This is a genomic window from Streptomyces sp. NPDC014889 (assembly GCF_043081205.1).
Lineage (GTDB): Bacteria > Actinomycetota > Actinomycetes > Streptomycetales > Streptomycetaceae > Streptomyces.
In genome coordinates, this window is record NZ_JBIBWH010000012.1 from 1 (window position 1) to 226,329 (window position 226,329).

Annotated in this window: 203 protein-coding genes and 10 pseudogenes (1 of these 213 only partly in view); 100 read left to right on the top strand and 113 right to left on the bottom strand. The window is 71.8% G+C overall.

Going from position 1 to position 226,329, the window contains the following annotated elements; genetic code table 11:
• The first annotated feature begins 36 nt into the window (after positions 1–36).
• The 5 genes from ACF09J_RS23700 (at position 37) to ACF09J_RS23720 (ending at position 4,503) form a co-directional block, all read left to right on the top strand.
• Positions 37–1,068, top strand: coding sequence for an aldehyde dehydrogenase family protein (locus tag ACF09J_RS23700; RefSeq protein WP_392307688.1), 1,032 nt, complete (start codon positions 37–39; stop codon positions 1,066–1,068).
• A 106-nt stretch (positions 1,069–1,174) separates the two neighbouring features.
• Positions 1,175–2,395 (top strand): RNA-guided endonuclease InsQ/TnpB family protein, encoded by a 1,221-nt coding sequence (locus tag ACF09J_RS23705; protein ID WP_392307433.1) that lies wholly within the window; start codon positions 1,175–1,177, stop codon positions 2,393–2,395.
• Entirely contained in the window at positions 2,349–2,771 is a 423-nt protein-coding gene (locus ACF09J_RS23710; protein WP_392307434.1) for an aldehyde dehydrogenase family protein, read from the top strand. Before ACF09J_RS23705 ends, ACF09J_RS23710 begins: the two co-directional genes overlap by 47 nt.
• Positions 2,699–2,926 (top strand): LysR substrate-binding domain-containing protein, encoded by a 228-nt coding sequence (locus ACF09J_RS23715; RefSeq protein WP_392307435.1) that lies wholly within the window; start codon positions 2,699–2,701, stop codon positions 2,924–2,926. Before ACF09J_RS23710 ends, ACF09J_RS23715 begins: the two co-directional genes overlap by 73 nt.
• A gap of 80 nt (positions 2,927–3,006) precedes the next feature.
• Positions 3,007–4,503, top strand: a complete 1,497-nt coding sequence (locus tag ACF09J_RS23720; protein ID WP_392307436.1) for a PucR family transcriptional regulator — start codon at positions 3,007–3,009, stop codon at positions 4,501–4,503.
• A gap of 102 nt (positions 4,504–4,605) precedes the next feature.
• Here the strand turns inward: ACF09J_RS23720 and ACF09J_RS23725 are convergent, their stop codons facing one another.
• Both ACF09J_RS23725 and ACF09J_RS23730 read right to left on the bottom strand, forming a co-directional pair.
• The gene (locus ACF09J_RS23725; protein ID WP_392307437.1) at positions 4,606–6,030 is read right to left on the bottom strand and encodes a purine-cytosine permease family protein; all 1,425 of its coding nucleotides are present in this window, start codon (positions 6,028–6,030) and stop codon (positions 4,606–4,608) included.
• Between the two features lie 156 nt (positions 6,031–6,186).
• Positions 6,187–7,368: a CaiB/BaiF CoA transferase family protein gene (locus ACF09J_RS23730; RefSeq protein ID WP_392307438.1), complete on the bottom strand. Its 1,182-nt coding sequence runs from the start codon at positions 7,366–7,368 to the stop codon at positions 6,187–6,189.
• A gap of 223 nt (positions 7,369–7,591) precedes the next feature.
• Between ACF09J_RS23730 and ACF09J_RS23735 the strand changes: the two genes are divergently transcribed.
• Positions 7,592–8,734, top strand: coding sequence for an acyl-CoA dehydrogenase family protein (locus ACF09J_RS23735; protein ID WP_392307439.1), 1,143 nt, complete (start codon positions 7,592–7,594; stop codon positions 8,732–8,734).
• A gap of 108 nt (positions 8,735–8,842) precedes the next feature.
• Here ACF09J_RS23735 and ACF09J_RS23740 read toward each other — a convergent pair whose 3' ends face one another.
• Positions 8,843–9,499 (bottom strand): NUDIX hydrolase, encoded by a 657-nt coding sequence (locus ACF09J_RS23740; protein ID WP_392307440.1) that lies wholly within the window; start codon positions 9,497–9,499, stop codon positions 8,843–8,845.
• Positions 9,480–10,364, bottom strand: a complete 885-nt coding sequence (locus tag ACF09J_RS23745) for a TetR family transcriptional regulator C-terminal domain-containing protein (protein WP_392307441.1) — start codon at positions 10,362–10,364, stop codon at positions 9,480–9,482. Before ACF09J_RS23745 ends, ACF09J_RS23740 begins: the two co-directional genes overlap by 20 nt.
• Positions 10,365–10,597: 233 nt before the next feature.
• Between ACF09J_RS23745 and ACF09J_RS23750 the strand changes: the two genes are divergently transcribed.
• From ACF09J_RS23750 to ACF09J_RS23785, 8 genes and pseudogenes are all read left to right on the top strand, one after another.
• Positions 10,598–11,593 carry an SDR family oxidoreductase gene (locus tag ACF09J_RS23750; RefSeq protein ID WP_392307442.1) on the top strand — a complete coding sequence of 332 codons (996 nt, stop codon included), beginning with the start codon at positions 10,598–10,600 and terminating at the stop codon, positions 11,591–11,593.
• Entirely contained in the window at positions 11,590–13,680 is a 2,091-nt protein-coding gene (locus ACF09J_RS23755; protein ID WP_392307443.1) for an acetate--CoA ligase family protein, read from the top strand. The genes ACF09J_RS23750 and ACF09J_RS23755 overlap by 4 nt, the downstream gene beginning before the upstream one ends.
• 41 nt (positions 13,681–13,721) lie before the next feature.
• Entirely contained in the window at positions 13,722–14,903 is a 1,182-nt protein-coding gene (locus ACF09J_RS23760; RefSeq protein WP_392307444.1) for an acyl-CoA dehydrogenase family protein, read from the top strand.
• Positions 14,900–15,640, top strand: a complete 741-nt coding sequence (locus tag ACF09J_RS23765) for an enoyl-CoA hydratase/isomerase family protein (RefSeq protein WP_392307445.1) — start codon at positions 14,900–14,902, stop codon at positions 15,638–15,640. Before ACF09J_RS23760 ends, ACF09J_RS23765 begins: the two co-directional genes overlap by 4 nt.
• Entirely contained in the window at positions 15,637–17,127 is a 1,491-nt protein-coding gene (locus ACF09J_RS23770) for a purine-cytosine permease family protein (RefSeq protein WP_392307446.1), read from the top strand. The genes ACF09J_RS23765 and ACF09J_RS23770 overlap by 4 nt, the downstream gene beginning before the upstream one ends.
• Positions 17,124–17,954, top strand: a pseudogene (locus ACF09J_RS23775) (CocE/NonD family hydrolase); the annotation flags it as partial. The gene ACF09J_RS23770 and the pseudogene ACF09J_RS23775, both read left to right, overlap by 4 nt.
• A gap of 235 nt (positions 17,955–18,189) precedes the next feature.
• The gene (locus ACF09J_RS23780; protein ID WP_392307689.1) at positions 18,190–18,753 is read left to right on the top strand and encodes a CocE/NonD family hydrolase; all 564 of its coding nucleotides are present in this window, start codon (positions 18,190–18,192) and stop codon (positions 18,751–18,753) included.
• A gap of 113 nt (positions 18,754–18,866) precedes the next feature.
• Complete coding sequence (locus tag ACF09J_RS23785; protein ID WP_392307690.1) at positions 18,867–19,745, top strand: 3-hydroxybutyryl-CoA dehydrogenase; 879 nt, start codon at positions 18,867–18,869, stop codon at positions 19,743–19,745.
• 17 nt (positions 19,746–19,762) lie between these two features.
• Here the strand turns inward: ACF09J_RS23785 and ACF09J_RS23790 are convergent, their stop codons facing one another.
• Positions 19,763–20,812, bottom strand: coding sequence for an aldo/keto reductase (locus ACF09J_RS23790; protein WP_392307447.1), 1,050 nt, complete (start codon positions 20,810–20,812; stop codon positions 19,763–19,765).
• A gap of 178 nt (positions 20,813–20,990) precedes the next feature.
• Between ACF09J_RS23790 and ACF09J_RS23795 the strand changes: the two are divergent.
• Positions 20,991–21,579: pseudogene (locus ACF09J_RS23795) on the top strand (CBS domain-containing protein); the annotation flags it as partial.
• A 136-nt stretch (positions 21,580–21,715) separates the two neighbouring features.
• Here the strand turns inward: ACF09J_RS23795 and ACF09J_RS23800 are convergent.
• Together ACF09J_RS23800 and ACF09J_RS23805 are read right to left on the bottom strand one after the other, a co-directional pair.
• Positions 21,716–22,594, bottom strand: a complete 879-nt coding sequence (locus tag ACF09J_RS23800) for an endonuclease/exonuclease/phosphatase family protein (protein WP_392307448.1) — start codon at positions 22,592–22,594, stop codon at positions 21,716–21,718.
• A gap of 167 nt (positions 22,595–22,761) precedes the next feature.
• Positions 22,762–23,094 (bottom strand): putative quinol monooxygenase, encoded by a 333-nt coding sequence (locus ACF09J_RS23805; RefSeq protein ID WP_392307449.1) that lies wholly within the window; start codon positions 23,092–23,094, stop codon positions 22,762–22,764.
• 133 nt (positions 23,095–23,227) lie between these two features.
• On the opposite strand from ACF09J_RS23805, the gene ACF09J_RS23810 reads away from it, so the two are divergent.
• Positions 23,228–23,806 (top strand): restriction endonuclease, encoded by a 579-nt coding sequence (locus ACF09J_RS23810; protein WP_392307450.1) that lies wholly within the window; start codon positions 23,228–23,230, stop codon positions 23,804–23,806.
• A 51-nt stretch (positions 23,807–23,857) separates the two neighbouring features.
• Here ACF09J_RS23810 and ACF09J_RS23815 read toward each other — a convergent pair whose 3' ends face one another.
• The 5 genes from ACF09J_RS23815 to ACF09J_RS23835 all read right to left on the bottom strand — a co-directional run bounded on the left by ACF09J_RS23815 (position 23,858) and on the right by ACF09J_RS23835 (position 28,541).
• Entirely contained in the window at positions 23,858–24,718 is an 861-nt protein-coding gene (locus ACF09J_RS23815) for a cytochrome c biogenesis CcdA family protein (RefSeq protein WP_392307451.1), read from the bottom strand.
• On the bottom strand, positions 24,715–25,461 hold the full coding sequence (locus ACF09J_RS23820) for a DsbA family protein (protein ID WP_392307452.1): 747 nt from the start codon (positions 25,459–25,461) through the stop codon (positions 24,715–24,717). Before ACF09J_RS23820 ends, ACF09J_RS23815 begins: the two co-directional genes overlap by 4 nt.
• Before the next feature lie 216 nt (positions 25,462–25,677).
• On the bottom strand, positions 25,678–26,064 hold the full coding sequence (locus ACF09J_RS23825; RefSeq protein WP_392307453.1) for a hypothetical protein: 387 nt from the start codon (positions 26,062–26,064) through the stop codon (positions 25,678–25,680).
• Between the two features lie 77 nt (positions 26,065–26,141).
• On the bottom strand, positions 26,142–26,510 hold the full coding sequence (locus tag ACF09J_RS23830) for a DsrE family protein (protein WP_392307454.1): 369 nt from the start codon (positions 26,508–26,510) through the stop codon (positions 26,142–26,144).
• A gap of 135 nt (positions 26,511–26,645) precedes the next feature.
• A complete protein-coding gene (locus ACF09J_RS23835) occupies positions 26,646–28,541 on the bottom strand; it encodes an ATP-binding cassette domain-containing protein (protein ID WP_392307455.1) in 1,896 nt (631 codons plus the stop codon).
• A 400-nt stretch (positions 28,542–28,941) separates the two neighbouring features.
• Between ACF09J_RS23835 and ACF09J_RS23840 the strand changes: the two genes are divergently transcribed.
• A complete protein-coding gene (locus ACF09J_RS23840; RefSeq protein WP_392307711.1) occupies positions 28,942–29,391 on the top strand; it encodes a hypothetical protein in 450 nt (149 codons plus the stop codon).
• Positions 29,295–29,525, top strand: a complete 231-nt coding sequence (locus ACF09J_RS23845; RefSeq protein ID WP_392307691.1) for a hypothetical protein — start codon at positions 29,295–29,297, stop codon at positions 29,523–29,525. The genes ACF09J_RS23840 and ACF09J_RS23845 overlap by 97 nt, the downstream gene beginning before the upstream one ends.
• Here ACF09J_RS23845 and ACF09J_RS23850 read toward each other — a convergent pair.
• The 3 genes from ACF09J_RS23850 to ACF09J_RS23860 are packed head-to-tail and all read right to left on the bottom strand — an operon-like array spanning position 29,419 to position 31,174.
• Entirely contained in the window at positions 29,419–29,892 is a 474-nt protein-coding gene (locus ACF09J_RS23850; RefSeq protein ID WP_392307456.1) for a hypothetical protein, read from the bottom strand. The two genes, ACF09J_RS23845 and ACF09J_RS23850, sit on opposite strands and share 107 nt — an antisense overlap.
• Positions 29,889–30,932, bottom strand: coding sequence for a metallophosphoesterase family protein (locus ACF09J_RS23855; protein ID WP_392307457.1), 1,044 nt, complete (start codon positions 30,930–30,932; stop codon positions 29,889–29,891). The genes ACF09J_RS23850 and ACF09J_RS23855 overlap by 4 nt, the downstream gene beginning before the upstream one ends.
• Positions 30,929–31,174: a plastocyanin/azurin family copper-binding protein gene (locus ACF09J_RS23860; RefSeq protein WP_392307458.1), complete on the bottom strand. Its 246-nt coding sequence runs from the start codon at positions 31,172–31,174 to the stop codon at positions 30,929–30,931. The genes ACF09J_RS23855 and ACF09J_RS23860 overlap by 4 nt, the downstream gene beginning before the upstream one ends.
• Between ACF09J_RS23860 and ACF09J_RS23865 the strand changes: the two genes are divergently transcribed.
• From ACF09J_RS23865 to ACF09J_RS23880, 4 genes are all read left to right on the top strand, one after another.
• Positions 31,164–31,304: a hypothetical protein gene (locus tag ACF09J_RS23865; protein WP_392307459.1), complete on the top strand. Its 141-nt coding sequence runs from the start codon at positions 31,164–31,166 to the stop codon at positions 31,302–31,304. The two genes, ACF09J_RS23860 and ACF09J_RS23865, sit on opposite strands and share 11 nt — an antisense overlap.
• A 511-nt stretch (positions 31,305–31,815) precedes the next feature.
• On the top strand, positions 31,816–32,349 hold the full coding sequence (locus ACF09J_RS23870; protein WP_392307460.1) for a sigma-70 family RNA polymerase sigma factor: 534 nt from the start codon (positions 31,816–31,818) through the stop codon (positions 32,347–32,349).
• A 25-nt stretch (positions 32,350–32,374) separates the two neighbouring features.
• A complete protein-coding gene (locus ACF09J_RS23875; protein WP_392307461.1) occupies positions 32,375–33,187 on the top strand; it encodes an anti-sigma factor family protein in 813 nt (270 codons plus the stop codon).
• A gap of 188 nt (positions 33,188–33,375) precedes the next feature.
• A complete protein-coding gene (locus ACF09J_RS23880) occupies positions 33,376–33,804 on the top strand; it encodes an ATP-binding protein (RefSeq protein ID WP_392307462.1) in 429 nt (142 codons plus the stop codon).
• Between the two features lie 22 nt (positions 33,805–33,826).
• Here the strand turns inward: ACF09J_RS23880 and ACF09J_RS23885 are convergent, their stop codons facing one another.
• Positions 33,827–34,558: an MgtC/SapB family protein gene (locus ACF09J_RS23885; RefSeq protein ID WP_392307463.1), complete on the bottom strand. Its 732-nt coding sequence runs from the start codon at positions 34,556–34,558 to the stop codon at positions 33,827–33,829.
• Between the two features lie 203 nt (positions 34,559–34,761).
• Here ACF09J_RS23885 and ACF09J_RS23890 point away from each other — a divergent pair, with 203 nt between their 5' ends.
• The gene (locus ACF09J_RS23890; protein WP_392307464.1) at positions 34,762–35,208 is read left to right on the top strand and encodes a VOC family protein; all 447 of its coding nucleotides are present in this window, start codon (positions 34,762–34,764) and stop codon (positions 35,206–35,208) included.
• 214 nt (positions 35,209–35,422) lie between these two features.
• Here ACF09J_RS23890 and ACF09J_RS23895 read toward each other — a convergent pair whose 3' ends face one another.
• On the bottom strand, positions 35,423–36,403 hold the full coding sequence (locus tag ACF09J_RS23895) for a LysR substrate-binding domain-containing protein (RefSeq protein WP_392307465.1): 981 nt from the start codon (positions 36,401–36,403) through the stop codon (positions 35,423–35,425).
• Positions 36,404–36,519: 116 nt separating this feature from the next.
• On the opposite strand from ACF09J_RS23895, the gene ACF09J_RS23900 reads away from it, so the two are divergent.
• The gene (locus ACF09J_RS23900; protein WP_392307466.1) at positions 36,520–37,641 is read left to right on the top strand and encodes a diaminopropionate ammonia-lyase; all 1,122 of its coding nucleotides are present in this window, start codon (positions 36,520–36,522) and stop codon (positions 37,639–37,641) included.
• Between the two features lie 67 nt (positions 37,642–37,708).
• Positions 37,709–38,332, top strand: coding sequence for a LysE family translocator (locus tag ACF09J_RS23905; protein WP_392307467.1), 624 nt, complete (start codon positions 37,709–37,711; stop codon positions 38,330–38,332).
• A gap of 316 nt (positions 38,333–38,648) precedes the next feature.
• On the opposite strand, the gene ACF09J_RS23910 is transcribed toward ACF09J_RS23905, so the two are convergent.
• Together ACF09J_RS23910 and ACF09J_RS23915 are read right to left on the bottom strand one after the other, a co-directional pair.
• Complete coding sequence (locus tag ACF09J_RS23910; protein ID WP_392307468.1) at positions 38,649–39,905, bottom strand: glycoside hydrolase family 3 N-terminal domain-containing protein; 1,257 nt, start codon at positions 39,903–39,905, stop codon at positions 38,649–38,651.
• Between the two features lie 276 nt (positions 39,906–40,181).
• Positions 40,182–40,709, bottom strand: coding sequence for a transglycosylase SLT domain-containing protein (locus ACF09J_RS23915; protein ID WP_392307469.1), 528 nt, complete (start codon positions 40,707–40,709; stop codon positions 40,182–40,184).
• A gap of 705 nt (positions 40,710–41,414) precedes the next feature.
• Between ACF09J_RS23915 and ACF09J_RS23920 the strand changes: the two genes are divergently transcribed.
• A complete protein-coding gene (locus ACF09J_RS23920; RefSeq protein ID WP_392307470.1) occupies positions 41,415–42,752 on the top strand; it encodes a dicarboxylate/amino acid:cation symporter in 1,338 nt (445 codons plus the stop codon).
• Positions 42,753–42,840: 88 nt separating this feature from the next.
• Here ACF09J_RS23920 and ACF09J_RS23925 read toward each other — a convergent pair whose 3' ends face one another.
• A complete protein-coding gene (locus ACF09J_RS23925; protein WP_392307471.1) occupies positions 42,841–43,071 on the bottom strand; it encodes a hypothetical protein in 231 nt (76 codons plus the stop codon).
• 336 nt (positions 43,072–43,407) lie between these two features.
• Between ACF09J_RS23925 and ACF09J_RS23930 the strand changes: the two genes are divergently transcribed.
• From ACF09J_RS23930 to ACF09J_RS23945, 4 genes are all read left to right on the top strand, one after another.
• Positions 43,408–43,920 carry a GNAT family N-acetyltransferase gene (locus ACF09J_RS23930; RefSeq protein WP_392307472.1) on the top strand — a complete coding sequence of 171 codons (513 nt, stop codon included), beginning with the start codon at positions 43,408–43,410 and terminating at the stop codon, positions 43,918–43,920.
• Positions 43,921–44,043: 123 nt separating this feature from the next.
• Complete coding sequence (locus tag ACF09J_RS23935; protein ID WP_392307473.1) at positions 44,044–45,306, top strand: MFS transporter; 1,263 nt, start codon at positions 44,044–44,046, stop codon at positions 45,304–45,306.
• Positions 45,307–45,430: 124 nt separating this feature from the next.
• A complete protein-coding gene (locus ACF09J_RS23940) occupies positions 45,431–46,099 on the top strand; it encodes an ArsR/SmtB family transcription factor (protein WP_392307474.1) in 669 nt (222 codons plus the stop codon).
• Positions 46,096–47,301 carry a cysteine desulfurase family protein gene (locus tag ACF09J_RS23945; protein ID WP_392307475.1) on the top strand — a complete coding sequence of 402 codons (1,206 nt, stop codon included), beginning with the start codon at positions 46,096–46,098 and terminating at the stop codon, positions 47,299–47,301. The genes ACF09J_RS23940 and ACF09J_RS23945 overlap by 4 nt, the downstream gene beginning before the upstream one ends.
• A 98-nt stretch (positions 47,302–47,399) precedes the next feature.
• Here the strand turns inward: ACF09J_RS23945 and ACF09J_RS23950 are convergent, their stop codons facing one another.
• Both ACF09J_RS23950 and ACF09J_RS23955 read right to left on the bottom strand, forming a co-directional pair.
• Positions 47,400–48,215, bottom strand: coding sequence for a family 1 encapsulin nanocompartment shell protein (locus tag ACF09J_RS23950; protein ID WP_392307476.1), 816 nt, complete (start codon positions 48,213–48,215; stop codon positions 47,400–47,402).
• Between the two features lie 19 nt (positions 48,216–48,234).
• Complete coding sequence (locus ACF09J_RS23955; RefSeq protein WP_392307477.1) at positions 48,235–49,305, bottom strand: Dyp-type peroxidase; 1,071 nt, start codon at positions 49,303–49,305, stop codon at positions 48,235–48,237.
• 185 nt (positions 49,306–49,490) lie between these two features.
• On the opposite strand from ACF09J_RS23955, the gene ACF09J_RS23960 reads away from it, so the two are divergent.
• The 3 genes from ACF09J_RS23960 (at position 49,491) to ACF09J_RS23970 (ending at position 51,099) form a co-directional block, all read left to right on the top strand.
• Positions 49,491–49,715 carry a YozE family protein gene (locus tag ACF09J_RS23960; protein WP_392307478.1) on the top strand — a complete coding sequence of 75 codons (225 nt, stop codon included), beginning with the start codon at positions 49,491–49,493 and terminating at the stop codon, positions 49,713–49,715.
• Between the two features lie 114 nt (positions 49,716–49,829).
• A complete protein-coding gene (locus ACF09J_RS23965) occupies positions 49,830–50,645 on the top strand; it encodes a class I SAM-dependent methyltransferase (protein ID WP_392307692.1) in 816 nt (271 codons plus the stop codon).
• Between the two features lie 100 nt (positions 50,646–50,745).
• A complete protein-coding gene (locus ACF09J_RS23970) occupies positions 50,746–51,099 on the top strand; it encodes a hypothetical protein (RefSeq protein ID WP_392307479.1) in 354 nt (117 codons plus the stop codon).
• A 124-nt stretch (positions 51,100–51,223) separates the two neighbouring features.
• Here the strand turns inward: ACF09J_RS23970 and ACF09J_RS23975 are convergent, their stop codons facing one another.
• Complete coding sequence (locus ACF09J_RS23975) at positions 51,224–51,526, bottom strand: hypothetical protein (protein WP_392307480.1); 303 nt, start codon at positions 51,524–51,526, stop codon at positions 51,224–51,226.
• Between the two features lie 279 nt (positions 51,527–51,805).
• Here ACF09J_RS23975 and ACF09J_RS23980 point away from each other — a divergent pair, with 279 nt between their 5' ends.
• The gene (locus tag ACF09J_RS23980; RefSeq protein WP_392307481.1) at positions 51,806–52,996 is read left to right on the top strand and encodes a HoxN/HupN/NixA family nickel/cobalt transporter; all 1,191 of its coding nucleotides are present in this window, start codon (positions 51,806–51,808) and stop codon (positions 52,994–52,996) included.
• A gap of 67 nt (positions 52,997–53,063) precedes the next feature.
• On the top strand, positions 53,064–53,705 hold the full coding sequence (locus ACF09J_RS23985) for a superoxide dismutase (RefSeq protein WP_392307482.1): 642 nt from the start codon (positions 53,064–53,066) through the stop codon (positions 53,703–53,705).
• Between the two features lie 147 nt (positions 53,706–53,852).
• Here the strand turns inward: ACF09J_RS23985 and ACF09J_RS23990 are convergent, their stop codons facing one another.
• Positions 53,853–54,665, bottom strand: a complete 813-nt coding sequence (locus ACF09J_RS23990; RefSeq protein WP_392307483.1) for an isocitrate lyase/phosphoenolpyruvate mutase family protein — start codon at positions 54,663–54,665, stop codon at positions 53,853–53,855.
• Positions 54,666–54,749: 84 nt separating this feature from the next.
• Positions 54,750–55,673 (bottom strand): phosphorothioated DNA-binding restriction endonuclease, encoded by a 924-nt coding sequence (locus ACF09J_RS23995; RefSeq protein ID WP_392307693.1) that lies wholly within the window; start codon positions 55,671–55,673, stop codon positions 54,750–54,752.
• Positions 55,674–55,809: 136 nt separating this feature from the next.
• Between ACF09J_RS23995 and ACF09J_RS24000 the strand changes: the two genes are divergently transcribed.
• Complete coding sequence (locus tag ACF09J_RS24000; RefSeq protein WP_392307484.1) at positions 55,810–56,460, top strand: hypothetical protein; 651 nt, start codon at positions 55,810–55,812, stop codon at positions 56,458–56,460.
• Positions 56,461–56,519: 59 nt separating this feature from the next.
• On the opposite strand, the gene ACF09J_RS24005 is transcribed toward ACF09J_RS24000, so the two are convergent.
• Both ACF09J_RS24005 and ACF09J_RS24010 read right to left on the bottom strand, forming a co-directional pair.
• On the bottom strand, positions 56,520–58,004 hold the full coding sequence (locus ACF09J_RS24005; protein WP_392307485.1) for a multicopper oxidase family protein: 1,485 nt from the start codon (positions 58,002–58,004) through the stop codon (positions 56,520–56,522).
• A 163-nt stretch (positions 58,005–58,167) separates the two neighbouring features.
• Complete coding sequence (locus tag ACF09J_RS24010; protein WP_392307486.1) at positions 58,168–58,653, bottom strand: carboxymuconolactone decarboxylase family protein; 486 nt, start codon at positions 58,651–58,653, stop codon at positions 58,168–58,170.
• A gap of 180 nt (positions 58,654–58,833) precedes the next feature.
• Here ACF09J_RS24010 and ACF09J_RS24015 point away from each other — a divergent pair, with 180 nt between their 5' ends.
• Both ACF09J_RS24015 and ACF09J_RS24020 read left to right on the top strand, forming a co-directional pair.
• Positions 58,834–59,772 (top strand): RNA polymerase sigma-70 factor, encoded by a 939-nt coding sequence (locus tag ACF09J_RS24015; protein ID WP_392307487.1) that lies wholly within the window; start codon positions 58,834–58,836, stop codon positions 59,770–59,772.
• 81 nt (positions 59,773–59,853) lie between these two features.
• Positions 59,854–60,723, top strand: coding sequence for an alpha/beta fold hydrolase (locus ACF09J_RS24020; RefSeq protein ID WP_392307488.1), 870 nt, complete (start codon positions 59,854–59,856; stop codon positions 60,721–60,723).
• 25 nt (positions 60,724–60,748) lie between these two features.
• Here ACF09J_RS24020 and ACF09J_RS24025 read toward each other — a convergent pair whose 3' ends face one another.
• Both ACF09J_RS24025 and ACF09J_RS24030 read right to left on the bottom strand, forming a co-directional pair.
• A complete protein-coding gene (locus ACF09J_RS24025) occupies positions 60,749–61,969 on the bottom strand; it encodes an amidase (RefSeq protein WP_392307489.1) in 1,221 nt (406 codons plus the stop codon).
• A 58-nt stretch (positions 61,970–62,027) separates the two neighbouring features.
• Positions 62,028–62,585, bottom strand: coding sequence for a pyridoxamine 5'-phosphate oxidase family protein (locus ACF09J_RS24030; RefSeq protein ID WP_392307490.1), 558 nt, complete (start codon positions 62,583–62,585; stop codon positions 62,028–62,030).
• A 191-nt stretch (positions 62,586–62,776) separates the two neighbouring features.
• Here ACF09J_RS24030 and ACF09J_RS24035 point away from each other — a divergent pair, with 191 nt between their 5' ends.
• The gene (locus ACF09J_RS24035; RefSeq protein ID WP_392307491.1) at positions 62,777–63,220 is read left to right on the top strand and encodes a VOC family protein; all 444 of its coding nucleotides are present in this window, start codon (positions 62,777–62,779) and stop codon (positions 63,218–63,220) included.
• A gap of 32 nt (positions 63,221–63,252) precedes the next feature.
• Here the strand turns inward: ACF09J_RS24035 and ACF09J_RS24040 are convergent, their stop codons facing one another.
• A complete protein-coding gene (locus tag ACF09J_RS24040; protein WP_392307694.1) occupies positions 63,253–64,212 on the bottom strand; it encodes a DUF5996 family protein in 960 nt (319 codons plus the stop codon).
• 158 nt (positions 64,213–64,370) lie between these two features.
• Between ACF09J_RS24040 and ACF09J_RS24045 the strand changes: the two genes are divergently transcribed.
• The 4 genes and pseudogenes from ACF09J_RS24045 (at position 64,371) to ACF09J_RS24060 (ending at position 67,390) form a co-directional block, all read left to right on the top strand.
• On the top strand, positions 64,371–64,889 hold the full coding sequence (locus tag ACF09J_RS24045) for a thioesterase domain-containing protein (RefSeq protein ID WP_392307695.1): 519 nt from the start codon (positions 64,371–64,373) through the stop codon (positions 64,887–64,889).
• A gap of 26 nt (positions 64,890–64,915) precedes the next feature.
• Positions 64,916–65,786: pseudogene (locus tag ACF09J_RS24050) on the top strand (TauD/TfdA dioxygenase family protein).
• Between the two features lie 42 nt (positions 65,787–65,828).
• Positions 65,829–66,236 carry a YciI family protein gene (locus ACF09J_RS24055; RefSeq protein WP_392307492.1) on the top strand — a complete coding sequence of 136 codons (408 nt, stop codon included), beginning with the start codon at positions 65,829–65,831 and terminating at the stop codon, positions 66,234–66,236.
• A gap of 8 nt (positions 66,237–66,244) precedes the next feature.
• Positions 66,245–67,390: an RNA polymerase sigma factor gene (locus tag ACF09J_RS24060; RefSeq protein ID WP_392307696.1), complete on the top strand. Its 1,146-nt coding sequence runs from the start codon at positions 66,245–66,247 to the stop codon at positions 67,388–67,390.
• Between the two features lie 241 nt (positions 67,391–67,631).
• Here the strand turns inward: ACF09J_RS24060 and ACF09J_RS24065 are convergent, their stop codons facing one another.
• The 4 genes from ACF09J_RS24065 to ACF09J_RS24080 are packed head-to-tail and all read right to left on the bottom strand — an operon-like array spanning position 67,632 to position 71,348.
• Positions 67,632–68,837: an ABC transporter permease gene (locus ACF09J_RS24065; protein ID WP_392307493.1), complete on the bottom strand. Its 1,206-nt coding sequence runs from the start codon at positions 68,835–68,837 to the stop codon at positions 67,632–67,634.
• Positions 68,834–69,553 (bottom strand): ABC transporter ATP-binding protein, encoded by a 720-nt coding sequence (locus ACF09J_RS24070; protein WP_392307494.1) that lies wholly within the window; start codon positions 69,551–69,553, stop codon positions 68,834–68,836. Before ACF09J_RS24070 ends, ACF09J_RS24065 begins: the two co-directional genes overlap by 4 nt.
• Positions 69,550–70,785 (bottom strand): peptidoglycan-binding protein, encoded by a 1,236-nt coding sequence (locus tag ACF09J_RS24075; protein ID WP_392307495.1) that lies wholly within the window; start codon positions 70,783–70,785, stop codon positions 69,550–69,552. Before ACF09J_RS24075 ends, ACF09J_RS24070 begins: the two co-directional genes overlap by 4 nt.
• Positions 70,782–71,348 carry a hypothetical protein gene (locus tag ACF09J_RS24080; protein ID WP_392307496.1) on the bottom strand — a complete coding sequence of 189 codons (567 nt, stop codon included), beginning with the start codon at positions 71,346–71,348 and terminating at the stop codon, positions 70,782–70,784. The genes ACF09J_RS24075 and ACF09J_RS24080 overlap by 4 nt, the downstream gene beginning before the upstream one ends.
• A gap of 89 nt (positions 71,349–71,437) precedes the next feature.
• Between ACF09J_RS24080 and ACF09J_RS24085 the strand changes: the two genes are divergently transcribed.
• Together ACF09J_RS24085 and ACF09J_RS24090 are read left to right on the top strand one after the other, a co-directional pair.
• Positions 71,438–72,091: a response regulator transcription factor gene (locus ACF09J_RS24085; protein ID WP_392307497.1), complete on the top strand. Its 654-nt coding sequence runs from the start codon at positions 71,438–71,440 to the stop codon at positions 72,089–72,091.
• Positions 72,072–73,241, top strand: coding sequence for a sensor histidine kinase (locus ACF09J_RS24090; RefSeq protein ID WP_392307498.1), 1,170 nt, complete (start codon positions 72,072–72,074; stop codon positions 73,239–73,241). Before ACF09J_RS24085 ends, ACF09J_RS24090 begins: the two co-directional genes overlap by 20 nt.
• A 25-nt stretch (positions 73,242–73,266) precedes the next feature.
• Here ACF09J_RS24090 and ACF09J_RS24095 read toward each other — a convergent pair whose 3' ends face one another.
• On the bottom strand, positions 73,267–74,190 hold the full coding sequence (locus ACF09J_RS24095; RefSeq protein WP_392307499.1) for a polysaccharide deacetylase family protein: 924 nt from the start codon (positions 74,188–74,190) through the stop codon (positions 73,267–73,269).
• An 88-nt stretch (positions 74,191–74,278) separates the two neighbouring features.
• Between ACF09J_RS24095 and ACF09J_RS24100 the strand changes: the two genes are divergently transcribed.
• Positions 74,279–74,734, top strand: coding sequence for an SRPBCC family protein (locus tag ACF09J_RS24100; protein ID WP_392307500.1), 456 nt, complete (start codon positions 74,279–74,281; stop codon positions 74,732–74,734).
• A 30-nt stretch (positions 74,735–74,764) separates the two neighbouring features.
• Here ACF09J_RS24100 and ACF09J_RS24105 read toward each other — a convergent pair whose 3' ends face one another.
• Together ACF09J_RS24105 and ACF09J_RS24110 are read right to left on the bottom strand one after the other, a co-directional pair.
• Positions 74,765–75,436 carry a response regulator gene (locus ACF09J_RS24105; protein WP_392307501.1) on the bottom strand — a complete coding sequence of 224 codons (672 nt, stop codon included), beginning with the start codon at positions 75,434–75,436 and terminating at the stop codon, positions 74,765–74,767.
• Complete coding sequence (locus tag ACF09J_RS24110; RefSeq protein WP_392307502.1) at positions 75,433–76,737, bottom strand: sensor histidine kinase; 1,305 nt, start codon at positions 76,735–76,737, stop codon at positions 75,433–75,435. The genes ACF09J_RS24105 and ACF09J_RS24110 overlap by 4 nt, the downstream gene beginning before the upstream one ends.
• Positions 76,738–77,067: 330 nt before the next feature.
• Here ACF09J_RS24110 and ACF09J_RS24115 point away from each other — a divergent pair, with 330 nt between their 5' ends.
• Positions 77,068–77,640, top strand: coding sequence for a heme-binding protein (locus ACF09J_RS24115; RefSeq protein WP_392307697.1), 573 nt, complete (start codon positions 77,068–77,070; stop codon positions 77,638–77,640).
• An 89-nt stretch (positions 77,641–77,729) separates the two neighbouring features.
• Here ACF09J_RS24115 and ACF09J_RS24120 read toward each other — a convergent pair whose 3' ends face one another.
• The 5 genes from ACF09J_RS24120 to ACF09J_RS24140 all read right to left on the bottom strand — a co-directional run bounded on the left by ACF09J_RS24120 (position 77,730) and on the right by ACF09J_RS24140 (position 80,348).
• A complete protein-coding gene (locus ACF09J_RS24120) occupies positions 77,730–77,891 on the bottom strand; it encodes a hypothetical protein (protein WP_392307503.1) in 162 nt (53 codons plus the stop codon).
• 191 nt (positions 77,892–78,082) lie between these two features.
• Positions 78,083–78,595: a nucleoside deaminase gene (locus ACF09J_RS24125; protein WP_392307504.1), complete on the bottom strand. Its 513-nt coding sequence runs from the start codon at positions 78,593–78,595 to the stop codon at positions 78,083–78,085.
• Positions 78,596–78,605: 10 nt separating this feature from the next.
• Positions 78,606–79,106: a nucleoside deaminase gene (locus tag ACF09J_RS24130; protein ID WP_392307505.1), complete on the bottom strand. Its 501-nt coding sequence runs from the start codon at positions 79,104–79,106 to the stop codon at positions 78,606–78,608.
• 82 nt (positions 79,107–79,188) lie between these two features.
• The gene (cynS, locus tag ACF09J_RS24135; protein WP_392307506.1) at positions 79,189–79,659 is read right to left on the bottom strand and encodes a cyanase; all 471 of its coding nucleotides are present in this window, start codon (positions 79,657–79,659) and stop codon (positions 79,189–79,191) included.
• A gap of 95 nt (positions 79,660–79,754) precedes the next feature.
• Positions 79,755–80,348, bottom strand: coding sequence for a carbonic anhydrase (locus ACF09J_RS24140; RefSeq protein ID WP_392307507.1), 594 nt, complete (start codon positions 80,346–80,348; stop codon positions 79,755–79,757).
• A gap of 124 nt (positions 80,349–80,472) precedes the next feature.
• On the opposite strand from ACF09J_RS24140, the gene cynR reads away from it, so the two are divergent.
• Together cynR and ACF09J_RS24150 are read left to right on the top strand one after the other, a co-directional pair.
• Complete coding sequence (cynR, locus tag ACF09J_RS24145) at positions 80,473–81,384, top strand: transcriptional regulator CynR (protein WP_392307508.1); 912 nt, start codon at positions 80,473–80,475, stop codon at positions 81,382–81,384.
• 202 nt (positions 81,385–81,586) lie between these two features.
• On the top strand, positions 81,587–82,531 hold the full coding sequence (locus tag ACF09J_RS24150) for a GNAT family N-acetyltransferase (RefSeq protein ID WP_392307698.1): 945 nt from the start codon (positions 81,587–81,589) through the stop codon (positions 82,529–82,531).
• Here the strand turns inward: ACF09J_RS24150 and ACF09J_RS24155 are convergent.
• Together ACF09J_RS24155 and ACF09J_RS24160 are read right to left on the bottom strand one after the other, a co-directional pair.
• Positions 82,489–83,085 carry a hypothetical protein gene (locus tag ACF09J_RS24155; RefSeq protein WP_392307509.1) on the bottom strand — a complete coding sequence of 199 codons (597 nt, stop codon included), beginning with the start codon at positions 83,083–83,085 and terminating at the stop codon, positions 82,489–82,491. The two genes, ACF09J_RS24150 and ACF09J_RS24155, sit on opposite strands and share 43 nt — an antisense overlap.
• A gap of 20 nt (positions 83,086–83,105) precedes the next feature.
• Entirely contained in the window at positions 83,106–84,110 is a 1,005-nt protein-coding gene (locus tag ACF09J_RS24160; protein WP_392307510.1) for an anion permease, read from the bottom strand.
• A gap of 405 nt (positions 84,111–84,515) precedes the next feature.
• Here ACF09J_RS24160 and ACF09J_RS24165 point away from each other — a divergent pair, with 405 nt between their 5' ends.
• On the top strand, positions 84,516–84,806 hold the full coding sequence (locus ACF09J_RS24165; RefSeq protein ID WP_392307511.1) for a hypothetical protein: 291 nt from the start codon (positions 84,516–84,518) through the stop codon (positions 84,804–84,806).
• Positions 84,807–84,884: 78 nt separating this feature from the next.
• On the opposite strand, the pseudogene ACF09J_RS24170 reads toward ACF09J_RS24165, so the two are convergent.
• Together ACF09J_RS24170 and ACF09J_RS24175 are read right to left on the bottom strand one after the other, a co-directional pair.
• Positions 84,885–86,200: pseudogene (locus tag ACF09J_RS24170) on the bottom strand (FAD-dependent oxidoreductase).
• Positions 86,161–87,921: an MOSC domain-containing protein gene (locus ACF09J_RS24175; RefSeq protein ID WP_392307512.1), complete on the bottom strand. Its 1,761-nt coding sequence runs from the start codon at positions 87,919–87,921 to the stop codon at positions 86,161–86,163. The pseudogene ACF09J_RS24170 and the gene ACF09J_RS24175 overlap by 40 nt, the downstream one beginning before the upstream one ends.
• 331 nt (positions 87,922–88,252) lie before the next feature.
• Here ACF09J_RS24175 and rox point away from each other — a divergent pair, with 331 nt between their 5' ends.
• From rox to ACF09J_RS24200, 5 genes and pseudogenes are all read left to right on the top strand, one after another.
• Positions 88,253–89,689: a rifampin monooxygenase gene (gene rox, locus ACF09J_RS24180; RefSeq protein ID WP_392307513.1), complete on the top strand. Its 1,437-nt coding sequence runs from the start codon at positions 88,253–88,255 to the stop codon at positions 89,687–89,689.
• Positions 89,690–89,732: 43 nt separating this feature from the next.
• Positions 89,733–89,823 (top strand): annotated as a pseudogene (locus tag ACF09J_RS24185) (TetR/AcrR family transcriptional regulator); the annotation flags it as partial.
• A pseudogene (locus ACF09J_RS24190) lies at positions 89,798–91,029 on the top strand (MFS transporter); the annotation flags it as partial. The pseudogenes ACF09J_RS24185 and ACF09J_RS24190, both read left to right, overlap by 26 nt.
• 71 nt (positions 91,030–91,100) lie before the next feature.
• Positions 91,101–91,571: a cation:proton antiporter regulatory subunit gene (locus ACF09J_RS24195; protein WP_392307699.1), complete on the top strand. Its 471-nt coding sequence runs from the start codon at positions 91,101–91,103 to the stop codon at positions 91,569–91,571.
• A 5-nt stretch (positions 91,572–91,576) separates the two neighbouring features.
• Positions 91,577–92,845 (top strand): cation:proton antiporter, encoded by a 1,269-nt coding sequence (locus ACF09J_RS24200; protein WP_392307514.1) that lies wholly within the window; start codon positions 91,577–91,579, stop codon positions 92,843–92,845.
• Positions 92,846–92,989: 144 nt separating this feature from the next.
• On the opposite strand, the gene ACF09J_RS24205 is transcribed toward ACF09J_RS24200, so the two are convergent.
• The 3 genes from ACF09J_RS24205 to ACF09J_RS24215 form a co-directional block, all read right to left on the bottom strand.
• Positions 92,990–93,280: a DUF3040 domain-containing protein gene (locus ACF09J_RS24205; RefSeq protein ID WP_392307515.1), complete on the bottom strand. Its 291-nt coding sequence runs from the start codon at positions 93,278–93,280 to the stop codon at positions 92,990–92,992.
• A 392-nt stretch (positions 93,281–93,672) separates the two neighbouring features.
• Complete coding sequence (locus ACF09J_RS24210) at positions 93,673–94,488, bottom strand: esterase/lipase family protein (RefSeq protein WP_392307516.1); 816 nt, start codon at positions 94,486–94,488, stop codon at positions 93,673–93,675.
• Between the two features lie 451 nt (positions 94,489–94,939).
• On the bottom strand, positions 94,940–95,263 hold the full coding sequence (locus tag ACF09J_RS24215; RefSeq protein ID WP_392307517.1) for a hypothetical protein: 324 nt from the start codon (positions 95,261–95,263) through the stop codon (positions 94,940–94,942).
• A gap of 578 nt (positions 95,264–95,841) precedes the next feature.
• Between ACF09J_RS24215 and ACF09J_RS24220 the strand changes: the two are divergent.
• The 3 genes and pseudogenes from ACF09J_RS24220 to ACF09J_RS24230 form a co-directional block, all read left to right on the top strand.
• A pseudogene (locus ACF09J_RS24220) lies at positions 95,842–96,125 on the top strand (hypothetical protein); the annotation flags it as partial.
• A 228-nt stretch (positions 96,126–96,353) separates the two neighbouring features.
• Complete coding sequence (locus tag ACF09J_RS24225; protein ID WP_392307518.1) at positions 96,354–96,791, top strand: glutaredoxin domain-containing protein; 438 nt, start codon at positions 96,354–96,356, stop codon at positions 96,789–96,791.
• Positions 96,792–96,933: 142 nt separating this feature from the next.
• Positions 96,934–97,836, top strand: a complete 903-nt coding sequence (locus ACF09J_RS24230; RefSeq protein ID WP_392307519.1) for a universal stress protein — start codon at positions 96,934–96,936, stop codon at positions 97,834–97,836.
• 75 nt (positions 97,837–97,911) lie between these two features.
• On the opposite strand, the gene ACF09J_RS24235 is transcribed toward ACF09J_RS24230, so the two are convergent.
• Complete coding sequence (locus ACF09J_RS24235; protein WP_392307520.1) at positions 97,912–98,571, bottom strand: TetR/AcrR family transcriptional regulator; 660 nt, start codon at positions 98,569–98,571, stop codon at positions 97,912–97,914.
• A gap of 132 nt (positions 98,572–98,703) precedes the next feature.
• Here ACF09J_RS24235 and ACF09J_RS24240 point away from each other — a divergent pair, with 132 nt between their 5' ends.
• The 4 genes from ACF09J_RS24240 to ACF09J_RS24255 all read left to right on the top strand — a co-directional run bounded on the left by ACF09J_RS24240 (position 98,704) and on the right by ACF09J_RS24255 (position 103,072).
• On the top strand, positions 98,704–99,489 hold the full coding sequence (locus ACF09J_RS24240; protein WP_392307521.1) for an SDR family NAD(P)-dependent oxidoreductase: 786 nt from the start codon (positions 98,704–98,706) through the stop codon (positions 99,487–99,489).
• Positions 99,490–99,530: 41 nt separating this feature from the next.
• Positions 99,531–100,295, top strand: coding sequence for a glucose 1-dehydrogenase (locus ACF09J_RS24245; RefSeq protein ID WP_392307522.1), 765 nt, complete (start codon positions 99,531–99,533; stop codon positions 100,293–100,295).
• A 186-nt stretch (positions 100,296–100,481) separates the two neighbouring features.
• Positions 100,482–101,411 carry a sigma-70 family RNA polymerase sigma factor gene (locus tag ACF09J_RS24250; protein WP_392307523.1) on the top strand — a complete coding sequence of 310 codons (930 nt, stop codon included), beginning with the start codon at positions 100,482–100,484 and terminating at the stop codon, positions 101,409–101,411.
• A gap of 164 nt (positions 101,412–101,575) precedes the next feature.
• A complete protein-coding gene (locus tag ACF09J_RS24255; protein ID WP_392307524.1) occupies positions 101,576–103,072 on the top strand; it encodes an MFS transporter in 1,497 nt (498 codons plus the stop codon).
• A 59-nt stretch (positions 103,073–103,131) separates the two neighbouring features.
• Here ACF09J_RS24255 and ACF09J_RS24260 read toward each other — a convergent pair whose 3' ends face one another.
• From ACF09J_RS24260 to ACF09J_RS24280, 5 genes are all read right to left on the bottom strand, one after another.
• Complete coding sequence (locus tag ACF09J_RS24260) at positions 103,132–103,581, bottom strand: DUF523 domain-containing protein (RefSeq protein ID WP_392307525.1); 450 nt, start codon at positions 103,579–103,581, stop codon at positions 103,132–103,134.
• Positions 103,582–103,590: 9 nt separating this feature from the next.
• Entirely contained in the window at positions 103,591–103,716 is a 126-nt protein-coding gene (locus ACF09J_RS24265) for a hypothetical protein (RefSeq protein WP_392307526.1), read from the bottom strand.
• 79 nt (positions 103,717–103,795) lie between these two features.
• Positions 103,796–104,614 (bottom strand): SDR family NAD(P)-dependent oxidoreductase, encoded by an 819-nt coding sequence (locus ACF09J_RS24270; RefSeq protein WP_392307527.1) that lies wholly within the window; start codon positions 104,612–104,614, stop codon positions 103,796–103,798.
• 130 nt (positions 104,615–104,744) lie between these two features.
• Positions 104,745–105,659: a LysR family transcriptional regulator gene (locus ACF09J_RS24275; protein ID WP_392307528.1), complete on the bottom strand. Its 915-nt coding sequence runs from the start codon at positions 105,657–105,659 to the stop codon at positions 104,745–104,747.
• 774 nt (positions 105,660–106,433) lie between these two features.
• Positions 106,434–107,612, bottom strand: coding sequence for a GDSL-type esterase/lipase family protein (locus ACF09J_RS24280; protein ID WP_392307529.1), 1,179 nt, complete (start codon positions 107,610–107,612; stop codon positions 106,434–106,436).
• Between the two features lie 193 nt (positions 107,613–107,805).
• Between ACF09J_RS24280 and ACF09J_RS24285 the strand changes: the two genes are divergently transcribed.
• Positions 107,806–108,519 (top strand): SDR family oxidoreductase, encoded by a 714-nt coding sequence (locus tag ACF09J_RS24285; protein WP_392307530.1) that lies wholly within the window; start codon positions 107,806–107,808, stop codon positions 108,517–108,519.
• A gap of 156 nt (positions 108,520–108,675) precedes the next feature.
• Here ACF09J_RS24285 and ACF09J_RS24290 read toward each other — a convergent pair whose 3' ends face one another.
• From ACF09J_RS24290 to hutU, 3 genes are all read right to left on the bottom strand, one after another.
• On the bottom strand, positions 108,676–111,024 hold the full coding sequence (locus tag ACF09J_RS24290; protein ID WP_392307531.1) for an SCO7613 C-terminal domain-containing membrane protein: 2,349 nt from the start codon (positions 111,022–111,024) through the stop codon (positions 108,676–108,678).
• A gap of 315 nt (positions 111,025–111,339) precedes the next feature.
• Positions 111,340–112,344, bottom strand: coding sequence for a formimidoylglutamase (hutG, locus tag ACF09J_RS24295; protein WP_392307532.1), 1,005 nt, complete (start codon positions 112,342–112,344; stop codon positions 111,340–111,342).
• Positions 112,341–114,017, bottom strand: coding sequence for a urocanate hydratase (gene hutU, locus ACF09J_RS24300; RefSeq protein WP_392307533.1), 1,677 nt, complete (start codon positions 114,015–114,017; stop codon positions 112,341–112,343). The genes hutG and hutU overlap by 4 nt, the downstream gene beginning before the upstream one ends.
• A gap of 205 nt (positions 114,018–114,222) precedes the next feature.
• Between hutU and hutC the strand changes: the two genes are divergently transcribed.
• Entirely contained in the window at positions 114,223–114,990 is a 768-nt protein-coding gene (gene hutC / locus ACF09J_RS24305) for a histidine utilization repressor (RefSeq protein WP_392307700.1), read from the top strand.
• 866 nt (positions 114,991–115,856) lie between these two features.
• Here hutC and ACF09J_RS24310 read toward each other — a convergent pair.
• Positions 115,857–116,765 (bottom strand): IclR family transcriptional regulator, encoded by a 909-nt coding sequence (locus ACF09J_RS24310; RefSeq protein WP_392307534.1) that lies wholly within the window; start codon positions 116,763–116,765, stop codon positions 115,857–115,859.
• A 145-nt stretch (positions 116,766–116,910) separates the two neighbouring features.
• Here ACF09J_RS24310 and ACF09J_RS24315 point away from each other — a divergent pair, with 145 nt between their 5' ends.
• The 6 genes from ACF09J_RS24315 to ACF09J_RS24340 all read left to right on the top strand — a co-directional run bounded on the left by ACF09J_RS24315 (position 116,911) and on the right by ACF09J_RS24340 (position 125,995).
• Complete coding sequence (locus ACF09J_RS24315) at positions 116,911–118,335, top strand: amino acid permease (protein ID WP_392307535.1); 1,425 nt, start codon at positions 116,911–116,913, stop codon at positions 118,333–118,335.
• Entirely contained in the window at positions 118,332–118,940 is a 609-nt protein-coding gene (locus ACF09J_RS24320; RefSeq protein WP_392307536.1) for a HutD family protein, read from the top strand. The genes ACF09J_RS24315 and ACF09J_RS24320 overlap by 4 nt, the downstream gene beginning before the upstream one ends.
• Positions 118,941–119,102: 162 nt before the next feature.
• Positions 119,103–123,161 (top strand): Pls/PosA family non-ribosomal peptide synthetase, encoded by a 4,059-nt coding sequence (locus tag ACF09J_RS24325; RefSeq protein ID WP_392307537.1) that lies wholly within the window; start codon positions 119,103–119,105, stop codon positions 123,159–123,161.
• Positions 123,158–123,850 (top strand): BPL-N domain-containing protein, encoded by a 693-nt coding sequence (locus ACF09J_RS24330; RefSeq protein WP_392307538.1) that lies wholly within the window; start codon positions 123,158–123,160, stop codon positions 123,848–123,850. The genes ACF09J_RS24325 and ACF09J_RS24330 overlap by 4 nt, the downstream gene beginning before the upstream one ends.
• Positions 123,851–123,931: 81 nt before the next feature.
• On the top strand, positions 123,932–124,609 hold the full coding sequence (locus tag ACF09J_RS24335; RefSeq protein ID WP_392307701.1) for a response regulator transcription factor: 678 nt from the start codon (positions 123,932–123,934) through the stop codon (positions 124,607–124,609).
• A 3-nt stretch (positions 124,610–124,612) separates the two neighbouring features.
• A complete protein-coding gene (locus ACF09J_RS24340; protein WP_392307539.1) occupies positions 124,613–125,995 on the top strand; it encodes an ATP-binding protein in 1,383 nt (460 codons plus the stop codon).
• 6 nt (positions 125,996–126,001) lie between these two features.
• Here the strand turns inward: ACF09J_RS24340 and ACF09J_RS24345 are convergent, their stop codons facing one another.
• From ACF09J_RS24345 to ACF09J_RS24360, 4 genes are all read right to left on the bottom strand, one after another.
• Entirely contained in the window at positions 126,002–132,622 is a 6,621-nt protein-coding gene (locus tag ACF09J_RS24345) for a beta-ketoacyl synthase N-terminal-like domain-containing protein (RefSeq protein WP_392307540.1), read from the bottom strand.
• A gap of 88 nt (positions 132,623–132,710) precedes the next feature.
• A complete protein-coding gene (locus tag ACF09J_RS24350; protein WP_392307541.1) occupies positions 132,711–138,887 on the bottom strand; it encodes an SDR family NAD(P)-dependent oxidoreductase in 6,177 nt (2,058 codons plus the stop codon).
• 56 nt (positions 138,888–138,943) lie between these two features.
• Positions 138,944–140,527, bottom strand: a complete 1,584-nt coding sequence (locus tag ACF09J_RS24355; RefSeq protein ID WP_392307542.1) for a PfaD family polyunsaturated fatty acid/polyketide biosynthesis protein — start codon at positions 140,525–140,527, stop codon at positions 138,944–138,946.
• Positions 140,528–140,566: 39 nt separating this feature from the next.
• Positions 140,567–141,730 (bottom strand): SDR family oxidoreductase, encoded by a 1,164-nt coding sequence (locus ACF09J_RS24360; protein ID WP_392307543.1) that lies wholly within the window; start codon positions 141,728–141,730, stop codon positions 140,567–140,569.
• A gap of 641 nt (positions 141,731–142,371) precedes the next feature.
• On the opposite strand from ACF09J_RS24360, the gene ACF09J_RS24365 reads away from it, so the two are divergent.
• Positions 142,372–143,691 carry a wax ester/triacylglycerol synthase domain-containing protein gene (locus ACF09J_RS24365; RefSeq protein WP_392307544.1) on the top strand — a complete coding sequence of 440 codons (1,320 nt, stop codon included), beginning with the start codon at positions 142,372–142,374 and terminating at the stop codon, positions 143,689–143,691.
• Positions 143,692–143,783: 92 nt separating this feature from the next.
• Here ACF09J_RS24365 and ACF09J_RS24370 read toward each other — a convergent pair whose 3' ends face one another.
• On the bottom strand, positions 143,784–145,145 hold the full coding sequence (locus tag ACF09J_RS24370) for a flavin-containing monooxygenase (protein ID WP_392307545.1): 1,362 nt from the start codon (positions 145,143–145,145) through the stop codon (positions 143,784–143,786).
• 307 nt (positions 145,146–145,452) lie between these two features.
• Here ACF09J_RS24370 and ACF09J_RS24375 point away from each other — a divergent pair, with 307 nt between their 5' ends.
• From ACF09J_RS24375 to ACF09J_RS24385, 3 genes are all read left to right on the top strand, one after another.
• Complete coding sequence (locus tag ACF09J_RS24375) at positions 145,453–146,073, top strand: ABC transporter ATP-binding protein (RefSeq protein ID WP_392307546.1); 621 nt, start codon at positions 145,453–145,455, stop codon at positions 146,071–146,073.
• Positions 146,070–146,864 (top strand): ABC transporter permease, encoded by a 795-nt coding sequence (locus tag ACF09J_RS24380; protein ID WP_392307547.1) that lies wholly within the window; start codon positions 146,070–146,072, stop codon positions 146,862–146,864. Before ACF09J_RS24375 ends, ACF09J_RS24380 begins: the two co-directional genes overlap by 4 nt.
• A 67-nt stretch (positions 146,865–146,931) precedes the next feature.
• Complete coding sequence (locus ACF09J_RS24385) at positions 146,932–147,453, top strand: hypothetical protein (RefSeq protein WP_392307548.1); 522 nt, start codon at positions 146,932–146,934, stop codon at positions 147,451–147,453.
• Positions 147,454–147,647: 194 nt separating this feature from the next.
• On the opposite strand, the gene ACF09J_RS24390 is transcribed toward ACF09J_RS24385, so the two are convergent.
• Both ACF09J_RS24390 and ACF09J_RS24395 read right to left on the bottom strand, forming a co-directional pair.
• Positions 147,648–148,907, bottom strand: a complete 1,260-nt coding sequence (locus tag ACF09J_RS24390) for an MFS transporter (protein ID WP_392307549.1) — start codon at positions 148,905–148,907, stop codon at positions 147,648–147,650.
• A gap of 2 nt (positions 148,908–148,909) precedes the next feature.
• Positions 148,910–149,515 (bottom strand): winged helix-turn-helix domain-containing protein, encoded by a 606-nt coding sequence (locus tag ACF09J_RS24395; RefSeq protein WP_392307550.1) that lies wholly within the window; start codon positions 149,513–149,515, stop codon positions 148,910–148,912.
• A gap of 135 nt (positions 149,516–149,650) precedes the next feature.
• On the opposite strand from ACF09J_RS24395, the gene ACF09J_RS24400 reads away from it, so the two are divergent.
• The gene (locus ACF09J_RS24400) at positions 149,651–150,655 is read left to right on the top strand and encodes an ATP-binding cassette domain-containing protein (RefSeq protein WP_392307551.1); all 1,005 of its coding nucleotides are present in this window, start codon (positions 149,651–149,653) and stop codon (positions 150,653–150,655) included.
• Entirely contained in the window at positions 150,652–151,413 is a 762-nt protein-coding gene (locus ACF09J_RS24405; RefSeq protein WP_392307552.1) for an ABC transporter permease, read from the top strand. Before ACF09J_RS24400 ends, ACF09J_RS24405 begins: the two co-directional genes overlap by 4 nt.
• On the opposite strand, the gene ACF09J_RS24410 is transcribed toward ACF09J_RS24405, so the two are convergent.
• The 3 genes and pseudogenes from ACF09J_RS24410 to ACF09J_RS24420 all read right to left on the bottom strand — a co-directional run.
• Positions 151,397–154,540 (bottom strand): BTAD domain-containing putative transcriptional regulator, encoded by a 3,144-nt coding sequence (locus ACF09J_RS24410; RefSeq protein ID WP_392307553.1) that lies wholly within the window; start codon positions 154,538–154,540, stop codon positions 151,397–151,399. The two genes, ACF09J_RS24405 and ACF09J_RS24410, sit on opposite strands and share 17 nt — an antisense overlap.
• Before the next feature lie 81 nt (positions 154,541–154,621).
• Positions 154,622–155,437, bottom strand: a complete 816-nt coding sequence (locus ACF09J_RS24415) for an SAM-dependent methyltransferase (RefSeq protein ID WP_392307554.1) — start codon at positions 155,435–155,437, stop codon at positions 154,622–154,624.
• Between the two features lie 67 nt (positions 155,438–155,504).
• Positions 155,505–155,792, bottom strand: a pseudogene (locus ACF09J_RS24420) (hypothetical protein); the annotation flags it as partial.
• Between the two features lie 442 nt (positions 155,793–156,234).
• On the opposite strand from ACF09J_RS24420, the gene ACF09J_RS24425 reads away from it, so the two are divergent.
• Positions 156,235–157,257, top strand: a complete 1,023-nt coding sequence (locus tag ACF09J_RS24425; RefSeq protein WP_392307555.1) for an ADP-ribosylglycohydrolase family protein — start codon at positions 156,235–156,237, stop codon at positions 157,255–157,257.
• A 15-nt stretch (positions 157,258–157,272) separates the two neighbouring features.
• Here ACF09J_RS24425 and ACF09J_RS24430 read toward each other — a convergent pair whose 3' ends face one another.
• Together ACF09J_RS24430 and ACF09J_RS24435 are read right to left on the bottom strand one after the other, a co-directional pair.
• Positions 157,273–158,406 carry a Cmx/CmrA family chloramphenicol efflux MFS transporter gene (locus tag ACF09J_RS24430; protein ID WP_392307702.1) on the bottom strand — a complete coding sequence of 378 codons (1,134 nt, stop codon included), beginning with the start codon at positions 158,404–158,406 and terminating at the stop codon, positions 157,273–157,275.
• 267 nt (positions 158,407–158,673) lie between these two features.
• A complete protein-coding gene (locus tag ACF09J_RS24435; protein WP_392307556.1) occupies positions 158,674–159,603 on the bottom strand; it encodes a LysR family transcriptional regulator in 930 nt (309 codons plus the stop codon).
• A gap of 133 nt (positions 159,604–159,736) precedes the next feature.
• Between ACF09J_RS24435 and ACF09J_RS24440 the strand changes: the two genes are divergently transcribed.
• Together ACF09J_RS24440 and ACF09J_RS24445 are read left to right on the top strand one after the other, a co-directional pair.
• The gene (locus tag ACF09J_RS24440) at positions 159,737–160,981 is read left to right on the top strand and encodes an MFS transporter (RefSeq protein WP_392307557.1); all 1,245 of its coding nucleotides are present in this window, start codon (positions 159,737–159,739) and stop codon (positions 160,979–160,981) included.
• A gap of 113 nt (positions 160,982–161,094) precedes the next feature.
• Complete coding sequence (locus tag ACF09J_RS24445) at positions 161,095–161,847, top strand: hypothetical protein (RefSeq protein WP_392307558.1); 753 nt, start codon at positions 161,095–161,097, stop codon at positions 161,845–161,847.
• Between the two features lie 98 nt (positions 161,848–161,945).
• On the opposite strand, the gene ACF09J_RS24450 is transcribed toward ACF09J_RS24445, so the two are convergent.
• The gene (locus ACF09J_RS24450; protein WP_392307559.1) at positions 161,946–162,470 is read right to left on the bottom strand and encodes a GNAT family N-acetyltransferase; all 525 of its coding nucleotides are present in this window, start codon (positions 162,468–162,470) and stop codon (positions 161,946–161,948) included.
• A 62-nt stretch (positions 162,471–162,532) separates the two neighbouring features.
• Entirely contained in the window at positions 162,533–163,264 is a 732-nt protein-coding gene (locus tag ACF09J_RS24455; RefSeq protein ID WP_392307560.1) for an SDR family oxidoreductase, read from the bottom strand.
• Between the two features lie 333 nt (positions 163,265–163,597).
• Between ACF09J_RS24455 and ACF09J_RS24460 the strand changes: the two genes are divergently transcribed.
• Positions 163,598–164,065, top strand: a complete 468-nt coding sequence (locus ACF09J_RS24460) for a DUF1348 family protein (RefSeq protein ID WP_392307561.1) — start codon at positions 163,598–163,600, stop codon at positions 164,063–164,065.
• Positions 164,066–164,091: 26 nt separating this feature from the next.
• Here the strand turns inward: ACF09J_RS24460 and ACF09J_RS24465 are convergent, their stop codons facing one another.
• The gene (locus ACF09J_RS24465) at positions 164,092–165,123 is read right to left on the bottom strand and encodes a hypothetical protein (protein ID WP_392307562.1); all 1,032 of its coding nucleotides are present in this window, start codon (positions 165,121–165,123) and stop codon (positions 164,092–164,094) included.
• 125 nt (positions 165,124–165,248) lie between these two features.
• Between ACF09J_RS24465 and ACF09J_RS24470 the strand changes: the two are divergent.
• Positions 165,249–165,560, top strand: a pseudogene (locus tag ACF09J_RS24470) (hypothetical protein); the annotation flags it as partial.
• On the opposite strand, the gene ACF09J_RS24475 reads toward ACF09J_RS24470, so the two are convergent.
• On the bottom strand, positions 165,490–166,353 hold the full coding sequence (locus ACF09J_RS24475) for a GNAT family N-acetyltransferase (RefSeq protein ID WP_392307563.1): 864 nt from the start codon (positions 166,351–166,353) through the stop codon (positions 165,490–165,492). The pseudogene ACF09J_RS24470 and the gene ACF09J_RS24475 overlap by 71 nt on opposite strands.
• Positions 166,354–166,557: 204 nt before the next feature.
• Here ACF09J_RS24475 and ACF09J_RS24480 point away from each other — a divergent pair, with 204 nt between their 5' ends.
• Complete coding sequence (locus ACF09J_RS24480; protein ID WP_392307564.1) at positions 166,558–167,421, top strand: LLM class flavin-dependent oxidoreductase; 864 nt, start codon at positions 166,558–166,560, stop codon at positions 167,419–167,421.
• Positions 167,422–167,496: 75 nt separating this feature from the next.
• Here ACF09J_RS24480 and ACF09J_RS24485 read toward each other — a convergent pair whose 3' ends face one another.
• Complete coding sequence (locus tag ACF09J_RS24485; protein WP_392307703.1) at positions 167,497–168,048, bottom strand: GNAT family N-acetyltransferase; 552 nt, start codon at positions 168,046–168,048, stop codon at positions 167,497–167,499.
• A 48-nt stretch (positions 168,049–168,096) separates the two neighbouring features.
• On the opposite strand from ACF09J_RS24485, the gene ACF09J_RS24490 reads away from it, so the two are divergent.
• Positions 168,097–168,717: a TetR/AcrR family transcriptional regulator gene (locus ACF09J_RS24490; RefSeq protein ID WP_392307565.1), complete on the top strand. Its 621-nt coding sequence runs from the start codon at positions 168,097–168,099 to the stop codon at positions 168,715–168,717.
• Between the two features lie 34 nt (positions 168,718–168,751).
• A complete protein-coding gene (locus tag ACF09J_RS24495; protein ID WP_392307566.1) occupies positions 168,752–169,186 on the top strand; it encodes a VOC family protein in 435 nt (144 codons plus the stop codon).
• Between the two features lie 95 nt (positions 169,187–169,281).
• Here the strand turns inward: ACF09J_RS24495 and ACF09J_RS24500 are convergent, their stop codons facing one another.
• Both ACF09J_RS24500 and ACF09J_RS24505 read right to left on the bottom strand, forming a co-directional pair.
• The gene (locus ACF09J_RS24500) at positions 169,282–170,286 is read right to left on the bottom strand and encodes an FAD-dependent oxidoreductase (RefSeq protein ID WP_392307567.1); all 1,005 of its coding nucleotides are present in this window, start codon (positions 170,284–170,286) and stop codon (positions 169,282–169,284) included.
• Between the two features lie 420 nt (positions 170,287–170,706).
• Positions 170,707–171,966, bottom strand: coding sequence for a cytochrome P450 (locus ACF09J_RS24505; RefSeq protein ID WP_392307704.1), 1,260 nt, complete (start codon positions 171,964–171,966; stop codon positions 170,707–170,709).
• Positions 171,967–172,257: 291 nt separating this feature from the next.
• Here ACF09J_RS24505 and ACF09J_RS24510 point away from each other — a divergent pair, with 291 nt between their 5' ends.
• The 6 genes from ACF09J_RS24510 (at position 172,258) to ACF09J_RS24535 (ending at position 178,669) form a co-directional block, all read left to right on the top strand.
• Entirely contained in the window at positions 172,258–173,877 is a 1,620-nt protein-coding gene (locus tag ACF09J_RS24510; RefSeq protein WP_392307568.1) for an FAD-dependent oxidoreductase, read from the top strand.
• Between the two features lie 130 nt (positions 173,878–174,007).
• Positions 174,008–175,003, top strand: a complete 996-nt coding sequence (locus ACF09J_RS24515; protein ID WP_392307705.1) for an amidohydrolase family protein — start codon at positions 174,008–174,010, stop codon at positions 175,001–175,003.
• 200 nt (positions 175,004–175,203) lie between these two features.
• Positions 175,204–175,341, top strand: coding sequence for a hypothetical protein (locus ACF09J_RS24520; RefSeq protein WP_392307569.1), 138 nt, complete (start codon positions 175,204–175,206; stop codon positions 175,339–175,341).
• A complete protein-coding gene (locus ACF09J_RS24525) occupies positions 175,341–176,672 on the top strand; it encodes a PP2C family protein-serine/threonine phosphatase (protein ID WP_392307570.1) in 1,332 nt (443 codons plus the stop codon). The genes ACF09J_RS24520 and ACF09J_RS24525 overlap by 1 nt, the downstream gene beginning before the upstream one ends.
• A gap of 111 nt (positions 176,673–176,783) precedes the next feature.
• Positions 176,784–177,836 (top strand): MASE1 domain-containing protein, encoded by a 1,053-nt coding sequence (locus tag ACF09J_RS24530; protein ID WP_392307571.1) that lies wholly within the window; start codon positions 176,784–176,786, stop codon positions 177,834–177,836.
• 38 nt (positions 177,837–177,874) lie between these two features.
• Positions 177,875–178,669, top strand: coding sequence for a carbon-nitrogen hydrolase family protein (locus ACF09J_RS24535; protein WP_392307572.1), 795 nt, complete (start codon positions 177,875–177,877; stop codon positions 178,667–178,669).
• 55 nt (positions 178,670–178,724) lie between these two features.
• On the opposite strand, the pseudogene ACF09J_RS24540 reads toward ACF09J_RS24535, so the two are convergent.
• From ACF09J_RS24540 to ACF09J_RS24575, 8 genes and pseudogenes are all read right to left on the bottom strand, one after another.
• A pseudogene (locus ACF09J_RS24540) lies at positions 178,725–179,623 on the bottom strand (MBL fold metallo-hydrolase).
• 145 nt (positions 179,624–179,768) lie between these two features.
• Entirely contained in the window at positions 179,769–182,672 is a 2,904-nt protein-coding gene (locus tag ACF09J_RS24545) for a glycoside hydrolase family 3 C-terminal domain-containing protein (RefSeq protein WP_392307573.1), read from the bottom strand.
• 40 nt (positions 182,673–182,712) lie between these two features.
• A complete protein-coding gene (locus ACF09J_RS24550; RefSeq protein WP_392307574.1) occupies positions 182,713–183,723 on the bottom strand; it encodes a LacI family DNA-binding transcriptional regulator in 1,011 nt (336 codons plus the stop codon).
• A 31-nt stretch (positions 183,724–183,754) separates the two neighbouring features.
• Positions 183,755–186,043 carry an alpha-xylosidase gene (gene yicI / locus ACF09J_RS24555; protein ID WP_392307575.1) on the bottom strand — a complete coding sequence of 763 codons (2,289 nt, stop codon included), beginning with the start codon at positions 186,041–186,043 and terminating at the stop codon, positions 183,755–183,757.
• An 11-nt stretch (positions 186,044–186,054) separates the two neighbouring features.
• A complete protein-coding gene (locus ACF09J_RS24560; RefSeq protein ID WP_392307576.1) occupies positions 186,055–186,882 on the bottom strand; it encodes a carbohydrate ABC transporter permease in 828 nt (275 codons plus the stop codon).
• Positions 186,879–187,847, bottom strand: coding sequence for a carbohydrate ABC transporter permease (locus ACF09J_RS24565; protein ID WP_392307577.1), 969 nt, complete (start codon positions 187,845–187,847; stop codon positions 186,879–186,881). The genes ACF09J_RS24560 and ACF09J_RS24565 overlap by 4 nt, the downstream gene beginning before the upstream one ends.
• Positions 187,844–189,136 carry an ABC transporter substrate-binding protein gene (locus ACF09J_RS24570; RefSeq protein ID WP_392307578.1) on the bottom strand — a complete coding sequence of 431 codons (1,293 nt, stop codon included), beginning with the start codon at positions 189,134–189,136 and terminating at the stop codon, positions 187,844–187,846. Before ACF09J_RS24570 ends, ACF09J_RS24565 begins: the two co-directional genes overlap by 4 nt.
• Positions 189,137–189,737: 601 nt before the next feature.
• Positions 189,738–189,941: a cold-shock protein gene (locus tag ACF09J_RS24575; protein ID WP_392307579.1), complete on the bottom strand. Its 204-nt coding sequence runs from the start codon at positions 189,939–189,941 to the stop codon at positions 189,738–189,740.
• 589 nt (positions 189,942–190,530) lie between these two features.
• Between ACF09J_RS24575 and ACF09J_RS24580 the strand changes: the two genes are divergently transcribed.
• Positions 190,531–191,682, top strand: a complete 1,152-nt coding sequence (locus ACF09J_RS24580) for an MBL fold metallo-hydrolase (protein WP_392307580.1) — start codon at positions 190,531–190,533, stop codon at positions 191,680–191,682.
• Between the two features lie 99 nt (positions 191,683–191,781).
• Here the strand turns inward: ACF09J_RS24580 and ACF09J_RS24585 are convergent, their stop codons facing one another.
• The 11 genes from ACF09J_RS24585 to ACF09J_RS24635 all read right to left on the bottom strand — a co-directional run bounded on the left by ACF09J_RS24585 (position 191,782) and on the right by ACF09J_RS24635 (position 203,142).
• Positions 191,782–192,600 (bottom strand): fumarylacetoacetate hydrolase family protein, encoded by an 819-nt coding sequence (locus tag ACF09J_RS24585; protein ID WP_392307581.1) that lies wholly within the window; start codon positions 192,598–192,600, stop codon positions 191,782–191,784.
• 1 nt (position 192,601) lies between these two features.
• Entirely contained in the window at positions 192,602–193,801 is a 1,200-nt protein-coding gene (locus tag ACF09J_RS24590; RefSeq protein ID WP_392307582.1) for an acyl-CoA dehydrogenase family protein, read from the bottom strand.
• Positions 193,798–194,397: a flavin reductase family protein gene (locus ACF09J_RS24595; RefSeq protein ID WP_392307583.1), complete on the bottom strand. Its 600-nt coding sequence runs from the start codon at positions 194,395–194,397 to the stop codon at positions 193,798–193,800. Before ACF09J_RS24595 ends, ACF09J_RS24590 begins: the two co-directional genes overlap by 4 nt.
• 97 nt (positions 194,398–194,494) lie before the next feature.
• Positions 194,495–195,874, bottom strand: a complete 1,380-nt coding sequence (locus ACF09J_RS24600; RefSeq protein ID WP_392307584.1) for a purine-cytosine permease family protein — start codon at positions 195,872–195,874, stop codon at positions 194,495–194,497.
• A gap of 159 nt (positions 195,875–196,033) precedes the next feature.
• On the bottom strand, positions 196,034–196,435 hold the full coding sequence (locus ACF09J_RS24605) for a RidA family protein (protein ID WP_392307585.1): 402 nt from the start codon (positions 196,433–196,435) through the stop codon (positions 196,034–196,036).
• A 10-nt stretch (positions 196,436–196,445) separates the two neighbouring features.
• Positions 196,446–197,996, bottom strand: a complete 1,551-nt coding sequence (locus ACF09J_RS24610; protein WP_392307586.1) for an aldehyde dehydrogenase family protein — start codon at positions 197,994–197,996, stop codon at positions 196,446–196,448.
• A 57-nt stretch (positions 197,997–198,053) separates the two neighbouring features.
• Entirely contained in the window at positions 198,054–198,476 is a 423-nt protein-coding gene (locus ACF09J_RS24615; RefSeq protein WP_392307587.1) for a cupin domain-containing protein, read from the bottom strand.
• A 3-nt stretch (positions 198,477–198,479) separates the two neighbouring features.
• The gene (locus ACF09J_RS24620; protein WP_392307588.1) at positions 198,480–199,232 is read right to left on the bottom strand and encodes a dimethylmenaquinone methyltransferase; all 753 of its coding nucleotides are present in this window, start codon (positions 199,230–199,232) and stop codon (positions 198,480–198,482) included.
• Positions 199,229–200,164, bottom strand: coding sequence for a VOC family protein (locus ACF09J_RS24625; protein ID WP_392307589.1), 936 nt, complete (start codon positions 200,162–200,164; stop codon positions 199,229–199,231). Before ACF09J_RS24625 ends, ACF09J_RS24620 begins: the two co-directional genes overlap by 4 nt.
• A gap of 93 nt (positions 200,165–200,257) precedes the next feature.
• Positions 200,258–201,823: a 4-hydroxyphenylacetate 3-hydroxylase N-terminal domain-containing protein gene (locus ACF09J_RS24630; RefSeq protein ID WP_392307590.1), complete on the bottom strand. Its 1,566-nt coding sequence runs from the start codon at positions 201,821–201,823 to the stop codon at positions 200,258–200,260.
• 413 nt (positions 201,824–202,236) lie between these two features.
• Positions 202,237–203,142 (bottom strand): LysR family transcriptional regulator, encoded by a 906-nt coding sequence (locus tag ACF09J_RS24635; protein WP_392307591.1) that lies wholly within the window; start codon positions 203,140–203,142, stop codon positions 202,237–202,239.
• Positions 203,143–203,606: 464 nt separating this feature from the next.
• Here ACF09J_RS24635 and asnB point away from each other — a divergent pair, with 464 nt between their 5' ends.
• From asnB to ACF09J_RS24650, 3 genes are all read left to right on the top strand, one after another.
• Positions 203,607–205,445: an asparagine synthase (glutamine-hydrolyzing) gene (asnB, locus tag ACF09J_RS24640; RefSeq protein WP_392307592.1), complete on the top strand. Its 1,839-nt coding sequence runs from the start codon at positions 203,607–203,609 to the stop codon at positions 205,443–205,445.
• A gap of 219 nt (positions 205,446–205,664) precedes the next feature.
• Positions 205,665–207,098, top strand: coding sequence for a glycoside hydrolase family 6 protein (locus ACF09J_RS24645; RefSeq protein WP_392307593.1), 1,434 nt, complete (start codon positions 205,665–205,667; stop codon positions 207,096–207,098).
• Positions 207,099–207,240: 142 nt separating this feature from the next.
• Positions 207,241–207,678 (top strand): cytidine deaminase, encoded by a 438-nt coding sequence (locus ACF09J_RS24650; RefSeq protein ID WP_392307594.1) that lies wholly within the window; start codon positions 207,241–207,243, stop codon positions 207,676–207,678.
• Between the two features lie 42 nt (positions 207,679–207,720).
• Here the strand turns inward: ACF09J_RS24650 and ACF09J_RS24655 are convergent, their stop codons facing one another.
• The gene (locus ACF09J_RS24655; protein WP_392307595.1) at positions 207,721–208,227 is read right to left on the bottom strand and encodes a hypothetical protein; all 507 of its coding nucleotides are present in this window, start codon (positions 208,225–208,227) and stop codon (positions 207,721–207,723) included.
• A gap of 25 nt (positions 208,228–208,252) precedes the next feature.
• Positions 208,253–208,735, bottom strand: a complete 483-nt coding sequence (locus ACF09J_RS24660) for a GNAT family N-acetyltransferase (RefSeq protein ID WP_392307596.1) — start codon at positions 208,733–208,735, stop codon at positions 208,253–208,255.
• 44 nt (positions 208,736–208,779) lie between these two features.
• On the opposite strand from ACF09J_RS24660, the gene ACF09J_RS24665 reads away from it, so the two are divergent.
• Positions 208,780–209,244, top strand: coding sequence for a hemerythrin domain-containing protein (locus ACF09J_RS24665; RefSeq protein WP_392307597.1), 465 nt, complete (start codon positions 208,780–208,782; stop codon positions 209,242–209,244).
• Positions 209,245–209,392: 148 nt separating this feature from the next.
• Positions 209,393–209,542, top strand: a complete 150-nt coding sequence (locus ACF09J_RS24670; protein ID WP_392307598.1) for a hypothetical protein — start codon at positions 209,393–209,395, stop codon at positions 209,540–209,542.
• On the opposite strand, the gene ACF09J_RS24675 is transcribed toward ACF09J_RS24670, so the two are convergent.
• The 4 genes from ACF09J_RS24675 to ACF09J_RS24690 all read right to left on the bottom strand — a co-directional run bounded on the left by ACF09J_RS24675 (position 209,539) and on the right by ACF09J_RS24690 (position 213,930).
• Entirely contained in the window at positions 209,539–211,746 is a 2,208-nt protein-coding gene (locus ACF09J_RS24675) for a xanthine dehydrogenase family protein molybdopterin-binding subunit (protein WP_392307599.1), read from the bottom strand. The two genes, ACF09J_RS24670 and ACF09J_RS24675, sit on opposite strands and share 4 nt — an antisense overlap.
• 4 nt (positions 211,747–211,750) lie before the next feature.
• The gene (locus tag ACF09J_RS24680; RefSeq protein ID WP_392307600.1) at positions 211,751–212,740 is read right to left on the bottom strand and encodes an FAD binding domain-containing protein; all 990 of its coding nucleotides are present in this window, start codon (positions 212,738–212,740) and stop codon (positions 211,751–211,753) included.
• Positions 212,727–213,266, bottom strand: a complete 540-nt coding sequence (locus ACF09J_RS24685; protein ID WP_392307601.1) for a (2Fe-2S)-binding protein — start codon at positions 213,264–213,266, stop codon at positions 212,727–212,729. Before ACF09J_RS24685 ends, ACF09J_RS24680 begins: the two co-directional genes overlap by 14 nt.
• 211 nt (positions 213,267–213,477) lie before the next feature.
• Positions 213,478–213,930, bottom strand: a complete 453-nt coding sequence (locus ACF09J_RS24690; protein ID WP_392307602.1) for a DUF5707 domain-containing protein — start codon at positions 213,928–213,930, stop codon at positions 213,478–213,480.
• A 257-nt stretch (positions 213,931–214,187) separates the two neighbouring features.
• On the opposite strand from ACF09J_RS24690, the gene ACF09J_RS24695 reads away from it, so the two are divergent.
• Both ACF09J_RS24695 and ACF09J_RS24700 read left to right on the top strand, forming a co-directional pair.
• Positions 214,188–215,492, top strand: coding sequence for a M20 family metallopeptidase (locus tag ACF09J_RS24695; RefSeq protein ID WP_392307603.1), 1,305 nt, complete (start codon positions 214,188–214,190; stop codon positions 215,490–215,492).
• Positions 215,493–215,537: 45 nt separating this feature from the next.
• Positions 215,538–216,011, top strand: coding sequence for a hypothetical protein (locus tag ACF09J_RS24700; protein WP_392307604.1), 474 nt, complete (start codon positions 215,538–215,540; stop codon positions 216,009–216,011).
• 72 nt (positions 216,012–216,083) lie between these two features.
• Here ACF09J_RS24700 and ACF09J_RS24705 read toward each other — a convergent pair whose 3' ends face one another.
• Genes ACF09J_RS24705 through ACF09J_RS24715 form a run of 3 tightly spaced genes read right to left on the bottom strand, consistent with a single transcriptional unit; the run spans position 216,084 to position 218,556 of the window.
• Positions 216,084–216,869: an amino acid ABC transporter ATP-binding protein gene (locus ACF09J_RS24705; RefSeq protein WP_392307605.1), complete on the bottom strand. Its 786-nt coding sequence runs from the start codon at positions 216,867–216,869 to the stop codon at positions 216,084–216,086.
• The gene (locus tag ACF09J_RS24710) at positions 216,866–217,711 is read right to left on the bottom strand and encodes an amino acid ABC transporter permease (RefSeq protein WP_392307606.1); all 846 of its coding nucleotides are present in this window, start codon (positions 217,709–217,711) and stop codon (positions 216,866–216,868) included. Before ACF09J_RS24710 ends, ACF09J_RS24705 begins: the two co-directional genes overlap by 4 nt.
• Positions 217,708–218,556, bottom strand: coding sequence for a transporter substrate-binding domain-containing protein (locus ACF09J_RS24715; protein WP_392307607.1), 849 nt, complete (start codon positions 218,554–218,556; stop codon positions 217,708–217,710). Before ACF09J_RS24715 ends, ACF09J_RS24710 begins: the two co-directional genes overlap by 4 nt.
• A gap of 198 nt (positions 218,557–218,754) precedes the next feature.
• Here ACF09J_RS24715 and ACF09J_RS24720 point away from each other — a divergent pair, with 198 nt between their 5' ends.
• Positions 218,755–219,744, top strand: coding sequence for an NAD(P)-dependent alcohol dehydrogenase (locus ACF09J_RS24720; RefSeq protein ID WP_392307608.1), 990 nt, complete (start codon positions 218,755–218,757; stop codon positions 219,742–219,744).
• A 117-nt stretch (positions 219,745–219,861) separates the two neighbouring features.
• On the opposite strand, the gene ACF09J_RS24725 is transcribed toward ACF09J_RS24720, so the two are convergent.
• The gene (locus ACF09J_RS24725; RefSeq protein ID WP_392307609.1) at positions 219,862–220,518 is read right to left on the bottom strand and encodes an HAD family hydrolase; all 657 of its coding nucleotides are present in this window, start codon (positions 220,516–220,518) and stop codon (positions 219,862–219,864) included.
• 273 nt (positions 220,519–220,791) lie between these two features.
• Between ACF09J_RS24725 and ACF09J_RS24730 the strand changes: the two genes are divergently transcribed.
• Positions 220,792–221,601, top strand: coding sequence for an SDR family oxidoreductase (locus ACF09J_RS24730; RefSeq protein WP_392307610.1), 810 nt, complete (start codon positions 220,792–220,794; stop codon positions 221,599–221,601).
• 10 nt (positions 221,602–221,611) lie between these two features.
• On the opposite strand, the gene ACF09J_RS24735 is transcribed toward ACF09J_RS24730, so the two are convergent.
• From ACF09J_RS24735 to ACF09J_RS24760, 6 genes are all read right to left on the bottom strand, one after another.
• Positions 221,612–222,403 (bottom strand): SDR family NAD(P)-dependent oxidoreductase, encoded by a 792-nt coding sequence (locus ACF09J_RS24735; protein ID WP_392307611.1) that lies wholly within the window; start codon positions 222,401–222,403, stop codon positions 221,612–221,614.
• A 20-nt stretch (positions 222,404–222,423) separates the two neighbouring features.
• The gene (locus ACF09J_RS24740; protein WP_392307612.1) at positions 222,424–223,113 is read right to left on the bottom strand and encodes a GntR family transcriptional regulator; all 690 of its coding nucleotides are present in this window, start codon (positions 223,111–223,113) and stop codon (positions 222,424–222,426) included.
• A 73-nt stretch (positions 223,114–223,186) separates the two neighbouring features.
• Complete coding sequence (locus tag ACF09J_RS24745) at positions 223,187–223,978, bottom strand: acetoacetate decarboxylase family protein (RefSeq protein WP_392307613.1); 792 nt, start codon at positions 223,976–223,978, stop codon at positions 223,187–223,189.
• Positions 223,979–224,002: 24 nt separating this feature from the next.
• A complete protein-coding gene (locus ACF09J_RS24750) occupies positions 224,003–224,752 on the bottom strand; it encodes an amino acid ABC transporter ATP-binding protein (RefSeq protein ID WP_392307614.1) in 750 nt (249 codons plus the stop codon).
• 3 nt (positions 224,753–224,755) lie between these two features.
• Positions 224,756–225,862 (bottom strand): amino acid ABC transporter permease, encoded by a 1,107-nt coding sequence (locus ACF09J_RS24755; protein WP_392307615.1) that lies wholly within the window; start codon positions 225,860–225,862, stop codon positions 224,756–224,758.
• A 2-nt stretch (positions 225,863–225,864) separates the two neighbouring features.
• A protein-coding gene (locus tag ACF09J_RS24760) for an ABC transporter substrate-binding protein (RefSeq protein ID WP_392307616.1) crosses the window boundary here: on the bottom strand, positions 225,865–226,329 show its 3' portion. 408 nt of this gene lie beyond the right edge of the window; only the last 465 of its 873 coding nucleotides appear in the window; the start codon falls outside the window, past its right edge — the gene reads right to left on this strand; it ends in the stop codon at positions 225,865–225,867.

Below are 226,329 nucleotides of genomic sequence, written 5' to 3' on the forward strand. Positions count from 1 at the left end.
AACACCCCCCCGGCCGACGCCTGTGCCGGGTTGGGGGTGTTGGCGGAGTGGGGGGGGGGGGGGGGGGCCGGGGCGCCCCCCCCCCCCACGGCCGCGCTGCCCGGCTGGCGTGGACTCGGGCCGGTCCGGCGAGCCGAGTTTCTCGCACGGGCCGGGACACTGCTCACCGAACGGGGCGAGGAGTTCGCCGCCGTCATTACCCGCGAGCAGGGCAAGCTGCTGGCCGAGGCACGCGGTGAGGTGGCCCGGGCGCGGGCCGTACTCGACTTCACGGCCGGGCAGGCGAGGCTGCTCGGCGGCGTCACGGCGCCCGCGGAGGACGACCGCACGTTCGCCTACACCTTCCGCCGTCCGATCGGCGTGGTGGGTCTGGTCTCGCCGTGGAACTTCCCTCTGGCGATCCCGATGTGGAAGGTCGCGCCGGCGCTGCTGTCCGGGTGCACGGCGGTGCTGAAGCCCTCGCCGCTGACCCCGCTCACCGCGGCCCTGCTGGTGGAGGTGTTCCAGCAGGCCGGAGTCCCGGACGGGGTGCTCAACCTGGTGCAGGGCGATGTCGCGGCCGGCGAGGCGCTGGTCGCCAATCCGGCCGTGGCGGGCATCAGTTTCACCGGCTCGCTCGCCGTGGGCACCGCCATCCAGACCGGCGGCGCGCACCGCCTGCTGCGCACCCAGCTGGAGCTCGGCGGCAAGAACGCGGTCGTGGTCTGCGACGACGCCGACCTGGACCGGGCCGTGGACGCCGTCGTGCACGGCGCGTTCGGGCAGGCCGGACAGCGGTGCAGCGCGACGAGCCGCGCGGTGGTGGACGTACGAGTGCGGGAGGAGTTCCTCGAGCGGCTGGTGCCACGGGTCGCCGGGCTGCGCGTGGGCCCGGGTGACGACCCGGCCTCCCAGGTGTGCCCGGTGGTCAACACGGTACGCAGGGACGCGGCCCTGTCGGCGATCGCGGGGGCCCAGCGCGACGGCGGCAAGGTGCTCTGCGGCGGCGGCCCCGGCGAACGGGCGGACCTGCCCCGGGGATGCTACCGGCCTTCATTCCCAGTGCACCGGCGTTCACGCGGGTGGTGAAGCGAATCCGGGGGTCGCGACGCGGAGCGTTGCCGGATCGTTCCAGCGGAGCTGCATTCGGCTGATCCGCCCCGGACTGTCGGTGACCGGTGCTAGCGTCCGGATCGTGCAGCTTCGGTACGCCTTCCGTCTCGACCCGACACCCGGTCAGCGCATCGCGCTGGCCCGGGCGTTCGGGTGCGCGCGGGTGGTGTACAACGACGCGGTCGCGGCGCGGGAACGGGCCCGGGTGGCAGGCCAGCCGTTTCCCACCGCGGCGGTGCTGTCGAAGACGCTTCTCACCGAGGCGAAGAAGACTAGTGAGCGGCACTGGCTGGGCGAGGTGTCCGCGGTGGTGCTGCAGCAGGCACTGCGGGACGTCGAGACCGCCTACCGCAACTTCTTCACCTCCCTGAAGGGCCGACGCAAGGGCCCGAAGGTGGGCGCGCCGCGGTTCAAGTCGCGCAAGGATGCCAGGCAGGCGATCCGGTTCACCGCGAACGCCCGCTGGAAGATCACCGCCACGGGGCGGCTGAACCTGCCGAAGATCGGCGAGGTGCGGGTGAAATGGTCACGGTCTCTTCCTGCCGTCCCGTCCTCGGTGACCGTGATGAAGGACGCTGCCGGGCGGTACTTCGCCTCCTTCGTCGTCGACACCGACCCGGCCGCCGACGCGGCCCGCATGCCCGACACCCACCGGACGGTGGGTATCGACCTCGGACTCACCCACTTCGCGGTCCTGTCCGACGGCACGAAGATCGACTCCCCACGGTTCCTGCGCCGGGCGGAGAAGAAACTGAAGAAGGCGCAGCGGGAGCTGTCCCGTAAGCAGACGGGCTCGAAGAACCAGGCCAAGGCCCGCCTGAAGGTGGCCCGCGCCCACGCGCGGGTGGCCGACGCGCGCCGCGAGTTCCACCACCAGTTGTCCACGAAAGTGATCCGTGAGAACCAAGCGGTCGCGGTGGAGGACCTGGCGGTGGGCGGTCTGGCGCGCACCCGGCTGGCCAAGAGCATCCACGACGCGGGCTGGTCCCAGTTCGTGACCATGCTCGCCTACAAGGCCGCCCGGTACGGGCGCACCTTCGTCAAGGTCGGACGGTTCGAGCCCACCAGCCAGGTGTGCTCCGCCTGCGGCCACCGCGACGGCCCCAAACCCCTCAACGTGCGGGAATGGACCTGCACCGCCTGCGGCACGGTTCACGACCGGGATAACAACGCCGCCATCAACATCAAGGCCGCCGGACTGGCGGTGACAGCCTGTGGAGCGCAGGTAAGACCGGAACGTATTCCGGCACAGCGCGGTGAAGCAGGAAGCCACGGAATCCGCACCGGAGCCAGCGCCGCATAGCGGCACAGACACCGGAGCGGAAGGCCAGAATCCTCGGGCTTCAGCCCGAGGAGCAAGTCAAGTGCAGCCGACGGTGATCCGGGACGTCCCGTGGAACAGCGAGCTGGCCCAGGAGGAGGTCTTCGGCCCGGTGCTGGCCGTCGTCGACGCGGACGGGTTCGACGACGCGATACGGATCGCGAACTCGGTGAAATACGGAATGAGTGCCCCGGAGGGGCGGGACCGTGAGGAGCCCCGTCGGGAAGTTCCCGCCGGGGCTCCTCACTGTTTCCGGCCCGGCTCCCCGAGGCGGTCAAGCAGTGCGTGGCGGCAGGCCTCGGACTCGCCCTCATCTCCGAGCATGCCGTGGTGGACGACGTACGCGCCGGGACCCTGACCGTCCTGCCGGTCGACCCGGCCCCGCGCTCCCGGCCCGTCAACCTCGTCCGCCGCAGGGACCGCCTGCTGTCCCCGGCGGAGCGCGCGTTCATCGAACTGCTGCGCTCGGTCGGCCAGTGGCCGCGCGAACTTCCGGAGTCCCTGACGCCCTGAACCGTGGCTCCCCGAACGCTGGCCGAAGCCGACGTGGCCCGGCCCGCACGGGCCGTTTCGTGCTGGTGCACAATCGTCGTGTGCCCGTCTCGGTTCCCGACCTCCTCAGCGAACCCGCCCTGCGGCTGCGAGCGCTGAGCAGCCACTGCCACGACGAGGACCGGCGGATCGGCTGGGTGTCCACAACGGAACTGCCGGACCCGACGGCGTTCCTGCGCGGTGACGAACTGGTGATGACGACGGGCATGCTGGACCGGGACGACGCCGACTGGATCCGGCTGCTCGGCCGGCTGGCTGAGCTTCCGGTGGCCGCGGTCTGCTTCGGCACCGGCCTGGTGCACCAGGATGTGCCGCCCGTCGTTGTCGAGACCGCCGAGCGGGTCGGTCTGGCCCTCCTGGGCTCACCCGTCGAGGTGCCCTTCGCGCAGATCAGCCGCTGGGTGGCCGACCGGATCTTCGCGGAGCGCTACGACGCGGTGCGATCGGCCGTCGTCCTCCAGGACCAGCTGGTCCGCGAGCTGCTGTCCGGTCACGGGCTGCGCGGGCTGCTGCGGCGGCTGCACCGCGAGCTGGGGGCAGGGCCGGTGGCCGTGGTCGAGCACGGCGGGCGCGTGCTGGCGCGCCACCCCTCGTCGTCCGCGTGGCCGCAGGCCGGTGCGGACGAGGGGGCGGCGGACGACGGGGGGACGTCCGTGCCGATCGTGGTGGACGGCGTGCCGGTCGCGTGGCTGCGCACCCGGACGGGCACGGCACGCCAGGACGTGCTGTCGTTCGCCACGAGCATCCTCGGCCTCGAGGTGGCTCGTCACCAGGCCGTGCTCAACGGCCGGCGGGAGCTGCTGGGCCAGCTCCTCGAGGACGTCCTGCATCGCACGGTCTCCGACGCGGACGCTCGCCGCCGGCTGGGTGCGTACGGCCTCGCGGTGGAAGGGCCGCACGTGGTCGTGGTCGCCCGGGTCGGCGGCGCCCCCGGGCGATTGCGCAGCCTGCCCTGGACACTGGGGCCGCTCCTGGAACGGGAGGGCGACCGGCTGCCCACCGCCCTGATCGAGGACACCGTGATGGTGATCGTGCCCGACGGCGTCGATGCCGGGGCCGCCGCCCGCACCGTCGCGGACCACCTGACCGTGCTGGACCCGGGGGTCCGCGTCGGCGTGGGCGAACCGCGACGCGGCGTGACCGGGCTGCGGCTCGGCTACTTCGAGGCGCGTCAGGCGGCGCAGGCGGGGCCCGGGGTGCACCGGGCGGCGCCGCTGAGCATCGCCGGCCTGCTGATGGGCAATCTGGACCTGCCGCTTCGGGAACTGGGCCATGCCGTGCTCGCGCCGCTGCTGCGGCACGACGAGGCGCACCGGGCCGAGCTCGTCACCACGCTGCGGACGTACCTCGCCCACGACTGTGTGCCCGCTGCGACCGCCCGGGAGCTGACCCTCCACCGCAACAGCCTGCGCTACCGGCTGCGGCTGATCGAGCAGCTCACCGGACGTGATCTCGACCGTCTGGCCGACCGCACGGAGCTGTGGCTCGCCCTCCTGGCGCTGGAGGCCGACCCCGCCGGCGTACCACCCGGGCAGTGAACGGGTGCCCCACGCCGCCATGACGGCCCGGGAGAGCGGGGACCTGGCGCCGGTGCGGACGACCGCTCGTCCGCACCGGCGCTCGGCCCGCCTCCGCCGCCGTCAGGGGGTGGGGGAGGGGGAGCCGGTCCTCGTCCCCGGCTCGGCGGTGAGGATCATGCGGTCCGGTACGTGGGCGGTGTCCCGGCGGGCCGCGAGCCAATAGAGGAAGGCCGGTACGGCCAGGCCGACGATCCAGGAGATGTCCGTGCCGCCGAGCGGCTTCACCAGCGGGCCGGTGTAGAAGCTGGTGGCCAGGAACGGCAGTTGGACCAGGAGGCCGATGCCGTAGACGACGAGAGCCTTGACGCGCCAGGCGCCGTAGCGGCCGTGCGGGTCGCTCAGGGCGGGCAGGTCGTAGCGCTCCTTGGCGATCAGGTAGTAGTCCACCAGGTTGATCGCCGACCACGGGGTGAAGGCCGTGAGCAGGAAGAGCAGGAAGTCCTTGAAGGAGGACAGGAAGCTGTCCTTGCCCAGAAGGGCGACCGCGGTTCCCGCGATCATGATCCCGGCGATGTAGGCGGCGCGGCCGCGTGTGGACAGCGCGCGCTGCCCACGGAAGCCGCTGATGCCGGTGACCACCGACATGAAACCGCCGTAGGTGTTGAGCACGTTCACCGTCAGCTTGCCCAGGGCGATGACGAAATACAGGAACGAGGCCGCGAGGCCCGCGCCGCCCAGGCCGACGATGTAGCCGACCTGGTTGTCGACGAAGGCGTTGCCGGCCGCGGCCGCCGCGAGCGCGCCGAACGTCATGGACCACTGGGAGCCGAGGGCCGAGCCGCCGAGGGTCCACCAGAAGGTGGCGCGGGGCGAGGTGGAGCGGGGCAGGTAGCGGGAGTAGTCGGCGACGTAGGGGCCGAAGGCGAGCTGCCAGGAGGCGGAGAGGGAGACGGCGAGAAGGAACAGCGGCAGGTCGAAGGAGCGGTCGGCGAGGAGGGTGCTCAGGTCGGCGTGCTCCAGGAGGCGGATGCCGAGGTAGACGAAGGCGAGGGCGCACACGATGCTGGCCAACCGCCCCAGGGTGTGGATGAGCCGGTAGCCGACGAGCGTGGTGACCGCGGTGACGAGGGCGAAGATCACGATGCCGGCGGTGTCGCCGAGGTGGGTGAGCTGTCCGACCGCCTGCCCGGCGAGCACGCTGCCGCTGGCGAAGAAGCCGACGTACATCACGATGACCAGGGCCAGCGGGACGACGGCTCCGCGGACGCCGAACTGGGCCCGGCTGGAGATCATCTGCGGGAGGCCCAGGCGGGGCCCCTGGGCGGAGTGCAGGGCCATCACCGCACCGCCCAGCAGGTTGCCGAGCAGCAGACCGATGATCGACCAGAAGGCGTCCGCGCCGAAGACGACGGCGAGCGCGCCGGTGACGACCGCGGTGATCTGGAGGTTGGCGCCCAGCCAGAGAGTGAACTGGCTGAACGCGCTGCCGTGCCGTTCGGCGTCGGGGACGACATCGATCGAGCGTTGTTCGACCACGCCTGTCATAGATATGCCCTCTTCCACAGACCCATTCTGAAGTGCATAGGGTCATTCAGGATGGGATTGGATGAATGAGAGGTCAATACTCTGGCGCAAAATATGGGCTGAGGATTGCCTGGACCGGGTGGCGAGGCCCGAGCCTGCGGCCGGTGGCCGCCGGGCTCACCGACGGCTCCGGTCCCCGCTCTCGTGGAGCCATTGCTCGACGACTGCGTCGCCGTGCTCGCCCAGAGCCGGGCTCGGAGCCGCCGTCCCGCGAACCGAGGACTCGGTGCCCGCCCCGTCCGGCCCGAACTGTGCCGGCTGGCGCAGATACGGCGTGCGGCCCAGCACGGGGTGGTCGAAGTCGCCGACGAGCCCCCGCCCGCGGATCTGCTCGCTGTCCACCGCCTCGGTCAGGTCCCAGATCGGGGCGGCCGGAACCCCTGCCGCCCGCGCCGACTTCAGGGCCTGCTCCGTGGTCAGGCCGGCGGACCACCGCTCGGTGATCTCCCGTACGAGCTCGATGTGGTGCGCCCGGGCGGCGTCGTCACTGAACCGCGGGTCCGACGGCATGTCCGGTTGCCCCACCATCCGGGCGAACCGAGCGAACACCGCCTCGCCCGCGACCGCGATCGCCACCAGGCCGTCGGCGGTCCGATAGGTGTCGAACGGGGTGGAGACCGGATGCCGGTTGCCGACCCGGCCGGGCAGGTGTCCGGTCGCGGTGAGCAGACTCATCGCGGTGACCTGGAGCGACACCAGGGAGTCGAGCATGGCCACGTCGATGTACCGGCCCCGACCGTTGCGCTCCCGGTCGAACAGCGCGGCGTTGATGGCCCACGAGGCGAACAGTCCGGCCACCAGGTCTCCGACCGACTCGCCGACCCTGGTGGGCGGCCCGTCGGGAGTGCCGGTGCCGGCCATCAGACCGGACATGGCCTGGACGATCAGGTCGTAGGCGGGGTGCTCCCGCATCGGGCCGCTCTGCCCGAAGCCGGAGATGCTCGCGTAGACCAGTCGCGGGTTGGCCGCGCGGAGCGTGGCGTGGTCGATGCCGAGCCGCCGGGCGACCCCGGGACGGTAGTTCTCGACGAAGACGTCGGCCTGCTCGGCCAGCCGCAGGAGCAGTGCGTGGTCGCCGGGGTCCTTCAGATCGAGGACGATGCTGCGCTTGCCGCGGTTGAGCTGGGCGAAGTACACGCTCTCGCCCTTCCGGAACGGCCCGAGGCGCCGGGCGTCGTCACCGCCGGGCGGTTCGACCTTGACCACGTCGGCACCGAGGTCAGCCAGCAGGGCCGTGCAGTACGGGCCGGCCAGCACCCGGCTCAGGTCGAGCACGCGCAGGCCGTGCAGAACAGTCATGGCTTCACGCCTTTCGGTCGGGGCGGCCGCATGGCACCGCGGCATGCGGAACGTAAGCGCGGAGCCTTCGGGGAGTCGATGTGCGGCTGCACGAAGAACTGCCGAATCGCCGTGCGCGCGCACGTTGGCCTGGTGGGCGGGCCTGCGCCGCAATGGAGCCGGGCCCGTACCCGATCCGCACTCCGGCTCTCCACTCTCCGACTCTCCGACCGAGGAGCACTCCATGACGACGCCGTTCCTGCTGCCCCCGATGTATGACGAGTTCCGCGCGGCGGCGCGCGCCGTCGCCGAGAACGAACTGGGGCCCCGGGCGGCGGAGGTCGACGCGCGGGGTGGGTTCCCGCACGAGAACTACGACACGCTGGTGGCCGCCGGGCTGCACGCACCCGGCATCCCGGAGGAGTACGACGGCGACGGTGTCGACGCCCTGGCCGCGGCCATCGCGGTCGAGGAGGTCGCCCGTGTCTGCGCGTCCTCGTCCACCATCCAGACGTCCAACAAGCTCGGGGTGGTACCGCTGCTGCTGGCCGGCACGGAGGAGCAGCGGCGGCGGTACCTGCCCGAAGTGGCCTCGGGAGAGGCGCTGATGGCGTACGCCATCAGCGAGCGGGAGGCGGGCAGCGACGTCGCCGCGATGCGCTGCCGTGCGAGGGCCGACGGGGACGGCTGGATCCTGGACGGCGTCAAGACCTGGATCACCTCGGCCGGTGTGGCCAAGTACCTCATCGTCTTCGCGGTCACCGACCCCGACGCGGGCTCCCGCGGCATCTCGGCGTTCGTCGTGCACGCGGACGACGCCGGTATCGGCTACGGCGAGCCCGAACGGAAGATGGGGCTGAAGGGCTCGGTCACCCGCGAGGTGTACTTCGACGGCTGCCGGATTCCCGGCGACCGCCTGCTCGGCGAACGTGGCAGGGGGCTCCGGCTGGCGCTGGCGACCCTGGACCACACCAGGGTCTCGGTCGGCGCCCAGGCGCTCGGCATCGCGCAGGGCGCCCTCGACCACGCGGTCGGCCATGTGCGGGAACGCCGGCAGTTCGGCAAGGCCATCGCCGACTTCCAGGGTGTCCAGTTCATGCTGGCCGACATGGCGATGAAGGTGGAGTCGGCACGGCAGATGGTCTACGCCGCCGCGGCCCGCAGCTCCGCCGGCTCGTCCGAGCTGACGTACTTCGGCGCGGCCGCCAAGTGCCTCGCCTCCGACACCGCCATGGCGGTGACGACCGACGCGGTGCAACTGCTCGGCGGCTACGGCTACACCAAGGACTTCCCCGCCGAGCGCATGATGCGCGATGCGAAGATCACTCAGATCTACGAGGGGACCAACCAGATCCAGCGGATCGTGGTGGCCCGCAACCTGCCGTAGCCGACACCGGTCCGGCACGGATTCGCGGCGGGAGGACGCCGGCCTCGGGCTCGGCGCCGCGCCGAGCCCCCGAGTGGGCGAACGCACCGGGCCGGACCGGGGGTTGGCTCATGTGCGGGTGAAGACGGGCTGGGCCAGGTCGGCCACGCGCGTCGGGCGGCCCAGCAGGGCGACCTCGCGGAACTGCCAGAGCAGCGCGCCGGTGGGCGGGTGGACCACCATCCCCCGGCGCAACGGCAGTTGGAGGAGCGGCCGGCCGTCGTCGGCGGTGCGCCAGCGGAGGATGTCCGGGTCGGTGAGCCTGCGCAGGGGGATGGGGTGCAGGGAGTGGACCTCGCGCCGGTCGCGTGCGGGAGTCACCGGTGCCCGGGGGATCACGACGACCGGGGTGATGACGAAGCCGGAGTCGGTGACGAAGTCGTCGAGCAGCCCGGCCACGTCGCGGGGTTCAGCCGGGATCCCCGTCTCCTCGGCCAGTTCCCGCAGCGCCGCGGCCACCGGGGTCTCCCCGTCGTCCAGCCGGCCGCCGGGCAGGGCCCACTGGCCGGCGTTGCGGCCCCGGGGCGCCCTCTTGATCAACAGGACGTGGGCCTCACCGCGGCGGGGGAGGACGGTGAGGCACACGCCGGCGCGCCGGGTGGCCTGGGGCGCGGTTGCCTCGCGCCGCTCGAACGCGGCCAGGTTGGCCCGTATCAGGTCGGCGACCCCGCCCAGGTGAGTGACCGGCGCGGTGGCCGCGGACTCGTCAGGCGTCGGCAGGTTCATGGGATCCCCCTGTGGGCGCGAGGAGTTCGCGCTCGATGAAGTCCAGCAGCACTCCGCGCATCCGCTCGGCGGTGACCTGCGGCGCCCCGGTGAGCACCTGGATGGCCAGGCCGTCGGTGAGCGCGGTGATACCCAGTGCCAACTGCTCGGCGTCGGCGTCGGCGCGGAACTGCCCCTGGCGCTGTCCTCGCCGGATGATCCGGACCACGGCCTCCCGCCAGCGGGCGTAGAAGTCGTTGTGGATGGGGCGAAGTTCGGGGCGCAGTGCCGTCTCCGCCCAGAACTGCAGCCATACCAGCCACTCGTTCCGGATCCGGCCCGGTGCGGGCAGCTGCATGTCGATGAGCTTCAGCAGGCGTTCGTGGGCGCTGTCCACGGACCGCAGCTCGACACTCTGCCGGTCGAAGGCGCTCTCGACGCAGTGCAGCAGCGCAGCGCTGAGCAGGTCCTGCTTCGTGGGGAAGTAGTAGTGCACGGCGCCGCTGCTGGTTCCGCAGGCGCGGGCGATGTCCGCGATCCGAACGGCGTGGTACCCCTGCTCCGAGATGAGTTTCCAGGCCGCGTCCAGGAACTCGTTGCGTCTGCGCTCATCGCCCGCCTGCTCTGCTTCGCCGCTCTCCCGCACCGGTTCCGCCGGCCGCTCGGCCGCCGGAGCCGGTCCCGTACCCCGGCCGTGCATCAGCCAGTCGACGCTGACGCCGCCCGTCGTGGCGACGGCCGCCAACTCCTCGGGCGTGAACCGGCGGTTTCCCCGGAGCGACTTGGAGAGCTTGGACGGCTCCAGACCGATGCGCACGGCGAAATCCCGGTGGGTGTCCGCGACCGCCTCGATCACCTGACGCACGCGTTGAGCTGTTTCTCCCATGCTGCAGGACCCTATCCGGGAGATTGCTCAAATCGCAACACCCCTGGTGTGTGCGGGTGATGGCCCGAAGCTGTTCCGGTTGATGAAAACCCCAGGCAGCGAACCTATTGACAGCGCCTTTCGGGGCGTCTCAAAGTGAGGGCAATCGCCAACCGGCGCATCAGTCAGTCGATGTCCCAACGCCAGGTTCCGGCCGCGGTCCGGAAGCCAGGCCCGGCACGAAAGAGAGCACTGTGGGGACGACACCACTGCGCCCTGATGTACACGACGGCAAAGTCGTGCTCATCACGGGCGGGGGCACCGGTATCGGCCGGGCCGTCGCCGCCGACTTCGCCGCCTGCGGGGCGCGGATCGTGATCTGCGGCCGCCGCAGCGGCCCGCTGGAGGACGTACGCGCCCGGATCGAGGCGGCCGGCGGCACCTGTCTGGCCGTACCCGCCAACATCCGTGAGGAGGGCGCGGTCACCCGGGTCGTGGACGCCGCCCTCGAGGCATTCGGCCGCATCGACGTGCTCGTCAACAACGCCGGCGGCCAGTTCACCGCCCCCGCCGAGGAGATCACCCCCAGAGGCTGGCGTGCGGTGCACGATCTGGCCGTCGACGCCGGCTGGGCCATGACCCGGGAGGTCGCGGTCCGCTCGATGATCCCGAACCGCTCCGGTGTCGTGTTCTTCATCGCGTTCTCCCCGCGGCGCGGCATCCCCGGCATGGTCCATGCCACCTCCGCCCGCGCGGCCCTGGAGAACCTCACCGCCGGACTGTCCCTGGAGTGGAGCCGCTACGGCATCCGCACCGTGTGCGTCGCCCCCGGCACCATCGCCACCGAGGGGATGGAGGACGCGTACGGCGAGGAGGACCGCCGCACCTGGGAACGGGCCGTGCCGCTCGGCCGGCTGGGACGCCCCGAGGAAGTGTCCGGGCTCGTGTCCTTCCTCGCCTCGCCCGGCGGCTCGTACGTCACCGGAACGACGATCGTCGTGGACGGCGGCACCGACGCCTGGGGCACCGGCCACCCGGCACCGGCCCTGCTGACCCACACGCCGCACACACCCGGCTCGCCGCACGCGCCCGGTTCCCCGGACACGCCCGACTCACCGCACACGTCCGACGCGGCCGGTACGGCCGACGGACCCGGCACGCCAGATCCGGCACTCTCGCCCCACGCCCCGGATTCGCCCGCCGCCCACCGCTCCCCGAACACCCCGGACGCCGCGGAGGTGGCCCCGTGACCGTCGCGCTCCCCGAAGGCACCTCCGCGCCCGGCGCCGCCCGGGATCTGTCCGCGCTCTTCGATCCCGCCTCGGTCGCCGTCATCGGCGCCAGCAACGACCAGACCAAGTACGGCAACTGGATCGCCGTCCAGGCGCTGCGCGGCGACCAGCGGCGCCCGGTCCACCTGGTCAACCGGCGCGGCGAGCCCGTGCTGGGCCGCCCCGTCCACCGCCGGGCCGTCGACGCCCCGGGCGGGGTGGACCTCGCCGTGATCGCCGTGCCCGCCGCCGCGTTCGGCGACGCCGTGGACGACGCGCTTGCCGCCGGTGCCCGCGCGATCGTCGGCATCACCGCCGGCTTCGCCGAACTCGGCGACGAGGGCCGGCAGCGCGAGGCGGCCCTGGCCACGCGCATCAGGCAGGCCGGCGCCGTCCTGCTCGGCCCCAACTGCCTGGGCGTGCTCGACACCACCAGCGGACTGCGCCTGGCGTCCAACGACATGCCCACGGGCCCGGTCGGATTCGTGTCCCAGAGCGGCAACATGGCCCTCGAACTCGGCCGTCACCTGGAGCGGGACGGCCTCGGCTTCTCCCGGTTCGCCTCCCTGGGCAACCAGGCCGACCTCACCGCCGCCGACCTCATCCGCGGCTACACCGAGCACGACGGCACCGAACTGATCGCCCTGTACTGCGAGGACTTCGGGGACGGCCGTGCCTTCGCCCGCGCCGCGGCGGACGCCGTACGGGCCGGCAAGCCCGTCGCACTGCTCACCGTCGGCGCCGGACAGGCGTCCATGCGGGGCGCACGCTCCCACACCGGAGCGCTGACCAGCGACTCCGCCGTCATCGACGCCGCGTGCCGGGCCGCGGGCGTGGACCGCGTCGCCACCGTCGCCGAACTCGCCCACCTGCTCGGCGCCCTGCACCGCAACCGCCGCGGCGGCGGCCGCCGGGTCGCCGTCATCGCCGACGGCGGCGGCCACGCCTCGCTCGCCAGCGACGTGGCCGAGGCACACGGCCTGCTCGTCCCGGAGTTCGGTGCCCGCCTCACCTCCGCGATCGCCGCCGAACTCCCGCCCTCCGCGGGCACCGCGAACCCGGTCGACCTCGCCGGGGCGGGGGAGCAGGACATCACCTCCTTCGGCCGGGTGCTCGACCTGGCGCTGAGCGCGGACGAGGTCGACGCCGTCCTGGTCACCGGCTACTTCGGCGGCTACGGCGGCTACGGCGAGGCGCTCGCGGACGCCGAGACCGCCACCGCCCGCGTGATGGCCGAGCACATCCGCACCCGCGGCAAGCCCGTCGCCGTGCACACCATGTACGCGGAGCGGCCCGCCGCCAGGGAGCTCAGTGACCAGGGAGTGTGCGTCTTCGGCTCCGTGGAGCACGCGGCCCGGGTCCTCGGGCAGATCGCCGAACGTGCCGAGCGGTCCGCCCCGCGGGTCCCGGCCCTGCCGGAGCCCGCCGTGCCCGTCGTCGCCGACGACTACTGGACCGCCCGCGAACTGCTCCGCGAGGGCGGGCTCGACTTCCCCGCCGCCCACCTGGTCCGTACCGAGGACGAGGCGGCCGCCGCCGCCCGGGAGATCGGCGGGCCGGTCGTCCTGAAGGCCATGGGCCTGCTGCACAAGTCCGACGCGGGCGGCGTCGCGCTCCACCTCGCGGACGAGACCGCGGTCCGGACCGCGCACGCCGACATGGCACGCCGCCTCGACCCGCCCGGCTTCTGCGTCGAGGCCATGGCCGACACGGCCGGTGGCGTGGAACTCATCGTCGGCGTCCGTCGCGACCTCCGCTTCGGTCCCGTCGCGCTCGTCGGACTCGGCGGCGTCTTCACCGAGGTGCTGCGCGACGTCCGGCTCGCGCTGGCGCCCGTGACCGCGGCCGACGCCCAGGAGCTGCTGGCCCGCCTCGCGGCGGCGCCCCTGCTGCGCGGCGTACGCGGCCGGTCCGCCGTGGACCTTCCGGCAGCCGCCCGAGCGGTCGAGGCGGTCACGGCCGTCGCCGCCGCGCACCCCGAGATCGCCGAGCTGGAGGTCAACCCCCTGCTCGTCACCCCGAAGGGCTGCCTGGGCCTCGACGCCCGGATCGTCCTCGGTTCCTGAGCCGCCCTCACCACCCATCGATCATCACGAGGAGAGACCCTATGGACTTCGCCTACACCCCGCGCCTGACCGACCTCAAGGAACGTGCCGCCGCTCTCGCGGACAAGATCATGATCCACGAGGACGCCTGCGAGGCGAACAACGGACTGACGCCCGAGGTGCTGCGCGGCATCCGCGACGACGTGCTCGCGAGCGGGCTGCAGGCCGTCAACATGCCCACCGAGTGGGGAGGCGCCGGACTGAGCGTCCTGGAGCAGGTCGTCGTTCAGGAAGAGCTCGGCAAGCTCACCAACGCTCTCTGGGACACCGTGTGGCGGCCCGCCAACGCCCTGTCCGCCTGCACCCCCGCCCAGCGCGAGCGCTACCTCGTCCCCGACATCCTCGGGCAGCGCCGCGACGCCGTCGCCATCACCGAGGCCGACGCCGGCTCCGACCCGCAGGGCATCGCCACCACCGCCACGCCGACCGCGGACGGCTACCGCATCGACGGCGAGAAGTGGTTCGTCACCGTCGGCGACGCCGCGGACTTCTTCCTCGTCCTGGCCCTGGTCGGCGAGGAGAGGGCACCGACCCTCTTCCTCGTCGACAAGGACCTGCCGGGCGTCCGCCTCAAGCGCGTTCCGCGCTACATGCACACCTTCGTCTACGAGCACCCCGAGTACGTCTTCGAGGGCGTCGAGGTCGGCGCGGACGCGGTGCTCGGCGAGGTCGGCGGCGGCTACGACCTGACCCGCAGCTGGTTCACCGAGGAACGTCTGATGATCGGTGCCCGCACCGTCGGCGCCGCCGAACGCGCCCTCGCCCTGGCCACCGAGTGGGCCCGGGAACGCGTCCAGGGCGGCCAGGCACTGATCGAGCGCCAGTTGATCCAGGGCATGCTCGCCGACAGCGCCGTGGACATCGCCGTCAACCGGGCCTTCGTCCACCAGGTGGCCTGGGAGTTCGACCAGGGCGGCGACCGCAAGACCTTGCACGCCAAGGCGGCCATGGCCAAGCTGTCCGCCTCCGAGGCCGCGGGCCGGGTCGCCGACCGGGCCGTGCAGATCTTCGGCGGACGCGGCTACATGCGCGACTACCCCGTGGAGCGGCTCTACCGTGAACTGCGCGTCGACCGTATCTGGGAGGGCACCTCCGAGATCCAGCGCCTCGTGATCGCCAACGAGATCAGCAAGCGCGGCCTGGGCATGCTCGACTTCCCGACGACCGGAAGCACCCGCGCGTGAGCGCCGGCACCGTCGAGATCCGGCGCAGCGGCGGCACCGCCGTGCTGACGCTGCGCCGGGAGGCGAAACTCAACGCCCTCTCCACGCACCTGGAACGCGAGCTGCTGCGCGCCCTGGACGACGAGGCCGTCACCACCAGCCGCGCCGTCGTCCTCACCGGCGGCGACCGGGTCTTCTCCGCGGGCGCCGACACCGGCGAGCTGCGCGAGATGACCCCGGAGGCGATCGCCGCGTACTACCGCGACTCCGGAGCGGTGTACGAGAAGGTGGCCGCCCTGCCGCAGCCCACCGTGTCCGCCATCGCCGGCTACTGCCTCGGCGGGGGCCTGGAGCTCGCCCTGGCCACGGACTTCCGGGTGGCGGACGCGACCGCCGTGTTCGGCCTGCCCGAGGTCGGCATCGGCATCCTGCCCAGCTCCGGCGGCACGTACCGCACGGTCCGCGCCGTCGGGCCGGCCCGCGCCCGTGAACTGGTCCTGCGCGGACGCCGCCTGAACGCCGAGCAGGCCCTCGCCTGGGGCCTGGTCACCGAGGTCTGCGAGGCCGGCGAGCCCCTCGGGACGGCCCGCCGCATCGCCGGCGAACTGGCCGCGCTGCCACCCCTCGCGGTGGCCGTCACCAAGCGCGTCATCGACGCCGCGACGGACGCCCCGCGCGAGTCGGCCCTGCTGCTGGAGCAGCTCGCGTACGCGTCCCTCAACCAGGCCACCCGCACCCCCACCGAGGACCAGACATGACCGTCACCTCGCGCTCCACCCCCGCCGCGGCGGCCGCGCCCGCAACCGGCCGCCCGGTCATCGAAACCCGTTCCATCGACTACGTGCCCCTGGCCGAACGCCACGGCAAGGTCTGGCACCTGTTCCCGGTGTGGTTCGCCGGCGACGCGCACCTGGCCACGGTCGCCACCGGCGCCATCGGGGTCGCCCTCGGCGGCAACCTGATCTGGACGGCCATCGCCGTCGTCCTGGGCAGCGCCTTCGGCACGTTCTTCATGGCTTTCCACTCCACCCAGGGCCCGCAGCTCGGCCTGCCCCAAATGGTGCAGTCCCGCCCGCAGTTCGGATTCGTCGGCGCCCTGCTGGTATGGGTCACCGCGCTCACCACCTACATCGGTTACACCGCGTTCAACGAGATCCTGGTCGGCCGTACGCTGGAGCACCTGGCCCAGGTGCCCAACGGCGCCAGCTACATCGGCTACGCCGTGGTGGGCATCGTCCTGGCGGTGATCGGCTACGACTTCATCCACCGGGCGTCGCGCTGGCTGACGTACCTCATGTTCGTGGCACTGGTCGTGTTCACCGTGGGCGTCGTCGTGGCGGACCCGTTCACCCCCGCGCAACTCGACCTGAGCGCCTTCGCCCTGTCCCCGTTCCTGGTCCAGTTCTTCACCGCCGCCGTCTACCAGCTCTCCTGGTCGATCTACGTCTCCGACTACTCCCGCTACCTGCCGCCGACGGTGGGCGTGCGCTCCTCGTTCTGGTGGACCTACCTCGGGGCGACGATCGGCGGCGCGTGGATGATGCTGGTCGGCACCGCGGCCGCCGGGCTGTTCCCGAAGCTGACGCTCGTCGAGTCGATCATCTCCGCCGGAAACGAGGTCTTCCACGGATTCGGCATGACGCTGCTGCTGGCCTCGGTCCTGCCGCTGATCACCATCGGCACCCTCAACTTCTACGGCGGCAGCCTGACCCTGCTGTCCAGCATGGACTCGGTGCGGCGGATCAAACCCACCGTCGCCAAACGCGTCGCCACCCTCCTGGTGATCGGCCTGTTGTCCACGGCGATCGCCTTCGGCTCCGACGAGACGTTTCTCCAGCAGTTCGAACACTTCCTCGTCGTGCTCGGCTATCTCTTCACCCCGTGGACGGCGATCAACCTGGTCGACTTCTACCTGGTGCGCCGCGGCCACTACTCGATCCGGGAGATCTTCAACCCACGCGGAATCTATGGGCGGTGGGGCTGGCGCGGACTGGTCTCCTACGCCGTCGGCTTCGCCTCGATGATGCCGTTCGCGGTCGTCGGCCACAGCATGGGGCCCGTGGCCCGCTGGATGGGCGGGCTGGACATCACCATGATCGTCGGCCTGGTCGTCTCGGCCGGCCTGTATCTGCTGGTCTGCCGGTCGCTGGACGTGGAGGGCGAGCGCGCCGTCGTCGACCACGCCGACGACGGCCTGGACCCGGACGTCCCCCCGGGTACGTCGCTGACGGCACACACCGCATGACCACGACCGCCTCCGTTCCGTCCGGTACGCCCGTGCCGTTCGGTACCCCCGCCGCGCAGGCGGAGCCCTTCCGGGTGCGCCTGCGCGACGGTGTCCGTCCGTACACCCAGGTGTACCGGCCGTCGTCCTCCGCCAGGGTGCCGGCGGTGCTGATCCGCACGCCGTACGACACGACACACCCGGACACGCTGGTGCTCGACGTCGCGGTCCGGCTCACCGAGGCCGGAATGGCCGTGGTGACGCAGGACGTGCGGGGAAAGATCCGCTCCGAGGACGTCCCCACGCCCTTCACCGGGGAGACCTCGGACGCCTGGGACGTACTGTGGATCACGGAGCAGCGCTGGTCGGACGGCACGGTGGGCTGCTGGGGAAACTCCTACTACGGCTACACCGCCTGGGCGGCCGTCGCCTGCGGCCACCCGGCCGTGCGGGCGCTCGTCGCCCGTCTGACCACGACCGACATCGGCGGCGAACTGGTCCACCGCAACGGGGTGTTCCGGCTCGGGCCGATGGTCGAGTGGCTGAACTCCACGTGGGCCGACCGCGCCAATCTGGTGTGCCGACTCGACTGGTCCGTGCGGCCGTTCGCCCGGCTGCTCGACCGTCTGCCCGCCGGTTGCGGGTACTTGCCCCCGACCGAATGGGCCGTCACCGCGCCCGGTGACGCGCGCCGGCGCCGGACGGCGTTCGACGGCCGGCCTCCCGGACACGGCCGGGTGCCCACGCTGCACTGGACGGGATGGTACGACCTGTTCTCCGCCGGCCAGTTGCGCGACTGGCGGGGCGCACGGCGGACGGCCCGGGCGCCGCAGTACCTGATCGCCACCGCCACCGACCACCAGGACGACGTGCTCGGCGCGGGCGGACACAGCCCGGACCACCTCACCGACCCCGTCGCCCGGGACGCGATGCTGGACCGCACACTCCGCCCGGTGATCGACTTCTTCCGCCACCATCTCGGCGGCGGGGGAGGACAGTTGGCGCCGCCGCCCGTCCGCTGGCAGGGCGCGGACACCGCGCTGCGGGCGGCGGGGAACTGGCCACCGCCCTGGGGCGGAGGTCCTGCGGCTCCATCTCACCGGTGCGCGTACCGCCGCGACGGCCGGCCCGGAAGGCGGGGCGCTGTCCCCACGGCCGGACACCGGGCCCGCGTCGGCGGTCTGGGACCACGACCCCGCCGACCTGGTGCCGGCCACCGACGGCGACTGGTGGCGACCGCTCCTCGCCCTGGCCGACGAACGCACCGTCGAGCGGCGGCCGGACGTCCTGACCTTCACCGCGACCGTCGCCCGACGACCGCTTCAACTGGCTGGCCCGGTCCGCATGGTGCTGCCCGTCACCTCCACCTCGGCCGTGAGCCACCTCGTCGTCAAACTCTGCGACGTGGCACCCGACGGCACCAGCCGCCGGATCCTGGAGGCGCCGTACCGGATGGAGGCGGGCGGCCCCTCCTGGCACCGGGCACTGGTCCTCCTCGGGGACACCGGACACCGCCTCGAAACGGGACACCGGCTCCGCGTCCAGGTGGCATCCAGCTGCTTTCCGCTCCACCTCCCGCACACCGCGGGGCCCGGCCACCCGTGGCGAGTGCGGCACACAGCGTCGGCAGCACACAGAGGCTGCTGACCGGCGGACCGGACGGCGCCCACCTGGAACTCACCGTGCTTCCGGGCGCACACAAGCCGGGGGCCGCCGGTCCCCGCCCCGTTCACCAGCGAAGGGACAGATCACTCGTGGACATTCAGGGTGCTGCGGACCTCCCGCAGCGGATCGGCGTCGTCGGCGCCGGACAGATGGGCTCGGGAATCGCCGAGGTCTGCGCCCGGGCCGGCCTGGACGTCCTCGTCGCCGAGAGCGGACCTGACGCGCTCGCCGCCGGGCGGCGGCGCATCGAACGGTCACTGGCCCATGGCGTGCGCAGGGCAAAGCTGTCGGAGGCCGACCGGGAACAGGCCCTCGCCGGAATCCGACTGACCACCGATCTCGGTGATTTCGCGGATCGTGACCTGGTCGTCGAGGCCGTCGCCGAGACCGAGCGGGCCAAGGTCGACGTCTTCGCCGTCCTGGACAAGGTCGTCGCACGCGAGGACGCCGTCCTCGCCTCCAACACCTCGTCGATCCCGATCGTCAGACTCGGCATGGCCACCGCCCGGCCCGAGCACGTCATCGGCATCCACTTCTTCAACCCGGTACCGGTGCTGCCCCTGGTGGAGCTGGTGCCCTCCCTGGTGACCGGCGAGCGGACCCGGGCACGCGCGGAGCGTTTCGCCACCGCCGTGCTCGGCAAGAGGGTCATCCGCTCCCCGGACCGCGCCGGGTTCGTGGTGAACGCGCTCCTCGTGCCGTACCTGCTGTCCGCGATCCGGATGCTCGAATCCGGCTTCGCCTCCGCCACCGACATCGACCAGGGAATGGTCCTCGGCTGTGCGCACCCGATGGGCCCGCTGGCGCTCGCGGACCTGATCGGGCTCGACACCACGCAGGCGATCGCAGAGTCGATGTACGCCGAGTTCAGGGAGCCTTTGTACGCTCCGCCCCCGCTGCTGCGGCGCATGGTGGAGGCCGGCCATCTCGGCAAGAAGACCGGCCGCGGCTTTCACCCGTACCCGGCCGCCTGAGTCCGGGTGGCCGAACCTCACACGGCGGGCCGGGACCCGGCCGTGCGTCGCCTGAGCGCCGGTTCGGCGAGAGACGGCGGAGTCCAGACACCGTCCGGGGGGTACACGTCGGTCCCCGGCGGCACGATCTCGTCGATCCGGTCGAGCACGGCGTCGTCCAGCACCACGGACCTGCCCTTGAGCGTGCCGCGCAGTTGCTCCATCGTGCGCGGACCGATGATCACCGACGTGACGGCCGGATGCGCGAGAGGGAAGGCGATGGCCAACTCCGGCAGCGAGCAGCCCACGTGCTCGGCCACTTCGACGAGCTGCTCGACGATCTCCAGTTTCGCGGCCGTGCGCGGTGCCGACGGATCGAAGCGGTCGGGGTTCAGGGTGGGACGCCCGCTGCTCAGGTCGAGAGCCTGGTCCTTGCGGTAGCGGCCGGTCAGGAAACCGGAGGCCAGCGGGCTCCAGGTCAGCACCCCCATGCCCAGGCGCTGCGCCACCGGCAGCACGTGCCTCTCGACGCCGCGGGCCAGCAGCGAGTACGGCGGCTGCTCGGTGCGGAACCGCTGGAGCCCCCGCCGGTCGGCCACGTGGTACGCCTCGACGATCTCGTCGGCGGGGAAGGTGGAGCAGCCGAACGCCCTGATCTTGCCCTGCCGCACAAGGTCGGTGAGGGCCGAGAGCGTCTCCTCGATGTCGGTCGTGTGGTCCGGCCGGTGCACCTGGTACAGGTCGATCCAGTCCGTTCCCAGTCGCCGCAGACTGTCCTCCACCTCCCGGACGATCCAACGCCGTGAGTTCCCGCCGCGGTTGGGGCCGTCTCCCATGGGGAAGTGGACCTTGGTCGCGAGCACCACGTCGTCGCGCCGGCCCTTCAGCGCCTTGCCGACGATCGTCTCCGACTCTCCGGCGGAGTACATGTCGGCGGTGTCGACGAAGTTGATCCCCTCGTCCAGCGCGGCGTGGATGATCCGGACGCACTCGTCGTGGTCGGAATTGCCGACGGACCCGAACATCATGGTGCCGAGGCAGTAGGGGCTGACCTCGATGCCGGTCCCGCCCAGAACGCGGTGGCGCATACGACTCTCCTTGGGTGACGTCCACTCGGGTGCGCCCGACCCTACGAATTGGAGTCCGCTCCAAGGCAAGGGCGGACCGCAGACGAGGGGACGTTCGAGGTCCCCACAGGGACTGTCCGGCCTCAGCGGGACGGCAGCGCGTGCGGTGGACTGGGGGTGACAGGAAGGGTGCTGAGCGATGAGACGACGCAGTGTGGGCGAGTTGATGTGCCCCACCGCCGTGAGCGTGCGACCGGGCACGGCGTTCAAGGAGATCGCACGCGTCCTCGACGAGTACGACATCACCGCCGTCCCGGTGGTCGACGACGAGAACCGGCCGATCGGGGTGGTGTCCGAGGCGGACCTGCTCCGCAGGCAGACCTGCGGCGGTGTGGGGAGGGACGCGGGGGAGCTGATGACGAGGCCCGCCGTGGTCGCGGAGCCCGGCTGGCACGCCGTGCGGGCCGCGCGGGCCATGGAGCGGCACAGGGTCGAGCGCCTGCCGGTGGTGGACGGCGACGGCCGGCTGATCGGCGTGATCAGCCGCCGCGACCTGGTGCGGCTGTTCCTCCGCCGGGACCGCGCGATCCAGGAGGAGATCCTGGAGGACGTCATCGTCCGGACGCTGGGCCTTCGGCCTTCGGCCTTCGGCGATCGCGGTCGAGGTCACCGAGGGCCGGGTCACGCTCAGCGGGACGGTGGAACGCAAGAGCCTGATCCCGGTCACCGTGCGGTTGTGCGACAGCGTCGACGGCGTGGTGGAGGTGGTGAACCGGCTCGGCTCCGACGGGACGACACCGTCAAACCGGCCGCCGTGCACGGCGGTTCGGCTCGCCCGGAGGCCGGCGTCGGGAGCGCCCTGTCGTCCGTGCTGTCACCGCCCCGGCTCCGCCTCGGACGCCGGTCGTGAGCCGGGCGGGTGTTTCAGCGACCGCGTCCGTCGAGCTCCAGGTCCGCGACGACGGGGCGGTGGTCGGACGCCTCGCCGGCGACCTCCCCGGCACCGGTCACGGTGATGTCGGGGGAGACGGTCACGAAGTCGATGCGCTTTTCCGGCCGGACCGCCGGGTACGTCCCGCCGCCGTCCGGGTCGGCGTCCCTCAGCCGCTGCCACAGCGGCGCCAACTCGGGGGCGTTCGCCTCGGCGTTGAAGTCCCCGACCAGGATCTTCGGGCCGCGGTCGGCGGCTAGCACGTCGAGCATGTCCGCCACCTGGGCCCTGCGGACCGACGGGTCGCCCCGGTAGTCGAGGTGCGTGTCGTACACGTGCACGTGCACACCCCTGACGTTGAGCGTCACCTCGGCGAAGCCGGGCGCCGGGGCGGGCACCGGATCGGGCGTCTGGGTGGAGAGCCGGGTGATCTCGTGGTTCTCGGCCTCGAGCACCGGGTGACGGCTCAGCACGGCGACGCCGAACCGGCGGCGCTCGGCACCCGGGGTGGCCGGGTCCATGTCGTAGATGGGCGCGAAGAACACCCGCATGCCCAGCTTCCCGGCCAGCGCCCGTGCCTCGTCGACGAAGTCGCTGCGGGCGCCCCAGCGGACGTCGACCTCCTGAAGGCCGACCACGTCGGCGTGCAACTCGCGTATCGCCCGCGCGGTCCGGTCGAGGTCGAAGACCTCGTCCTCGCCCGCCCCGGCGTGGATGTTGAAGGTCGCCACCCGCAGCGGAACCGCCGGGGCGCGGGACCCGGCGGTGCCGGCGTCCGCGGCCGTCGCCGGTGCCGCCACGGCGAGCGCGGCGGTCGCGGCCAGCACGGCGGCGAATCCGCGCCGGACAGGACGTCGGAACGTGGGCTTCATGCCGTCGACCCCTTCACCGTCTCCGTGGACAGTCGGACAACTGCCGCTGTGAAGAGTGTGGTTGACGATGACTCCCGCGTCGAGACCATGCCCGTACGGTCCCTCGCCCGGCCGGCCCGTAACCCTCTGTGAAGCGGCTCGCGGTAGAACTCCCGCGAGGAGGTGGGTCATTCCTGTTCGGGAACGGCCATCTCGCCGAGCAGGGACCAGTCGTCCTGGGCCAGGGTCGTGTTGACGATCCGGGGCGTCTCGGCCAGGTGGGGCGGCAGGGTCCGCTGGGCGGCCCTGAAGTGCTCCGACTGCACGTGGGCCGCTCCCGCCTCGTCGTCGCGGAAGGCCTCGACCAGGACGTACTCCGTCGGGTCCTCGACGCTGCGGGACCAGTCGAACCACAGGCAGCCCGGCTCGGCGCGGGTGGCCGCGGTGAACTCGGCGGCGATTCCCGGCCACTGGTCGGCGTACTCGGGGCGGACACGGAACTTGGCGGTGATGAAGATCATCGGTCTCCCTCAGGAACACGGCCGTGGCCGTGACGGGCCGGACACGGCAGGCTGTGATGATCGTAGCCGACGGGGAACGAACCGCCCGGGGGTGCGGCAGTGCACCGTCGGAAGGGGGGAGGGGCGGAATCCGATGGGTGTCGTGCTGGTGGTGGCCCTGGCGTCCGTCGTGGCCGCGGCCGTCGTCACGGGCGTGGTACTGGCCGGGCGACGCGAGGCAGAGGCGGAGACGGCCCGGCTCGCCGGGGAGGCACGGCGGGGGGCACGCCGGTCGCTGGACTCGGTCTGGGCGATGGACGACCGGCAGTTCGAGGAGTACGTCGCCGGCCTGTGCCGCCGGGACGGCTGCACCGACGTCAGGCGGGTCGGCGGCGCCGGCGACCTGGGCGCCGATGTGACCGGCCGCCTGCCCGACGGGCGCCGCGTCGTCATCCAGTGCAAGCGGTACGCCAGGCACCGCAGTGTCGGCAGCCGTGACCTCCAGACCTTCAACGGCACCGCACGGGCCGAGCACCGGGCGGACGTCCCGGTCTTCGTCGCCTCCTGCGTCTTCACCCGGCCGGCCCGCGAGTTCGCGGCCCGGCACCGGATTCGCCTCGTCGACGTCGATCTCCTCGGCTTCTGGAACAGCGGCACCGCGCTGACCTCGCTCCTGGACCTGGACATCGGCCGGTCCGGAACCAACCGCCGGCTCCGCCCGGACCACGACTGACGGGAGCCCCGCGCGCGGTGTGCCCCAGGCACACGGGGCGTCCCCGTACGGTCAGGCGGCGGAGTCGGTGCCCTCGGCGTCCTCCTCACGCGGGAGCCGGCGAAGCCGCAGCACGGCCACTGCCGCCGTACCGGCGCCGGCAACGGCCAGGACCAGCAGGAGGACCCGGTCGGAGACGGCCCCGCCGAGCCGCCCGGCGCCGCTCTCCCAGGCCGCCTCGGTGTCGATGCCGAGGAGGGAGGGCAGGGCCGAGGTGCCGTCGGAGAGCAGGAACACGACGCCCAGCAGGACGAAGAGGATCCCGCCGGCGAGCGAGGTGGTGTGCACGGTCAGTGGTCCCCACCGCAGTGCGCGTCCCCGCAGCCAGGGCCTGCGGCCGAGGTCCCAGCGGTCCCACAGCAGCGCCAGGACGAACAGCGGAACGGCCATGCCCAGCGCGTAGACGGCCAGCAGGAGACCGCCGTGCGCCGGGCTGCCGTCGACCGCCGCGACGGTGAGGATGCCGCCCAGGATGGGACCCGCGCAGAAGCCCGCCAGTCCGTAGACGGCGCCCAGGGCGAAGACGGACACGGCGGACCCGGTCCTGCGGGCCCCGGCCGCCTGCTGAAGACGGCGGGAGCCGAAGCCGAGGCCGAGGATCTGTGCCAGCCCCAGCCCGATCATCGTCCAGCCGCCGAGCAGGACCAGCAGCTCGCGGTGCCCGTAGAACAGGCGGCCGGCGAAGGACCCGGCCACGCCGAGTGGCACCAGCGTGGTGCACAGTCCCGCGTAGAAGACGGCGGTGCGCAGCGACAGGCGGGTGCGGCCGGTGAAGGAGTACGCGAAGAACGCAGGCAGCAGCAGCGCGCTGCACGGGCTGAGCAGTGCCAACAGGCCGCCGAGGAAGGCGGTCGCGGCGGTGATCCCGCTCATCGCGCCGCTTCCTTCGCGGCCTTCTCGACGGCGGCGGTGAACGTGCCCAGCGGCTGTGCGCCCAGGACGGGTGTGGCGTTGACGAGGAAGGCGGGCGTGCTGGGCACCCCCACCGCGTACCCCTCCTCCTGGTCCCTGCTGACCGACACCCCGGCGGCCTCGGACTTCGCGTCGGCGTCGAAGCGGTCGAGGTCGGCGACACCCGCCTCACGGGCCATCTCGCGCAGCCGCGAGGAGGAGAAGACTCCCTTGTTGCGCGGGCGTTCCTCGGCGTAGACGACGTCGTGGAACTGCCAGAACCGTCCCTGTCGGCCGGCCGCCCAGGAGGCCCGGGCGACCCGTTCGGATTCGGCGCCGAACACGGGGTAGTTGCGCCACTCGATGCGCAGCACCCCCTTGTCCACGTACGAGCGGACGAGTTCCGGCTTGGTCTCCCGCGCGAACCTGCCGCAGAACGGGCACTGGAAGTCCTCGTAGGCGATCAGGACGACCGGCGCGTCGGCGCGGCCCAGGGCCAGCGGGTCCTTCGGGTCCCTGCGCGCCAGGGCGAGCAGCGACTTCTGCCGGTCGTCGGGGGTGGCTTTGCCGGTGGACGGCGAGACGGCGGCCGCCGGCCGGTCCCGGGGGACCGGGTCCCCGGAACCGCCGCCGAGGGCGGCGACCGCGGCGACGACGGCCGCCGCACCACCGCCCACGGCGATCCAGGTCAGACGGCGACGGCGGGCATGCAGGGAGGAAGGCATGGGGCACCTCCGGGAGTGAAGTGTGCGAGGAACAGGGGAAAGGAGGCTCAGGCGGCGGGCCGCGCAGGGCAGGCCGCCTCGCCGGTCGGACGCCGCGGGGCCGCGTTGTCGCAGACGGGGCGGCCGACGGAGAGGAAGGACAGCGGCGCTCCCGCCGAACCGGGCGGACGCCCGGTCGTACGGGGCAACAGGGGCGCGCGGACAGGGCGCGCGGTCCTACACCCGGCGTACGGAGAGTTCGGCGAGGTCGGGAGGAGACGGTTCCGGCCCATGGCGCCGGGCTTCCCTGTGCGCGGAGACGCGCGCCGCCGCCGTGTCGTCGGCGCGCGCCGGCAGGGCGCGGGCGAGCGGCGCCCCGGACCGGGTCTGCTGTTGCTCCGGCTGTGTCTTCTTCAGACACGGCCCGTGTCCCGCGGCGGCGGGCGCGCCGTGACCGTCGTCGGCCGACGTCCCGGGGCTCGCGGCCAGGTGCGGGCCGGCTGCGGCCGGGGAGGGCGCTGCCAGGAGCGCGGGCGGGGAGGAGGTCGTGGCGCAGAACAGTGCGGCCATGAGGACGAGCAGCGCGAGGCCGGCGCCCATGGCACCGTGCCGCCTGCGACGCATCGCCGTACCTCCGCTTCCCGGGTCCCGACACCATAGCCGAGGTACTCCGGGGCGTATGGAAGCCGGGACCGGGCGCGTCATCCCAGCGGGACCAGGGACCACCCCTCGTGCTGACGGAGTGCCAGGTGCCATACGGCGGCCGGTACGACGCCCACGCCGGACACGAGGGTGTCGGCGGTCAGACCGCGCCCCGAGAGGCTGTTGGCGCAGGCGAGGACACGCGCCCCGGTCTCCAGCAGCCGGGCGACCTGTTCGCCGGACTCCTCACCCAGGACGAGGTCCAGCCCGGCGCCGTAGGCGACGACCTCCACCTCGACGGGCCGGTCCGCCGCCGCCACCAGGTGCTGCACCGCGCGCACCACGCGGTCCGGTTCGGGAGCCGCCACGACGGCACGTACGGGAGCGGGGAAGGCGGACCTGGCGGCCTCGGCGTTCTCGGCGTTCATGGGATCACCCTCGCATATCGGGCGGCGCCTCGGCGGGGGCCGGCGCGGCGCGGCACGGCGCGGCCGACGAGACGGTCCGCCCGGCCGAACCGGGCGTGCTCCTCGTCGCCGCGCCGCCGTCGTGCCGGGCTGCCGTCAGCGGTCCTGGGACAGGCGGAGCAGGTCCGCGAAGACGCCGTTCGCCTGGACGAGTTCGTCGTACGCGCCCTGCTCGGTGATGCGGCCCCGCTCCATGACCACGACGTGGTCGGCGATCCTGGTGTTCTCCAGGCGGTGCGTGACGACGATGGTGATGCGCTCGCCGGCGATGGCCTTGATCCTGGCGAAGATCCCGTGCTCGCCCCGCGGGTCCATCTGCGAGGTCGGCTCGTCCAGGATCAGCAGCGGGGTCTGCCGGTAGAGGGCGCGTCCGCAGACCAGGCGCTGCCACTGGCCGCCGGACAGTTCGGCACCGCCCCACAGCTCCTTGGCGAGGAGGGTGTCGAGCTGCCGCGGCAGCTTCTCGACCTCCTCCCGCATGCCCACGGCCTCGACCGCCTCCCAGACCGGTCCGTCGTCGTAGGTGCGGGGCTGGCCGAGGGTGATGTTCTCGCGGGCGCGCAGGGGCCAGCAGGCGAAGTTCTGCGGGACGAGGGCGGTGCGCCTCCACACCGCGTCGGGGTCCGCGTCGGCGAGGTCCGTGCCGTCCCACAGGACGCGCCCCTTGTCGGCGAGGAGGACGCCGGTGATGAGCTTGGCCAGGGTGGACTTGCCCGAGCCGTTCTCACCGACGATGGCGAGGATCTGACCGCGCCGCAGGGTGAGCGACACCCCGTTGACGGCCGGTTCGTCCTTGCCGGGGTATCGGAGGACGACCTCGTCGAGCCGGATCTCGTCCACGCGTTCGGGAATGGTCAGTTCCCCGCGCCTGGGGGCGCGTTCGCGGGCCATGTCGAGGAAGGACCGCATGTCGGCGAGGTACAGCGAGGTGTGGAACATGGCGGCGCCGTTGACGACGAACTGCGACAGCGCGCCCAGCGTGGTCTGCACGGCGACCACGGCGGTGGCGGCGACCGGGAGGGCGACACGGCCGGTGGTGGCCAGCCAGGCGAGGGTGGCCCAGGTGCCGAGCAGGAACACGCCGCCCAGGGCGCTGGTCGCCAGCACGATGCGCAGCGTGCGGGGCGCGGCGGTGAGGGTGCGCCGGTCGATGCGGGCGGACAGGGCGCGGTACCAGTGGACGAGGTAGCCGGTCATGCCGTTGGCGCGGACCTCGTCCCCGTAGCGCGAATAGGTGGCCCACCAGCGCATCATGGAACGTACGTTGCGGTCGCCGACGTTGAGGTAGTGGGTCTCGTAGTCGACGCGCGCCGACAGTACGGCGCCCACGCCGGCCGGGACGACGGCCAGCAGGAGCAGCGGCAGCATCAGCGGGTGCAGGGCGGTGATGACGCCGCTCGCGGCGATCATGCGGATGAGGGCGGCCGTGAACCGCTGGCTGTCCTGGATCATGAACCGGGTCCGGGTGACGCCGACCTCGGCGGCCTCCTGCCGGTCGGCGAAGCCGTCCTCGCCGTACGCCGACGCCTCGACCCGGCACACCGCGGTGACGAGCGCGATGTCCGCCTCGGTCATCAGCAGCGGCGTGATCCGCCCGTCGGCGTAGGAGGACAGGGCGCCGCTGATCCGGCCGACGGCCGCGGCGGCCATCACCACGGTCAGCGAGGGCAGCGCGCCGTGCAGGCGTTCGGAGACGGTGCCCGTGCCGAGGATGTGGGTCATGGCCCGCGCGGTGAACGCGAGAACGAGCGCGGCCGTGGCGCCCGTGAGGAACTGGCAGGCCAGGAGGAGCACCACGCCGGTCCTGTCGGCGGACCAGGCCATGCGCGCGGTGTGCCCCAGCACGGAGGGCAGCCGGCGGCACATCGCGCCGAAACCGGCCTCGGCCAGCGGGTTCCTGCCGTACTTGCCCTCGAAGGTGATGGTGGCGGGAGGTGGCGGGGGAGGAGTTCCCTCGTTCGCGGTCGTGGCGTCAGTCACAGTCACCTGCATCCCTCCTTGGGGCTCGCACCGCGCCTGGGTGGCTCGGCAGTGCCCGGTACAACGAGTTGCCCGGAGAATCGAACACGCTCGATTCCGGACGTGGTGGACCCCTTGAGCAGCAAGGCCTCGCCCGCGTAGCCGCCGCGGTGGAGCCGCCGCCGGCGAGGGCGGTCTGACCGAAACGCCGATGCCCGAGACACCAGGGGCACATGGGTTTTCCCAGGGCACGGACCCGGCCGTCACCACCAGCCGATCCGCACGCCCGCGGCCGGGCGCGTCACCTGCCCGGGAGCCCGTCGACCCGTTACCTTTCCGCGCGCCGGCACGCCACGGCCCGACCGGAGCGTGCCGGACCGGCGCCTGACATGCCGTCACGCCACTGCCGTCGACCACCGCTGGAGACAGCCACATGGGACGCAGGACACGACCCCGGCCGTCCGCCGGACGCCGACTGCCCGCTGTCGCGGCCGCTGCGACGGCCGCCCTGCTCCTGGCCCTGACCCCCTCGGCGGCCTCGGGCACCGCACCGGCGCCGCACACCCTGCCCGGCGGCTACCGGCACCTGGTCGTGATCTACGAGGAGAACCACTCCTTCGACAACCTCTACGGCACCTGGGGACCGGTCGGCGGCCGGACGGCCGAGGGCCTGGCCCGGTCCACCGCCCGGCAGCGCACGCAACGCGCCCAGGACGGCACGCCGTACCGCTGCCCTCCACGCGCGGCGCACACGACGCGTGGGGCCCCGGCACCCGCATCCCCGCCCTGGTCGTCTCCCGCTCGCTGGCGCGCTCGGCCGTCGATCACACCGTCTACGACACCACCTCCGTCATCGCCACCATCGAACGCGGCTACGGCCTGAAGCCCGTCGCCACCCGTGACGCGGTCGTCAACGACCTGTCCCCGGCCGTCGCCGCGGGCGGCCGGGGAACCAGGTGGCGGCTCCCGGCAGCGGCACTCCCGCCGGGCGACCGGCGGCACGGCGCCGCAAGGTGACGGCTTCCCAGGCGGCCAGGAGCAGCAGCGTGCCGGCCTCGGCCAGGATGCTGAGCAGAGCCTGCGGGGCAGGACGCAGGCCGTGCTCGGTGAATCCGAACACGCCCACCGTGCGGGAGGCGGCGAAGCCGCCGAGGGCGCCCAGCGCCACCCCCGCGGCGGCGAGCCTCAGCAGCGGCGGCATCCCGACCAGCAGCAGCGCGGCAACCGCGAAGGAGACGCTCGCCTGGAGCAGGAACAGGGGTCCCACGACGGGGAGGAAGCGGTACTCGCCGCCGTAGAGCCGGGCATGGATGTATCCGCTCCCGGCGAGCGTGGCGGCGATCGCGGTGCGCACGGCCGGGGCGAGGAGTCCTGCGACGGTCATGCCAGCCTCTTGTCCTTGATCGCCAGCTCGCGGTCACCCCGCCGGTAGCCCACCGTGCGGATGCCGAGCGCGTCCTTGAGCTGCCGGGCGGGCACGACCTGCGGAGTGGGCGCCGGGGCCCGTCCGGGCTTCGGCAGCGGATAGGCCGTGGTGGTGGCGGAGTGGAAGGTGATGTTGCCCTCCGTCTTGGTGAACAGCTGGTGCACATGCCCGTTGAGACAGGTGACGGAGGAGAACCGGCGCAGGAGCGCGATGACGCGCAACGCGTCGTCCGTGCTCCAGCCCCACTTCGGGTACATGGCGAACAGCGGGATGTGGCTGAAGACCACGATGGGCGTGTCCGAGGGCAGTCCCGTGAGGTCCCTGCGCACGAACTCGATCTGCTCCTCGCCGAGATGACCGAGCTTCTCCAGGCTCAGGGTGTTGACCAGGGCGATGAAGTGCACGCCGTGGGTGTCGAAGCTGTACCAGCCCTCGCCGAGCGTGCCCTTGCCGAAGGTCTGCCGGTAGGCGCGTCCCCCGTCGCCTATGGAGTCGTGCTCGCCGGGCACGGTGAAGACGCGGTCGGTCCGCATCCCCGTCATCATCTGCCTCACCTGGTCGAACTGCGACGGCGTGGAGAGATGGGTCAGGTCGCCGCTGTGCATCACGAAGTCGGGCCGGAAACCGAGCGAGTTGACCTGGTGGATCGCCTCGGTGAAGGAGCCGGCCACGTCCATGTTCGCCGGGCCCTGGAAGCCGATGTGGCTGTCGGAGACCTGCACGAACCGCAGCGCGCCGCTCGCCGTCGTACCGGTTCCCGCCGCCACGGCTCCGGCGGCCGTGGTCGCGGGGGCCGTGGTGCCGGGGGCGCCGCGTGTGTCGGCGATGTGGCTGATCACCTCTCCACTGGCCACGGTCAGCACCACGGCACCGCCGAACCACCCGGCGTGCCTGAGGAGTTGACGACGTGACATGCCGTTCGGGCCCGCGGGCGGCTCGGTGTCGTCCAGCGGTACCGGGTCGGGCCTGTCCTCGGGCCTGTCGGGATACGCGGTCATCGGGTCACCTCCACGGTGGCGGTCATGAACGGATGGATCGTGCAGAGGTAGTGGTAGGTGCCGGGCGCGGTGAACCGGTGGCGGTAGGTGGCGTGGGTGGCCAGGGCGGGCGAGCGCAACGGGCCGCCCGAACCGGCGCTGGTCACGGTGTGGGCGTCGGTGTCCTGGTTGGTCCAGGTCACCGTCGTGCCCGCCTTGACCTTCAGCGTGGCGGGGGAGAACGCGAAGTTCTTGATCGCCACGGAGCTTCCCGGCACCGGGGCGGCCGGTGCCCGCGCGCTCGGAGACGTCATGGGCATGGTCATGCGGGGCATCGGCGAGGAGCCCGTCGTGCCCCCCGGGCCGGCGGCTCCGGGCGTCCCGGCCGGCTGACTCTGCCCCCGCCCGGGTGTGATGCCGCCGGCCGCGCCGGACGGGGAATGCGACGACGGGCCGCACGCGCTGAGCAGTCCCAGCGCGCCGACGGCCGCGACGGCCAGGCCTCCGGCCGCCAGGCATGAGCGCCTGCGCGGTGGACGGGCTGGACGCGCTGGAGGGGGCGGACCGATGTTCAGGTGCATGGTGATCGTTCCCAACTGATCGGGACGGAGTGGCCGAGTGGGGCCGCACGCGACCGCGCGGGCCCGGACCGTGGGGGATATGGCGCGTATCCGCGCTCTTGGGTGGTTTCACGGGCGGCGGCCGCCGTACGGTTCGGCAGCCGAGCCGTTTTTTGTCGGATTTCTCCGGGGGTGGCTGCGGTACCTCTCCGCGGCCGGTGGTGGCCTGCCGGTCGCGACACGACAAAGGGCGGTATCTGCGCAAGGATCGGCATATGCCATGGGCGCACCGAAAACGTCGTCCAACGGCCGATCCGGACCGCTCCGCGCGCCGTGTCCCTGGTATGGGGACCGCTTCGACCACGGACGAGGAACTGCTCCGCACTCTGTACGCCGAGCATGCGGGCCCCCTGTTCCGCTACGTGCTGCGACTGACCTCAGGAGACCGGCAGTGGGCCGAGGACGTCGTGCAGGAGACGCTGCTGCGCGCGTGGCAGCACCCCGACGCGTTCGAACCGGCCCGCGGTCCGGCACGGGCCTGGCTGTGCACGGTCGCCCGGCACGTGGTCATCGACGGCCACCGGGCCCGCAGGGCCAGGCCGGCCGAGGTGGACGGCGACGCCCTGGAGCAGGCCGCCGAGCAGACACGTGACGAGGACCAGATCGAGCAGGCGCTGCAGAGCTGGGCCGTGGCCGACGCGCTGCGGACGCTGTCCCCGGACCACCGCGCCGTGCTGCTGGAGACGTACTACCGGGGCCGGACCATGGCGGAGGCCGCCGATGTGCTGGGCATTCCGCTGGGCACCGTGAAGTCGCGGACCTACTACGCCCTGCACGCCCTCCGGCTGGCACTCCGGGAACGGGGGATCGAGTCATGACGGCGGCGTGGAGGAGGTGCCGACCATGAATGCGGACCACGACGCCCTCCGGCTGGCGCTGGGCGGATACGTCCTGGGCGCGCTGTCCCCGGCGGAGAGCGAGCAGGTGCGCGCCCACCTCGCGACGTGCGACGAGTGCCGGCAGGAACACGCCGAGCTGGCGGGACTGCCGGAGCTGCTCGCGACGGTCACCGAGGCCGACGCCGGCGCCGAAGCCGGCCTTGAGGCTCCCGGGCCGGCTCTGCCCGCGGTGGGCGGGGACCTGGCCGACCGGCTGGTGCGGCGGGCCGCCGAGAGCGTGTCGAAGGCGCCTGCGGCGCCCTCCGGCGCGTCCGCGGCCGCCCAGGAGCCGGAAGGGGGCCTCCTCGAACGGATGCTCCAGCAGGCCGCCGCCAGGCGTCGCAGGACGTGGCGCATGCAGTGGGCCGGAGCCGCCGCCTCCCTGGCACTCGTCGGGGCGGCGGCCGGCGGCACGTGGCTCGCCGTCGGCGGATCCGTGGTCAGTGAGGCCACACCGCCCGGAGCCACCGCGCAGGCCCCGACGCGCACCTTCTCCGGACACGATTCCGCCACCGGCGTCACCGCGTCTGTGAAGGTCTCGCCCTCCGCGTGGGGCAGCGCCGTCCAGGTCTCCGCCGGAGGGGCGCCCGCCGGCGTCGTCTGTCACCTGCAGGCCATCGGGCCCGGCGGGAGCAGGACGGACGCCGCCACCTGGCGGGCGGGCCAGTACCCTCCCGGCACCACGATCCCCGGAGCGGTGTCCCTCTCGCCGGGAGCCATCCAGCACTTCGAGATCATCACGGGCAGCGGTCAGCGGCTGGTCACCATCCGGGCGTAGGCGCCCTCCGGGAGCCCGCACCCGCAGAAATGCCGTGAAAGGTGCAATCGGTCCCGAACCGTGTGGTACTCACTCTCCGTGGAACTGGATGAGGGGTCCAACTCGGGTACAGCCGAAGCGATTCCACCCGGTTCACGGGCGGCCCCTCGGATTCCGGCCTCCGCACCCTACAGAAGAGCCACACGACCATGTTTGTGACCGATCCCGCCTGTCCGAGTCCCCCACTGCTCTCGCACTGCCGCCATCAGGCGCTGCTCACCCTCCCCGCGCGGGCGGCGCACGTCCCGGCCGCCCGGCACTTCGCGGCGGACCTGCTGGACTGCTGGCGCGTCCCCCAGAGCGAGCGGGACTCCGCCGTTCTCATCGTCGACGAACTCGCCGCGAACGCCGCCCAGTACGGGCGTGAGCACATGACGCTGCTGCTCTTCCTCGACCACGACACCCTGCACATCGTCGTCAGCGACTCCGGAACCGCCGTGGAGCACCGCCATGGTGACCTGGCCCCGGACGAACACGGCCGCGGCACCGGCATCGTCCGCTACCTCGCGGAGTCGACCGAGGTCCACCAGACCCGCGGCGGCCGAGAGGTGCGCGCCTGCCTGCGCTGCCGGACGTGACGCGGACCCGGACCCGGACGCCCTATTCCTCGTCGCCCGTCGTCATCTCCACGTCGATCACTCCGTCGTCCTGGAAGAGTTCGGACGCCAGCTGCGCGGGATCCTCGGTGCCCTCCAGCTCCAGCAGCACCTTCGCGGCGTCGTCGGTGCGGCCGGGCAGCCGCTCGACCCTGACCTGGAGGATGCGGAAGCCGCGACGGGTGCAGACCTGCATCAGGCGCGGCAGCAGCGCGGTGCCCGTCCGGTAGGTCAGGCGCGTCTCGAAGACGTGGGTGGACGTGCCGGACATCAGACGGGTGGACAGCAGAAACGGATATCCGCGGACGACCAGGAAGTGCACGATGGTGGTCGCCATCGCGAGGACGGGCAGCCCGCCGCCGCAGGCCATGCCGACCGCACAGGTCAGCCAGACCGTCGCCGCGGTCGTCAGGCCGCGTACCGCGTCCCGGCGCACGAAGATCAGCCCGCCGCCGATGAACCCGATTCCCGACACGATCTGCGCCGCCACCCGGGACGGGTCGAACGAGACGTTCTCGAGGCCCAGGACATTGGTGAACCCGTGCTGCGAGACCTCCATCATCAGGGCGCTGGAAATCCCGACCAGCGTGTGCGTCCGCAGGCCCGCGCTCTTCTGCTTGGCCTCCCGCTCCCAGCCGATCAGGCTCGACAACAGCAGTGCCAGCCCCAGCTCGGACAGCTGCCGCACACCCTGCCCGTTGCCCAAGTCCCACAACGCCGCCGCGAGCCCCGTCACGCGCACCTCCTGCCCCGTACGTTCTTCGTCAAGCCGACATCTACCCCCAACCTGGCACGACACGATCACCCCTGTCCGAAGTTCACGCACGGTTTCCGGCCAAAGGGGCAAGAACCGGGCCGCCGCGCCCTGTACCGGGCCGCCCCGCCGCGGGCGGTAGCGTTCGCCCGTACGGCCATTTCCTGTCGGCGTGGGAGGGATCGATGAACCAGCAGTTGAACCTGGTGACGTTGGGCGTGGGGGACTTGGCGGTCAGCCGCCGGTTCTACAGCGAAGGCCTGGGCTGGACGCCGCTGCTCGATCTGGACGAGATCGTCTTCTACCAGGTCGGCCGGGGGCTGGCGCTGGGGCTCTTCCCCTTGGCCGACCTCGGCGCCGACACCGGGCAGGCGGCAGTGGCCGGCACCCCCTTCACCCTCGCGCAGAACTTCGAGTCGCCCGCCGACGTGGACGCGGCCGTGGAGAGGGCTCGTGCGGCAGGGGCGACGGTCCTCAAGGAGCCGCAACGCGCGGCGTTCGGGGGCTACCACGCCTACTTCGCCGATCCGGACGGCCATCGCTGGGAGGTGTGCCACAACCCCGGCTGGTCGGTCGCCGACGACGGCACCGTGACGCTGACGGCCGTCGAGCCGGCGGACGCGGAGGACTGACACGGCCGGGCCGCGGACCTACCGGCTTCGAGAAGGAGTCCACCCGGCCGGGTCAACGCGGGGCACGCCTTTGTTGCGCGGTCCGCCAGAGGGAACGTCGGATACGCCGAGGCCGGCCCCGCGGGCGGCCGCCCGGTCGTTCTTTACGCGCACAGAACGCTGAAGGTCGGCCACGACGTGCCGCAGGAAGCACCCGTTGATTTCACCGAGGCCGTCATCGAGGTCCACGCCCTTGCCGAGCCCCTCTCGAAATGAGTCCGAGCGCAGTGCTGTCCTGTGCCCGGCCGGAGTGGAGGGCGACCGCGTGCAGGAGGGCGTCGCGGCAGGCGAGGACGGCGGGGTGGCGGCTGCCGCCGCGGCGGACGACGGTGGAGATGCGGCGCGCGCGCCGGCCGCGGGGGAGCTGACGCAGGGGGACGGTGGGAGAGTGCCCGTACCAGACCAGGTCCGGGAGGAAGGCCGCAGCGTGCTGCTGCTCGACGAGGCGCAGATGGAGCAGCAGGTCGGTGGTCTCGAAGCGCACGTCGGGTTCGAAGCCGGCGTTGCGGCACAGGGTCATGGCCCAGTGCCGTGCGGCCGTGCCCTCGGGTTCCATCACCCAGGGGTGCTCCGCGAGTGAGCGCAGCGCCGCCATCGGGCCGTCGGCGTCCGGGCCGTCGGCCGGCCGGGGCAGAGCGAGGCGCAGGGGGTCGTCGAGCAGGTCCTCCTGTTCGAGTTCGGAGGGCCGCGGGTTGGGGTTGCCGGGGTATTCCTCCGCGAGGACCAGGTCGAAGTCGCGGGCCAGCAGGGCGGGCAGGGCCTTCTCGGGTTCCATGTGCGTGACGTGGACGCGCAGTTGCGGATGAAGGTCGCGCAACATGCCGAGCGCGGTGGGGACCAGAGCCAGGGCGGCCGTCTGGAACGAGGCGATGCGCAGGGTGCCGGTCAGGTCGGACAGCGAGGTCGCGATGTCGGCCTCGGCGCGCTCCAGACGTTCGAGGACCGCCTCGGTGTGGGCGACGAGGATCTCGGCCTGCTCGGTCAGCCGCACCCGCCGCCCGGCCGGCTCCAGCAGCGGGACGCCGACCTCCGCCTCCAGCTGCGAGAGCTGCTGGGAGACGGAGGAGGGGGCGTAGGACAGGGCGGCGGCGACGGCGGCCAGCGTGCCGCGGTGCTTGAGTTCCCGCAGCAGCCGCAGCCGGTGCAGATCGAACATCGCGGGGGCTCTCCTCGCCGTCAGGGAGCGACGTCCTGATTCATCGGTTTCCCCGACGAGTATAGGTAGAAAACATTCGCTGGACCGATCATAGGAGGGCGTTGGACCCTGAACGTGTGTCTGACAACGCCTCCCGACGCCGCACCCCGCTGTGGTCCGTACGCCCCCGCGCCCGCACCTGGCGGTGCGGTCCCGCACCCGCCGAGGTACGGGACTTCCATACCGCGCTGCCCGGCTACTCACCCACCCCGCTCACCGAACTCCCGCCGATCGCTGAGGAGTTGGGCGTCGGCCGGGTCTTCGTCAAGGACGAGTCGCGCCGTCTCGGGCTGCCCGCGTTCAAGGCCCTGGGCGCATCCTGGGCGGTCCACCGCATCCTCGTCGAGCGGGCCGCGAGCGGCGCGGAGCCGGGACCGGTCGTGCTGGTGACCGCCACCGACGGCAACCACGGCCGAGCGGTGGCCCGCACGGCACGCCTGCTCGGGCAGCGCGCCCACGTCTTCGTACCGCGCGGAGTGCATCCGCGGGCCGTGGCGGCCATCGCCGCCGAGAAGGCGGAGGTGACCGAGGTCCCGGGCTCCTACGACGAGGCCGTGCGCCGGGCCGCCGAGGCCGCTGCCGCGCCGGACGCGGTCCTGGTCCAGGACACCGCCTGGCCGGGCTACGAACGGATCCCGGGATGGATCGTCGAGGGCTACTCGACCCTGTGCGCGGAGATCGACGAGCAGCTGTCGGCCGCGGGGGCCGCCGAGGGCCCCGACCTCGTGTCCATACCGGTGGGCGTGGGCTCCCTGGCCCAGGCCGTGGTCACCCACTACCGCAGCCGCCCCTCCGGGCGCGCTCCCGCGCTGCTGTCGGTGGAGCCGCGGTCCGCCGCCTGCGTCCTCGAGAGCCTCGCCCGCGGCGAACCCGTCACCGTCACAGGCGGTGACACCACCATGGCCGGGTTGAACTGCGGCACCCCCTCCAGCATCGCCTGGCCCTACCTGCACGGCGGCCTGGACGCCGCTGTCGCCGTCCCCGATGCCGACAGCGCCCGTGCGGCCGCCGGCCTCGCCGCCCTCGGGGTCTCCTCGGGCCCCTGCGGGGCCGCCGCGCTCGCCGGTCTCCGCGCGGTGCTGACCGGCGTGGGCGGCGAGGAGCGCCGTACGGCCCTGGGGCTCGGTCCGGCCTCCGTGGTCGTGCTGCTGAGCACCGAGGGCCGCGACGCGAACCCGCACTCCGCCACGGACCAGTGACCGTGCCGCACCGGAAGGACCGCGCCCGGACCACCCCCGCCAGTGCGATCCGGCGGAGGGCGGCGGCGTGCTGACCCATCTCGCGGCCGCGCTCGGTGTCCTCGGCCTGCTGACCGTCGTGCCCGGCCCCGACATGGCGGTGGTCACCCGGCGCGCCCTCGTGGCCGGCACGGGGGACGCGCTGCGCACCGTGGGCGGGATCGTGACCGGGCTGCTGCTCTGGGGCGCGCTCAGCGTGGCCGGACTCGCGGCGGTGCTCGCCGCCTCGCCCACGGCCTACCTGGTCGTCAAGCTCCTCGGCGCCGGATACCTGGTCCTCCTGGGCGCGCAGGCGCTGTGGCAGAACCGGCGCGACGCGGCGCACCCCGCCCGCGCGGACAGCGGATCGGCCGCCGCCAAAAACCCGTGGCGGACCGGCCTGGTCAGCAACGCCCTCAATCCGAAGATCGCCGTCTTCTACTCCGGGCTGCTCCCCACCCTGGCCCCGCCCCGGTTGCCCGCCGCCTGGGCCATGACGCTGCTGGTCCTCCTTCACGCCACCCTGACGCTCACGTGGCTGGGCGGCTATGCTCTGCTGCTGTCCAGGGCCGGACGCGCCCTCGAAAGGCCGGGGGTCCGCCGCACGCTCGGACGGACCACGGGCGTCGTACTGATCGGTCTCGGGCTCGTGGTCGCGGCCTCGGCCGGCTGACCCCGCGTGCGACTCCGCCCAAGTGAAACCGAAAGTTAAACCCGCGGTCACCTGCGGTCGGCCCGCGCGACGTCGCGGCAGCGGACAAAGACAAGTGACCCGAACACGCACAAGAAGGGCGGCACCCCGTGCCCCACCTGTTGACCTCTCTCCTCACGCAAGTGGCGACCGCCGTGATCGAGGCGCTCGTCATCCGTCTGCTCGTCCAGCTCTGGAACGCCTTCGCCCGCAGCGGCCACCCGATGGCGGCCGCTGCTTGAGGCACCCCAGGCGCGCCCTGAGTACCTGACCCGCGGATCCGATCGCAGTCAGGGCCTCAGTGGCAGTCGAGCAGTCCCGCCGACTGCTTGGCGGCCAGGATCCGGCGCACGCTGTCGTTCACCTTGGCCCGGAAAGAGGCGTCCTGCCGCATCCGGGCCTCGATGGCCTGCGTCATCGCGGGTACGGTGCTCGGCCGCACCGTGAGGATCATGTTTCCGCCCGCCTCGATGAAGTTCACGGCCCGCTGGGCGGGGGTGAAGGACCGCACCGCGACCGCGTTCCCGATGTCGTCCGAGATGACCACGCCCTTGAAGCCGAGCCGGCCGCGCAGCAACTGACCTATGACCGTCGGTGAGAAGGCCGCCAGATGGTTGGGGTCGATCTTGGTGTACGTGGCCGACGACACCATCACGAAGGGGGAGCCGGCCCGTATCCCGGCCCGGAAGGGCTCGAGGCCGGCGCTGTTCGCGGTCGTCACCGAGTCCACGACGTTGGCGGTGACGTCGGTGTTGCCGATCACCTGGCCCAGCCCGGGGAAGTGCTTGAGTGTGGTCAGCACGCCCGATTGCGCGAAGCCGGCGGCGAAGGCGCCCGAGTGGGAGGTCACGATCTCCGGGGTGTGGCCGTACTCCCGCCGGAAGGACCCTATGGGCTTGTTGCGGGTGCCCAGACCGGCCGGCACCACGTCGGCGATCGGCGCCAGGTTCAGATTGACCCCCGCCGCCTTGAGCTGCTTCGCCCAGCCGGCGGCCTGACTGCGCAGTGTCGAGGTGGACCAGCTGCCCTGGGTCAGGCCGTTGGGCATGGCCGAGAAGCCGGGGCCGTTCAGGACCTGGACCTGGCCGCCCTCCTGGTCGGTGGCGACCAGCAGACCGACCCGGCGCCCGCCGGCCTGGTCCGCCTTGCTCTGGAAGCCGTCGACCGTCTTCCTGGTCGCTGTGACGCCGGCGGTGCTGCGGCCGGTCAGCATGATGGCGCCCACGTGGTGGTCGCGCAGGGTGCGCAGCTGGGCCTGGTCGGGATGGGCCGCGGAGATCCCGCCCATGAGCAGCTGCCCGACCCGCTGGGCGGTGGTCATGCCGGAGAAGTAGCGGTCGGTACAGGTGGTGGCCCCGGTCGGCGAGGGGGTGCTCGCGGCGGCGGGGGGCGGGTCGGCCGCGGTGGTGGCGGGGGACCGGGGCGAGTCGCCTATTCGCCCGGGCGTGACCGACGCACCGCAGCCGGTGGCGGCCAGCGCCAGGGTGACCAACGGTGCCGCGCAGCGCAGGGCTGTGGAACGGCGGCTCCTGATCTGCCGGACACGTGATGTCATGGGTTCGTCTCCTGGCCTGTACGAGTGCGGGGCCCTCCCCACAGCCGCCTGTCCCGCGGCTGTTTCGTCATGGCGAGCCGTGCCCGCCACGACCATCACACGGTACTTTATTGGGCATTTGTCCGCTCCTTCGGTGATTACGCAGGGTGCCGACGCCTCCGGCGACGCAACAGGCCGGTGCCGGCAGCGGTTGTCGCTGCCGGCACCGGCCTGTCGTACGCGTGCGTGTGTGTGCGCTCGACGTGTGTGCGCTGGATCAGTACCGCGAGGGCGGGATCAGTACGCGGAGTTGACCCTGTCGATGGAACCGTAGCGGTGGGCCGCGTAGTTGGCCGCCGCGGTGATGTTGGCCACCGGGTCGGTGAGGCTGTGGGCCGTGCCGGCGACGTGGTAGGCGTTGAACGTCGGGGAGATGACCTGGAGGAGACCCTTGGACGGGGTGCCCTTGCGGGCGTTGACGTCCCAGTTGTTCTGGGCGTGGGGGTTGCCCCCGGACTCGCGCATGATGTTGCGGTGCAGGCCCTCGTAGCTGCCGGGGATGCCCTTGGCCTTCATGATGGCCAGGGACTGGCGGATCCAGCCGTCGAGGTTGTTGCTGTAGCCGGCCTTGCCGCTGTAGGCGGTGCGGCTGTCGGTGGAGTGGGCCGCGACCACGGAGGCGGGGTGCACCTGCGTCGCTTCGGCAGCCTGTGCGGGCGACGGCATCAGGGTCAGGGCGGCGGCAGCGGCGCCGGTCGTGGCGATGCCGGTGAGGGTGAGGTTGCGCAGACGGGCGAAGCGGGCGGTACGAGTGGTCGTGGCCATGCGGAAGTAACTCTCCAGTGGGGGATGTCGTCAGGTGCCGGCCGCAATCGTTTGCGGTGGCGCTGGGGCGGCGCCCCGTGCTGCACAGGCCTGAGTGGGCGGCACCGGCGGAGTTCGCCGGGTCGTCCGTCTCGTGGCTCGGAGCAACGACAGCAATGGTTAGCGGCCGGCCGAGCGGGGCGCAACGATGTGACGTACTACCCGACTGCGTAGTAAATGCCCGAAATGTTCTACAGTGCGGCTTTCTTCGCTGGTTGTGGCCACCCTCTCGCTACGACCGACGTTAGGACGTGATCTGGCTCCTATGGGTGGCATCACATCCTCGGGCCCTCCTGGCGCGGGAAAAAACCCCCAAAACGGACAAGTGGAACCCGTTGAGGGGCGGGGGTCCCCACAAGGCTGGAAAAGGGCCCCCTCAATCCAAAGGGGCCCTTTGAGGTTCTCAAAGTAGAAGTGTTAACGTTTCGCCGTGAAGACAGCAGCCGCGTACCGCGCAGACGCCCCTTACGGCGTCTGCCGCGCCGTCATGGGCGTACCGCTCGTGGCCCGCCTGCATGTCGATCTCTGCCGCTGCATGTCCGCGGCTTGTCGCGCCTGACCGCGAACTCATCGACGCAGCGGCGCTGTTGACGTATCTTCTGGGCGCCGCTCCTGTAACTCCCCGCTCGAACTCACCTTTCCGCGCGTCCCTACTGGAGTGTGTCCGTGTCCACGAACACCGCCGATCCGAAGCCCGCGAACTCCGGCTTCCGGATACCCGTCCCCTTCTGGGCCCAAGTCCTGATCGGCCTCGCCGTCGGCCTGGTCCTCGGCTTCGTCGCCCGTACCTATGACGTGTCCTGGCTCGCCACCACCCTCGACAAGGTGGGCGGCATCTTCGTACAGCTCCTCAAGCTGGCCGTGGCACCGCTGGTCTTCTTCGCGATCCTGGTGTCGATCACCAACCTGCGGAAGGTCAACAACGCGGCCCGCCTGGCCGGCCGGACCCTCCTCTGGTTCATGATCACCTCGTTGATCGCGGTCGTCATCGGCCTCGTCATCGGCCTGGTCTCCAACCCGGGCTCCGGCTCCGCCCTCACCCCGGCCGACGGCGCCAAGCCGGACCACGCCGGCAGTTGGCTCGACTTCCTCACCGGCATCATCCCGACCGACGTCATCACGCCGTTCACCGAACTGAACGTCCTTCAGATCGTCTTCATGGCGGTCGTCGCCGGTATCGCCATCCTCAAGATCGGCGAGAAGGCCCAGCCGGTCCTCACACTCTCCGAGTCCATCCTGGAACTGCTCCAGAAGGCCCTGTGGTGGGTGATCCTGCTCGCCCCGATCGGCTCCGCGGGCCTCATCGGCCGCGCCATCGTGCAGTACGGCTGGGACCTGCTCGGCAACTACGCGACCTTCACCGCCGACATCTACATCGGCTGCGCCCTGGTCCTGTTCGGCGTCTACCCGCTGCTGCTCTCCGTCGTCGGGAAGCTGAACCCGATCCAGTTCTTCAAGGGCGCCTGGCCCGCCATCCAGCTGGCCTTCGTCTCCCGCTCCTCGGTCGGCACCATGCCGGTCACCCAGCAGTCGGCGATCCGCCTCGGTGTCCCGAAGGACTACGCCTCCTTCGCCGTGCCGTTCGGCGCGACCACCAAGATGGACGGCTGCGCGGCCATCTACCCGGCCATCTCCGCGATTTTCGTGGCCCAGATCTTCGATGTGCAGCTCGGCGTCAAGGAGTACCTGCTCATCGCCTTCGTCTCGGTCTTCGGTTCGGCGGCCACCGCCGGTCTGACGGGCGCGACCGTCATGCTGACGCTCACGCTGTCCACCCTCGGCCTGCCGATGGAGGGCGTGGGTCTGCTGCTCGCCATCGACCCGATCCTGGACATGATGCGCACGGCCACCAACGTCGCCGGTCAGGCGCTCGTCCCGGTGCTCGTCTCCGCCCGCGAGAAGATCCTGGACCACGCGAAGTACGACAGCGCCTCGGCCTCCCCGGCCGACCACGTCGAGAGCCTCTACGACGACCCGGCGCAGGCGGCCCCGGTGTCCGCCTGACGCCCACCCCGCTTCAGGGGGCCACAACATCCTCCGCCCTGCCGGCAGTTGGCCGGCAGGGCGGAGGTGCGTTTCCTGTGGCTGGCGATTACTTCTTGTGGCAGCCCCACTTGCCGTGGACCTTCTTGAGGTGCTCACCCTTCGGGCACTTCTTGTGCGGCATCTTGGTGGGGTCCGGCACCGCGGCGTGGTGACTGCTGGTCACCTGGGTGTTCGCCGGTGCCGCGAGGGCGGTTCCTGCAGATGCCACGGCCGCTCCACTGGCGAGCATGCCTGCGGCGACGCTGGCGGTCAGAGCGCGCATGATCCTGCTTCGCATGATCGACAGCCTTTCTGTAGTCGGCGTCACTGCCTCTCAGTTCGATTCTTGGCACCGCTTCCCGAAGGCCGCATCTCGATCACGAGCGAACTCGCGCCCGCGATCCCTGTTTTCCGCCTGAATCCCGGGCCTTGGGCCGCCGTGGAAACCAGGGCCTGTTGCGAAAGTCCCGCCTGCCTCGCGACGCCATGCACGCTCCCCCAAGCTCTTCGAGCAGGGGGACCCCCAAAGCACGCACCTGACGCCGCGAGGCCCGCCCTCCGGGCGGACGACGGGACTTTCACAACAGGCCCTGGACCACGCGGCGCACGGCCGACTCCCGTAAAGTTCCCGGCCATGACCGAGTTGCGCGGCGCGTTCGTCCTCCTCCGGCCCACGGTCCGCGAGGACATCCCCGCCCTGGCCGGTATCCGGGCCACACCGGAAGTACGCGCACGGTGGAGGGGCGGGGACGACCTGGCGGCGGACATCGCGGCCGATCTGGAGGACCCGGACATCCGGTGCCTGACCATCGACCACCGGCAGCGGTCCATCGGCATGATCCAGTGGCACGCCGAGGAGGAACCGGACTACCGGCACGCCGGCATCGACATCTTCCTCGATCCCGCCGTGCACGGCAGGGGACTCGGCACCGACGCCGTACGGACCCTGGCCCGTCATCTCGTCGACGCCCACGGCCACCACCGCCTGGTCATCGACCCGGCAGCCGACAACGCCGCCGCCATCCGCTGCTACACCAAGGTCGGCTTCCGGCCGGTCGGCATCATGCGGCGGTACGAGCGCGGCGCCGACGGCACCTGGCACGACGGCCTCCTGATGGACCTGCTGGCCGACGAGCTGGTGCGCTGAGGACCGGGCCGCGGCTGCCCGTGCCCGGCCTGACGGGGCCGCGGCGCGACCTACGATGATCCATGGATGTGTGGAATAGTGCGCGCGGAGTTCTCGTAGGACGCCCGGAAGGAGCCCCACCCCGTGACGAGCACCGCGGCTTCGTCCGCCCTCGCCGCCGGTCCCGACGTGCAGCGCCGCATCCTGAAGGTCCTCGTCGCCTCCCAGATCCTCAGCGGGGCCGGGCTCGCGGCGGGCGTCACCGTCGGAGCCCTGCTGGCCCAGGACATGCTCGGCACCACGGGTCTCGCCGGACTGCCCAGCGCCCTGTTCACCGCGGGCAGCGCGCTCGCCGCGACAGCCGTCGGCCGGGTGTCCCAGGCCCGCGGCCGCCGCCCGGGCCTGGCCGCCGGATACCTCACCGGCGCGATCGGCAGCGCCGGCGTCCTCGCCGCCGCGGCCCTCGGCAGCCCCGTCCTGCTGTTCACCGCGCTGTTCGTCTACGGCGCCGGCACCGCCACCAACCTCCAGGCCCGCTACGCCGGAGCCGACCTCGCCGCCCCCACCCACCGTGCCCGCGCCGTGTCCACCGTCCTGGTCGCCACCACCCTCGGCGGCGTCGTCGGCCCCAACCTGGCCGCCCCCACCGGCGACCTCGCCGCACTCCTCGGCCTTCCCCGCCTGGCCGGACCGTTCCTGCTCTCCGGGGCCGCGTACGCGGCGGCGGCCTGCGTCCTCGCGCTCCGGCTGCGCCCCGACCCGCTCCTGCTGGCCCGCAGCCTCGCCGAGGCCGAGCAGACCCCCGGCGCGCGGCCGGCACGGGCCGGTCGGACCGCCGCAGACGCGCCGGAGAGACCGCGCGGCGGCGTGGTGCTCGGGGCCCTGGTCATGATCCTCACCCAGCTCGTGATGGTCGCGGTGATGACCATGACCCCGGTCCACCTGCACGACCACGGCCACGGCACCGCCGCCTCCGGCCTGGTCATCGCCATCCACGTCGGCGCGATGTACCTGCCTTCGCCGCTGACCGGCCGCCTCGTCGACCGCTGCGGCCGGCTCGCGATCGCCGCCGCCTCCGGGGTCACCCTCCTCGTCGCGGGCCTGGTCGCCGCCCTCGCCCCCGGCGACTCCGTCGCCCTGCTGGCGTTCGCCCTGGCGCTGCTCGGCCTAGGCTGGAACCTCGGTCTCGTCTCGGGCACCGCGATCATCACCGACACGGTGCCGCCGGCCACCCGCGCCAGAACCCAGGGCATGGTGGACGTCTCCATCGCCCTCGCGGGCGCCACCGGCGGACTGGCCTCCGGCGTCGTCGTCGATCTCGCCGGTTATCCCGTCCTCGCCCTGACCGCGGGTGTCCTCGCCCTCGCCGTCCTCCCGGCCATCGCCGTCACCGCCCACAGCCGGTGAACAGCGAAGGGTGAAACCGACGGCACGGCGCGGCGAACGCCAAGCCTCACCGGCGTCAGACGGCAGTCCAGGTAGCCTATTCCATAGATTTATGGAGGAAGATGCCTGGAGGCAGGGGAGCAGCATGGCGGAGACGACCGCGAAGGCCCGGCTCTACGACGCGTTCGCGGCCAGCGGCAAGGCGCTGGCCAGCGGGAAGCGCCTGGAACTGCTCGACCTCCTCGCCCAGGGCGAGCGCACGGTCGACGCGCTGGCGAAGGCGGCGGAACTGAACCTGACGACCGCCTCCGCGCACCTCCAGACCCTCAAGCAGGCCGGATTCGTCAGCACCCGGCGTGAGGGAGTACGCATCCACTACCGGCTCGCCGGCGAGGACGTCGCCGAACTGTTCGCCCTGCTGCGCAAGGTCGCCGAGACCCACCAGGCCGGTGTGCCGGCCGCCCGCGACGCCTACCTCGGCGACGGAGGCGGCCACACGGTCACCCGGGAGGAACTGCGGACCCGCGCGGAAGCCGGGCAGGTGGTGCTCCTGGACGTACGCCCGGTCGAGGAGTACCGCGCCGGGCACATTCCCGGCGCCGTCTCCATCCCCGTCGGCGAACTGGCCGCCCGCGTCGGCGAACTGCCCGAGGACGCCGAGGTCGTCGTCTACTGCCGCGGCGAGTACTGCGTCCTCGCCCACGACGCCGTACGCCTGCTCACCGAGAACGGGCGCCGCGCCGTCCGCCTGGGCGACGGCATGCTCGAATGGCGCCTTGCCGAACTGCCCGTGCACGCCGGAGCCCGCTCATGACCCGCCTCCCGCCGCCGCACCCGGGCCTCACCGACGGGCCGGTCCACCTCGACTACAACGCCACCACGCCCGTCGACCCGCGTGTCGTGCAAGCGATGCTGCCCCATCTGACCGGCCACTTCGGCAATCCCTCCAGCACTCACGCCTACGGCGGCGAACCGCGCCGCGCCCTCACGGCGGCGCGTGCCCAGGTCGCCGAGCTGATCGGTGCCGGCCCGGGCGAGATCGTCTTCACCGCCTCCGGATCCGAGGCCGACCTGCTCGCCCTTCGCGGAGCCACCCTGGCCGCCGCCCGGACCCGCCCCCACGTCATCACCCAGGCCACCGAGCACCCCGCGGTCCTCGCCACCTGCCAGGCCCTCGAACGCCTCCACGGGGCACGGATCACGGTGCTGCCCGTCGACCGCGAGGGCCTGGTCGACCCGGCCGTGCTGACCGCCGCGCTCGACGACGACACCGTGCTGGTCTCGGTCATGGCCGCCAACAACGAGACCGGCGCCCTCCAGCCGGTGAGGGAACTCGCCGACGCCGCCCACCGGGCCGGGGCGCTGTTCCACTGCGACGCCGCCCAGGCCGCCGGGAAGATCCCGCTGGACGTGCGGGAGTCGGGCGTCGACCTGCTCACCGTCGTCGGGCACAAGATGTACGCGCCGAAGGGCATCGCCGCCCTCTTCGTGCGCGAGGGCGTACGACTCGAGCCGGTCGTCTACGGCGGCGGCCAGGAACGCGGGCTGCGCGCAGGCACCGAGAACGTCGCCCTCGCCGTGGCCCTGGGCGCGGCCGCACGGCTCGCGGCCGACGACCTCGCCGGCGGCGCGCTCCGGCGGATCGGGGAACTGCGCGACGAACTCCACCACCGGCTCGTCGACGCCCTGCCCGGACGGGTCCGGCTCAACGGACCCGCGGACCGCCGGCTGCCGAACACGCTGAACATCGGCATCGACGGCGTACCGGGTCACCGCCTGCTGGACGGCGCACCCCGGATCGCCGCCTCCACCGGCTCCGCGTGCCACAGCGGCACCCGGACCCCCTCACCCGTCCTCACCGCCATGGGCATCGACCCCGCCCGGGCCCTGGAGGCCGTTCGGCTCTCCCTCGGGCGCTGGACCACCCGGGACGAGATCCTTGAGGCCGCGACCGCGATCGCCGCGTCGGCCACCGCCACCGGCACGCCGAACTCCTTCTCGGCACGCGCCCGGTGACCGTCACCGCCTGAGAACGGACGAGGCGGACCCGACCGCGCGGCCCTACGCGTGACCGCGTCAGGCCCGTTCCCCCCGTGTGTGAGCCGGACGGTGTGTCAGCCGGACGAGGGCGTCGACTCCCGTGCGGGCACGACGGCTTCGGCGGTGTACGCGAGGAAGGTCAGCGTCTCCTGGAAGTACAGCCGGATGCTGGTGTCGTCGTGCGACAGGTAACCGATGGACAGGTCCTGGCCGAGCCGCAGTTCGAAGTCCCCGCCCCGCGTCGACAGCAGGAACGCCCCGTCGATGGCGGGCGCCCAGACGATGTCGCCGTCCAGCACCCGGCCGATGTGTTCGATGATCGGGTAGCCGTAGTCGGAGGTCTCGCTGACCGCGGTGTACGCCGCGGCGCTCAGCGCCAGCGCGTACGGGCCGCCGACACCGGCCAGCCGAAGCTCGGTCAGGGCCTTGCTGACGACGTCCGGGTACTGGCGCGCCTCGGCCGGCAGGGTCAGGGCGGAGTTGGACGAACTCTCCCGCAGACCGGCGATGTCCGCGGACGGGTAGCCCTCGAACACGGCGCGGTCCTCGGCGAAGGCGATCTGCCGGGCGGCGTCCTTGACCGGCTGCCAGTCCGCGTCCTTGGCACCGCGTGCGACGTCGTCGACCTGCTGCCGGTCCACGGTGAACGGCACCCGCAGCTCGACCAGCGGCTGGAACCGGCGTACGCGTGCCTCGACCCCTTCGGCCGGCGCCGTGACGGTCCGCAGGTGCCCGGTCCCGACGCCTGCCGACTCCGGGCCGCCCGGCTCGGGCACGTCGACGATGCGGCGGGCCGCGACGTGCCGTTTGAACGTGCGCCGGGCCTCCTCTTCCAGGTCGGCCCACGCGGCGGCGGAGATGGGTGCCAGTTCGCGGTGCAGATTGTCCATCGCGGATGCTCGCCTCCTGTCACATCCTCAGATCGCCGATCCCCAGCGAGCCGTCCACGGTGGGCGTCCGGACCGCTGCCGGCACGGGCTCCGCCTCCTCGGCGCCTTCGCCTTCGTCGCCCTTCTCGGTCCCGCGCTCGGCCGGCGCATCCGGGAGGTCGTCGAGGAAGTCACTGGTGGGCACGGCGAACAACGACCCGGTCACCGCGGTGGAGAAGTCCAGGATCCGGTCGTGGGCGGCCGGCGGGGCGCCCAGGAACATGCGCTCCAGCATCCGCTCGGTCACGGCCGGAGTACGGGCGTAGCCGATGAAGTACGTGCCGAACTCGCCCTGCCCGACGGTCCCGAAGGGCATGTTGTCGCGCAGGATCTCGTGCTTCGTCCCGTCCGGGTCCTCGATCGTGGTCAGCGCCACGTGCGAGTCGGCCGGCTTGACCGCGTCGTCCAGTTCGACGTCGGACAGCTTCCGGCGCCCGATCACCATCTCCTGCGCCTCCACGGGCAGGGCGTTCCATGCCTCCAGATCGTGCACGTACTTCTGCACGACCACATAGCTGCCCCCGGCGAACTCCGGGTCCTCGTCGCCCACCAGGATCGCCGTGTGCGCCGCCCGGCCCGTCGGGTTCTCCGTGCCGTCCACGAAACCGAGCAGGTCACGCACGTCGAAGTACTTGAACCCGTGGACCTCGTCCCGCACGGTGACGACTCCGCGGATCCGCTCCATGATCTCGGCGGCCAGCGCGAAGCAGAGGTCCGGGCGGGCGGCGCGGATGTGGAACAGCAGATCGCCGGGTGTGGAGACCGCCCGGTGCCGCGCCCCGACCAGCTCGCGGAACCGATGCAGCTCCGCCGGACGCGGGCCCGCGAACAGCCGGTCCCAGGCGTCGGAGCCGATGCCCACGACCACGCTCAGCTTCCCGTCCGGTGTCGCCCGGAACCCGACCGCCCGTTGCAGGCCGCTCAGTTCGGACAGCGTGTCCCGTACGACCGGCTCGCCACCGCGGTCGATGGTCAGCACCAGGAAGATCGCCGCGCCCGTCAGCGGGGACAGGACCGGCTGGGGCTCCGGGGCCTCGGAGTCTGCGTACATGGAGTACGGCCCTTCCTGACGGTCACGGGCGGGCGTCTGTTCACCGTATGGCCCGAATCCGGCACCCGCCACCGCGTCCTCGACCGGTTTGACTTGCCGCGCGCTCGTGGGAGCCTGGAGGAACGGCAGCCGGAGAGGTGGACGGCCAGGTCACGACGGGCCTTCCTTCTGTGAGAAGACATGCCATGAACGACACAGCCGACTTCACGCGGTGGCTCAAGAGCCACACCGGCGAGCTGAACCGCCTGGGATCCCTCGCCCGCTCCGTCGCGAACGACCCCCACTGGCCCGTGACCGCCACGGTCGAGACCTACCGCGAGTACCTGGAGAGCCGCGGCGCCGCCCCGGAGGTCATCGACACCCTGTCCTGGGCCTGGAGCGAGTTCGAGCAGCTGCATCACTCGCACTGAGCGCCGGCGCTTCCTCGTTCTCGGTTCAGGCACCTCCGCGCATCAGGCCCTTTGGAACCGATCATCTAGGCTGACGCGGTGACTGACGAGCAGGAGCGGGTGCAGCCGTCGGGAGTGTGGGCCACGGCAGTGGGGGTGGCCAGGGTGCGGGCGCTGGAGACCGAGCGGGAGAACGCGCTGTTCCGCGACCCACTGGCACAGGCCTTCGCCGCCGCCGGCGGCCTGTGGCCCTCCTCGCCGCCGCTGCCCGATGACGAGGCCGCGCGACGCCGCCGGCCGGCCGTGTCGTTCTCCATCGTCATCAGGACGAAGTTCCTCGACGACCTGTTGCGGCAGGCCTGCGCGTCCGGGGTCCGGCAGGTCGTGCTGCTCGGCGCCGGCATGGACAGCCGGGCCTTCCGGATGGACTGGCCCGAGGGCACCCGACTGTTCGAGGTCGACACCGCGGCCCCACTGGACTTCAAGGCCTCGGTGCTGCGCCAGGAGCGGGCCGTCGCACGCTGCGAGCGGATCACCGTCGCGGCGGATCTGCGTGAGGACTGGCCGGGCGCGCTGGCCGCCGCAGGGCACGACCCGGCGGTGCCGACCGTGTGGATCGCCGAGGGACTGCTGATCTATCTGCCCGAGGACGCGGTGGAACTGCTGCTGGCCCGGATCAGCGCGCAGTCGGCGGCAGGCAGTCGAATGGGGCTGACGTGGGGCTCGCGCGGTGTGATCGAGCGCTTCGGCGCGGACGCCGCGCCGGGATCGGCGGCGTCCATGTGGGTCTCGGAGATGCCCGACGACCCGGCGGGCTGGCTGGCCGGGCACGGCTGGGAGGCCGACAGCCACACCCTGCGCGAGCGCGCTGCCGCCTACGGCCGCCCGATCAGCACCCCGCCGCAGCACGAGGAGCGGCCCGGCGGACTGATCTCGGCGGTCCGCCGGTAGAGCGCCTCCCGAAACTCGGTGGCCGCCGTATTCGATCCGTCGATACCGTCGGGCTCCCGGCCGGCCGCATCGGCGGTGGCCCCATCCAGGAGCGTTTCCCGTGACCAGCCGGCAAGCAACGACGACCCTGTGGCGTCCCACCGGCCCCAAGGAACTGGGGCTGGTGCGTGAGCTGGACTGGCGTGCCTGGCCGCCCCGGCTTCCCGAGCAGCCGATCTTCTACCCGGTCCTCAACGAGGACTACGCCGTCAAGATCGCGCGGGACTGGAACGTCAAGCACGACGGCGCCGGCTTCGTCACCCGCTTCGAAGTCGAGTCCGCCTTCCTGCGCAGGTACCCCGTCCAGCAGGCAGGCGGACAGACGATCCTGGAACTGTGGGTACCGGCCGGGGAGCTTGACGAGTTCAACGCTCACATCGTCGGCAAGATCCAGCTGGTTCACGAGTTCCACTGAGCTGCGCGGCAAGCTCGCGGCCATACTGCGACGTGAGGGCGCGGACGCGGCCTGCCCTGGCCGGCCGTGGACTCGGCAGTCAGCCCCCGGCGCGCAGCAGGCCGCGCTCGTTAGGCCCTCTGTGTCAGTGGTCGTCCCAGTGGCCCTCGTGGGCGGCGTGATGGTGGCCGTCGTGCACGTAGTCGACATGGTCCTCGTGGGGTACGGCCACATGTCCGCAGCCCTCGCCGTGCTGGTGGTCGTGGTCGGCGTGGGTGGTGTGGCCGGTGCTCACGCACTCGTCGATGTGGCCGTCGTGGGACTTGTGGAGATGTCCGTCGTGCACGTAGTCGATGTGGTCCCCGTGCGGGACGGCGACGTGGCCGCAGCCCTCACCGTGGGTGTGGGTGTGGTCGTCGTGGGTGCGGTGCTCGGCGGCGGTGCTCATGCGCTGCTCCTGGGGGGAGGGGTGCCGTTCGGCGGCCTGCGGGCGGTGCGTCGCGGACCGCGCGTAGTGGAGTCACTATAGGGCGATTCAGGTGCATATGGGAGGAGTGTCGCGTGGGCTGGGTGTGCGGCGGGCCCGGGGCGGTCGGGAGGGGGGCGGTGCGGGCGGTTGAATTGACCGCGGCTTTGATGCCTGATTCTTGTAGTTGCATGTGATGTGCAGAAACCTGGAGGTGCGGCTGAAGACGGCCGCCCGGCGACAAGTAAGGCCCGCGCCTCAATGCCCACCGCACCCGACACCGCTCCCACGAGCCCCGCCGCGACCGCTGCCGCAGGAGCTCACAGCTGGCGCCGCGTCCGTGCGTCGATGACGCGGAGAGAGTGGGCCGGCGTCGGCGGGATGGCCGCCTTCATCCTCGCGCTGCACGTCATCGGCTGGTTCACGCTGGTCGCGATCGTCGCACCGCGGCACTACGGCGTGGGCACCCAGACCTTCGGTGCGGGCATCGGGGTCACCGCCTACACGCTCGGTATGCGGCACGCCTTCGACGCCGACCACGTCGCCGCGATCGACAACACCACCCGCAAGCTGATGGGGGAGAGGAGGCGCCCCCTGTCGGTCGGCTTCTGGTTCTCCCTCGGACACTCCACGATCGTCTTCACCCTGGCCCTCCTGCTCTCCCTGGGGGTGAGAGCGCTGGCGGGCCCCGTCCGCGACGACGACTCCGAACTGCACGACATCACGGGCTGGATCGGCACGACCGTCTCCGGAACGTTCCTCTATGTCGTCGCGATCATCAACCTGCTGATCATGGCGGGTATCTGGAAGGTCTTCCGGCGGATGCGGGCCGGCCACTACGACGAGGCGGCCCTGGAGGAGCAGCTCGCCAACCGCGGTCTGATGAACCGGCTGCTCGGGCACCTGACGAAGGCCGTCACCAAGTCGTGGCAGATGTATCCGCTGGGACTGCTCTTCGGCCTCGGATTCGACACCGCGACGGAGATCGCGCTGCTGGTGCTCGCCGGTTCGGGCGCCGCCTCAGGGCTGCCCTGGTACGCCATCCTCTGCCTGCCGGTGCTCTTCGCGGCCGGCATGTCGCTGCTGGACACGATCGACGGCTCGTTCATGAACTTCGCCTACGGCTGGGCCTTCTCCAAGCCGGTCCGCAAGGTCTACTGCAACCTCACCATGACGGGACTGTCCGTCGCCGTCGCGCTCATCATCGGCACCGTGGAACTCGTGGGCCTGATCGCCGACAAGGCGGCCCTGCGCGGCCGCTTCTGGGACTGGGTGTCCGGCCTCGACCTGAACCTCGTCGGCTACGTCGTCGTCGGCCTGTTCGTCGCCACCTGGGTCGTTGCCGCGGTGGTGTGGAAGGTCGGCCGTGTCGAGGAGAAGTGGGAAGCGGGCATGACCGGCTCGGCGCCGGCGGAACGGGCCGCCGGGCATGGTGCGCGCCCCACGGACTGACCGCGCTTGTTGCTGTTATCGTGTACTTGCAAGTCATGCGCAATAACGTCGAAGGGTGATGTTGGACATGGCGGTCTACACGCTCCCGGAGCTCCCGTACGACTACGCGGCGCTCGCCCCGGTCATCAGCCCCGAGATCATCGAGCTGCACCACGAGAAGCACCACGCGGCCTACGTCAAGGGCGCCAACGACACCCTGGAGCAGCTGGCCGAGGCACGGGACAAGGAGTCGTGGGGCTCGGTCAACGGCCTGGAGAAGAACCTGGCCTTCCACCTCTCCGGGCACATCCTGCACAGCATCTACTGGCACAACATGACCGGCGACGGTGGCGGCGAGCCGCTGGAGAAGGACGGCGTCGGGGAACTGGCCGACGCCATCGCCGAGTCGTTCGGCTCCTTCGCGGGCTTCAAGGCGCAGCTGTCCAAGGCCGCCGCCACGACCCAGGGTTCGGGCTGGGGCGTGCTGGCGTACGAGCCGCTGAGCGGCCGTCTGATCGTGGAGCAGATCTACGACCACCAGGGCAACGTCGGCCAGGGCTCCACCCCGATCCTCGTCTTCGACGCCTGGGAGCACGCCTTCTACCTCCAGTACAAGAACCAGAAGGTGGACTTCATCGAGGCGATGTGGCAGGTCGTCAACTGGCAGGACGTGGCCAGGCGCCACGCCGCCGCAAAGGAGCGCGGCGACAGCCTGCTGCTCGCGCCGTGACGACGTAGTCCCGTGGATGTCCTGCTCGTGATCGTCTTCTCACCCTTCACCGGCAGGCGCACAGTGAAGTGCTCCCCCTGGCACGCAGCCCGGGGGAGCACTTCCGTGTGACCTCGGCCGACCGATGTCGCCAAGACGTCCTCAACGTCACTTGGAGAGAAGCGTGTTGAGTTCCGGGAAGGTGAGGCCGCCGGACAGGGAGTCGTAGCCACCTGTGTCGAAGAGTTCCCGCGCGGCGCGGCGGGCGGCGGCGTAGGCGGCCTGAGCCACGCCCGGGCCGAGACTGACGCGGGCCACGCCGAGGGCGCCCAGCTCGGCCACGCCAAGGGCGCCGGGGCCGGCCATGACGTTCAGCGGGACGGAGACCCCCTCGGCCAGCGCCGCGATCGTGGCGGTGTCGGTGACACCGGGAACGAAGACGCCGTCCGCGCCGGCGTCCACGTACCGGCGCGCCCTGGCGAGGGTCTCCTCGAGTCGGGTGTCCGGGTCCCCGAGCCCCAACAGGTACGTGTCGACACGGGCGTTGAGGAACAGCTCCCCGCCCGCGCGCTCGGCGGCCCGCCGGGCGGCGGCCAGCCGCGTCGCGAGCTCCGCCGGGGCTCGGGTGCCGTCCTCGATGTTGACCCCGACGGCTCCCGCCGCGAGCACTTCCGTGACGGTCTCGGCGACCTCGGCCGCGTCCTGCCCGTAACCGCCCTCGATGTCGGCGGTGACCGGGACCGCGACCGCGGCGGCGACGCGCGAGATCAACCCCAGTGCCTGATCGCAGCCGAGCGCGTCACCGTCCGGCGAGCCCAGCGACCAGGCGACGCCCGCACTCGTGGTGGCGATCGCGGAGGCTCCCGCGGACTCGACGACCCGGGCGCTCGCCACGTCCCAGGCGTTCGCGAGCGCGAGGGGCGCGGTGGACGTGTGCAGGGAACGGAAGAGCCGGGCCTTGGCCGACTGCGAGGAGGTCATGCACGGAGTCAAACACGTCCCCCGCCCATCCTTCGGCGGGAAACCGACATCGGCGTCGATCCGGGCCCCTGCCACCTCTTCGCCCTACGCCGCCTGTGCACCGGGCGGCTTGAACACCTGCCGCCCGTGCCAGTCCAGGTACTGCGCCGCGACGACGGGCCGACCGGGCCGGGGCGCGGCGGCCCGCTGACAGTGCAGGGCGTCTATGGCGCGTCCCGCTGTGCTGCGGGCGACGTACAACTGGGAGACCTGGATGCGCAGATCGGGCAGGAGACCGAGGACGCCGAGATCGAAGAGCGTGTGGTGCAGGGAGCACAACGCCAGCCCGTTGCTCACGTCGTCCGGCCCGTTGTGGCTGTGCCACCGCACGTGGGCCGCTTCGAGCCCGACGGGATTGCGGCCGAGCGCCCCGTCGAATCCGCAGAAGGCGCAGGCGTACGCGTAGGCCCGGAGCACTTCCTCGACGAACCCGGCCCGCCGTTTGCGCGGCTTCTCGGGCATCGCCGCGGGCACCTCTTGGCCCAGGGCGATCAGATCCAGCCCCACGGCATTGCAGATGGGCGCCTCCAGAGCCGGCGTGAAGTGCTGCTCCATGAGAAGCCGGGCGGCCGCCGCCAGCGTCCCCGGATCCGCCAGCAGCACCTCCACCTCGGGCCGCAGCCTTCCCTGCGCGCCCCGATCCCGCAGCCAACCGCCGCGTCCGGGAGCGTCCGTCGCGATGTCGTTGCCTTCCCGGTCCCGCACCTCCCACAGCTCCCGCTCCAGGTGCACGAACGGCATCGCCGCCCTCTGCCGGGCGAGAGAGCGACTCGCCACCGCGGGCCCGAAGTCGTTGATCAACCGGCTGACGGGTTCCTCCGCCTCCTGGTAGGTGACCGCGGTACGGCCCGAGGCCGCGAACCTGCCCAACAGCCAGAGCAGCAGCAGGGGTTTGTGCGGGGCTCTACGGTTGCGTATCCGCGCCTGCCGCAGTCCGGCCAGAGCACTCAGCAACTCGACGCGGGTCATCACCAGGCAATCCTGACACTCGGTCCGGTCCGCGGGGGCGAGGGGTCGGGTAGCAGGGTCGGTGCCCCGGTCAGGGGCGATGGATGCGCTCTGGGGGCGGACATCGCGGGTGTTGCGGGTTGGGTACCGTCGGGGCATGACGACTGACTCGGCCGAAGTGGTGTCCGTGTTCCCCGGTCAGGGGCGGCCGGGGCAGCGGATCGGCGACCTCATCGCCTGGTCGGCCCCGCCCGTCCTGGTGGTCGTCCCGGCGGTGCTCGTGAGGGCCGGACTGGTCGGCGACGGGCTGTGCCTGCTCGCGATGTTCTCGCTCCTGCTCGGCGCCGCGGCGGTGTACTGCGTCAATGGGTGCTGGCACGCACGTCTGCACGCGGGCGGCCTGCTCTCCGCCCGCACGCTCACCGGCCGGCGCACGGTGGATCTCACCCGGCTCGAGAAGGTCGGCCGCCTGGAGATCGCAGGGCGCGGCACCACTGCTGACCTGCTGGTCCTCACGGACGTACACGGCACCCGAATCGTCGTCGACAAGCTCGCGGGTGGCGAAGGAACGCCCGATGCCGCGGTGCGCGAGGCTCTGGAGAAGCACTCGGGTCCACCCGTGCTCGTCTCCGGCCGGGCGGCCGAGCGGCTGCGTGTGGCTGCGGGAAGGCGGGGCGGCCGGATACGGCCCGGACGCTCCCGATCCAACGCGCTCGCCGCGTTCCTCCCGCTGCTCCTGGCCCTGGTGGGCGTGCCGGTGAGCCTGGGGCTGCTGCTGGTGAGCCTGGCGCTCGGCGGCGTTCTCTAACGCCGGGGGCCTTCCCGGGCAGCGCTGCCCGGGAAGGCGCCTCACCACGAAGGCATGGGTCAGGTGCAGTGGAACAGCGTCATGAAGCCGTAGTCCATGTGGAGTTGCTGGTGGCAGTGGAACAGGGACAGGCCGGGCTGGTCGGCGGTGAAGTCGAAGTCGGCGGTCTGGTAGCCGCCGAGCATGACGACGTCCTTGTGCAGGCCGTGGGTCGGGGTGCCGGCGATGTGGGTGACTTCGAAGGTGTGGCGGTGCAGGTGGAGGGGGTGGATGTCGTCGGTGGCGTTGCGGAACCGCATCCGGTAGCGGCTGCCGCGGTCGATGTCCTGCACCGGCTTGTCGGTGTCCATGTCGAAGGGCACGCCGTTGAGCGTCCAGATGTTGAAGCCCTTGTCGGCGGCGTTGCGTTTCTCCACCAGCATGTCGAAGGTGCGGTCGGGCCGTCGGGCGGTGCCGCCCGCGCGGGCGAAGGCGCGGTAGTCCCAGGTGGACTTGGGCGGTGCGGTCCATCGAGGGGAACCGCCGCGGCCGGCGTACTCCACCACGGTGCCCATGCCGTTCTTCCGGTCGTCGTCGGCCAGATCCCCCAGTACCCACACGCCCGGATGGTTCATCTCCACCAGCGCGGAGACGCGTTCGGCCGTGCCGATCCACAGCACCGGAACTTCGGCGGGCCGAGGCACCGGGTTCCCGTCCAGCGCGACCACTTTGAAGGTGTGGCCGGGCAGGGCCAGGCTGCGGATCTCGGTGGCGCTGGCGTTGAGGACGTGGAACAGCACACGCTGCCCGGACTTGACCCTGACCGGCGGGCCGTGGCCCAGCTTGCGGCCGTTGACGCTGAACGCGGTGTAGCCGACCTCGTAGCCGTGCGGCATCCCCCGGGCCAGTGAGGCGGCCATCGCCTTCTCACCCCTGCGCTTCAGCGCGGGCACTTCGGAGCCGGCCAGGAAGTTCTGGGCCATGTCCCCGCCCTGGCTGAAGGCGGGCCCGAACTCCTTCAGCACCAGGAAGACCTCCTGGTCGTAGGTGCCGGGGTCGGCCGCGGGCTCGATGTAGACCGGGCCCGCCTGACCGGTGTAGGTGCCCAGGTTCAGGTCGTCATGCGCTGCCACGTGGGTGTGGTAGAAGCGGAACCCGGCCGGTCCCGGCGTGAACGACAGACGCCGCGTCCCGTGCGCGGGGATGTACGGGGTGCCCTCCTCCGCCGCCCCGTCCACCTCGGCGGGAATCCGCTGCCCGTGCCAGTGGAGCAGCTCGGGCGTGTCGGTGTCGTTGTGGACGTCGACCACGACGGGGCGGCCTTCGGTGAACCGCAGCAGCGGACCGGGGAACTGCCCGTTGTACGTCGTCGTGGACACGATCGTGTCCGGCGCGAGCTCGACGAGCCCGGTCGCGATCCGCACCGTGTAATCCGCCTTGCCCGGGACGACGGGCGCGGCGGACGGCGCTGCCGACGCCGCGTAGGCGGAGGCCGGCCTTGCCGCGCCCCCCGTCAGCAGGGCCAGGCCACCGAGCTTGAGGACGTCGCGACGGGTGATCTGCACGGTCTGCTCCCTCTCCTGATCAGGGCCGAGCAAGCACGGGCCCCGGTTCGTCCTCTTTGTGCCCAGTGTCCGCCCTTGTGGTGCGATCTTGATTCGATGTACGCCCCTCTCGGTGTTCGCGGACCGGGGCCGGACCCGGGTCCGGCCCCGGTGCGGACGCGGCTCAGTCGAACGCGGCGGCGAACATGCCGGGCTCGTAGGAACCGCCCTGCTGGTGGACGATCACGGCGAGCCGGTTGGCCGCGTTGATCAGCGCGACCAGGGCGACCAGTGCGGCGACCTGGTCGTCGTCGTAGTGCTTGCGCACCTGGGCCCAGGTCTCGTCGGACACGCCCTGGTGGGCGTCGGCGAGCCGGGTGCCCTCTTCGGCGAGCGCCAGGGCGGCCCGCTCGGCCTCGGTGAACACGGTGGACTCGCGCCAGGCGGCGACCAGATGGAGCCTCACGGCGGTCTCGCCGGCGGCCGCCGCCTCCTTGGTGTGCATGTCGATGCACCATCCGCAGCCGTTGATCTGGCTGGCGCGCAGCGACACCAGTTCCTGTGTGGACCTCGGCAGCGGTGACTGCTGGACCACCAGGCCGGCGCCTGCGAACCGCTTGGCGAACCTGGCTGCGATCTCGTTGTCGAACAGGTTGAACCGGGCGCTCATGATGTCGTCCTCACTCGTCTCTCGTCGCGTCGCGCTGGACGAACACGAGATGCCGGCCGGCCGCTCCCTGTGACGGGGCGGTGGTGTGACGTGCGCCACCGCTGATGGATGTCACAAAGCCGCCGCGGCCGGCGTCTTGTGCGCGTGGCATCGTCGGGAACGAACAGACGGGAGCAGCCGGTGAAGAGCCAGGGCAGCGAGTGCACAGGGGACACGGCCGGCCGGATCGCCGACGGCGGACGCACGGACCGCGCGACCGAGGCGTTCGTCTCGCACCGCAATCTGCTGTTCACCGTCGCCTACGAGATGCTCGGCTCCGCCGCCGACGCGGAGGACGTCCTTCAGGAGACCTGGCTGCGCTGGGCCGGTGTCGACCTCGGCACGGTACGGGACCAGCGCGCGTACCTGGTCCGGATCACCACGCGCCAGGCACTGAGCCGGCTGCGCACGCTCGGCCGCAGGCGCGAGACCTACGTCGGTCCTTGGCTGCCCGAACCGTTGCTGACCGCCCCGGACGTGGCCGAGGACGTCGAACTGGCCGACAGCGTCTCGATGGCGATGCTGCTGGTGCTGGAGACACTCACGCCGACCGAGCGGGCGGTGTTCGTGCTGCGCGAGGTGTTCGACCTCGGGTATGACGAGATCGCCGAAGCCGTCGACAAGAGCCCGGCCGCGGTCCGCCAGATCGCCCACCGGGCACGGTCCCACGTCGCGGCGCGCCGGCCGCGCGGGGTCGTCTCCGCGGCCGAGACCCGGGACGCCCTCGAGGCGTTCCGGCAGGCGGTCGAGACGGGCGATCTCCAGCGCCTGCTCGACATCCTCGCGCCGGACGTCGTCCTCGTGGGCGACGGCGGGGGAGTGAAGCAGGCCGTGCCGCGGCCCCTCGTCGGCGCGGACAAGGTGGGACGCCTGCTGGCCGCCGGACTGGGCAGGATCACCGAGGCGTCGCTGCGACCGGCGCAGGTCAACGCCTGCCCGGCGCTGATTCTCCGGATCAACGGCGCGCTGGACACCGTCCTGGTCCTGCGTGTCGACGACGGCCTCATCACCGGGCTCTACGCCGTACGCAATCCCGAGAAGCTCTCCCACATGCACCGTGAGACCACGCTGCACCGCTGAGCCGGGGGACTTCCGTACGCGAAAAGGAATCACCTGGGGGAGGACGCGATGAGTTCCGGATGCCGCGGCAGTCCATCGTGCATGACGACTCTGATCCTCCAGACTCCCGGCGCGGACCTCGCCTACGACGTCCACGGGCCGCTGCCGACCGCCGACGGGCGCCCGCCGCTGGTCATGATCGGCCAGCCCATGGACGCCAGTGGCTTCCGCACCCTGGCGTCGCACTTTCCGGACCGCACCGTGGTCACCTACGACCCGCGCGGTCTCGGCCGCAGTACCCGCAAGGACGGTCGGGTCGACCACACGCCCGAGCAGCAGGCCGCCGACGTCCACGCGCTGATCGAGGCACTCGGAACGGGCCCGGTCGAGATGTTCGGGAGCAGCGGCGGCGCCGTGACCGCGCTCGCCCTCGTGGCGGCGTACCCCGACGACGTCACCACCCTGGTGGCGCACGAGCCGCCGCTCATCCCGGTACTCCCCGACGCCGCGGCTGCCGAGCGCGCCCGGGCCGCCGTCCGTCAGGCCTACCAGGACGGGGGCTGGGGCGCCGGCATGGCGGCGTTCATCGCGATGACCTCCTGGCGGGGCCGGTTCACCGACGACTACTTCGCCCGGCCCGCCCCCGATCCGGCCGCGTTCGGGATGCCGACCGAGGACGACGGCTCCCGCGACGACCCGCTGCTCTCGGACCGGTCCTGGGCGATCAGCAGCTACCGGCCCGACCTCGATGCCCTGACCGCGGCGCGCACAACGGTCCTGATCGCCGTCGGTGAGGAGACCCTGGACACGCTCACCGGACGCACCTCGGAGGCGACGGCGGAACTGCTCGGTCAGCGGGCGACCGTGTTCCCCAGCCACCACGGTGGTTTCGTCGGCGGCGACTCCGGCTACGCCGGAAAGCCCGAGGCCTTCGCCCGCAGGCTGCGTCAGGTCCTCGACGACGCTTGCTGACGGGCGTTCGGCCGGCGGGCGTTCGTCAGAACCCGCCGACGACGCCGCGGCACCGGGGGACCGCGCCGAGCCGGGTGGCGCGGTCGGCCACGGCGAGCAGCGTCCGCTCCTCGTGGCGGCGGGCCACGAGGTGGAGACCGACGGGTGCTCCGTCGGCCGTGGTCCCTGCCGGAAGGCTGAGCGCCGGATGCCCGCTGAGGTTGAACGCCCAGGTCAGAGCGACGCTCATCCGCGGCCCAGGCCCGTCGTGGCCGTGCGGTGGGTGGGGTGTGGTGGGCGTGAGGAGGAGATCGGCTCGCTCGAAGCAGTCGCGCAGCCGCTTCTCGTTGGCCGTCATGACCCTGCTGACGTCGGCTGAGGAGGATGCCGCCGGGGAACGTGTCACCGAGGAAGGCGCCGCCGCGCGCAGAGCCGTCCAGGCGGGGGCGGGGTCGGCGAGCGTCGGGCCGGGGCCCTCGGCCACGGTGATCAGACCGGCCTCGGCGAGACGCCGGGCCGAGCGGCGGGCGACCGCGGCCACGTCGGGATCGGTGTCCGCGTATCCCAGGGTCGCCGACCAGATCGCCCGCAGTGGATACCAGGGGCGTACAGCCGGCATCCGCGACTCGGTCACCGCGTCGAAGTAGGCGAGGGCGTCCCGGGGGTCGCGCACCAGGACGCCTGGCGAGTTCAGACCCGCTCGATCACGGGCCGGCAGTCGGCCATTGGTGGGCTTGAAGCCGACGATGCCGCACCACGCGGCGGGGATGCGCACCGATCCGGCGCCGTCGGAACCGCCGGCGAGGGGGACGAGGCCCGCGGCGACCGCGGCCGCCGAACCCGCGGAGGAGCCGCCGGGCGACCACGTCGGGTCGAGCGGGTTGAGGGTCGGTCCCCGGTCGGTGTGCCCGTACGTCTGCCAGCCGCGGCCGGTACGGGGCACCGACGTCGCGCCGACCGGCACGCATCCGGCGGCCACCAGCCGGGTGTTCTGGTGGGAGCCGGGGCCTTCGCTCGCCTTGACGCCGATCGGCACCCCCGCGAGCGGCAGCTCGGCGCCCCGGGCGACCCGGGCATCCACGCGGGCGGCGTGAGCGAGCGCCCGCCCGGCCCAGACCTCGGTGAACGCCCGCACACCGTCGTCGACTTCGTCGATACGGGCCAGGGCGGCACCGACGACGTCGACGGCCGTCACGTCGCCGTGCCGCACGTGGTGGGCGATGTCCAGGGCGGACAGGTCCGCGTACTCGCCGGTGGTGATCACCATCGCCCTCCCTCGTCGTCAGCAGGGTGGGCCCACCCTGCTGACGACCACGCCCAGGTGCTCAGAACGTCCACCGCGTATGGCTGTACACCCCGTCGTCCCGGCCGAAGCCGTACGCCGTCGCCGGGGCCACCGCGAACACCACCGCGTCCCCCTTCCGGAACGCGTCGCCGATCCCGTGGAAGGTGCCCTCGGGCGAGGTGATGTGCGGCCCGTACTTCGTCTCGTACGCCGTGATCACCTCCTCCAGCAGCGCCGGGTCGGCAACCTGCTCCGCCTTGCCCTCGACCACGACGTCGATTCCTTCGGTGAGCGAGTTTCCCCCGGTGGTCACCGCGCAGTGCCCATCATGAGCGAGGTTCCTCGCCTTCTGTTCCCCCGGGCCGGTGGCGAAGTACAGCACCCCGCCGTGCCAGGCGGCGATCACGGGCGTGACGTGCAGCCGGCCGTCGGGCCGCACCGTGGACACCCAGAAGATCTCGGCGGACCTCAGCATGCGCTGGGCCTCGGACCACTCGGTGGCGGTGACCTCCGCGGCGCCGGGCCGGGGGTTGAGTGCGGAGCTGTAGCGGGCGTCGAGCTCGGTCGTGGGTCGCTTCGCGGATCCCTGTGCGGACATGGTGGATCTCCTTCCTCTGTCCCCATAACGACCGGCATCCCGCACCGAAATCATCGCTACGCCCGTTCGGCGTCCTTGTCCGTGTCCGGAGGCCGGTCCCGGAGGCGGGCCGGCCGGCGTGCGGGTGCCGTGCGGCCGGCCCGCGCCTACGCTGGGTGGGTGTCCGATCACACGTCGAGCGGGAGCAGCGTATGAACCGGGACGACCTTCCTGCGCCGGTCGAGGGCCTGGTGCTCACACACTTCTTCACCGTGTCCGACGTGCCGCGTTCCCGGGCGTTCTACGCCGACGTGCTGGGTGGAACGGTGGTGCTCGACGAGAATCCCTGCATCATCAAGATCGCCAACGGCTGGATCATCCTCAACCCCGGCGGCGGACCCACCGAGGACAAGCCCGACGTCGTCCTGCGCACGCCGGACGACCCTCGTACCGCCTCCAGCTTCCTCAATGTGCGGGTGGCCGACATCCACCGCTTCTGCGAGGCGGCGGCCGCGAAGGGAGCGGAGTTCCTCACCCCGCCCGTCGACCGCCGCGCCGAGCTGCGCTGCTACATGCGTGACCCGGACGGCTACCTCATCGAGGTGGGCCAGGCGACGGGGCTGCTCAAGGGCGAACTGGCGCGCACCGATATCTGAGAGTCGCAGGGACCGGCCGCCCCCACGGGCCCTCAGCCGGAAGCCGGCCGGATCCCGTGGGTCAGCAGTTGCGGGTCCGTCACGCCGCCCGGGCAGGCGAGCGGGTCGATCGGCCATCCGGCGCATCGGGCGCCGGCCCGGTACGCGCTCTCGTAGAAGGCGAGCACGGTGGCACGCGGGTCGGGCTCGGAGCGGACCTCGTCGTACGGCAGTACGGCCAAGTGGCTGTCGTTGCGGGTGAACCAGTGTGCCGCCGCGGGCCGGAGCGGCTCCTCGGCCAGGTGCTCCGGCTCGGGCGCGGTGTAGGAGTAGAACGCGGGCGCGGGGAAGGTGTCGTCGCCGAACCAGAAGCCGAAGCTGATCACCTCGCGGGAGTACGCCTCCCGGGTGACCGGGTCGAGCTGCTCGGGCTGTTCGATGTGACGCTCGGAGAACCGGGTGTGCGCGATGTCGAAGGTGTGCCAGAAGTGGTGCACCGGGCTCACCTTCCCCGAGTACCCGGCGGCGAACTCCTCCAACACGGAAGCCACTTGGCTGAGAACCCGCCAGTAGCGGTTGGCCTGCACGGGGTCGTACGCCGTGTGCTCGGCGTCCTCGGCGAACGGCCGTCCCGAGTCGGGCAGGTCGAAGGGCCTGGGTACGTCGAGCCGCACCCGGATGCCCAGCGCGGCCAGCGAGTCCATGACCGCGCCGTGGAAGGACGCCACGGACTGACCGATGAGCGGGACGGAGATCTCCCGGCCGTCCAGCGTCGAGACGACCAGCCGGTGCGCGACGAAATCGAAGTCCATCGTGAAGATCGGGTTGCCGTCGACCTGTCCCATCGGACGGGTCGTGGTCCCGCGCCCGGTGAGGTGGAACGGGACATTCCACCAGTGGTTGCGCCGGGTGCTGGCGGCGAGGCGGACCTTGCCGACGATCTGGGCGAAACGATGGAGCGTCTCCTTGGTGTCGCGCCACTCGGCGAGAGGGATCGGCGGGAACAGCTCCATGGTCATCAACCTTCCCTGGCGTCCGGCGCCCCTGGCGTCCGGATCGGGCCCTTGGACGACCATGATGGCCACGCCGGACGGACGCGGCATCTCGTGCACCCGGCAGGGCCCGGAACCCTGGCGGGCGTCGACGGGCACGAGCGCGCACCGGCCACCGGCTGCGGCTCGCCGGCTGGTCGTTCGGGGCCTGGACCGCCCTGTCCATGGCGGCACTCGCCGAGTCGCAGGGCCGCGCCGTAGACGCCCTGTACCTGCTCGACCCGCCCCCGCCCGGCGCGGGACGGCTCCTCGCCGCCTACAGCGAGGAACAGGTGGACGCCGTCTTCGCACGCGAGCTGAGCGGCGGCCGCGGCGGACGGCTGCCGGCCGCGGGGCGCGCCTACGCCGACCGCCTCGCGCACTGCTGCCGCACCAACCTCGCCGCCATGGCCGCGCATCACGTACCGCGCCTGCACAGCACGCCCGCCACCGTCTGGCTCGCCGAACGCCCGGTCGACGAAGGACTCCTCGCCCCGGAACCGACCGCCCCCGGCGCCTGGGACCACCACCTGCCCGGTCCCCGCGTCGAGCGCGTCGACGCCGACCACTACGAGATCGTCGCCGAACCCCACGTCCAGGACATCGCCGCCGCGCTCTCGAAGCCGCCGGAGCCGCCGAACCCCCCGCCCGTGGCCTGAGAACCGCCCCGCCCCCATCCCGACGTGTGGAACCTTACGAGGCCATCACCGTCGCCCCGCTGACCCCGCTGACCCCGCTGCTCGGCGCGGAGGTCTCCGGCATCGACATCGCGCAGGAGCTGACCCCGCGGCAGGAGAAGGAACTCAAGCACGCCTTCGCGGCCCACCACGTCCTCGTCTTCCGCGACCAGGACATCACACCCGAGGAGCACAAGCGCTTCGCGGGCGTCTTCGGCGACCCGCACCCCGTCGCCCTGCCGGTCGAGGGCCGACCCGCACATCCTGGACCTCAGGGCCGACAAGAACTCCCGGAACGTGGCTGGCAACGGCTGGCACGCGGACGGCACCGCCGACGCCGAACCCTCCCTCGGATCGATGCTGTACATCACGACCGTGCCCGAGGGCGGCAGCGGCGGCGACACCCTCTTCGCCAACATGCACCTCGCCTACGAGCTCCTCTCATCCGCCATGCGCGCCTTCCTCGACGGGCTGACGGCCCTCCACGACGGTGCCCTCCCGTGGACCGCGGCCGGCCAGACGCCGCCGCCCGAGTACGACGTGCCGCGCACCGAACACCCCGTGGTCGTCCGGCACCCGGAGAACGGCCGCAAGCTGCTGTTCGTCAACGCCCCCTACACCTCCCACATCACCCAGCTCTCCCGGGCCGAGAGCGACGCCCTGCTGGACATGCTCCACCAGCACGTCGCCCGGACCCCGCTGCTGCACTGCCGGGTCCACTGGCAGGAACGCACCCTCGTGTTCTGGGACAACCGCAGCGTCCAGCACCACGCCGTCTGGGACTGCTTCCCCCTCACCCGCGAGGGGCGCCGCGTGGCGAGGGCAACCGGCTGCACGCCTGATGTCGAGAACCGGTGCCTGGCTCCGTCCCCGGGGTGAATGCGGCCACAATGGGTCGCATCAGCACTGAGGAGTACCACGATGGCGAAGTACCTGCTGCTCAAGCACTACCGGGGCGCACCGGCCGCGGTCAACGACGTGCCCATGGACCGGTGGACGCCGGAGGAGATCTCGGCCCATGTGCAGTACATGAACGACTTCGCGGCCCGGCTGGAGAAGACCGGCGAGTTCGTCGACGGCCAGGCGCTCGCCCCCGAGGGGGCCTGGGTCCGGTACGACGGCGAGGGGCGCCCGCCGGTCACCGACGGCCCGTTCGCCGAGACCAAGGACCTCATCGCCGGCTGGATGGTGATCGACGTCGACAGCTACGAGCGGGCCGTCGAGCTGGCCGGTGAACTGTCGGCGGCACCCGGCGCGGGCGGAAAGCCGATCCACGAGTGGCTGGAGGTGCGCCCGTTCCTGTCCGCGCCGCCCACCATCACGGAGTGACCTCGTCGGTGAACGAGGCCCTGATCCGAAGCCTCACGCCGAGCGTGCTCGGGATCCTCGTCCGCCGCGGAGCAGACTTCGCGGCGGCCGAGGACGCCGTTCAGGACGCCCTCGTCGAGGCGGTCCGCGTCTGGCCGGCGGACCCTCCACGGGACCCGAAGGGCTGGCTGGTCACCGTGGCCTGGCGCCGGTTCCTCGACGCGACCCGGGCGGACGCCGCCCGCCGCCGGCGTGAGGACCGCGTCGACGAGGAGCCGCCGCCCGGGCCCGCGCCCGCGGTGGACGACACGCTCCAGCTCTACTTCCTGTGCGCCCACCCGTCCTTGACGCCGGCGTCCGCGGTCGCGCTCACGCTGCGCGCCGTCGGCGGGCTCACCACCCGCCAGATCGCCCAGGCCTACCTGGTGCCCGAGGCGACCATGGCGCAACGCGTCAGCCGGGCCAAGCGCACCGTCTCCGGCGTGCGGTTCGACCGGCCCGGCGATGTCGCCACCGTGCTGCGCGTCCTCTACCTGGTCTTCAACGAGGGCTACTCCGGCGACGTCGATCTCGCGGCCGAGGCCATCCGGCTCACCCGGCAGCTCGCTTCCGTCATCGACCACCCCGAGGTGGCGGGGCTGCTCGCGCTCATGCTGCTCCACCACGCCCGGCGCGCCGGCCGGATCGCGCCCGACGGCAGCCTGGTACCGCTCGCCGAGCAGGACCGCGGCCGGTGGGACACCGAGTCGATCGCCGAGGGCGTGGGGATCCTTCAGGCGGCCCTCGCCCGCGACCGGCTCGGCGAGTTCCAGGCCCAGGCCGCCATCGCGGCACTCCACGCCGACGCTCCCACCGCCGAGGAGACCGACTGGGTGCAGATCGTCGAGTGGTACGACGAGCTGACGCGGCTGACCGACAGCCCGGTCGTCCGGCTCAACCGCGCGGTCGCCGTCGGCGAGGGCGACGGACCGCGCGCCGGTCTTGCGGCGCTCGCCGCGCTGGACCCCGCACTGCCCCGCCACACCGCGGTGGCGGCGTACCTCCACGAGCGTGACGGCGACCTGGCGAAGGCCGCACGGCTGTACGCCGAGGCGGCCCACAAGGCGCCCACCCTCGCCGAGCGCGACCACCTGACCCGCCAGGCGGCCCGGCTCAACACCCGCCGGGCCCGCTGACGGGCCGCACTCGCACCGCGGCACGCCGGGCCCGCCCCCTGGAGGGGCGGGCCCGGTCGCGGCACTAGGGCCTGTTGTGAAAGTCCCGCCTGCCTCGCGACGCCATGCACGTACTCTCGCCGCACCGGGCCCTGACCCAAGTACATCCAGTACGAGGGCCAGGGTCCGGCACGGCGAGAGCACGCACCTGACGCCGCGAGGCCCGCCCTCCGGGCGGACGACGGGACTTTCACAACAGGCCCTAGGCCGCTGACAGTGCCTCCGTCGGTGGCAGCTTCGCCGCGCGCAGGGCCGGGTAGAAGCCGGCCAGCCCGCCGATGACGAGGGTCGCGCCGATGCCGCCGGCCATCGCCCAGGGCGGTACCACGGGGGGCCAGCCCTGGTAGGCGGCGTAGCCCACGGTGACGGCGATGCCCAGGGCCACCCCGCCGATGCCGCCCAGGGCGGACAGCAGCAGCGACTCGCACAGGAACTGGGTGCGGATCTGGCCCCGGGTGGCGCCCAGGGAACGCCTCAGACCGATCTCGGCGCGGCGTTCCAGCACCGAGATGACCATGGTGTTGGCGACGCCGACCCCACCGACGAGCAGCGCCACGGCGCCGAGGCCGAGGAGCAGCCCGCCGAGGGTGTCGTCGGTGGCCTGCTTGGCCGCGAGCGCGTCGGAGGGGCGGGAGACGTCGACCTCGTTGGGGCTCTCCGGGTTGGCGGTGGCGCCGAGCACGGACTGGACGTCGGCGACGGCCTTGTCCTCGGCCCGGGTGTAGATGGTCGTCGGGTAGCCGTCGTACCCCAGCTCGCTCTGGGCGACGGGCCAGCCGACCAGCGCCGCGGAGTCCAGCTCGGGGGCGAGCTCGTTGGGCGCGAGGATGCCGACGACGGTGAACCACCGCCCGCCCAGCCACACCTGGTCCGCGGACCGGTACACGCCCAGCTGTTCGGCGGCCCGGGCACCGAGGACCGTGGCCGGGTACCGGACGTCGGCGGCGTTGAGCCAGCGGCCCTCCACGATCTTCGCGCCGACCGTCCCCGGCAGGTCGGTGCGGGCGGCGCTGACGCTGATGCCGCCGGTCCGCACCGCCGGGATGTGATCGTTGCGGTAGACCTTGGCGTCGGTCCGGCCGATCGCGGACACCGATTCCACCGCCCCGATGGCGCCGACCATCCGCACGGCCTGCTTCGGCAGGTGGGCCTGGTCGCCGGCGAACGTCTGGCCGGGGGAGACGGTGAGCAGATTGGTGCCCAGCGCCGCCAGCTTGCGATTCAGCTCCTCCTGGCTGGAGGTGGAGATGCCGACCACGCCGATCATCGCGGCGATGCCGATGGCGATGCCCAGCGCGGACAGGAACACCCGCATCGGACGGGAGCGCAGCCCGGAGCCGCCGACCCGCAGGACGTCGGCGGGGCTCAGCCGCGCGGGCCGGGGACGGGGCAGCGTCGCGGTGCTCATACGCCCACCTCGTCCACGCACACCTTGCCGCGGGCGGGAGCCGGTGCGCCCGAGTCGTGCTCGACGCGGCCGTCCTTGATGCGGACCTCGCGCGGCAGCGACGCCGCTATGTCCCGGTCGTGGGTGATGACGACGACGGTGGTCCCCGCGGCGTGCAGCTCGTGCAGCAGCTCCATCACCACGGCTCCGGAGCGGGAGTCCAGCGCGCCGGTCGGCTCGTCGGCCAGCAGCAGCGGCGGGTCGCCGAGCACGGCGCGTGCGATGGCCACGCGCTGTTTCTCCCCGCCCGAGAGCTGGTGCGGCTCGTTGAAGAGCCGGTGACCAAGACCGACCCGGCGCAGCGCCGCCTCCGCGAGCCGGCGGCGTTCGCGCAACGGACGGCCGCTGTACAGCAGTCCGTCGGCGACGGAGTCGACGGCGGGCACGCCGGGGGCGAGGTGGAAGGCCTGGAAGACGAAACCGATGGTGCCGGCGCGCAGCGCGGACAGCTCCCGGTCGCTCAGCTCGCCGATGTCGTGTCCGTCGATGCGCACGGTGCCGGACGTCGGGCGGCTGAGGGTGCCCATGATGTTGAGCATGGTGGACTTGCCGGAACCGGACGGTCCGACGATGGCGAGCAACTCGCCCCGGTGGACAGTCAGTTCGGCGTCGGCCAGGGCGGCCACGGACCCGTAGGCCTTGGACACCGCGGTCAGTTCGACGACGGGCGGAATCACTGGGGAACCCCCACGATCAGGCCTTCGGTGATGCCGTCGCCGGAGATCTCGACCATGCCGTCCGCGAACATGCCGAGTTTCACGGGGAGATGCACGACCTCGCCGTCGCGGACGGCCTGCACGGCGTAGCCGCCGTCCCGCCGTGCGGTCAGCGCCTCGACCGGTACCGCGAGGACGTCCTTCCGGGTCTCGGCCCTGAGGGTCACGTCCACCGGGGCGGCCTGGTAAAGCCCCAGCTTCTTCCCGTTCTTGAGGGAGAGCTGCACCGGCAGGGTGGCCTTCGGGGAGCCGCCGGAGCCCCGGCCGCTGTCGGGGGCCGCGGTGGCGGCGGTGCCGACCTCGGTGACGGTGGCGTCCACCGAAGTCCCGTCCGGGAGCAGCACGGTGGCCTTCGTGCCGTCGGCGACGAGGTCCTCGTACTGCACGTCGAGGTCGACGCCGACGATCCGCTCGGTGCCGCTCCAGGTCAGGATCTCGCCCGTCGGCGTGGTGCCGATCGGGGCCTTGACCTCGGTGACGCGCCGGGCTCCGGGGGCGACCACGGCCTCGCCGGGTGACACCGTCCCGGTCCGCTCGCGGCCGAGGTCGTCCTGCCACGCCCGGACGGCCTCGGCGGTGGCGGCCGTGTACGTGTCGTCCACGGTGAAGCCGGTGTAGCCGAGCCTGGCGAGATTCTTCTCCAGCATCGCCACGTCCTTGCCCTCACTGCCCACACGGAGCGTGCGGTAGAGGGGAATCGAGCCGTACAGCAGCGGCACCTTCCGGTCGTCCACGCTGTACACGGACTCGCCGCGCGAGATGGTGTCGCCCTCGCCGGGCAGGGCCGTGAGGATCCCCGCGCCCGCGCTGCCGCCCCCGTTCGAGGGCCTGCCGTCCTGCGCGTCACCGCCGGGGGAGGCCGGGGCGGCGCCGGGAGCCTGAACAGGGGTCGCGGGGCCGTAGCCGAGCGTGCCCTCCACGGTCCGGGTGCGGGTCAGCGTCCGCTGCTCGACCTCGGCCGTACTCGGCGGCCCGGAGGGCGCGGCCGACGGCTGGTCGTCGCCGCCGCCGTCCAGGGCCCCGGTGGCGGCCACCTCCGCCCCTCCGGCGACGGCCAGGGCGGCGAGCACGATCAGCGAAGTACGCAGCGGCCGCCGCCGGCGGCGGGGCGCCGGATCGGCGGGCGGGGCGGTGTCGGTGTCGTCGGTCCGGCCGGTGCCGTCCGTCCGGCCGGTGTGGTCCTGGAGGGTCACTGGCCGCCACCGCCGCCCGTGATCATGATGCCGCCGGTGGGCCGCTTGTCCTGGCAGGCCTGCATCGCCTTCTGGAACCTGTCGCCCTGCGGGTCGAGGCCGGTCATGTCGAGCTGCATGGACCCGCCCTTGATCTCGGGGTCGGGGAACTCGGGCAGACCGTTCTTCCGGATGCACGTCGCCCACTCGGCCGCCTTGGCCGGATCGATCGAGCCGCCGCCGGAGTTCTGGCCCTGCGGCGAAAGGTCCTGGCAGGCCTCCCGCGCCTTCTGGAACTCACTCGAGTTCGGGTCGAGCCCGCTGTCCGGACCGATCCTGATGCCGCCCCCGCCCTTGCCCTCGGGCGGGTCCGGGAAGTCGGGGACGCCGTTGTCGCGCATGCACTGGGAGAAGGCCAGCGCCCGGTCCTGCGGGCTGGTGGGGGAGGCGCTCGCCCTGCCCGAGCCGGCCGCGTCCGCCGCATCCGAGGAGGAACCCGAGCAGCCCGTCAGCAGTGCCCCGGCGAGCAGCAGGCACGCCACCGGCAACGCTCGTACGGCTTTTCGTTCGTGTGTGTTGACCATGGGGCCAAGAGCTACAGGTCAGGCGGTTACACCACGGGAACGTCCCCTGTTATGCCGGTGTAACCTCCCGTCCTGCATGCTTGGCCGACATGCGCATACTCATCGCCGAAGACCACAGGGAACTGGCCGAGACAGTGGCCCTCGGCCTGCGGCAGGACGGGATGGCCGTCGATCTCGCCCTCGACGGCCGGGAGGCCGTCTACCTGGCGACGCTCCACGACTACGACGTCGTCGTCCTCGACCGCGACCTGCCCGCCCTCCACGGCGACGACGTGTGCCGTGCGCTGGTCGAGGACGGCGGGCGCGCCCGCATCCTGATGCTGACCGCCTCGACCACCGTCGAGGACCGCGTCGACGGCCTCGGGCTCGGCGCGGACGACTACCTCACCAAGCCGTTCGCCTTCGCCGAGCTGATCGCGCGGGTGCGCGCGCTGGCCCGGCGCACCCAGCCCGCGCTGCCCCCGGTGCTCACCCACGGCGACCTCACCCTCGACCCGGCCCGGCGCACGGCGCGGCGCGGCGGCCGACGGCTCGACCTGTCCCCGAAGGAGTTCGCCGTACTGGAACTGCTGCTGGCCGCCCGCAGTGCCGTCGTGTCCGCGGAGGAACTCCTGGAGCGCGCCTGGGACCACGCGGCCGACCCCTTCACCAACACCGTCAAGGTCACGATCAGCCGGCTCCGCCGCAAGCTGGGGGACCCGCCGGTGATCGAGACGGTGCCCCATGCCGGCTACCGCGTCTGACCCGGCGGGCCGGGCGCCCCGCCGCATCCGCTGGACGGTCCGGCTGAGGCTGACCGCGCTCTACGGCGCGCTCTTCCTCGTCTCCGGCGCGGCCCTGCTGCTCATCACCTACCTCCTCGTCGTGAGCACCAGCACCCCGCGGCTGTTCATCTCCTCCGGAAGCGGATCGAACGTCCTGTTCCGGTCGGTCGACCCCGACCTCCTGCGCCAGGTGATGGGCACGCGCGCCGCGGAGCAGCGCGACGCGATGCTGCGGCAGCTTCTCACCCAGTCGGCGATCGCGCTGGGACTGATGTCCGCGGTCTCGGTCGGCCTGGGCTGGCTGATGGCCGGGCGGGCGCTGAGTCCGGTCCGGATGATGGCCGACAGGGCCCGCCGCATCTCCGAGCGCAACCTCCACGAGCGCCTCGCCGTCGCCGGTCCGGACGACGAGCTGAAGGACCTCGGTGACACCATCGACGATCTGCTGGGCCGCCTGGACACCGCGTTCGCCGCGCAGAAGCGCTTCGCCGCCAACGCCTCCCACGAACTGCGCACCCCGCTCACCCTGCAACGGGCGATGATCGAGGTCGCGCTGGCCGACCCCGCGGCGGACGACCGGTCGCTGCGCCGCGTCTGCGAACGGGTCCTCGCCGCCGGTGAACACCAGGAACGCCTCATCGAGGCACTGCTGATGCTCGCCCGCAGCGAGCGGGGACTGGACCGGCGCGAGCCGCTCGACCTCGCCCAGGTCGCCGAAAAGGTCCTGCGGGACCGCGAGCCGCAGCGGGCGGGCGTGGACACGGCTCTCGCCCCGGCACCGGCCCTGGGCGACCCCCGGCTGATGGAGCGCCTGGCGGACAACCTGATCGACAACGCCCTGCGGTACAACGTGCCGGGCGGCTGGGTGCGCGTGGTCACCGGAACCGCCCACGGGCAGCCGTTCCTCCGGGTGGTCAACAGCGGACCGGAGATCCCGGCGGACCGCGTCGGCACGCTGTTCCAGCCCTTCCAGCGCCTGGAGTCCCGCACCGGAAACCCGGACGGCCACGGCCTCGGCCTCTCCATCGTCGCCGCCGTCGCCGCCGTCCACGACGCCGAGCTGACCGCCGATCCGGGGCCCCAGGGAGGCCTGTCCATCACGGTGGCCCTGCCGCACGCCAGGAGCTGACATACCCGGAGCCGGTGAGGGGCCGTCACCGGTCGAGAGGACCGTCGCGGTACACCTCGCCGGGCCGGGGCCCGGCCGGGGCGAGGAGCCGGGCGACGGTGACGAAGGTGTAACCGCGGGCGTCGAGGCCCGAGATGATGCCGGAAAGCGCGGCGACCGTGCCGTTGTAGCCGCGGTGCGTGGGGTCCACCCGGTCGTGCAGCAGGATGATCCCGCCGGGGCCGGTCCGGGCAAGGATCCGGCGGGTGATGAGCGCGGAGTCGGTGGTCTCGTAGTCGGACGCGGTCGCGCTCCACAGGACCTGCGCCATGCCGAGCTGCCGGCAGATCGCGGTGACGGCCGTGCTCGTACGGCCCTCCGGCGGGCGCAGCAGGACGGGTCGGCGGCCGATGACCTTCGCCACGGCTTCGCGGCCCCGGGTGATCTCCTGGCGCGCTTCGGCCGGGCTGATCCGGGTGAGGACCCGGTGGGACCAGGTGAGGGTTTCCACCTCGTGGCCTTCCGCGGCCATCCGCCGGACCGTTCCCGGGTGTTCGGCGACGTGGTGCTCGCCCAGCGTGAAGAAGGTGGCGTGCACGCGGTACCGGCGCAGGATGTCCAGGATGCGCGGAGTGCGGACGCTCGGCGAGTCGTCGAAGGTGAGCGCCACGCATCTCGTCCTGCGGCAGTCGACGGACCCGCCGGGCCCCCGGTCCGTCCCGGCTCCGGCCACCGCGCCGCTCGCCGACGACACCTGCTTCATGATTGCGGCCCGCGGCGCGACGCCGCCGCAGCCGGACAGGGCCAGGGCCAGCGCCGCCGCGGTCACCAGTGCGGTCGGCGCGCGCGTCCGGTTCGCCGCCCCGGCCGCGTTCCGCACGCGGTTCCGTACGCGGCGATCGGTGTCCGGCGGCGAAGGGTGCCGGGCCCGCTCGGTGCGGAAGGCATCCCGACGGGATGGACCAGCCATAGGGGGAGCGTAGTCCGGGCCCGCACCGCGAGCATCCGGGCCGGGCGGCCGGAGCGGGGCGCACACTGGAGGGAGAAGGACGTGCGTCGTGAGCCGAACCGTGGAGGTCGCCATGAGCACCCTCGAAGAACACATCGACGTCGGAGTTCCCCTCGACAGCGCCTGGGACAGCCTTCACCGGGTGGAGAACTACCCCCGCTTCATGGCCGGAGTGCGCGACGCCCGTGCCGAGGCCGGTGGCCGCGCCCAGTTGGACGTCGAGGCGGGCGGACGGGCCCGGCAGGTGGAGATGGAGGCCTCCGACCGCACCGGGGACCGCGTACTGGAGTGGCACACCACGGAATCCCCGCAACTGAGCTGCTCCCTCACCCTGCACCCCATCGACCAGGGGAACACCCGGATCCAGGCACGGCTGGAGTACGACCCCGACACCGTCCGTGAGGCGTTCGGAGGACCCAGGGGATTCGCCCAGGCCAACGCGATCGAACGGCTCGTACGCAGCGATCTGGAACACTTCCGGGAGTACGCCGAACGCAGCGGGTGAACGGCGGGAGCGGATGCCGGGCCGTGTGCGTCAGGGCAGCAGGCGCCGTTCCTTGGCGACGGCCACGGCGCCCGCGCGGGTGTCGACGCCGAGCTTGTCGTAGATGCGGCCCAGGTGGGTCTTGACGGTGGCCTCGCTCAGGAAGAGGGCCTTGGCGATGTCCCGGTTGCTCAGCCCACGGGACAGCTGGCCGAGGATGTCGCGCTCGCGGTCGGTGAGTCTGGGGCGCGGGCTGCGCATACCGGTCATGACCCGGTGGGCGACGGGGGCGGACAGGGCGGTGCGGCCCGCCGCGGCGCTGTGGATGGCCGTGAACAGCTCGTCGGGGCGCTCGGCCTTGAGCAGATAGCCGGTGGCGCCCGCCTCGATGGCACGGGTGATGTCCGCGTCGGTGTCGTACGTGGTCAGGACCAGCACATGCACGGAGCCGCCGGAGTCGGCGGTGATACGGCGGGTGGCCTCGACGCCGTCCATCCCGTCGCCGAGTTGCAGGTCCATGAGGATCACGTCGGGCGCGAGCTTCGCGGCGAGCGCGACGGCCTCCGCGCCGCTGTCCGCCTCACCGACCACGTCGATGCCCGGCGCGCTGCCGAGCAGGGCGCGCAGCCCGGCGCGGACCACGGCGTGGTCGTCGCACAGGACGAGCCGTACGGGCGCCGGTCCGGTGGCTTCGGGCTGCTCGGTGAGTTCGGTCCGGGTCATGGAGTGGGGACCTCCGCGGTAGTGGGACGGTGCGGGACGGCCGCGGAGACGACGGTGCCGTCACCGGGCGCGGACTCGATGGTGAGGGTGCCGCCCAGCTGGCCGACCCTGGCGCGGATCGCGGGCAGACCGTGCCCGCGGAGCCCGAGGGCCCGCTCCGGCAGCGCGACGGCGTCGAAGCCGCGGCCGTCGTCGGCGACGTCCAGCCGGACCTGGTCCTCCAGGTGCGTCAGGGTGAGGGCGGCCGGGGTGGCGCCGGAGTGCTCCCGTACGTTGGCGAGGGCGCCCTGGGCGATGCGCAGCAGCGCGGACTGCACCCGGTCCGGCAGCCCGTCAGGTCCCGGAGCGCCGTCGACGAGACAGGTGACGGTGAGTTCCGCCGTGGTCTCACGGGTGGCCAAAAGCCGCAGGGCCGACTCCAGGCCGCCGCCCTCGGCGAGGTCGGCGGGCGCCAGGTCGTGCACGAACCGGCGAGCCTCGGCGAGGCTGCTCTCGGCGATCGACCCGGCGGTGCGCAGATGGGCGCGGGCCTGAGCCGGTTCGCTCTCCCACAGCCGGTCGGCGGCCTGGAGGAGCATCCGCTGGCTGGTCAGGCTCTGGGCGACGGTGTCGTGGATCTCCATGGCCAGCCGCTGCCGCTCGGCGAGCGTGCCCTCGCGCCGTTCGGTGGCGGCGAGTTCGCGGCGGGTGCGCACCAGGTCGCGGATCAGGGCGGCCTGCCGGGTCGCCTGCCGGTCCATGTGGGTGAAGACCGAGGTCGCCAGGGCGGCGACGGCCGGTGGACCGATCACCAGGTCCACTTCGAGACGGTCGGCCAGCCGGAGCTGCGCGACGACCACGAAGACGGTGAAGAACGTCACCAGCGCGTACGCGGCGGGCGTCGGCAGGGTGCGCAGCGCGGTGTAGAACAACGGCACCGCGCACCAGGCGAAGCTGGGCGCCAGGGCGACCAGGACCGCCCACACGCCGACGAGCGCGCCCAGCCAGAGCAGCCCGGTGAGGGGAGGCCGCCCGCGGCCCGCGGAGGCGGAGCCCCGGGAGGAGTGGGAGGCCGTCCCGCGGACGGCCGGGCCGGCCGCGGCGACTCCCGTGCGGTGGCCGGCGACGTACAGCACCGCGAGGGCGCCGGCCAGTGCCAGCACGGCGGGCACCTGGGGCTGGGCGCCGTGCCGCTGGACGTACCGGAACAGGTCGGAGCCCAGCAGCAGGAAGAACGCCAGGTGGATGACGAACGCGGGCCCGGGGGCCTCGCTGCCGGGGGTGCTCGGGCCGGCCGGGGACGGCCGGTTCCTGGACGGCATGGGCTGTTCCTCCCCGGCCGGGACGTGCGGACATGGCGATGGCTCGGCGGCGGGCCGGCTTCGGCGCCGCTTCGGCGGAAAGGTCCCGGACTCGGCGAACACGGCCATTGTCGCCCGCGTGGCACGGCACGGGGTCAACCGATCGGATGACCCCGCCGTACGCCGTTCCACGCGCCGGGAGCAGCCGGTACGTCGACGGGAGGGCGCGCTGAGCGGGCCGAGAGTGGAGGCACGGCGCAGGAAGCGCCGAGTCCTCCGGCACCCGCACGGGTACGCCGATCCGTCGGTACGGATGCCGAGGACCGCGATACGACGGGAGAGGTATCCGTGATGCAGCACAAGGCCAAGAAGTTCTCCGCCCGCGCCAAGGCCATCACCTCCGTGGCGGCCGTGGCAGCGGTCGGTGCCGGTGTGGCCGGAGCGGTCTCCGCCTCCGCCGACACCCCGGCCGCCGCTCCGGTCGCGGCCGTGACCGCGGTGAAGAGCAAGGCCACGACCACCAGCACCCACCTGACGGCCGAGGCCGCCACCGACGCGGCGCGGGCGGCGCTGAAGGCGGCCGAGAAGGAGGGCCGGCGGGTGAGCGTCGCGGTGGTGGACCGCAACGGCAACACGATCGTCACCCTGCGCGGCGACGGTGCCGGCCCCCAGTCCTACGACTCGGCGATCAAGAAGGCGTACACGGCCGTCTCCTGGAACGCCCCCACCTCCGAGCTGGTCAAGCGCCTGGACTCGGCGCCGACCCTGAAGGACATCCCGGGCACGCTGTTCCTGGCGGGCGGCGCCCCGGTCGCCCACAACAACGCCCCGATCGCCGCCGTCGGCGTGGCGGGCGCCCCCTCCGGCGACCTGGACGAGAAGTTCGCCCAGGCAGGCGTCGCGGCCATCAGCAACGGGCGCTGACCCCGGCGCGCAGCACCACCCGAGCCGGTGACGTCCCCGACCGAGTGACGTCCCCGGCTCGGCGGACGCTCGCCCTGCGGGCCCCTCGCTCACGGGTCCTGGTCGACGCGGGCGCGGACGTGAACGCGCAGGACGACCGCAGCACGCACCAGGAAGTGGTCGAGGTGCTGCTCGGTGCCGGCGCCGACCCGCTCCTGCCGGACGCCGACGGGACGACGGCACGCGTGCACGCCGAGCACCGCGGCTTCCACCGGATCGCGGCCCCCTGCGCGAGGCCGAAGCGCCGGCGGACCAGTAACACGGCACGGCAGGGCAGAGCAGGGGACGGCAGGGCAGGGCAGCGATGCGCGGGCAAACCAAATCATTTGCCCCGAACCGTAGTTGCCGCGGTGCGGGGCACGGTGACCGGACGCGCGCCGAGCAGTGGCATCCCGGCCGTCTGTCAGGAAGCGGCCGTGCCCCGCCGGCCGACACGGTAGTCGCGGTGCAGCTCGCGCGGCCGTTCGGTCAGGACCGGGACGGGGCCCCGCACCGTCAGTCCGGGTACCACGTCCCGGATGGGCAGGCAGCGCACCGGGGCGGCGGGCACGCCCAGTTCGGCCAGCCAGTCCGTCAACTGGGCCGCCGAGTGTGCGTAGACGATCCGGCCGAGGCCCGCCCAGCCGTGGGCGGCCGCGCACATGGGGCAGTGCTCGCCGGAGGTGAAGACGGTGGACTCCGCCCGCTGCCGCTCGGTGAGATGGGCGGTGGCCCAGCGGACCAGCTCGAACTCGGGGTGCCGGGTGTGGTCGTCCAGACTGTTCACCCGGTTGCGGTCCTCCGCCAGGACCTGCCCGTCGGCGCCGACCAGGACCGAGCCGAACGGCTCGTCCCCCGCCCGCACCGCCTCGACCGCCAGCTCGACCGCGCGCTCCAGGTGCCGCAGCTCGGCGGCGCTCGGTTCGGTGAGGATCACGTCCGCTCCCTCAGGCCGCGGTGGGAGCGCCGGGGACACGGCGGTCGCCGCCGTTGTGCTCCTGCCAGAGCCGGTAGACGTCGACCGCGGCGTCACGCGGCTCGTAGCGCATCGGCAGCCGGCGCTCGTCCCAGTTCTTGCCGAACTCCTCGTAGAAGTTGTCCAGTTCGAAGTACTTGCGGTCGTCCACGTAGTGCGGCTCGTAGGCGTCCCGGGTGGTGAGGAAGACCACTTCGTCCGGTGAGCAGTAGTACAGCGAGCCCAGGCACATCGGGCACGGGTGGGCCAGTACGTAGATCGTGGCGCCGACGAGGTGCTCGGTGCCGAGCTTGGTGCACGCCTCGCGGATGGCGAGGATCTCGGCGTGCGCCGTGGGGTCGTTGGTCTGGGCGACCAGGTTCGGGCTCTCGGCCAGGGTCTCGCCGTCCTTGACGATGACGGTCGCGAACGGGCGGCCGCCCTCGGCGACGTTGCGGCGGGCGATGTCGACGGTGCGCTGTGCGAAGTCCATCAGGGGTGTCCTTCTGCGGGAGGAGGAATCCGGGGCGGCCGGGCAGGCGGTACCGCCCCGGAGCAGGTCCGATCGGGGTGGATCAGAAGGGCTTGGTGGGCAGGTACTTGCCGTCCAGGGTGATCACCGCGCGCTCGCCGCCCTCGGGGTCGGCGACCTTCTTCACGTCCAGCTTGAAGTTGATCGCGGAGATGATGCCGTCGCCGAACTGCTCGTGCACCAGGGCCTTGAGCGTGGTGCCGTACACCTGGAGCATCTCGTAGAAGCGGTAGATGGTCGGGTCGGTCGGGATGCCACCGGGGATCGAGCCGCGGGTCGGGATCGTCTGGAGCAGCGCGACCGCGTCGGCGTCCAGACCCAGCAGCTCGCCGACGGCCTGCGCGGCCGGCTCGGGCAGGGCGTGCTGGCCGAGCAGGGCGGCGGTGGTGAAGGCCACCGACAGGCCGGCCGCGTCCGCGATCTGCTGCCAGGTGAGGTCCTTGCGGGTCTTGGCCTCGACGGCGACCACGGCGAGGGCCTGCCGGGCGGTGGGGTCGAACTGGGCGTGCGGCATGGGGGTTCCTTTCAGGCTTCCGGATTCGGAGGTCAGGGATCAGAGACCTGTGGTCCGAGATCTGGGTTCGGAGATCGGGGTTCAGGGGTGGGGGGTCAGGCCGCGGGCGCGGTCACGTGCGGCTCGGCGGCGACGTTCTCGACGTCTCCGGTGGCGATGTCGTAGACCCAGCCGTGCAGCGTGAGGGTGCCGTCGGCCAGGCCGCCGGCGACCGACGGGTGGGTGACCAGGTTCGCCAGCTGGGCGAGCACGTTCTGGCGCACCAGGGCGGCGACGTCCCCGCGGGCGGCGGTACGGGCGCGGGAGGCGTCCGCGTGCCGCAGCCACTCGGCGACCGCCGGCACCCCGCGCAGGTCGTGGGCCTCGGCCAGGGCCGTCATGGCGCCGCACCCGGAGTGCCCGCACACCACGATGTCGGACACGCCGAGGACGGCCACGGCGTACTCGATGGCCGCCGCCACGGCGTCGGGGCCCGGCACGTGGGGCGGGACGAGATTGCCCGCGGTGCGCACGACGAACAGCTCACCCGGTTCACTGGCCGTGATCAGCTCCGGTACGACGCGGGCGTCGGAGCAGCCGATGAACAGCGTGTGCGGCGCGTGGTTCTCGGCGAGGTGGGCGAACAGGTCCGCCTTGGCGGGGTGGACGTCCCGCTGGAAACGCGTGACGCCCTGGGCGAGGTCGCGCATGAGTCACTCCCTTCGGTGGGTTCCGGCCTGCCGGACTCGGTGAATCCACCATGCATGACCTGGTCCTATAGAGTCCAAGACGCAGTACCCATGTCTCCCATTGCTCGTATCTATAATCGTTCTCATGGCTCTGGAACTGCGTCATCTGCGCTATCTGCTCGCCGTGGCCGAGCACGGCAGCTTCACCCGCGCCGCCGAAGACCTGCGCATCTCCCAGCCCACGCTCTCCCAGCAGGTCCGGCAACTGGAGCGGACCGTGGGCGTGCCGCTGCTGGACCGCACCGGCCGCAGCGTGCGGCTCACCGACGCGGGCGAGACGTACGCCCGCCATGCCCGCCGTGCCCTGCGGGACCTGGCGGCCGCCGAGCGTGCCGTCCAGGACGTCCAGGACCTGACCCGCGGCCATCTGCGGCTGGCCGCGACGCCGACGTTCACCGCCTATCTGGTGGGCCCGCTGGTCGCCGAACTGCACGCCCGGCATCCCGGCATCACCGTGGACGTCAAGGAGATGACCCAGGACCGCGTCGAGTCGGCCCTGCTCGCCGACGACCTCGACCTCGGCGTCGCCTTCGCCGGTACGCATCTGCCCGGCGTCGTGGCGACGACCCTGTTCACCGAGAGCCTGAGCCTCGTCACCGGCGCCCCCGGCCCCGACGCGGGCCCGTCCCGGCCGCTACCGGTGGACGAGTTGAGCAATCGCCGACTGGCGCTGCTGAACGGCGACTTCGCCACCCGCAGCCATATCGACGCCCACTTCGCGGCGCACCGGGTGCAGCCGCGCATCACGGTGGAGGCCAACTCCGTCCAGGCGCTCGTCGAGATCGTGCGGCGCACCCCGATCGCCACCGTGCTTCCCGACGCCATCACCCACGACCACCCGCACCTTCACCCCGTTCCGCTCGAACCGCCCCTGCCCGCGCGCACCGTCACCCTCCTGCGGCGCGGCGGCAGTTACCAGAGCGCCGCCGCCCGCGCCTTCACCCGTCTTACCCAGGACCTCGTCCGGGCCCGCGGCTACACCGAGGCCCCGCAGTGACGTCCGGGGCGGAAATTCCGGGGCACACGTCCCGCGCGTTGCGCTACAGTCGATCTCCCGCGCCAGAAGGGTGAGGGACGACAGCGAGAGGAGGGACGAGCCCATGATCCGCATGATCACCGCGCTTGAGTCCTCCCGGGGTACGGACGGTCTCTGACCGACCCGGAGCGGACGGGCGCCTTCACCGGAGTGTGCCTTGACCGTGCATCAGAACGACCTGACCGTGCGTCCGATCACCGGACGCGAAGAACTCGACCTCTTCTGCCGACTGCCCTACACGCTCAACGAGGAACTGGCGGACGACCTCGCCGCCGGCCGCCGACGGCCCGAATGGATGTGGGTCGCCGTGCGCGGTGACCGCCTGCTGGCCAGGGCCGCCTGGTGGAGCCGGCCGGGTGGCGACGCCCCGCTCATCCTGGACGTCCTCGACATCGACGACAGCACCTCGGGCCCCGAACGCGTGGACACCGGGGTACGACTCCTGCGCACCGCGACGGCGGCCACCCTCCCTGACGGTTCGCCTCTCCCCGAGTACAGCCGCTTCCTCCCGCCCGACTGGCGTGAGAACACGGCGACCAGGCGCGTCGTCGAGGAGCGCATGGCCGTGCTGGAACGGACCGGTGCCCGGCTCCTCGTCGAACGACTGCGTCTGGAATGGCGCCCCGGATCGCCCGTCCCGCAGCCCCGTGGGCGGCTCGCCTTCCGGCCCGTCCACGACGCCGGCGAACTCGTCTCCCTGATGACCTCGGTCATGGAGGGGACACTGGACGCACACGGTCGGGACGAGCTGACCCGGATGTCCGCCCACGAAGCGGCCGTCAAGCACTACGAGGAGGAACTGGCCCGCTACACCAGCCCGCGGGACTGGTGGCGCATCGCGACCCTGCCCGACGGAGAGCCCGTGGGATTCGTCGTCCCGGCTCACAACGGCTACAACCCCATCATCGCCTACATCGCGGTCCTGCCCGCCCATCGCGGCAACGGCTACATCGACGACATCCTCGCCGAGGGCACCCGAGTGCTGGCCGAACAGGACGTCCCCCGTATCCGGGCGTCCACGGACCTCGGCAACACCCCCATGGCGCAGGCCTTCCACCGCGCCGGCTACGTCAACTTCGAACGCGAGATCAACATGACCTGGGACTGAATCCGCCGGCCTCGGACGGAGATCGTACGGGCCTGCCTCCCCGTGGCGCACAGGGTCAGCAGCCGTAGCAGGGCTCGGTCGGCGTCGGCGGGGGGCAGGGCCGACAGCACCCGCACCGCGGTTTCCGCGGCGCGGCGTGCCGGGCCGTGCAGGCGCAGCCACGCCGGCACCCTCCCCTCCTCCCGGCCGGCCGCGAGCCGTTCGCGGGCCGTGTCGCGGCGGCGGCGCGCGCGTCGCTCGGCCCGGCTGCCGGGCGCCGCGGCGGCACCGACCGCGTCCCAGCAGTGGAGGACGACCCGGTCGCGCACTCCCGCCCCCGGCGCACCGTGCGCCAGCAGGGGTGCGAGGTGGATCAGGCGGCTGCGGCCGGCGTCGGTCACGGCATCGTTGACCATCCGGGCAAGGGCCGCCAGGAGGGCGTCGGTGCACGCCGGTCGGTCGGTGAAGCCGCCGCCGGTCAGAAGCGAGACGTACTCCATGAGGCACATCCCGTCGGCCGGAGTCAGGTGCGTGTACCGCTGGAGTGCGAGGGGGTGTGCGCCGAAGTCGTTCATCGCACGTGCCTCCTTACGATTCAGGTGCCCAGGGCCAGGTGGACGAGCGCGTAGGTGGCGGCCGCGGCCAGTCCGGCGCCGGGGATGGTCAGCAGCCAGGCGGTGGCGATGTTGCGGGCCATGGCCCAGCGCACCGCGGACAGCCGCCGAGTGGCGCCGGCGCCGAGGATCGCGGAGGTGATGGTGTGTGTGGTCGAGACCGGCGCCTGCCAGATGAACGCCGTCGCGTACAGCACGCTCGCGGCGGCCGACTCGGCGGCGAAACCGCGTGGCGGGTCGAGGTGCACGATCCGCCGTCCCAGCGTGCGGATGATGCGCCAGCCGCCCGTGTACGTTCCCGCGGCCATGGAGGCGGCGACCGCCCCGATGACCCACCAGGGCACGTCGAAGGTGGTCTGCTGCCCGGCGGTGACCAGTGCGAGCACGATCACGCCCATCGTCTTCTGCGCGTCCTGCAGGCCGTGTCCCAGGCCCATCCCGGCCGCCGAGACGGACTGCGCGATACGGAAACCGTGCATGGCCTTCGCCGGCCGGGCGCGGCGGAAGAGCCACAGGATCAACGTGTGCGCCAGGTAGCCGAGCACGGCCCCGAGCAGGGGCGAGAAGACCATCGGCAGGACGACCTTGTCCACCACTCCGCTCCAGTGGACGCCGCTGGCCGCGGCGAGCGCGGCGCCGACCAGGCCGCCGATCAGGGCGTGGGTGGAGGAGGTGGGCAGGCCCAGCCGCCAGGTGATCAGGTTCCAGCAGATGGCGCCGATCAGAGCGGCGAACACCACGCTCAGACCGTGGGAACTGGGCGGCGTGGCGATGATGCCCGAGCCGACCGTCTTCGCCACCCCCGTGCCCAGCGCCGCACCGGCGAAGTTCATGCACGCCGCGAGCGCCAGCGCGGCACTCGGGGTCAGCGCACGGGTGGAGATCGACGTCGCGATCGCGTTCGCGGCATCGTGGAAGCCGTTGGTGAAGTCGAACGCCAAGGCGATGACCACCACGGTCACCAGGGCAGCGAGATTCGCGTCCATCGAGCCTGACTCCGTCCGCTGAAAGCTGCGCTACCCCCACATAATGGACACCCGTTCGTGAGCAGGGGAAGCTGTTCCGCGGTCGTCGCGGACATTCGGCCGACCTGAAGCCCCGCGCTCGCATCGGCAAACGGTTGACATCCCGCCCGAGATGCGATCGCTCAAGGGGCGACTAGCGTGGGTGACCGGGTGCCGGAACCCGGTAGTACGCACCTTCCGGCGGATCCTTGAAGACCGTGGCCTCCGGGCGTTCGTGAGATCCCGCACCACGGGACTACGGAGCCGGGCAGGGAAGCTCTTCCCCCATGACACGTGGCGCACGACGCCGCGCGTCTTTCTGTTGCCGCGGCCAACCATTGCGCGCGTCCGACAACGCGCAAGTCGATCAAAGGGAAGTCATAGATCATGCAGGCACAGCGTCTGAAGCACCTCTTCGCGGTCACCGCAGCCGGCGTTCTCGTGGCCGGTGGTGCGGCGATCGGCGCGGCGGGAACCGCAGCGGCCGCTCCGGCTCACGCCCCGCAGACCTCCGTGAGCTCCTACGGTGACCACGGCGGAGGAGGCGGCGGCGGTCATGGCGGCGGCGGCCACGGTGGCGGCGGTCATGGCGGCGGCTACGGCGGCGGTCATGGTGGCGGCTATGGCGGCTATGGCGGCTACGGAGATTACGGCGACTACGGAGGTTACTGGTACTGAGCACGTTCGGAGCGCGGTGTGTGGCCGTTGGCCGGCTCTCCAGCCGGAGCACACGCACACACCGCGCCTCCGTCTGCTTCAGTCATGGTCGCCTTGGTGGGCGGCGAGCAGGAAGAGCCAGATCTCGCTGACGGTCGGGAAGCAACTGACCGCATGCCTCAGCCGTTTGAGCGGTACCTCGCCCGCGACCGCGACGGTCGCCGTGGGTCTGACCGGCGGCGGTCGCCTGCTCGGTGGTCAGACCCACGGCGGCCGCTTCGGGGTCGGTGAAGAAGACCTGGGGAACGGCGTGCTGGTCGGCGGTGGTGGCATGGTCGCCCCAGTCGGCGTCGTCCACCGGCCGGCCGGCGGCGCGGGCGCCGATGGCGTCACCTGCCGTGCGGGCCTGGTACTTGCCCTGATGGGTCAGGAGAGCACGGTGGTTGACGTCGCCGAGGGCGTACAGCCAGTCGCCGTCGACACCGCGGACCAGGCAGGTGGTGTCCACGTCGAGCCAGGAGCCGGGGGCGAGGCCGACGGTGTCCAGACCGATGTCGTCGGTGTGGGGGGGGGGTGCGACCGGTAGCGAACATGACCTCGTCCGCCTCCAGTTCGCCGCCGTCGTCGAGGATCAGGGTGACCGGCCCGCTCGGGTCGGGACGGCGCAGCGCGGTGACCTGGACGCCGGTCCTCACGTCCGCGCCCGCCTCGGTGAAGCTGCGCCCGAGGAGTTCACCCGCGAAGGGTTCCATGCGGGGGACGAGGCGGCGGCGGGCGAGCAGGGTGACCTGGGAGCCCAGTCCCTGCCAGAGGGTGGCCATTTCCACGCCGACTCCGCCGCCCCCGACGATGGCGAGCCGGGGCGGCACGGCGGCGGCGTCGGTGCCGTGCCGGTTCGTCCAGGGCCGGGCCTCGTCGATGCCGGGGATGTTGGGGAGTGCGGGCCCGCTGCCGGTGGCGATGGCGACCGCGCGCCGGGCGGTGAGTGTCTGACGTGCGCCGTCGTTGCGGGTGACGCTGACTCGGCGGACGCCGTCGAGGCGGCCGTGGCCGCGGAAGAGGTCCGCGCCGATGGACTTGACCCACTCGGCCTGCCCGCTGTCGTCCCAGTTCGAGACGTAGTGGTCGCGACGGGCGGCGAAGACCCGGTCGGCGTCGATCCGGCCGGTGACGGCCTGCCGGGCCCCCTCCACACGGCGGACGTCGGCGACGGCGATGACCGGACGCAGCAGCGCCTTGCTGGGCACGCACGCCCAGTAGGAGCATTCACCGCCGACGAGTTCCCGCTCCACGACGGCCACGGTCAGGCCCGCGGCGCGGACATGGTCGGCGACGTTCTGGCCGACTGGGCCGGCGCCCAGCACGACCTGCGGCACTAGAGGTCGAGGACGACTTCGGTGGTCGGTTCGCTGCAGCAGACCAGGACGGTGCCGGGTTCGGGGAGTTCGAGGGGCGGGGTGGTGTAGGCGACGTCGCCCGCCAAGAGGTGGGTGACGCAGGTGTGGCAGACGCCTGTGCGGCAGGACCAGCGGGTGGGGATGTCGCAGGCCTCGGCGAGGTCGAGCAGGGAGGCCTGGGCCGCCGACCAGGGGGTGCTGATGCCGCTGCGGGCGAAGGTGATGAGCGGGCCGGTGCCCGGGGGACCGGGCGGCTGGTGCGGCCGGACGGCGGCGGTGGGCGTGACGCCGGGGTTGATGGCGGGCAGTGCGCCGAACTGCTCCGTGTGGATCCGCTCCGCGCGCAGACCGTGGTCGCGCAGACAACCGCCGAGGTCGTCCATGAAGGCGGTCGGTCCGCAGAGGTAGGCGTCGGCGTCGGTGGGGATGCCCAGGGCCGTGAGCGCCGGGGCGGTCGGGCGGCCGCGAGTGATGTACCGCTCGCCCGGGGGCGGGGCTTCGGAGGTGTAGTAGATGTGCTCGTGGGCGTCGGGGAGCCGGGCCAGGAGGGCGTGCGCCTCGTCCGCGAACGCGTGGTGGGCGCGGTCGTGCGCGGTGTGGATCCACCAGACGGGCCGTGGGTCCCGTACGGCGGCGAGCCGGTGGAGCATCGCGAGCACGGGAGTGGCGCCGATCCCCGCGGAGACGAGGACGATCGGGCGGGTGCCTGCTTCGAGTACGAACGTTCCCCTAGGACTTGCGATGTCCACGAGGTCACCGGGGTGGAGCGTGGCATGGATGTAACCGCTGACCTTCCCGCATGATTCGTGCTTGACGCTGATGCGGTAGGTGCGGTCGGTGGGCGTGGAGGACAGGGAGTAGCTGCGCACCGTGGGGACGGTGTCGCCGACCGGGAGCCGGATGGAGAGGTACTGGCCGGGGCGGGCCTCGGGCAGCGGTGTGCCGTCGGCGCTGTCGAGGTAGACCGACGAGATGTCGGCGGTCTCCTGGACGATACGGGCCACGCGCATGCTCTTGAAGCCCGGCCACCCCGGCTCCTCCCTGGACTGCCGTGTGCTAGCGCGCTCGCCGGGCCATCCGGGTTCCTGCCGGGGCTGCTGCGCGGCGCCGAGTTCGCGGAAGGACTGCTGCCAACCGGGGCTCAGAGCGGGGATGTTGAGTGCTTTGCGCAGCTTGGCGGGGTCGCGGTCGGGGAGGTAGAGCAGTGCGTCGGCGTCCGCGACGCTGAGTTCCTCCGGGCCCTTGCGGACGAGGGTGATCCGGTCGCCGGCCCGGACGTGCCCCTCGGTGAGCACGCGCAGGTAGAAGCCGGGGCGGTGGTGGGTGACCAGCAGGGACGCCATGGCGGGTTCGCCGAGGCGCATGCCGACGCGGTAGCAGGTGACGCGGGGCTGGGTGACCTCGAACTCGGCCTCGCCGATGCGGTACCGGTCGCCGATGCACACTTCGTCGTCGGGCAGTCCGTCGACGGTGAAGTTCTCCCCGAACATCCCGAAGCTCAGGTCGTCGCGCCCGAGCTGCTTCTGCCAGTACTCGTAGGACTCCGACTGGTAGACGAGGACGGCACGGATCTCGCCGCCGTGCCCGGCCAGATCCCCTTGGCCGTCTCCGTCGACGTTGAGCCGCCGGACCATGCGGGGACCCACGACGGGAGTCTTCCAGGCTCCGGTGTGGACGGTCCTTCCCTGCCATGGGACGTCCGTGGGCATCCCCACGTTCACGGACAGCAGCGTCGCCATCGCGGACCTCCTGCGGGGTGGTCGGCCGGGGCGGCAGCCGGGGCAGCCCCGCATGGCGCTGTATCTGTGCGCTGGGATCGATCCTAGTTCGTGGACCGGCAGGGGGCGCGTTCGTCCGCGGGGAGCGCGAGAGGCGCGGACAAGGACAGCAGACAAAGACAAAGGCAAGGAGCACCCGCTCCTTGCCACTCTCAACTTATAGCGCACCGGGGGCCTTGCGGCAAGACCCCGGTCGTCCTGCAGAATCTCCGGCCGAAGCCAGAACCTGCGCAAACAAGTAATGCTTGGCCGGCCGACCCATCCTCCCTCCTCTCCTTGAACGGGCGTTTTGATGATTGACGTGATCGTGGTCGGCGGCGGACCGACCGGCTTGATGCTGGCCGGCGAGTTGCGGCTGCACGGCGTGCGTGTGGTCGTGCTGGAGAAGCTGACCGAGCCGACCGGGCAGTCCCGCGGACGCGGTCTGCACGCGCGCAGCGTGGAGATGATGGACCAGCGCGGCCTGCTGGACCGGTTCCTCGCGGTCAGTGAGAAGTTCCAGGCCGGCGGTCTCTTCGGCGGCATCGTCAAGCCGTGGCCGGACCGGCTGGACACGGCACACCCGTACGGCCTCGCCACCCCGCAGCCGGTGACCGAGCGGCTGCTCGAAGAGCGCGCCGTCGAACTCGGCGCCGAGATCAGGCGCGGTCGCGAGGTGGTCGGCCTGAGCCAGGACGAGGACGCGGTGGCCGTCGAACTGGCCGACGGCACGCGCCTGCGCTCGCGCTACCTCGTCGGCTGCGACGGCGGCCGCAGCACCGTGCGCAAGCTGCTCGGCGTCGGCTTCCCCGGCGAACCCGCCACGATCGAGACCCTGCTGGGCGACATGGAGACGACTGAGGATCCGGCGACGGTCGCCGCCGTCGTCGCCGACGTCCGCAGGACCCAACTGCGGTTCGGCGCCATCCCCGACGTGGACGGGCACAAGGGGGTGTACCGCATCATCGTGCCCGCCGACGGCGTGGCCGAGGACCGTACGACCCCGCCGACCCTGGAGGAGTTCAGGGAGCGGCTACGGGCCGTCGCGGGCACCGACTTCGGGGCGCACTCGCCGCGCTGGCTGTCCCGGTTCGGCGACGCCACCCGGCAGGCCGAGCGCTACCGGGTGGGCCGGGTCCTGCTGGCCGGCGACGCGGCGCACATCCACCCGCCGACCGGCGGTCAGGGCCTCAACCTCGGCGTGCAGGACGCGTTCAACCTCGGCTGGAAGCTGGCCGCCGAGGTCAACGGCTGGGCCCCGGAAGGCCTGTTGGACAGCTACCACGCCGAACGGCACCCGGTCGGCGCCCGGGTCCTCGACAACACCCGCGCGCAGATCACGCTGCTCGGCACCGACCCCGGCGCCACCGCGCTGCGGGAGTTGTTCTCGAAGCTGATGGACTTCGAGGAGGTGAACCGGTACGTGACCGGGATCATCACCGCGGTGGAGGTCCGCTACGACATGGGCGAGGGCCACGTACTGCTCGGCCGGCGGCTGCGGGACCTGCGGCTGAAGCGAGGGCGCCTCTACGAGCTGATGCACGGTGGGCGCGGGCTGCTGCTGGACCGGACCGGCAGGCTCTCGGTGGCGGGCTGGGCGGACCGGGTCGACCATGTCGTCGACGTCAGCGAGGAGTTGGACGCACCCGCGGTCCTGCTGCGGCCGGACGGGCATGTGGCATGGGTCGGTGAGGACCAGCGGGATCTGCTCGGCCGGCTCTCCGCGTGGTTCGGGGCGCCCGTCAGTTGAGCTTGGCGCACTCCGCTTGGAAGCGAGGTGAGTAGAGACGTCCGTGGGTCTGCGGGAAACAGCACGCCGGGCGGGCGTCTCGCACGGGGCGCCGCGCCGGTACTTCCCCACGCACCACGCGCTGCGGTCGGCGTTCTCGGTTTCGGGGCCGCCTCGGCCGGGATCGCGCTCGCGCCGGGCATCGGCTGGGTGACGGTCCTGCGTGTGACGCAGGGCGGGTTCGGCGCGCTGCTGCAACCCGCGACGCTCGCGCTGCTGCGGCAGGCGTACCCGTCGTAACGGCTCGGCGGAGCGATCGCCGTCCGCACCGGTGCGGACGCGGTCGCGGCGGGATCCGGTCCGATCCTCGGCGGCGTGCTCGTGGCGCACCTGGGCTGGCGTGCCGTGTTCTGGGTCAACGTGCCCGTCGCGTTCGTTATCGCGGCACTCGTCCTCGGCGTGCGTTCACCCGTACCCGAACGAGCCGACTCCTCACGCCTCAACCCCCCGGCGCGGGCTTGCTCGCACTCGCGCCGGCGGTCCTGGTGCACGCCCTGGCCGGCGTGCCCGCGCAGGGCTGGACGGCGGCGTGGACGCTGCTCGAACTCCTCGCCGCCGCAGGCGTGCTGGCGGTCCTCGTCCGGCACGAACGGCGCGCCACGCACCCGATCGTCCCGCCGGCCGTGGCTCGGTCGGCGCCCGTGACGGCCTCGATGGGTCTCCTGCTGGTCGCGTCCGCCGGCCTGTTCGGAGCGTTGTTCAGGGCGACGTTCTGTCTCCAGGTCACGCTCCGCCTCGACCCGCTCGCCTGCGGTCTGCGCGTCCTGCCGCTGACCGTGCTCATGGTCCTCGGCTCACCCGCAGCGGACGCCGCACTGCGCCGGTACGGAGCGCGCCGCACCGCGATCACGGGCACGGTCCTCGTCGTGGCCGGCATCGCCGCACTGTCCCTGCTCGACGCGGACAGCCCGTGGGTCGTCATGGGCGCCGCCTTCGCCGTGATCGGCGCCGGGTTCGCCGCGGTGATGGTCACCGCAACCGGGACCGTGGTGGGCGACGCGCCGCCGGGGTTCGCGGGAGTCGTCCGTGGGCTCAAGCAGACCGCCATGAACATCGGGCCGACCCTCGGCATCGCGGTCGCGGCCGGCACGGCCGGGTCCGCCGTCTCGACGATGGATCCGGTCCTGCTGGTCCTGGCCGCCCTCACCGCCCTCGGCCTGATCCCGGCGTCGCGACTGCCTCACCCGGGGGTCCCACGGCGTCGGCCGGCACCTGCCCGAGGCCGCGTTTCTTCTCCGGTTCTCCGGAATGAGACGGAGCCGACACCGTCCGCATTCCATCCGCCCGGCTCCACTCGATAGGGTGCCGTTAAGGATTGGTAAAGAAACCGCCAAGTAGGACGACAGGGAGAACAACCGTGGGCGCTGCGCGCATGAGTGGTACGCCGTTGCCGGGAATCGGGGTCCGCTACGACCTCACCACGCGAGAACAGCGCAGTCTGTCCGTGGTCGCGCACCGGGACGGAACACGGACCCTCAGCGCGTACCGCGAGGACGATCCCGACGCCTGCGCGCTGTCCGTGCGGCTGACCGCCGGTGAGGCGGCGGCCGTCATTGACGCGCTCATGCCCTCCCACCACAGCCCCAACCTGCTGTCCACGACCGAGTTGGGGCTGGTGGCGGAGCGCGTCGAGCTGTCGGCGACCTCCTACTGGAACGGGCGGCTGCTGGGGGAGACCCGGATGCGCACCGAGACCGGTGTGTCGATCGTGGCGGTCCTGCGGCGGGCCGAGGCGATCCCGTCGCCCGGGCCCGACCTCCGGCTGGCGGGCGGGGACACCCTGATCGTGATCGGCACGCGCGAAGGCGCCGACGCCGCCGCGGCGATTCTCGGACGGGAGTGATACGCGTGCATTCGTCCGCTGTCTTTCTGATCGAGTTCGGCGCGATCATTCTCGGCCTGGGTCTGCTGGGCCGTTTCGCCGGGCGCTTCCAGTTCTCGCCCATCCCCCTGTACCTGCTGGCCGGACTCGCCTTCGGCCAGGGCGGACTGCTCCCGCTGGACACCAGCGAGGAGTTCGTCGCGATCGGCGCCGAGATCGGCGTCATCCTGCTGCTGCTCATGCTGGGGCTGGAGTACACCGCCAGTGACCTGGTCTCCAACCTCAAGACCCAGTATCCGGCCGGGCTCGTCGACGCCACGCTCAACGCCCTGCCCGGCGCCGCCATGGCGCTGCTGCTGGGCTGGGGGCCGGTGGCGGCCGTCGTCCTGGCCGGGGTGACCTGGATCTCCTCGTCCGGTGTGATCGCCAAGGTCCTGGGCGATCTGGGCCGGCTGGGCAACCGGGAGACGCCGGTGATCCTCAGCATCCTGGTCCTCGAGGACCTGTCCATGGCCGTGTACCTGCCGATCATCACCGCCCTGCTGGCCGGCGCGGGGCTGGCGGCGGGCAGCGTCACGCTGGCCATCGCCCTCGGCGTCGCCGCGCTGGTGCTGCTGGTGGCGGTGCGCTACGGCCGGCACATCTCGCGCTTCGTCTCCAACGACGACCCCGAGAAGCTGCTGCTGGTCGTGCTGGGCCTGACCCTGCTGGTCGCGGGGCTCGCCCAGCAGTTGCAGGTCTCGGCCGCAGTGGGCGCGTTCCTGGTCGGCATCGCCCTGTCCGGCGAGGTGGCGGAGGGCGCGCACAACCTCCTGGCCCCGCTGCGCGATCTGTTCGCCGCGGTGTTCTTCGTGTTCTTCGGACTGCACACCGACCCGCAGTCCATTCCGCCGGTACTGCTGCCCGCGCTCGCCCTGGCCGTCGTCACCGCGCTGACCAAGATCGCCACCGGCTACTGGGCCGCCAAGCGGGCCGGTGTCTCCGTCAAGGGACGCTGGCGCGCGGGCGGCACGCTGGTCGCCCGGGGCGAGTTCTCCATCGTCATCGCCGGGCTCGCGGTCACGGCCGGGATCGAACCCGACCTGGGACCGCTGGCCACGGCGTACGTGCTGATCCTCGTCATCATCGGCCCGCTCTCGGCCCGCTACACCGAACCGGTGGCCCGACGCCTGACGGCCCTGCTCGGCAAGCCCGTCCCGGCCGGCGGCGCACCGGCCGAGGGCTGGACAGCGGGTGCCGGGACGCAGGAGACGGCGGAGACGGCGGCTGACCAGGACACGGTCGGCCGGCCATGAGGTGAGGACGGCCGAGTGGCACCGGCGGAGCACCCCCACGAACCCGCACCCGTCACCTGCCACCCCGGCCGTTCCCTCGCCGTGCGGCCGTTCCATCGTCGTGCGGCCGGCCGCCGCCGTGCGGCCGCGGCCGGCCCGTCGCAGTCAGGAGCGGGGTGGGGGGACCCGCTGCCTGCGCGGGCCGCGCCGGGGGTCGCACAGTTCGCCTGCCATACCGGCCAGGACCATGCCGGTGACGATGAGCAGTCCGTGGGCCAGCGTGATGCCGGTGCCCAGCACCAGCAGGGCGAATCCGAGCAACACCCAGGCCCCGGTGCGCCGGTATTCGCGTGGCCGGCAGGGGCGGCCGGCCCGGAGAGCACGGGCGAACCGGGGATCGTCCCGGTACACGCGAGCCGCGATCTCGCCGAGCAGCTTGTCATCGGTTCCGGGCATGACGCGCTCCTCCCGGCACGCGGCGGCGGACAGGGGCCACGGCACGGCGGAGCGGGCCGCCGTGCGGCCGGAAGCCCGCACCCCGCGACCGGGCAGGCCGCCGTGGCACTGCCGCCATCGGTGCCGGGCTCCTCTCGTGACTCGACTGACTCGACTGACTCGGGCTTCCCCCGGTCGGGGCACCGCGGACCCGTAGCCGGGCCCGAGCGCGCGGCAACGGCAGCCACACGCCGGTACGACCGTCGAAAGGGGGTTTGCCTCCACCCTCACCCGTGGCCAGGGAGTGCCGCCATCGGGTCCGACACCCATTTACGGGTGGACCCGATGCCCAGAGACGACGCGGAAGGGGTGCCGGAGACGACGGACCCGGCCGGACAGCAGGCCGTCGCGGCTCAGGCGGCGGCCAGGGGCTCGGCGTCGTGCGCGTCGTGGAGCACGCGGCAGACCTCGCCGACGACCCTGCCGTGCATCGGCAGAGAGACATGGCCGACGGCCCGCACGGGGACGTTGCGTATCCGGAGGTCGGGGTGGACCAGCCGGGCGTTGGCGGCGGGGACGATCAGCTCGTCGAGGTCGCTGTGGAACGCCACGAAGCGTGTACCGCAGCCCGGAGCGGGCTCGGTGAGCTCCATGAGCACGTCGCTGCCCGGGCGCAGTTGCCGGATCGCCCGGAGCGGCAGCGGCAGCGCCGCGGCCAGCGTGCCGGTGTGCGGGGCGCCCAGGGTGACCAGTGTGTGCACACGGGCGTCGCCGCCCATGCGCTGCACGTAGTAGCGGCCGACCACGCCGCCGAGGCTGTGGCCGATCAGATGGACGCGCTCGTGCCCGCTGCGCTCGCAGACCCGCTCCACCTCGTCCGCCAGCAGGTGAGCGGCACCGCGGACGTCGTTGTTCAGCCAGTTGTAGTTGAGCACGGCGACCCGGCCGAAGCCCGCCTGCCGCAGACCGCGTCTCATGACGTGGAATATCGCGCGGTTGCTGCACAGACCGTGCACCAGCAGGACCGGGCTGTCGGTGGAGACGGCCGGAAGGGCCACGGCGCCGTCCGAAGGGGCCGCCCACCGGGATCCGTGACCGCGGCGCTCCCTGCCCTCGCCCAGACCGGACGGGTACAGGGCCAGCGCCGCGACGATCGCGGCCACTTCGACGGCGGCGCCGAACACGGCTTCGGTCAGCGCGCGGACGGGGAGCAGGCTTGGGCGATTCATGGGGCGACTCCTCACGCCGCCAGGGGCACGCGCTGCCGGAACCACACGGCGGAGCACGCCCCGCCGCACGGAGAAGGCTCCGCTCCGAGCTCGCGCCCGAAGGCCGCCGCAGAACGGAAACCGGCTGGACACGCCGTCCGCTCAAACGGATTGCGGGGACGTTAAGCCGAAGTTTCCGCTGTCAGCAATGGTTTGGTGGCCCACCTCACACGCGGATTACGTGCGGCGACCGGACGACTTCGCAGAGACCATCCGATTGCCCCGGCGCCGATGGGAGGTTCGGCCGGCGCGGCGCGGCGCGGCGCGGCGGTCGGCGGTCGGCGGACGGCCGAAGGGCCGAAGACCGTGCGCACGGTCTTCGGCCCTTCGGTGCAGCGGCCATGTCGGCTGTGACGGCGGTGGGGGAGGATGCGGTCCGCCCTCCGCGTCACAGCACTACGTCCGGGACGGGCTAGCGGCGTCCGGGGAAGTGGTGCCGGTCGCCGTGCCAGCCGTGGTGCCGGTACCAGGGACGGTTGTTGTACCAGCCGTGGTGCCAGGCCCGGTACCGGTCACGGTCGCCGAAGTGACCGCGTCGTCCGTCGTGGTCGTGGTCGCGGTCGCGGTCGTGGTCGTGGTCGATCCTGATGAGGTCCGCCCGCTGGCTCTGCGGGAGGTTCCTGGCGCCGTCGTGGCCCGCGTCGGCCGCCAGGGCCGGCAGGGCGGCCGCGCCGACGAGGGCGCCCGATGCCACACACGTGGCGATCAGGCGGAGCGCCTTACGAGAAACAGACATGTATCCCCTCACGGTCGTGCACACCCGCCCTGGTTGGCCGGGCGTGCGATCCGAATTCCCGGCTTCGTGCCGAGACGCCACACTGTGGCCCTTCACGACGACACCAGATCGCCGAACCGATTCGTGTTACGAAACGCGGATATATCCGTAACTCTCCCTTGTACGGAGCATCGATCCGGGGAGTGTGCGGGCCACCTGGCGGTTTCGCCGCCGCGCCTCCCGCGAATGGTCGAAGGCCTTCCGTAACAGCGCCGTCCCCTCCGGTCGGGGACCCGTTTCGGGCGGCGGCGCACGGGGCCGTCACCGCGCTCGCAAAGGGGTAGATATCGGGTGTTCAGCCCAAAGGGCGAACCCGTCCTGAGGGTGAGCCCATGGCTGCGGCGGCGGCCATGCGTGCGGCGCGCTTCTCCCGTGCCGGCCGCCGACTCGGCGTGCGGCGCCGAGGCGAGCACCCGGGTGCCGTACTGGCGGCCCGGCCAACGGGTGGTCATCGCGCCGGGGAGGGCGTGCGACGCCTGCGCCCGCGGCGGGGACGCCCAGGGCTGCCTGGCCCCGCAGAAACTGGCCCCGCTGACAGGGACCTTCAGTTCGGCCTCGGCTACGCGACCGCGTCCGGCAAGGGCTGGGTCGACGGCGGATCGCCGACGAAGGGCTTCCTCAGCTCGGTCGCCGTCGGGCCTGATCGGAGTCGACGTTCCACTCGTGGGCCGGCCAGACGTGGGCGGACTGGATGTTCATGCTGGGCCTGCTCGCCCTCGCCGTCGGCGCGTCCGTCATGACCGGTGTGGCGCTGCGGCCGGCCGCCGTGGCGGGCACGGCGATGATGGCGCTGATGTGGATGGCCGAGTGGCCACCGGTTCGCTCCCGGCACTCTCGACCCGCGCAGCCGGCGCGGCCGACTTCCGGACGGTGAACTCCCCGGCCACAGCAGACTTGGACCGTGGCTGGACCTTCCCGTCGACCTCACCGCCGAGTTCGAGGCCGACCTGAACGACATCAGGCGACTGATCGAGGCGGCGGCACGGTGACGGGACTGACCGCTGCTCCTCGCCCCCCGGCCGCACCCCAGGTGTCGGTAGCCTGCGTCATCATGAAGCGCGCGTGGTTTCTGCCGGTCCTGTTCCTGCTCTGCGGCTCGTTCCTTGCGACAAGCCAGGTCCTCCAGGGAAACCCTGGCGGAGCCGCGGCAGAGTTTTTGGTGTTCGCGCTGCTCGCGGGGGTGTGCTCGCCTCTGGTCTTCCCGCGCTCGATCGGTGCTCTGGAGGCACAGGACCGCAGCGCGGCCGACGGCCGGCCGATCGTCTTCTGGCGGCCGGGCTGCACGTACTGTCTGCGGCTGCGCATCCGGCTGGGCCGTCGCGCCCGCCAGGTGCACTGGGTCGACATCTGGCGCGACCCGGCCGGCGCGGCCGCGGTGAGGGCGGCCAACAACGGCAACGAGACCGTGCCGACCGTCGTCGTGGCAGGCCGGCCGCACACCAACCCCGATCCCGCATGGGTGCGCGAACAGCTCTCCCGTTCCGCCTGATCAGGCGCGATCCCCACACGCGGGGGCGCCCCGGGCCCCTGGGCCGAATGGGCCTGGGGGAGTCCTTGCGGCCCATATCCACCGAGTGATCGCGGTAAGACACTGACAGCAACGAGCAGACCGAGCGCAGGAGGTGCGCGCCATGCTGTCGCCCGTCATCGTCGGAGTGGACGGATCTGCCGAGAGCCTCGCCGCCGTCGAGTGGGCCGCCCGTGAGGCGGTGCGCCGCGACCGGCCGCTGCGCCTGGTGCACGCCCGGAACTGGACCCGCGGCCAGGCGGAGAGCGAACCCGCGCACGCCGCGCAGCGGCACCTGGCGCGCCGTACCCTGCGGCAGGCCGAGGAGCACCTCCGCGGCTCGGTACCCGATGTGGACCTCACCGACGAGCAGGTCGACGGCCCGGCGACCGCGGCCCTGCTGAAGGTCACCGAGCAGGCCGAGCTGCTGGTGGTGGGCTCACGGGGCCTCAGCGGCTTCACCGGGGTGCTCGTCGGCTCCGTCGCCCAGGGGGTGGTCGCCATGGCCCCGCGCCCCGTGGTCCTCGTACGGGCGGGGGAGGAGGCCGAGGACGAGCACTTCCCGGCCGGCGACGGCCGCCCGTCCACCAGCACCGGCTTCCGCGACGTGGTGCTCGGCATCGACCTCGCCGACGCCTGCGACGAGGTGATCGAGTTCGCGTTCGAGGCGGCCCGGCTGCGGCACGCCCGGCTGCGTGTCGTGTACGCCTGGCAGCCGCCCTCCGCGATCAGTCTCGGCCCCGGTGACATCGGGCTGATCGACGATCCCGAGCAGGCCGAGGAGTGGCGGGGCTTCCTGTCCGCCGTGCTGAAGGCGTGGCGTGAGAAGTACCCCGGCACCGAGGTCCTGGAGACCGTCGTGGAGGGCAAGGCGTCCACCGTGCTGGCCCGGGCCGCCTCCGCGGCGAGCCTCCTCGTCGTCGGCCGCCGCCTGTCCGACCGGCCGGCGGTCGCCCGCATCGGCCCCGTCACCCACGCCGCCGTTCATCACGTCCGTTGCCCGCTGGCCGTCGTGCCGCACGAGTGAGGCGGAGTCCCCCTCCGCCGGGTGCCCGACGCGGCCGTCTGCGCGCCCTCTTCGGGGCTGACGCTCGCCGGACCCCTACGAGCCGGCCGGCCGGCCGAACTGGCGCAGGCAGCGGACCGCGAGGTCGGCCGGCGAGTCCGGTCCCTCCACTCCGGTCTCCGTGCCGGCCCATGTCTCCAGGGCGATCCGGATCGCGTCGGTGGCCGCGGCCGCGGTGACCCGGACCTCCAAGTCGTCGAGGCGCCCGTCCGAGAGCCGTGCGATCACCGGGACGAGCCGCTCCTCGGATTCCTGGTTGACCCGGTACCAGACCGCCCGCAGCGCGGGGTCCCCGGCCGCGGCCCGGAGCAGCCCACGCGTGCGCAGCAGCGCCCGGGTCGCCTCCTCGTCCGGCGGGAGCAGCGCCTGCTCGACCGCGGACTCCAGCGCCCGGGGCAGCGCCGTGCCCGGCTCGGTGGCCTCCAGGAGGTCCCGCCAGCGGTCGGCGCCGCTCGCGAGCAGTGGGCTCACGGCGTCCTCCTTGGAGCGGAAGTACCGGTAGAAGGTCCGCAGCGCGATGCCCGCACGCCGGGCGATCTCCTCCGCCGTCGTGTCCTGCGGGCCGCGCGTGGCGAACAACTCCATCGCCGCGTGCGCGATCTCGAGCTGCGTGGCGGCCTTGCGGCGCTCGGTCAAGGAAGGGGACGCGTGGGTGCTCACCGCACAAGGATACGGCCCGCGCCCCAGTTTTGGCATGCAATGCCATTGTGGCAAAACGTGTCACATAGGCGTAACGTGTAAGTCGATCGAGGACGCCGAAGGCGAGAGAGAGCCGGCGTCACAGGGCCCCGGCCGGCCGGACATCCGCGGGGCCGGTTTGGAGAACACATGAACCGCTACGAAGGCCGTCGAGTCCTGATCACGGGTGGTGGCTCGGGCATCGGCCAGGCCACCGTGCTGCGCATCCTCGCGGAGGGCGGCACCGTAGTGGCCGCGGACGTCAGCGAGCGAGGCCTGAACGACACCGCCGGGAAGGCCGGCGCCCACGCGGACCGCCTCACCACGCTCGTCGTCGACATATCCGACGAGGCCTCGGTACGCGCCGGGGTCGCCGCCGCCGTCACCGCGCTCGGCGGTCTGGACGTACTGGTCAACGCGGCCGGGATCCTGCGCTCCTCGCACACCCACGAGACGAGCCTCGAGGAGTTCACCCGCATCCTCCAGGTCAACCTCGTCGGCACCTTCCTCATGATCCGCGAGTCCATCCCGGCGCTGCTGGAGGGCCGGGGCGCGGCGGTCGTCAACTTCAGCTCGACCTCCGCGATGTTCGCGCACCCCTACATGGCCGCCTACGCGGCGAGCAAGGGCGGCATCCAGTCCATGACGCACGCGCTCGCGAGCGAGTACGCCAAGCAGGGCATCCGCTTCACCGCCGTCCAGCCCGGCTCCATCTCCTCCGGCATGACCGACGGCACCGGTGCCAGCAGGCAGAGCTCGGGACCCGGGCTGCCTGAGGACGCCGACATGAGCCTGTTCATGAAGCTCTCCCCGGCGCTCGGCCAGGGCTTCGCCGGCCCGGAGACGGTGGCGTCCGTGGTCGCCATGCTCGGCTCCGACGACGGCAGCTTCATCACCGGCACCGAGGTCCGCATCGACGGCGGCACCCACTTCTGAGAACGCGACGGCACCCACTTCCGAGAACCAAGGAGCGCACCATGAACGACCTGTGCGGCAAGAACGTGATCATCACCGGCGGGGCCCGCGGCCTCGGCGCCGAAGCGGCCCGCCGGGCGATCGCGGCCGGAGCCCATGTGGTGATCACCGATGTGCTGGCCGACGAAGGCAGGGCCACCGCCGCCGAACTCGGCGCCGACGCCCGCTTCCTGCCTCACGACGTCACCTCCGAGGAGGACTGGCGGCGGGTCGCCGACTTCACGGCCGCCGAGTTCGGCGGGATCCACGGTCTCGTCAACAACGCCGGGATCTCGACCGGCCGGCTTCTCGAGGACGAGTCCGTCGAGCACTTCCGCAAGGTGCTCGACATCAACCTCACCGGTGTCTTCATCGGCATGAGGACCGTGATCCCCGCGATGAAGGAGAACGGTGGCGGTTCGATCGTCAACGTCTCCTCCGCCGCGGGCCTGATGGGCCTCGCGCTGACGGCCGGCTACGGCGCCTCCAAGTGGGGCGTACGGGGGCTGACGAAGACAGGCGCGGTGGAGCTGGGCACGGCCCGCATCCGCGTGAACTCGGTGCACCCCGGCATGACATACACCCCGATGACCGCGTCCGTCGGCATCGAGCAGGGCGAGGGCAAGTACCCGAACACGCCGATGGGCCGGGTCGGCGAACCGCACGAGATCGCGAGCGCCGTGGTGTACCTGCTGTCGGACGCCGCGTCCTACGTCACGGGCGCGGAACTGGCGGTGGACGGCGGCTGGACCACCGGACCGACCGTCAAGTACGTCATGGGGCAGTGACGGCGGACACCCCGTCGCGCTCCAGGACCACGACGATCGAGGGACCCGGCCGCGAACGCCCCGCCGCCGCGCCCCGATCCGATCAGGCACCTGGCTCGGACGTCACAGTTTCCGGTCCTCGGACGTCACATGGATGGGCTCCGGCCCGTCAGACATCCGAGGCACCCGTGGGGAGAGTGTGACCCGATGACCGAACACGACCGGCTCGCCGCCCGGTTCGAGACCGACCGCCCCCGCCTGCGGGCGGTGGCGTACCGGATGCTCGGCTCGCCGGCCGAGGCGGACGACGCAGTCCAGGAGACCTGGCTCCGCGTCAGCCGCTCGGACGCCGCCGCGGTGGAGAACATGAGCGGCTGGCTCACCACCGTCGTGGCCCGGGTGTCGTTGAACATGCTCCAGTCCCGCAAGTCGCGCCGCGAGGACCTGGTCGACGCCCCCGAGACCGGCGGCCCGGCCCGCCAGGACACGCCGGTCGACCCGGAACGGGAGGCGCTGCTCGCCGAGTCGGTCGGCACCGCCATGCTCCTCATCCTCGACACGCTCACGCCCGCCGAGCGGCTGGCGTTCGTGCTGCACGACCTGTTCGCCGTGCCCTTCGAGGAGATCGCGCCGATCGTGGACCGCACCCCGGCCGCGGCCCGCCAACTGGCCAGCCGCGGCCGCCGCCGCGTCCAGCGCCAGGGCGTCGCCCCGGGCACACCGGGCGCAGGCGCGACGATCCGGCCGGATCCGGACGAGGGCGCCGGCACCCACCAGGCCGGCAAGGCCGATCTCATCCAGGCCTTCCTCACCGCCTCCCGCGAGGGGGACTTCGAGGCGCTGCTGACCCTGCTCGCCCCGGACATCGTGCTGCGCGCCGACCGGACGGTCGTGCGGATGGCCGCGGCCAGGGGCAGGCACGCGCCGCCGGAGATGCGCGGCTCCGACGCCGTCGCGCGCGCCTTCGCGAAGCTCTCCTGGGACCCGGTGCCCGCCCTCGTCGACGGCTCCGCCGGACTGGCCTACGCCCCGCGCGGCGTGCCCCGCGCCGTGTACCGCTTCGGCATCGCCGAGGACCTCATCACCGGCATCGACGTCCGGGCCGACCTCACCGGCATGGACATCGTCCTGTGCTGACCCGACGCGGCACGTCATGGCCCCGGTCGACGCCGACGCGGAGTACGACGACCCGCCCACCGGCCCGCTCCCGGACCGCGGTGGACGGCCGGTCACATCCCGCGGCCGCCGCCTGTCATACGGACTGAGCCCGAACTCCGACCCACGCGACCAGGAGACACCTCATGTCCACACCCAACGCCGTTCCCGCGGCCGGGGACTCACGGCGGTGGATGGTCCTCGCCGTCATCTGCACCGCCTACCTCATGCTGACCCTCGACGCCACGGTGATGAACCTGGCGCTGCCGTCGGCGCAGACCGCGCTGCACTTCTCGGACGCGGACAAGCAGTGGGTCGTGACGGCCTACGCGCTGAGCTACGGCAGCCTGCTGCTGTTCAGCGGCCGGCTGGCCGACCTCATCGGACGCAAGGAGACGTTCGTCGCCGGCCTGGCCGGCTTCGCGGCCGCCTCCGCGGTCGGCGGCGCCGCCAACAGCTTCGGCATGCTGGTGGCCGCCCGCGCCTGCCAGGGCGTCTTCGCCGCGCTGCTCGCGCCCACCACCCTGTCGCTGCTGGCCACCACGTTCACCGACCCCAGAGAGCGCGGCAGGGCGTTCGGCGTCTTCAGCGCGGTCGCGGCCAGCGGCGGCGGCCTGGGCCTGCTCATCGGGGGCGCACTGACCTCCGCCCTGAACTGGCGCTGGTGCATGTACATCAACCTGGTCTTCGCGGCGTTCTCGCTGATCGTCGGCTCCTCGCTGCTGACCCGTCAGCCGCGCACGGGCACCCGGATGGACGTCCCCGGCGTGGTCGTGGTGTCCGGCGGCATGCTCTGCCTGGTCTACGGCTTCTCCAACGCGGCGACACACAGCTGGCACACCCCGTCGACCTGGGGCTTCCTCGCGGCGGGCGGTGTGCTGGTGGTGCTGTTCTCCCTCTGGCAGCGCCGCGCCCAGCACCCGCTGCTGCCCCCGCGGGTCGTGCTCGACCGCAACCGCGGCGGTTCCTACATCGCCGCACTGGTCATCGGCGCGGGCATGTTCGGCGTGCTGCTCTTCCTCATCTACTACATGCAGACGGACCTGGGGTACTCGGCGATCAGGTCGGGTGTCGCCCTGCTGCCGATGGTGGCCGTCACGGCCGTGGCGAGCACCGTGGGCAACATCCGGCTGATGCCGCGCTTCGGCCCGCGGCCGCTGATCACCACGGGCATGCTGATCAACGTCGGCGGCATGGCCCTGCTGACCCGGATCGGACCGGACTCCCCCTACGCCTCGACGCTCCTCGGGCCGATCATGGTGATCGGGCTCGGCATGGGCCTGATCTTCGCCGCCGCTCTGCGCACCGGCACCTCCGGAGTGCTGCCGCAGGACGCGGGCATCGCCTCGGCCGCCATCAACACCGGCCAGCAACTCGGCGGCGCCATCGGCACCGCGCTGCTCAACACGATCGCCGCGAGCGCCACCACCGACTACCTGACCGGCCACGCCCACGGCAGGCCGGGACCGGCGCTGCTCCACCTGGCGACGATCCACGGCTACACCCGGGTGTTCTGGTGGTGCGCCGGCATCTTCGCGCTCGGCGCCGTCGTCAGCGGCGCGCTGCTGCGCGGCGGCCCGCTGCCGACACCCGGGCCGCCCACCCCCAAGCCGACCCCGGAACCGGAGAAGGTGCCCTCCTGACAGCCGAGGAGGAGGGCCGGGCAGCCCGGCCCTCCTCCCCCACCGGTGAGGAGACTCGCTCACACCCCGGGCGCGGGCCGTACGACGATCCCATGGCGCTCGAGCAGCGCCGCCGTGACCCCGTCTCCCGGCACCAACTCCCCGGCGAACGAACCGTCGTGGACCGCGCCGCGTCCGCACGAGGGACTGCGCGGCATCAACAGCGCCTCGGCGCAGCCCGCGTCGCGCGCCGCCGCGAGCGCGCGTCGTGCTCCGTTCACGAATTCCGCCGTCACATCACGCCCGGTGTCGTCGACGACCCGGGCCGTCCCGTCGAGCACGTCGTGTCCGTCGCCGCCCACCAGTTCGGCGGGCCGCCGCGGGATCACGAGTCCGCCCGCGACCTCCGGGCAGAAGGAGACGACTTCGCGGCCGGCCACCGCCTCCTCGATCTCCGAGGACATCTTGTGCCGGCCGTCGAACCGGCACGGCACACCGCGCAGACACGCGCTGACCAGGATCGCTTCCATGCCGCCAGGCTAACCGCGGCGCTCGGCGAGGAGGAGGGTGAGGGCCGCGGCGGCGAGGAGGGCGCCGGTCAGGGGGAGGCCGTGGTGGCCGGGGAACTCCCGGAGGTGTCCTCCGAGGAGGGCGCCGCCCGCCATGCCGACGTTGATGGCGACGGAGCCCGTCGCGGACGCACCTCGGCGCGGCGGGCACGACGCGAGTGCCGTTACCGAGCGGTCAGTGTTCCTGGGCCGTCGGGCGCATCATGATCTCGTTGATCGCGGCGTGCGCGGGCTGAGTGATCATGAAGGTGATGGCGCGGGCGATGTCATCGGCACGCAACCAGGCATCCTCCGGCAGGGCACGTGCGGCGAGGCGCCCGCCGCCGGCCGCCATCTCCGTCATGGTCAAGCCCGGTTCGATCAGACCCACCCGTACGCCCCTTCCGGTCACCTCCTGGCGCATGGCCTCGCTGAACGCGCACACCGCGTGCTTCGTCGCCGAGTACACGGCGTTGTTCCTGCGTGCCACCCTGCCCGCGACGGAGCTGACGTTCACAAGATCGGCCGTCCCGCGTGGTCCGTCCGCCGCCGCCCCGAGCAGGTGCGGCAGGGCCGCCCGTGACATCTCCAGCACGGCGTCGAGGTTGAGGTCGACCATCCGCCGCCACTCCGCCGGATCACCCTCCTCGACGGGGCCCATGGCCACGTAACCGGCGTTGTTCACCAGCACGTCCAACCGCGCGAAGCGGCCGACGGCGTCCTCGACGGCCTGACGTGCCTGCGCCGGATCGGCCAGGTCGGCGGTGAGGACGGCGCACGAACCGCCCTGGTCGCGGATCCTGGAGGCCAGTTCCTCCAGCCGCTCGGTACGCCGGGCGACGACCGCCACGGCCGCGCCCTGCCGGGCCAGTTGCCGGGCGGTCGCCGCACCGATGCCGCTGGACGCACCGGTCACCAGCGCCACGCATCCAGCCAAGGGCGCTCCCGACGGCGCTTCGGCCTCCACGCCCGGGGCCATGCCGCTCTGTTCCGCGGCCTGTTCCGCATCCCCCACGCGTCCCGTGTTCGGATCCCTCACGCCCAGCACCGCCCTTCACAGATCGCATCCCCGCCGCATCCGCCGCGCCCGACGAGGTGCCGCCTCCTTTCGCAGCTTGCACCAGGTGGCCCGGGACCGCCTCTCGCTAGCCGCGGCCTCCGGCACCCCACTCGGACAGGGCCGCCTCACGCAGGTGCTCGGCGAGCGCGGCGGTGGCCGTCGACACGGCGCCGTCCTTGACGCCCCAGGCCAGCAGAAGGCGGCGGCGGGCCCAGGGATCCTGCAGTTCGCACACGGTGAGCGGCTGGTCGGGGTCGACGGCGCGACGCGGTACGACCGCGAGTCCGACGCCTGCCGCGGCGAGGGCGACGAGGACGCCCAGGTCGGCGACGGTGGTGCGGTAGCGGGCCACCGGAGCGTGCGGCGGGAGGTGCGCCTCGATCCAGCGGCGCAGCGAGGAGCCGGCGTCGAGCCCGACGAGCGGATGTTCGGCGACCTCGCTGTAGGCCAGCGAGGTCCGGCCGGCGAGGATTCCTCCGGCCTGCCCGATCACCACGAGGGAGTCGTCACCCAGCGGCTCCATGCGCAGGCCGCAGTCGCGGGCCTCGTCGTCGACGACGACCCCCAGGTCCGCCTCGCCGTCGGCGAGCATCCGCACTGTCTGCGGCGTGCGGCTCTCGCACACCGTGACGTCGACGTCCGGGTGGGCGCGCAGGAACGACACCAGGGCCTGGGGCACCAGCCGATGCATCGCGGATCCGCCCGCCGGCAGGGTGAGCGGCGCGGTCGGGGACCGGGTGTAGCCGGCGACGGCGCTTTCGAGGCGTGCGGTCTGGTCGAGCACGTCGCGTGCGTGGCGCGCCAGGGTCGTGCCCGCGGGCGTGGGCCGCACGCCTCGTCGTCCGCGGATCAGCAGGGCCACACCGGCGTGGTGCTCCAGCGAGCGCACCCTGGCGCTGGCCGACGGCAGGCTCAGGTGCATCCGTTCAGCGCCCGCCGTGATCGAACCCTCCCTCACGATGTGGAGAAAGAGCCGCAGATCGTCCAGGTCGTAGCGCACCGCCCCAGCCTAAAGCTCAACCTCAGGGCCAGCCTAAGGACCAGCCTGAGGCCGGCTGCGTCGATTGCGCATTGTGCACCCGCGGGTCGCGCGGCGATGCTCAACGGGTCGGACTCCGAGCGCCGGGGACACTTCGGCCTGGCCGTAGGCAGGATGCCGTCCGCCCCGCGCAGGGCACCGATGGACGACCATCACCGATCGTTGGGAGCTGAGACCGACCGACATGAGCGAACGCGACACGGAAGCCACCGGACCGTACACGTGCACGGACACGTACACGGACACGGCGCGAGCGAGGCTGGTGATGGCCTACGACGCCTGCGTACTGGCGGATCTCGCGCGGGCCGCGGTCCCCGTCGGCGCGCACGAGCTGAACCCCGACGGGACCATACGTGAGCCGGGTGCCGTGCTGGCCGACGCCGCCCGAGTGCTCGCGGCGGCGCGGCTCTTCTTCGAGACCGCCGCCGTGTACGAGCGGATGGGCGGCGCCGACTGGCAGCTCATCGGCGACGTCCTGGGTGTCTCCCCGCAGGCCGCCCGGGCACGCTTCGCCGTCGCCGAGACCGGCTTCCGGGAGGAACTGCTCCCGCCTGAGCGGACCGAGGCCCGCGCGGCGAGCCGCCTGCGCACCCACATGGTCAGGGAGCCGCTGGAAACGGCCCTCGACCTCGACGACTGGGTCCTGCGCCACCAGGACGGCGACGACCTTCTCGGCCCCATACCGGTCTCCGGCGGCTTGGCCCGGACGGCTCCCCGGCCCGCACCGCAACAGAGTCAGCAGCCGGTCCCGGGGGCGAAGGGGCCTTTGGTGCCGAACACGAGCCGCGCGAAGTTGTCGGCGATGCGGCGGTGCGCCGCGGGGTCGGGGTGGACCTCATCGGGCAGCGGGAGTTCGGCGTAGTCCGCCTCGCCGTACAGTTCACGCCCGTCGAGGTGGTGCAAGTTGGGGTCGTCGGCCGCCCGCTGCTCGACGATCTCGGCGAGTTCCCGGCGGATGACGCCGAGCGTCAGGCGCCCGGCGGCGCGCTCGGCCGGATCGCCCGTGGCCCTGAACCGCAGGGTGCCGTTCGCGAAGTCGGGCGCGAGGGGGCCGGGGGTGTCCTCCTGGACCGGGCAGAGGATGGAGGACACGACCAGCAGCGGCGTCGTCGGATGCCCCTCGCGGATGGTGTCGAGGAAGCCGTGGACGGCGGGCGTGAAGGCGCGCAGGCGCATCGCGTCCGTGTTGACGACATTGATGCCGATCTTGAGGCTGATCAGGTCCGCGGGGGTGTCCCGCATCGCGCGAGCGGTGAACGGGTCGAGCAGCGCGCTGCCGCCGAACCCCAGGTTGACCAGCTCCACTCCGCCGCGGGCCGCGGCCAGGGCCGGCCAGATGGCGGTCGGGTGGGCGGCGTTCGAGCCGTGGCTGATGGAGCTGCCGTGGTGCAGCCACACCCGGCGTCCGCTGTCCGGCGCCGGCTCGACCGGGGCGTCGGTGCGCAGGGCGATCAGCTCGGTGATCTCCGTGTGGGGAAGCCAGATCTCGACGTCCTTGTCCCGCGCGGGCAGATCGGTGAACCGGGCGGTGCCGGGAGGCCCTTCGAGCAGTTCGGCGGACTGGGTGGCCATGTCGACGGTGCGTACGTTGCCGCCGGTCACCGTGGCCTGGCCCGCGAGGCGGCCGTCGACCAGCAGGTCGTACACGCCGTCGGCCGGTGCCGGGAAGCCGCGGTAGGCCCTCTTGGTGGGCAGGGTCTCCAGTTCGACGGCGGTGGCCCGGGTGCGGAAGGCCAGCCGTACGCCGGACGGCTGGGCCTCGGCCATGGCCAGTTGCTCGTCGGGGATCTGCCGGCGCGCGCCTGCGGGCAGCCGGTGCGGCAGGAGGCCGTGCGCCGTGCGCTCCACGTCCAGGTGTCCACGCAGGAGGTCCGCGGTGACGGGTGTGGTGATCCAGTCGTGCTCGGTGTTCATCGCCTCAGCCTGTTGATCAAGAGTCGGAGCGTCGAGGAAGGCCTCGACCCGAAGCCCATTATGCATTTGCCTACGACCTATAGGCAAAAGTCGTCAGAGGTCACCCCCGCCGGCCGCCTGCCTGCATGGTGCCGCCGGTCCCAGCAGGACGGGACGCCTGGCTGCGCGCACGGGCAGGGCGGATCGTGGAGGCATGACGACAACACTGATCACCGGAGCGAACAAGGGTCTCGGGTACGAGACCGCCCGCCGCCTGATCGCCGAGGGCCACACCGTCTACGTCGGCAGCAGGGACGCGGACCGGGGCCGCGGCGCCGCCGAGCGGCTGGGCGACGGGGCCCGGGCCGTGCAGATCGACGTCACCGACGACGCGTCCGTGGCGGCGGCGGTGAGCACGATCGAGGCCGGCGGCGGTCTCGACGTGCTGGTCAACAACGCCGGCGTCGAGGCGCGCGGCCCGGACAACGGGGTGGCGGGCGCGGCGGAGGTCACCGCCGATCTGATGCGGGAGGTCTTCGAGACCAACGTCTTCGGCACGGTACGCGTCACCCACGCGTTCCTGCCGCTGCTGCGGCGGTCCGCGTCGCCGGTCGTCGTCAACGTCAGCAGCGGCCTGGCCTCCCTCACGCACGTCGCCGACCCCGGCCACCCCGCCGCCGCATACCCCGGGGTCGCGTACCCGGCGTCGAAGGCCGCGGTCAACATGGTCACCGTGCAGTACGCGAAGGCGTTCCCGGACATGCGGATCAACGCGGTGGAGCCCGGCTTCACCAAGACGGACCTGAACGGGAACACCGGGACCCAGACCGTGGAGGAGGGCGCCGAGATCATCGTCCGCATGGCACGGCTGGACCCGGACGGCCCCAGCGGCGGCTACTTCGACGTGACGGGGCCGCTGCCCTGGTAGGTGACGGCGGGGCCCCGGCTGTTCAGGCCCGGGAGGGCGGCTCCTCGAACAGCACTCTCAGGGCGACCTTCCGGTAGTGCCGGCCCGGATGGTCGTGGCACCCCGACGTGAGCGGCCGCCCCATGTGCTGAGCCCGCCCGGCCCCCGGCCCGTCTCTCAGCGCATCCGGCCCAGCGCCTCCCGCATCCGCCGGGCGTCCCGGATTCGCTGCTCGTACGTCGCGCCCAGCGCGAGCAGCAGCAGCCCGGCGAACGCGGGAGGGAGCCAGCGGGGGAGTGCGCCCGCCAACTGCACCAGGTAGGGGGCGAGTTCGTGCAGCGCGTCCAGCACGAGCACGCTCCCGCCGAGAACGAGCGGCGCCTGGAGCCGGTGGCGGGCGCCCACCAGGGTGAGCACGAGGGCGGCCGTGCCCAGCAGCAGGGGGCGCGGCCAGTCGGTGTCGGCCCACGCCGCGAGCAGGCTCGGCGCGAGCGTCGCCGCGAGCCCGGGACCGTACGCCGTCCACGACGAGGCCCCGGGGTCCCGGCGGCGCCGCAAGCAGCCCACGACCAGCGCCGGGACGGTCACCGGCAGGGTGTACGCCTCCGGGGTGCCCACGGCCCACGACCCGAGCCGCACCCAGGTGGCCAGCACGAACAACGCGGCGGCCGCGTACCCCACTTGACGGCGGTCGGCGCGCACGGCGGTGCCCGCGGCGATCACCCCGCACAGGGCCAGTACCAGCGCCAGCACGGGCGCGTCGGTGACGGCCAGCCCGACGGCCAGGAGCCCCGCGACGGCACCGGTGACCTCGACCGGTACCGCGGCCCTCGGGACCCGCGCCGCGAGCAGCGCCGCGGCGGCCGGGACGAGCAGGACCAGCAGCGCCGTGTGCGCGGCGGACCAGCCCGCGGCGGCACCCACCGCACACGCCAGACCCGCCGCACCGGCCAGTGACGCGCTCGCGTAGACGGCGGTCAGCCGCGGGTGGGCGGCGGCCACCGTGAAGACCGCCGTCAGCGCGGCGAGCACCGCCAGGGTCGCGTCCCGGGAGGCGAGCGAGAGGAACGCGAGGCCGGCCGCGGTGAGCAGGGAGAGGAGCGCAGCGGTGAGGGACGTCGTCGTCCGGCGCGCGTACGCCGCCATGGCCAGCGCCGCGACGACCGTCAGCCCCTGCGCGAACAGGCCGGCCGTATAAGGGAGTCGCAGTGTGACCGGGAGGACGAGCGCGCTCGCCCAGACCAGGACCACGGTCCCGGCCGCGCCCTGGTCGCGCCGGGCGGTGATGGCGCGAGCCGCCCCGGCCAGCACCGCCGCGACGACCGCGAGCACCAGCGGCGCGGCCGCCGCGTCCACGGGCCAGGGCGCCCGGAGCGTCACCGCCGCACGCAGATCCGACGGCGCCCCGGACCAGACCCGCCCCGTCCAGCCGACCGGACCCAGCAGCGTCACGAGGACGACGGGCAGCGCCCACAGCACCGCCAGGGCCTGGACGGCGGCCGACGCCCATGCGGCACCACGCCGCACGGCATCCGGGAGCCGAACGCGCACGGCCGCCGCCAGCCCGACCCCGCAGAGCAGATAGCCGGGCACCGTCCATATCTCGGGCAGCACCGCACGCGGGATGCCGCCGAACGCCGCGACCAGGTGCAGCCCGCCGGTCACCGCGGCGCCGGTGGCGAGGCCCTGCCGCGGGGCGCGCCAGGCGGCGTACAGCGCGATCGCCGCCGCGAGGACGAGGAGCGCCGCGGCACGGACGGCGGCGCTCGGACCGGCCGCCTCCCAGGAGAGCACGCCGCCCGCCAGCACGCCCCAGCCGCCCGTCCCGTACGCGCCGACGCAGGCGGCGATGCGCAGGGACCGCGCGGACGTCCGGAGCGCGACCACCGTGTCGCACGCGGCCGTCAGCAGCAGCGCGGCCGTGATCGCGTACGGGCCCGCACCGGCCGCCACCGCCCACAGCAGCAGCGGGAACTGGCCGGCGCCCAGCGCGGCGGGCAAGGGAAGGCGCAGCGAACCGAGCCCCCTGCCGTACCCCCACCACACCCCGCCCAGGCACGTCGCCGCGACGGCCGCGTACGCCGTGCCGTCGGTGGCCGTCAGCGCGACCTCGTGCAGCGCGTACGCGTCGAGCACCGTCAGCGCCAGCCCGAGGCCCGCCAGCGCCTCCGCCGTCGAGCGCAGCCCGCGCCTGAGCAGGAACACGGGAGCGCCGAGGGCCGCCGCGGTCACCGTGGCCAGCACCAGGGACCGTCCGGCGATGCCCAGGTGCCCCCAGCCGATCAGGGTGAACGCGATCGCGGCGACGGTCAGCAGGACGCCGCCGAGGACGAGGAGCACGTTCTGCACCCGGGGCGCGGTGGTCTCGGGCCGCCGCGGCCCCGGCGGAGCGGGCGGGAGGGCCGGCTGGAGGAGACCGATCAGGTGGGCACGGCGGAACAGCAACTGGGCACGGCGGGCGTCGAGTTGCCGCAGCTCCGCGTCGAGGATCCGCAACTCCTCGGCCGGTGGTGGTAGGTGGGTCATGCCGTGGAGTCTGCTGCGCGCCCCGCCGCCGGACATGAGCGCGCGTACTCAGGTCCCGTACTCAGACGCCGCGCGGTGACCACTCGCGCCGATTTGGAGGTCGCCGGGCTGCGGCTGTCCCTCGGGCCTCTCGTTTGGATCATGCCGGGCTCGCGGGCCCTGGTGCCGCGCCTCGCGGCGTTGTCGTCGGTTGGCAGGGCTCCGCCCTGCCGCCCTCCTCCGCCTTGCGATCCACGGCACCAGACCCCGCTCCCTGATCCGGCCTGATCCAAACGAAAGACCCTTGCTCTCACAGCCCGGCGACCGGCTCTCAGGTCACGCCGGTTGGGCCGGCGCGCTCCTGGTGGTCAGGACGCGGTGGATCAGCCGGGCGCCCGCCCGTGCCGTGCGGTGGTCGGCGTCGAGGTCCGGGTTCAGCTCGGCGACGTCGCAGACGGCCGGTTTCCGGCTCGCCGCGACCGCGGCGCAGACGTGCTCGACGACCTCCATCTGGACCCCGTAGGCGGCCGGAGCGCTCACGCCCGGGGCCGTACCGGCGGGGAGCACGTCGAGGTCGATGCTGAGATGTACGACGTCGCAGCTCGCCAGGAACTCCTCGATGAACGCGTCGACGCGCTGCAGGTCGGGCAGGCCGCACTCGGTGTCGAGCAGGTACCGCACCCCGAGCCTGTCCGCGGTGCGGAAGAGACGGGTGGTGTTGCTGGGCTGACTCACTCCGAGCACCCAGTAGTTCAGCCGTCGCCCGTGCCGCTCCTCGCTCTGTGCCATCTGGAGGAAGGGGGTGCCGGAACTGGGCCGGACGTCGTCGCGCAGGTCGAAGTGCGCGTCGAGGTTCAGCACCCCGAGACGCGCGCCCTCGCGCAGGGCGCGGGTGCCGGACAGCCCCAGGTAGGTGCCGTAGGCGACCTCGTGGCCGCCGCCGAGCACCACCACGGGGTGACCGCGGTCGACGAGCGGCGTGAGCACCCGGCCCAGGCGGTGCTGCCCGCCCTCCAGGTCGCCGTCGGCCACCTCGATGTCGCCGACGTCCAGCGCCCGCACCGGCGCGGGCAGCGCCATGGACGCGAGGGCGCCGCGCAGCGCGCGCGGGCCGTCGGCCGCACCCTGACGGCCCTTGTTCCGCCGGACCCCCTCGTCGCTGCGGAAGCCGACGAACGCGACGTCCCCCGGCCCGGCGTCCCGGGGGTCGAGGCCGACCACGTGGTGCCAGCGCAGGTTGTCGTCCCCGGGCCCGTCGTCCCGGCCCGTCCAGGGCCCGGGCGCCACGTCCGCGGCCACCGTCGCGGTGGCGGCGGACGTCACCGTGCCGTCCGTGCTCATTCCGTGTCGCCCTCGGCCATCGGGACGCGCACTCCGCGCCGCCGCGCCACCGAGGCGGCGTGCTCGTAGCCGGCGTCCACGTGGCGGATGACGCCCATGCCCGGGTCGTTGGTCAGCACGCGGGAGAGCTTCTGGGCGGCGAGTTCGGTGCCGTCGGCGATGCAGACCTGGCCGGCGTGGATGGAGCGGCCCATGCCGACGCCGCCGCCGTGGTGGATGGAGACCCAGGACGCGCCGGAGGAGGTGTTCACCAGGGCGTTGAGCAGCGGCCAGTCGGCGATGGCGTCGGACCCGTCGAGCATCGACTCGGTCTCGCGGTACGGCGAGGCGACGGAGCCGGAGTCCAGGTGGTCACGGCCGATGGCGATCGGAGCGGACAGTTCGCCGGAGGCGACCATCTCGTTGAACCGAAGCCCGGCGCGGTGGCGTTCGCCGTAGCCGAGCCAGCAGATACGGGCGGGCAGGCCCTCGAAGGACACGCGCTCACCGGCCATCCTGATCCAGCGGTGCAGGTGCTCGTTCTCCGGGAACAGCTCCAGGATGGCCTTGTCGGTGGCCTCGATGTCCTTGGGGTCGCCGGACAGGGCGGCCCAGCGGAACGGGCCGAGCCCCTCCTCGAACAGCGGGCGGATGTGCGCCGGCACGAAGCCGGGGAAGTCGAACGCGCGCTGGTAGCCGGCCTTGCGGGCCTCGTCGCGGATGGAGTTGCCGTAGTCGAAGACCTCGGCCCCGGCGTCGAGGAAGCCGACCATGGCCTCGACGTGCCTGGCCATGGACGCGCGGGAGCGCTCGGTGAAGTCGGCCGGGTCCTTGCGGGCCTGCTCGTGCCACTCCTCCACGCTCACCCCGACGGGGAGGTAGGACAGCGGGTCGTGCGCGGAGGTCTGGTCGGTGACGATGTCGATGGGCGCGCCCATCTCCAGCAGCTTCGGGAACACCTCCGCGGCGTTGCCGGTGAGGCCGATGGACAGGGGCCTGCGGGCGTCCCTGGCCTCGACGGCGAGCCGGAGCGCGTGGTCGAGGTCGTCCGCCGCGACGTCGAGGTAGCGGTGCGCGATACGGCGCTCGATCCGCGTGGGGTCGCAGTCGACGCAGAGGGCCACGCCGTCGTTCATGGTCACGGCGAGCGGCTGGGCGCCGCCCATGCCGCCGAGTCCGGCGGTGAGCGTGATGGTCCCGGCCAGGCTGCCGCCGAACTTCTTGCGGGCCACGGCGCCGAACGTCTCGTAGGTGCCCTGAAGGATGCCCTGGCTGCCGATGTAGATCCAGGAACCGGCGGTCATCTGGCCGTACATCGTGAGGCCTTCCGCCTCCAGACGGCGGAACTCCTCCCAGTCGGCCCAGTCGCCGACCAGGTTGGAGTTGGCCAGCAGCACCCGCGGGGCCCACTCGTGGGTGCGCATGACACCGACCGGCTTGCCGGACTGCACCAGCAGCGTCTCGTCGCTCTTCAGCGTCTTGAGGGTGCGGACGATGGCGTCGTAGGCGGCCCAGTTGCGGGCGGCCTTGCCGGTGCCGCCGTAGACGACCAGCTCCTCCGGGTGCTCGGCGACCTCCGGGTCGAGATTGTTCATGAGCATCCGCAGGGCGCCTTCCTGCTGCCAGCCGAGGCAGTTCAGTTCGGGGCCGCGAGGGGCGCGGATACTGCGGGCCTCGGGGGAAACGCCGGCCATGCTGTCTCCTGGGTGGGGATGTCAGTGGGGACGGACCTTCGTCCGTGCTTCCATGACATGCGAGGAGCACACCGGTGGCCAGGCGCGCCGTCCGGATTTCTCGGATCCGAGAAACCGGCTCGGCGGGACGGGCGGAAAGGCGCTTCCCCTAGAATTTTTCCGACAGCCCGCCGGCCGGGCGTGGGGGGAACCGAGGGTGACGAGGATGGTGAACGGCGTGGCCGTGGAGGGTGCGGACCTCGCCCGTCTGTACGAGGAACAGGCGCCGGGCTCGGCTCCCGCGTACCAGCGGGTGAAGGACCTCGTGACCGAGCAGATCACCAGCGGTCGCTGGCGCGAGGGCGACGCCCTGCCGTCGGAGAACCAGTTCGTCGAGTCGCTCGGCCTGTCCCGTATGACGATCAACCGCGCGCTGCGCGAGCTGACCGCGCAGGGACTGCTCCGGCGGGTCATGGGGGTCGGCACCTTCGTGGCCCTGAACAAGGGCAGTTCCGCCCTGGTCGAGGTGCACAACATCGCCGACGAGGTCCGCCGCCGCGGCCACCGCTATCGCGCCCGGGTGCTGTCCTTGCGCGAGGAGGAGGCGGGGCCGAAGATCAGCGCCCAGTTCGGCCTCGGCGAGCGGCACACGGTCTTCCGGTCCCGCGTGGTGCACTTCGAGAACGACGTGGCCGTCCAGCTGGAGGACCGTTACGTCCACCCGGGCTTCGCCCCCGGCTATCTGGAGCAGGACTTCACGCGGCGCACGCCGTTCACGTTCCTTTCCGAGGTCGCGCCGCTGGGCAAGGGCGAGCACATCGTGGAGGCGGTGCTTCCGTCCGCTGAGGAGTGCGAGATCCTGGGCATCGAGGAGTCGGAGCCCTGCTTGCTGATCCAGCGCCGCACCTGGTCGCAGGGCGCCCTCGTCAGCGTCGCCCGCCTCCTCCATCCCGGCTCCCGCTACCGCCTCGAGGGCACGTTCGACACCCACTGAGCCCCGAGCCGCCCGCCGCGCGAGCGGTCGAACGGTGCCGGTCAGGCCGCGCCCGCGGCGTGCCGTTCTCCGGTGGATCGGTCCCGCGCAGGGCGATCCCCCTGCTCCTCTGCGGCCCGCCGCCCCCATGGGTGCGGCCGGGCACCGGCCGTCAGCCGCGGAGCCTCCTGACCGCCGATCCGACCGCCGCACCGGCGGCCGAGCCGCGCTGTTCAGGCCGCGTCCTCGGCGGGTCGTTCTCCGGTGGATCGGTCCCGCGCGGGGCGGTTCCCTGCTCTTCTGCCGCCCGTCGCCCCCGCAAGGGGGCGCGGCCGGGCCGCTGGGTGGGCTGCTTGCCGGCGGGGGAGCCGGCCGCCGAGCGCCTGGCCGCGCTGACCGCAGGTCCAGCCGCCTCACTGCCTTGTGAAGCCACCGCCGCGCCGTCTGTTGGGCCGGCCGCCTCGCCGGCGGGCGAGCCAACCGCCGCGTCGACCGGCAAGCTGACCGTCGGGGCTGGACCGCCCCGATCGCCGACCCGGCCGTACCGGCGGCCGAGCCTCGCACCGGTTAGGCCCGCGGCGTCCCGCTCTCCCGCGGATCGATCTCGCGCGGGTCGATTCCCTGCTCCTCTGCGGCCTGCCCCCCGGGGGTGCGGCCCGGCACCGGCCGTCAGTCGCACGGGCCCCTGGCCGCTGGCTCGGCCGCCTGGTCGGCGGGCAAGCCGGCTGCCGAGCGCGTCGCCGCGCTGACCGCTGGTCCAGCCGCCTTGCTGCCTGGCGAAGCCACCGCCGTGCTGGCTGTTGGGTCGGCCGGTGAGCTGACCGTCGGGTCTGGTTACCGGCCCGACCGCCGAGCCGACCGCCGCACCGGCGGCCGAGCCGCGCCGGTCAGGCCGCGTCCTCGGCGGGTCGTTCTCCCGTGGATCGTTCCCGCGCGGGGTGATTCCCCGCTCCTCCGCGGCCCGCCGCCCCCGAGGGGGCGCGGCCGGACACCGCTGCCGTCAGGCGTGCTGCCCCCTGGTGCAGGACGTGCCGCACATGGTCCGGGTCGTGCCGGCTGTAGTGCCGGCTCCATGTGCTGCTGAGCGCCGCCACGGGACGCGAGTTGTGGTCGAACGCGGCCACCCCCATCGAGCGGAACCCCTCGGAGACCAGCTCGATCTCCTCCGACCAGCCCCGCTCACGGTCCCGCGCCAGCAGGCTCCGCAGCTCGGACAGTGAGCGCGGGCCCTTGCCCGTGCGGGTGACGAGGTTGCCCGGCCGCGGATACAGGGCCCGTAGCTGCGCCTCGCCGCAGTGGGCGAGGATCGAACGGCCGTTGGCCGTCAGATGCGCCGGCAGCCGGACGCCGATGTCGGTGACGAGGGCGACGTCGACGTCGCCGCCCTGACCGGTCGGTGGGCGCTCCTTGAGCAGATAGACCGACTCCGCGCCGTACAGGATGCCCAGGTGCACCGTCTGGCTCAGCCGATGGGCCAGACGATGCAGGATCGGGCGCGCGAGCCGCTCCAGCGGCTCGTGCCGCAGATACGCGGAGCCGATCTCGAAGGACGCGACGCCCAGACCGTACGCCTGCTCCTTGGGGACGTAGGTGACGAAGCCGCGATCGACCAGCACCGACAGGATGTGGTAGGCGGACGAGCGCGGGATGCCCAGATCCCGGGCCAGCGCGGTGGCCTGCGTGGGGCCCGAGCGGCCGGCGAGGTGCAGAAGGATGTCCAGCGCCCGCCCGACCGCGGGCGAGGCGCTGCTCGATTTCGTCTCGATGATCTCGTCGATGATCTCGTGTCCGCTCACTGGTTCACCTATTGACGTGCCTGTCTATACAGGAATATACAAGGCACTCGTTCCCCGGGCGCCGCGACGGCTCACGCAGCAGCGGCACGCGCCCCCACCTCTCACCCGTCCGGGACGACGTATTCGTCCCAAGGAGGGCAGCACGTTGACGACCGACACGGCGACCTTGAGCAGGGGACTCAAATCCCGGCACATACGTTTTATCGCCCTGGGTTCCGCGATCGGCACGGGCCTCTTCTACGGGTCCTCCGAATCCATCAAGGCCGCCGGTCCCGCGGTTCTGCTGGCGTACCTGATCGGCGGCGCGGCCGTCTTCCTGGTGCTGCGGTCCCTCGGTGAGATGGCCGTGAGCGACCCCTGCGCAGGCTCGTTCGGCGAGTACGCGACGAAGTACCTCGGCCCGCTGGCCGGCTTCGCGACCGGCTGGACCTACGCGTTCGAACTGGTCATCGTCTGCCTGGCGGACGTCACGGCCTTCGGCGTGTACATGGGCTTCTGGTTCCCCGACGTACCGCGCTGGATCTGGGTGCTGGCCGTGGTGGTCGTCGTCGGCGCGATGAACCTCTTCAGCGTCAAGGTCTTCGGCGAGCTGGAGTTCTGGCTCGCCCTGGTGAAGATCGTCGCCATCATCGCGATGATCATCGCCGGGCTCGCGATCCTCGTCCTCGGCCTGTACAGCGGCGGCGCCCACGTGGGGGTGTCGAACCTCTGGAGCAACGGCGGATTCTTCCCACACGGAGCCCAGGGCTTCATCCTGTCGTTCGCGGTCGTCATGTTCGCCTTCGGCGGCACCGAGATCATCGGCGTCACCGCCGGGGAGGCGCAGGACCCGGAGAAGGCCATCCCGAGCGCGGTCGACACGATCCCCCTGCGCATCGTCCTGTTCTACGTGCTGACCCTCGCGGTGATCATGTCGCTCAATCCCTGGCAGCACGTCGACGCCGCGGGCAGCCCGTTCGTCCAGATCTTCGTCGGCCTCGGCGTCAAGTCCGCGGCGACCGTGCTCAACGTCGTGGTCATCATCGCGGCCCTGTCCGCGATCAACAGCGACATCTTCGCCGCCGGGCGCATCATGTACGGCATGGCCGAGCGCGGCCAGGCGCCCGGGGTCATGCGGCGCCTCTCCCGCGGCGGAGTGCCGTGGATGACCGTGGTCATCATGATGGGCGCGCTGCTGCTCGGCGTCCTGCTGAACTACCTCATGCCCGAGAACGTCTTCCTCGTCATCGCCTCGATCGCGACCTTCGCCACGGTCTGGGTGTGGCTGATGATCCTGCTGGCCCAGGTCGCGGCACGCCGCAGGATGTCACCGCAGGAGACGGCCGCACTGAAGTACCCGGCTCCGTTCTGGCCCTACGGCCAGATCGTCACGATCGCCTTCATGGCCGGCGTCCTGGTCCTGCTCGCCTTCTCCGGCAGCACCCGTATCGCCCTGGTCGTCGGCGCGGTCTGGCTGGCATTCCTCTCCGGCGTGTACTACCTCCGGGGCCGGCCCCGGACACCCCGCCCGGGTCTCGGCGAAGACCCGGGACAGGCGCCGGCGCACACCGTTCCGGCGGTCCGGGGATGACCGTCGAAAAGGATGCCGGGACGACGGGCAGGCGGGTGTTCCGGGCGCACGACCGGGCGGTGACGCACTGGAAGAACGGCGGCGGCCTCACCCGCGAGATCGCCGCCGACGCCTCCGGGGTGGGAACGGAGGACTTCGTCTGGCGTCTGAGCCTCGCCGACATCGCTCGCGGCGGCCCCTTCTCCTCCTTCGCGGGGGTGGACAGGATCATCACCGTCGTGGACGGGGCGGGGATCGAACTGACCGTCGACGGTCGCCCGCACACCCTCGCCGGCGCGTACGAGCCCTTTCCCTTCCCGGGGGACGCGGTCACCGACTGCCGGCTGCTCTCGGGCCCCGTCACCGCTCTCAACGTGATGACGCGGCACACTCGCGCGACGGCGCACGTCCGCATGGCGCCCAAGGGCTTCACCGTCGTCCCGCGGACCGGGGTCACGGTCCTCGTGGTCGCGTTGACGGGCACGGTGACCGTCGACGAGTCCGGGCTCCGCCTCGACCGGTTCGACGCGGTCCTCTTCCCGGACCGCGACACCGCCACCCTCCGTGTCGACGGGACGGCGGCGGTGGTCACCGTCACCACCGCTTCCGGCTCGCCCGGGGGCTGACCGCGTCGGCACGCGGGTCCGACCCCCGGGGCCGCTTCTCAGTCTCCTCTCAGCAGGCGTCGCCGAGGCTGGAGGGGCTCCTGGGGGGACGACCGGGTCCTTTTCGCACCGAGGAAGCGAGTCCTTCCCGCATCTCCTTCCCGCATCGAAGAGGAGGCGCCCATGGGTTCCCGCATCGCAGCCCCACCCGTCTCTCCCCGCCGGGGCCGCACGGCCCCGGGAACCGGGGGCACGGGTGACAGGCTGAACCGCTTCTTCGACGACGCCTGCGACCGCACCCCGTCGGCCCCGGCCCTCGTATGCGGTGCGCAGCGTGTGACCTACGCCGAACTCGACGCGCGGGCCGGCCGGGTGGCCCGGCACCTGCTGCGCGCCGGCATCGGTCCGGGCAGCCGCGCGGCCCTGCTGCTGCCCCGGACCGTGGACATGTACGCGTGTCTGCTGGGCGTGTGCAAGGCGGGCGCGGCGTTCGTGCCGATCGACCCGGGCGCACCGCCCGACCGCGTCGCCTTCATCCTGGGCGACGCGGGCGCGGCCGCGGTGCTGACCACGTCGGCGCTCGCGTCCGGCGCCGCCTGGGCGGAGCGGTGCCGGACGACGTGCCAGGTGATCGAGATCGACACGTGTGCCGCGGACCTCGCCGGCCGGCCCGCCGAGCGACCCGCCGTCCCGGCCGGGGGAGCGGACGATCCGCTGGCGTACGTGATGTACACCTCCGGATCCAGCGGCAGGCCGAAGGGCGTGGAGATCGCGCAGTCGAGCATCTGCAACTTCCTGCGTGTCGTGGCACCCATCTACGGCATCCGGCCGGACGATCGCGTGTACCAGGGCATGACCCTGTCGTTCGACTTCTCCATCGAGGAGATCTGGCCCACCTGGGCGGCAGGCGCCACGCTCGTCGCCGGACCGGGTGGCCCCGCCCAGTTGGGCGACGATCTCGCCGACTTCCTTCACGAACAGCAGGTCACCGCCCTGTACTGCGTCCCGACGCTGCTCGCGACGATCTCCCGCGACCTGCCGCGGATCCGCACGCTCGTCGTCGGCGGCGAGGCGTGCCCCGCCCCGCTCGTCGAACGGTGGAGCAGGCCGGGACGGCGCGTCCTCAACACCTACGGGCCGACCGAGGCAACCGTCACGGCCACCTGGCAGGAACTCCGGCCGGGTCGCCCGGTGACCATCGGCCGCCCGCTGCCGACCTGTTCGGCCGTCCTCCTCGACGAGCGGCTGCGGCCCGTGCCGCACGGCGCCGTCGGTGAGATCTGTCTGGGTGGTCCGGGTCTCGCACGCGGCTACGCGGGACGGCCCGACCTGACCTCGGAGCGCTTCGTCCCGCACCCCCTGGCCCCCGGCTCGGGCCGCCTGTACCGCACCGGAGACCTCGGCAGGATGACCGACGACGGGGAGATCGAGTACCTGGGCCGGGCCGACGACGAGGTGAAGATCCGCGGCTACCGGGTCTCCCTGGACGAGATCGACAACGTACTCCTGGAGGACCCCGGTGTGGCCCAGGCGGCCACCACCCCCGTGGCGCCCCGTGACGGACACGACGGTGACCGCATCCTCGCCGCCTACGTCGTGCCCGCCGGGAACGGCACGGAACCCGACGACGATCTCACGGCCCGCCTGAACCGGCGCCTGCGCGACTCGCTGCCCGCCTACATGGTCCCCGCCACGCTGGACTTCCTCGATCGGCTGCCCGTCATGCCCAGCGGCAAGACGGACCGTACGAGACTGCCCGCACCCACCGGCCGCCGGCTCGCCGGCACCGGCCGTGTGACACCGGTCCGCGACCGGCTCGAGGCCCGGGTGCGCGACGCCTGGGCACGGACGCTCGGCATGGACCCCGGCGAACTCTCCGCGGACGCCGACTTCTTCACCGACCTCGGCGGCCACTCGCTGCTCGCCGCCCGCGCGGTGTCGCTGCTGCGCGACCCGGGCGACGGGCCCGGCCCCACCCTGCGCGACCTGTACGAGAACCCGACCGTGACCGGCTTCGCGGCACGGCTGCGCGCCACGGCCGACGCCTCCCGCACGCCACGGCGGCCCCGCCCCGCACCCCTGCGGCACGGCACCGCCCGCGTCGCGCGCGCCGGCCTCGCCCAGGCCGCGGCCTTCTACGTGCTGCTCCTCCTGCTCACCGGCCCGGTGGCCGGATCCCTCGCACTGCGCCACGGACAGGCGACGGGCGGCGAAGCCGTGGGACCGGCCCTCGCGGTGCTGGCCGGCTGGTTCGCCGTACGCTGGCTGGTCCCCGTCCTGCTCGCACGGCCCCTGGCGGCGGGCATCCGGCCCGGCCGGTACCCGCTGTGGGGAGCGACCTACCTGCGGATATGGGTGCTGGACGTACTGCTGCTCGGCATCAGCCCGCTGCGGATGCTCAGCGGATCCCCCCTCATGGGCCCTTACCTCCGGCTCCTCGGCGCCCGCGTCGGCCCCCGCACCACCATCGCCACCGGCTTCGTCGGCCTGCCCACGCTGCTGCGCGTCGACCAGGACGCCACGATCGGCTACGGCGCCACGCTGCGCCCCTGGCAGGTCGCCGACGGCCGGGTCACCGTCGCCCCGATCACCGTCGGCGAGAGGGCGTACGTCGGCGCCAACGCGGTCCTCGAACCCGGCGCCCGCCTGGGCCCCGGATCCGCGCTCGGCGAGCAGTCCGCGGCAGGCCCCGACGAGGCCGTCCCGGCCGGAGCGCGCCGCGCCGGATCGCCCGCCCGCCCGGTCGAGGCGCTCGCCCCGCACGTCGAGACGATGCTGCGCGAGCGGACCGCGGCGGATCCCTGGCGCCCCCGGCACCTGGCCGCCGTCGTACTCGGCCTGGTCCTGCTGGAGTCCGTCGTGGTCGCCGCCGCCCTGCCGAGCACCGCTCTGCTCTGGTGGGCCTGGTCGCGCGGCGGCGCCCCCGACGTTCTCGCGGCGACCGCCCTGTCCGGACCGGTCTTCGTCGCCACGGTGTGCCTGATCGTCGCCGCCGGGAAGCGGGCGGTCCTGCCGAGGACACCGCCCGGAATCCATCGGGCGCGCTCGGCGCTCGGCGTACGCAAGTGGATCGCCGACAAACTGCTGGAACAGAGCCTCACCCTCACCAACTCGCTGTACGCCACGCTCTACACCGTGCCCTGGCTGCGGCTGCTCGGCGCCCGCGTCGGCCGGCGCGCCGAGATCTCCACCGCGGCGCACCTCGATCCCGACCTGCTCACCCTCGGCGACGGCAGCTTCGTCGCCGACATGGCCGGCGTCGGCGCCGCCGCCTTCGCGGGCGGACGCATGGCCTGCCGGCCCACCGACATCGGCGAACGCGCCTTCGTGGGCAACGCGGCGCTCGTCCCCGCCGGGACCCGGCTCGGCCCGGGCTCGCTCGTCGGCGTGGGCACCGTGCCGCCCCCGCAGCGCGTGCCCGCCGGCAGCACCTGGCTTGGCTCACCGGCCCTGCGGCTGCCCGTGCGCCAGGACAGCGGGAGCTACCCGGAGGAGAAGACCTTCCGGCCCACCCGCCGGGCCGTGCTCGGCCGCCTGGCCATCGAGTTCTTCCGCACCACCCTGCCCATGTCGGTGCTCGCGACCACGGCCTGCCTCTACCTGATCGCCCTGTCGGACACCGCCCGCCGCACCGGGCCGTGGGTGACGCCGCTCGTGTCACCGCTGTTCACCGCCGGCGCGGTGCTGGCCGTCATCGGGTGCTGCGCGGTGGCCAAGTGGACCGTCGCCGGACGGTACCGGCCGCGCGTGGAGCCCCTGTGGAGCCTGTTCGTGCGCCGCACGGAGTTCGTCACCGGCCTCTTCGAGGCCGCCGCGGTGCCCGCCGGCGTGGGCGCCCTCGTGGGAACGCCGTTCCTGCCGCCGGTACTGCGGCTGCTCGGCGCCCGTATCGGACGGCGCACCTGGATCGGCACCACGTACCTCACCGAGTTCGACCTCGTCGAGGTGGGCGACGACGCCTCGATCGGCATGTACGTCTCCCTGCAGACCCACCTCTTCGAGGACCGGGTGATGAAGATGTCCACGGTGACCGTCGGCCCCGCCGCGAGCGTCGGCACGCGGACCGTCGTGCTCTACGACACGCGGGTGGGCGCCGGTGTCCGGCTCGGCGCGCTGTCCCTGGTGATGAAGGGCGAGCGTCTGACACCGGGCACGAGCTGGCACGGTCTCCCCGCCGAGGGAGACGGCACGGCACCGGCGGCCGGCCGGTCCGGCGACGTGACCGCGGTGGGACGGCCATGACGCACGTGGAGCGTTCCGGGGCCGCCGCCGGGCGCCGTCCCCTCGCCCTCGTCTACCGCGGCCCCGCCTCGCTGCCCGGCTGCCCCGAGGCGGTCGCCGGACTGCTCTCCTCCGGGCCATGGAACCTCGACGTCCGCTACACCGGCCCGGACGAGGCGCTCCCGCTGTCGGCCGAGATCCTCACCCAGGCCGTGCTGTACGCCCAGCCCGGTGGCGGCACGCTCGCCTCCGCCTACCGGAGACTGCGGAGGCGCCGCCGGGAGATCCGCGACTTCGTCCACGCCGGCGGGCGCTACCTCGGATTCTGCCTCGGCGGCTACCTCGCCGGGGCCACCCCCGGCTTCGGCCTGCTCCCCGGCGACACCGACCAGTACATCTCCGCCCCGGGAGCCACCGTCCACGACGAGAGCGACACCCTGGTCACGGTGACCTGGAGAGGCAGGCCCCGCACCGTCTTCTTCCAGGACGGCCCCCTCTTCGTCCTCGACGAGCACGCCGACGCCACCGTCCTCGCCACCTACGACAACGGCGCCCCCGCCGCCCTCGTGACCCCCTTCGGCCGCGGGCGGGTGGCGGTCACCGGCCCCCACCCGGAGGCCACGACCGACTGGTTCACCGACCACGGCTTGCCGGTGCACGACACCCTGGACCTGGCCATGGACCTGGTGGAATCGGTGATGGAGGGGTGACCCCCACCGCCGTACCGCACCCCGGCCTCCCGGTGGAAACAGCGGCTCCGGTCCGGAGCTATCGTGGTTCCTGAGGCTGCCATGCGGACGCTGATCATCGAGGACGAGCAGGCACTCGCCGAGGCCATCGCCGACGGACTTGCCACCGAGGGCTTCGTCTCGGACCTGGCACACGACGGCCCGGACGGACTCTGGCGGGCGCTCCACGAACCGTACGACGTCATCGTGCTCGACATCATGCTGCCCGGCCTGTCCGGTTACGAGATCCTCAAACGCCTGCGGGCGGCCCGGACCTGGACACCGGTGCTGGTGCTCACCGCGAAGGACGGCGAGTACGACGAGGCCGACGCCCTCGACCTCGGCGCCGACGACTACCTGAGCAAGCCCTTCTCCTACGTCGTGCTCGTCGCCCGCCTCAGGGCCCTGCTCCGGCGAGGAGCACCCGCCCGCCCCGCCGTCCTCACCGTCGGCGACCTCACGCTCGACCCGGCGCGTCGCCGCTGCCGCCGCGGACACCGCGACATCGACCTGACCGCGAGGGAGTTCACCCTCCTGGAATACCTGCTCAGGCACCCCGACGAGGTGATCAGCAAGTCGGACATCCTCACCCACGTGTGGGACGAGCACTTCGACGGCGACACCAACATCGTCGAGGTCTACGTCGGCTACCTCCGCCGCAAGATAGACGCCCCCTTCGGACGCCGGACCATCGAGACCGTCCGCGGGGCTGGCTACCGGCTGTGCGGCGGGACGGGGTGAGCGATGGCGGCGGGGATCCGGAACTGGTGGGCCCGCCGGTCGCTGCGCCTGCGGCTGACCGCCGCCGCGGCCGCGGTCATCGCCGCCGGGCTGGCCGGAGCCGCCGTCCTGCTCGTCGTCTGGCTGCACGCCAGCCTGATCGGCGGACTCGACCAGACCGCCCTCCAGGGAGCCCAGGTCGTCGCGGCGGACGAGGCCGGCGACCAGGCCACGGCGGACGTCCCCACCACCGACCACGGCGGAGTCGCCGTCCAGGTGGTCGCGGGCAACGGGAAGGTGCGGGCCAGCTCGGCCAACCTGCGCGGCCGGCCACGCGCCTTCACCTTCCCGGCGAGCCGGGCCGCCACCCCGCGCGCCCACACCGTCGACGACATCCCCGTCGGGACGGGCGGGACATGGCGCGCCGTCGGCATCCCCGCGGGCACCGCCCGCGACCCGGTGACCGTCTACGTCGCCGTGCCCACCGAGAGCGTCGACCACGGGCTGGCCCAGCTCACCGTCGGCCTGGCCACCGGAGTGCCGGCGGTCGTCGCCGCCCTCACCGGAGTCGCGTGGCTGCTCACCGGCCGCGCGCTGCGCCCCGTGGAGGGCATGCGCGCCCAGACCGCCGAGATCACCGCGTCCGACCTGAGCCGCCGCCTCGACGTACCACCCGCCGACGACGCGCTCGGCCGGCTGGCCACGACCCTCAACGACCTGCTGGCTCGCCTGGACACCTCGACCCGGCGGCAGCGGCGGTTCGTCGCGGACGCGGCCCACGAACTGCGCAACCCCCTGACCACCCTGCACACGCGCCTGTCCGTCGCGGCCCAGCACCCCGGCCCGGCCGACGGGCGGTCCCTGGCCACCGGACTCCTGCCGCAGACGGAACGGCTGACCCGGCTCGTCGACGACCTGCTCCGGCTCGCACGGCTCGACGCCCGGCCGCGGCTGCGAGCCCGCCCCGTCGACCTGGACGAGATCGTCTTCACCGAGGTGCGCGAAGCCCGCCGGCGCACCCGGCTCGTCATCGACCAGCACGCCGTCGGCGCGGCACGGGTGGCGGGCGACGAGGACGCCCTCGCCCGTGTCGTACGCAACCTGCTCGACAACGCGCTGCGCCATGCCCGCACCCGGATCGACATCAGCCTCCGCACACTCGGCGACACCGCACGACTGACCGTCGCCGACGACGGCCCCGGCATCCCCGAGGCCGACCGGGAACGCGTCTTCGGCCGCTTCACCCGGCTCGACGACGCCCGGGCCCGCGACACCGGGGGCAGCGGCCTCGGCCTCGCCATCGTCCGCGACACGGTCACAGCCCACCACGGCACCACCCACATCGAGGACAACCGCCCCGGCGCCCGGCTGATCGTCCTGCTCCCGGCGACGGGCCACGGCCTGTGAACGCCCTCACCTCATGGGGGCGGCCGAGGGTCCGGCGGGCGCGTCGGAGACCACGCGCATGCCCAGACCGCGCACTCGGTAGATGCACGTGTCGTCGCCCCACAGCGTCGCGTCCGCCGTCGCGTAGGGGCCCCGCGCGTCCGTGCCGCTCTCCGTGATGTCCATGTCCACCCGGATCAGCCGGTTGGCCGGGGTGATCTGGCCGCGGTAGGTCCAGGTCGTCTCGCGGCCGGGCAGCACCGGCTCGAAGCGGGGGCGCGGGATGCCGTCCGCGGCGCCGCGTTCGAGCAGGTGGTACTGGAGGAGCTGGCACATGGCTTCGACGCCCAACGACCCCGGCTGCACCGGGTCCTGGAAGAAGTGCGCCCGGAAGAACCACTCGTCGGGGAGCACGTCCTTCTCCGACCGCAGCCGCCCCAGCCCCCGGCTGCCCCCGTCCGGCCAGGAGCCGGTGATCCGGTCGAGCATCAGCAGCATCGGGCCCGGCAGCCGCGGCTCCCCGGCGCAGTAACGAGCGGGCCGGGCGGTCAGGTCGACGACGCGGTCGCGGGGTCCACGGGATTCGTCGAGGCGGGCCCGGGCCTCGGCCGGGACCAGGAGGCCCTGCTGCTGGTCGAAGGCGGCCGGCGGGAAGTAGCCGAACGTCGTGGACAGTTCGAACAGCGGCGCGTCGTCGGCCGTGCACCTCACCCGGAACGACTCGATGATCATGTCCCCGCTCTGCGAGACACGGGTCAGTTCGGCATGGGTGCGGACCGTGCCCGTCGCCGGGGTCACCTCACCGGTGACCGTCCCCGCCCCGTCGAGGTTGCGGAACAGCAGATCCGTGTCGGTGGTCAGCGCGCTGCCCACGTAGGAGGCCAGCCACCCGCAGGGCTGCAGCGCGATCTCCATCAGGACGGCGAACGGCATCGTACGGCAGCCGCTCTGCTCGAAGTACCAGGCCCGCGCGGGCACGTCGTACTCCGCTACGACAGCGCTGCCCTCCCGCATACCGCCCTGCGGACCGTCCACCGAGACGATCCGGCTCATGAAGTGGTACGGCGGACCGGGCAGCCGCGCGACTCTGCGGGTGCCGTCGAAGGGCTCGTACGCGGTGCCGAACGCCTCACTCGGTCTGCCCCAGGCACAGGCCAGCAACGAGGCGTAGCCGAAGGGGAGTCCGTCGGCCGCCGTCGCCACCGGCTTCTCCTCCCGGTGCCCGGCCAGCCCGCCGAGCAGGGGAAGCGGCACCGGCGCACCGCTGCCCTGCACGACGGGCGGGCCCGAGTGCCGCCAGTGCGACAGCGGCCAGTCGGGCACCAGCCGCAGCGCCACGTCCCGGCCCAGGAACGCCTTCGCCCCGTCCACCGAGCCCAGCACATCGGCGTACAGCGTCGGCACAGGACCGGCCGAGACACCGCGTACGAACACCTCGTAGACGACGCGTCGGCCGGCCGGTGTCGCCTGGCCCCGGCACATCGCCTTGCAGGGGCGGCCGGCGACGGGCTCGAAACGCCAGCCGTCCCGGTCCACGGTGAAGCCCATGGCCGTCAGGTAGAACGCCATGGCCTGGAGACCGCCGTGGAGCATCAGGGTGCCCGGCATGCAGGGGTCGTTCTTGAAGTGGCCCGCGAAGAACCAGTCGTCCGGCGACAGAGGGGTCTCGGCCCGCAGGTAGCCGCGGCCCCACGGCCCTCCGGCCGGGTCGAACGCGGTCACCTCGTGCAGCAGGCGCAGCCTGCCGTCGTCGATCCGCGGTGAGCGGACATGGGCCGCCGTCGCCTCCCAGCCGGGGCCGAAGCAGTCCGCCGGCCGGCCCTGGGCCAGGGCCCGCACCCGGTCCGCGTCGAAGCGGGTCCGCCCGCAGCGCACGGCGGGCGCGTCGAGCGGCAGGTCGTCGCCGGGCGGCCACTCGGCGGGATCCCACCGCACACCGCCGCTGCCCGCGAGCTCCTCGGGAGTGAAGAACCCGGCCTGGCCCTCGCGGACGCTGAGCCGGAGTTCGCCGTCCACGTAGCAGTCGTAGTGGAAGAAGGACAGCCGGACGCCGTCGTGCTCCGCGTGGCCGTCGACGTGGATCTCGTAGCGCAGGGTGTCGCCCGCCTGCGGCGGGCTGCCGTGGTACGTCACCTCGCAGCCGAGCAGCCGGTAGGCGCGCTCGCCGCGGTTGAGCAGGTCGACGCCCAGCCAGCTGAGCAGGAGCAGATCCGCCTGGCCCGCCTCGATCAGCAGCCCGGCGGGCATGCGTCCGGCGGAGTCCAGGTACCAGCTGCCGGGCAGGACGTCGGTCTCCGTCCAGATCGTCCCGTCGGTGCGCACCGGGCCGGGCATGGTGAGCGCCGCCTGCACGGCGTCGATGCCGGTGACCCGGTCCGCGAGCAGCATGGGCGGCTCGGGCATCCGGGTCTGCACCGCGTACGCGTCCTGCTCGGCGAAGCGGGGGCCGAACAGCGTGGAGACCGCCCGGGAGGCGAGGTGCTCCAGCTGGGCGCGGTCGAACTTCGGCCCCGGCCTCAGGGGCGGCGCGGGTGACGCCTTCGGTGGGGGCGTGGGCCGTGCGGAGGCCGGCCGCGGGGCCGGGAGGCCCGGTGGCCGTACCGGAACGGGCCCGCCGCCGCTGAGCGCGGTGACGGCGAGAGCGGACATCCGCAGGAACCTCCGATGGGCCTCGGTGTGCCCGGCGAGGAGCTCCTGGTGCAGCGCGGCGACCCGCCGGGTCTGCCGGAGGGCCGCGGCGCGGGCGCCCGTCACCCGCGGATCCCGTCCGTCCGGGTCCGCCGGCCGGACGCTCGGCGCCGGACGCCGCTCCACGGCACCGCGCCGGGGCTCGGCAACGGAGGCCGGTGCCGCGGACCGGCCGGGCTCCCGGTCCTGCACCGGCGCCAGCTCGGGGGCGCGGGGCAGGGTCACCAGGGCCGGCTCCAGCGGTGGCAGCGCGGGAGGCGCGGGTACGGGGACGGTGACCGTGGGCCGGGGACGCGGGGCCTCGACGGCGGCCTCCGCGAGCCGGGCGAACAGTTCGTCGGCGTGTACCGGCACCCCCGCGGCGACGAGTTCGGCCACGGCCAGGCAGGGCTGCCGCAGCCCGGTGTCGCCCGGGGTGTCCAGCGCGACGGCCACATGGTCCCGGTCGCCGAGCACCCGCTTGATCCAGCCGGTGCACAGCTTGCGCGGCCCGTGCTCCACGAAGACCCGGACACCGTCGGCCCACGCCTGTTCGACCGTGGCCGCGAAGTCGATCGTGTTCAGCCCCTGCGCGGTGAGGGCCTCGGCCGCCCGCTCGGCCGTCGGCCGGTACGACTGCCCGGTGGCCCCGCTGTAGAACCGCACACCGGGCACGTCGACGGTGGGCTGGTGATGGGCCCGACGCCATACCTCGCGGATCTCCGCCAACTCCGGTGCATGGGCGGCGAGGTCGTAGTCGAGCTCGATCGCGCGGTCGGCACCGAGCCTCGCCACGACGGCCGCGCACGCACGCGACTCGCCGCCGATGACGCAGACTCCGGGCGCGTTCACCGCCATCAGATGGACCGCGGCCTCGGTGGCGAGTTCGGTGCGGACCGCGTCGATGGGGGCCGTGACCAGATGGCTCGACCAGCGGGAGCCCCGGACCCCCAGACGCTCCCAGTGCCGCCGGACCGCCCTGAGTTCACCGGTGAGTTCGGTCGTGAACAGACCACTGTCCCGGGTGGCCTCGTACAGCCTCGCCGAGTCCGGCCAGGCACCCAGCGCCACCAGGGCGGCCGACTCGCCCGAGGAGTACCCGAGAGCGGCGTCCGGCCGCAGCCCGAGCACCTCCCGGCTGAACACCGTGTGCACAGTGGCGAGTTCGGCGGCGGCCCAGATCTGGTCGAACACTCCGCGCTCCGCCCGGGACCGCGGTCGCGCCCCGATGAGCCCGTGCCGGGCCCGGACGGCCTCGCCGAGCGACGGCAGCGCGAGCAGCAACGCGTGGCCCATGTCCGGGTACGCGGCCGAGCCGTTGGTGTACACGAACGCCGTCTGCCCCGTGACCGGCCTGTCCCGGTACGCCACATCGGCCGGACGGGTCCCGCTCCCGGCCAGCCAGCGACGGGCGGCCTCCACACGGCCCGGCAACGCGTCGTCGTCGGCCACGAGCGCCAGCCGGGCCGGCCCGGCACCGGACTCCGTACCGGACTCCAGCGCGGCCAGCACCTCCCGGCGGTCGGCCCCGGAGAAGACGTGCAGGCGCGGAGCCGGGCCCCGCAGCCAGGGCCGGGCGTCTCCCGCGCGCAGCCGGACACTCGCGGTGGGCCCTTCCATCGGGGTCACCACGGCCTTCGCGGTGTGCGTGACGGCCGCGGTGTCCGCGGGACCGCCCGGACGCGGCACGGCGCGGTGCTGGAGCGAGAGCGCCGCGACCGCCACGGAGACCAGCCCGCACGCGGCGTGAGCGCGCCCGAAGACGGACGCCGGGTCGAACACCGCGTCGGAACTGTCCCCGATGACCATGTCGGGTGCGCCCGCGGACTCCTCGTCGAGCAGGGCGACGACGGTGTCGCCGTCCCTGCGCGCGGTGTCCAGGGACTTGAGGACCAGGACGACGGCGGCGTCCCCCGGTTCGTCCTCGCGTCCCAACTCCCGCCCGGCGGCCCGGTGCACCGCCTCGCAGGACAGGTCGGTGGCGCCGACGAGCGCGGCGTCGGCCTCCCCCGACCGTACGGCCCGGGCCGCGAGCTCCAGCGCCACCAGCCCGGACGCCTCCTCCGCCGATACGGCGAACCCCGGCCCCGCCAGGTCGAGTTGGGTACTGATCCGGTTCGCCACGAGATTCGGCATGCTGCCCACCACCGCCTCCGCGGTCATGGGCGGCACGAACGCGTCCCGGGCGAGGCCCGCCGACGCCTCCGTGGCGGGAAGTCCGGCCTGCTCCAGCCAGTGGGGAACCCGCCAGCGGGCGCCCGCCCGGGCCACCTCGGGGTCCACCCCCATGCCGACGACCACCATGGTCCGCTCCCGCGGCAGGGACACCGACCGTACGGCCTCCCGGGCGGCCTCCAGCACCAGGAGCTGATGGCGTACCGTCCGCTGCAGCGCCAGGGGCGGGAAGCACAGGTCCCTCAACTCCACGGCGACCTCCGTGGCGGGGCCGCGCCGCTCACCGCCCAGCACCGCCCGCCGGAAGTCCTCGGTGCAGGTCCCGTCGCCGACGCGGGCGCCGAGGGCGACGACCGCCACCGGCGTACGGCCGCCCGGCGACTCCGGCTGCCGGGCGGGGGCGGGCACGGCGGCGACCGGCGGGCGGACCGGCCGCGACGGCGCGGACGCCGAGAGAAGCGGTCGCGATACGGCGGGCACCGGGTCGCCGTCCGGAAGGTCCACCACCAGATGGGCGTTGGTCCCGCCGAACCCGAACGCGCTCACCGCCGCCCGCCGCGGCCCCGGCCACGGTTCCGGCGCGGTCAGCACCCGCAACGGCGTGCCCGCCAGTGCCTCGAGCGGCCGTTCCGCCCCGAGCGTCGCCGGACGCACCCCGGCGCGCAGGGCACCGAGCACCTTCAGCAGCCCCGCCACGCCCGCGGACGCCAGCAGGTGCCCGACGTTCGACTTCACCGAACCGATGGGCACGTCCTCACCGGCCCCGAAGACCCGGGCCATGCCGCGCGCCTCCACCGCGTCCCCGACCGGCGTCCCCGTCGCGTGGCACTCGACGAGCGACACGGTCTCGGGCGCGACGCCCGAAGTCTCGTACGCCAGGCGCATGGCCCGGACCTGCCCCTCCTCCGACGGACTGATCAGCCCGGCGCCGCGCCCGTCGTTGGACAACCCGACACCGCGGATCACGCCGAGCACGGGCAGCCGGGCGGCGCGGGCCTCGGGCAGCCGCATCAGGGCGACGAACCCGGCGCCCTCGCCGTGCACCAGGCCGTCCGCGTCCCGGTGGAAGGGCCGGCTGCGACCCGTGCGGCTCGTCGCCGACAGCGCGCAGAACCCCACGTGCAGATAGAGGGGGTCCGCCCGGCTGACCGCGCCGGCCACCATCAGGTCCGCCGTGCCGTCGTGCAGCCGGTCGCACGCCAGCTTGATCGCGTACAGCGACGATGCGCAGGCGGCGTCGAGGGACCACGCGCCCGCGCCGAGCCCGAGGGCCCGGGCCGCCAGCAGGGCGGGCAGCCCGGACGAGAAGCGGTTCCGGGCGTCGGGCCGCTCCCGGCGCTCTGCCGTCAACAGGGCCTCATGGAGCGGTGGTCGCTGAGCGGACAGCCAGACGTGCTCGGCGAAAGCGGCCCCCGACGGCGTGGGGTAGGACAGGTTTCCCAGCACCAGACCCGCACGCGGCAAGGGACCCTCGCGGCCCGCCTCCGTGAGTGCCTGCCGGACGCCGTGCATGACCCAGTGGAAGAGCGGGTCCAGCGACAGGATGAGCTCCGGGGCGATCCGGAAGCCGCCCGGGTCGAAGACGGACTCGAACCCCCTTACGTACCCGCCGACATCGGTCCAGGTGCGGTCGAGATGGTCGTCCACCGAGCCCATGGCCCAGCGGCGGGGCAGCCGCCACCGGCCCTCCGGGACGGCCGACAGGCCGGCGCGGCCCGCGGCCACGTTGTCCCAGAACGTGTCCGGATCGAGCGCGCCGGGCAGCACACAGCCCCGGCCGACGACGGCGATCGGTTCGAATTGCATGCGGGTCTCACTTCAAGACGGGGCAAGGCAGGGCTGGTTCGCGGCTGCCGGGGCGCGGAAGGGCGCGCGGTACGGGAGGGGCCGGGACTCAGGAGGGGCGGCGGACGAGTTCCACGCCCAGCAGCTCCAGACGGACGGCCCCGTCGGCGTCGATGAGCGCCGCATCGCAGCGCGCCCCCGTGCTGTGGACCTTCCGGCCCCGCAGCACACACCGCACGGTGCCCTCCACCGGGCCGCGCCGGTGCACCCTGCACTCCGCCACGGCCATCGGCAGTGTCGCCGCCCCGAGTGCCTCCTGCGCCCAGACCAGGGCGAGTTGGAGCGCGCCGTCCACGGCGGCCGGGTCGAGCGGCCAGTGCTCGCCCGGCCACTCCAGTACCCGTACGCCCGCGACGACCGCCTCGGCACCATGCTCCGAAACCCCGTGCAGCGAGCGGACGCAGTGGAACCGGGGGCCGTGGAAGAGGCTGTCCCCGTCGTACAACTCGGCGCGGTCCAGGGGCTGGAGGTCCTCCGGGCTGCTCCACGCGGCCGGATCCGGCCCCTCGGCCCCGGTGTCCAGAACGGCCCGGAAGTGTGCCACCCCGCCGTCGCCCCGCAGTTCCGCCTCCAGCCCCGACGGCGAACCGGCCGCGCCCCGGCTGCCGTGCAGGGTGAGCCGGTGGCCCGCGCCGGCCAGTTCGGGCAGGGCGCACTTCCTGTACACCCGCAGGTCGCGCAGGACGACGGGGCCGGCGCCCGGCAGCCAGGCGGTGGCCGCCCCGGCGAACCAGTTCAGGACCGTCGCCACGGGAAGCACGGGCACCCCGGTGACCGCGTGGTCGGCCAGCTGCGGCAGGCTGTCCGCCCGGACCAGCAGCTCGGCCGGACGCGGATCGCCGGCCGGGGACAGGGCCTCCGGATCGTCCCCGGCCACCAGGACGACGCGGGCCGCACCGGGGGAGCCGTCCAGTTCGGCCGTGAAAGCGGCCGCCCCCTGCTCCAGAGGGATCAGCGGAACCCCGGACCGGCCGAAGTGCCCGGCCAGAGCGGGCGTGACCATGCCGCCGCGCCACGGGCCCCAGGCGACGCACCGCACCAGGCAGCCGGGGCGGCGGGCCTGCTCGGCGGACGCGACCTGAGCCAGGATCTCGTTGGCCATGGCGTAGTCGCTCTGCCCCGCGTTGCCGAACACGGCGGCCACCGAGGAGAACAGGCAGATCACGTCCAGCGGATCGTCCGCCGTCGCGGCCAGCAGCGCGCGCAGACCGTCCACCTTGGTGGACATCACCAACTCGACCTGCTCGTCGGTCTTGTCGGCGATCAGCTTGTCGGCCAGCACTCCCGCACCGTGCACGATGCCGGTGACCGGTCCCCACGCGTTACGTACGTCGCACAGTGCGGCGGCCACCGCGTCCTCGTCGCGGACGTCCACCTGGACGTACCGGACGGCGGACCCCGCCTCCTCCAGCGCCGCCAGCGTCGCCCGCACCTCGCGCGCGGCCAGGATCTCCCGGGCCCGCGCCGCGATCCGGGCGGGCGAGGAGTCCACCGCGTCCTCGGTGCAACGCTCGGCGAGCAGCCGGGTGAGCGCCGGTTCGTCGGCTGCCGACGCGAGCCCTTCCGGCTCGGGCACCGGTGCCGTCCTGCCGAGCAGCACGATCCGCGGCCGGTGGGTCCTGGCCAGGTCCAGCAGCGCGGCGGCGGTCACCCCGCGGGCCCCTCCGGTGGCCACGATCACCGACTCCGACGTGATCCGCCGGGTACTGTCGGGCGTCACCGGCGTGGGCACCGACCGCAGGGTGGTGCGGGTGCCGTCCGCGCGGAGACCCACATCCAGGTCGGGGCCGCCTTCCAGCAGCTCCCGCACGATGGCCTCCGCGATCTCCTCGTCGCTGCGGCCGCCCCGCTCGCAGTCGACGGCCTTGACCGAGGCACCCGGCCACTCCTTCGCCGCGGTCCTGGTCAGACCGGCGACCCCGCTCAGCCATGCCCGGTCGGCCGCGTGACCACCGAGCCCGAAGTCGCCCCCGGTGTCCTGCACGGTCACGAACACTCCGCCCCGCTCGGCCGTTTGCGCCGCGATCGTGCGCGCCGCGCCGAACACCGACCGGTGGACCTCCCGCGCCTCGTCCGGCGCGCCGCTCCCGGTCAGCCCGCCGAGGTGTACGACACCGCGCGCGTCCCCGGGCACGTCCGCCACGGCGGTGGCGTCCACGCCGTGCTCCGCCAGCTTCCGCGCGACGAGGCCGGTGAGCCCGGTGCCGTCGGGGCTCCCGCCCGTCACCACGAGCGGTCCGTCCAGGAGCCCCGCCATCGCCAGACCGGACGCCGGTGACTCCGCCACGCACGGCACCAGCCTCGTCAGCGCCGTCTCCTGCCGGGACTCGGTGCGCATGGCGGGGATTTCCGGGACGGCGGGAATCGCGGTGGTGACGGGAGTCCCGGGGGCGGAGGGGCTCCCAGGGACAGGGACGGAGGGGGACCGGGACACGGACGGCGAGTCCGGTGCCGACGGGACGCCGGGCTGCCGGCCGACCGCCGTGAGCGCCTCGACGATCGCGCGCAGTGTGCGGAGCTTGCCGAGCTCTCCGACGTCTCCCGTCGCGACGTCGCCGACGCTGCGGCGCACGGCCGACAGGATCTCGACCCGCTTGATCGAGTCGACGCCGAGATCCGCCTCCAACTCCATGTCGACATTGAGCATTTCAGCCGGGTAGCCGGTGAGCCGGGCCACCACCGAGAGCAGGAGTTCCTCCAGCGCGGGCGCCGACAGGGGCGCGCCATCGGTGGCCGGGGCCGGGGGAGCCACCGGGACGGCGGCCGGAGCCCGGTCCTCGGTGGTGACCGGTGCGGGTGACGGCGCCTCGCCGGGCCCGGCGGGTACGAAGGCGGGCGTGGTCGCGGGAACGCCGGTCGTCACGGGGGCCGGTGTCACGGGGGCCGGGGCCTGCCGAGGCGCCGGAGGACGGGGGAGCGGCAGCGGTGCCGGCGGAGCCGGGGCGTCGACCAGACCCGTGTCGCCCTGGACCCCGAGCATCGCGGCCAGCGTGGTCTCGGTCATCCGCAGAAAGGCCATATGGCTGTCGGTCAGCATGCGTTGACAGGCCGCGTGGGCCTCCGCCGTGTGCCGCTGGACGCTCTCCACCGCGGTGTACCACTCGGCTCCGAGGACGGCTCCGGGCTCGGCACCGTACGGGGACACGGCGTCGTGGGCGGGCACGGGGTCGTACGCGGGCACGGGGTCGTACGCGGGCGCATGGTTGGGCGACGGCTCGGCTTCGTACGCGGGCATGGGAACCACCGGGGTGTCGGGGGCGGGGGCGGGGGCGGGGGCGGGGGCGGGGGAATGGGCAGGGGCGGGTGCGGGCTCGGGCATGGGCCCGAATGGTGATGGCGCGGCGCTCTCGGTCCGGGGCGGGTAGAGCTGACCGTGGTTCGCTCCGCTGATCTTCACGGTCATCCGGGGCGCGTGCTCCTTGGCGGGGGTCCCGGGCACGGCGTACGGCGCCCAGAGGGGATCGAAGTCGAGAGGGACGCCGCGTACGGCGAGTTCGCCGAGCGCGGTGTGCAGGGTGGTGATCCCGCACCGGTCGGGCCGGTCCAGGGGGACGGCCGCGTGCTCGCGGTCACCGAGGATCTGCCCGACCAGGCCGGTCAGCGCGGTGCCCGCGCCGACCTCGACGAAGGTCCGCACCCCCGCCGCGTACATCGCCTCGACCTGGTCCTGGAAGAGCACCGGTGAGGCCGGATGGCCGGCGATGCGGCGGCGCACCTCGTCGGGCGACGACGGGTACGGTGCCGCGTCCGCGTTGCCGTACACCTCGATCCGTGGCTCCGTGAGCGGGACCGTGCGCAGGAACGCGGCGAGGGGCTCGCCGGCCGGGGCGACCAGCGGGCTGTGGAACGCGGTCGACGTGGCCAGCCGGCGCGTGCCGACGCCCTCGGCCGTGAACGCCTTTTCGGCGCGTTCGACGGCCTCCTTCGTGCCCGAAAGAACCACCTGGCGCGGGGAGTTGAGGTTGGCCGGCCAGATGTCGCCGAACCCGCCGGCGGCCAGCACCGACACCACGTGCTCGCGGTCCGCCGCGACGGCCAGCATCGCGCCCGGTACGACGGCCGCGTCCCGCATCAACTCACCGCGCCTGCGGGCCAGACCGACCAGCACGTCGGCGTCCAGGGCACCCGCGCGGTGCAGCGCCACCAGCTCACCGAAACTGTGGCCCGCCACGCAGTCCGGCCGCAGTCCGAGATCCCGCAGTACGTCCAGCAGCGCGAGCGCGTGCACCGCGAGCGCGGGCTGCGCCCACTCGGTGGCGGCCAGGAGCTCCGCCCGAGCCGTGCGCTCCTCGTCGGTGAAGGCGGGCGGCGGGAACACCACCCGGTGCAGGGGCCGTCCGTCGAAGCTGGTGCCGCCGAGCCGGTCCCACACGGCCTGGGCGGCCGGCGAGAGCATGGCGAGGTCGGCGCCCATCCCCACGTACTGGGACCCCTGCCCGGGGAACAGGAAGGCGAGACGGCCGGGTGCGGGCTCCCCGACGGCGTACCGGATGCCGTTCGGTGTCGACAGGGCCGTGCCGGGCCGCTGCCGGATCAGCGCGAGCGCCTGCGCGTGCTTCTCCCGCAGGTCCTCGGTGTCCGTGGCGACGACGGCCAGCCGCACCGGGTCGGCGGGCGAGAACGCGCGGTGGCTCTCCCGGGCGAGCGCGGCCAGCGGACGGTCGCCGTCGATCTCCGGCGGCACCAGGTCGGACGGTGCCGCGCCGCTGAACAGGACGAGTTCGTTCGGCACGGAGCGATGGCGCGGTGGCACCCGGGCCGGGGTGCCCGAGGGCACGTACTCCTCGAGCGTGACGTGGAAGTTGCTGCCCCCGAAGCCGAAGCTCGACACCGACGCGCGGCGCGGATGACCTGCGGGCCGCACCCACGGCCGGGCCTCGGTGTTGACGTAGAACGGGCCGTCCGGGTCGGCGGCCGCCGGGACCGGCCGGTCGACCTTGATGGTCGGCGGCAGCACCTTGTGACGCAGGGCCATGACCGCCTTGAGCAGCCCCGCCGCGCCCGCCGCGCACTTGGTGTGCCCGATCTGCGACTTGACCGAGCCGAGCGCGCACCACTGCCCGTCCCTACGCGGCCCGTCTGTAGGCTGCCCGTCCTTGTGCGGTCCCTCCGCACGCGGTCCCTCCGTACGCCCCGGCGCCCCGAACACCTCGCGCAGTGCGGTCAGTTCGGCGGCGTCCCCGGCCTTCGTGCCGGTCCCGTGCGCCTCCACCAGCTCCACGGTCCGCGGGTCGTAGCCCGCCTGCTCGTACGCGCGCCGCAGAGCCCGTGCCTGACCGTCGGGAAGCGGCGCGTAGATCGCCGTACTCCGGCCGTCGGAGGAGGTGCCGATGCCCCGGATCACCGCGTGGATCCGGTCGCCGTCCCGCTCCGCGTCGGACAGCCGCTTCAGGGCGTACATGACGACCGCTTCGCCCAGCATGGTGCCGTCCGCCGCGTCCGAGAACGGACGGCAGTCACCGGTGCGGGACAGCGCGGGCGTCTTGGAGAAGCACAGGAACATGCCGATGTCGTTGCCGGTGTCCACACCTCCGCTGATCACCAGGTCGGCCCGCCCGAGCGCCAGTTCACCGACCGCCGTGGACAGGGCCGCGAGGGAGCTGGCGCAGGCGGCGTCGGTGGTGTGGTTGATGCCGTGCAGGTCGAACCGGTTGGTGATCCGGCCCGCGACGACATTGCCGAGCAGGCCCGGGAAGGTCGACTCCTGCCAGGGGCTGAAGTGAGCCGAGATGCGGTCGCACACCGTCCGCGCCTCGGCCTCCGCGAGACCGTGCTCCCTCAACGCCTTCAACCACACCGGGCGTTGGGCGCGCCCGTACATGTGCGGAAGGAGTTCCAGGGCGGCAGCGCCGAGGACGACTCCGACCCGGTCCCGGTCCATGTCCGACAGACCGCCGACGTCGGTCAGCACCTGGTCGGCGACCATCAGGGCGAGCAGTTGGGAGGTGTCCGTCGCGGACAGGCCGGCGGGCGGCACACCGTACGCCAGCGGGTCGAAGTCCACCTCCGGCAGGAAGGCGCCCCGGCGGGCGTACGTCTTGTCCGGGGCGGCCGGGTCCGGGTCGTAGTGGTCCGCCACCAGCCAGCGGGAGGCGGGTACGTCGGTGAGCAGGTCCCGGGCGCCGGTCACGATCCGCCAGTAGCCGGCCGCGTCCGTCGCGCCGGGCACCAGGGCCCCGACACCGACCACGGCGACGGGCACCTGCCCGGGGACGGAAGCGGACACGGCATCTCCTCGGGGATGGACGGCTGTTGCTGACGCCTCCGGGACACGGGGGCCGCTCATGCCAGCCCGCTCGGGATGTAGGCGAACGCCTCGGGAGGCAATGGGACTCCATAGGTGCGCAGTTGATGGGCGCGGGTGAGCACCGCGGCGCCTTCGAGCAGGTTGAGCGCGATCTGCACCACGGACCGGTTCGCCGGTTCGGCCAGGAACGAGCCCGCGACCCAGCGGTTGAACGCGCCCATCGCCGGACCGCACCAGATCTGGTAGTCGGCACGCCGCGCCGACTCCCCGCTGATCGCCCACCGGCTGGAACTGCCCAGGTACCAGCGGAAGACCAGCGCCATACGGTGCTTGGGATCGGCCTCCGCACGCGTGATCTCCGAGGGGTCGCGCCGCTCCCAGAACGCACGAGTACGCTGCCAGACCTCGTCGAACGAGGCACGCAGCACATCCCGTTCGATCACGGCGCGCACCGGCGGCGGGATCTCCTCCAGCGAGCCGTGCGCCCGGTACGCCGCCTGAAGCCTGGCGGCCCGGTGGGCGAACATCGTTCCCCGGGACAGCACTTGCAACGTGACCCCCAGCTCGAACATGTCCGCCGCCGGTGCCATGGCCACGTCGGCGACATCCGCCTCGCAGAGCATCGCCTTGGCCTCGTCGGACAGGCCCGCCTCGACGGCCGTCTGGTTCACCGATCCGACGACCACGTAGGACGCGCCGAGGGCGAAGGCGGCGGCCACCGCGTCCGGCGTGCCCAGCCCGCCGGCCGCGCCGATCCTGACCGGCCGGGGGTGGCCGAACCGCCGGCACAGGGCGTCGCGCAGCAGGACGATCCTCGGCAGCAGGGCAGACAACGGCCGGTTGTCGGTGTGACCTCCGCTGTCGGCCTCCACGGTGATGTCCTCGGCCACCGGCACCAGGGCCGCCAGACCGGCTTCCTCCGGGGTCAGCCTCCCCTGGGCGACGAGCAGGTCCAGCAACGCGGCAGGGGCGGGGGAGAGGAACCTCTCGGCCACCTCCGGCCGGGAGACCTTGGCGAGGATCCGCGTACGCCGGACGATCCCGCCGTCGGCGCCCCGGCGCAGCCCCCGGGCCGAGCACAGCACGACGGCCGGGGTCAGCTCCATGAACGCCGACGCCGAGATCCGGGGCACGCCGCAGCGCAGCAGCAGCTCGGCGACGCGGAACTCCAGGGCGGGCTCGGCCGGTGAGTGGATGAGGTTCACGCCCCAGTTCGGACGGGACCGCAGCTCCTGGGCCAGCGCGTGCACGGCCCGCTCCACCTCGGCGTACGCCAGGCCGCCGGCGCCGAAGAAGCCCAGCATCTCCGCCCGGGCCATCGCCGACACCATCCGCGTGGTCGCGATGCCGTTCGCCATCTCGCCCGCCACATAAGGGAAACGGACGCCGTGCGCCTCGCAGAAGGCGCGCCCGCCGAGCCACTCGGGGTACAGCGGCGGCAGCGTACCGAGCACCGGGCCGTCGGGGAGGGGGCCGGTCGCGAGCCCCAGCTCACGGCCGCTCGGCCCGCTGACGACGTGTACGGGTTCCCGGATCCGTCGGGCACGGGCGGCGATCTCCCCGAGGGAGAAGACCGGCGGGGACGCGGCGGGGGCGCCGGGAGGGGAAAGGACGGGCACGGAGGGGCTCCAGCGGGAGAGGAGGACGAGGTGCGCGGGTCAGGCGTACCGGACGGACGAGAAGGCGGCGGCGGGGATGGGCGACGGCCCGGCGGCGACCGGATCCCTCGGGGCCAGGCCGGACCACAGGTAGTCGAGGTCCACCCGGCCGGAGGCCGCCGACGGACCGAACAGGGCCCGGACCCGGGTGTCGTCGAAGCGCCGCCGGTGGGCCAGGTAGGCCGTCAGACCCGGATAGAAGTCCACCAGCTCCTCCAGCGCCGTCGGGTCGTCCGGCTTCGTGGCGACCAGGTCGATCGACACCTCGACCAGCCGCTCCAGCAGGGTCACGAGCGTCGGCACCGGCACGTCGCGGTCATGGACGACGTGGTACGTGTCGACTCCGCCCGAGGGCTCCCGGCCGGCCAGCCGCACCATGACGTCGGCCGCGTGGTCCACCTGCGTCAGGTTCAGCCGGCCGTGCGGATGCCCCACCAGCCGGATGCGGGGACGGGCACCCGGCCCGGCGCCGTCGTTCCCAGGCCTCTCGGGAGCGGCGGCGCCTCGCGCGTCGCGCAGGATCCGCTCGACGACCTGAAAGGGATGCGAGGGCAGTTCCGGGTGCGGAGCCTGGTCCGTGACCAGGATGCTCGGCCGCAGCACCACGACCGGACGGCGGTGCTGCCGCGACCACGCGTGGATCAGCACCTCCGCCTCGTACTTGGAGCGCTCGTAGGCGTTCTCGAAGCCGTACGCGTCGTCCAGCTCGTCCTCGTACGCCACCCCCTCACGCCGGCTTCCCGCCACGAAGGCGGTACTCACGTGGCGGACCACGGGTCTTTGGCGTCCGGCTGCGGCCAACTCCAGTACGTGCCGGGTCCCTTCGACGTTGGTCCGGCGCAGCTCGGGAAGCTCCGCCTCCAGGTTGATGCTGCCCGCGCTGTGCCAGACCACGCCGAGCCCGTCGGCCAGCTCATGGAACGCGCGCCTGGACAGCCCGAGGCCGGGCTGCTCCAACTCGGTCTCCACCACCCGCAGTCGGCCGGGGAGCCCGGCGACGAACGACGTCGGCGCGCCGGTCAGTTCGAAGAACCGGCTGATGCGGTGCAGCGCGTCGCCCGATCCAGCGTGGGCCAGGACCGTCACCGACCGGTGCGTGCCGAGCAGGCGGCGCAGCAGACGCAGTCCGAGGAATCCGGTGGCGCCGGTGAGGGCGACGTGCATGACCTTGGCTCCAAGGGCTCCGAAAGGGACAGGACCACGACCGCGGGCGAGCTCGGTGAAGGCGGGGCCGCTGCGGCGGCCGGGGAGCGGGACGCAGTCGACCGCCCCGCGGCGCGGCATGACACCGGCGGGCGCGGCCTGGTGATCGCCGGCGCAAGGCACACAGTGTCAGACGGCGGACGGTGACGGAGCTTCTGATCCCACCGGCTCACCTGAACGGATGACCCCAGGCCACTGGCCGTGCGTGTCCCGGACGTCCCTCCGACGCGCCGGTCACGAGCCCGGGCGCCCGGCAGTTCGGAAGCGACGGAGCAGCCGGTACCGAGCGGGCCACTGGAAGCCCTGTCCTCCTTTCGGATGATCTCGCCGGCGGTGGTGGCGTGGTGACTCCGGGCGGCTCGGGGTGGCTCCGGGCGGTTCTGCGCCCCCGCGTGCGGGTGGTGCGGGGCGTCGCGCCCGGTGCGGGGCGGTGGGCGCCCGTGCTCCGGGACGTCTGCTGGCGCGTACGGGCACCCACCGCATCCGGATATAAACCGTGTTGATCCAGGCCGAGGTGGCGCGTCCCGCGCTCGGTTCCGGATGGCCGACTGCCCGGCCTCGCCCCGTCTGCCCCTCCCTCGGCACGAAATGGAAGGTCCGCGATGCCCGCGTCCGTCCCCTCAGCTCCGTCCGGCCCGTTGCCCGGTCTCCCCACCCATACGGTCGACCGCGCGTTCCTGGGCATGGAACGCCGCCACCCCGACGCCCGCTGGGACGCCGGCGGCGTCGCCTACCTGAGCGGTCCGCCCCCGAGCCTGGCGGAGCTCCGCGCGTACGTGGGCTTCCGCCTGGGCCGGCTGCCCCTGCTCACGAGCCGGATCCAGGGCGGCGGCTCACGGCGCCCCCGGTGGCGTCCGGACCCGGACTTCAGCATCGACCGCCACGTCCACGAGGTGGTCGCCGACGGTCCCGAGGGATGGGACACGGCCCTGCACACCGCGCTCAACGCGCCGTTCGCGCCCGGCACCTACTGGGGCCTCTGGCTGGTCAACGGCCATGCGCCCGACGAGTACGCGCTGTGCTACCGCTTCCACCACGCCTGCCAGGACGGTTCGGCAGCCGCGATGACGTTCCGGGCCATGCTGGGCGAAGGGGAGGCCTCGGCCCGCCCGGTGCCCGGGAAGGGCCGCCCGGCCGGTCTGCCCCGGCGGGTGGGCACGGCCGTCGGGCTGGCCGCGAAGTTCATGGCAGGCTCCCTCGCCGTCCCCGGCCGCCGCCCGGACGTCCCCTTCGTCCCCACCGGGGAGCGGCGCCTGTGGCGGGGCCGGGTATCGGCGGACGTCCTCCGCCGGATCGGTGCGGCGCGTGGCGGATCGGCCCATGACGCCCATCTGGCCGCTCTCACGGGGGCGTTGTCGGCCTGGTCGGCCAAGTCCGGGGTTCGGCTTCCCCGGGTGACGGCTCTGCTGCCCGTCGACGCGCGCCGCCCGGAGGAGGAACAGACCTGGGGCAACCGCTGTTTCGCCCTGCCGCTGGAACTGCCCGTGCGGGCGGCCCCGGAACGCGGCACCCGGCCGCAGGACGGCGACGCGCCCCTGCGGCGGCTGGAGCAGGTCATGGCGACGACCCGGAGACTTCGGGGCGAGGCATGGCGGCAGGCCATCCAGGACCTGGTCCGTCACATGCCCGACCGCCCGACCGAGTGGTACCTGCGCAGGATGCTCTCCCCACGCGTCACGCAGGTGATGGCCACGTCCATGCCGGTCGCCGACAAGGGCAGCCTGGGCGCCACCCAGGTGACGGGCGTCGCCCTGCTGCCCCTGCTGGTGCCCGGACACCTCTTCGGCGTGGGCCTGTCCTTCTTCGGCAGCTCGGCCGAGGTGGCCTTCGTGTCCGACCGCGCCCTGCCGTTCGGGGAGTCGCTTCCGGAACTGTGGGAGCGGGCCGTGAGTGAGCTGGAAGGGGCCTCGACGCCCGAGTGAACACACCGGCATCCGGGGCCGCACCCAGCGTCCGGGTGCGGCCTCCGGGCCAACTCCTCCGTTGCAGCAGGCCACTTCGAGCCGCGCAGCGCTCAGACGGCGTCGGCCGCCGGGGCGGCGCCGGCCACGGCGGGCAGGCTCGGCACGGTGCCGTGTGCGCGACGCCTGCCTGCTCGGCGCTCGCGGCGCAGGGCTCTTCGGTAGGAGCGGAAGTCGATCTCGATCCCGTGGCGGTAGGTGGACACGTATGTCGTGCGATGGCGGCGCCACTCGCGCACGATCGCCCGTGTCATGTCCGCCGGTGACGGCAGGGCGACCGCGCCCTCGATCAGTTCGGCGATCCACTCCGCCTGCGGTTCGAGCAGCGGGAAGGCCGCACCGGAGGGCTGCGCGAGCCCCATGAAGTAGAGCCCGGGAATGCGGGGCGGGACCGTGCGCAGATAGAGCTCCGTGCGGCCGTCCGGGGCGGCGAACAGGGAGGGGTCCAGGAAGGGGAACGAGATGTTGTAGCCCGTGGCGTACACGACCGCGTCCACCGGTTCACGACTGCCGTCCGTGAAGGCTGCCGTGTCCCGGCCGAAGGAACGGACACCGGGCTTCGGCGTGACCGCGCCCCGGGCCAGTTGGACGAGGAGTTCGTCCGAGGTGGAGGGGTGGCGGGCGAGCGGCCCGCGGTCCGGTTCGGGGAGCCCGTAACGGGCCGGGGCACCGCGGCTGAGCCGCAGGAGGAACCGCAGCCCCGGGTCCTTCAGGAACCGCGGGAGATCGGACAGCGCGCTCCACACCAGATGGTCCGCCGGACGGCCGAGCAGTAACTTGGGGAACACATGCGGCACGTCGCGCGCGGAGAGGAACGTCCGCGCCGCCGTACGCGAGATCTCCGCCGCGATCTCGCACGCGGAGTTGCCCATGCCGATCACCAGCACCCGCAGCCCGGCGTACGGCTCGGGGACGCGGTAGTCGTGCGAGTGGATCGCGGTCCCCCCGAACTCCTCGGCACCGGGCACGGCGGGGTCCGGGAGACGCGGGTCCCAGTGGTGCCCGTTGGCCACCACCACCTCGCTGTAGCGCCGCGTCTCCTCGGCGGCGTCGGCGCGGCGCCGGCACACCACCTCCCAGCCGCCGCCGTCCAGGGGCCGCACCGAGGTGACCTCCGTGCCGCACATGATGTGGCGGTGCAGGCCGAACGACTCGGCGTAGTCCTCCAGATACGCCAGGACCTTGCTGTGGTGCGGAAAGACCGGGCAGGCCGTGGGCATGGCCAGGGAGGAGAAGGACATGCTCTCCTTCGAGATGTTCGCGTGCAGCGACGCGTACACCCCCGACATGCCGTTGTCGTTGCCGTACCGCCACAGTCCGCCGATGCCCGACCCGGCCTCGAAGCAGTCGAACGGGACGCCCCGCGAGGCGAAGACCCTGCTCGCGGCCAGGCCGGACGGACCGGCGCCGATCACACATGTTCTCCGCACGACTGACCGACCTTCCCGAACCGGAGCGGAACCGGGCGGCGGACCTGCCGGCACCCCGGTCCGGGCGACGCTAGCCGCCCCGGCTGCCGGGGAAGCCCGCTTCCACTCGCGAGACCGCCGCACGCGTGACGCGGCGGGCGCCGGATTGACGGCGTGGCACGGAGCGCCGTTTCCCTTGCCACGGCTGCTCGTTGGGCACGGGCGGCCCGGTTCCGCCGCCGTTTCGGAAGGTTCGGAAGACGCGGACCGGTTCCGCGGACAACCGGAAGACCTGGCACGACGGAGCAGCGCGATGGACGTCACAGATGTGCACCACTCCTACCGGCAGCACGCGGTTCTACGGGGCGTCGACCTCCGGCTGCGGCCCGGGGTGCTCGCCGGGATCGTCGGGGAGAACGGCGCCGGCAAGACGACGCTGCTGAAGATCCTCTCCGGTGAACTCAGGCCGGACCGGGGCTCGGTGCACCACAGCGGCAGGTTCGGCTACTGCCCGCAGTCCGTGGTCCTGGACGACTCCTTCACCGTCCGACAGCACCTGGACTTCTTCCGGCACGCCTTCGGACTCGCGGACCTGCGCCGGGCCGAGGACGTCATGGAGACCCTGGGCTGCACCGAGTACCTCGACCAGCGGGCGGGCCTGCTCAGCGGGGGCTCACGGCAGAAGCTGAACCTGACCCTCGCGCTCATGCACGACCCGGACGTGCTGCTGCTCGACGAGCCCTACCAGGGCTTCGACTGGGAGACGTACCTGCGCTTCTGGGAGCTGGCGACCGGGCTGCGCGACGCCGGGCGCTCGGTGCTGGTCGTCTCGCACCTGGCGTACGACATCGACCGGCTGGACCAGTTGTGGCGCCTGGAGGACGGGCGCCTGCACCGCCAGGACCAGGACCGGTGCGCGGAGGCGGCGGCATGAGGCGGCACTGGTCCCTGTTCACCACGGCCTCCCGGTACGCGCTGATCGGCCACGCCCGCAACCGGTTCGCGATGCTGCTGGTGGTGGTCTACATCCCCGTATGGATCGTCCTGGCCTACGTGACGATTCCCGACCGGCCGGCGCCGTTCCGGCTGCGGGCCACGGGCGAGGTGCTGACCCCGCCGGGCAACCATCTCACCCAGATCACCGGCGCGTTGAACGCGGTCACCCTGATCGCCGGATTCATGATGTTCGCCGCCACCTTCACGGGCGGAGCCTTCGACCGGCGCCTGGCCATGGCGGGCTACCCGCGCCACCACCTGGTCCTCGCCAAGCTCTCCGCGCTCACCCTGGTCTGCGCCGCCGTCGCCGCGTACGCCACGGCCGCTGCCGGGTTCGCCTGGTCCCCACGGCAGCCCCTGATGCTCGCCGCCGCGCTGTTCTGCGCCGCCCTGACCTACGGGGCGCTCGGAGTGGTCCTCGGCTCGGTGCTCCGCCGTGAGGTGGAGGGCATGTTCGCCATCCTGATGATCAGCATCATCGACGTCGCCCTGCAGAACCCTCTCTCAAGTTCCGGTTCGGACAGAACCGTTGTGCGCTTCCTGCCGTCGTACGGGGCCGTGCAGGCGAGCATGTCCGCCGCCTTCTCGACCGCGCCGGTGAGCCAGGGCCTGGCGATCCAGCTGCTGTGGCTGACGGGTGCGGCACTGGCAGGGTTCATGGTCTTCCGCCGCCGTACCCGCGACGCGCTCCCCCCGGAACGGGGCGCCGTGACCTGCGGCGGCCAATGATCGTTCTGTAGGCGGGCGTTGATCCGCCCCAGAGCCATCACGTTCTTCACGCAAGGAGCACACCCCCATGACGCTGTCGCGTACCGTCCAGCGCACGGTCCTCACCGCGGCCTTCCTGTCCGCCTCCGCCCTGGCCTTCCCCGCCTCGGCGCAGGCGGCCCCGCTGCCGCCCGCGTGCCAGGAGGCGCTGCTCACCACCCTCGACAAGTTCCCCGTCACGGACTTCACGGTCCCCGACAAGGTCCAGAGCGCCATGCTGGTCGAGGTCATGAACCTGAGCGACGCCGACCAGAAGGCCGTCACCCAGGAGGCGTGCGCGGCCTGGAACGACTGGGCCACCAAGAACGGCCAGGCGGTGGCCACGGACCTGGACACCCGCTACCGGAACGCCGCCGGACCCGCGTGCAACAAGTTCACCACCTCCGCCATCGGGACGATCAAGAAGTACGCCCCGAACATCCCTGCCCAGACGAGGGATTTGGAGAAGGTGGCCAAGAAGGTCTGGCAGAACACCATGCAGAAGCTCTCCGTGGAAGCCACCAACGCCGACTGCCGCAAGGCCTACAACGGCGTCAAGACCGGCTGGTAACAGGCCCCGGCGGATGACACCCCCGCCGGCCGCCTGCCCATTCCGCCCGTCGTCCGACCCCCGACGGCCTGAGCCGCACCGACCCGGGTCGTGTGCGGCTCGAGGGGTGACCGCACGTCACCCCTGTGCCGTTCGGTCTCGTCGGCCGGCATCGTGCCGATCACCCCCGACCGGCAGTCCGCAGGGCGGTGACGTCACCCGCGGTGCGGTGGTGATGTTTCCGGTGTCGTTTCGCCGGGCTCCTGCGCCAGTCGCGAGGGGACGTCCGTCCCGGTCGGCCGGTCGGCGGGGCGGGTGGCCAGGTAGAGCGCCGACGCGGCCATCAGGGCCGCCATCACGGCGAGTATGAGGCGATAGTCCACCAGCGCGATCAGAGCGGCTCCGGCGGCGATGGCCCCGGTCTGCGGGACTCCGATCAGCACGCTCAACGCGGCATCGGTCCGCCCCATCAGGGAGGCGGGCGTGCGCCGTTGGAAGAGGGTCATGACGCCCGCGATGATCAAAGGCAGGCTTGCGCCGATGAGTACGGTGCCCGGCGCGACCGCGAGCAGGGACGGGGCGGCGCTCAGGGAAAAGCCCGCGGCGGCGCAGGCCAGGCCGAGCATCACGGTCCGCGCTTCCCCCGCACGCCGCATGAACACCGCGGCGGCCACCCCGGCCGCTATGGCACCGACACCCTCCAACGAGCTGAGGACGCCGAGGAAGGGAGGTGGGCGGTGCAGCCCCAGATCGACGACGGCGAAGAGCACCGACTCGGAGAAACCGAAGGCGACGACGGCGAGCACCACGGCGACGGTCAGCTGGCGCAGGGCGGGGGTCCGCGCGATGTAACGGAAGCCGGCGGCGATCCGGGCGCCGGTCTCCTCCTGCCGCGTCGGCTGCGGGCGGTCCTCCCGCTGCCGGATCAGCGCAACGAGCAGGGCCGCGAGAGCGAAGGTCGCCGCGTCGCCCACCACCAGCGGGCCCAGGCCGAACGCGGACAGCACGCCTGCCCCCAGGAGAGGCGCGATCAGGCGCAGGCCCTGCAGCAGGGTCTGCAGGAGGCCGTTGGCATCGCCCAAGTGCTCCGGTGGGATCAACGTCTGGGTGAGCGCTGTCATGGCCGAACTGGTGGCGCCGCTGCCCAGCCCGTACAGGGCCATGACGACGTAACAGAGCCAGACGCTGTGACGGTCGTGCACCAGGAGCAGTGGCAGGACCAGCACCGTGGAGGCCAGGTTCAGGACGATCAGCAGTGGCCGACGACGTGCTCGGTCGACCAGGGCACCGCCGAGGGGTGCGCCCAGAGTGCCGAGGATGAAGGCGAAGAAGACCAGTCCGGCGGCGGAGTTGCTGCCGGTGAGCTCCTTGACCCGGATGCCGAGGGCGATCCACAGGGCGTTGCTCCCCGCCATGTCGATCAGTCTGGCGGCGACGAGCAGGCGGACGTCCCGGCGAGCGAGGAGGGCACGCACGGTCAGTCCTCCGGGGTGTGCAAGGCGTCGGCGGGGAACGTGAACTGGATCAGCTCCATGGCAACGGCGCCCTCGGGCCGCAGCGACGGATCCTCAAGGCGCTCGCGATAGCGAAAGAGCAGGGCGGTCAGCTCCTCCTTGAAGGTTTCGGCTTCCTCGGGGGTCAGGTAGAAGACCGACTCGGCAGCACTGGTGATCTTGTTCCAGTGCTCGGGGAACGCGTACCGCATCGCGCCGATCCTGCGGATGCGTTCCAGCCAGGAGTCCCACAGCACGGCACTGAGCGCCGCCGCGGCGATCGCCCCTGCCGGGTCGGACTCGTCGACCGTGAAGCCGATGTGAGCACGCCGCCACGGACGACTGCGCCCCGTGCCGCCTCCCGCCTCCTCGACGAAGCCGTACTTCGCCAGCGTGCGCAGATGGAAGGCGCAGTTCGTCGGGGACTCTCCCACCACCTCGGCAGCCTCGGTCGCGGTCAGCGGCTCGCGCCGGCCCAGAGCTTCGAGCAGGGCAAGGCGGGTGGGATGCGCGACGGCCCGCATGGCCTTCGGGTCGGTGAGCTTGCGGTGCTCGCGCGGAGCAGCAGCGCCTTCGTTATCGAAAGACATGTTTCGAGACCCTACTCTCGAAACATGTCTTTCGAAAGGGGCGGGACCGTGCAGGCGCTGCGGTGGAACGCCGTGTCAGTGGTCGTGTCAGGGGCGTGACAGGCGGATGACTGCCCCGGCAGGGACGGTGAGGGCATGAATAGTGCGGCGATCGCAGTCTCAGGGCTGCGGAAGGCATACGGCGACAAGGTCGTGCTCGACGGCATCGACTTCGAGGTGGCCGCGGGATCGGTGTTCTCCCTGCTCGGCCCGAACGGGGCGGGCAAGACGACGGGGGTGAACGTCCTGACGACGTTGATGCGGGCAGACGCCGGGACGGTCCGCGTCGCCGGGCACGACGTGGTGACCGCGACCAAGCAGGTGCGCGCGGTCATCGGCGTGACCGGTCAGTTCGCGGCCGTGGACGAACTGCTGTCGGGCCGCGAGAACCTTCGACTGATGGCGGACCTGAGGCGTGTGCGTTCCGGTGACCGCGTGGTCGCGGAGCTGCTGGAGCGGTTCGACCTGGCGGAGTCGGCGGACAAGCCGGCGTCGGCCTACTCCGGCGGTATGCGCCGGAAGCTGGACCTGGCGATGACACTGGTCGGGAACCCGCGGATCATCTTCCTCGACGAGCCGACGACGGGTCTCGACCCGCGCAGCCGGCGCACGATGTGGGGGATCGTCCGCGAGTTGGTGGCCGACGGCACGACCATCTTCCTCACCACCCAGTACCTCGAGGAAGCCGACCAGCTCGCCGACCGGATCGCGGTGCTCGACCAGGGCCACCTGGTCGCCCAGGGCACCCCCGAGGAACTCAAGCGCCAGGCCCCCGGCAGCCACGTCCGGCTGCGCTTCACCGACCTCCGCGAACTCGACGCGGCGGCACGGATCCTGCTCGGATCCACACGGGACGACCAGGAACTGACCCTGCGCGTGGCAAGCGACGGCGGCTCGAAGTCGCTCCGGGCCCTGCTGGACAGGCTCGACGAACACACCATCAGCGCCGAGGAGTTCTCCGTGCACACGCCGGACCTCGACGACGTCTTCCTCGCCCTGACCGGACGCACCAGCACGAGCACGAGCACGACCGCGAGCGCGAGTACGAGCACGGACACGAACACGGACACGGACACGGACACGGAGGCGATCGCGAAATGAGCACTGTCCCCACGGCGTTCGGCGACGCGGCCATCATGCTGCGCCGCAACTTAAAGCACACGGCCCGGAACCCGGTCACGGTGTTCCAGGCGGTCCTGTTTCCCATCGTGATGATGCTCATGTTCGTCTACGTCTTCGGCGGCGCCTTCAAGGTCGAAGGGAGATACGTCGATTACGCGGTGCCGGGCCTGATCGTGATGGCCATCACCTACGGGCTGGGGCCGACCGCGGCGGCCGTGAACGGCGACATGACGAAGGGCATCATCAACCGGTTCAAGGCCATGGACGTCTCTCACGGCGCCGTGCTGGCCGGACATGTCGTCTCCACGACGGTGCGCAGCCTGATCGCCGACGCGGCCATCATCGGCGTCGGCTTCGCGATGGGATTCCGCCCGCACGCGAGCTTCCTCCAGTGGCTCGCCGCGATCGGCGTCATGGTGCTGCTCGCCTTCGCCACCAGTTGGCTCACGGTCGCCATGGGCCTGGGCGCGAAGACCGCGGAGTCGGCGGGCCTGGCCACCGTGCCACTGATCATGCTGCCGTTCCTGAGCAGCGCGTTCGTACCCGCCGACACGATGGGGACCGGCGTGCGGCAGTTCGCGGAGTACCAGCCCTTCACCCCGATCATCGAGACGCTGCGCGGACTGCTGACGGGCAACCCGTCGAGCGGCGACGCGATCGGGGCCCTCGCCTGGTGCGCCGGGCTCGCCCTCCTCGGATACGTGTGGGCGGTCTCCGCGTTCAGGAAGCGAGCGTGACCTCGACCAGTTCGGACCAACTGGTCTCCGTTCCCTCCCGGGCCGCCTCGGCGAACCCCTCGTCGCCGAGGCGGTGCCGCGCGCTCCGCTCGATCCGGGCCACGTCCGGGTGGGAGCGGTCCGGCAGCCCGCGCACGCCCGCGCTCGCCGCGAGCAGCCGCGCCGCCTGCTCGTGCTCGTCGCGGCGAAGCGCCAGGTCCGCGACCCCGACGAGCACCCCCGCGATCAACGGCGCGTGCCTCGCCTCGGACGCCGCCTGGCAGGCCGCCGTGCGGTGCGCCCGTGCCTCGCCGAGGTCGTCGGCGAGGTAGCCGAGCAGGTCGTGCGTCACCGCGCGGATGTGCGCCCGCTCCGCCTCGTCGCCCAGTATGGTCGTCGCGACGTCGAGTTGCCTCCGTGCCTCCTCGGCATCGCCGCCCCAGCGGGCGAGTTCCGCCTTCGCGAGGGCCAACTCGGCCAGCGCGTCCGGCCAGGTGACCCGCTCCGCGCACCGCTGCGCCTCGGCGATCGCGGCCAGGCAGGCGTCCTCGTCGCCGAGCAGCCAGTACAACTGCGCCTGCCGCGACCGCATGCGGATCACGTCCTCGGTGGCGCCGACCTCGGTGACGACCGCGATCGCCTGCTCGAAGTGCTCGCACGCGGTGGCGAAATCGCCACGCATGGCGATCCGGTCCGCCAGCTCCGTCAGCGCGAACGAGATCCCGAACCGCTCGCCGAGCGCCCGGAACTCGGCGAGCGCCGCCTCCAGGTACGCATCCGCGTCCCGCCCGCCCTGCCCGAGCACGCTCCGCGTCTTGCCCAGTTGCAGCCGGGCCAGCGCGCGCACCCAGGGGTCCTCGTCGTCGAGCAGCGGTTCGAACGCGGACAGGAGCGCATCCGGCATCCGCACCATGCGTTCCAGCACCGCGACGAACCTCAGCGTCGGATGGCTGCCCGTACTGCGCAGGCCGAACCGGTACGCCTTGTGGATCCACTCGGCCGCCTGATGCGCGTCGCCCCGCCCGGAGCTCATGAAGTGCACGACGAGCCCGTACACCACGGCCCGGACGTCGTCGGTCACCTCGCCGGGCGTCCTGGCGGCCGCGGTGATCAGCTCAAGGCCCTCGGCCTTGTGGCCGCCGAGCCACCAGTACCAGCCCGCACCCGCCGCGAGCCGCATCGCCGCCTGTGCCTCGCCCGCCGCCAGCGCGCCCCGCATCGCGGCCCCGATGTTGTCGTGCTCGGCCTCGAGCCCGGCGAGCCAGTCCAGTTGCTCCGAGCGGCGCAGGTGCGGCTCCGCGGTCTCGGCGAGTTCGGTGAAGTAGGCGAGGTGCGCGTGGCGCGCCCGGTCCGATTCCCCCGCCTCCGTGAGCCGGTGCCCGGCGTACTCCTTGATCGTGCCGAGCATGCGGTAGCGCGGCGCGCTGCCGTCGTCGGTGACCAGGAGCGACTTCTCGGTCAGCGCGGTGAGCAGGTCGAGCACCTCGTCCCGCTCGACCGCGTCGCCCGCGCAGACCCGTTCGGCCGCTTCAAGACTCGCCCCGCCGGAGAACACCGAGAGCCTGCGCAGGACCATCCGCTCGGCCTCGGTGAGCAGCCCCCAGCTCCAGTCGACCACCGCGCGCAGTGTCCTGTGCCGCGGCAACGCGGTGCGGCTGCCGCTGGTCAGCAGGCGGAACCGGTCGTCGAGCCGGTTGGCGAGCTGGTCGATGGACATGGTGCGCAACCGGGCCGCTGCCAGTTCGATCGCCAGCGGCATCCCGTCCAGGGCCCGGCAGACACGTACCGTCGTCGCCAACGTGGAGGAGTCGGCCGCCAGATCCCGGCGCACCGCCCCGGCCCTGTCCCGCAGCAGCCGGACGGCGGGTGAGGACTCGATCTCGTCCGGGCCCGCGTCCCGGTGCGGCAGGGCCAGCGGCTCGGCCAGCCACAGCGCCTCCCCGGTGATGCCGAGCGGTTCCCGGCTCGTCGCGAGGATCCGCAGTCGCCGGCACTCCCCGAGCACCCGGTGGGCGAACACCGCCGCCGACTCGATCACGTGCTCGCAGTTGTCCAGGACCAGCAGCGCCTCACGCTCACGGACCGCGGCGATGAGCCGGTCCGTCAGCCCGGCGTTCGGGGCCCCGCCGAGGAGAGTGTCCCGCAGGCCCAGCCCGGCGAGCGCCGACTGCGCCACGTCGCCGTCCGCGCCGATGGCGGCGAGCTCCACCAGCCAGGCGCCGTCCGGCAGTTCGCCGAGCAGCGTACGCGCGGTCTCCGTGGCCAGCCTGGTCTTGCCCGAGCCGCCCGGCCCGATCACGGTGGTGAGGCGGTGCCCGGCGATGAGCTCACGGACCGCGGCGACATCGGCGTCCCGGCCGACGAAAGTGGTCAGCTCGGCGCGCAGGTTGGCCTTGCGGCCGGCCTCCCTCCGCCCCAACTCGCCCCGCAGGACCGCGAGGTGCAGCGCGGACAGCTCCGGTGAGGGGTCGGCGCCGAGCGCGTCGGCCAGGGCGTCCCTCGTGCGCTGGTACACCAGCAGCGCCTCGCTGTCGCGACCGGCGGCGACCAGGGCACGCATCAGCGCGGCCACGAGCCGCTCCCGCACCGGGTGCGCGGCCACCAGGTCCGTCAGCTCCGTGACCACCTCCGCGCCGCGCCCGAGCGCGACCTCCGCGTCGACCCGCTCCTCCGTGGCGGTCAGGCGCAGCCCGTCGAGCCGGACGACCGCGGCGTCGAACGCGGCGCTGTCCTGCAGACCGACGTCCTGCATGGCCGCACCGCGCCACAGTTCGAGGGCCTCGCGCAGCAGCGGCACGCGCCGGGAGACGTCCTCGGTGCGGGACTGGCCGGCCATGACGAGGCGTTCGAACCGTACGGCGTCGACGGCGCCGGGCTCCACCGGCAACCGGTAGCCGTCCGTGAGCCCTTCGACCACCGCGCCGGGCAGTGCCTTCCGCAGCCGGGAAACCAGGCGTTGCAGGGCGTTCGTCGCGTCGGCGGGCGGCTGCTCGCCCCAGATCCAGTCGATGAGCGCCGTCTTCGGGACCACCTGACCCGGCCGGAGCGCGAGGGCGACCAGCAGTCCGCGCAACCGCGCGCCCGGCACGTCGACCAGGAGGCCGTCGTCCGTGCGAACCTCCAGTGGACCCAGCATCCCGATCTGCACCCGCTGATTTTGCCACGGGCGTTCGGCGGTCATCTCCAGGACGACAACGCCTGGCAGACCGAGCCGTGCGCGGGACCGCGGTCAGCCCTTGCGGGCCAGCCCGGCGGCGATGAGACGCTCCCAGACGGTGAGTTCCCGTTCGCCGCCGCTCCAGGGTCCCTCCACCGTGTCGGGACGCCACAGGGGAGCGGGAACGATCCCGGGTTCGAGGATCTCCAGCCCGTCCAGCAGGGATGCGATCTCCTCGTCGGTGCGCCACCGGCCGCGGCCGAAGGTCTGCTGGAGCACCTTCTCGGCCTCCGCCGTCTCCGGGTTGTTGCCGGAACGGAAGTGGCTGACGAAGAAGTAGCTCCCCGGGGGCACCTGGTCCCGCCAGTAGCGGACGATCCGAGCGGGGTCCTCCTCGTCGTTGACGTGGTGAAGGATGGCGCTGAGCACAACGGCGACGGGCCGGTCGAAGTCGATCAGCTCCAGGGTGTCCCGGTGGGTACGGATGGCCTCGGGGCTGCGTACGTCGACCGGTACGACCCGGGTCCGGTCGTTCTCCTCCAGCAATGCCCGGCCGTGGACGAGCACTTGGGGATCGGTGTCGACGTACACCACCCGGGACTCCGGAGCGTGGCGCTGCGCGACCTGGTGGACGTTGTCGGCGGTCGGAAGTCCACTGCCCAGGTCGATGAACTGCCGTACGTCGGTGGTCGTCACGATCTCCTCGACCGCCCGGGTCAGTGCCGCACGGTTGGCGAAGGCGATGGCCACCGACCCGGGAAGGTCGCGTTTGAACACGTCGCCGATCTCCCGGTCCACGGCGTAGTTGTCCTTGCCGCCGAGCAGATAGTCGTAGACGCGGGCGATGCTGGGCTTGCTGGAGTCGATGGAGGAGCCGTCAACCGTCATGACGGCCATCCTGCCCCCAACTCCGCCTGCCCACCATCACTTTCGGAGCGCTACGACACCAACGGGCTCATCTCGGCGCAGGAGCACGGAGCCATTCGGCGAGCGCGGAGAAGTCGGCGTCCACGAGGCCTTTGGCCGGGTCGACGCGATGCAGGAGCGACGGCCCCGGATGCTGGGCGGCGACCCAGAGGCGGTCCATGGCGCTGATCTCGTCGTCGACCCAGATGAACGGTCGGCGGCCGGCCCGTTCGACAAGGTGGCGGGTCTTCCAGTGCACGCCGTGCGGGTTCTCGTCGGCACAGGCGTCCGGCCACTCCACGAGCGGCAGCCTCGGCAGTCCGAGGCGCGGGGCGACACATATGGGCCCCGGGCGAGGCTTGCGCGAACGGGTCGACGACCTGGGCGGCACCTTCCGCGCGGGCCGGCTGACGGACGCCGCACTCCCGTTCCTGGCCTGCGCCAGTGGTCGGCGCTCTCCGGCCGCAGCGGAGTCTCCATCGCGTCGGCGCTTTCCGCCCAGGTGCCGCCGGCGCAGGCCCGTCAGCTCGGAATGGCCCTGGCCGACGCTCCGTTCCAGGGCCGACGACGCCGTGGTGACCCTGCTGCGCCTTGTGCGGAGGCACATGCCTCTGGTACTGGTGACCAACGCGACTGCGGAACTGGAGCGCGGGCGGGCAGGAACCGCAAAAGTCTCCCTCCTTCCCGCCTTCCCCAACAGCCCGTCCGGTGCGCTTGTGAGGAGAGCCTTCCCCCGCTTATGGTCTTCTTGACGATAAGCGGGGGAAGGGGCTTTCTGCATGACCACGATGACGGTGAGCAAGCGCGCCGCGACCGGAGCGATGATCGGGCTCGCCCTCGGGGACGCCCTCGGCTTCCCGACCGAGTTCAACGACGTGCCCTCGATTCTCGCCAAGTGCGGCCCGTGGCGCGAAATGGAGCTGCCGAAGCGCGCGGTCGTCTCCGACGACACGCAGATGACCCTCGCTCTCGGAGTCGCGCTCAGGACCGCCATGGACCGGGGCCTGCTCACCCCGAAGCGGCTGGAGCGGCCGCTGCGCGAGGAGTTCGTCGACTGGTACCAGTCGCCGGAGAACAACCGGGCACCGGGCAGAACCTGCATGACCGCCTGTCATCTGCTGAAGGCGGAGGGACGGGACTGGCAGGAGGCCAGCCAGATCGGCTCGAAGGGGTGCGGCGCCAACATGCGCGTGGCCCCCATCGGGCTCGCCCCCGGGCTCAGCGACGAACAGCGCGCCGGTGCAGCCCAGTTGCAGTCCGGGCTCACCCATGGTCACCCGACGGCCCTGGCTGCCTCGGACCTCACCGCCCGCGCCGTACACCTGCTTGCCCAGGGCGCCGACCCCGCGGGACTCGTCGACCGACTGCGGTCGTACGCCGACGACAACCGCACCCGCTACCACCACACGTGGCTCGGCGACCTGTGGACCCGCTCCCAGGACCCGACCCCCGAGCACTTCATCGCGCGTGGCTGGGACGAGTGCCTGGAGATCCTCGGGCGGCTCCGGGAGGCCGTGCGCACCGTCTCGCCGGAGACCGACCCGTGCCTGGCCACCGGTGCGGGCTGGGTCGCCGAAGAGGCCTTCGCCACCGGCCTGTTGTGCTTTCTGCTCTTCCCCGACGAACCTGTCACCGCCCTGCGCCGAGCCGCCTGCTCCTCCGGCGACTCGGACTCGATAGCCTGCCTCACCGGCGCCTTCGCGGGCGCCTGGCTGGGCGCGGACGCCTGGCCCGCCCCGTGGGCGGACCGGATCGAGTACCGGGCCGGACTGCTGGCCCTGGGAGAGCTCTGGGACGCCTGAGGCCTCTCGTTCGGCTCATGCGAGCTCGTGGCTCCGGCCGGCCGTGATCACGGTGCGGAGGGGGAACGCGAAGAGCAGCGCGACGGCGACCAGGAGCCCGCTTGACCACAGCGGGCCGCGATTCCCGGCCGCGGTGCTGAGGGTGGTCGCGGCGACGAGTGGGCCGACGGCGGCGCCGACGTTGAGTGCCGCGGTGGCGTACGAGCCGGCCATGGTGGGGGCTCCGGCGGCCTCGTAGAGGACCCGCGTGATCAGCGTGCTGCCCAACGCGAACGACAGCGCGCCCAGTACGAACACGAGGGTGAACAGCGCGATGGGCTCGTCGGCCAGCACCGCCAGGGCCGGCCAGCCGATGAGCAGCAGCGGGCCACCGACCGCGACGACCAGACCGGGACGCCGGTCGGACAGTCGGCCGGCGACGGTGACACCGAGGAAGGAACCGGCACCGAAGAGCATCAGAACGACCGGGATCCACCACTCACCCAGCCCGGCGGTGCCGGTCACGACGGGGGCGAGAAAGGTGAAGCCGGCGAAGGTCGCCGCGTTCACCAGCGCGCCCAGCAGCATCACCAGGATCAGTCGCGGGCTGGCGAGCTGGGCGAACTCCGCTCGCAGGGCCGGCCTGCCGGCCGCCTCTCCCTCCGCACGTCCCGCCGGGATCCCCTTCAGGATGCCGAGAGCCGCAGCCAGGCAGAGAGCGGCGACGGCCCAGAATGTGGCCCGCCAGCCGAGCAGCGTGCCGAGTGCCGAGCCACCGGGGACACCGGCGATCGTGGCCACCGTCGTGCCCGACAGCAGCACGGCCAGCGCACGCCCCTTCCTGCCGGGCGGGACCAGCGCGGCGGCAGCGGTCAGGGCGACGGCGAGGAACCCGGCGTTCGCGAGCGCGGCGACGAGCCGGGTGGCGAGCAGGACCGGGAAGCTCGTGGTGCCGGGGCCCACGGCGTGAGCTGCCGCGAAAGCGAGGACGAAACCGAGAAGGCTGGAGCGCCCGGGCCAGTCGCGGGAAAACGCGGCCACAAGAGGAGCGCCGACGATCATGCCGAAGGCGAAGGCCGGGGTGAGCAGGCCCGCGGTTCCGACGGTGACGTCGAGATCCGAGGCGATGTCCGGCAGGAGGCCGGCGAGCATGAACTCCGAGGTGCCCATGGCGAAGACCGCCACGGCAAGCAGATACAGGGGGGAGAGGCATCGAGTGGCTCCGAGGTGAGGAGAAGCACGAGAAGGTCATCTCGTCACCGCGGCCAGCCCACGGGAACTCGTCCCACCGCAGGACGCGGCGCGACGACAGGACTACGAACTCAGTGGTTCAGGGGGCTGACGGCGTGACCGAAAGCCCCCACCTCGTCCGACTCAGGACTCGACATGCCCTGCACGCTACCCGACCAGTGCCCGTCGAGGCACCGCGGTGCCCGGTCACTGTGACCGGGCCGGTGTCCAGATCTCGGTGTCCGGGCGGTCGAAGGGCCCGGAGGAGAAGTGGTCGCGGAGCGCGGCGAGTGCCGGGTGCGGGTTGTCGCGGTGCCAGAGCAGCGAGTGAGGGTAGACGGGCGCAGGGTCGCGCACATCGATCCGGCGCAGGCCGTGACCGGCGGGCCACGCCAGGCGTGTCTCCTCGCCGACGAAGGTCACCAGTGACCGCGAGTCGGCGATGGTGTCCAGCAGCGGCTCGATGCCGAAGTCGGGGCCGGTGATCTCGATGGTGAGCCCGAACGCGGCGGCGAGAGCGTCGTAGTAGGCGGCCCACTCGGTCCCGGGAACGATGCCGGGCATCCAGATCCGGTACCCGACGAGGTCGGCGGGCGTGACCGCGCGGGCGGAAGCGAGCTCGTGGGACGGCCCGGTGAGCAGCTGGATGGGCTCGTCGAAGACCCGGGCAGACCCGAAGTCGTCGGGCAGCCGCCGGCCGGGCATGGCGACGGCGCGGAAGGAGGCGTCGATCGTGCCGGACCGGATGGCGTCGATGGCGGCGTCGGCGTCGAAGAGGGTCACGACGTCCAACTCGACCTCGGGACAGGCGCGATGGAACTCGCGCAGCAAGCCGGCCGGGGCGAGCCGCCGGCCGATCACATCCACGCGCAGCGCGCGGCGCCCGGGACGGACGGAGGCCAGCGCCCGCTCCTCGGCCCGCAGGAGGTCACGGGCGTGAGGCAGGAACGCCTGTCCGTCGATGGTGAGCTTCGCTCCTCGCGCGGTGCGCGTGAACAATCGCACACCCAGGATTCTCTCCAGCGTGGCGACGCGCTTCGACACGGCCTGCTGGGTGATCGACAGCTCGGCGGCGGCGTCCTGGAAACGCCCCGCGTCCACCGCGGCCACGAAGGTGCGCACAGCGTCGAGGTCCACGCCGACATGCTACTGATACAACGAATGGTTGTACCGTCCTCGCCGCTCGGTTGTTTGATCGGGCCATCCGCCACTCGCTTTGATGCCGATGGTCCGCGCGGGGTGGTCCAGATCGGTGAGAGGCGTTTCGGGTATGGCAGGCAGGCGTGCGCTGGGGCGGCGTTTCGGATGGTTGTGGGCCTCGTACGCGGTCAGCTCGTACGGCACCGCGTTCGGGTTCGGCGCGTTCCCCCTGATCGCGGTCCTCGTGCTGCACTCAGGTCCGGCCGAGGTGGCGGCGCTGTCCGCCGCTGGGCGGGCCGTGGGGGCGCTGGTGGCGGTACCGCTCGGCCCGTGGGTGGAGTTCCACCGGAAGCGGCCCGTCATGATCGCGACGGACCTGGTCCGGTTCGCGGCCCTGATGAGCGTCCCTGCCGCCTTCGCGCTGGGCCGGCTCACCTTCGCCCAGCTGCTCGTCGTGTCCGTCGGCGTCGCCGCGGCCAACATCGCCTTCACCGCGGCCGGCGGCGCGTATCTGAAGGCGCTCCTGCCGCCGCAGGACCTGCTCGTCGCGAACAGCCGGTTCGAGTCCACGACGTGGACCGCGACCATGGTGGGGCCACCGCTCGGCGGGGCCGCGATCGGGCTGTTCGGCCCGGTGACGACCGTGATGGCCGACGCGGTCAGCTACCTGCTGTCGGCGCTGGGCATCCGCGCCATCGGAGGCACGGAACCACGCCCCGCGCGGACCGCTGCGCCGCGGCTGCGAGCGGGCGATCTGCTCGAAGGATGGCGCCACATCCTCAGCCACCCCGTGCTGCGCCCGCTGTTCTTCAACACGCTCGCGGTCAACGGGCTGATCATGGCCTCCGAGCCCCTGCTCGCCGTGCTTCTGCTGGACCGCCTCGGATTCGCACCCTGGCAGTACGGTCTGGTGTTCGCGGCCCCCTGCATCGGTGGCCTCGTCGGCTCACGACTGGCACGCCGGCTCGTGGCGCGGTCCGGGCAGCACAGGGTGATGCGCACCTTCGGGGTGCTCCGCGCCTGCTGGTCCGTCGGATTGGCGTTCGTCCAGCCCGGCCTCCCCGGGATCCTCCTCGTCATCGCCGTCCAACTCGGCCTCATCACCTGCTGCGGCGTGTACAACCCCGTGCTGTCAACCTACCGGCTCGACCACACGGACCCCGACCGTGTCGCCCGCACGCTGGCCGCGTGGTCGGTCAGCACCAGTACCGCCATCGCGGCCCTGACCGCCACGTGGGGTCTGCTGGCCGCCGTCACCAGCCCCCGCATCGCGCTCGCCGCCGCCGGAGTGCTCCTCCTGGCGACTCCGCTGCTGCTCCCGCGCCGTGAGCACGCACTTGAGAGCACGGGGAAACAGGCCGCGAGCCTCACATGACCGGCCCCGGTGTTCTCCCGCCGGCATGGGGTGGCGGCACTTTCGTTATGCAGGCGTGAGATGCGGGCCCGCAGGCGGATGGCACACTCCTGCCTGCCATGAAGAGATCATCAATGAAGAAGCGCCTCAGACCGCTGCTGCCGGCCGTCGCGACCCTGACCTTGGCGGTCGCCGCGAGCGCGTGCGGCCCGGCCAACGAGGGGGCCGCGTCGGTGAAGTCCACAGTCGGGATTCCAACGCCCCCGAGCACACCGGCGAGTTCACCGGCGAGCCCCTCGGCGACCGCGTCGCCGAGCCCCACCCCGGCCCGCACCACATCCGCGCCCACACCGACGCCGGTACCCGTCAAGTCCACGGTCGCACCCCGCACCCGAGCCGCCTGGCCCCGCGTCTCCTTCGCCGGGCTGACGTTCGAGATACCCCCGGGCTGGACGCTGACGAAGCACGGCAGCGACGCCTGCGTACAGCCCGTCCAGCGGGCCGGTCTGCCCACGACGTTCGGCTGCGCCGGAATCGCCGTCAAGTCCGGCTCCATCGCCGGCAACGAACTGCGTCCCTACGAGGCCCGGCAGTCCGGTGGCTGGTACGCGGCCACCGACGTCCAGCCCTGCCCGGTCCGCCCGACCCTCGCGGACGGTTCCTTCAACGGCATCACCAGCGGTACGTCGTCGCCGCCGGCCGAGTCCGGCCTGCACCCGGTGGGCAGCCGCAGGGCGGCCTACGACCGCTGGACGGCCGCCTGCGCGAACGGCTACAGCTTCTCACCCCAGGCATGGCACCTGCCCGTCTCCCGGGTGCTGTTCCTCGACTACACGGGCCACGCGGAGACGGCCCGGGTACTGGAGTCGGTCCGCTTCCCCGGCTGACCGTCACCACGGTCACCCTGACCCACACCGGCCCACGGGGAAAGCCCTGAGGCCCTGGACCCGTGGTACCCGTGGTCCGGGGCTTTCCGCCCGCCCTCCTACAGGGCGCGCCGGTAACGAACTTCCGACACGGACACTCCGTCGTAGTCATCGGACTGGACAGCACCGTCAGCGGTGTAGCCCGCCCGGTCGTAGAAGCGACGTGCCCGAGTGTTGCCGGTGAGGACCCACAACAGCATCAGGCTGACGCCGTGCGCACGAGCCTGGGCGTGCACGGCGTCGAGGAGCGTACGACCGATCCCGGCCCCGACGAGTGAGGGCTGCACGTAGAGGGCGTACAGCTCACCCACAGCCGTACGCGTTCCGCCGCCGCCGGAACGCCCGAGGCACGCCCAACCCACGACTCTGCCACGGGCGTCGACTGCCACGAGGTCGCTCGTGTTGCTGGTGCCCTTCGTCGAGCCCTCGAAGTGCCGGCGGCGCTGCCGCATGTCCGCCTCGACCGTCATGCCGTCCAGGAAGGACTGCGGCACGATCCCGGCATACGCGGCCTGCCAGCCGGTCACTCGTATCGCTGATACAGCCGGAACATCGGCTTCCGTCATGGCTCGTACAGTCAACATCTCGGCACCGTACGAGATCCGCCACCACGGCCGCCCGGTAATTACGGCCGGCCGCTCCAGGTTCAGGAGAGCCAGTCGCTGTAGTGGGTGAGGGCGATACGGGCGTCGTCCTTGGCGATGATGGCGTCGCCATGGACGCCGGCGAACATGCCGGCGGTGTCGTCGGTGACGACCGTGCGACCGTCGGGGTGGGCGTTCAGAGTGACCCGGCCGAGTTCGTCGAGGGAGAAGACATCGGGCCCGGCGATGTTCAGAGTGCCGTTCAGCGGGGGGCCGGCGGCGACGTCGGCGACGGTGTCGGAGACGTCCTGGGCGGCGATCGGCTGGATCAGGGTGCTGGGCAGGCGGACGGTGCCGCCCTCGGTGGTCGAGGACATGACGGCCGCGATGAACTCCATGAACTGCGTGGCGCGGACGATCGAGTAGGGGATCGGCCCGGCCTTGAGGAGGTCCTCCTGCAGGGTCTTGGCCCGGTAGTAGACCATGTCGGGCACCTGGTCGGTACCGACGATCGAGAGGATGACGACGTGCCCGACCCCGCCCTTGTGACTGGCGGCCAGGACGTTGTCCATGGAGGTCTGGAAGAACGCCAGGGAAGCCTCGTCGAAGGTCGGGGAGTTCGTCAGGTTGACGACGACGTCGGCGCCGGCCACCGCCGCCTCCAGACCCTGGCCGGTGATCACGTCCACGCCTGTCGACAGCGAGAGCGGCGTCGCCTCATGTCCCGCCGCGTTGAGCTTCTTCACGACCTGCGAGCCGATCAGGCCGGTACCGCCGATCACTGCGCACTTCATGAGTCACCTTTCGTCGCGCACCACGGCGGATCGTCACCTCGCACGGTGACCCCGCCCCACGCCGCCAACCACGGGCACGTGATCGCGGGCGGGACCACGGCCATGCCTCCAGGTTGCTACGGCACCGTGCGCGGCGCACGCCGCCGGATGGCCCGCTCGAGCGGCAACCCGCAGGTCGGAGGCCGCCGACCGGTTCTCCTCGTGGTGCTCGTTCACCCTCATGGGTGCGCTGTTGCGATCACTCGGCCGACCGGGATGGAATGAATGGCCGAACGCGATCGACTCGGTATGGCCGGCGCCAGACCTTGAAACCGTGACGCTCTGGGAGAATTCATGGCCGCGAAGCCTCCTGTTCCCCCGTTCACCCGGGAGAGTGCGATCGAGAAGGTCCGCCTCGCCGAGGACGCGTGGAACACCCGGGAACCAGAGCGTGTGGCTCTCGCCTACACGGTCGACAGTCGCTGGCGCAACCGTGCTGAATTCATCAACGGTCGCGAGGAGATCGTCGCCTTCCTCACCAGGAAGTGGACCAGGGAGCTGGACTACCGGCTCATCAAGGAGATGTGGGCCTACGACGGGAACCGCATCGCCGTGCGCTTCGCCTACGAGTGCCACGACGACTCGGGCAACTGGTTCCGCTCCTACGGGAACGAGAACTGGGAATTCGACGAGCAGGGCCTGATGCGGGTCCGCCTGGCATGTATCAACGACCTCCCCATCAAGGAGGAGGAACGCAAGTACCACTGGCCCGCCGGCCGCCGCCCCGACGACCACCCGGGTCTGAGCGACCTGGGGCTCTAGCGCCCCCTCGCCGTACTCACACACCACTATTTCCCGGCCCAGTACGCGGCCCGCACCTCCCCCTCCGCGAAGTCCCGGCGCGGCAGACGCAGGCCGAGGGACTCCTCCAAGGCGTGGAAGTACAGCTCGAACGTGCTGGTCAGTTTGGGGTGGTCCAACTCGGCACGGCGCACGGCACGGTTGAGGAAGTCCAGCTCGCCGCCCCGCAGATAGGGGGCACGGCCGCGCTCGTACCAGATCAGCTCCAGCACACCCCAGTCGTCGTCGACGCGGCGACCGTCCCTGATGTAGTCGAAGGTGTAGATGGCCTTCGCTGAGGTGGCGGTCAGCCACACGCTCTCCTTGATCCCGAGCGCCGCGTACGCCTCCTTGTCGGCGAAGGACCCCGGCGGCGTGTCGTGGTACAGCAGGAACGTCCACTCGCCTGCCTGCCCGTAACAGCAGCTTTCCCACTGGCGGTCCCAGTGGGCCCGGCCGTTGTCCACGGCCTCCAGATCCTTCAGGCGCGTGCCGGCCGCGACCTGCGCGGGATCCGCCCCGTACAGCAGGGCCAGCCGCTCGGCGTCGACGGTCAGCCCGGGCGCCGCGCGGAAGAAGGCAAGGGTCGTGTACGGGGCCTGATCACGCCAGGACCCCGCTATCCAGGCGAGCCCCTCCAGCGGGTCACGCCCGCACGCCTCGACCGTCCCCGCGTCGTCCAGGCCGCCACTGCGGAACCGTCTGCCCCACACCGGATCGATCCGCTCCAGCGCGTCCGCCACTTCCTCGAGGCTGTCGCAGCGCCGACGTATCGCGGCCTCGGCGATCAGGTAAATCGCCTGTTCGAGGACGCGGGTGGCGAAGACCTCCCGGTAGGGGCCGTGACGGCCGCGCACCGTGCCGTCCTCGTCCAGCAGCAGACACAGGCCGCCGTCCTCCGCCTCCTCAGCACGCTCGGCCCACCTCTCCAGCTCGTCGTCCGAGAGGGCCACGGGCGGCAGCCCGACCTCGTGGAGCAGGGCGTGTCCGGCGGCCGTCCGCTGCCAGGCCTCCGCAAGTGTCCGCTTGGTGATCTCCATGGCGTCAGCATAAGAAGGGCCACTGACAACCGGCCGATCCTCGCGGCCGTCACACGTCCACATCGGCGGGGAAATGGGTCGGCGAGGTGAGGACCGTGCCGGTAGCTTGCGGTTGACCGTGACGCTTCGGCCGGCACTGGCCCGACGTCCTGGCCGAGAAGGCCGAGCAGATCACCATCCCGGTCGAGTTCGACATGCAGTGGGACGACGAGCACATCCCGCGCGAGGCCGGTCTCGCGCTGTTCGACGCCTTCGCCTCGAAGGAGAAGACGTTGCACGCCAACGCGGGCAAGCACAAGGAACTGCCCAGGTTCGCACGGCGCCCCACCGGCAGGCCGGGCGCCGCGACCACGGGTCCGGCCCAGGTCACCCCAGGCCCTTCCGGTAGACCGTCGAGCTGTGGCGGACCTGCATGCCCACGTGCAGGTACAGGGTGAGCGCGCCTGTCTCGGAGTGCGTGCCGAGGATGCATGTCCGCCGGCCGTGCCGGTGGAAAGCGCGGAAGGAGTGAAGCAGGAGCAGGCGGGCGATGCCCTGGCCGCGGTGGTCACGGCGCACCGCCACCTGCTCGATCCAGCCCTCCCCGGCCTCCGGTAGGTCCAACGCGATCGTAGCGCCGACCAGTTGGCCGTCATCGAACGCCAGGACAGACATCGCCGGGGCGAATGTGGGGCGTTCGACTGTGTGCTGGGCCCACTCCTGGTAGGTGTTGCGCCGCTGCTGCCATTCGTCGAAGGCGTCCTCGATGAGCTGGTGTGCGGTGTGCTCGTCGCCCGGGCGGAAGGGCCGGACCGTGATTCCCGCGGGAGGCTCCGGCGCCGCGGGCTCGTCGGGCATGGCGAACTCCAGCAGCCACTCGGTCACCATCGGCTCGTATCCGCGGGAGCGCAGCAGCGCGACGGCCTTCGCGTCGTCGTCCGGCACGGTCTGGACGATCTGCCCGCTCCCTGCCTGGCGGGCACGGGCTTCGGCCCAGTCCAGGAGCAGGGCGCCGAGACCGCGGCCCCGGTGCCGGGGATGGACGTCGACCTCGGAGCGCCGGTCCACCCAGGCGCGAGCGGCCGGTTGCCCCGTCCGGTCGTGGATCAGCAGCGTGTCCAGCTCCGGGACGAGCCCCGGCCGGGCGAGGACGGCGGCGACGGCACCGGGATCGGTCTGCACCCGGCCGTACAGCTCACGTTCGCACGCCGAGACGAGACGATGGATGGCGCTGACGTCATCGGCTGCCACCGGGCGAGCCCGGTAGCCGGCAGGCAGCGGTGGCACGAGCTCTGGCACGGGTGGGCACTCCCAGGTCGTCGGGTCGGCCGCGGCCCGGCGACGGCACGGACGCGGCACCGGGACAGTCTTCCCGTCGCCCTGGCGCGAATCAAGGGACCGATCCGCGCCGGAATGCCCATTGCTCCCTTGCCGCCGACTGCGCATCCTGCTGGGATGCGCTTCTCCATCAACATCCCCAACTTCGGAGACTTCGCGGACCCACGCAACGTGGCGACCGCGGCCGCTGCCGCCGAACAGGCCGGCTGGGACGGCCTCTTCGTCTGGGACCACGTACTGCATCGGCAGCATCAGGGCCGCCCCTTCGCAGACCCCTGGATGCTGCTGACCGCGGCCGCGCTGACGACGTCCCGGATCCGACTGGGCACCCTGTTGACGCCGGTCCCTCGCCACCGTCCGCAGCAGCTCGCCCGCCAAGTGGCCACCCTGGACCAACTCAGCGGCGGCCGGGTGGTCTTCGCCGCCGGACTGGGCGGTCCGATCGAGGACGAATACCGCAGCTTCGGCGACTCCGCCGAGCCACGCCTCCTCGCCGAGCGGCTGGACGAGGGACTGGAGCTGTTGCGGCGCTTCTGGTCCGGCGAGCCGGTGAACCACCGCGGCCGGCACTACGAGGCCCGGGACGTGGCGCTCCTGCCCGCCACCGTGCAGCGGCCGTGCCCGCCCGTGTGGATCGGCGGGTTCTGGCCGCGTCGCCCGCCCATGCGCCGAGCAGCGCGGTGGGACGGCGTGGTGCCGCTCTTCGAGACGGCCCGGCATGGCCACGTACCGGATGTGGCCGAAGTGCGCGAACTGGTCGCCTATGTACGCAGACACCGTACGGCCGGGGCCGAGCGCCCCTTCGAGTTCGTGCTCGGCGGTGCCACACCCCGGGACGCGGCCAAGGCCAGGGACGTGATCGGTCCGCTGCACGACGCCGGCGCCACCTGGTGGGACGAACGACAGGTGCAGACCGGCCCCGACCTCGACCGCCTGCCTCCGGTACTGCGCCGCATCGAGGCCGGACCGCCGGTGTTCTGATGAGCCGGGTGTCCGGGCGACAGCGGTGCCGACCTCCCGCCCCTCCCCTCGACCTGTGCGCGCCGGGGCTCGCCGTCACTGGCGATGGGCGCGCCATTCGGGGGCGAGAATCGCCCAGATCTCCTTGTCGTGGCGGGTACCGCCGTAGGGCCAGTACTCGCGCCGCACACCCTCGCGTGTCATGCCGAGCCGCTTGGCCACGGCGGAGCTGCGGCCGTTGTCGGCTCGGCAGTGCCACTCGGCCCGGTGCACCCCACGGGAGGTGAACGCCCACTCCAGCAGGGCACGGCACGCCTCCGTGACCAGGCCGTGCCCCTCGGCGGCCGGCTCCAGCCAGCAACCGATCTCGCACAAACCGGAGTTGGCGTCGAAGGCGACGAACATCACGCCGCCGACCAGCACGCCGTCGAGCCAGATGCCGTAGAGGCGGGCGCCGTCCGCTGCCTGGCGATCGGCGTACCGGCGCAACGTGGCCCGCGCGCCGTCGAGATCGTCGGTGACGAACGCCGGCCCGACCCACGGCCGGATGTGCTCGCGAGCCCGGTCCATGTGGGCGGCGAACTCCTCGGCGTGCCATATCTCGAGCGGACGCAGGCAGGCGTTGTCCCGCAGCGGCAGGGAGAACATGATGACCCCATTCACATAACAAGCGTTATGGCTATGTACGGTAGCAGCATGCCACGCACCAAGGGGGACCACGAGGCCCGCCGACGTGACGTCTCCGAAGCGGTCTGGCGGGTGCTGGCCGCGCACGGTTTCGGCGGGCTGACGATGCGCGCCGTCGCCGCCGAACTCGACGCGACCACGGGCCTGCTCACCCACTACTTCCCGACCAAGCGGGACCTGGTCGTATACGCCCTCGACCTGCTCGAACGGCGCAGCGACTCCCGTCGTCGGCGTACCGCGGGGAAAGGCATGTCCGCCGTGAGGGCCGCTCTGCTGGACATCCTGCCGCTGACAGGCGAGGCCACCGTCAGCAATCGGGTCTGGGTGTCCTCCTGGGACACCGCGCTCGCCGACCCCGAACTGAGCGTCGACTACGCCGGCAAGTACGCGCGGAGCCGCGACAAGCTGCGCGACCTGGTCGCCGCGGCCCAGCGGTTGGGCGAACTGCCCGCCGGAGACGCGGCCCGCATCGCAGCCGGCGCCCAGTCCTTCGTGCTCGGGCTGGTGGTACAGGCCCTCTTCGACCCCGAGGCGTTCCCACCTGAGCGCCAGACCGAGCTCCTTGACGACTACCTGGCGACGCTGGCCTCCCCACCCCCCTCCGGTGACGGTCACACGTCCTCGTCCTGATGCCGTCCCGCGAACTCGTCCCTATGATGGCCCGATGGCGTCGATCAAGCAGGTCCAAGTCACCTTCGACTGCGCGGAACCTGAGCGCGTCGCTCGTTTCTGGTGCGAGGTGCTGGGGTACGTCGTACCGTCGCCGCCGAAGGGGTTCGCCACATGGGACGACTTCGATCGCTCACTGCCGCCCGAGCGTCAGGGTTCAGCGTTCGCGTGCATGGACCCCTCGGGTGTGGGCCCGCGGCTGTTCTTCCAGCGCGTTCCCGAAGGCAAGGTCGTCAAGAATCGTCTGCACCTCGACGTGCGGGTCGGCACCGGACTCGTGGGTGAAGAGCGCGTGGCCGCACTTGAGGCCGAATGCGCACGGCTGGTCGCGCTCGGCGCGGTACGCGTGCGACTGCTGCGTGCCGACGGCTACAACGAGTCGTGCCTCGTGATGCAGGACATCGAGGGCAACGAGTTCTGTCTCGACTGAGGTGACCGCGAGCGTGGCACCTCGGAGTTCGTCCTGATCGGCGGAGAGCTCGGTACTCGACGGCCTTCGTCGAGGGGCCGGCTCTGAAGCAGGACTTACTCGGCCTCCTGGTGGGAGGCGAAGAACTCGGTCATCCGCTCCAGGCCCCGCTCGCCGAACATGGTCTCCAGGCCGGCGGCGGACTCGGCGGCGGATGCCTCGCTGCGCGGGAAGAGCGCTTCCTCGTACGCGATCAGGGCCGCCGCCGCGTCGCCCGGGTGGGCGGCGGTGGCCTGGCCGAGTTCCGCTCCGTCGAGCATGGCCAGGTTGGCGCCCTCCCCGGCGAAGGGGGACATCAGGTGCGCGGCGTCGCCGAGCAGGGTCACGCCCGGGACGTGGTCCCACCGGTGCCCGACGGGCAGGGCGTGGAGGCGGCGGGGGACAAGCGCCCCATCGGCGTCCGCGACGAGGGCGCGCAGGTTCTCGTCCCAGCCGTCGAAGTGGGACAGAACCGCGGCCTTGGCGGCGGCGGTGTCGCCGAAGTCGATCGAGTCGAGCCAGTCCTCGGCAGCCCTGAGCGCGGTGTAGACGTGGAGGCTGCCGTCGGCCTGCCGGTGTGCGAGGAAGCCGCGCTGATCACCGAGGCAGATGGAGAATCCGCCGCCCAGAAGGGCGGCGCTGCCCGGGTGCCGGGCCTCGGCGTCGAGCAGATCGGTCTCGATGAAGGAGACGCCGGTGTAGGCGGGCCTGGCCGGGGAGAGCAGCGGCCGGACGCGCGACCAGGCGCCGTCGGCCCCTATCAGGAGGTCGGTGGTGATGACGGACCCGTCGGCGAAGCTCACCTCGTGGCGTCCGTCGCTCAGCGGGCGGGCGCCGCTCACCTTCATGCCCCAGCGGATCGTGCCGTCCGGGAGGGACTCCCACAACAACGCGCGCAGGTCTCCCCGGTCCACTTCGGGGCGGCCGCCGGTGCCGTCGTCCTCCTCGGACAGGTGCACGGTGCCGTCAGGGCCGACCAGGCGCAGGGCCTCGCCGCCCTCGTGGATGATCTTGCGGAAACCTTCGTGGAGTTCGGCGGCGTGCAGTGCCTTCTGGCCGCTGTCCTCATGGATGTCGAGCATGCCGCCCTGGGTGCGGGTGTTTGCTGATGCCTCCAGTTCGAAGACGGTCGCCTCGATGCCGTTGACGTGCAGGACCCGGGCGGCGGTGAGGCCGCCGAGAGGCCACGTAGACGTACAGCGAGGACGGTCCGGTGTCCAGTTCCTGGGCCAGGCCGCGCATGGTCACCTTGTCCAGCCCCTCGGAGCGCATGATCCGCACGGCGACGCCGACGATCCCCCGTCGGGTCAGGGCCGGCTTGGCGGGGCGCTCACGGCGGCTGATCGGTTCTCGCTGCGCGGTCATGCCCGATCGTAACGAACAACGTTCGTCAAGCCCTGGCCGCTCGGTCATGAGGCGACGGGCCTCCGGCATGATGTGCGCCGAAGGCCCGTCGCCTCAGAACGTGGGGTCGTGGACCGGGCCCGAAGCCCGTCCACCCGTCACGGAACCAGCGTGACCGGAAGTCTCTCGAGTCCCCGGAAGGCGGGGAACGGGACCTTGAGCCATTCGGCCTCGGACTCCGGGAAGTCGAGGTCGATCTTCGGGAACTTCTGGAAGAGCGTGGTCAACGCCGTGCGCATCTCCATTCTGGCCAGCGGCGCACCGAGGCAGTAGTGCGCCCCGCTGCCGAAGCCGAGGTGCGCGCTCTGCAGACCCTGCCGCTTCACGTCGAAGGTGTCGGGGCAGGCGAACTTCTCCGGGTCCCGGTTCGCGGAGGCGACCGCGACCTGCACGAGGGAGCCCTTGGGAATGAGCGTGCCGCCGATCTCGACGTCCTCCAGCGCGTGCCGGAACGTCGCGTTCTCCACCGACCCCTCGAAGCGGATGACCTCCTCGATGGCGTTCGGCAGCAGCTCCGGGTCCTCCAGGACCTCCTGCAGTTGGTCGCGGTGGGTCAGCAGGTTGAACACGGCGTTGCCGATGAGGTACGCGGTCGTCTTGTGGCCGGCGAAGAGCAGCACCCACAGGGTCGACAGAAGTTCGCCGTCGGTCATGGCTCCCTGCTCGTCCTGCGTCCGGATCAGGTCGCTGAGCAGGTCGTCGGCGGCGTTCTTCCGCTTCCGCAGGATGAGTTCGGCGAAGTAGTCCCGCAGCGATCCCTCGGCCTGTGCCAGCTTTTCCTTGTCCGCCTTGCTGAATCCCGTGCGCGCGACGGTGGTGCACCATTTCTGCGCTTCCGCGCGCTCCTCCTCGGGAATCCCGATGAGCTCGCAGATCACGATGAGCGGGAGCGGGAAGGCGAAGGACGACAGCAGGTCGATGGGCCCGTCGGTGGAACAGCGGTTCAGCAGTTCGTCGGTGATCTGCTGAATACGAGGACTCAGGGACTCGATACGACGCGGACTGAAGGCCCGGTTGACGATGCGGCGCAGCCGGGTGTGCTTGGGCGGGTCCGAGAAGAGCATGTTGTCGTCGAGCGCGATGGACGAGTCGCCGAAGATGGTGTGGTACGCGTCCATCGCCGCGTACATGTCCTTGCTGATGCGGGGGTCCGTCAGGGCGGCCTTGGCGTCGTCGAACCGGGTGATCAGGTAGGTGTCCACCCCGTGCGGGGGAGTCAGGCGGCAGACCGGGGCCGACTCGCGCAGGCGCGCGTACACCGGATGGGGGTTGGCGCGGTACTCCAGTGAACCGCGCGAGGCCGCCGCGATCGCGTCCGCTGTCGAGTCCGTCGTGTCCCGTTCGTCGAGCTGAGTCATCATCCCGGCCTTTCTGGAAAGCTTCCGCCCCGGCCACGGGACAGCAGATGTGCGACTTACGATCCACCGGTCCCCGGCCGGATCCCGTACGTAAACGCGATTCGCCCGATCGCACCCACGCGCCCCTCGCACGGTCGTCGGGCCCTTGTACAGGCCGCGGCGGGGCGGATGTGCCTCTGTTCGGGTGATCGCTGCTTATCGGCTCGCCGCGCATGGCAAAAAAACTGAGAGCCAGCCACGGAACCCACCGGCCACCGTGCTGCGGAGAAGCTGATCCCGGAGGAGAACGCGATGAACGATCGCGGCAACGAGTATGTGCCCGTCCTGGTCGTGGGGGGCTCACTCGTGGGCCTGTCCGCCTCCGTGTTCCTCGGACGCCTGGGCATCCAGCACTGTGTCGTCGAGCGCCATGCCGCCACGTCGGCGCATCCGCGCGGCCGCGGCAACAACATGCGGACCATGGAGCTGTTCCGGACGGCCGGCCTCGAGCCGCAGATCCGGCAGGCCGCGACCATGCTGTCGAAGAACCACGGAATCCTCCAGGTCGACACCCTGCGCGGCACGAACCGGCGATGGCTCTCGGCGCGGATCACGGGCAGGCCGCCCGAGGCGGACCTGTGCTCGACGATGCGTTGCGCCTGCAGCCAGAACGATCTGGAACCGGTACTGCTGAAAGGCGCCCGGGAGCTGGGCGGGGACGTGCGGTTCGGCACGGAACTGCTGTCCTTCAGCCAGGACGACGACGGGGTGCAGGCCGTTCTGCAGACCAGGGACACCGGTGAGACGTACACGGTGAGGTCGGACTACCTGCTCGCCGCCGACGGCCCCCGCAGCCCCGTCCGCCAGCGGCTCGGGATCGAGCACTCGGGATCGGGAGATCTGTTCCACAACGTCAGCGTCACCTTCCGCAGCAAACTGCTGCGCGAGGTCGCGGGAGAGCAGAAGTTCGTCGTCTGCTACGTCACCGACCCCACCGGCGAAGGCGTGCTGCTGCCCGTGGACAACGAGGAGCAGTGGGTTTTCCACGTGCCCTGGTTCCCGGAGCGCGGACAGACGCTGGAGCACTTCACCGATGCCCGGATCACCGACCACATCCGGGCAGCGGCCGGGGTGCGCGATCTGGACGTCGAGATCACCGGGAGAGCACCGTGGCATGCGGCGGACCGGGTGGCGAACAGCTATCGGGACGGACGTGTCTTCCTCATCGGTGACTCCGCTCACGAGATGCCGCCGACCGGGGCGTTCGGATCCAACACCGGTATCCAGGACGCGCACAACCTTGCCTGGAAGATCTCCGGGGTCCTCCGGGGCTGGGCGGACCCGACGCTGCTGGACAGCTATGAGGCCGAGCGCCGCCCGGTGGCACAGGCCACCAGCGCGCGGGCGACCGTTCAGGCGGCTCGCGAACAGCACCCCGGCTATTCCGCCAGGACGTCGTCGAACGACACCGCGGACCTGATGACCGTGGCGCTGGGCTACCGCTATGCCTCGCGGGCGGTGGTGGGCGCGGACGCGGACGGCCCCGTCATCCCCGACGTCCTGTCCCTGAACGGCGAGCCCGGAAGCCGCGCACCGCATCTGTGGGTCACCCGCGACGGGGAGACGGTTTCCACCGTCGACCTGTACGAGCGCTCCTTCGTCCTGCTCTGCGGGGGTCCCGGCTGGCACACCGCGGCCCGCACCGCGGGCGCGCGGCTCAACGTACCGCTCGACGTCTACTCCATCGGCGACGGGGCCGAGTACGACCTGGACACCGGCGGCGACGCGGACTGGTCCTCGGCGCACGGGGTCGGACGGGACGGCGCGGTCCTCGTACGGCCCGACGGCTTCGTGGCCTGGCGGGCCGAGGCCGAGACGGCGGACATGGAAAAGGAACTGACCGGCGCCCTTCTCCAGGTCCTCGGGCGCTGAACGCCACCGCGGCCCGGTGGAGGGAGCCTCCTCGCAGGATCGACTTCTCGGCTGTTACCGGTGTCACCACAGAAACGGGAGCCTGTCCATGACAGACATACAGACGGCCGCGGGTACGGCCCCGGCCGGCATGGCCAACAGCGGGCCGGCGGAGGCGGGGGAGGGCGACGCACGCCGGGAGCGTGTGGACGTACACCACCACTACACCGCGCCGGAATGGCTCGACTGGGCGGAGAGACAAGAGATCGTCGATCGGCGGAACCTGCCGAGGTGGACCCAGTGGGACCTCGGCACGGCTCTCGGGATGATGGACAAGGCGGGCATCCGGACCAGCGTGTTCACCGTGGCGATGCTGGGCCGCCTGCAGGATCCGAAGGTGCGCAAGGAAAGCGCCCATGTCGCCCTGCAAGCCGCGAGCGACCTCGTCGGAAGCCATCCCGGCCGCTTCGCCTTCTACACCCCGCTGTTCCTCGACAGCCCTGACCTGTCGATGTGGTCGCTCACCCATGGAATGGACGAACTCGGTGCCGTCGGCGTCAGCGTGCGCACCAGCGTCAAGGGTGTCTACCTCGGCCATCCCGACCAGGACAGGATCCTGGCGGAGCTGAACGAGCGCTCGGCCGTCGTCAGTACGCACCCGATGGACGTCCCCGGCGGCGGCGCGGAGCTGGAGGGCGTACCGCCGTTCCTGTGCGACTTCCTGATGGACACCACACGCGCGGCGATCAGCCTCATCCTCAACGGGACCTTGGACCGCTACCCGAACCTGACGTTCATCCTCCCGCACGGAGGCGGTTTCCTGCCGTACATCGCCGGCCGCGTGGAGGTGTTCAGCGACTTCCTGACGCCCAAGGTGGAACGCGCCCGGGTCCGTGACTACCTGCACCGCTTCTACTACGACACGGCCGGCCCCATGTCCCCGTCGTCCACACCGAGTCTGCTGTCCACCGTGGACCCCTCCCGCATCCTCTACGGCAGTGACTGGCCCCCCACCCCGACCCATCTGGTCACGGATGTCACCGCCCCCGCGCTCGACGACGACCCCGCTCTCGACGAACGGCAGCGGCGCTGCATCAACCGCGACAACGCGTGCCGTCTTCTTCCGGCACTGGCCACCGGTCGCTAGCGGCGAACCCGCGGCGGCTTCGTACAGCCACTCATCAGACCTGTTCGCCGGCTGCGAAGACTAAAGTTGGTGAACATGAGGGCGGCCGTTTGCTGTGCGAGGTGCTGCCGTTGCCCTGGCAGCCGCCGTCCACGGCGGTCACGACGGCACCAGTCGCCGAAGCCGGTCACCAGCACCACCTGGAAGAAGGGCACGAGCGCATGAGCTCCGCGAAGACCGCCCCCAGGGATCTGCTGATCGGCCGGCTCAGGTACAAGGGCACGCTGATCCGGACCGGGGCTGACTCCTACCGGTTGAAGATCCCCCGGAGTGAGCACCGGTCCAGCAGGCGATCGTGATGGCCGCGGGCAGGCACGAGGGAGGGGCGGAGCGGCTGCCCCGCCCTGACCCGCTGGCGCGTCTGGACGCCGAGCTGGGCCGGATCGATGAGCAGCTGCGCGCTCTCGCCGGCGCCAAGCACCGGGTCCAGGGCCTGCTGGAGGCGGTGGTGGCCATCACCCGGGAGGTGGAGCTGCCCGCGGTACTGCACCGTATCGTGACGACCGCCATGGACCTGGTCGGCGCCCGCTACGGGGCTCTGGGCGTGCTCGACGAGTCCGGCGAGTTCCTGGAGCAGTTCATCACCGTCGGCCTGTCCGAGCAGGAACGGTCGGCCTTGGCCGAGGCGGGGTTCCCTCGCGGTCTGGGCGTGCTCGGACATCTGATCCGCCACCCCGAGCCCTTGCGGCTGGACGACATCTGCTCCCATCCGTCCTCGGTCGGCCTGCCGCCCGGTCACCCGCCCATGCGGACCCTGCTGGGCGTCGCCGTCAGCGTCCGCGGCAAAATCTACGGCGACCTCTTCCTCTCCGAGCGACACGACGGACAGCCCTTCGACTCCCGCGACGAGGGCATCGTCGTCGCCCTCGCCAGCGCCGCGGGTATCGCCATTGACAACGTCCGCCTCTTCGAACAGGTCCGTACCGGATCCGAACAGTTCCAGCGGCGTCTGCTGCCGACACTGCCCGACATGCGGCCCTTCGACGCCGCCGCCATCTACCGGCCCGCCGCCCAACCCCACCATCTGGGCGGCGACTGGTACGACGCCATCCTGCTTCCGGACGGCGCGGTGGCCGCTGTCATCGGCGACGTGGTCGGTCACGATCTGCATGCCGCCGCCGCCATGGCCTCCACCCGCAACATGCTGCGCGCCCTCCTGTTCACCCTGCGCACTCCGCCCAGCGCGGTCCTCGCCCAGCTCGACCGGACCCTGGAGGCCATCACCGACAACCCCGTCACCACCACCAGCCTGGCGCGCATCGAACCAGCGGGGGCCGCCTGGAGGCTGCACTGGAGCTCCGCAGGTCACGTTCCCCCCTTGCTGATCGCCCCCGGCGGCCGGGCGGAATACCTGTTCACGGAACCCGGACTTCCACTGAACGTGGACGTCGGGCAGCCCCGCCCCGACCACACCCACCCCCTGCCCCCGGACACCACCGTGGTCTTCTTCACCGACGGCCTCATCGAACACCCCGACCACCCCATCGACGAGAGCCTGAACGAACTCGCCGAACTCGCCACCTCCTACGCGGCCCTGCCCCTGCAGGACTTCGTGCGGGCCCTGGCCGATCACCACCCCAGCGACGCGCACGACGACATGGCCATCCTCGCCCTGCGCACCCCGCACTGAAGGCGCACCGACCCACTGCGGCCGAGAGGTAGATCCCTGTGTGAGCCTTCGCAAGGTGCTCTGCCGGGACGATGAGCGGTGGTGTCGCGGACCCGGGAGGGGCAGCGCACGATGGACGAGGAGCACAGCCGAGGGAAAGACGGCGCGATGACTGTTGCGAGCCGCGACAAGCTCCGGCGCGGTGGCGTGGCGGCCCTGCAGATCGGTGCCGTCGCCGCGCTGTATTACGCCTTCGGCAAGCTGGGACTGCTCCAGGAGCTCGTGCGCGGCCAGGTCACGCCGCTGTGGCCTCCGACCGGCATCGCCCTGGCCGGCCTGCTCCTCATCGGCCTGCGGGTCTGGCCCGGGATCGCACTCGGTGCCTTCCTGGTCAACATCTCCCTCGGGCCGTCGACCCCCGCCATCCTCGTGATCACGACCGGCAACACCCTTGCGCCCCTCTGTTCCTACGCGCTCCTTCGCTGCGCCGGGTTCCGCAATCAGATGGACCGCCTGCGGGACGCGCTCGCGCTGGTCTTCCTCGGCGCGTTCACCGGCATGCTCGTCAGCCCGACCGTGGGCAGCAGCACCCTGAACGTTGCTCAGGCGCTGCCCGCCGGCGGGTTCTGGCTCACGTGGTGGGTCTGGTGGACCGGCGATGCCATGGGCGTCCTGCTGGTCGCGCCGCTGCTGCTCGCCCTCCGCTCGGCGCACTGGCCGAAGGACATACCACCATCCCGGTGGGTGGAGGGATCGCTGCTCGTCGTGGCAACCATCGGTGTCGGTTTCTTCCAAACCTCCGCCGCACCGCTGCTTTTCCTCGGCTTCCCGCTGCTGACCTGGGCAGCCTTCCGCTTCCAGCGTGCGGGAGCCGCGCCCTGCGCGCTGGCCGTGTCCACCTTTGCCATCCTCGCCGCCACCCGCAGGACAGGCCCGTTCGCCGGTCACGCTCTGCTCACCAACGTGATTTCACTGCAGGTGTTCAACGGCGCCGCCGCGCTGACAGCGCTGCTGCTCGCCGCGGCCATCACTGAGCGGAACCAGACCCAGGAGAAGATCGAAGAGGCCTGCAGGCGACTCTCCGAAATGGTGGCGAGAATCGCGCCGGACACAGGCGGCCCGCCGGCGCTTCCCTACACCCGGAGCGACGGCGAAGAGGACGGCGGACAGACCCGAGCGTCGTGATCAACCCGGGGCCCACCAGCACCGTCAGGAGACAGAGCATGCTCACCAGCGTCGGCCAGTTCAGCGCCACCACCGACAAGACCGCCAACCTCGAGGCCGCCGCGGACCTGATCGGGCAGGCGGCCGCCCAGGGGGCGCAGCTCGTCGTCCTGCCCGAGAACGCCATGTACTCCGACCCCGACCCCGAGGCGGACATCGCCTCGCACACCGAGCGGATCGACGGTCCGTTCGCCACCGCGATCGGCACGCTGGCCAAGCGGCACAGCGTCACCGTCGTGGCGGGCATGACGGAGACGCCGGCAGCCGACGGCGAGCGGCCCAGCAACACCGTTCTCGCGGTGGACCAGAAGGGCGATCCGCTCGGGGTGTACCGCAAGGTCCACCTCTACGACGCCTTCGGGTACCGCGAGTCGGCCCGCCTCCAGGCCCATGCGCCCTCCCCGCTGCTCTTCAACCTGGAAGGGGTCACCTTCGGCGTCATGACCTGCTACGACCTCCGGTTCCCGGAAATGGCCCGGTTCCTGATCGACGCGGGTACCACGGCACTCGTCCTCCCCGCCGCCTGGATGGCCGGGCCGGCCAAGGAGGAACACTGGACCACGCTCGTCCGCGCCCGGGCGATCGAGAACACCGCCTACGTCCTGGCCTGCGGACAGACCGGCCCCCACAGCACGGGCCGGAGCCTCATCGTGGACCCGATGGGCCACGTGGCAGCGTTGGCGGGCGAGACTCCCGGGGTGGCGTCGGCCGTCGTCGATGCCGCGCGGGTGGAGGCCGTCCGCGCCGAGAACCCCAGCCTGGAGAACCGGAGGTTCCGGGTCGTCTTCGGCTGAGGGGCCGGCCGGACCGGGGCCGGTCGGCAGGCCGCGGAGTCACCCGGACTCGTCCTCACCGCCACGCCGCCCACTCCTTCACCGCGAAACGGTCGCCGACGCGTCGCACTTCGGCTGCGCCCGGCCCGGGGAAATGCGCGGGGAACAGCAGGGCGCCCCGGTCCGCGGCCTCCCCCAGCACCCGGCGCCGGCTGTGCCGTGCGCGGGGTTCGTCCTCGTCGAAGGTGGGGCAGTCGTCCGGCTCCGCGATCTGCAGCGGGCTGTGCACCAGGTCCCCGGCGAACACCGCGCGTTCCGTGCCCGACCGCAGCCGTACGACGGACGAACCGGGCGTATGGCCGGGGGCGGGCTCGAGACGGAGCCGGGAGTCGATGTCGTAGTGGTCGCCCTCCCACAGCACGGTCTGTCCCGCCTGGTGCACGGGGCGACGCTGTCCTCGAAGACGTTGGCCATCCGGCGGCCGGAGCGGGTCCGGTGGCCGTTGGCCGGATTCCAGTAGTCGAAGTCCGCTCGCGAGATGACGTACTGGGCGTTGGGGAAGGTCGGTCGCCACTCTCCGTCGTCGGTCAGGCAGGTGTTCCAGCCGACGTGGTCGCCGTGGACATGGGTGCAGATCACCGTGTCCACGTCCTGCGGGCGGACGCCTGCCGCGGCCAGCTCTCCGAGGTAGTTGGTGTGCAGCTGGTGGAAGGACGGCATGGCCGGGCGCTCCCGGTCGTTGCCGATCCCGGTGTCGATCAGGATCGTCCGGCCCCCGCTGCGGAGCATCCAGGTCTGGATCATCATGTGGACCTCGTCGGCGGCAGGGTCCAGGAAGGTGGGAGTGAGCCAGTCCTCGTGCGCCCGCCAGTGCTCGACGGGCACGTCGGGGAAGACGTGGTCGCGGGCGCGGCCTTCGGCAGGCAGCTCCACCACACGGGTGATCTCCACGTCTCCGAGCGCCATGATGTCCATGTCCCCAGCCTGCGTGCCGGACGACGCGGGCGCCATCGGCGGCTCCAGGCCCTGGCTGACGTGGAGGCCGCCAGGGCGGGGCGGCCGCCGCTCGGCCCGCGGCAGCCGCCACGGACGGCCCCTCCCACAGCACCCGCGTGCGCACTCAGCGCAGGCTGAACGCCGACAGACGCAGACCCTTGCTCAGCACCAGGTAGACGTCCGCACGGCCTTTCGCGCCCGCCGCCAGCGGCGCCGTCACCGTCCCGTACGTGTACGGGGACGATGTGCCGTCGAAGCGCGCCGTACCGACGAGCCTCCCGCCGGGGGAGCCGATGCGCACCTCGAGCGTGCCGGACGCCCCTGCCAGTCGGGCGGTCAGCCGCGAAGCACCGGAGCCCAGTTGCGTGTCCGAGAACCTCAGCCATGCCCCGTCCGCCGTCGCGGCCACCGCCGTTCCCCTTGCCTTCGACTCGTCCACCAGGCTGATCGCGCGGTAGTCGTCGAAGTTCTCGGCCCGTGTCGCCTTGCGGAGGTCCCGGGGCGGGATCTTCTCGCCCTCGACCCTCAGCGACGTACGCGCCCGGATGTCCGCCGACGACGTGCCGGCCATCACGTCGTACGTCCCCGTCTCCACCACCCACTTCGAGCGTGTGACGTCCCAGTGCGCGAGATCCGACGTCGCCAGCTTCAGCCGTACCGTCTTCGTCCCGCCCGGCTTCAGGGACACCCGCGCGTACGCCTTGAGCTGCTTCAGCGGCTGCTTGTCGCGGGAGCTCCGCTGGTGCACGTAGAGCTGGACCACCTCGTCGCCGGCCCGCGGTCCCGTGTTCGTCACCGCCACCTCGTAGCCGTCCGGGACCCGCTTCAGCCCGCCGTAGCGGAACGTCGTGTACGACAGGCCGTAGCCGAACGGGTACAGCGGCCGGCCCTTGAAGTACTGGTACGTGCGGTCGGACTTGATGATGTCGTAGTCGAGGACGGAGGGCAGGTCGGACGCGGACCGGTACCAGGTCTGGGTGAGGCGGCCCGCCGGGTTCGCGTCGCCGTACAGGAGGTCGGCGAGGGCGTTGCCCGTCTCCTGGCCCGCGTGCGTGGTCCAGAGCAGGGCCGGGACGTCCTCGTGCAGGGCCCCGAGGGTGGTGGGGTAGCTGTTCTCGACGACCACCACGGTCCGTGGGTTGGCCCGGAGGACTGCCCTGACCAGGGCTTCCTGGGAAGGAGCCAGGCCCATGTCCGTGCGGTCGTGCGCCTCGCGACCGTTGATCGCCGGCATCGAGCCGACCACGATCACGGCCGTGCCCTTGCCCCTGACCGCGGCGACCGCCTCGTCGACGCCGCTGCGGACCACGTCCTTCGTGTAGTGCGCGGCCCGGTCCTTCGGTACGAGGCCGAGCGTGCCGTCCGCGTCGGTCGGGCCGAGGTAGACCGGATCCGACCACCAGGACTCGCCGGTCTCGTACCCCGCGTACCGCAGCAGGTACGTCCCGTCGGCCTGCCGCTCCAGCTCGAACTGCTGCTGCACGAACCAGCCGTTGGGCTGTGTCTGGTCGTTGACGAATCCCGACCAGTTGTAGCCGACGTACCTGCCGTTGGCCGCCGAGCGCAGGGTGACGATGCCCGAACCCCAGTCGAACACGTCGAACTGTGCGCGCACACCGGAGTCCGTGGTCTCCTTCAGGGCCGCGCCCGCCTCGCCCGTCCCCGCCGTCACGTACTTCCCGGTCGCCGTGTCCTTCAGCGCGATCCGGTCCACACCCTCGCTGCTCGCCACCGGGGTGCCGAGCCTGGCCGCGATGCCGTCCTTCGGCGTGACCGCGTAGGGGAGGGTGCCGGAGTACCAGTCGGTGTAGAGGGTGTCGGCGAGCGGGCCGACCACGGCGGCGCTGGAGGACTTCCTCAGCGGCAGCGTGCCGTCGTTCTTCAGGAGCACCGCCGCCTCGGTCGCCGCCGTGCGCGCCAGCTTCCGGTGCGCGGGGCTGTCGATGACGGACGCGTCGATCGCTCCGTATCTGCCGCCGCCCGGGTCGAACTCGCCGAGCCGGACGCGGACGCTCAGGATGTGCCGGACGGCCGTGTCGATGTCCGAGGGCTTCAACAGCCCGTCGGCCAGTGCCGACTTGACCGCCGCCGTGGTCGGGCCGGGATCGGCGTCGTTGTCGGTGAAGCTGTCGATGCCCGCCTTCAGCGCCGCCGCGTCCGCCTCCGCCTGGGTGCCGTAGTAGCCCTGGCTGCCTGTCAGGTTGCCGGGCGCGAAGGCGTCCGTCACGTTCAGCAGATCCCGGGAGGTCCAGGTGCGCACGGTGTCGTTCAGGGCCGGGTCCACCGTGTCGGGGCGGCCGTTGACGAGGTTGTAGGAGGACATCACCCCGGTTGCCGCGTCCGCCTCGATCGCGGGCCTGAAGGCCTGCTCGTCGTACTCCTTCAGCACGCGCGGGCGCAGCTCGGAGGACGTGGTGTCGCGCTGGTACTCGTTGTTGTTGGCGAGGAAGTGCTTGAGTGTGGGAGCCGTCTTGAGGTGGTCCGGGTCGCCGCCGGTCAGACCGGTGCCGTACGCGGTGGAGATCGAGCCGGTGAGGTGGGGATCCTCGGAGTAGCCCTCCTCGTTGCGGCCCCAGCGCGGGTCGCGCAGCAGATTCACCACGGGCGCCCACAGGTTGAGGCCCCAGCCGGCCGGGCGCTCCCGCTGGAAACCGCGCGCCTCGTCGCCGACCGCCGAGCCGACTTGCCGGATCAGCTCCGGGTCCCAGGTGGAGGCGAGCCCGATCGCCTGCGGGAACACGGTCGTCCTGCCGAGCCAGGCCACGCCGTGCAGGGCCTCGGTGCCGGTGCGGAACTCCTGGATGCCGAGGCGTGGGATCGCGGGCTCGTACTGGTGGAGGAGGGAGATCTTCTCGTCGGGGGTCAGCCGGGAGAGCAGGTCGTCGACGCGCCGGTCGACGGGCAGGCGCGGGTCGCGGAAGGGGTGTACGGGGTCGTCGGCGTGGGCGGGAGCGTTGGCGCAGAGACCCGCGATCAGGGCGAGCGCCACGGCGAGGGTGGTTCTGCGTCTTCCTCTGGTGCCTTTCATGTCACGGCTCCTTCGGCAAGTGCCTTGCGGATGAGGGACTTCAGGGGACGTCGCGCGGCTTCGTGCTCGCGCGTTCCGTCAGCCGGGGCGGCAGCAGCGTCGCCTCGGGTACGGCCGTGCCGTCCAGCTTCTTCATGAGCAACTCCACGGCTAGCGCGCCCAGTTCGGCGGACGGCAGGGCGACCGAGGTGACGGGGACGCGGAGGGATGCGGCGAGCTCGTCCGGGCAGATCGCGGTGACGGACAGATCGCCGGGGACACGCAGTCCGAGCTGCTCGAAGGCGTCGATGAGCGGCTCCAGGACCGCCTCGTTGTGCACGACCACCCCGGTCAGCGCGGGTTGCTCGCACAGCAGTTGCTCGGCGATGCGGCGGGCGGCGGCGGGCGTGGCCTCGCACGGGTGGACGGAGCACGAGAGCCCGTTGCGGTCGGCGGCGGCCGTGAACCCCTGGACCACCCGCTGGGCGAACGCCGTCTCCCGCACGTACACCTCGGGCGGCGACCCGACCAGCGCGACGACCCGGTGCCCCAGCCCCGCCAGCCGCTCCACGCACAGCTCGCCCGCCGCCCTGAAGTCGAGGTCGACGCAGGTGAGTCCCCCGGGCTCCGGGGGGAGCCCGATCAGCACGGAGGGCCGGTCGAGCGACCGCAGCAACGGCAGCCGCGGATCGCGCAGTTGTACGTCCATGACGATCAGCGCGTCCACCAGGGCGGTGTCCGCGACCCTGCGCAGCCCCTCGTCGCCCTCCTCCTGGGTGAGCAGCAGCACGTCGTGGTCGTGCCTGCGCGCGGTGGTCACCACCGACACCGCGAACCGCATGGCCACCGGGACGTGGATGCCGGAGCGCAGCGGGACGACCAGCGCCAGGACGTTCGACCTGCTGCTGGCCAGGGCCCGGGCGCCGGCGTGCGGCCGGTAGCCCAGCTCGCGGATGGAGGCCTCGACGCGCCGCCGGGTCTCCTCGGAGATGGGGCGCTTGCCGCTGAGGGCGTAGGAGACGGTGCTCGGCGAGACTCCCGCGTGCCGTGCCACGTCCGTGATCTTCACCATGGTCAGTCCAGCTCCAGCGGGGGAGGAAGCATCAGGCCGGCCTCAGCTCCAGCGACAGGAATCCGGTGCCTGCGGGCGCCCGCGCGATCCGCTCCCCGCAGGCCAGTGCCCAGGGTGCGGCGGGGTCGCTGCTGGAGGCCCGCAGCGTGTCGCCCTCCCGGACGACGGTGAACGTCACGTCCCCGACCGGCACGCTCACCCGCGCCCCGTTCCGCGGCTCGTGCACGCGCAGGGTGACCCCGTCGGCGTAGGGATAGTCGGGCCGGTCGTCCACCGCGCCCACCGGGATCACCGCACCCGGCCTGACGAGCAGCGGAACGCTGGAGAAGCCGTGCCGCTCGCGCACCCAGCGCGGGCCCGTCACGGTGTGCCCGCCGAGGAAGTGGGTCCACGTGCCCTCGGGCACGTAGTACGAGACGTCCCCGCCGTCGTCGAAGACCGGAGCGACGAGCAGATCGGGCCCCAGCATGTACTGCCGCTCCAGATGCGCGCACCCGGGGTCGTCCGGGAACTCCAGCACCATCGCCCGCATCATCGGCACCCCCTCCGCGCGGGCGGTGCGGGCGGCCTCGTACAGGTAGGGCATGAGGCGCATCTTCAGGCGGGTGAACAGCCTGAGGACGTCCACGGCCTCCTCGTCGAACAGCCAGGGCACGCGGTACGACGAAGAGCCGTGCAGCCGGCTGTGCGAGGACAGCAGCCCGAAGGCGATCCACCGTTTGAACAGGGCCGGGGTCGGGGTGCCCTCGAAGCCCCCGATGTCGTGGCTCCAGAAGCCGAATCCGGACAGCCCGAGACTGAGCCCGCCGCGCAGCGACTCGGCCATCGACTCGTAGGTGGCCTCGCAGTCGCCGCCCCAGTGCACGGGGAAGCGCTGGCTGCCTGCGGTCGCCGAGCGCGCGAAGACGACGGCCTCGTCCTCGCCCCGGTGCCTGCGCAGCACCTCGAAGACGGTGCGGTTGTACAGGTACGTGTAGTAGTTGTGCATCCGCTCGGGGTCCGAGCCGTCCGCGTAGGCCACGTCGACCGGGATCCGCTCGCCGAAGTCGGTCTTGAAGCAGTCCACGCCCTGTGCGAGCAGCGCCTCCAGTTTGGACGCGTACCAGTCGCGGGCGGCCGGGCTGGTGAAGTCGACGAGGGCCATGCCCGGCTGCCACAGGTCCCACTGCCACACGCTGCCGTCGCGTCTTTCGACCAGATGGCCCAGGGCCTTTCCCTCGGCGAAGAGGGGCGAGCGCTGCGCGATGTACGGGTTGATCCAGACGCAGATGTGGAGGCCCTTGGCCTTCAGCCGGGCCAGCATTCCCTCCGGGTCGGGGAACACCCGCGGATCCCACCGGAAGTCGCACCAGTTGAACTCGCGCATCCAGAAGCAGTCGAAGTGGAAGACGGAAAGGGGCAGTTCGCGTTCCCTCATGCCGTCGATGAAGGAGGTGACGGTGGTCTCGTCGTACGAGGTGGTGAAGGAGGTGGACAGCCACAGGCCGAACGACCAGGCAGGCGGGAGCGCCGGGCGGCCGGTGAGGGCCGTGTATGTGCGCAGGATGTCCTTCGGGGTGGGCCCGTGGATGACGTAGTACGTCAACTCCTGGCTCTCCACGCTGAACTGGACCCGGGACACCGCCTCCGAGCCGACCTCGAAGGACACCTTGCCCGGGTGGTCGACGAAGACGCCGTATCCCGCGTTCGTCAGATAGAACGGGGCGTTCTTGTAGGCCTGTTCCGTGGCTGTGCCGCCGTCGGCGTTCCACATGTCCACGACCTGGCCGTTCTTGACGAGCGGCCCGAAGCGTTCGCCGAGGCCGTACACCGAGGTGCCGATGCCCAGACTCAGTTGCTCCCGCAGGTAGTGGGCGTCGGCGGCGTCGTGCATGATGCCCATGGCCTTCTGGCCGCTGCTGGTGAGGACGCGGCCGTGGGCGAGGAAGTCGACGTGCCAGGGGCCGGTGCGGGCGACACGCACCGACAGGGTCCCGGACGTCAGGGTGGCGTGCTCGTCGTCGTACTCGACCTGCGCCCTGCCGCCTTCCGGGAGATGTCCCTCGGGCCCCGGGAGGTCGTCCCGCCGCACCTCGAAGCGCGGCCCTCGGGGCTGCTCGCCCTGGAAGTGGGTGAGGGTGAGGCCGATGACGTTCGGCATCGGCGCGTGGGCGCTGATGGTCACGACCGGTCCCTTCAGCAGGTCCCCGCGGTGGCGGATGGGCTGGGTCGGCGCGTGGATCTCCAGGGCTCCCGGAGAGGCGGTCACGTCCAGGACCTCGACCGGGTGGGCCGCCCTGACGCCTTCGCGCAACAGCCAGTAGCCGTCGGTGAACTTCAAGCGTGTACTCCCTACTTGACGGCACCCACGGCGATGCCGCGGGTGAGAGTCCGCTGGAAGACGAGGAAGAAGACGAGAGCGGGCAGGACACCCAGCAGGGCCGCCGCGTTGGTCATCGTGGCGTCCATCAGGCGTTGGCCCTGGAGGACGCCGAGCGCGACCGACACCGTCTGGTTGTCGTTGGAGATCAGCATGACCAGGGGGAGCAGGAACTCGTTCCAGGTCCAGATGAAGAAGAAGACGAGCAGCACGCCGATGGTGGGGCGGCTGACGGGGACCACGATCCGCCACAGCACCTGCCACCTGTTCGCCCCGTCGATCCGGGCCGCCTCGATGATCTCGCGCGGGAACCGCCCGAGCACGGAGGAGAGCAGATAGGTGCCGAAGGCGGCCTGGAGCACCGTGAAGACGATGATCACGCTCAGCCGGGTGTCGTAGAGGCCGGCCTGCTTGCTCAGGTAGTACAGCGGGTAGACCAGCGCCTCCTGCGGGAGCATGTTGGCGAGGACGAAGAAGGCCAGCACCCAGGTGCGGCCCTTGACGCGGCCGATGCCGATCGCGTACGCGTTGAGGATCGACAGGGCCGCAGCCAGGACCGCCACACAGCCGCTGATCAGCACCGAGTTGACGAGCTTCTGGCCGTAGTCGACGCGCTGCCAGAAGTCCTTGAGGCCGTCCAGGTACAGGCCCCTCGGCAGGCTCAGCGGTCCGTGCTGGGAGTACTCGGCCGGTGACTTGACCGCGTTGACGGCGACGATCAGGAACGGCACCACCATGAACAGGGCCGCGATGCAGAGGGCCACGAGAACGGGGTAGCGGCGCAGGGCACTCGTCGTCATGCGCGGACTCCTTCCTCGGCGTCCTCGGCCCGGGTCTGGAGTCTCAGGCCGATCAGCGAGAGCAGCATGATGATCACGGTCAGCACCGTGGAGATCGCGGCGCCGTAACCGACCTGGGTCTTCTCGAAGAACGTGGTGAAGGAGAAGTACGACGGGACGTCGGTCGCGCCGCCCGGACCGCCCTTGGTGAGCACGTACACCGCGCCGAAGACCTTGAGCGCGGCGATGCTGCACCAGGTGAGCACGACGGAGATCTCGGGTCTGATCTGCGGCAGCGTGACGTGCCAGAAGCGGCGCCACCAGCCGGCGCCGTCCAGTTCGGCCGCCTCGTACAACTGCGGGTCGACGCGCTGGAGCCCCGCCATGAAGACGACGAGCGGGAAGCCGATCTGCACCCACACCATCACCCCCATCACGCTGTAGAGGGCGATGTCCGGGTCGCCGAGCCAGTCCTGCTGCCAGGAGCCGAGTCCGACCCCCTTCAGCAGCGCGTTCAGGCTGCCGTTGTCGGGCGCGAGGATCCAGCTCCAGACGATGCCGGCGACCGCGATGGGAAGCACCTGGGGGAGGTAGAAACAGGCGCGCAGGACGGTGGCCGTCCGGCTGCCGAAGTGCTTGCCGATGTGGTCGAACAGCGCGGCGGCGAGAACCAGTCCGAGCACCGTCGGTACGACCGCCATGGCGACGACCATGAAGAGGCTGTGCCGGAACGACGCCCAGAACTCCGAGTCGTCCATCAGCTCGCGGTAGTTGGCGAGCCCCGACCACCGGGGGCTGCCGACCCCCTGCCAGTCCGTGAAGCTCACGCCGGTGTTCATCAGGAACGGGACGACGACGGCGGCGAGGAACGCGAGGGCACCGGGGAGGAGGAAGAGGGCGTAGGACCGGTCCGGGCGGGGGCGGCGCGGGCCGCCGTGCCGGTGCGTGCCGACGGCCCGCGACCCCCGTTCGACGGTGGCCGTCATTGCTTCGGCGCACCCTTGTCGTACGCCTTCTGCAGCGCGTCGAGACAGGCGTCCGGTGTCGCGCTGCCCGTGATCAGCTTCTGTGTCTCGGAGACGAGGACGTCGTAGAAGCCGGGGACGGGCCAGTCGGGGTAGAAGGCCAGGCCGTCGCGGCCGGAGAGGGTGTTGAAGTCGGCGATGAGGGTCTTGGCCCGCGGGTCGGTGATGGCGGACGGGTCTGCCGCCACGGGCACGCCGCCCTTGTTGCCCAGCAGGTTCTGGATCTTCTTCGACATGGTGATGTCGATGAAGTCGTACGCGAGCTCCTTGTTGCGGGCGCCCCGGGGGACGACCCAGAGGTTGCCGCCGGAGCCGAGGGTGAGGTCGGAACCGGGCCACAGGACGGTGCCCCAGTCGAACTTGTTCTCCGCGGTGAAGCGGCCGTACCACCAACTGCCGCTGAACAGGATGGGGTTCTTGCCCTGGATGAAGGCGACGCCCGCGTCCTCGGCCTTGGTGCCGCTGGACGTCTTGCTGATGTAGCCCTTCTTCACCCAGTCGGCGAAGGTGGTGGCGCCGTATGTCCAGGCGGCGTCGTGGAAGTCGGTCCTGCCCTGGTAGAGCTCGTACGAGTCGACCCAGGAGCGGTCGGCCTTGGACAGCGCGAGCTGGTACAGGTACTGCTGGGCCATGTACTCGGCGCCGGCGTTGGCGAGCGGGGTGACGCCCTCGGCGACGAACTTGTCCATGGCGGCGGTGAGGTCGTCGAAGGTCTTCGGCTCGGCGACTCCGTACTTCTTGAAGAGGTCCCTGTTGTAGAAGACCATGGTGTACTCGGCGTAGTTGGGTATCCCGTACCACTTGCCGGAACCCATGACGCCGTCGGTGTCGTACTGGCTGGTGGTCTTCACTCCCGCGCTGAGCTCCTTGTCCCAGCCGCGTTTGGTGACCTCGGGGGTCAGATCGGTGAGGAGTCCCTGCTTGGAGAGCAGGCCCGCGGTCGCGTTGCCCTTGTTGTACTCCATGACGTCGGGCGCGTCGGAGGAGTTGAGGACCATGGGCGCGGTCTTCTGGATCTGTTCGAAGCCCTTCTCCTCGAACTTCACCTTCACGCCCGGGTGTTGCGCCTCGAACTCCTTGATGGCCTCGTTCCAGGCGGCGCCCATCGCGCTGTCCGGGCCCTCGTAGTGCCACAGCCGGAGCGTTCCGCCGTCCGAGGAACCGCCGTCCGAGCCGCCGCAGGAGGCCAGGAGCAGGGATCCGGTGAGGACCGCCGCCGTCGCCACCACACGCCTTCGTGCCGTCAACATCCCGTGCCTCCAGGGGAGTCGGATGGGGATCACAAGCGTCACGCAGCCGTCGTCGAATCGTTTCGATGCGTGACGTCGAAGCGCTTCGACGGTGGAAGGTAGGGGGAGGAGGCGGACACGTCAATGGGGTGGGCGCCAATCGGCTCGGATTCGTCCTGCGGGCGGACACCTCCGCCCGGCTCAGGAGGCGCCGACCGCGGCCCGCCGCGCGGCCACGCCGGTCACAGGTCGAGTGCGAGCACGGCGAGCTCGGCGCGGGAGCTGATGCCCCACCCTGCCGGACCAGGGCGGCGACCTGGCGTTCCTGCGGGGTCAGCTCGGTGGCGGTCGTGACGTCGCGCCGGCGGGCGCTCTCCCCGGCGGCGCGCAATTCCTGCGCGGCCCGCTCGGCCCACGGGGTGGCGCCGAGATCCTCGAACAGCGCCAGCGCGGTGCGCAGATGCTCGCGTGGATGAAGTTCCGCGGCCACCGCCGGCGGTACGCCCACTGCTGAGGGCGCGGTGGCCGGCATCCTGGCGGCCGGACCCGGTCGTCACGCCTTTCGCCGCACGAAAGAGGCGGGTTGCCTGTTCGGCAACCCGCCTCGCATCATCGTGAGCGCTCAGCCCCGGACGATGTTCTGTGCCTGCGGGCCCTTCTGACCCTGGCCGATGTCAAAGGTGACATGCTCACCCTCGGTCAGCTCACGGTAGCCTGCGCCCTGGATCTCGGAGTAGTGGGCAAAGACGTCGGGGCCTCCGTTGTCCTGGGCGATGAAGCCATAGCCCTTCTCGGAGTTGAACCACTTCACGGTGCCGCTGGCCATACTGATATTCCTTCGTCCATACCTGGAGACAGCCCTTGATCACGGGCGTCCTCCGGCTCCCGTAACAAAGGAGCCACCAGCCGTTCTACCCCGGACCGCCTGGGATACCCGTCCGGAACACGCGCATGAGCGGTCCAAGCGTCGGTGAGGCGCAGACCCGCGCCCGGTGAGCCGAGGCGTCGGGAGTGGCGCCCAACGCTCGTCGCGGCGGTCGTGAAGGGCATTCCCATACGAAATCCTTTACTGCCCCCCATAAGTTTGTGTATGGGAGCCGGAGGGAAAGCCTGGCGCGGGTCTCGTGGAGTGGCGGGAAAGTGTTGTGACCTGAGTCACGTGAGGTCCGGCTCCCGCTTTTTCCCGTCCTGCTGCTGCCGCCCGAAGCGGCTGGTCAGAGGCGACCTTCGGGTCGCATTGCGGTTTCCTGGAGCGGCCCCGGCCGATGAGTGGGCGGCAAATCAAGGCTTCCGAGTCCTATTGCTCAGCGTCAAACGGTCATGCCAATCTTCCCGGCAATTCGACGCCGCAAGCCGATTTCGCGTAATGGCGACGACGGCGCACAACCTCGAGCAGCCCACTACACACAAGGCGGATGATCATGTGCAACCTGTGCGGTCCTGAATCTCCTGCCGATGCCGGAAGCGGGGTCGCTCGGCGCTCCGTGCTGACCGCCCTCGGCATCTCCCCGGTGGTCCTCAGCCTCCCCGGCGCGACAGCGGCGGCGGCCGAAAACCGTGCTCAGGCCTCCGGCCGGGGGCCCGGCAACGGTTCGCCGAGTGCGCTGGAACTGGTGCTGCTGGGTACCAAGGCGGGCCCTCCGGTGGACCCGCTGCGGGCCGGGATCTCGACCGCGCTCGTCGTCGACGGCGCTACGTACGTGATCGACTGCGGGCGCTCGGCAGCCACCCAGTACGTGCGGTCCGGCCTCACGCTGGCGTCCCTGAGCGGCATTTTCATCACGCATCTGCACGCCGACCACGTCGCCGACTACTACAACTTCTTCCTGCTCGGCGGCAGCGTCCCCAACCAGGAGCACGACAACCTCACCCGCCCTGTTCCCGTCTACGGTCCCGGACCGGCCGGCGGGCTCCCGCCGAAGTTCGGTGGCGGACAGGCGCCGACGGTCAATCCGGGCAGCCCGACGCCGGGCCTGAAGGCACTGACCGACGACTGCCACGCGGCGTACGCCTACAGCACGAACGTCTTCCTGCGCGACATGGGCATCCAGGACATCCGTGCCCTTGCCGATGTGCACGAGATCGAGCTTCCCGAGGTCGGTGCCACCTACGAGAACACCGCGCCTGCGATGAAGCCGTTCGTCGTGACGGAGGACGACCGTGTCAAGGTCTCCGCGATCCTGGTGCCGCACGGACCGGTGTTCCCCTCCTTCGCCTTCCGCTTCGACACCGACCACGGCTCGGTCACGTTCTCCGGCGACACGACCTACAGCGACAATGTGATCGCCCTGGCCAAGGGCTCGGACGTACTGGTCCACGAGGCGATCAGCGTCGAGGGGCTCGACGCCCCCGCGGTCTTCGTCGACCACTTGCTGCAATCCCATGTCGAGGTGCAGAAGATCGGTCCGATCGCCCAGCGGGCCGAGGCCGGCATGCTCGTGCTCACGCACATCTCCGAGGTCGCCCGCAACCCGATCGATGTCCACAAGTGGAAGAAGTGGGCACAGCGGGGGTACGACGGCAAGGTGATCGTCGGCGAGGACCTTCAGCGGATCAAGCTGGCCTGACCCGGGCCTGCGCCGGTGTCTCGCGTCGCGTCCACCCGACAGGCCCGGCCCTGTACGACCCGCTGACGGGGCGTACAGGGCCGGTGGCGCACGGCGGACTCAGGTGATCGGGGTGGACACGGTGCCGATACCGTCGATGGTCACCTCGACCAGGTCCCCGGGCCTCAGATACCTCTGCGGCGAGCGAGCCCTTCCCACTCCACCGGGGGTGCCGGTGAGAATCAGGTCCCCGGGGTGCAGCGGCAGCATGGTCGACACGTAGGCGACCAAGTGGGCGGGACCGAACAACAGGTCCGCGATCCTGTGCTCCTGCACCGGCGTGCCGTTGAGCGTGGTGCGCAGAACGGCGGACGCGGGATCGAACTCGTCGGGTGTGGTCAGGACCGGGCCGACGGGAGTGGAACGTGCCCAGATCTTGCCCTGCAGCCACTCCGTCGTGCGGTACTGCCACCCCCGCATGGAGATGTCGTTGGCCACCGTGAAGCCGGCGATGTACTGGTCCGCCTCCTCCTCACGGACCTTGTACGCGGTCCGTCCCACGACGACGGCGAGTTCTCCCTCCCAGTCCATCTCCGGATCCTCCGCCACGGCCGACACGGCGTCAGCAGGGCCGGTCAGGGTGTCGGCGAACTTCGCGAAGAGGGTGGGATGAGCGGGGAGTTCCCGGCCCATCTCCTGAATGTGACTCGTGTAGTTGAGGCCGGCGCACAGAACCTTTGACGGACGCGGTACGACGGTCCGCACATCGACGTCGCCCCGGTGGTGCCGGCGCCCGGTGGCGTTCGTCGCGATCCGCCGCCAGTTCTCGTCGGCCAGCAGGTGACCGACGTCGGCGTGACCGGGGAGTTCGGTGAACTCGTCGCCGTCCAGGCGGGCTGCGCATGTACCCTGCCGGGTGCGCACGGTTGCCAGTCTCACTTCATTCCTTTCCGATGGCCGCCGGCTCGGGAATCACCAGGTCGAAGAATCCCCAGTGCGACCCGGCGGGCAGGGTGCCCGACAGCATCCGGCCGCACTTCTGCGTCACTATGTGCGAGGAGCCCCGATGCTGGCTTCCGGCATGGCTGTCACGGAAGAACCGCTGCAACGTGCCGTTCCGCATGACCTGAGCGCCCGCGAATCGGTGCACGAGCTGACTGATCTCCAGCGCGGTCCGGGTGGCCAGGCTGCAGGCGAGCCGCGACATCGTCTCCTGCTCGTCGTTCAGCTGCGCTCCCGTCGCGAGCGTCGACTCGTTGTCCCGCCAGGTCTCGCGCAGCAGTGCCATCGTGCCCCGGACGTGCGAGAAGTGCCGTGCGAACTCCGCGAAGAACTCGTCACTGGTGACCGGGGAGCCCTCGGAGGGATCCTTGCGCCGGGTCAGGTCGCGCAACTCGTCGAGCATGCGCCGCCCGACCCCCTGGGACCAGGCCGCCTGGTGCAGGCCGGCCAGCAGAGCGGGGCTCACCCGGCTCATGCAGCGGCCTCGCCGGGCGTTCTCGGGGCCGATGCCGAAGACGTACTTGTCCTCGACGAGCGCATCCTCGGCACGGTAGTCGAGGCTCGCGGTCGCGCGCAGACCCAGCATGTCCCAGTTGTCACTGATGCGCATCGCCGAACGGGGAACCAGGCAGACCAGCCGCTCTCCCGTGCCTTCGACCGTCACCGCGAGATTGAGGTGGGTGGCCATCGACACTCCCGGAGCGAACTTCCAGACACCGCTCACCCGGTAGCCGCCGTCGTCCCGGACGGCCCGGCCGGTGAAAGCGGTCGACTGTCCTGCCACCAGCGGGTACGTGCCGTCGGCGAAGAGCTCGCCGACCGCCTCGTCACTCAAGTAGGTGGCCGCTGTGGCCGTTTCACTCGCAAGGGCGCGCACCAGCCAGCCCAGCGAGGCGTCGGCGTGGGACAGCTTCTCCATCACGTGCAGGATCTGCAGGGGGGAAGCCTCCAGTCCGCCGAGTTCGGCCGGCACCATCAGCTTGAGGACCCCGCTGTCACGGAGGGCGTCCTGCACCACCGGTGTCGGCCGCCGCAGCCGCTCGCTGTCCTCGGCCTGGCTCTGCAGGAGCGGGTAGATGTCCGTCAACTCCGCGAGCAGTCTGTACGTCTCCTCGTTCACCTGCGTGTCGACCGTCACTGTCGGCCCCTCCCGGACTGTGCGCCCTCAACGGCGTTGCGCTCGGCGGCTTCGGCCAGAGCGCCCCACTGGCCGCGGTAGAAGAGCAGGGGCCGGGTGTCGTCCTGCTGGCCGTAGGACAGCACACGCCCCAGCACGAGGACGTGGTCGCCTCCGTCGTACCCCGCCCACGGCGTGCACTGGAAGTACGCCAGCGAGCCGTTGATCCGCGGGGCCACGTCATCGCCCACCCATTCGATGCGGTGGGTGTCCTGCGGCTTGCCGGCGAACTGCAGCGCGGTGGCGAGTTGGTTGTCCCCGAGCACGTTGACCGCGAAGGGCCGCTCGAGCAGGTAGGTCAGCGCACGCGAGGTCCGCTGCATGGAGACGAGCACCAGGGGCGGGTCCAGGGACACCGAGGTGAAGGAGTTCACGGTGACCCCGTAGTAGCTGTCGCCGGACCGATAGGTGAGGACGACGACTCCGGTGGCGAAGTTTCCCAGCGTGTTGCGCAGTTGACGGGGATCGGCGAGCGAGGGTACCGCCGCGTTCGACGCGAGGGTCCTGGCGTCAGCGGCTTTCTCATAGATCTCCGAGTCCCACATGATCTCGGTCATCCCGAAGCCTCCTGGATGAGTCGTGGGGTCCGGCCCTGTTGCGGGGCCGGCGGTTGACCGGCAGCCACGTCCCGTGGGCCGTGGCTGCCGGCAGGGGTCAACGGGCCTCTTCGAGAGCTTCCTCGCCCGCGACGAACGTGGTGCCGGTGCCTTCGGGCAGCCAGTGCCGCAGCACCGGGTAGACGGCGATCGCGAGCACCAGGGACACCAGGAAACCGAGGGCGAAGACGTCGGTGGCCATCAGGATCACGCCGACCGCCGCGGACAGGACCAGCGTGACGACTCCGGCCCAGTTCCACTGCTCGACCCGATGGGTGGCGCTGTCGAACCGCGCCCGGCGCACCAGGTAGTAGTCCGCGATCATCACGCCGCACATGCTGAGCGTCATGGCGCCCAGGTACGCCAGGTACTGGGTGAACTTCTCCAGGATTCCGGCGGAGATCATCACCAGGGCGATGATGTTGCCGACGACCACCATCGTCGCCCGGCCCGGCTTTCTGCCGGTGAGGGAGTCGACCAGGTTGACCAGCGAGAGCGATCCGGAATAGGCGTTGATCGCCTGGGCCTTGGCCTGGGCCGCGTAGATGGTCACGAAGCCCATCCAGCCGGCGAAGATGACGAAGAAGGCACCGGTGTTCTGCATGACGAACGTGTTGCCCGCGACAGCGGCCGCCTCCGGGTTCATGCCCTTGTTGTGGGCCATCAGGTAGCCGATGACCTGGGGCATGCCGCCGATCACCACGAGGGAGCCCAGGACGGTCATGACGATGTTCTGGGTGATCGGGCCGGCCACGGCCAGGATCGTCACGTCGCGCCGCGTGCGGCAGTAACGCGCGAAGTCCGTCGTGACCAGAGCGATGGTTCCCGCCGTCGCGCCCATGACCGAGACCGCGGACTCGAATCGCGGCCACACGCCTCCGGGGACGACTCCCGCGTAGGTGAACACGTCCATGGGGCTGGCGCCCTGGACCACATAGATGTCCACAATCATGTAGATCGTCACGAGCAGTGTGACGGCGATCAGGACGCCGGTGGCTCGCAGGGCGAGTTTGATGCCGAAGATGGCGAGCCCGATCCACAGCAGCGTCATGCAGCCGTAGATCAGGATGCGCCATCCCCACGAATCGGGCAGGCCGAACATCAACAGTGTGCCCTGGTAGAGGAGGGCGGCCTCGACGGCGAGGAAGCCGAGAATCATGAACGCGAAGATGACCGAGCCGATCGACGAGCCCCTGAAGCCGAACCCGAAGAACCGGGAGGTGATGGTGCTCGACATACCGGTTTCGAAGGCCATCCGCCCCAGGGCCTTGCCGAGGCCCACCGCGAAGGCCGCGACGAGGACGCCGACGACCAGGCCCACGGTGAAGCCGGCGAGCACGACGGTGAAGCCGGCGATGGCGAAGACGACGAGGGCGGTGGCGACACTGACCGGGCTGAGGGCGAGTTGGTAGCCGCTCCTGCGCTCCGCCGACGGCACACTGACCAGGGCATGGTCTTCCGCCGCAGCCGCCAGTGACGAATCAGCCGGTCTGGGATTCCTGGTGTATGAAGACACGGTGGTTCCTGTCCTTGTGAGAAATATGGCTCCTGCGGCGGAATGTCGACGGCCGGACCTGCCCGATGTCGCCGCGAGGGGTCAGTCCGCGCTGCAACCCGCCACGGCGACGGCCTCTATCTCGAGGAGGATCTCCGGCTTGGCGAGGGCGGAGACCTCGACCAGCGTGCAGGCGGGGAAGTCGCCGGAGAAGAACTCCTGACGGGCCTTCCAGACCTCGGCGTTGTCACCGATGTCCGTGACGTAGATGGTCATCTTGACGATGTCGTCCATGACCGCGCCCGCCGCCTCGACCAGGTCCTTGATCTTCTGGAAGACGACCTTGGCCTGATCGTAGGACGTCTCGCCGAGGACGGTCTCCCTGTCCTGCCCGCGGGCGGTCATTCCCGAGACCATGATGAGCTCGTCGATCCTCAGGCAGTTCGACCACATCTTGTCCGCCGGCTCGCGCACGGCGGCGGAACGGATACGCTGCTTCTTCATCGTTTTGTCCTCAGAGGTCGATGCGGTTGTCCCACGCGGACGTTCCGCCCCAGTTCACGCACACGCTCTGGCGGCGCATGAATCCCTTCCAGGCATCCGAACCGGCTGTGCGGCCACCGCCGGTTTCCTTTTCGCCGCCGAAGGCGGAACCGACATCGGCACCCGTCGTGCCCATGTTGACGCGCACGATTCCGCAGTCACTGCCCCGAGCCGACAGGAAGGTTTCGATGTTGGTCAGGTTGGTGCTGTGCATGCCCGAGGCGAGACCCTGGGCGACGCCGTTGTGGATCTCGATGGCCTCGTCGAGGTCGTCGTAGGTCAGCACGGAGACGATCGGCACGAAGGTCTCCGACTGGGCGATCTCGAAGTGCGGTTGGACACCCGTGACGATGGCCGGCTCGACGTACAGACCCGGGCGGTCGATCACGTTGCCGCCGTACACCACGGTGGCGCCCTCGCGTTCGGCACCGGCCAGGACCTTCTTGTAGTCCTCCACCGCACGCTGGTCGATCAGCGGGCCGACCACGGTGTCCGGGTCGCGCGGGTCACCGATGGTGATCTGGTCGAAGGCCTTCTTCAGCAGCTCGACCAGCTCGTCCGCGATGCTCGCGTGGGCGATGACACGACGGGTGCTCGTGCAACGCTGGCCGGTCGTGCCGACCACGCCGAACGTCAGTGCCCTGGCGGCGAGTTCCAGGTCGGCGGTCTCGTCGACGATGCAGCCGTTGTTGCCCGAGCACTCCAGCTGGTACCGGCGGCCCAGCGTCGAGCCGACGATCTCGGCCACCTTGCGCCCCACCGCGGTGGAGCCGGTGAACGAGATCATGGCGACCCGCGAGTCGGAGACCATCTTCTCGGCGACCGCGTTGTCGTCGGGGATGAACAGGGAGAACACGCCCTCGCAGCCCATCTCCGCCGCCGCCTTGTTGACCAGCTTCTGCACCGCGACGGCGGTCAACGGCACCTTGGGGCTCGGCTTCCAGATCACCGTGTTGCCGGCGATCGCGGAAAGGAACCCGTTCTGGGCCCAGACGGCGGCCGGGAAGTTGTACGCGCTGATCAGCCCGACGACGCCCAGCGGCAGCCATTGGTCGTACATGCGGTGCTCGGCACGCTGGGACTGCTGGGTGAAGCCGTACATCATCCGCGCCTGGCCGGCGGCCAGTGTCGACATGTCGACTGCCTCGCGGAGCTCGCCCTTGGCCTCCATCGTCGACTTGCCGGTGTCCAGTGAGACGACAGCGGCCAGGCTCTCCAGGTTCTCCTCGATCAACTGACCGATCCGGCGCACGAATTCACCACGCCGCGGCGGCGGTACCATCCGCCACTTCTTCTGTGTCTCGACGGCGGCGGCCACGAGCGTCTCGTAGTCCTGGCCGTCCGAGGCCGCGATCCGGCCCACGACCTCGCCGTCGGCGGGACACTGCGCCTCGATGACCGGCCGGCCCTCGACGGCGCCCCAGCCGAGAGAGTCGGCGTAGGTACCGGAATGCACCTGGTCCAGGCCGAATTCAGCCAGCACCTCGTGTGTGTCGAACAGAGTCTTGGTGGTTTCGCTCATCATCGCTTTCCATCAACGTCGCGAGTTCGGCAGGAATACGTCGGACGGGCCTGCGCCTCATTCCTTGGCAAGGAAGTCGCCGATCGTCTCGTCCGTGTGGTACTCGGGCTTCTCGTAGTAGTGCGGGCCGTCGTAGATCTCGATCAGCACGCTGCGCTCGTGCGCCAGGGTCGGACCGTGCGGGTGGTCCTTCGGGTTCATGTAGAACGACCCGGGACGCAGCCGGAGGCCGGAGTCGGTGTACTCGTAGTCGCCCTCGAGGCAGTACATGAACTGGTTCGACGCGTGCGTGTGCTTCGTCGGGATGGTGCCGCCCCGCTGGTACTCGAGGAGGGCGATGCTGGCGCCGGTGTCGGGGTTCTTGTAGAGGAAGTACTGACGGAACCCGTAGTCGGGGTAGTCGATCCAGTCCTCGTCCTTGAGGTCGGCGGCATGGATCATGACTTCGAGCGACTTCATGGTCGCGGGGTTGATGTCCACTGTTCACTCCAATCCGGGGCGGCCCGCGGCCACCCACGTGTCGTATTCCTGGCGGCTTTCGGGTGTGGCGGGAAACAGTCCGAAGAGGGACCGGCCCCGTTCGAGTTCACGAGCCGCGAACTCCTCGTACGCGGTGGCGTCGGCGGCTTCCGCGGCGACCTCCGCGGCCAGTTCACGGGGAACGACCACGACGCCGTCGCCGTCGCCGAGCAGCACGTCGCCGGGGTAGACCGCCACTGAGCCGCACCCGACGGGTTCGTCGAGCGCGACCGGGTGCAGGGCGATGGGGGTCGCTCGGGGCGCGTTGTCCCGCTGGTAGCACGGCAGGCCCGTCCGCCTGATGGCCTCCGAGTCGCGGTAGCCGCCGTCGGTGACCACGCCGGCCGCACCGCGGTGCCTGAGCCGCGCCGCCATCATGTCGCCCATGGACGCGGCAGCCGTGCAGCCGAACGCGTCGATCACGAGCACCGCGCCGGGCGGGCACTCCTCGATCGCCCGCCGGTGCAGGTTGTCGCTGCTCGAGTAGGTGGCGAGGGTGTCGAGATCCTCACGTGCGGGGATGAACCGCAGGGTGTAGGCAGGCCCCACCAGCGGCTGTTGGCCCGGCGCCAGCGGCCGCACCCCGTCCATGATCACGTTCCGCAGGCCGCGCCGGAGCAGCATGTTGGCCACGGTGGCCGAGCCCGCCCCCGCCAACTGTGCCCGGACCGGTTCGGGAAGTGGTCCGGCGAGGTCCTCCCTCGCTGCCGCGGTCACTGGAAGAACTCCAGCGGCGGACGGTTTCCCCACTGGGTGGTGTCGCTGGCAGTGCCGTTGAACTTGGTCGGCCGGTGGTTGCGGTCGACGACGTCGCCGTCGGTGTAGTGCTCGATGCGGAAGCCGAAGGGGTCCTTCCAGTAGTCGAAGATCTGGCTGCCGAGCAGGTGGCGGCCGACTCCGACGTCGAGGGAGTACCCCTGCCGGATGAGGTAGTCGTGCGACGACATGACGGCGTCCATGTCGGTGACCTCGAACGCGCTGTGGTGGATCCCCGCCCAGTCCGACTGCAGGACGAGCATGAAGTGGTGGTCCACGAGCTGCTCGCCCAGATCCAGCCGGACGAAGGTGCCGACGACGGGCCCCTCCTCGCCCGGCGGGACGAAGTAGTCGGAGGGGAGGAAGTTGAAGCGTTCGTTCAGCCAGGCCATGGTCTCGTCGTGGTTCTTCACGTGAAGCACGAAGTGACCCAGGCGGGCGATGGTGCACGGCGCGACGGGCTGGCGGACGACGGCGTTCACCCGGTTCTTGTCGCGGATGTTGTTCATCGCGAAGGGTTCCCGGTCCGGGATCGGCTCGGCCTTGCGCCGGCCATGGACCGCCCGGATCTCGAAGCCGTCGGGCGTGGTCATCGCGACCTCGTGACCGCCGCCGGGCTCCGCCGACTCGCGGACCGGGGAGGATCCCGGCAGCGCGGCGAGCTCGACGAGGTCGTCGTAGGCGGCGACCTCGATGGACGCGCCGACGAAGCGCTGTCTGTCGGCCTTGCGGGTCACGTGGATGTGATGCTGAGTGCCCGTTCCCCGCATGTACAGGGTCCGGTCGTCACTGCCCTCGGCCGGCACCATGCCGAACGCGGTCAGGAACTTCTCCATCACCTCGAGATCCGGTGCCTCATAGGTGACTTGGGCAGCATCGATAGCCGTAGCCACAGGTCCTCCTGGGGTGGGTGGGAGACGGCGACGAGTACGAGCCGGCGCCGCCGGATGACCGGGCTCCCTCTCGGCGGGGAGCCGCGTGGGCCGTCAGCCCTTGAGGATGCTGACGTCGTCGGGACCCCGCAGGTCCGGAACCGTCCAGCCGTTCAGGTCGTACTCGTCCATGGCGCTCTGCGCGAATTCCTTGCAGTAGTCGAGCAGGCCGCTGCCCCGTGCGCCGAACAGGTTGGTCTGACGCGTCACGTCGTTGCTGCCGATGTAGTTGATCTCGTACAGCTCGTGGCGGGCTCCGAACTCCGTGCCGATGGAGTCCCAGAGCATCTTCATGACCTTCACGCGCTCCTCGGCGCCGATGCCCCCCGTACCGCGCAGGTAGGTGTCCAGATAGCCACGGATCTCCGCCGTCTTGAAGTCGTTGGCGTGGGAGTTGAGGTAGATCAGCCCACTGGCCACGACCTGCTCGATGATGTTCTTGATCTTCGGCATGGCGAGCTGGTTCATCACGCGGTAGGCGCCCGCGAACTGCGGGTCGGGCTGGATCATGCCGCCCTTCCACGGCACCGCGCTCTTCGCCATCGCGTCCGACAGCGCCCAGAAGGTGTTGCGCCAGGCGATGACCTCGCCGAGCTGGGACATCACGCCGTGGAACGAGCCGGCCCCGGTGACATCGAGGGCGCGGGACAGCATGCCGACGAGGAAGTCCATCTTGACGGCGAAGCGGGTGCACCCGTGCAGGGAGGCACGCTCCAGGTAGCCCGAGTGGATGTTGTACTTGTTGGCCTGCTCCAGGTCGTTGTAGATGAACGCGTTCTCCCAGGGGATGAACACGTTGTCGAGGACCAGGATGGCGTCGTTCTCGTCCAGCCGGCTCGACAGCGGGTAGTCGAACGGGCTGCCCAGCACCGCCGCGCGGTACTCGTTCGAGGTGCGGCAGAGCAGCTTCACGCCGGGAGCGTTGGTGGGCGTGATGAACACCGGCGAGAAGGCCGGGTCCTGCACGGCGACCTGGCCCACGTGACCGACGAAGGTGTGGTGCGTGAGGGCGGACCCGGTGGCCACCACCTTGGCGCCGGTGACGTAGAAGCCGGCGTCGGTCTCCTTGGTGACCCGGATGAACACGTCCTTGCCCGCGTCCGGACCGAGACCGCGGTCGACCGGCGGGTTCATGATGGCGTGGTTGATGTACCAGGTCTTCTCCTGGGCCTTGCGGTACCAGTCGCGAGCGTTGTCCTCGAACCCCCGGTAGAACTCGGCGTTGGCGCCGAGAGTGCCGAGGAAGCAGCCCTTGTAGTCGGGGGAGCGGCCCATCCAGCCCCAGGTGATCCGCTGCCACTCGGCGATGGCGTCGCGGGAGGCGACCTGCTCCTCGACGCTCTTGGGCGCCTGGTAGAAGCGGTGGGTGAAGCCTCCCCACTCCGTGGGCGCGGTGAGGACGTCCTTGCGCGCGGGGTCGTGCAGGGCGTCGTACATGCGGGCGATCATGCGAGCGGAGTTGCGGAAGGCGGGGTGTTCGGCGACGTTCTCCACCCGCTCCCCGTAGATCCAGACCTCGCGGCCGTCGTCGAGGCTTTCGAGATATTCACTTCCGGTAAAGGGGAGATACTGGCGGCCGGCAGGGTTCTGTGCCGACTGATTCGCGTTTCCCGCCGTCATTGACCGGCCCCTTCTTGTCGTTCACGGAACCGGGCCGAGCCAACGGTTCGTGCAACCAAGGCGCGGGCGGGGATCGCAGGAGAAGGTTTCTCTCATCGATACGGCCCGTGCCGTCGAATTGCCGGGAAGACTGACACGGCCGCACGGCACGGGCAATAGAAAGCGGAAGGGCCCAACGACGTCCTGGTACGTCGGCCACCGACCTTCGAGCCGACTGAGGCTGGGGCGTGGAACTGCCTCTGAACAGGCGATTCAAGCGTTGGCGGGGGTGCTGCCCCAGAGCAGACGCCGGACTGAATGTGGCGCACGTCACACAGGTTTGGCGGGTGGTCGCGGGGGTGTGCTCTTGATTTCCTCCGCCCTTTCCATATGGGGCGCAGCAGGGGGGTGCATAGTTCCGCGTATGGCTGCTCTCACCGCCCGAGCGTGCGGCGATGCTCGGCGACGGTCCGAGTGGCCTGCAGCCAGCGATCCATGAGCGGGGTGATCTCCCCTCCGCGCTTCCACAGCAGGGTCGCCTGCATGGACCGGAGCCATTCCGGGGGATCGAGAAGGGCGACCGAATGACTTGTCCCGGCAATGCGCTCGGTCACGAGCGCGACACCCAGTCCGGCCGCGACGAAGGCGACTGCCGTCTGCGGCGTGGAAACCTCGATGACCTCGAAGGAGTCGTCGCCTGACAAGGCCTTCTCGGCGGCGTCCGGCATGCCCCAGAACGCGGAAAGGCGGGACGGCAGGATCCATCGACCCCACCCTTTGCCGTCAGGACGGGATTCCGCGGCGCGATACCTGGGCACTGCGAGCTTGACATTGATGTCGATAATGGGGCACCAGTCACAGCCCTCGGCGACGAACCTGGAGAATTGTGTGGACCCGAAGGGGACGCAGCCCATGTCCAGGTCGCCGGACAGAACGCCTTGAACAATAAGATCGGGAGTGACGTCTGCCAGTGTGACGCGCGCCTTGGGGGCCTGGTCGAGGAATTCTGCCAGTACGTCCGCGATGATTTCGTTGATGACCATGGGTTCCACGCCGATGTGCAGATCGCCGATCGCGCCGCCTCCCATCAATTTCAGCGTATCCACGACCCGGTTTCGGTCCGCTATCAGACGCTCGCCCCTGGACAGGAGGTGGAGCCCTGCCTGGGTGGGGTGCACGCCTTTCGCGGTTCGCTCGAGGAGGCTCACCCCGAGCTCCCGCTCCAGCTTCGCGATGGCGTGACTCAGTGGTGGCTGCGTCATGTGCAGATTCTTGGCGGCCTGCGAAACCGAGCCCGCCTCGACGACGGCACGGAAGTACTCGAGTTGGCGAAAATCCATGCTCTCTGAATGTCATGACTTCTGGGGAATGTCAATAGATGGGCGATCGGCTCGAAGAAGGCTGCGCGGTCGGCTACTGAACGGCTCGTTACGCGCGGATCGCTCGTCGTCGCCGGGGATGAGCAGTCGGTTTTCCCTCTCGTTCGGCCCGGCGCAATCAATGGGCTTGTGTGCGAGGAGTCGGGCGGTCGTCTCTCGGCGCGGCCACCGGTGACGGCGCAGAGCCATTCGCCGGACACTCCCTGCGCCCGAAAGGAGGCGAAAGCCGCTGGGTCCGTCAGGCGGCGCGTGAGCTGGGGTAGTGCTGTGCGGCGGGCCGAGAGCCGACGGTCGCGGCCCGGAACCCGGTGATCGCGGCCGGGGCGGGGCCCGGAGGGCTGAATACGAACTGGTTCGCCGGGAGGGGCTGCGGGAAGCCGCAGGTGGTCGTGCTCGACCCGGAGGCCGGACACGGGAGGTAACACATGTGCGGTATCGCCGGCTGGGTGTCCTTCGACCGTGATCTGCGGTCCGAGAGGGCGACTTTGGACGCGATGACGGAGACCATGTCCTGCCGGGGTCCCGACGACCGCGGCACCTGGGCCGAGGGGCCCGCGGCCCTCGGCCACCGCAGGCTCGCGATCATCGACCTTCCCGGCGGCCGGCAGCCGACGAGCGTCCGGACACCCGAGGGCACGGTGGTGCTCGTCTACGCGGGGGAGACCTACAACTTCACTGAACTGCGGAGCGAGCTGACCGGTCTGGGACACCGCTTCACGACCGACTCGGACACCGAGGTGGTCCTGCACGCCTACCTCGAATGGGGCGAGGGGCTCGCCAGGCGCCTCAACGGCATGTTCGCCTTCGCGGTGTGGGACGGCCGCCACGACCGGCTCGTGATGGTCCGCGACCGCATGGGGATCAAGCCGTTCTACTACTACCCGACCTCCGACGGCGTGCTGTTCGGCTCCGAGCCCAAGGCCGTCCTCGCCCATCCGCTCGCCACCGCCCGGGTCCGCCTCGACGGGCTACGGGAGATGTTCGTGATGGTCAAGACACCCGGACACGCCATCTGGGACGGCATGCGCGAACTGGAGCCCGGCACCGTCCTGACCGTCGACCGGCAGGGGATGCGCCGACGTGTCTACTGGCAGTTGGAGACCCGTCCGCACCTCGACGACCGCGGCGCCACCATCGCCACCGTACGCTCGCTGCTCGACGACATCGTCCGCCGCCAGCTCGTCGCCGACGTTCCCCGCTGCATGCTGCTGTCGGGAGGTCTGGACTCCTCCGCGCTGACCGCCCTGGCGGCCCGCCAACTGGCCGAGCACGGCGAGAAGGTGCGCAGCTTCGCCGTGGACTTCGTGGGACACGCCGACAACTTCGTCGCCGACGAACTGCGTGGCACACCCGACGCCCCGTTCGTGCACGACGTCGCGCGCGCCTCCGGCACCGAGCACCAGAACATCGTGATCGACGCGCAGGCCCTCGCCGACCTCGGCGTACGGGCGGAGACGATCCGGGCGCGCGACCTGCCCGTGGGCATCGGCGATCTGGACTCCTCCCTCTACCTGCTCCTCCGGGCGATCCGTGAGCACTCCACGGTCGCGCTGTCCGGCGAGTCGGCCGACGAGGTCTTCGGGGGCTACCTCCAGTTCTTCGACGAGAAGGCCCGGACCACCGACACCTTCCCGTGGATGGCCCAGGCCGAGCGCTTCGGCAGCGATTCCGGTGTCCTAAACCCCGCACTCGCCGAAGCCCTGGACCTCAGGACGTACGTCGCGGACAGCTACGGCACCGCCGTCTCGGACATCGACCGCCTCGACGGGGAGAGCGACTTCGAGTACCGGATGCGGAAGATCTGCCATCTGCATCTGACCCGGTTCGTACGGGTCCTGCTGGACCGCAAGGACCGCCTGAGCATGGCGGTCGGGCTGGAGGTGAGGGTGCCGTTCTGCGACCACCGGCTCGTCGAGTACGTGTACAACGCGCCCTGGTCGCTGAAGTCGTTCGACGGGCGGGAGAAGAGCCTGCTCAGGGAGGCGACCGCCGACCTGATTCCCCGGTCCGTGTACGACAGGGCCAAGAGCCCCTACCCGTCGACCCAGGACCCGAAGTACGCGGTCGCCATCCAGGAACACGTCAGGGAGATCCTCGCCCGCCCGTCCCACCCGGTCTTCGACCTGCTCGACCGGGACCGGGTGCACCAAGCCGCCCACCGGGACGCCCCGCAGGTCACGCTGGCCTCACGGCGCGGTCTCGAACGTACCGTGAACCTGGCGCTGTGGCTGGACATGTACAAGCCGGAGCTGCTGCTCACCTGAACCGCCGGGCACGCCGTTCCACAGACCGAGCCTGCCGGGGCGACCCGGCAGGCTCGTGCGCGTTTCACGGGAGCGCTCCCATGAAGTTTGTTATTCACGGGAGTCGAGGGATTACGTGAACCTGTCACGCATGGATACGCTGTTCACGGGCGCGGGAGCGCTCCCACGATCCTGCGCACGCCCCTGGCACTCTCCGATCCGAGAGCACGGAGGACGACTGTGACACCCCCCGACCACACCCCTCGACCCGGGAAATCTCCCAGCGACCTCTTTGCCCGCCGGACCTCACTCGGGCGCCGGGTCGCCGCCCTGGGCCTGGCGGCCGGTGTGGCGACGGCCGGACTGGCGCTGGTCTCCCAGGGGCAGGCGGCCGCGGTGCAGGGCAGCCTGCCCGCCGGTACCCAGTTCTACAAGGATCCCAATTCCCAGGTGGTCAAGTGGGCGGCCGCCAACCCCGGTGACTCGCGCCAGCCCGTGATCTCCAGCAGGATCGCAAGCCAGCCGCAGGCCGTCTGGTTCTCGGTGTACAGCCCCTCCACCGTCACCGCCGACGTCAGCAAGGTCACCTCGGCCGCGGCCGCCGCCGGTCAGGTACCGGTGCTGGTGTCGTACGCGATCCCCAACCGTGACTGCGGAGGTGCCTCCGCCGGCGGCGCACCGGACCTCGCCTCCTACGACAGCTGGGTACGAGGCTTCGCCGCCGGGCTCGGCAGCGGACCGTCGATCGTCATTCTGGAGCCGGACTCGATCGCCCTCACCACCTGCCTCAACTCCCAGCAGCTGAACGATCGTTATGCCTCACTCTCGCGGGCCGGAGCCGCCATCCACGCCGCCGCGCCCCAGGCGAAGGTCTATCTGGACGGCGGTCACTCCACCTGGAACAGCGCCTCCGAGCAGGCGAACCGGCTGCGCAGCGCGGGTGTGCTGACCAATGCCGACGGCTTCTACACCAATGTCTCCAACTTCAACACCACCTCCAGCGAGGTGGGTTACGACAAGGCGATCCTCTCCGCGCTGGGCAACCCGTCCCAGCTGCACGCCGTGGTGGACACCAGCCGGAACGGCAACGGCCCGGCGGGCGGCGGGGCCTGGTGCGACCCCTCGGGCCGCTCCCTGGGCAACTATCCCACCGCCAACACCGGGGACGCGGCGATCGACGCCTTCCTCTGGGTGAAGCCGCCGGGCGAGGCGGACGGTTGTGCGGGCAGGGCGGGCACCTTCCTGCCCGACATCGCCTACGCGCTGGCCGTCAACGCCCCCAACCCGCCCACCACCCCGCCGCCCACCAGCCCCCCGCCGACCACGCCGCCTCCCACCAACCCCCCGCCGACCGCGGCCTGCGCCGTGAACTACAAGATCAGCAGTGCCTGGGCGGGCGGATTCAACGCCGATGTGACCGTGAAGAACTCCAGCGGCGCCGCCATCAACGGCTGGACGCTGAAGTGGACCTTCCCGAACGACCAGAAGGTCGTCAACGCCTGGAACGCCACCGCGACCCAGTCGGGCAAGGCGGTGACCGTCACCAACCTGAGCCACAACGGCTCCCTGCCGGCCGGAGCCTCGACCTCCTTCGGCTTCCAGGGCAGTTCCGGCTCCACCAACTCCGCCCCCACCGGCTTCACGCTCAACGGCACCGCGTGCACCGTGTCCTGACGGCGCACGACCCCCGGCCGGCCCGGCTTCCCCGGGCCGGTCGGCCGGCGTCTGCCGGCGCAGCCGCCGCACCGCCGATATTCACTTGCACGACGTCGTCGCGCGGGCCAACGTCCCCTGAGACCCGACGAAGGCGGAGACGATGACCACGCAGACCCACCCCCTCGACCAGGAACTCATCCAGGCCGCGGCCCACGTCGCTCGCACGCGCTGCCGGGGCGACAACCACACCATGGCAGCCGCGGCCCGCGCCCGGGACGGCCGGATCGTCACCGCCGTGAACGCCTACCACTTCACCGGAGGACCCTGCGCCGAGCTGGTCCTCATCGGCACGGCGGCCGCCCAGGGCGCCTACGAGCTGGACACGATCGTCGCCGTGGGCGACCGCGACCGGGGGGTTGTTCCCCCGTGCGGCCGGTGCCGTCAGGTCCTTCTCGACTACTTCCCCACCCTCAAGGTCATCGTCGGCGAGGGCGACCGCGTCCGGGCCGTCCTCATCACCGACCTGTTGCCCGAAAGCTATGTCTGGGCCGACCACCAGCTCGACGACGAGGAAACCACGCCGACCAGCACGGGCTGACACCGTCGGCCGACAACCGGGCGGACGCAGCCCGATGCGGCCCTAGGCGTGCTGTTCCGGCAGGTCGGTGCGGCGCAGGGTCGCCACGCACAGGTGCGGGGTGACGAAGGGCTCCAGGGACTCGGCGGCCAGCGGGGCGCGCAGGGTGTCGACGGTGCCCCGCATCAGCCCGAGGTGGACGGCGCAGATGATGTCCGGGCGGCGCTGGGCGACCTCGCGGAACGGGCAGTGGTGCAGGCGCAGCCGCCGGTTCCCCTCGGCGTCCTCGGCCACGCCCTCCGCCCCGTCCTCCGCAGCTCCCGCCGCCCGCTCATCGCCCGGTTCCTCGACCGGTGTCTCCGCCTCCGTGACGAAGCCGATGCCTTCCAGGGCCGCCCTCAGCCGCCGCTGCCCCTCCTCCGCCCCGATCCGCTCGGTGGGGGCGGGGGCGTCGGTCAGATAGGCGCCCCAGGAGCGGCCGGCCTCGGTGGCGGCGGCCACCGGGTCGTCCACCGCCCCGGCCACCACGCCGTAGCCAACAGGGAACGGGAGTTGGGGCTCCGGGCCCACGGCTTGTCCGAGCCGGCCCGCGGCCTCACTCCTCCCCGGCGCTCGCGGGCAGGGCGAGCCGCAGAACGATCTCGCCGTCGTAGAGGTCCCCGGTGGGCTCGAACCCGAACTTCTGGTAGAAGGGCCACGGTTCGCCGTCGCCGGGCTCGTAGCTGGTCAGCAGCTCGGTGCCGCCGTCCGCGTGAACCAGGGCGGCGATCTGCGTGAGCGTGTCCCGGCCGATCCCGCGCCCCTGGTGCCGCTTGTCCACCAGGAGGCGCCAGATGAAGTGCCGCCCTTCGAAAGGACCGGTCGGCGGCTTCCAGGACAGCATCACGAAGCCGACCGGCTCGTCGCCGCGGTACACGGCGCGGTACCAGGGACTGGCCTCCGTCGTCTTCGCCGCATCCTTGAGCGACCTGGATACGGAGGCGACGAACTGCTTCTGGTCCCGGCGGACGCGCAGGGCGCGAACGGCATCCCGGTTGTCGTCGGTGATCTCCCGTAGGTGCACGCCTGGGGACCTCATGCCAACCCCTTCCTGGATCCGGCAGCCGCGTCGTCCGGGCCGACGTGACGAGCGGCCGCCGCAGCGTATGCGACACGGGCGGCCGGGAGCGTGACCGGCACGCCGGGCCGTGTTCGTCCCAGGTCCGCGACGCCCACGTCGGCGGCAACGTCGCCCGCATGGCGGAGATCGCCCGCGAGATCGCCGCCCTGCTCGGCCCGCACACCCAGGTCGAGGAGGACGGTCTGTTCCCGGCCCTGGCCGCCGACTCCCCCGAGCAGATGGCCGAACTCCAGGACGAGCACCGGCGCATCGACGCCGTGCCGGCGGAGGCGGACGGCCCCTTCCTGGCCGATCCCGCCTGGCCGCAGCGGCTGATCGACACGCTCGACCTACTCCGTCACCACGTCCTCAAGGAGCAGGACGGCGTCTTCCCGGCCGCCCTGGCCTACCTCACCACCGAGCAGTGGGAGACCGTCGAGGCGGTACGCGCCCGCACGGGCACCCGGATCCCCTCACCGTCGCAGTGACCTGACGCTCCCTCCGTCTTCCGTGCCCCGGCATCATCGCTTCGTCGGGGCACGGTTCACGGTCGGTGTCGATGAGGACACCACCAAGCAGATCGGTCACTGCCCGCGCGGCGAGGTACCGCCAACCGACCCTGCGCCGCAGCCGCGTGTGAGTGGCACAACGAGGGGAGGGGGCCTGACCAGAGTCACCCTGCGCACCGACAACCTAAACTGGAGCGTGCTCGCCGACGAGTGGCTCTCCGTTCGCGACGAACTGCTCATCAGGATCGCGGCGAAGGGCCAACGCCCCAACGCCTAGAGGAGCTTGTCGAGGGTGATCGGCAGTTCGCGGAGGCGTTTTCCCGTGGCGTGGTGGACGGCGTTGCAGATGGCGGCGGCGATGCCGACGAGGCCGACCTCGCCCACGCCCTTGGTGCCGGTCGGGGTGGCGCGGTCGGGTTCGCCGACGAAGACCACGTCGAGTTCGGGTATGTCGCCGTTCACGGCGACGAGGTAGTCGGTGAGCGTGCCGTTGGTGACCCGCCCGGTGCGCGGGTCGGTGGCGGTGTCCTCGTACAGGGTCATGCCGATGCCGCCGACCGTGCCGCCGATGATCTGGTTCCTGGCGGTCTTCGCGTTGAGGATGCGGCCGCCGTCGATCGCGGAGACCACCCGCGCGACGCGGACGAGGCCGAGGTCGGCGTCGACGCGGACCTCCACGAACTGCGCGCCGTACGCGCCGGCGAGGGACATGCCCAGTTCGGTGGCGCCCGGCGGGGTGCTGTTCCCGTTCGCCGTGAGTTCGGACAGCCCGTGCCGGGCGAGGATGTCGGCGTACGGCTCCCCGCGGTCGGGGCGGCCCGCGAGGTGGATCCGCCCACCGGTGGACTCCACGTCGTCGGCGGACGCGCCCAGCAGGGGTGAGCCGGCGTCGTCGTGGGCGAGTTGCGCGACGGAGCGCACCAGTTGCCGGCAGGCGTTGTGCACCGCGTTGCCCAGCGCGCCGGTCAGGCCGGAGCCGCCCGCCATCATCGAGTGGGGCATGTCCGAGTCGCCCAGGTCGAAACGGACCAGGTCCAGGGGCAGGCCCAGTTCCTCGGCGGCGAGTTGGGCCATCACGGTGTACGTGCCGGTGCCGATGTCGGTCGCCGCGCTGCGCACCAGAGCGCTGCCGTCGCTGCGGATGGTGGCCTGCGCCGCGCAGGGTTGTGCGAAGTAGGGGAACAGCGCGCTCGCCATGCCGTAGCCGATGAGCCAGTTCCCCTCGCGCATGGAGCGCGGCTCGGGGTTGCGGTCGGACCAGCCGAAGCGGCGGGCGCCGACCTCGTAGCACTCCAGGAGCGCCTTGCCGGACCAGGGCAGCCCGTTGCGCGGATCGACGTCCGTGTGGTTGCGCAGCCGCAGCTCCAGGGGGTCGATGCGCAGGGTGCAGGCCATCTCGTCGAGCGCGGACTCCAGAGCGAAGTTGCCCTGTGCCGCGGCCGGGGCGCGCATGGACGTCGGCAGGGGGACGTTGAGCCGCGCCTGCCGGTCCTGTGTGGTCACGTGGGGGCACCGGTAGGCGAAGGCGGTTCCCGAGGCGAACGGCTCGTAGTCGCTGCCCTCCATGCTCAGGGAGCTGAGGCTGCGGTGGTCGAGGGCGATCAGTTCGCCGTCGCGTGTGGCGCCGACGGCCAGCCACTGCACGCCGCTGGGGCGGTGCCCGACCGAGGTGAACATCTGCGGCCGGGTCAGGACCAGCTTGACCGGCCGGTTGAGCACCCGGGCGGCCATGGCGGTCAGGATCACGTGCTGCCACACGCGCAGTCCGGCGCCGAAGCCCCCGCCGACGTACGGGACCAGGACCCGCACCGAGCTCTCCGGTATGCCGAAGACCGCGGCGAGGGTGGTGCGGACCATCGACGGCCACTGGCTGGTGTCGTGGACGGTGAGGGTGTCGCCCTCCCACACGGCCAGGGTGGCGAACAGCCCGAGCGGGTTGTGGGTGTTGTCCGCCGTGGTGTACGTGGTCCGGAGGGTCACCTCCGCACCCTCCAGCGCCGCGGCGGCGTCGCCGCGCGAGTGGTCCGTCCCCCACGGGTCGGTGAGTTGCTCGGCCCGCGGGTCCTGGAGGTCCAGCAGCGGCTCCGAGGCCTCGTAGTCGGCCCGCACCAGGCGTGCCGCGGCGGCGGCCTGCTCCGGGGTCTCGGCCACCACGAAGGCGATGTGCTGCCCGTGGTGGAGGATCCGGTCGCTCCGCAGGGGGGTGGGCGTCGGCTCCCCGAGCACCGTCGCCGGTCCTGTGGCGACCTCGGGTGCGTTCTCGTGGGTGAGGACCGAGAGCACGCCCGGGGAGCGCTCGGCGGCCTCGGTGTGCATGCGGACGATCCGGCCGGCGGTGACGGTGCTCTGCACCAGGGCGCCGTAGGCCTGGCCGGGGACGCTGAAGTCCATGGGGTACGGGGCGGTGCCGGTGACCTTGCGCGGGCCGTCGACCCGGTTGACGCCCGCGCCGACCAGCGGCCTGCTCTCGACGGTGCTCATGGGGTCACTCCTGCACTCCCGAGACGGTCTGCAGCTCGCGCACCAGGGTGCGCCGGGCGAGCGGCACCTTGAACGCCGTGCCCGGGACGGTCCAGGCGTCGCGCATCGTGGCCCCGGCCGCGTCCTGGAACGTGGCCGTCGTGGCCGGCGCTCCGGTCAGCACGTGCTCGGCCTCGTAGGCCCGCCACGGCTTCGACCCGACCCCGCCCAGCCCGATGCGGGCCTGGCGGACGGTGCCCCCGTCCATGACGAGCAGCACCGCGGCCGCGGTGAGGGCGAACTCGTACGACGCCCGGTCGCGGACCTTGAGGTAGCCCGACCGGGCGGCCGGCGGCGGCAGCGGGATCTCGACCTCGGTGATCAGCTCGGCGTGCTCCAGCACGTTCTCCCGCTCGGGGCTCTCGTCGGCCGTCAGGTAGAACTCCGTCAGCGGCACGATGCGACGCCCGGAAACCCCCTGGATGTGCACGACCGCGTCGAGCGCCACCAGGGCGACCGCGAGGTCGGAGGCATGCAGCGCGATGCACCGCTCGCTCACACCGAGCACGGCGTGCATACGCGCCACGCCCTGCACCGCGGCGCAACCGGAGCCCGGTGCGCGCTTGTTGCACTCGGCGACCGTCGGGTCGCGGAAGTAGCGGCAGCGGGTGCGCTGCAGCAGGTTGCCCCCGATGGTGGCCATGTTCCGCAGCTGCACCGACGCGCCCAGCAGCAGGGCCTCCCGCACCATGGGGAGCCGCTCGGCCACCGTGGCGTCGGCGGCCAGCTCCTCCATGCTGGCGAGCGCCCCCACGTGGAGGCGGTCGCCGCGGCGCTCGATGCCGTGCAGCGGGAGCCGGGTGATGTCGATCAGCCGCGGTGGTTCCAGGACGCCGTCCTTCATCAGGTCGAGTTGCGTCGTGCCGCCCGCCAGGCAGGACGCCGCCGGGTCGTCGGCCAGCAGCTGCACCGCCTCCTGGGTGCCGGTGGCCCGTACGTAGTCAAAGCCGCGCATCGGGGCCCCCTTGGGAACCTTGGGACGCCGCCTCGCGTATCGCGGCGACGATGTTGGGATAGGCGCCGCAGCGGCACAGGTTGCCGCTCATGAACTCCCGGATCTCCTCGTCGGACCCGGCCCGGCCCTCGGCCATCAGCGCCACCGCGGACATGATCTGCCCCGGCGTGCAGAAGCCGCACTGGAAGCCGTCGTGCTCCATGAACGCCTGCTGCACCGGATGCGGTCCGTCGGCGCCGGAGACGCCCTCGATGGTGGTAACCGCCCGGCCCTCGGCCTGGGCCGCCAGGGTCAGGCAGGCGAGCACTCTCCTGCCGTCCAGGTGGACCGTGCACGCTCCGCAGGCACCCTGGTCGCAGCCCTTCTTCGTGCCCACCAGGCCAAGGCGGTCCCGCAGGGCGTCCAGCAGGGTGACCCGGGTGTCCAGGCGCAGGGTGTGCGACCGGCCGTTCACGGTGAGTGTCACGACCCGTTCGGTGACCGAGGGACGCCCGTCCGCGTCCCGTTCGCTCGCCACGTCCCTCATCGCGTCCTCCTCCGGACGGGTCGGATACGACTCGAGCCCCAGGTGGGGGCGGATCCGGTGAGTGGGTTCGTCAGGCGCCACGAAAGGCGGGAATCGACCTTTTCGTGCCAATACGTCCGCCTTTCTCCTCAATATACGCCGAACGGGCGAACCGGCACGGGGTGCCGGACCGCCCGCCTCCACGTGCCACTCGCCCACGGGCGCCTCCGGCTCACCGGACGGTGAAGCCGGCCGCCTCGGTGTCCAAGGTCGTGGTGCCGTCCTGCGCGGTGGCCAGGACGGCGACGTGCCAGGCTCCGCGAGGGGACGACTCGTCGTCGGCGCCGGTGACCTCGGCGGTGTAGGTGCAGCGCACCGTGTCCTGCCCGGAGGGCTTGCAGACGGCCGGCTCCGCGGCGGCCATGTCCCTGGCGGTCGGACTCTTCTCGGCCAGGGACGAGTGCTGCGGCCAGGCCAGCACCTTCACGCTCTTGACGCCGGACGACGCCGTGACGTCGGTGACGAAGACGAGCGAGCCGTCGCGGTCCCCGCCGGGGGCGGTGTAGCGGGCAGTGCTGTGCGCCAGCGCCGGGGGCTGCTCCCCGGCCTGGGCGAGAGCGAAGGCGCCCGCGCCACCAAGGAGAGCGACACCGGCGACCACGGACAGGGCAACACGTCGGGACATGGGAATCTCCGTAACCGTCTCAACACTGGATCGGACCGGCGCCACACGACTGCGCCGCTGCACCGATACTCGCCGCGCGAGGACGTGCCGGACATGAGCACACATACTCAAGCCGAGCTGAGTAACGAGCGTGAACGGCTGGTGTGGTTACCCCCACTCCCGCAGGGTGGCTGCCCGGATGGGCAGCGGACCGGTGTGCGGCGATCGTGTGTCCCGGAAGACCACGTGAACCGAAGGGGGAAACAGTGAGCAGTCCCATGGAACGCGCTCTCGCGCGCCGTACGCTTCTGGCCGGCGCGGCGGCGGCCGGTGCGGGAACGGTGTTCGCAGGCGCGGGGAATGCCGTGGCCGGTGGGTGGGCAGGGCCGGTGAGCCAGGCGGCGGTGACCGCCGAGGCGGCGCGACTGGAGCGCGCCCTGATCGAGTTGCGGCGGGACATCCATCGGCACCCCGAAGCACCGGGGCGGGAGCAGCGCACGGCCGCTGTGGTGGCCCGGAAACTGCGGGCGGCGGGGCTGACCGTCACCACCGGGGTGGGAGGCCACGGTGTCATCGGTGTCCTGCGGGGCACGCGCCCGGGCCGGACCGTCGCCTACCGGGCCGACATGGACGCGGTTCCGCCCACGGACATCGTCGGGACGGGTCCCGCGCCGGCCCACGTCTGCGGCCACGACCTCCACACCGCGGTGGGTGTCGGCGTCGCCCGGGTTCTGGCGCGGCTGCGGCGGCAGTTGAGCGGAACGGTGGTCTTCCTCTTCCAGCCCGCCGAGGAGACCCTGTCCGGCGCCCGTGCGCTGATCGACGCGGGCGTGCTGGAGCGCATGGGCATCGAGGAGATCCATGCGCTGCACTGCGGGCCGTTCCCGGTCGGCCGGTTCGCTGTCACTCCGGGCTACGGGATGCCGGGCCAGGACAAGGCGGAGGTGACCCTCTCCGGACCGGACGCGCTCGAAGCCGCGCGACGCCTGGCCGAAGACATCGGCGCCCTCGCGACGGTGGCGCTGCCGCAGAGCCCGGCTGATCTGGAGCGCATCATCGCCGACGCCGGGACGCCCAACGGTCCGCTGGCCCGGTTCGTAGCCGTCCGGGCCACGGCCCAGGAGGCGACGGTGGGCGTGTCCTACCGCTGCTGGCCGCCGGAGCGGTACGTGGAGGTCCGCGAGGACATCCGCCGGGCGAGCGCGCGGTACGCGGGGGCCGCGACGCGCTTCCCCGCCGAGCCGTTCCCGGCCATGGTCTGCCCGGAGCACGACGCCGACCAGCTCGCCCGACACCTGCGCCGCACCGCCGGCCGTGACACGGTCACCGTGCTGCGTGCCGCCTTCCCGCCCTTCAGCGGCGAGGACTTCGCCCTCTACCTGGACCGGATCCCCGGTACTTACACCTTCCTCGGCGTCCGCGCTCCCGGGGCAACCATCACGACGAGCTACCCGCACTATCCCGACTTCTCCCCGGACGAGCGGGCCATCGGCGTCGGCGTACGGGCGATGGCGGGCTGGATCGCGGAGCGCGCCCAGGAAAGGCGGGGCCTGGCAGGCGGATTCGGGGCCCGGGGCGACTGACTCCCGGGGCCGGCGTGTCGGAAGCGGCCGGTAGCCTCGGGCGCCATGGGCATTCGGATCGACGTAGTGGTGGATCACCCGATCAACGATGAGGTGGAGAGGGTGCTCGGGTTGGCCGAGACGGTCGGCGAGCCCGTCAATGTCACGTTCAAGTGGCAGGGGCGTGACCTGGCGGAGCGCGCGGTGCTGGTGCCCGCGGCCACGCTGGCGCTCTGGGAGCACTGGGCCCCCACCGCCTGTCCGACGCGCGACGCCGGGGACGAGGACCTGGCTGTGGCGGAGGAGCCGGAACTGGCCCACCCGGCGGAATTCGGCCCGTTCACGCTGTTTCGCCGCCGCGCAGGAGGGCGCACGGCGGTTGCCCGCGATGGCGTGGTGGTCGCCGAGCTGCTGGACCCCGAAGAGGCGTACTGGCTCCAGGAGAAGGCCCGCGATGTCCGCCAGGGCTTCATGGATCCGAAGCAGAAGGCGGCGTTCGAGGACTTCCTTGCCCGGCAGGCGTCCCTCGAGGAGCAGTGACGCTCGACGGTACGGGCGTCACGGGCGTCGGCGGCCGGTCGTACGAGATCCGGCCGCCGAACACCCGCGGTGTTACCCGCTCCGGCCCGCCTTCTCCTCCTCGACCTGAGCCTTCGCCGGGTCCAGGAGCCGGGACAGGAAGTGCCGGGTGCGTTCGTGAGCGGGGTTTCCGATGACCCGGGCCGGTGTGCCGTCCTCGACGATCACCCCGCCGTCCATGAAGACGACCCGGTCGGCGACCTCCCGCGCGAAGCTCATCTCATGGGTGACGACCATCATCGTCATGCCCTCGTCGGCGAGCATGCGCATTACGGCGAGGACGTCGCCCACCAGCTCGGGGTCGAGCGCGGAGGTCGGCTCGTCGAAGAGCATCACCTCGGGGTCCATGGCGAGCGCGCGGGCGATGGCGACGCGCTGCTGCTGACCGCCGGAGAGGGAGGAGGGATAGGCGCCGGCCTTCTCGGACAGGCCCACCCGCTCCAGGTTCTCGGCGGCGATCTCCGCCGCCCGCGCCTTGCCCCGACCGAGGACCCGGCGCTGGGGCAGCGTGAGGTTCTGGGTCACCGTGAGGTGCGGGAAGAGGTTGAACTGCTGGAACACCATGCCGATACGGCGGCGTACGGCGTCGATGTCCACATCGGGGTCGGTCACTTCGGTGCCGCCGACGAAGACCTGCCCTTCGGTGGGCTCCTCCAGGAGGTTCACACAGCGCAGCAGGGTCGACTTGCCGGAGCCGGAGGGGCCGATGACACAGACCACCTCGCCCTGGCCGATCTCCAGGTCGATGCCGCGCAGCACCTCGTTGTCCCCGAAGGACTTGTGCAGGCCGCGGACGAGTATCTCGGGGACGGTGCTCACTTGACGGCTCCCTGGGCCTTGGCCTCCATGCGGCGCACCACGAATCCGAGCGGGATCGTGACCAGCAGATAGCACAGGCCCGCGACCAGGATCGGCGTGGAGTTGGCGGTCTGGCTGGCCAGATCCCGGCCGAACTTGGACAGTTCACGCTCCTCCAGCGTGACGCCGAGGAACAGCACCAGCGAGGAGTCCTTGAAGAGCAGCACCAGTTCGTTGGTGAGCGGCGGGAGGATGATCCGGAACGCCTGCGGAACGATGATGGAGATCATGGCCCGGGCCGGCGAGAAGCCCAGTGAACGGGCCGCCTCCATCTGTCCCTTGGGCACGGCCTGGATGCCCGCGCGGATCGTCTCCGCCATGTACGCGGCCGAGACCAGTCCGAGCGCGAGGGCCACCTTGCCGTACGTTCCCCCGATGATCTCCGTGCCGGGGAAGGCCAGCGGTACGGCCACACCGACGAAGATGAAGATCAGCAGGGCGGGCAGACCGCGGAAGATCTCGATGTAGATCCCGGCGAGCCAGCGGTAGGGGCCGACGGACGACAGCCGCATCAGGGCGATGACCATGCCGAGGACCAGGCCGACGACGAAGCCGGTCAGGGTGAACAGCACGGTGTTCTTCAGCGCCAGGGTGATGACGTCCGGGAACATCCGCCGTGCGATGTCCGCCTGCGCGAACTGGTTCCGCAGCCGGCCCCAGTCGGCCGTGGCCGCGAAGACGATCACGGCGGCGACGAAAACGGCGTACTGGACGCCGCGCGAGAGCGCGCGCCGCCGGCTCCGGGTCAGGCGCCTTCTGCGCGGCCGGACTTCGGCATCGACGGTGCCGGTGGTGCCGCTCATGAGGCGGACGGCGAGGCGGCGGACGGGGTGTACGGGCCGATCCACTGCTCGTACAGCTTCCGGTAGGTGCCGTCGGCCTTCGCGTCCTTGATCGACTTGTTGATTGCGGCGAGGAGTTCGGAGTTGCCCTTCTTCACCGTGAAGCCGTACTGCTCACCGGTGTCGAGATTGCCGACCACCTTGAAGGCGTCGGCGTCGGCCTTGTTCTTGAGCCAGCCCTGGACCACCGGGTAGTCGATGACGACCGCCTGGACCTGCCCGGTGCGCAAGCCGTTGAGGACGGCGTCGGAGGACTCGAAGGAGACGGGATCGAAGCCCTTCCCCCGCACATAGTCCTCCCCGGTGGTCTGCGCCTGTGCACCGAGCTTCCTGCCCTTGGCCTTCACGTCGTCCAGGGACGTGACGCCGCTCTTCTTGTCGACCAGGACGGCCTGCGTGGCGTCGAAGTACGGGTCGGAGAAGTCGACGTTCTTCTTGCGCTCGTCGGTGATGGTCATGCCCGCGGCGGCCAGATCGCACTCGCCGGCGTTGAGGAACGCGCCGGTCTTGAAGTTCTCGAAGGGCGTGTCGAGGATCTGCTGCTTCACGCCGAGGTCCTTGGCGACCAGGTCGATCAGGGAGACGTCGAAGCCCTGGACCTTGCCGTCGATCTCCGACTGGAAGGGCGGGTACGGCAGATGCGTGCAGGTCGTGAGCCGGCCCGACTTGACGAGGCCGACCTCGCCGTCGGCCGACTTGCCCGTGCCGCCGCTGCCGCTCGACGTGCAGCCTGCCACGAGCACCGCCCCGGCCGTCGCGGTGATGGCGGCCAGGATGCGGACCCGTCGTCCGAGGAGCGTGTTCACGGGGGACCTCTCTGTGGGGGACGTGCGCATGCAGATTATAAGTAGATCTTTGACCTGCTCAAACAAACTGACCGCCCCGGGAACGGCCGTACCGGACAGCGCCATTGACGGCTGTACTACCCACGCCTACCTTGCCCTCACCCCGCGCCGCGGACATGTGCCGGTCGTGACGGGCCCGGAGGAGATGGGGGCGGGGCGATGAAGGCAGTGCTCCAGGAGCGGTTCGGGCCGCCGGACATCCTGCGGCTGCGGGAAGTCGACCGGCCCCGGGCCGGGGCCGGCCAGGTGCTGGTTCGTGTGCACGCCGCCGCGCTCAACCCCTACGACTGGCACATGATGCGCGGCGACCCCTACGCGGCGCGGCTGATGGGCGGCGTGGGACTGAGCCGTCCGAAGTGCCGGGTGGCGGGCATCGACGCCGCCGGAGTGGTGGAGGCCGTCGGCGCCGGCGCAGGAGGGCTCCGGCCCGGCACCGCGGTACTGGGCTTCTGCGCGGGGGCGTTCGCCGAATACGCCTGCGCTGACGCGGAGTTGGTGGTGCCCAAGCCCGAGCGTCTGTCCTTCGAGCAGGCCGCGGCCGTGCCGATGGGGGCGGTGACCGCACTGCGCGGCATCCGGACCGTGGGCCGGGTCCGGGCCGGGCAGCGGGTGCTGGTCAACGGGGCCGGCGGCGGCGTGGGCACCTTCGCCGTACAGATTGCGGCCGGCCTGGACGCCGAGGTCACCGGGGTGTGCAGCGCCGGCAGCGCCGAACTGGTCCGCTCCCTCGGCGCCGCGCACGTCATCGACTACGCCCGCGAGGACTTCACCGACGGACGCGCCCGCTACGACGTGATCCTGGACAACGTGGGCAACCTTCCGCCGGGCCGACTGCGTCGGGCGCTCACCCCGGCCGGAGTCCTGGTGGCCAACGGCGGCGGCTCACCCGGCCGGGTGTTCGGGGCGATCGGCTCCATGCTGAGACTGGCCGCGGTCAACGCGGTCACCCGGCACAGCCTGCGCCCGATCGTCCCGGCGACCCCGGGCGGCCCGGCCCACGACGACCTGCTCGCCGTGACCGCTCTCATCGAGGCCGGCCACGTCACCCCCGTGGTCGGCCGGACCTACTCCCTGGCCGACACGGCCGAGGCCATGCGCCATGTGGAGAAGGGCCACTCCCGCGGCAAGACCGTACTGACTGTGCGCTGACGTAGGGGCTGCCGGTCCTGCTCGGCCAGAGCAGTGGCCCGCCGATGGGGCTGCTCCGGCGGTCCGGCTCTGCCCGCTCGGGATGGAGTAAGACTGCGTCGCGCGCCTGCTGGGTGTTCAGGCCAAGGGGCTGTCCGGGAGGTGGGCCAGTAGGTGTGCGGGGTCGTCGTAGACCGCGGCCGCGCCGGCCTGTTCCAGGTCGGCTCGCGGGATGCCGCCGCACAGGACGGCGACGCAGCGCACCCCGGCCCGGCTGCCGGCCCGCATGTCCCAGACGGTGTCGCCCACGAACACGGCCCGCTCGGTGGGGACCCCGGCCAGTTCGAGGGCGTGCTCGACCGGCTCGGGGGCGGGCTTGCCTTCTTCGACGTCGTCGGAGCTGGCCGTGGCGGTGATGGCCTCGTCCGCGTCGATGGCGCGGCGCAGCGCGTTCAGTTCCGGGCCGCTCGCCGAGGTGGCGAGGACCACCGTCCAGTCGTTCCGGTGCAGTTCCCGGAGCAGCCGTCCGGCGTCCCGAAGGGCCGGCAGCCTGTCGAAGTACTGGGCGTACAGGGCGGTGTGGGCGGCGCTGAGCCGGGCGTCCTGCTCCTTGTCGCGGTCCTCGCCGAGCAGGTGGGCGATCAGATCGGTGGAGCCGAGCCCCACGGACCGATGGATGGCGTGCATGGGCACCCGGTGCCCCGCCTGCCGGAAGGCCTCCCACCAGGTGGTGACGTGGAGGTGGTTGGTGTCGACGAGCGTTCCGTCGACGTCGAAGACGGCGGCACGGTCCATCCGGGGTCCCTTCTCGCGCGAGAGTCGTACGGATTGCACGGGTACCACGTCGGACGCCCGTCACGCCGGACGGTGGCGGGTGCCCGGTTCATGGGGTTCATGGCCACCTCCACCCCTTCAAGGGTTCCCCGGCGCCATCGGGACCGCATCACGATCACGTGGATCCCGTGTGCCCGTATGGCAGCCCGTCCAGCCGCCCTGCCGGTTTGCCCGGATCGCGGCCGGGTACTGCGGTGCGTCGTCCGAGCCGATCCGTCCCCCAGGAGGCCGGCCATGTCCGCTCCCGCCGCACCTGTCCCGAAGGTCGCCGTGATCACCGGTGCCGACTCCGGTATCGGCCGGGCCACCGCCGTACGCCTGGCGAAGGAGGGCATGGACATCGGCATCACCTGGCACAGTGACGACAAGGGCGCCAGGGAGACCGCCGAGGAGGTCCGCGGCGCGGGCCGCCGAGCGGCGGTCGCCCGGATGGACCTGACCCGCCTGCCCGCCGACGCGGACGTACTGGACGAGCTGTGCGACGAGCTCGGCGGGCTCGACGTGCTGGTCAACAACGCCGGCACCGGCACGGCCACCCCCTTCGTCGACCTCGCACTGGACGACATGCGACGTGTGCTGGACGTGGACCTGGTCGGGCCGTTCCTGTGCGGTCAGAAGGCGGCGCGCCGGATGATCGGGCAGGGCCACGGCGGCCGGATCGTCAACGTGACCTCCGTGCACGAGCACCAGCCGCGTGTCGGCGCCGGACCGTACTGCGCGGCCAAGGCAGGCCTCGGCCTGCTGACCCAGGTCATGGCCCTGGAACTCGCCGAGCACGGCATCACCGTCAACGCGGTCGCGCCCGGCGAGATCGCCACGCCCATGACCGGCCAGGAGGACATCGACGTGCACACCCGGCGGCGCCCCGGAGTGCCGCTCGGGCGGCCCGGGGACGCCCGCGAGGTCGCCGCCGTGATCGCCTTCCTCGCGGGCCCCGACGCCTGCTACGTCACGGGCGCGTCCTGGAGCGTGGACGGCGGCATGCTGCGCATGGGCCCGATGGCCGGCTCACACCTGCGAAGCGACGACTGGAGGCGCCCCTGAGAAGGCAGCGTCAAAGCGCCGCCGTCCAGCCGCCGTCGACCGTCAGGGTGTGGCCGGTGATGTAGGACGACGCCCGGGAGGCCAGGAAGACGACTGCGCCGCTGAGGTCGTCCGGCTCGCCGACCCTGCCGAGCGGGATGTGGTCGCGCACGATCCGCTCTTCCACTTCGGGAGTGGGGAGCAGGTCGGAGGTCATGCCGGTGCGCATGTAGCCGGGGGCGATGGAGTTGACGCGGATGCCGTGCGGGCCCCACTCGTACGCCATGTTCCTGGTGACGTGGACGACGGCCGCCTTGGAGGCGTCGTACACCGAGGAGCGTTCGCCGTCGACCACCAGGCCGCCGATGGAGGAGAGGTTGATGACGCTTCCGTGGCCCCGCCGGCGCATGGCCCGGGCGGCGCGCTGCGCGGTGAAGTAGGTGCCGCGGAGGTTGACCGAGAAGGTGGTGTCGAACTCTTCCGGGGTGGCCTCCAGCGCGCTGTTGCGCAGTGAGACGCCCGCGTTGTTGACGAGGACGTCGAGGCTGTCGCCGCCCGCCTCCAGGGTGTCGAAGGCGGCGTCGATGCTCTCCGTGGAGGTGACGTCGAGAGCCAGGGGGATGCAGTCCACGCCGTGTTCTCGCAAGCGGTCGCAGGCCGTATTGGCGCCCTCGTGGCTCACGTCCGAGGCGACCACCCGGGCTCCCGCCCGGCCGAGCGCCAGGGCCTGTGCCAGGCCCAGGCCGCCGGCCGCGCCGGTGACCAGGGCCGTCCGGCCGGTGAGGGAGAAGAGGGAGTGCACGGTGGCGTCAGTGCCCCGCATGGGCGGGTCCTTCCTGGAGCCTAGAGTCCGTAGTCGGTGAGGATGGTGACGACCTGCTGGGAGTCGTGCAGGACGTGCTCGCGGATGTGCGCGTCGGCGGTGGCGGCGTCGCCCTCGGCGATGGCCGCGGCGAGCGGGCGGTGGTCGACACCGGTCCAGTCGGGGGTCTGCACCACCTTGGAGCAGAAGTACCACTGGCGCAGTGCGAGGTTGAAGTGGATCTCGGCGGTGGTGATCAGGTAGTCGTTCCGCGACATCCGGTAGAGGCAGCGGTGGAACGCCGCGTCGAGGTCGATGCACTCCTGGAGGTCCGTGGTGCCGAACTGCCGCTCGGCGAGGGCGATCAGGTCGTCCTTCTCCGCCTTGGAGCCGCGGGCGCAGGCCAGCGCGGCGGCCAGGCCCTCGAGTTGCAGTCTCAGCTCCATGACGGAGCGGGAGTCCTTCAGCGCGATCTCGGTGGCGAACGTGCCGCTGCGCGGGAAGATCACGACGAGCTGCTCGAACTCCAGTCGCCGGATCGCCTCCCGTACCGGCGAGGCGCCGAGCCCGAGGCTGCTGCGCAGTTCCGCTTCGCTGAGCCGCTCGCCGGGCATGATCTCGCACCTCACCAGCCGTGAACGCAGGGCCGCGTGGGCCGACTCGCTGAGCAGGTTCGGTGCGCCGGCCTCGGCTTTGGCCGCGTGCTTGCCAGGAACGTACGCAGGACGCAAGGTGTCCAACCCTCTCTGTGGGTGGCGCCGCCGGGCCGCCCGGCGGGGCCACCGAATGGATGTCTCGGAAAGGCTATTCGGCGGCGGTGGAGGTCCGCTGCGGTCGCGCTTCCCGGTGGTCCGCCAGCAGGTCGTCGATCACTTCCGAGATGCCGTGCTCCACCGTGCAGGCGTAGTCGCCGACGGAGAACTCGCCGCCGAGCACCTCGACGACCTTGAGCTGCACACCGTTGACGCCGAGTGCGGATCCCAGCTCGACCTCGGCCGGGCCGAAGCACTTGCGCCGCAGGACGAAGTCCTTGGAGGTGTCGCGGGAGACGACCTCGAAGGTCTTGAAGCCCGGGCCGTTGGCCTCCGGAAGGGCGTGCACCTGGAGGTGCGGGTAGAGCGACATGTCGGCCCACGCCTCGTTGGAGTATCCGTCCTGGGGCACCATCGAGATGCCGAAGATCTGCTCGCCCGCGCGCCGCACGGTTCCGGCCACCCGGCTCGCGGAGTCGGTGAGTTGGATCTCCCCGTACTGCTTGGGGTATCCCCACACCTCACGGCCGAAGGCCACGCTCCAGGGCTGGTCCTCGTACTCGAAGTAGTAGTTCACCCCGACGTGGTCCCGGTAGCGGACCGGAATGACGACTCCGGAGTCGTAGAAGGCGCCCGGAGTCGCGTTGGCGAAGTCCGCGATCTGCACCACGAAGCGGTCGTCGGCCAGTTCGAAGGGGGTCGGCTCCAGCAGCTCCCGGAGATTGTCGGCGTCGCCCCTGCAGTACACCGAGAGGCTGCGCAGGTTCTCCGACCAGTAGGGCTGATCGCCGCTGGGGTACCCGAGGTAGGTGAAGAAGTCCCGGACGTCGTAGTTCTGCTTCATCGTCAACTCCAATGGGAAAAGGGGTCAGTCCCGGCCGGCTTCGTGGATCCGGCGGAGGAACGTCTTCAACTCCGGGGTGGCGGGCCGGTCGAAGATCTGCTCCGGGCTCCCCTCCTCCAGGATCGATCCCTGGTGCAGGAAGCAGATCTTGGAGGAGATCTCCCGGGCGAAGGACATCTCGTGGGTGGTCATCATCATGGTGATGCCGTCACCGGCCAGTTCGCGGACGAGGTTCAGCACCTCGATCACCAGCTCCGGGTCGAGCGCGGAGGTGATCTCGTCCAGCAGCAGGACCTCGGGACGCATCAGCATGGCGCGGGCGATGGCCACCCGCTGCTGCTGGCCGCCCGAGAGCTGGTCGGGGTAGGCGTCGGCCTTCTCCCGGAGTCCGACCCGCTCCAGCATCACCCGGGCGTCGGCCTCCGCCTGCTCCTTGCAGGCGATGCCGGCCCTGACGGGGGTGAGGGTGCAGTTGCGCAGGACCGTCATGTGCGGGAAGAGGTTGTAGCTCTGGAAGACGATGCCCACCCGGCGGCGCAGCCTGACGAGGTCCACCCCCTCGCCCGAGATGACGTCCCCGGCGAGCGAGATGCGTCCGCCCTGGATCGGTTCCAGGCCGTTGACGCAGCGCAGCAGGGTGGACTTGCCGGAGCCCGAGGCCCCGATGAGCGTGACCACGTCGTGCCTGTTGACGGCGAGGTCCACCTCGTCGAGCACGGTGTGGTCGCCGTATCTCTTGGTGATCCGGTCCAGCAGGACAAAGGGTTCTGTCATGGCTCAGACTCTCTTCAGCTTCGTGCCGGAGCGCGCCAGCAGGTAGTCCACGAAGCGGGTCTGCGGGATGGTGATGAGGACGAAGACGAAGCACACCGCGGTCACCGCGGAGAGGTTGAAGTCGTTCGCCGAGTAGATCTTGGCCTGGCTGAACGCGTCGATGATCCCGACGACGATCACCAGCGCGGTGTCCTTCTGCAGGCCGATGAACTGGCTCAGCATCGGCGCGGCGATGTTCCTGGCCATCTGCGGCAGGATCACGAACCGGTAGACGTCGGGCTGGGAGAGCCCCATGGAGAGCGCCGCGGAGGTCTGTCCCTTGTTGATGGACTCGATGCCGGCCCGGTACAGCTCGGCGTTGTACGCGCTGTAGGTCAGGGCCAGCGCGACGATCGCGTAGACGATCGGGTCGCCCTTGCTGAGCACCGGCACGTCGGTGAGCGGCAGTCCGAAGCAGACCAGGTAGATCAGGACGACCGAGGGGATGCCGCGGAAGACGTCGATGTAGGCGATGGACAGCGCCCGGACCGGCCAGAACCCCTTTCCTGGAAGCAGCCGCCCGACGGCCAGCAGCAGTCCGAAGAGCATGGCGAGGAGCTGGGCTCCGACGGCGATCTCGATGTTGATGACCAGCGCCCCGAAGATGTCGCCGAGGCTCTTGGTCATGTAGGAGACGTTGAAGAAGGTCTTCTGTACGGCGCCGTCGTTGGTGAAGACCAGCAGCCCCGCCAGGGCGGCGACGGCGACGAACCCGGTCAGCCCGAGCGAGGAGACTGATGCGTCCCGCGACCGGGAGGCGGCAACCCGCGCTTCGGCGTACCTCCCCTCCCGCCACTCCTGCTCTGACTGCTTGCTGCGGCCGTAGGCGAGCAGGAAGGGTCCGCCCAGCACCAGCACCGGGAGTACGGCACCGAGTAGCAGGTGCAGCGGCTGGGAGTGGGTGACCGCGGTGCCCGTGAACTGGTAGCACAGCACGGTCGCCAGCAGGGCGAGGACCGCGGCGGCGCCCAGATATCCGGAGGTGGCCAGCGGGGCGGCGGGCGTGGGCTCCGTGGCGGCGGTCTGCGATCCGGCGGCCCCGGCCTTTGTGCCGGGTGCTCTGGTGGCCATGGTCAGGCGCTCCAGTCGGGCAGCCGGTGGGGATCGCCGCCGAGGATCGGGTTGAGCCACTTCTTCATGATCGCGTCGAGGGTGCCGTCCTTCTTCATGTCGGCGAGGATCTGGTCCACGGCCTTCACGTTGGGCGAGCCCTTGGAGAAGAGAGCGGCCACATTGCCGCCGACCGGGTACTTGCCGATCACTTCGAGCTTGCCGCCCGAGTTCGCGGCCCTCGGCATGACGGTGGCGGTGTCGTTCAGCGCCGCGTCGATCTGGCCCGCCAGTACCGCGTTGAAGAGGTCGTCGTTGGAGTTGAACACCCGCACTTGCTTGGGCTTCAGGGTGCTGTTCACATAGTTCAGCTGGACCGATCCGGCGAGCACGCCGACCGTCGCGTTCCTGATCGATGACTTGGTGAGAGCGGAGCCCTTCTTGACCAGGACGCCCGTCTCATAGGTGTTGTACGGGGTGGAGAAGTC

Excerpts from the sequence above, each read along its gene's own strand:
- ACF09J_RS24230 (WP_392307519.1), top strand. The coding sequence starts at position 96,934 with ATGCTGTCGCCCGTCATCGTCGGAGTGGACGGATCTGCCGAGAGCCTC.
- ACF09J_RS24495 (WP_392307566.1), top strand. The coding sequence starts at position 168,752 with ATGGCGTCGATCAAGCAGGTCCAAGTCACCTTCGACTGCGCGGAACCT.
- ACF09J_RS24165 (WP_392307511.1), top strand. The coding sequence starts at position 84,516 with ATGCAGGCACAGCGTCTGAAGCACCTCTTCGCGGTCACCGCAGCCGGC.
- ACF09J_RS23815 (WP_392307451.1), bottom strand. The coding sequence starts at position 24,718 with ATGAGCGGGATCACCGCCGCGACCGCCTTCCTCGGCGGCCTGTTGGCA.
- ACF09J_RS24090 (WP_392307498.1), top strand. The coding sequence starts at position 72,072 with ATGCCGGCTACCGCGTCTGACCCGGCGGGCCGGGCGCCCCGCCGCATC.
- ACF09J_RS23760 (WP_392307444.1), top strand. The coding sequence starts at position 13,722 with ATGGACTTCGCCTACACCCCGCGCCTGACCGACCTCAAGGAACGTGCC.
- ACF09J_RS24240 (WP_392307521.1), top strand. The coding sequence starts at position 98,704 with ATGAACCGCTACGAAGGCCGTCGAGTCCTGATCACGGGTGGTGGCTCG.
- ACF09J_RS23995 (WP_392307693.1), bottom strand. The coding sequence starts at position 55,673 with ATGACCCGCGTCGAGTTGCTGAGTGCTCTGGCCGGACTGCGGCAGGCG.
- ACF09J_RS24040 (WP_392307694.1), bottom strand. The coding sequence starts at position 64,212 with ATGGAGCTGTTCCCGCCGATCCCTCTCGCCGAGTGGCGCGACACCAAG.
- ACF09J_RS24155 (WP_392307509.1), bottom strand. The coding sequence starts at position 83,085 with ATGAACGACTTCGGCGCACACCCCCTCGCACTCCAGCGGTACACGCAC.
- ACF09J_RS23745 (WP_392307441.1), bottom strand. The coding sequence starts at position 10,364 with ATGGGAGAAACAGCTCAACGCGTGCGTCAGGTGATCGAGGCGGTCGCG.
- ACF09J_RS24105 (WP_392307501.1), bottom strand. The coding sequence starts at position 75,436 with ATGACCCGGACCGAACTCACCGAGCAGCCCGAAGCCACCGGACCGGCG.
- ACF09J_RS23805 (WP_392307449.1), bottom strand. The coding sequence starts at position 23,094 with ATGATCTTCATCACCGCCAAGTTCCGTGTCCGCCCCGAGTACGCCGAC.
- ACF09J_RS24175 (WP_392307512.1), bottom strand. The coding sequence starts at position 87,921 with ATGGCGACGCTGCTGTCCGTGAACGTGGGGATGCCCACGGACGTCCCA.
- ACF09J_RS23975 (WP_392307480.1), bottom strand. The coding sequence starts at position 51,526 with ATGAGCACCGCCGCCGAGCACCGCACCCACGACGACCACACCCACACC.
- ACF09J_RS24530 (WP_392307571.1), top strand. The coding sequence starts at position 176,784 with ATGGACGAGGAGCACAGCCGAGGGAAAGACGGCGCGATGACTGTTGCG.
- ACF09J_RS24720 (WP_392307608.1), top strand. The coding sequence starts at position 218,755 with ATGAAGGCAGTGCTCCAGGAGCGGTTCGGGCCGCCGGACATCCTGCGG.
- ACF09J_RS24215 (WP_392307517.1), bottom strand. The coding sequence starts at position 95,263 with ATGTCTGTTTCTCGTAAGGCGCTCCGCCTGATCGCCACGTGTGTGGCA.
- ACF09J_RS24550 (WP_392307574.1), bottom strand. The coding sequence starts at position 183,723 with ATGGTGAAGATCACGGACGTGGCACGGCACGCGGGAGTCTCGCCGAGC.
- ACF09J_RS24095 (WP_392307499.1), bottom strand. The coding sequence starts at position 74,190 with ATGGCTGGTCCATCCCGTCGGGATGCCTTCCGCACCGAGCGGGCCCGG.
- ACF09J_RS24630 (WP_392307590.1), bottom strand. The coding sequence starts at position 201,823 with ATGACGGCGGGAAACGCGAATCAGTCGGCACAGAACCCTGCCGGCCGC.
- ACF09J_RS24115 (WP_392307697.1), top strand. The coding sequence starts at position 77,068 with ATGCAGCACAAGGCCAAGAAGTTCTCCGCCCGCGCCAAGGCCATCACC.
- ACF09J_RS24365 (WP_392307544.1), top strand. The coding sequence starts at position 142,372 with ATGCCCGCGTCCGTCCCCTCAGCTCCGTCCGGCCCGTTGCCCGGTCTC.
- ACF09J_RS24520 (WP_392307569.1), top strand. The coding sequence starts at position 175,204 with ATGAGCTCCGCGAAGACCGCCCCCAGGGATCTGCTGATCGGCCGGCTC.
- ACF09J_RS24560 (WP_392307576.1), bottom strand. The coding sequence starts at position 186,882 with ATGACGACGAGTGCCCTGCGCCGCTACCCCGTTCTCGTGGCCCTCTGC.
- ACF09J_RS24400 (WP_392307551.1), top strand. The coding sequence starts at position 149,651 with ATGAATAGTGCGGCGATCGCAGTCTCAGGGCTGCGGAAGGCATACGGC.
- ACF09J_RS24280 (WP_392307529.1), bottom strand. The coding sequence starts at position 107,612 with ATGAACACCGAGCACGACTGGATCACCACACCCGTCACCGCGGACCTC.
- ACF09J_RS24480 (WP_392307564.1), top strand. The coding sequence starts at position 166,558 with ATGCGCTTCTCCATCAACATCCCCAACTTCGGAGACTTCGCGGACCCA.
- ACF09J_RS23950 (WP_392307476.1), bottom strand. The coding sequence starts at position 48,215 with ATGGACAATCTGCACCGCGAACTGGCACCCATCTCCGCCGCCGCGTGG.
- ACF09J_RS24065 (WP_392307493.1), bottom strand. The coding sequence starts at position 68,837 with ATGAGCACCGCGACGCTGCCCCGTCCCCGGCCCGCGCGGCTGAGCCCC.
- ACF09J_RS24730 (WP_392307610.1), top strand. The coding sequence starts at position 220,792 with ATGTCCGCTCCCGCCGCACCTGTCCCGAAGGTCGCCGTGATCACCGGT.
- ACF09J_RS23985 (WP_392307482.1), top strand. The coding sequence starts at position 53,064 with ATGGCGGTCTACACGCTCCCGGAGCTCCCGTACGACTACGCGGCGCTC.
- ACF09J_RS23895 (WP_392307465.1), bottom strand. The coding sequence starts at position 36,403 with ATGTTCGATCTGCACCGGCTGCGGCTGCTGCGGGAACTCAAGCACCGC.
- ACF09J_RS24660 (WP_392307596.1), bottom strand. The coding sequence starts at position 208,735 with ATGAGGTCCCCAGGCGTGCACCTACGGGAGATCACCGACGACAACCGG.
- ACF09J_RS23740 (WP_392307440.1), bottom strand. The coding sequence starts at position 9,499 with ATGAACCTGCCGACGCCTGACGAGTCCGCGGCCACCGCGCCGGTCACT.
- hutG (WP_392307532.1), bottom strand. The coding sequence starts at position 112,344 with ATGAGCACGGACGGCACGGTGACGTCCGCCGCCACCGCGACGGTGGCC.
- ACF09J_RS23730 (WP_392307438.1), bottom strand. The coding sequence starts at position 7,368 with ATGACTGTTCTGCACGGCCTGCGCGTGCTCGACCTGAGCCGGGTGCTG.
- ACF09J_RS23940 (WP_392307474.1), top strand. The coding sequence starts at position 45,431 with ATGGCGGAGACGACCGCGAAGGCCCGGCTCTACGACGCGTTCGCGGCC.
- asnB (WP_392307592.1), top strand. The coding sequence starts at position 203,607 with ATGTGCGGTATCGCCGGCTGGGTGTCCTTCGACCGTGATCTGCGGTCC.
- ACF09J_RS23725 (WP_392307437.1), bottom strand. The coding sequence starts at position 6,030 with ATGACAGGCGTGGTCGAACAACGCTCGATCGATGTCGTCCCCGACGCC.
- ACF09J_RS23850 (WP_392307456.1), bottom strand. The coding sequence starts at position 29,892 with ATGACCGTCGCAGGACTCCTCGCCCCGGCCGTGCGCACCGCGATCGCC.
- ACF09J_RS23925 (WP_392307471.1), bottom strand. The coding sequence starts at position 43,071 with ATGCGAAGCAGGATCATGCGCGCTCTGACCGCCAGCGTCGCCGCAGGC.
- ACF09J_RS23955 (WP_392307477.1), bottom strand. The coding sequence starts at position 49,305 with ATGTACGCAGACTCCGAGGCCCCGGAGCCCCAGCCGGTCCTGTCCCCG.
- ACF09J_RS24225 (WP_392307518.1), top strand. The coding sequence starts at position 96,354 with ATGAAGCGCGCGTGGTTTCTGCCGGTCCTGTTCCTGCTCTGCGGCTCG.
- ACF09J_RS23820 (WP_392307452.1), bottom strand. The coding sequence starts at position 25,461 with ATGCCTTCCTCCCTGCATGCCCGCCGTCGCCGTCTGACCTGGATCGCC.
- ACF09J_RS24385 (WP_392307548.1), top strand. The coding sequence starts at position 146,932 with ATGACGCTGTCGCGTACCGTCCAGCGCACGGTCCTCACCGCGGCCTTC.
- ACF09J_RS24160 (WP_392307510.1), bottom strand. The coding sequence starts at position 84,110 with ATGGACGCGAATCTCGCTGCCCTGGTGACCGTGGTGGTCATCGCCTTG.
- ACF09J_RS23875 (WP_392307461.1), top strand. The coding sequence starts at position 32,375 with ATGAATGCGGACCACGACGCCCTCCGGCTGGCGCTGGGCGGATACGTC.
- ACF09J_RS24345 (WP_392307540.1), bottom strand. The coding sequence starts at position 132,622 with ATGCAATTCGAACCGATCGCCGTCGTCGGCCGGGGCTGTGTGCTGCCC.
- ACF09J_RS24020 (WP_392307488.1), top strand. The coding sequence starts at position 59,854 with ATGACGACTCTGATCCTCCAGACTCCCGGCGCGGACCTCGCCTACGAC.
- ACF09J_RS23910 (WP_392307468.1), bottom strand. The coding sequence starts at position 39,905 with ATGACATCACGTGTCCGGCAGATCAGGAGCCGCCGTTCCACAGCCCTG.
- ACF09J_RS24375 (WP_392307546.1), top strand. The coding sequence starts at position 145,453 with ATGGACGTCACAGATGTGCACCACTCCTACCGGCAGCACGCGGTTCTA.
- ACF09J_RS24545 (WP_392307573.1), bottom strand. The coding sequence starts at position 182,672 with ATGAAAGGCACCAGAGGAAGACGCAGAACCACCCTCGCCGTGGCGCTC.
- ACF09J_RS24455 (WP_392307560.1), bottom strand. The coding sequence starts at position 163,264 with ATGAAGTGCGCAGTGATCGGCGGTACCGGCCTGATCGGCTCGCAGGTC.
- ACF09J_RS24035 (WP_392307491.1), top strand. The coding sequence starts at position 62,777 with ATGAACCGGGACGACCTTCCTGCGCCGGTCGAGGGCCTGGTGCTCACA.
- ACF09J_RS23770 (WP_392307446.1), top strand. The coding sequence starts at position 15,637 with ATGACCGTCACCTCGCGCTCCACCCCCGCCGCGGCGGCCGCGCCCGCA.
- ACF09J_RS24425 (WP_392307555.1), top strand. The coding sequence starts at position 156,235 with ATGACCACGATGACGGTGAGCAAGCGCGCCGCGACCGGAGCGATGATC.
- ACF09J_RS24505 (WP_392307704.1), bottom strand. The coding sequence starts at position 171,966 with ATGACTCAGCTCGACGAACGGGACACGACGGACTCGACAGCGGACGCG.
- ACF09J_RS24210 (WP_392307516.1), bottom strand. The coding sequence starts at position 94,488 with ATGAATCGCCCAAGCCTGCTCCCCGTCCGCGCGCTGACCGAAGCCGTG.
- rox (WP_392307513.1), top strand. The coding sequence starts at position 88,253 with ATGATTGACGTGATCGTGGTCGGCGGCGGACCGACCGGCTTGATGCTG.
- ACF09J_RS24290 (WP_392307531.1), bottom strand. The coding sequence starts at position 111,024 with ATGACCCACCTACCACCACCGGCCGAGGAGTTGCGGATCCTCGACGCG.
- ACF09J_RS24245 (WP_392307522.1), top strand. The coding sequence starts at position 99,531 with ATGAACGACCTGTGCGGCAAGAACGTGATCATCACCGGCGGGGCCCGC.
- ACF09J_RS24235 (WP_392307520.1), bottom strand. The coding sequence starts at position 98,571 with ATGCCAAAACTGGGGCGCGGGCCGTATCCTTGTGCGGTGAGCACCCAC.
- cynR (WP_392307508.1), top strand. The coding sequence starts at position 80,473 with ATGGCTCTGGAACTGCGTCATCTGCGCTATCTGCTCGCCGTGGCCGAG.
- ACF09J_RS24445 (WP_392307558.1), top strand. The coding sequence starts at position 161,095 with ATGAAGAAGCGCCTCAGACCGCTGCTGCCGGCCGTCGCGACCCTGACC.
- ACF09J_RS24260 (WP_392307525.1), bottom strand. The coding sequence starts at position 103,581 with ATGGAAGCGATCCTGGTCAGCGCGTGTCTGCGCGGTGTGCCGTGCCGG.
- ACF09J_RS24575 (WP_392307579.1), bottom strand. The coding sequence starts at position 189,941 with ATGGCCAGCGGCACCGTGAAGTGGTTCAACTCCGAGAAGGGCTATGGC.
- ACF09J_RS23830 (WP_392307454.1), bottom strand. The coding sequence starts at position 26,510 with ATGAACGCCGAGAACGCCGAGGCCGCCAGGTCCGCCTTCCCCGCTCCC.
- ACF09J_RS24570 (WP_392307578.1), bottom strand. The coding sequence starts at position 189,136 with ATGTTGACGGCACGAAGGCGTGTGGTGGCGACGGCGGCGGTCCTCACC.
- ACF09J_RS24395 (WP_392307550.1), bottom strand. The coding sequence starts at position 149,515 with ATGTCTTTCGATAACGAAGGCGCTGCTGCTCCGCGCGAGCACCGCAAG.
- ACF09J_RS24460 (WP_392307561.1), top strand. The coding sequence starts at position 163,598 with ATGGCCGCGAAGCCTCCTGTTCCCCCGTTCACCCGGGAGAGTGCGATC.
- ACF09J_RS23855 (WP_392307457.1), bottom strand. The coding sequence starts at position 30,932 with ATGACCGCGTATCCCGACAGGCCCGAGGACAGGCCCGACCCGGTACCG.
- ACF09J_RS24380 (WP_392307547.1), top strand. The coding sequence starts at position 146,070 with ATGAGGCGGCACTGGTCCCTGTTCACCACGGCCTCCCGGTACGCGCTG.
- ACF09J_RS24335 (WP_392307701.1), top strand. The coding sequence starts at position 123,932 with ATGCGGACGCTGATCATCGAGGACGAGCAGGCACTCGCCGAGGCCATC.
- ACF09J_RS24535 (WP_392307572.1), top strand. The coding sequence starts at position 177,875 with ATGCTCACCAGCGTCGGCCAGTTCAGCGCCACCACCGACAAGACCGCC.
- ACF09J_RS24360 (WP_392307543.1), bottom strand. The coding sequence starts at position 141,730 with ATGCACGTCGCCCTCACCGGCGCCACCGGATTCCTCGGACTGCGTCTG.
- ACF09J_RS24485 (WP_392307703.1), bottom strand. The coding sequence starts at position 168,048 with ATGTTCTCCCTGCCGCTGCGGGACAACGCCTGCCTGCGTCCGCTCGAG.
- ACF09J_RS23810 (WP_392307450.1), top strand. The coding sequence starts at position 23,228 with ATGGGTGTCGTGCTGGTGGTGGCCCTGGCGTCCGTCGTGGCCGCGGCC.
- ACF09J_RS24755 (WP_392307615.1), bottom strand. The coding sequence starts at position 225,862 with ATGGCCACCAGAGCACCCGGCACAAAGGCCGGGGCCGCCGGATCGCAG.
- hutC (WP_392307700.1), top strand. The coding sequence starts at position 114,223 with ATGGTGAACGGCGTGGCCGTGGAGGGTGCGGACCTCGCCCGTCTGTAC.
- ACF09J_RS24325 (WP_392307537.1), top strand. The coding sequence starts at position 119,103 with ATGGGTTCCCGCATCGCAGCCCCACCCGTCTCTCCCCGCCGGGGCCGC.
- ACF09J_RS24205 (WP_392307515.1), bottom strand. The coding sequence starts at position 93,280 with ATGCCCGGAACCGATGACAAGCTGCTCGGCGAGATCGCGGCTCGCGTG.
- ACF09J_RS24595 (WP_392307583.1), bottom strand. The coding sequence starts at position 194,397 with ATGACCGAGATCATGTGGGACTCGGAGATCTATGAGAAAGCCGCTGAC.
- ACF09J_RS24490 (WP_392307565.1), top strand. The coding sequence starts at position 168,097 with ATGCCACGCACCAAGGGGGACCACGAGGCCCGCCGACGTGACGTCTCC.
- ACF09J_RS24265 (WP_392307526.1), bottom strand. The coding sequence starts at position 103,716 with ATGGCGGGCGGCGCCCTCCTCGGAGGACACCTCCGGGAGTTCCCCGGC.
- ACF09J_RS24635 (WP_392307591.1), bottom strand. The coding sequence starts at position 203,142 with ATGGATTTTCGCCAACTCGAGTACTTCCGTGCCGTCGTCGAGGCGGGC.
- ACF09J_RS24340 (WP_392307539.1), top strand. The coding sequence starts at position 124,613 with ATGGCGGCGGGGATCCGGAACTGGTGGGCCCGCCGGTCGCTGCGCCTG.
- ACF09J_RS24130 (WP_392307505.1), bottom strand. The coding sequence starts at position 79,106 with ATGGACTTCGCACAGCGCACCGTCGACATCGCCCGCCGCAACGTCGCC.
- ACF09J_RS24000 (WP_392307484.1), top strand. The coding sequence starts at position 55,810 with ATGACGACTGACTCGGCCGAAGTGGTGTCCGTGTTCCCCGGTCAGGGG.
- ACF09J_RS24605 (WP_392307585.1), bottom strand. The coding sequence starts at position 196,435 with ATGAAGAAGCAGCGTATCCGTTCCGCCGCCGTGCGCGAGCCGGCGGAC.
- hutU (WP_392307533.1), bottom strand. The coding sequence starts at position 114,017 with ATGGCCGGCGTTTCCCCCGAGGCCCGCAGTATCCGCGCCCCTCGCGGC.
- ACF09J_RS24255 (WP_392307524.1), top strand. The coding sequence starts at position 101,576 with ATGTCCACACCCAACGCCGTTCCCGCGGCCGGGGACTCACGGCGGTGG.
- ACF09J_RS24675 (WP_392307599.1), bottom strand. The coding sequence starts at position 211,746 with ATGAGCACCGTCGAGAGCAGGCCGCTGGTCGGCGCGGGCGTCAACCGG.
- ACF09J_RS23980 (WP_392307481.1), top strand. The coding sequence starts at position 51,806 with ATGCCCACCGCACCCGACACCGCTCCCACGAGCCCCGCCGCGACCGCT.
- ACF09J_RS24580 (WP_392307580.1), top strand. The coding sequence starts at position 190,531 with ATGATCATGTGCAACCTGTGCGGTCCTGAATCTCCTGCCGATGCCGGA.
- ACF09J_RS24025 (WP_392307489.1), bottom strand. The coding sequence starts at position 61,969 with ATGGTGATCACCACCGGCGAGTACGCGGACCTGTCCGCCCTGGACATC.
- ACF09J_RS24430 (WP_392307702.1), bottom strand. The coding sequence starts at position 158,406 with ATGGGCACCTCGGAGTTCATGCTCGCCGGCCTCCTGCCGGACATCGCC.
- ACF09J_RS24055 (WP_392307492.1), top strand. The coding sequence starts at position 65,829 with ATGGCGAAGTACCTGCTGCTCAAGCACTACCGGGGCGCACCGGCCGCG.
- ACF09J_RS23915 (WP_392307469.1), bottom strand. The coding sequence starts at position 40,709 with ATGGCCACGACCACTCGTACCGCCCGCTTCGCCCGTCTGCGCAACCTC.
- ACF09J_RS23890 (WP_392307464.1), top strand. The coding sequence starts at position 34,762 with ATGAACCAGCAGTTGAACCTGGTGACGTTGGGCGTGGGGGACTTGGCG.
- ACF09J_RS24405 (WP_392307552.1), top strand. The coding sequence starts at position 150,652 with ATGAGCACTGTCCCCACGGCGTTCGGCGACGCGGCCATCATGCTGCGC.
- ACF09J_RS24195 (WP_392307699.1), top strand. The coding sequence starts at position 91,101 with ATGAGTGGTACGCCGTTGCCGGGAATCGGGGTCCGCTACGACCTCACC.
- ACF09J_RS24415 (WP_392307554.1), bottom strand. The coding sequence starts at position 155,437 with ATGACGGTTGACGGCTCCTCCATCGACTCCAGCAAGCCCAGCATCGCC.
- ACF09J_RS23840 (WP_392307711.1), top strand. The coding sequence starts at position 28,942 with ATGGGACGCAGGACACGACCCCGGCCGTCCGCCGGACGCCGACTGCCC.
- ACF09J_RS23870 (WP_392307460.1), top strand. The coding sequence starts at position 31,816 with ATGGGGACCGCTTCGACCACGGACGAGGAACTGCTCCGCACTCTGTAC.
- ACF09J_RS24725 (WP_392307609.1), bottom strand. The coding sequence starts at position 220,518 with ATGGACCGTGCCGCCGTCTTCGACGTCGACGGAACGCTCGTCGACACC.
- ACF09J_RS24510 (WP_392307568.1), top strand. The coding sequence starts at position 172,258 with ATGAACGATCGCGGCAACGAGTATGTGCCCGTCCTGGTCGTGGGGGGC.
- ACF09J_RS24140 (WP_392307507.1), bottom strand. The coding sequence starts at position 80,348 with ATGCGCGACCTCGCCCAGGGCGTCACGCGTTTCCAGCGGGACGTCCAC.
- ACF09J_RS24110 (WP_392307502.1), bottom strand. The coding sequence starts at position 76,737 with ATGCCGTCCAGGAACCGGCCGTCCCCGGCCGGCCCGAGCACCCCCGGC.
- ACF09J_RS24700 (WP_392307604.1), top strand. The coding sequence starts at position 215,538 with ATGGGCATTCGGATCGACGTAGTGGTGGATCACCCGATCAACGATGAG.
- ACF09J_RS23990 (WP_392307483.1), bottom strand. The coding sequence starts at position 54,665 with ATGACCTCCTCGCAGTCGGCCAAGGCCCGGCTCTTCCGTTCCCTGCAC.
- ACF09J_RS24085 (WP_392307497.1), top strand. The coding sequence starts at position 71,438 with ATGCGCATACTCATCGCCGAAGACCACAGGGAACTGGCCGAGACAGTG.
- ACF09J_RS24525 (WP_392307570.1), top strand. The coding sequence starts at position 175,341 with ATGGCCGCGGGCAGGCACGAGGGAGGGGCGGAGCGGCTGCCCCGCCCT.
- ACF09J_RS23735 (WP_392307439.1), top strand. The coding sequence starts at position 7,592 with ATGACGACGCCGTTCCTGCTGCCCCCGATGTATGACGAGTTCCGCGCG.
- ACF09J_RS24080 (WP_392307496.1), bottom strand. The coding sequence starts at position 71,348 with ATGGTCAACACACACGAACGAAAAGCCGTACGAGCGTTGCCGGTGGCG.
- ACF09J_RS23800 (WP_392307448.1), bottom strand. The coding sequence starts at position 22,594 with ATGAAGCCCACGTTCCGACGTCCTGTCCGGCGCGGATTCGCCGCCGTG.
- ACF09J_RS24695 (WP_392307603.1), top strand. The coding sequence starts at position 214,188 with ATGGAACGCGCTCTCGCGCGCCGTACGCTTCTGGCCGGCGCGGCGGCG.
- ACF09J_RS24680 (WP_392307600.1), bottom strand. The coding sequence starts at position 212,740 with ATGCGCGGCTTTGACTACGTACGGGCCACCGGCACCCAGGAGGCGGTG.
- ACF09J_RS24450 (WP_392307559.1), bottom strand. The coding sequence starts at position 162,470 with ATGTTGACTGTACGAGCCATGACGGAAGCCGATGTTCCGGCTGTATCA.
- ACF09J_RS24735 (WP_392307611.1), bottom strand. The coding sequence starts at position 222,403 with ATGCGGGGCACTGACGCCACCGTGCACTCCCTCTTCTCCCTCACCGGC.
- ACF09J_RS23960 (WP_392307478.1), top strand. The coding sequence starts at position 49,491 with ATGAACGACACAGCCGACTTCACGCGGTGGCTCAAGAGCCACACCGGC.
- ACF09J_RS24650 (WP_392307594.1), top strand. The coding sequence starts at position 207,241 with ATGACCACGCAGACCCACCCCCTCGACCAGGAACTCATCCAGGCCGCG.
- ACF09J_RS23835 (WP_392307455.1), bottom strand. The coding sequence starts at position 28,541 with ATGCAGGTGACTGTGACTGACGCCACGACCGCGAACGAGGGAACTCCT.
- cynS (WP_392307506.1), bottom strand. The coding sequence starts at position 79,659 with ATGCCGCACGCCCAGTTCGACCCCACCGCCCGGCAGGCCCTCGCCGTG.
- ACF09J_RS24320 (WP_392307536.1), top strand. The coding sequence starts at position 118,332 with ATGACCGTCGAAAAGGATGCCGGGACGACGGGCAGGCGGGTGTTCCGG.
- ACF09J_RS24515 (WP_392307705.1), top strand. The coding sequence starts at position 174,008 with ATGGCCAACAGCGGGCCGGCGGAGGCGGGGGAGGGCGACGCACGCCGG.
- ACF09J_RS24440 (WP_392307557.1), top strand. The coding sequence starts at position 159,737 with ATGGCAGGCAGGCGTGCGCTGGGGCGGCGTTTCGGATGGTTGTGGGCC.
- ACF09J_RS23880 (WP_392307462.1), top strand. The coding sequence starts at position 33,376 with ATGTTTGTGACCGATCCCGCCTGTCCGAGTCCCCCACTGCTCTCGCAC.
- ACF09J_RS24330 (WP_392307538.1), top strand. The coding sequence starts at position 123,158 with ATGACGCACGTGGAGCGTTCCGGGGCCGCCGCCGGGCGCCGTCCCCTC.
- ACF09J_RS24285 (WP_392307530.1), top strand. The coding sequence starts at position 107,806 with ATGACGACAACACTGATCACCGGAGCGAACAAGGGTCTCGGGTACGAG.
- ACF09J_RS24745 (WP_392307613.1), bottom strand. The coding sequence starts at position 223,978 with ATGAAGCAGAACTACGACGTCCGGGACTTCTTCACCTACCTCGGGTAC.
- ACF09J_RS23825 (WP_392307453.1), bottom strand. The coding sequence starts at position 26,064 with ATGCGTCGCAGGCGGCACGGTGCCATGGGCGCCGGCCTCGCGCTGCTC.
- ACF09J_RS24465 (WP_392307562.1), bottom strand. The coding sequence starts at position 165,123 with ATGGAGATCACCAAGCGGACACTTGCGGAGGCCTGGCAGCGGACGGCC.
- ACF09J_RS23945 (WP_392307475.1), top strand. The coding sequence starts at position 46,096 with ATGACCCGCCTCCCGCCGCCGCACCCGGGCCTCACCGACGGGCCGGTC.
- ACF09J_RS24565 (WP_392307577.1), bottom strand. The coding sequence starts at position 187,847 with ATGACGGCCACCGTCGAACGGGGGTCGCGGGCCGTCGGCACGCACCGG.
- ACF09J_RS24685 (WP_392307601.1), bottom strand. The coding sequence starts at position 213,266 with ATGAGGGACGTGGCGAGCGAACGGGACGCGGACGGGCGTCCCTCGGTC.
- ACF09J_RS24500 (WP_392307567.1), bottom strand. The coding sequence starts at position 170,286 with ATGCTCGACATCCATGAGGACAGCGGCCAGAAGGCACTGCACGCCGCC.
- ACF09J_RS24690 (WP_392307602.1), bottom strand. The coding sequence starts at position 213,930 with ATGTCCCGACGTGTTGCCCTGTCCGTGGTCGCCGGTGTCGCTCTCCTT.
- ACF09J_RS23790 (WP_392307447.1), bottom strand. The coding sequence starts at position 20,812 with ATGCGCCACCGCGTTCTGGGCGGGACCGGCATCGAGGTCAGCCCCTAC.
- ACF09J_RS24250 (WP_392307523.1), top strand. The coding sequence starts at position 100,482 with ATGACCGAACACGACCGGCTCGCCGCCCGGTTCGAGACCGACCGCCCC.
- ACF09J_RS24030 (WP_392307490.1), bottom strand. The coding sequence starts at position 62,585 with ATGTCCGCACAGGGATCCGCGAAGCGACCCACGACCGAGCTCGACGCC.
- ACF09J_RS23930 (WP_392307472.1), top strand. The coding sequence starts at position 43,408 with ATGACCGAGTTGCGCGGCGCGTTCGTCCTCCTCCGGCCCACGGTCCGC.
- ACF09J_RS24010 (WP_392307486.1), bottom strand. The coding sequence starts at position 58,653 with ATGAGCGCCCGGTTCAACCTGTTCGACAACGAGATCGCAGCCAGGTTC.
- ACF09J_RS24750 (WP_392307614.1), bottom strand. The coding sequence starts at position 224,752 with ATGACAGAACCCTTTGTCCTGCTGGACCGGATCACCAAGAGATACGGC.
- ACF09J_RS24610 (WP_392307586.1), bottom strand. The coding sequence starts at position 197,996 with ATGAGCGAAACCACCAAGACTCTGTTCGACACACACGAGGTGCTGGCT.
- ACF09J_RS24710 (WP_392307606.1), bottom strand. The coding sequence starts at position 217,711 with ATGAGCGGCACCACCGGCACCGTCGATGCCGAAGTCCGGCCGCGCAGA.